Source organism: Dyadobacter jejuensis, assembly GCF_003149085.1.
GTDB classification, from domain to species: domain Bacteria; phylum Bacteroidota; class Bacteroidia; order Cytophagales; family Spirosomataceae; genus Dyadobacter; species Dyadobacter jejuensis.
On the sequence record NZ_QGDT01000001.1, the window covers coordinates 288,358 to 519,043 of the forward strand.

At 47.0% G+C, this 230,686-nt stretch carries 179 protein-coding genes and 5 tRNA genes (2 of these 184 running past the window's edge); 128 read left to right on the forward strand and 56 right to left on the reverse strand.

The annotated features are described in order from the left end of the window. From CLV98_RS01295 to CLV98_RS01310, 4 genes are all read left to right on the forward strand, one after another. Nucleotides 1-1,830: the 3' portion of a VCBS repeat-containing protein gene (locus tag CLV98_RS01295; RefSeq protein WP_229203155.1), read on the forward strand. The gene continues 1,509 nt to the left of window position 1, outside the view; 1,830 of the gene's 3,339 nt are visible here — the last part of the coding sequence; its start codon lies off the left edge, out of view; the stop codon is at nt 1,828-1,830. Then, nucleotides 1,827-3,170, forward strand: coding sequence for a vanadium-dependent haloperoxidase (locus tag CLV98_RS01300; protein WP_109672148.1), 1,344 nt, complete (start codon nt 1,827-1,829; stop codon nt 3,168-3,170). Before CLV98_RS01295 ends, CLV98_RS01300 begins: the two co-directional genes overlap by 4 nt. 238 nt (nt 3,171-3,408) lie before the next feature. After that, nucleotides 3,409-6,765, forward strand: a complete 3,357-nt coding sequence (locus CLV98_RS01305) for a SusC/RagA family TonB-linked outer membrane protein (protein ID WP_109672150.1) — start codon at nt 3,409-3,411, stop codon at nt 6,763-6,765. A gap of 35 nt (nt 6,766-6,800) precedes the next feature. Beyond that, nucleotides 6,801-8,498 carry a SusD/RagB family nutrient-binding outer membrane lipoprotein gene (locus tag CLV98_RS01310; RefSeq protein ID WP_109672151.1) on the forward strand — a complete coding sequence of 566 codons (1,698 nt, stop codon included), beginning with the start codon at nt 6,801-6,803 and terminating at the stop codon, nt 8,496-8,498. A 66-nt stretch (nt 8,499-8,564) separates the two neighbouring features. Here the strand turns inward: CLV98_RS01310 and CLV98_RS01315 are convergent, their stop codons facing one another. From CLV98_RS01315 to CLV98_RS01395, 17 genes are all read right to left on the reverse strand, one after another. Next, on the reverse strand, nt 8,565-10,022 hold the full coding sequence (locus tag CLV98_RS01315; RefSeq protein ID WP_109672153.1) for an NADH-quinone oxidoreductase subunit N: 1,458 nt from the start codon (nt 10,020-10,022) through the stop codon (nt 8,565-8,567). Beyond that, complete coding sequence (gene nuoM / locus CLV98_RS01320; RefSeq protein ID WP_109672155.1) at nt 10,012-11,529, reverse strand: NADH-quinone oxidoreductase subunit M; 1,518 nt, start codon at nt 11,527-11,529, stop codon at nt 10,012-10,014. The genes CLV98_RS01315 and nuoM overlap by 11 nt, the downstream gene beginning before the upstream one ends. Continuing rightward, the gene (gene nuoL / locus CLV98_RS01325) at nt 11,526-13,409 is read right to left on the reverse strand and encodes an NADH-quinone oxidoreductase subunit L (RefSeq protein ID WP_109672156.1); all 1,884 of its coding nucleotides are present in this window, start codon (nt 13,407-13,409) and stop codon (nt 11,526-11,528) included. The genes nuoM and nuoL overlap by 4 nt, the downstream gene beginning before the upstream one ends. A gap of 21 nt (nt 13,410-13,430) precedes the next feature. Next, nucleotides 13,431-13,739 carry an NADH-quinone oxidoreductase subunit NuoK gene (nuoK, locus tag CLV98_RS01330; RefSeq protein ID WP_109672158.1) on the reverse strand — a complete coding sequence of 103 codons (309 nt, stop codon included), beginning with the start codon at nt 13,737-13,739 and terminating at the stop codon, nt 13,431-13,433. Further along, nucleotides 13,736-14,269 (reverse strand): NADH-quinone oxidoreductase subunit J, encoded by a 534-nt coding sequence (gene nuoJ / locus CLV98_RS01335; RefSeq protein WP_109672159.1) that lies wholly within the window; start codon nt 14,267-14,269, stop codon nt 13,736-13,738. The genes nuoK and nuoJ overlap by 4 nt, the downstream gene beginning before the upstream one ends. A 2-nt stretch (nt 14,270-14,271) precedes the next feature. Next, nucleotides 14,272-14,787, reverse strand: a complete 516-nt coding sequence (gene nuoI, locus CLV98_RS01340) for an NADH-quinone oxidoreductase subunit NuoI (protein WP_109672161.1) — start codon at nt 14,785-14,787, stop codon at nt 14,272-14,274. A gap of 12 nt (nt 14,788-14,799) precedes the next feature. Further along, the gene (gene nuoH, locus CLV98_RS01345; RefSeq protein ID WP_109672162.1) at nt 14,800-15,753 is read right to left on the reverse strand and encodes an NADH-quinone oxidoreductase subunit NuoH; all 954 of its coding nucleotides are present in this window, start codon (nt 15,751-15,753) and stop codon (nt 14,800-14,802) included. Next, the gene (gene nuoG / locus CLV98_RS01350; RefSeq protein ID WP_109672164.1) at nt 15,750-18,446 is read right to left on the reverse strand and encodes an NADH-quinone oxidoreductase subunit NuoG; all 2,697 of its coding nucleotides are present in this window, start codon (nt 18,444-18,446) and stop codon (nt 15,750-15,752) included. Before nuoG ends, nuoH begins: the two co-directional genes overlap by 4 nt. A 6-nt stretch (nt 18,447-18,452) precedes the next feature. Continuing rightward, complete coding sequence (nuoF, locus tag CLV98_RS01355; protein WP_109672165.1) at nt 18,453-19,721, reverse strand: NADH-quinone oxidoreductase subunit NuoF; 1,269 nt, start codon at nt 19,719-19,721, stop codon at nt 18,453-18,455. 4 nt (nt 19,722-19,725) lie between these two features. Beyond that, entirely contained in the window at nt 19,726-20,205 is a 480-nt protein-coding gene (nuoE, locus tag CLV98_RS01360) for an NADH-quinone oxidoreductase subunit NuoE (RefSeq protein WP_229203156.1), read from the reverse strand. 19 nt (nt 20,206-20,224) lie between these two features. After that, nucleotides 20,225-22,135: an NADH-quinone oxidoreductase subunit C/D gene (gene nuoC, locus CLV98_RS01365; protein ID WP_310588696.1), complete on the reverse strand. Its 1,911-nt coding sequence runs from the start codon at nt 22,133-22,135 to the stop codon at nt 20,225-20,227. Continuing rightward, nucleotides 22,024-22,662, reverse strand: coding sequence for an NADH-quinone oxidoreductase subunit B (locus tag CLV98_RS01370; RefSeq protein ID WP_109672169.1), 639 nt, complete (start codon nt 22,660-22,662; stop codon nt 22,024-22,026). The genes nuoC and CLV98_RS01370 overlap by 112 nt, the downstream gene beginning before the upstream one ends. Further along, on the reverse strand, nt 22,659-23,093 hold the full coding sequence (gene ndhC / locus CLV98_RS01375; RefSeq protein WP_109672170.1) for an NADH-quinone oxidoreductase subunit A: 435 nt from the start codon (nt 23,091-23,093) through the stop codon (nt 22,659-22,661). The genes CLV98_RS01370 and ndhC overlap by 4 nt, the downstream gene beginning before the upstream one ends. 93 nt (nt 23,094-23,186) lie before the next feature. Then, on the reverse strand, nt 23,187-23,618 hold the full coding sequence (locus CLV98_RS01380; protein ID WP_109672172.1) for a CBS domain-containing protein: 432 nt from the start codon (nt 23,616-23,618) through the stop codon (nt 23,187-23,189). Between the two features lie 165 nt (nt 23,619-23,783). Beyond that, a complete protein-coding gene (locus CLV98_RS01385; protein ID WP_158281186.1) occupies nt 23,784-24,380 on the reverse strand; it encodes a thioredoxin domain-containing protein in 597 nt (198 codons plus the stop codon). Nucleotides 24,381-24,427: 47 nt separating this feature from the next. Then, nucleotides 24,428-25,765, reverse strand: coding sequence for an argininosuccinate lyase (gene argH / locus CLV98_RS01390; protein ID WP_109673017.1), 1,338 nt, complete (start codon nt 25,763-25,765; stop codon nt 24,428-24,430). Nucleotides 25,766-25,944: 179 nt separating this feature from the next. Then, nucleotides 25,945-26,448 (reverse strand): C40 family peptidase, encoded by a 504-nt coding sequence (locus CLV98_RS01395; protein WP_109672175.1) that lies wholly within the window; start codon nt 26,446-26,448, stop codon nt 25,945-25,947. A gap of 181 nt (nt 26,449-26,629) precedes the next feature. On the opposite strand from CLV98_RS01395, the gene CLV98_RS01400 reads away from it, so the two are divergent. After that, nucleotides 26,630-27,802 carry an AIR synthase related protein gene (locus CLV98_RS01400; RefSeq protein WP_109672177.1) on the forward strand — a complete coding sequence of 391 codons (1,173 nt, stop codon included), beginning with the start codon at nt 26,630-26,632 and terminating at the stop codon, nt 27,800-27,802. A 68-nt stretch (nt 27,803-27,870) separates the two neighbouring features. On the opposite strand, the gene CLV98_RS01405 is transcribed toward CLV98_RS01400, so the two are convergent. Next, entirely contained in the window at nt 27,871-29,403 is a 1,533-nt protein-coding gene (locus tag CLV98_RS01405; RefSeq protein WP_109672178.1) for a SulP family inorganic anion transporter, read from the reverse strand. Between the two features lie 697 nt (nt 29,404-30,100). Here CLV98_RS01405 and CLV98_RS01410 point away from each other — a divergent pair. Then, nucleotides 30,101-30,466 (forward strand): TfoX/Sxy family protein, encoded by a 366-nt coding sequence (locus CLV98_RS01410; protein ID WP_109672180.1) that lies wholly within the window; start codon nt 30,101-30,103, stop codon nt 30,464-30,466. A gap of 145 nt (nt 30,467-30,611) precedes the next feature. After that, nucleotides 30,612-32,207 carry an acyl-CoA carboxylase subunit beta gene (locus CLV98_RS01415; protein WP_229203157.1) on the forward strand — a complete coding sequence of 532 codons (1,596 nt, stop codon included), beginning with the start codon at nt 30,612-30,614 and terminating at the stop codon, nt 32,205-32,207. Between the two features lie 77 nt (nt 32,208-32,284). On the opposite strand, the gene CLV98_RS01420 is transcribed toward CLV98_RS01415, so the two are convergent. Beyond that, nucleotides 32,285-32,569, reverse strand: coding sequence for a hypothetical protein (locus CLV98_RS01420; protein WP_109672184.1), 285 nt, complete (start codon nt 32,567-32,569; stop codon nt 32,285-32,287). Between the two features lie 132 nt (nt 32,570-32,701). Here CLV98_RS01420 and CLV98_RS01425 point away from each other — a divergent pair, with 132 nt between their 5' ends. Further along, on the forward strand, nt 32,702-34,639 hold the full coding sequence (locus CLV98_RS01425; RefSeq protein WP_109672186.1) for an SGNH/GDSL hydrolase family protein: 1,938 nt from the start codon (nt 32,702-32,704) through the stop codon (nt 34,637-34,639). Between the two features lie 56 nt (nt 34,640-34,695). Here the strand turns inward: CLV98_RS01425 and CLV98_RS01430 are convergent, their stop codons facing one another. After that, complete coding sequence (locus tag CLV98_RS01430; RefSeq protein WP_109672187.1) at nt 34,696-35,613, reverse strand: DUF1338 domain-containing protein; 918 nt, start codon at nt 35,611-35,613, stop codon at nt 34,696-34,698. A gap of 193 nt (nt 35,614-35,806) precedes the next feature. Between CLV98_RS01430 and CLV98_RS01435 the strand changes: the two genes are divergently transcribed. The 3 genes from CLV98_RS01435 (at nt 35,807) to CLV98_RS01445 (ending at nt 41,874) form a co-directional block, all read left to right on the forward strand. Beyond that, nucleotides 35,807-38,128 (forward strand): PSD1 and planctomycete cytochrome C domain-containing protein, encoded by a 2,322-nt coding sequence (locus CLV98_RS01435; RefSeq protein WP_170120657.1) that lies wholly within the window; start codon nt 35,807-35,809, stop codon nt 38,126-38,128. A gap of 111 nt (nt 38,129-38,239) precedes the next feature. Then, nucleotides 38,240-39,694, forward strand: a complete 1,455-nt coding sequence (locus CLV98_RS01440; protein ID WP_109672189.1) for a DUF1501 domain-containing protein — start codon at nt 38,240-38,242, stop codon at nt 39,692-39,694. Beyond that, nucleotides 39,694-41,874 (forward strand): chitobiase/beta-hexosaminidase C-terminal domain-containing protein, encoded by a 2,181-nt coding sequence (locus CLV98_RS01445; RefSeq protein ID WP_109672191.1) that lies wholly within the window; start codon nt 39,694-39,696, stop codon nt 41,872-41,874. The genes CLV98_RS01440 and CLV98_RS01445 overlap by 1 nt, the downstream gene beginning before the upstream one ends. Nucleotides 41,875-41,997: 123 nt before the next feature. On the opposite strand, the gene CLV98_RS01450 is transcribed toward CLV98_RS01445, so the two are convergent. Beyond that, entirely contained in the window at nt 41,998-42,477 is a 480-nt protein-coding gene (locus CLV98_RS01450; RefSeq protein ID WP_109672192.1) for a heme-binding domain-containing protein, read from the reverse strand. Nucleotides 42,478-42,513: 36 nt separating this feature from the next. Next, a complete protein-coding gene (locus tag CLV98_RS01455) occupies nt 42,514-43,254 on the reverse strand; it encodes an MIP/aquaporin family protein (protein WP_229203201.1) in 741 nt (246 codons plus the stop codon). Between the two features lie 158 nt (nt 43,255-43,412). Between CLV98_RS01455 and purB the strand changes: the two genes are divergently transcribed. Continuing rightward, nucleotides 43,413-44,768, forward strand: coding sequence for an adenylosuccinate lyase (gene purB, locus CLV98_RS01460; protein ID WP_109672196.1), 1,356 nt, complete (start codon nt 43,413-43,415; stop codon nt 44,766-44,768). 80 nt (nt 44,769-44,848) lie between these two features. On the opposite strand, the gene CLV98_RS01465 is transcribed toward purB, so the two are convergent. Then, a complete protein-coding gene (locus tag CLV98_RS01465) occupies nt 44,849-47,395 on the reverse strand; it encodes an adenosylcobalamin-dependent ribonucleoside-diphosphate reductase (RefSeq protein ID WP_109672197.1) in 2,547 nt (848 codons plus the stop codon). A 360-nt stretch (nt 47,396-47,755) separates the two neighbouring features. Beyond that, complete coding sequence (gene proC, locus CLV98_RS01470) at nt 47,756-48,559, reverse strand: pyrroline-5-carboxylate reductase (RefSeq protein ID WP_109672199.1); 804 nt, start codon at nt 48,557-48,559, stop codon at nt 47,756-47,758. Nucleotides 48,560-48,844: 285 nt separating this feature from the next. Here proC and CLV98_RS01475 point away from each other — a divergent pair, with 285 nt between their 5' ends. The 5 genes from CLV98_RS01475 (at nt 48,845) to CLV98_RS01495 (ending at nt 57,463) form a co-directional block, all read left to right on the forward strand. Further along, nucleotides 48,845-52,255, forward strand: a complete 3,411-nt coding sequence (locus tag CLV98_RS01475) for a transglutaminase family protein (protein WP_109672201.1) — start codon at nt 48,845-48,847, stop codon at nt 52,253-52,255. 60 nt (nt 52,256-52,315) lie between these two features. Further along, nucleotides 52,316-54,868: a circularly permuted type 2 ATP-grasp protein gene (locus CLV98_RS01480; RefSeq protein ID WP_109672202.1), complete on the forward strand. Its 2,553-nt coding sequence runs from the start codon at nt 52,316-52,318 to the stop codon at nt 54,866-54,868. Beyond that, on the forward strand, nt 54,855-55,736 hold the full coding sequence (locus CLV98_RS01485; RefSeq protein ID WP_109672204.1) for a transglutaminase family protein: 882 nt from the start codon (nt 54,855-54,857) through the stop codon (nt 55,734-55,736). The genes CLV98_RS01480 and CLV98_RS01485 overlap by 14 nt, the downstream gene beginning before the upstream one ends. Nucleotides 55,737-55,916: 180 nt before the next feature. Continuing rightward, nucleotides 55,917-56,897 carry a pyruvate dehydrogenase complex E1 component subunit beta gene (locus CLV98_RS01490; RefSeq protein WP_109672206.1) on the forward strand — a complete coding sequence of 327 codons (981 nt, stop codon included), beginning with the start codon at nt 55,917-55,919 and terminating at the stop codon, nt 56,895-56,897. Between the two features lie 182 nt (nt 56,898-57,079). Further along, complete coding sequence (locus CLV98_RS01495) at nt 57,080-57,463, forward strand: TraR/DksA family transcriptional regulator (protein WP_109672208.1); 384 nt, start codon at nt 57,080-57,082, stop codon at nt 57,461-57,463. An 87-nt stretch (nt 57,464-57,550) separates the two neighbouring features. Here the strand turns inward: CLV98_RS01495 and CLV98_RS01500 are convergent, their stop codons facing one another. Continuing rightward, nucleotides 57,551-58,771, reverse strand: a complete 1,221-nt coding sequence (locus CLV98_RS01500) for a metallophosphoesterase family protein (RefSeq protein WP_109672209.1) — start codon at nt 58,769-58,771, stop codon at nt 57,551-57,553. A gap of 45 nt (nt 58,772-58,816) precedes the next feature. Between CLV98_RS01500 and CLV98_RS01505 the strand changes: the two genes are divergently transcribed. Then, the gene (locus tag CLV98_RS01505; RefSeq protein ID WP_109672211.1) at nt 58,817-59,659 is read left to right on the forward strand and encodes a polysaccharide deacetylase family protein; all 843 of its coding nucleotides are present in this window, start codon (nt 58,817-58,819) and stop codon (nt 59,657-59,659) included. 2 nt (nt 59,660-59,661) lie between these two features. Here CLV98_RS01505 and CLV98_RS01510 read toward each other — a convergent pair whose 3' ends face one another. The 4 genes from CLV98_RS01510 to CLV98_RS01525 form a co-directional block, all read right to left on the reverse strand. Further along, nucleotides 59,662-60,774 (reverse strand): acyltransferase family protein, encoded by a 1,113-nt coding sequence (locus CLV98_RS01510; RefSeq protein ID WP_109672213.1) that lies wholly within the window; start codon nt 60,772-60,774, stop codon nt 59,662-59,664. Nucleotides 60,775-60,851: 77 nt separating this feature from the next. After that, nucleotides 60,852-61,373 (reverse strand): KdsC family phosphatase, encoded by a 522-nt coding sequence (locus CLV98_RS01515; RefSeq protein ID WP_109672214.1) that lies wholly within the window; start codon nt 61,371-61,373, stop codon nt 60,852-60,854. A gap of 60 nt (nt 61,374-61,433) precedes the next feature. Next, nucleotides 61,434-62,240, reverse strand: a complete 807-nt coding sequence (locus CLV98_RS01520; RefSeq protein ID WP_109673019.1) for a Rossmann-like and DUF2520 domain-containing protein — start codon at nt 62,238-62,240, stop codon at nt 61,434-61,436. Between the two features lie 56 nt (nt 62,241-62,296). Further along, nucleotides 62,297-63,007 carry a 3-keto-disaccharide hydrolase gene (locus tag CLV98_RS01525; protein WP_109672216.1) on the reverse strand — a complete coding sequence of 237 codons (711 nt, stop codon included), beginning with the start codon at nt 63,005-63,007 and terminating at the stop codon, nt 62,297-62,299. Nucleotides 63,008-63,259: 252 nt separating this feature from the next. Here CLV98_RS01525 and rplM point away from each other — a divergent pair, with 252 nt between their 5' ends. The 16 genes from rplM to ftsZ all read left to right on the forward strand — a co-directional run bounded on the left by rplM (nt 63,260) and on the right by ftsZ (nt 78,102). Further along, nucleotides 63,260-63,703 carry a 50S ribosomal protein L13 gene (gene rplM, locus CLV98_RS01530; RefSeq protein WP_109673020.1) on the forward strand — a complete coding sequence of 148 codons (444 nt, stop codon included), beginning with the start codon at nt 63,260-63,262 and terminating at the stop codon, nt 63,701-63,703. Nucleotides 63,704-63,706: 3 nt separating this feature from the next. Next, nucleotides 63,707-64,093 (forward strand): 30S ribosomal protein S9, encoded by a 387-nt coding sequence (gene rpsI / locus CLV98_RS01535; protein WP_109672217.1) that lies wholly within the window; start codon nt 63,707-63,709, stop codon nt 64,091-64,093. Between the two features lie 131 nt (nt 64,094-64,224). Further along, nucleotides 64,225-65,034, forward strand: coding sequence for a 30S ribosomal protein S2 (gene rpsB / locus CLV98_RS01540; RefSeq protein WP_109672219.1), 810 nt, complete (start codon nt 64,225-64,227; stop codon nt 65,032-65,034). A gap of 190 nt (nt 65,035-65,224) precedes the next feature. Beyond that, nucleotides 65,225-66,061: a translation elongation factor Ts gene (gene tsf, locus CLV98_RS01545; RefSeq protein ID WP_109672221.1), complete on the forward strand. Its 837-nt coding sequence runs from the start codon at nt 65,225-65,227 to the stop codon at nt 66,059-66,061. Between the two features lie 167 nt (nt 66,062-66,228). Then, the gene (locus CLV98_RS01550) at nt 66,229-66,831 is read left to right on the forward strand and encodes an RNA polymerase sigma factor (RefSeq protein WP_109673021.1); all 603 of its coding nucleotides are present in this window, start codon (nt 66,229-66,231) and stop codon (nt 66,829-66,831) included. 11 nt (nt 66,832-66,842) lie between these two features. Further along, nucleotides 66,843-67,052 (forward strand): hypothetical protein, encoded by a 210-nt coding sequence (locus tag CLV98_RS01555; protein WP_109672222.1) that lies wholly within the window; start codon nt 66,843-66,845, stop codon nt 67,050-67,052. Nucleotides 67,053-67,091: 39 nt separating this feature from the next. Next, nucleotides 67,092-67,922 (forward strand): mechanosensitive ion channel family protein, encoded by an 831-nt coding sequence (locus CLV98_RS01560; RefSeq protein WP_109672224.1) that lies wholly within the window; start codon nt 67,092-67,094, stop codon nt 67,920-67,922. A gap of 46 nt (nt 67,923-67,968) precedes the next feature. Continuing rightward, complete coding sequence (locus CLV98_RS01565; RefSeq protein ID WP_109672225.1) at nt 67,969-68,913, forward strand: DUF3078 domain-containing protein; 945 nt, start codon at nt 67,969-67,971, stop codon at nt 68,911-68,913. 25 nt (nt 68,914-68,938) lie between these two features. Then, nucleotides 68,939-69,265, forward strand: coding sequence for a large-conductance mechanosensitive channel protein MscL (gene mscL / locus CLV98_RS01570; RefSeq protein ID WP_109672226.1), 327 nt, complete (start codon nt 68,939-68,941; stop codon nt 69,263-69,265). A gap of 145 nt (nt 69,266-69,410) precedes the next feature. Beyond that, a complete protein-coding gene (gene murD / locus CLV98_RS01575) occupies nt 69,411-70,775 on the forward strand; it encodes a UDP-N-acetylmuramoyl-L-alanine--D-glutamate ligase (RefSeq protein ID WP_310588684.1) in 1,365 nt (454 codons plus the stop codon). A gap of 24 nt (nt 70,776-70,799) precedes the next feature. Beyond that, the gene (locus CLV98_RS01580; protein WP_109672228.1) at nt 70,800-71,954 is read left to right on the forward strand and encodes an FtsW/RodA/SpoVE family cell cycle protein; all 1,155 of its coding nucleotides are present in this window, start codon (nt 70,800-70,802) and stop codon (nt 71,952-71,954) included. A gap of 5 nt (nt 71,955-71,959) precedes the next feature. Then, nucleotides 71,960-73,081: an undecaprenyldiphospho-muramoylpentapeptide beta-N-acetylglucosaminyltransferase gene (gene murG / locus CLV98_RS01585; protein ID WP_109673023.1), complete on the forward strand. Its 1,122-nt coding sequence runs from the start codon at nt 71,960-71,962 to the stop codon at nt 73,079-73,081. A 3-nt stretch (nt 73,082-73,084) separates the two neighbouring features. Further along, complete coding sequence (gene murC / locus CLV98_RS01590) at nt 73,085-74,473, forward strand: UDP-N-acetylmuramate--L-alanine ligase (RefSeq protein ID WP_109672230.1); 1,389 nt, start codon at nt 73,085-73,087, stop codon at nt 74,471-74,473. A gap of 29 nt (nt 74,474-74,502) precedes the next feature. Next, on the forward strand, nt 74,503-75,273 hold the full coding sequence (locus tag CLV98_RS01595; protein ID WP_109672232.1) for a cell division protein FtsQ/DivIB: 771 nt from the start codon (nt 74,503-74,505) through the stop codon (nt 75,271-75,273). After that, nucleotides 75,266-76,651, forward strand: a complete 1,386-nt coding sequence (ftsA, locus tag CLV98_RS01600; protein ID WP_229203158.1) for a cell division protein FtsA — start codon at nt 75,266-75,268, stop codon at nt 76,649-76,651. Before CLV98_RS01595 ends, ftsA begins: the two co-directional genes overlap by 8 nt. A gap of 35 nt (nt 76,652-76,686) precedes the next feature. Further along, nucleotides 76,687-78,102 (forward strand): cell division protein FtsZ, encoded by a 1,416-nt coding sequence (ftsZ, locus tag CLV98_RS01605; protein WP_109672235.1) that lies wholly within the window; start codon nt 76,687-76,689, stop codon nt 78,100-78,102. 202 nt (nt 78,103-78,304) lie between these two features. Here ftsZ and CLV98_RS01610 read toward each other — a convergent pair whose 3' ends face one another. After that, nucleotides 78,305-78,847 carry an NADPH-dependent FMN reductase gene (locus tag CLV98_RS01610; protein WP_109673024.1) on the reverse strand — a complete coding sequence of 181 codons (543 nt, stop codon included), beginning with the start codon at nt 78,845-78,847 and terminating at the stop codon, nt 78,305-78,307. Nucleotides 78,848-79,105: 258 nt separating this feature from the next. Here CLV98_RS01610 and accD point away from each other — a divergent pair, with 258 nt between their 5' ends. The 22 genes from accD (at nt 79,106) to CLV98_RS01720 (ending at nt 101,162) form a co-directional block, all read left to right on the forward strand. Next, complete coding sequence (accD, locus tag CLV98_RS01615) at nt 79,106-79,948, forward strand: acetyl-CoA carboxylase, carboxyltransferase subunit beta (RefSeq protein ID WP_109672236.1); 843 nt, start codon at nt 79,106-79,108, stop codon at nt 79,946-79,948. A gap of 1 nt (nt 79,949) precedes the next feature. Next, complete coding sequence (locus tag CLV98_RS01620; protein ID WP_109672238.1) at nt 79,950-80,924, forward strand: radical SAM protein; 975 nt, start codon at nt 79,950-79,952, stop codon at nt 80,922-80,924. A gap of 92 nt (nt 80,925-81,016) precedes the next feature. Beyond that, on the forward strand, nt 81,017-81,475 hold the full coding sequence (gene smpB, locus CLV98_RS01625; protein ID WP_109672239.1) for an SsrA-binding protein SmpB: 459 nt from the start codon (nt 81,017-81,019) through the stop codon (nt 81,473-81,475). 150 nt (nt 81,476-81,625) lie between these two features. Continuing rightward, on the forward strand, nt 81,626-82,138 hold the full coding sequence (locus CLV98_RS01630) for an HNH endonuclease (protein WP_109672241.1): 513 nt from the start codon (nt 81,626-81,628) through the stop codon (nt 82,136-82,138). Between the two features lie 187 nt (nt 82,139-82,325). Continuing rightward, nucleotides 82,326-84,158 (forward strand): 30S ribosomal protein S1, encoded by a 1,833-nt coding sequence (gene rpsA, locus CLV98_RS01635; RefSeq protein ID WP_109672242.1) that lies wholly within the window; start codon nt 82,326-82,328, stop codon nt 84,156-84,158. A gap of 58 nt (nt 84,159-84,216) precedes the next feature. After that, a tRNA-Cys gene (locus CLV98_RS01640) sits at nt 84,217-84,287 on the forward strand. Nucleotides 84,288-84,564: 277 nt separating this feature from the next. Continuing rightward, on the forward strand, nt 84,565-85,836 hold the full coding sequence (locus CLV98_RS01645; protein WP_109672244.1) for a c-type cytochrome: 1,272 nt from the start codon (nt 84,565-84,567) through the stop codon (nt 85,834-85,836). 48 nt (nt 85,837-85,884) lie between these two features. Then, on the forward strand, nt 85,885-88,977 hold the full coding sequence (locus CLV98_RS01650) for a TAT-variant-translocated molybdopterin oxidoreductase (protein WP_109672245.1): 3,093 nt from the start codon (nt 85,885-85,887) through the stop codon (nt 88,975-88,977). 52 nt (nt 88,978-89,029) lie between these two features. Beyond that, a complete protein-coding gene (nrfD, locus tag CLV98_RS01655) occupies nt 89,030-90,475 on the forward strand; it encodes an NrfD/PsrC family molybdoenzyme membrane anchor subunit (protein WP_109672247.1) in 1,446 nt (481 codons plus the stop codon). A 36-nt stretch (nt 90,476-90,511) separates the two neighbouring features. Then, on the forward strand, nt 90,512-91,042 hold the full coding sequence (locus tag CLV98_RS01660; RefSeq protein WP_109672248.1) for a DUF3341 domain-containing protein: 531 nt from the start codon (nt 90,512-90,514) through the stop codon (nt 91,040-91,042). Nucleotides 91,043-91,054: 12 nt separating this feature from the next. Further along, the gene (locus tag CLV98_RS01665) at nt 91,055-91,663 is read left to right on the forward strand and encodes a c-type cytochrome (RefSeq protein ID WP_109672250.1); all 609 of its coding nucleotides are present in this window, start codon (nt 91,055-91,057) and stop codon (nt 91,661-91,663) included. Nucleotides 91,664-91,700: 37 nt separating this feature from the next. After that, the gene (locus CLV98_RS01670; protein ID WP_109672251.1) at nt 91,701-93,038 is read left to right on the forward strand and encodes a quinol:cytochrome C oxidoreductase; all 1,338 of its coding nucleotides are present in this window, start codon (nt 91,701-91,703) and stop codon (nt 93,036-93,038) included. 22 nt (nt 93,039-93,060) lie between these two features. After that, entirely contained in the window at nt 93,061-94,167 is a 1,107-nt protein-coding gene (locus CLV98_RS01675; RefSeq protein ID WP_109672253.1) for a cytochrome c oxidase subunit II, read from the forward strand. Nucleotides 94,168-94,196: 29 nt separating this feature from the next. Continuing rightward, nucleotides 94,197-96,080: a cytochrome c oxidase subunit I gene (locus CLV98_RS01680; RefSeq protein ID WP_109672254.1), complete on the forward strand. Its 1,884-nt coding sequence runs from the start codon at nt 94,197-94,199 to the stop codon at nt 96,078-96,080. Further along, complete coding sequence (locus tag CLV98_RS01685) at nt 96,055-97,059, forward strand: COX15/CtaA family protein (protein WP_109672256.1); 1,005 nt, start codon at nt 96,055-96,057, stop codon at nt 97,057-97,059. The genes CLV98_RS01680 and CLV98_RS01685 overlap by 26 nt, the downstream gene beginning before the upstream one ends. Nucleotides 97,060-97,067: 8 nt before the next feature. Further along, a complete protein-coding gene (gene cyoE, locus CLV98_RS01690; protein WP_109672257.1) occupies nt 97,068-97,952 on the forward strand; it encodes a heme o synthase in 885 nt (294 codons plus the stop codon). Nucleotides 97,953-97,973: 21 nt separating this feature from the next. Then, on the forward strand, nt 97,974-98,561 hold the full coding sequence (locus CLV98_RS01695) for a cytochrome c oxidase subunit 3 (protein ID WP_109672259.1): 588 nt from the start codon (nt 97,974-97,976) through the stop codon (nt 98,559-98,561). Between the two features lie 13 nt (nt 98,562-98,574). Next, the gene (locus CLV98_RS01700; RefSeq protein ID WP_109672260.1) at nt 98,575-99,345 is read left to right on the forward strand and encodes a cytochrome c oxidase subunit 3; all 771 of its coding nucleotides are present in this window, start codon (nt 98,575-98,577) and stop codon (nt 99,343-99,345) included. A gap of 33 nt (nt 99,346-99,378) precedes the next feature. Further along, a complete protein-coding gene (locus CLV98_RS01705) occupies nt 99,379-99,708 on the forward strand; it encodes a cytochrome C oxidase subunit IV family protein (RefSeq protein WP_109672262.1) in 330 nt (109 codons plus the stop codon). 9 nt (nt 99,709-99,717) lie between these two features. Beyond that, nucleotides 99,718-100,368, forward strand: a complete 651-nt coding sequence (locus tag CLV98_RS01710) for a hypothetical protein (protein ID WP_109672263.1) — start codon at nt 99,718-99,720, stop codon at nt 100,366-100,368. Between the two features lie 3 nt (nt 100,369-100,371). Continuing rightward, nucleotides 100,372-100,908: a DUF420 domain-containing protein gene (locus CLV98_RS01715; protein ID WP_109672265.1), complete on the forward strand. Its 537-nt coding sequence runs from the start codon at nt 100,372-100,374 to the stop codon at nt 100,906-100,908. Further along, nucleotides 100,905-101,162, forward strand: coding sequence for a CAMCR motif-containing small membrane protein (locus tag CLV98_RS01720; protein ID WP_109672267.1), 258 nt, complete (start codon nt 100,905-100,907; stop codon nt 101,160-101,162). The genes CLV98_RS01715 and CLV98_RS01720 overlap by 4 nt, the downstream gene beginning before the upstream one ends. 108 nt (nt 101,163-101,270) lie before the next feature. Here CLV98_RS01720 and murI read toward each other — a convergent pair whose 3' ends face one another. Beyond that, nucleotides 101,271-102,080 carry a glutamate racemase gene (gene murI, locus CLV98_RS01725; protein WP_109672269.1) on the reverse strand — a complete coding sequence of 270 codons (810 nt, stop codon included), beginning with the start codon at nt 102,078-102,080 and terminating at the stop codon, nt 101,271-101,273. 244 nt (nt 102,081-102,324) lie between these two features. On the opposite strand from murI, the gene CLV98_RS01730 reads away from it, so the two are divergent. From CLV98_RS01730 to CLV98_RS01810, 17 genes are all read left to right on the forward strand, one after another. Continuing rightward, nucleotides 102,325-102,915: an RNA polymerase sigma factor gene (locus CLV98_RS01730; RefSeq protein ID WP_109672271.1), complete on the forward strand. Its 591-nt coding sequence runs from the start codon at nt 102,325-102,327 to the stop codon at nt 102,913-102,915. Beyond that, nucleotides 102,896-103,690, forward strand: a complete 795-nt coding sequence (locus CLV98_RS01735; protein WP_109672272.1) for a hypothetical protein — start codon at nt 102,896-102,898, stop codon at nt 103,688-103,690. The genes CLV98_RS01730 and CLV98_RS01735 overlap by 20 nt, the downstream gene beginning before the upstream one ends. A gap of 40 nt (nt 103,691-103,730) precedes the next feature. Then, a complete protein-coding gene (locus CLV98_RS01740; RefSeq protein ID WP_109672274.1) occupies nt 103,731-104,807 on the forward strand; it encodes an outer membrane beta-barrel protein in 1,077 nt (358 codons plus the stop codon). A gap of 168 nt (nt 104,808-104,975) precedes the next feature. Beyond that, nucleotides 104,976-105,058, forward strand: a tRNA-Tyr gene (locus CLV98_RS01745). A gap of 59 nt (nt 105,059-105,117) precedes the next feature. Next, a tRNA-Gly gene (locus CLV98_RS01750) sits at nt 105,118-105,190 on the forward strand. A 307-nt stretch (nt 105,191-105,497) separates the two neighbouring features. Continuing rightward, nucleotides 105,498-105,569 (forward strand) — tRNA-Thr (locus CLV98_RS01755). Nucleotides 105,570-105,686: 117 nt separating this feature from the next. After that, a complete protein-coding gene (tuf, locus tag CLV98_RS01760; protein ID WP_109672275.1) occupies nt 105,687-106,874 on the forward strand; it encodes an elongation factor Tu in 1,188 nt (395 codons plus the stop codon). Between the two features lie 105 nt (nt 106,875-106,979). Then, nucleotides 106,980-107,053 (forward strand) — tRNA-Trp (locus CLV98_RS01765). Between the two features lie 17 nt (nt 107,054-107,070). Then, nucleotides 107,071-107,262, forward strand: coding sequence for a preprotein translocase subunit SecE (secE, locus tag CLV98_RS01770; protein ID WP_109672277.1), 192 nt, complete (start codon nt 107,071-107,073; stop codon nt 107,260-107,262). Nucleotides 107,263-107,283: 21 nt separating this feature from the next. Next, nucleotides 107,284-107,838 (forward strand): transcription termination/antitermination protein NusG, encoded by a 555-nt coding sequence (nusG, locus tag CLV98_RS01775; protein ID WP_109672278.1) that lies wholly within the window; start codon nt 107,284-107,286, stop codon nt 107,836-107,838. Between the two features lie 78 nt (nt 107,839-107,916). After that, complete coding sequence (gene rplK / locus CLV98_RS01780; protein WP_109672280.1) at nt 107,917-108,366, forward strand: 50S ribosomal protein L11; 450 nt, start codon at nt 107,917-107,919, stop codon at nt 108,364-108,366. 32 nt (nt 108,367-108,398) lie between these two features. After that, nucleotides 108,399-109,097 carry a 50S ribosomal protein L1 gene (gene rplA / locus CLV98_RS01785; RefSeq protein ID WP_109672281.1) on the forward strand — a complete coding sequence of 233 codons (699 nt, stop codon included), beginning with the start codon at nt 108,399-108,401 and terminating at the stop codon, nt 109,095-109,097. Nucleotide 109,098: 1 nt separating this feature from the next. Then, nucleotides 109,099-109,632: a 50S ribosomal protein L10 gene (gene rplJ, locus CLV98_RS01790; RefSeq protein WP_109672283.1), complete on the forward strand. Its 534-nt coding sequence runs from the start codon at nt 109,099-109,101 to the stop codon at nt 109,630-109,632. Nucleotides 109,633-109,724: 92 nt separating this feature from the next. Then, entirely contained in the window at nt 109,725-110,108 is a 384-nt protein-coding gene (gene rplL / locus CLV98_RS01795) for a 50S ribosomal protein L7/L12 (protein ID WP_109672284.1), read from the forward strand. 343 nt (nt 110,109-110,451) lie between these two features. Continuing rightward, nucleotides 110,452-114,312, forward strand: coding sequence for a DNA-directed RNA polymerase subunit beta (rpoB, locus tag CLV98_RS01800; RefSeq protein ID WP_374755167.1), 3,861 nt, complete (start codon nt 110,452-110,454; stop codon nt 114,310-114,312). 78 nt (nt 114,313-114,390) lie between these two features. Further along, nucleotides 114,391-118,713: a DNA-directed RNA polymerase subunit beta' gene (rpoC, locus tag CLV98_RS01805; RefSeq protein WP_109672287.1), complete on the forward strand. Its 4,323-nt coding sequence runs from the start codon at nt 114,391-114,393 to the stop codon at nt 118,711-118,713. Between the two features lie 197 nt (nt 118,714-118,910). Then, the gene (locus tag CLV98_RS01810; protein WP_109672289.1) at nt 118,911-119,240 is read left to right on the forward strand and encodes a DUF3467 domain-containing protein; all 330 of its coding nucleotides are present in this window, start codon (nt 118,911-118,913) and stop codon (nt 119,238-119,240) included. 86 nt (nt 119,241-119,326) lie between these two features. Here the strand turns inward: CLV98_RS01810 and murA are convergent, their stop codons facing one another. The 5 genes from murA to CLV98_RS01835 all read right to left on the reverse strand — a co-directional run bounded on the left by murA (nt 119,327) and on the right by CLV98_RS01835 (nt 127,167). Continuing rightward, a complete protein-coding gene (murA, locus tag CLV98_RS01815; RefSeq protein WP_109672291.1) occupies nt 119,327-120,634 on the reverse strand; it encodes a UDP-N-acetylglucosamine 1-carboxyvinyltransferase in 1,308 nt (435 codons plus the stop codon). A gap of 113 nt (nt 120,635-120,747) precedes the next feature. Next, nucleotides 120,748-121,428, reverse strand: coding sequence for a DUF4290 domain-containing protein (locus CLV98_RS01820; protein WP_170120658.1), 681 nt, complete (start codon nt 121,426-121,428; stop codon nt 120,748-120,750). A 50-nt stretch (nt 121,429-121,478) separates the two neighbouring features. After that, entirely contained in the window at nt 121,479-122,711 is a 1,233-nt protein-coding gene (locus CLV98_RS01825; protein ID WP_109672294.1) for a hypothetical protein, read from the reverse strand. Nucleotides 122,712-122,716: 5 nt separating this feature from the next. Beyond that, nucleotides 122,717-126,628: a putative type IX secretion system sortase PorU2 gene (gene porU2, locus CLV98_RS01830; RefSeq protein ID WP_109672295.1), complete on the reverse strand. Its 3,912-nt coding sequence runs from the start codon at nt 126,626-126,628 to the stop codon at nt 122,717-122,719. A 47-nt stretch (nt 126,629-126,675) separates the two neighbouring features. Next, nucleotides 126,676-127,167 (reverse strand): dihydrofolate reductase, encoded by a 492-nt coding sequence (locus tag CLV98_RS01835; protein WP_109672297.1) that lies wholly within the window; start codon nt 127,165-127,167, stop codon nt 126,676-126,678. Between the two features lie 251 nt (nt 127,168-127,418). Here CLV98_RS01835 and CLV98_RS01840 point away from each other — a divergent pair, with 251 nt between their 5' ends. From CLV98_RS01840 to CLV98_RS01855, 4 genes are all read left to right on the forward strand, one after another. Continuing rightward, nucleotides 127,419-127,781, forward strand: a complete 363-nt coding sequence (locus tag CLV98_RS01840) for a PadR family transcriptional regulator (protein ID WP_109672298.1) — start codon at nt 127,419-127,421, stop codon at nt 127,779-127,781. A gap of 37 nt (nt 127,782-127,818) precedes the next feature. Next, nucleotides 127,819-130,353 (forward strand): PspC domain-containing protein, encoded by a 2,535-nt coding sequence (locus CLV98_RS01845; RefSeq protein WP_109672300.1) that lies wholly within the window; start codon nt 127,819-127,821, stop codon nt 130,351-130,353. A gap of 82 nt (nt 130,354-130,435) precedes the next feature. After that, nucleotides 130,436-131,122: a head GIN domain-containing protein gene (locus CLV98_RS01850; RefSeq protein ID WP_109672301.1), complete on the forward strand. Its 687-nt coding sequence runs from the start codon at nt 130,436-130,438 to the stop codon at nt 131,120-131,122. Nucleotides 131,123-132,140: 1,018 nt separating this feature from the next. Then, nucleotides 132,141-132,983, forward strand: coding sequence for an outer membrane beta-barrel protein (locus CLV98_RS01855; protein ID WP_109672303.1), 843 nt, complete (start codon nt 132,141-132,143; stop codon nt 132,981-132,983). Here the strand turns inward: CLV98_RS01855 and CLV98_RS01860 are convergent. After that, the gene (locus tag CLV98_RS01860; RefSeq protein WP_109672305.1) at nt 132,963-133,859 is read right to left on the reverse strand and encodes an AraC family transcriptional regulator; all 897 of its coding nucleotides are present in this window, start codon (nt 133,857-133,859) and stop codon (nt 132,963-132,965) included. The genes CLV98_RS01855 and CLV98_RS01860 overlap by 21 nt on opposite strands. Before the next feature lie 174 nt (nt 133,860-134,033). Here CLV98_RS01860 and CLV98_RS01865 point away from each other — a divergent pair, with 174 nt between their 5' ends. The 10 genes from CLV98_RS01865 (at nt 134,034) to CLV98_RS01910 (ending at nt 143,499) form a co-directional block, all read left to right on the forward strand. Beyond that, nucleotides 134,034-135,047, forward strand: coding sequence for a zinc-binding alcohol dehydrogenase family protein (locus tag CLV98_RS01865; RefSeq protein ID WP_109673025.1), 1,014 nt, complete (start codon nt 134,034-134,036; stop codon nt 135,045-135,047). Nucleotides 135,048-135,147: 100 nt separating this feature from the next. Then, nucleotides 135,148-135,699, forward strand: a complete 552-nt coding sequence (locus CLV98_RS01870) for a thioredoxin family protein (protein WP_109672306.1) — start codon at nt 135,148-135,150, stop codon at nt 135,697-135,699. Between the two features lie 726 nt (nt 135,700-136,425). After that, on the forward strand, nt 136,426-137,793 hold the full coding sequence (locus tag CLV98_RS01875) for an NAD-dependent succinate-semialdehyde dehydrogenase (RefSeq protein WP_109673026.1): 1,368 nt from the start codon (nt 136,426-136,428) through the stop codon (nt 137,791-137,793). 159 nt (nt 137,794-137,952) lie between these two features. Beyond that, nucleotides 137,953-138,252 (forward strand): putative quinol monooxygenase, encoded by a 300-nt coding sequence (locus CLV98_RS01880; RefSeq protein WP_109672307.1) that lies wholly within the window; start codon nt 137,953-137,955, stop codon nt 138,250-138,252. 60 nt (nt 138,253-138,312) lie between these two features. Continuing rightward, on the forward strand, nt 138,313-139,260 hold the full coding sequence (locus CLV98_RS01885; RefSeq protein ID WP_229203160.1) for an aldo/keto reductase: 948 nt from the start codon (nt 138,313-138,315) through the stop codon (nt 139,258-139,260). 339 nt (nt 139,261-139,599) lie between these two features. Continuing rightward, a complete protein-coding gene (locus CLV98_RS01890; RefSeq protein ID WP_109672309.1) occupies nt 139,600-140,118 on the forward strand; it encodes an acyl-CoA thioesterase in 519 nt (172 codons plus the stop codon). A gap of 94 nt (nt 140,119-140,212) precedes the next feature. Beyond that, complete coding sequence (locus CLV98_RS01895) at nt 140,213-140,581, forward strand: Rid family detoxifying hydrolase (RefSeq protein WP_109673028.1); 369 nt, start codon at nt 140,213-140,215, stop codon at nt 140,579-140,581. Nucleotides 140,582-140,693: 112 nt separating this feature from the next. After that, nucleotides 140,694-142,244, forward strand: a complete 1,551-nt coding sequence (gene gltX / locus CLV98_RS01900) for a glutamate--tRNA ligase (RefSeq protein WP_109672310.1) — start codon at nt 140,694-140,696, stop codon at nt 142,242-142,244. A 149-nt stretch (nt 142,245-142,393) separates the two neighbouring features. Further along, a complete protein-coding gene (locus CLV98_RS01905; protein WP_109672312.1) occupies nt 142,394-142,657 on the forward strand; it encodes a hypothetical protein in 264 nt (87 codons plus the stop codon). Nucleotides 142,658-142,719: 62 nt separating this feature from the next. Beyond that, nucleotides 142,720-143,499 carry a TIGR00266 family protein gene (locus CLV98_RS01910; protein ID WP_109672314.1) on the forward strand — a complete coding sequence of 260 codons (780 nt, stop codon included), beginning with the start codon at nt 142,720-142,722 and terminating at the stop codon, nt 143,497-143,499. 65 nt (nt 143,500-143,564) lie between these two features. Here CLV98_RS01910 and CLV98_RS01915 read toward each other — a convergent pair whose 3' ends face one another. The 3 genes from CLV98_RS01915 to CLV98_RS01925 form a co-directional block, all read right to left on the reverse strand. Beyond that, on the reverse strand, nt 143,565-145,142 hold the full coding sequence (locus tag CLV98_RS01915) for a RagB/SusD family nutrient uptake outer membrane protein (RefSeq protein WP_229203161.1): 1,578 nt from the start codon (nt 145,140-145,142) through the stop codon (nt 143,565-143,567). Nucleotides 145,143-145,177: 35 nt separating this feature from the next. Further along, nucleotides 145,178-148,312: a SusC/RagA family TonB-linked outer membrane protein gene (locus CLV98_RS01920; RefSeq protein WP_374755169.1), complete on the reverse strand. Its 3,135-nt coding sequence runs from the start codon at nt 148,310-148,312 to the stop codon at nt 145,178-145,180. Nucleotides 148,313-149,100: 788 nt separating this feature from the next. Beyond that, on the reverse strand, nt 149,101-150,192 hold the full coding sequence (locus tag CLV98_RS01925; RefSeq protein WP_109672317.1) for a Gfo/Idh/MocA family protein: 1,092 nt from the start codon (nt 150,190-150,192) through the stop codon (nt 149,101-149,103). Between the two features lie 219 nt (nt 150,193-150,411). On the opposite strand from CLV98_RS01925, the gene CLV98_RS01930 reads away from it, so the two are divergent. The 6 genes from CLV98_RS01930 to CLV98_RS01955 all read left to right on the forward strand — a co-directional run bounded on the left by CLV98_RS01930 (nt 150,412) and on the right by CLV98_RS01955 (nt 158,764). Continuing rightward, on the forward strand, nt 150,412-151,326 hold the full coding sequence (locus tag CLV98_RS01930) for a dihydrodipicolinate synthase family protein (protein ID WP_109672318.1): 915 nt from the start codon (nt 150,412-150,414) through the stop codon (nt 151,324-151,326). A 165-nt stretch (nt 151,327-151,491) separates the two neighbouring features. Beyond that, entirely contained in the window at nt 151,492-152,976 is a 1,485-nt protein-coding gene (locus CLV98_RS01935) for an aldehyde dehydrogenase (NADP(+)) (RefSeq protein WP_170120659.1), read from the forward strand. Between the two features lie 145 nt (nt 152,977-153,121). Beyond that, entirely contained in the window at nt 153,122-154,123 is a 1,002-nt protein-coding gene (locus tag CLV98_RS01940) for a 4-hydroxyproline epimerase (protein WP_109672320.1), read from the forward strand. Between the two features lie 40 nt (nt 154,124-154,163). Further along, the gene (locus CLV98_RS01945) at nt 154,164-155,420 is read left to right on the forward strand and encodes an NAD(P)/FAD-dependent oxidoreductase (RefSeq protein ID WP_109672322.1); all 1,257 of its coding nucleotides are present in this window, start codon (nt 154,164-154,166) and stop codon (nt 155,418-155,420) included. Nucleotides 155,421-155,526: 106 nt separating this feature from the next. After that, entirely contained in the window at nt 155,527-156,936 is a 1,410-nt protein-coding gene (locus CLV98_RS01950) for an APC family permease (protein WP_109672324.1), read from the forward strand. A gap of 634 nt (nt 156,937-157,570) precedes the next feature. After that, nucleotides 157,571-158,764: a sialidase family protein gene (locus CLV98_RS01955; protein ID WP_229203162.1), complete on the forward strand. Its 1,194-nt coding sequence runs from the start codon at nt 157,571-157,573 to the stop codon at nt 158,762-158,764. A 14-nt stretch (nt 158,765-158,778) separates the two neighbouring features. Here the strand turns inward: CLV98_RS01955 and CLV98_RS01960 are convergent, their stop codons facing one another. After that, nucleotides 158,779-159,729, reverse strand: coding sequence for a D-2-hydroxyacid dehydrogenase (locus CLV98_RS01960; protein ID WP_109672326.1), 951 nt, complete (start codon nt 159,727-159,729; stop codon nt 158,779-158,781). Between the two features lie 267 nt (nt 159,730-159,996). Here CLV98_RS01960 and CLV98_RS01965 point away from each other — a divergent pair, with 267 nt between their 5' ends. Then, nucleotides 159,997-160,644 carry a carbonic anhydrase family protein gene (locus tag CLV98_RS01965; protein ID WP_109672327.1) on the forward strand — a complete coding sequence of 216 codons (648 nt, stop codon included), beginning with the start codon at nt 159,997-159,999 and terminating at the stop codon, nt 160,642-160,644. A 169-nt stretch (nt 160,645-160,813) separates the two neighbouring features. Here the strand turns inward: CLV98_RS01965 and CLV98_RS01970 are convergent, their stop codons facing one another. The 4 genes from CLV98_RS01970 to CLV98_RS01985 all read right to left on the reverse strand — a co-directional run bounded on the left by CLV98_RS01970 (nt 160,814) and on the right by CLV98_RS01985 (nt 168,380). Then, nucleotides 160,814-163,189 (reverse strand): M1 family metallopeptidase, encoded by a 2,376-nt coding sequence (locus tag CLV98_RS01970; protein ID WP_109672329.1) that lies wholly within the window; start codon nt 163,187-163,189, stop codon nt 160,814-160,816. 28 nt (nt 163,190-163,217) lie between these two features. After that, entirely contained in the window at nt 163,218-163,841 is a 624-nt protein-coding gene (locus CLV98_RS01975) for a HupE/UreJ family protein (RefSeq protein WP_109672331.1), read from the reverse strand. Between the two features lie 334 nt (nt 163,842-164,175). Next, nucleotides 164,176-165,519 (reverse strand): beta-helix domain-containing protein, encoded by a 1,344-nt coding sequence (locus CLV98_RS01980; RefSeq protein ID WP_109672333.1) that lies wholly within the window; start codon nt 165,517-165,519, stop codon nt 164,176-164,178. Nucleotides 165,520-165,563: 44 nt separating this feature from the next. Then, nucleotides 165,564-168,380 (reverse strand): TonB-dependent receptor, encoded by a 2,817-nt coding sequence (locus tag CLV98_RS01985; RefSeq protein ID WP_109672335.1) that lies wholly within the window; start codon nt 168,378-168,380, stop codon nt 165,564-165,566. 513 nt (nt 168,381-168,893) lie between these two features. Here CLV98_RS01985 and CLV98_RS01990 point away from each other — a divergent pair. Next, on the forward strand, nt 168,894-169,577 hold the full coding sequence (locus CLV98_RS01990; RefSeq protein WP_109672336.1) for a hypothetical protein: 684 nt from the start codon (nt 168,894-168,896) through the stop codon (nt 169,575-169,577). A 64-nt stretch (nt 169,578-169,641) separates the two neighbouring features. Here CLV98_RS01990 and CLV98_RS01995 read toward each other — a convergent pair whose 3' ends face one another. Beyond that, nucleotides 169,642-171,081, reverse strand: coding sequence for a M14 family zinc carboxypeptidase (locus tag CLV98_RS01995; protein ID WP_229203163.1), 1,440 nt, complete (start codon nt 171,079-171,081; stop codon nt 169,642-169,644). Nucleotides 171,082-171,665: 584 nt separating this feature from the next. Here CLV98_RS01995 and hisH point away from each other — a divergent pair. From hisH to CLV98_RS02060, 13 genes are all read left to right on the forward strand, one after another. Continuing rightward, a complete protein-coding gene (hisH, locus tag CLV98_RS02000; protein ID WP_109672340.1) occupies nt 171,666-172,253 on the forward strand; it encodes an imidazole glycerol phosphate synthase subunit HisH in 588 nt (195 codons plus the stop codon). 18 nt (nt 172,254-172,271) lie between these two features. Continuing rightward, nucleotides 172,272-172,994 (forward strand): 1-(5-phosphoribosyl)-5-[(5-phosphoribosylamino)methylideneamino]imidazole-4-carboxamide isomerase, encoded by a 723-nt coding sequence (gene hisA / locus CLV98_RS02005; protein WP_109672341.1) that lies wholly within the window; start codon nt 172,272-172,274, stop codon nt 172,992-172,994. A gap of 66 nt (nt 172,995-173,060) precedes the next feature. After that, nucleotides 173,061-173,834 (forward strand): imidazole glycerol phosphate synthase subunit HisF, encoded by a 774-nt coding sequence (gene hisF / locus CLV98_RS02010; protein ID WP_109672343.1) that lies wholly within the window; start codon nt 173,061-173,063, stop codon nt 173,832-173,834. A 54-nt stretch (nt 173,835-173,888) separates the two neighbouring features. Continuing rightward, nucleotides 173,889-174,518, forward strand: coding sequence for a bifunctional phosphoribosyl-AMP cyclohydrolase/phosphoribosyl-ATP diphosphatase HisIE (gene hisIE / locus CLV98_RS02015; RefSeq protein WP_109672344.1), 630 nt, complete (start codon nt 173,889-173,891; stop codon nt 174,516-174,518). Nucleotides 174,519-174,532: 14 nt separating this feature from the next. Next, nucleotides 174,533-174,868, forward strand: a complete 336-nt coding sequence (locus CLV98_RS02020) for a phage holin family protein (protein ID WP_109672346.1) — start codon at nt 174,533-174,535, stop codon at nt 174,866-174,868. 66 nt (nt 174,869-174,934) lie between these two features. Continuing rightward, the gene (locus CLV98_RS02025; protein ID WP_109672348.1) at nt 174,935-175,273 is read left to right on the forward strand and encodes a hypothetical protein; all 339 of its coding nucleotides are present in this window, start codon (nt 174,935-174,937) and stop codon (nt 175,271-175,273) included. Between the two features lie 93 nt (nt 175,274-175,366). After that, nucleotides 175,367-175,804, forward strand: coding sequence for a hypothetical protein (locus tag CLV98_RS02030; RefSeq protein WP_109672349.1), 438 nt, complete (start codon nt 175,367-175,369; stop codon nt 175,802-175,804). Continuing rightward, complete coding sequence (locus tag CLV98_RS02035) at nt 175,785-176,558, forward strand: phosphoglycerol geranylgeranyltransferase (RefSeq protein ID WP_109672351.1); 774 nt, start codon at nt 175,785-175,787, stop codon at nt 176,556-176,558. Before CLV98_RS02030 ends, CLV98_RS02035 begins: the two co-directional genes overlap by 20 nt. A 151-nt stretch (nt 176,559-176,709) precedes the next feature. Next, the gene (locus CLV98_RS02040; protein ID WP_109672353.1) at nt 176,710-176,892 is read left to right on the forward strand and encodes a PG1828 family lipoprotein; all 183 of its coding nucleotides are present in this window, start codon (nt 176,710-176,712) and stop codon (nt 176,890-176,892) included. A 73-nt stretch (nt 176,893-176,965) separates the two neighbouring features. Then, on the forward strand, nt 176,966-177,583 hold the full coding sequence (locus tag CLV98_RS02045) for a SprT family zinc-dependent metalloprotease (protein ID WP_158281187.1): 618 nt from the start codon (nt 176,966-176,968) through the stop codon (nt 177,581-177,583). Beyond that, nucleotides 177,561-180,920: a type IX secretion system sortase PorU gene (gene porU / locus CLV98_RS02050; RefSeq protein WP_109672356.1), complete on the forward strand. Its 3,360-nt coding sequence runs from the start codon at nt 177,561-177,563 to the stop codon at nt 180,918-180,920. The genes CLV98_RS02045 and porU overlap by 23 nt, the downstream gene beginning before the upstream one ends. A 106-nt stretch (nt 180,921-181,026) precedes the next feature. Continuing rightward, nucleotides 181,027-182,178, forward strand: coding sequence for a type IX secretion system outer membrane channel protein PorV (gene porV / locus CLV98_RS02055; RefSeq protein WP_109672358.1), 1,152 nt, complete (start codon nt 181,027-181,029; stop codon nt 182,176-182,178). Between the two features lie 73 nt (nt 182,179-182,251). Next, nucleotides 182,252-183,532 carry a M16 family metallopeptidase gene (locus tag CLV98_RS02060; RefSeq protein WP_109672359.1) on the forward strand — a complete coding sequence of 427 codons (1,281 nt, stop codon included), beginning with the start codon at nt 182,252-182,254 and terminating at the stop codon, nt 183,530-183,532. Between the two features lie 44 nt (nt 183,533-183,576). On the opposite strand, the gene CLV98_RS02065 is transcribed toward CLV98_RS02060, so the two are convergent. Next, the gene (locus tag CLV98_RS02065; protein ID WP_109672361.1) at nt 183,577-184,896 is read right to left on the reverse strand and encodes a cryptochrome/photolyase family protein; all 1,320 of its coding nucleotides are present in this window, start codon (nt 184,894-184,896) and stop codon (nt 183,577-183,579) included. 156 nt (nt 184,897-185,052) lie between these two features. Here CLV98_RS02065 and CLV98_RS02070 point away from each other — a divergent pair, with 156 nt between their 5' ends. After that, complete coding sequence (locus CLV98_RS02070; RefSeq protein ID WP_109672362.1) at nt 185,053-185,910, forward strand: 3-keto-disaccharide hydrolase; 858 nt, start codon at nt 185,053-185,055, stop codon at nt 185,908-185,910. Between the two features lie 76 nt (nt 185,911-185,986). Here the strand turns inward: CLV98_RS02070 and CLV98_RS02075 are convergent, their stop codons facing one another. Further along, the gene (locus tag CLV98_RS02075; protein ID WP_109672364.1) at nt 185,987-187,405 is read right to left on the reverse strand and encodes a SusD/RagB family nutrient-binding outer membrane lipoprotein; all 1,419 of its coding nucleotides are present in this window, start codon (nt 187,403-187,405) and stop codon (nt 185,987-185,989) included. A gap of 37 nt (nt 187,406-187,442) precedes the next feature. Further along, nucleotides 187,443-190,565 (reverse strand): SusC/RagA family TonB-linked outer membrane protein, encoded by a 3,123-nt coding sequence (locus tag CLV98_RS02080; RefSeq protein WP_109672366.1) that lies wholly within the window; start codon nt 190,563-190,565, stop codon nt 187,443-187,445. Between the two features lie 545 nt (nt 190,566-191,110). Between CLV98_RS02080 and CLV98_RS02085 the strand changes: the two genes are divergently transcribed. The 15 genes from CLV98_RS02085 to uvrA all read left to right on the forward strand — a co-directional run bounded on the left by CLV98_RS02085 (nt 191,111) and on the right by uvrA (nt 217,603). Continuing rightward, nucleotides 191,111-194,461 carry an ExeM/NucH family extracellular endonuclease gene (locus tag CLV98_RS02085; RefSeq protein ID WP_109672367.1) on the forward strand — a complete coding sequence of 1,117 codons (3,351 nt, stop codon included), beginning with the start codon at nt 191,111-191,113 and terminating at the stop codon, nt 194,459-194,461. Nucleotides 194,462-194,606: 145 nt separating this feature from the next. Beyond that, complete coding sequence (locus tag CLV98_RS02090) at nt 194,607-196,610, forward strand: glycoside hydrolase family 97 protein (protein WP_109672369.1); 2,004 nt, start codon at nt 194,607-194,609, stop codon at nt 196,608-196,610. A 188-nt stretch (nt 196,611-196,798) separates the two neighbouring features. After that, on the forward strand, nt 196,799-197,260 hold the full coding sequence (locus CLV98_RS02095; RefSeq protein WP_109673032.1) for a (2Fe-2S)-binding protein: 462 nt from the start codon (nt 196,799-196,801) through the stop codon (nt 197,258-197,260). Between the two features lie 2 nt (nt 197,261-197,262). Then, nucleotides 197,263-199,407: a xanthine dehydrogenase family protein molybdopterin-binding subunit gene (locus CLV98_RS02100; RefSeq protein ID WP_109672370.1), complete on the forward strand. Its 2,145-nt coding sequence runs from the start codon at nt 197,263-197,265 to the stop codon at nt 199,405-199,407. Nucleotides 199,408-199,634: 227 nt separating this feature from the next. After that, the gene (locus CLV98_RS02105) at nt 199,635-200,270 is read left to right on the forward strand and encodes a bifunctional 4-hydroxy-2-oxoglutarate aldolase/2-dehydro-3-deoxy-phosphogluconate aldolase (protein ID WP_109672372.1); all 636 of its coding nucleotides are present in this window, start codon (nt 199,635-199,637) and stop codon (nt 200,268-200,270) included. 65 nt (nt 200,271-200,335) lie between these two features. Next, nucleotides 200,336-202,252: an AAA domain-containing protein gene (locus tag CLV98_RS02110; RefSeq protein ID WP_109672373.1), complete on the forward strand. Its 1,917-nt coding sequence runs from the start codon at nt 200,336-200,338 to the stop codon at nt 202,250-202,252. Between the two features lie 227 nt (nt 202,253-202,479). Further along, nucleotides 202,480-204,417 carry a T9SS type B sorting domain-containing protein gene (locus tag CLV98_RS02115; protein WP_109672375.1) on the forward strand — a complete coding sequence of 646 codons (1,938 nt, stop codon included), beginning with the start codon at nt 202,480-202,482 and terminating at the stop codon, nt 204,415-204,417. Between the two features lie 380 nt (nt 204,418-204,797). Beyond that, on the forward strand, nt 204,798-208,043 hold the full coding sequence (locus CLV98_RS02120; RefSeq protein ID WP_229203164.1) for a SusC/RagA family TonB-linked outer membrane protein: 3,246 nt from the start codon (nt 204,798-204,800) through the stop codon (nt 208,041-208,043). 27 nt (nt 208,044-208,070) lie between these two features. Continuing rightward, on the forward strand, nt 208,071-209,510 hold the full coding sequence (locus CLV98_RS02125; protein WP_158281188.1) for a SusD/RagB family nutrient-binding outer membrane lipoprotein: 1,440 nt from the start codon (nt 208,071-208,073) through the stop codon (nt 209,508-209,510). A 253-nt stretch (nt 209,511-209,763) separates the two neighbouring features. Next, nucleotides 209,764-210,378, forward strand: coding sequence for a GDSL-type esterase/lipase family protein (locus tag CLV98_RS02130; RefSeq protein WP_109672378.1), 615 nt, complete (start codon nt 209,764-209,766; stop codon nt 210,376-210,378). Nucleotides 210,379-210,401: 23 nt separating this feature from the next. Continuing rightward, nucleotides 210,402-211,127, forward strand: a complete 726-nt coding sequence (locus CLV98_RS02135; protein WP_109672380.1) for an esterase family protein — start codon at nt 210,402-210,404, stop codon at nt 211,125-211,127. Nucleotides 211,128-211,254: 127 nt separating this feature from the next. Continuing rightward, entirely contained in the window at nt 211,255-212,037 is a 783-nt protein-coding gene (locus CLV98_RS02140) for a haloacid dehalogenase type II (RefSeq protein ID WP_109673034.1), read from the forward strand. 282 nt (nt 212,038-212,319) lie between these two features. Beyond that, nucleotides 212,320-213,693 carry a Gfo/Idh/MocA family protein gene (locus CLV98_RS02150; RefSeq protein WP_109672383.1) on the forward strand — a complete coding sequence of 458 codons (1,374 nt, stop codon included), beginning with the start codon at nt 212,320-212,322 and terminating at the stop codon, nt 213,691-213,693. Between the two features lie 251 nt (nt 213,694-213,944). Beyond that, nucleotides 213,945-214,520, forward strand: a complete 576-nt coding sequence (locus tag CLV98_RS02155) for a DUF4136 domain-containing protein (protein WP_109672385.1) — start codon at nt 213,945-213,947, stop codon at nt 214,518-214,520. A 230-nt stretch (nt 214,521-214,750) separates the two neighbouring features. After that, complete coding sequence (gene uvrA / locus CLV98_RS02160) at nt 214,751-217,603, forward strand: excinuclease ABC subunit UvrA (RefSeq protein ID WP_109672386.1); 2,853 nt, start codon at nt 214,751-214,753, stop codon at nt 217,601-217,603. Nucleotides 217,604-217,643: 40 nt separating this feature from the next. On the opposite strand, the gene CLV98_RS02165 is transcribed toward uvrA, so the two are convergent. Beyond that, nucleotides 217,644-218,225 carry a thymidine kinase gene (locus CLV98_RS02165; protein WP_109672388.1) on the reverse strand — a complete coding sequence of 194 codons (582 nt, stop codon included), beginning with the start codon at nt 218,223-218,225 and terminating at the stop codon, nt 217,644-217,646. A gap of 97 nt (nt 218,226-218,322) precedes the next feature. On the opposite strand from CLV98_RS02165, the gene CLV98_RS02170 reads away from it, so the two are divergent. Next, a complete protein-coding gene (locus CLV98_RS02170; RefSeq protein WP_109672390.1) occupies nt 218,323-219,429 on the forward strand; it encodes a DUF8457 domain-containing protein in 1,107 nt (368 codons plus the stop codon). 133 nt (nt 219,430-219,562) lie between these two features. Further along, on the forward strand, nt 219,563-220,447 hold the full coding sequence (locus tag CLV98_RS02175) for a PorV/PorQ family protein (RefSeq protein ID WP_109672391.1): 885 nt from the start codon (nt 219,563-219,565) through the stop codon (nt 220,445-220,447). Between the two features lie 3 nt (nt 220,448-220,450). Here the strand turns inward: CLV98_RS02175 and CLV98_RS02180 are convergent, their stop codons facing one another. The 6 genes from CLV98_RS02180 to CLV98_RS02205 all read right to left on the reverse strand — a co-directional run bounded on the left by CLV98_RS02180 (nt 220,451) and on the right by CLV98_RS02205 (nt 228,962). Beyond that, nucleotides 220,451-221,302: a hydroxymethylglutaryl-CoA lyase-like TIM-barrel protein gene (locus tag CLV98_RS02180; RefSeq protein WP_109672393.1), complete on the reverse strand. Its 852-nt coding sequence runs from the start codon at nt 221,300-221,302 to the stop codon at nt 220,451-220,453. Nucleotides 221,303-221,385: 83 nt separating this feature from the next. Beyond that, on the reverse strand, nt 221,386-221,925 hold the full coding sequence (locus tag CLV98_RS02185; protein ID WP_109672395.1) for a dihydrofolate reductase family protein: 540 nt from the start codon (nt 221,923-221,925) through the stop codon (nt 221,386-221,388). 80 nt (nt 221,926-222,005) lie between these two features. Continuing rightward, the gene (locus CLV98_RS02190) at nt 222,006-222,422 is read right to left on the reverse strand and encodes a response regulator (RefSeq protein ID WP_109672396.1); all 417 of its coding nucleotides are present in this window, start codon (nt 222,420-222,422) and stop codon (nt 222,006-222,008) included. Then, complete coding sequence (locus CLV98_RS02195) at nt 222,415-223,434, reverse strand: PAS domain S-box protein (protein WP_109672398.1); 1,020 nt, start codon at nt 223,432-223,434, stop codon at nt 222,415-222,417. Before CLV98_RS02195 ends, CLV98_RS02190 begins: the two co-directional genes overlap by 8 nt. 132 nt (nt 223,435-223,566) lie before the next feature. Beyond that, nucleotides 223,567-227,451 (reverse strand): PAS domain S-box protein, encoded by a 3,885-nt coding sequence (locus tag CLV98_RS02200; protein WP_109672399.1) that lies wholly within the window; start codon nt 227,449-227,451, stop codon nt 223,567-223,569. A gap of 449 nt (nt 227,452-227,900) precedes the next feature. Beyond that, complete coding sequence (locus CLV98_RS02205) at nt 227,901-228,962, reverse strand: NAD-dependent epimerase/dehydratase family protein (protein WP_109672401.1); 1,062 nt, start codon at nt 228,960-228,962, stop codon at nt 227,901-227,903. A gap of 275 nt (nt 228,963-229,237) precedes the next feature. Between CLV98_RS02205 and CLV98_RS02210 the strand changes: the two genes are divergently transcribed. Together CLV98_RS02210 and CLV98_RS02215 are read left to right on the forward strand one after the other, a co-directional pair. Further along, a complete protein-coding gene (locus CLV98_RS02210; protein WP_109672403.1) occupies nt 229,238-229,963 on the forward strand; it encodes a hypothetical protein in 726 nt (241 codons plus the stop codon). Further along, nucleotides 229,960-230,686 carry the 5' portion of a TonB-dependent receptor gene (locus CLV98_RS02215; protein ID WP_109672405.1) on the forward strand. It continues 2,042 nt past the right edge of the window, so the window shows 727 of its 2,769 coding nt (coding positions 1-727); it begins with the start codon at nt 229,960-229,962; its stop codon lies off the right edge, out of view. Before CLV98_RS02210 ends, CLV98_RS02215 begins: the two co-directional genes overlap by 4 nt.

The following is a 230,686-nucleotide window of genomic DNA, read 5'->3' on the forward strand; positions in this document are numbered from 1 at the left end:
ATTTCCAATATCAATGAGCTCGTGTCGGTCTATCAAAATAGCGCCACCCAGAAATCAATCGTTCTGACCCTACAAGGGGAGGGAGCCAATACCCAAGCCTATGGCACCAAGGCCTGGGTGTATGCCCATGGGGGAGCTCAATATGCCGAACTCTATCCCGTAAGGGGCTATCAGTCGACAGTAACCAGTCATTTGCATTTTGGCTTAGGCACGGCTACCAAAGCCGACTCTATACGGATCCTTTGGCCCTCCCAAAAACAAACCCTGCTATATGATGTGAGCCAAACGCGGCTTACGTTAAGTGAAAAAGAAGGCAAATCCTTGCCCACTAACGCCAAGCCAGCCCCCGTGGCCTTGGTAAAGGAGCTTCAGCCACGAGAACTGGGTTTGGATTTTATCCATCAGGAAAACGACTTTGTAGATTTTAAAGTGGAAGTACTCTTGCCTTACCAACTTTCAAAATTCGGGCCTGCCCTGGCCAAAGCCGATGTAAACGGAGATGGGCTCGAAGATGTGTTCTTTGGAGGGGCTGCCCATCAGTTTGGCGTACTCTATTTGCAGCTATCAGATGGGCGGTTTATGGCTAACGAACAGCAGCCATGGCGTGCTCATGTGGGGGCTGAGGAGGTCGATGCCTTGTTTTTTGATGCCAACGGGGACGGCCGCCCCGACCTGTATGTGGTGAGTGGAGGAAGTGAGTACGAAGACCAGGCCGCCGAATATCGCGATCATCTGTATATTAATAGGGGGCAGGGGAATTGGAAAGAGGAGATATTGGCCTTGCCTGCTATGAAAAGCCCCAAAGAATGTATCACCACCGCCGATATAGACGGGGATGGTGACCTCGACCTCTTCGTAGGGGGGCGTGCTATTCCGGGGGCCTTCCCTATGGCGGCTAGGAGCTATATACTTCGCAACGACAGCGATGAAAGCCACATTCGCTTTACCGATGTTACGGAAGCTTGGAGCCCCGCCCTTATGACTCCGGGTATGGTGACAGGCGCACAGTTTGTAAGGCTCGACTCCGATACCCTCCCCGACCTGATTCTTAGCGGGGACTGGATGAAAATTAGGACTTTTAAAAATACGGGAACCGCCATGGAGGAAATAGAGGCTACAGCCCTCCATGATACCGAGGGGCTTTGGGCCATGCTGGAACCCGTAGACATCGACGGGGATGGAGACCTGGATTTTGTTGTAGGCAATCTGGGACGTAACAACCAGTTTGCGGCTAGCATCGAAAAACCCATGGTCCTTTATTACGACGATTTCGACTCCAATGGACTGGTGGACCCCATCATGACTTATTTTATAGGGGAAACGAGCTTTCCAATGCTCTCCAGAGACGAGCTGCTGGACCAGATACCCGCCCTAAAAAAGAAATATACTACCTACCAATCTTTTGCTGATGCTACTATCGATTCCATTTTTGGACGCCAAGCCGTAGCCGATGCCCCGCGATTGGTATGTAAGACGCTGTCGAGTATCATTATAGAAAATAAAGGCGATTTTAATTTTGAGATTCATCAGTTGCCAGCCATGGCCCAGCTTTCCCGAATTAGTGGAATAGTGCCCTATGATGTGGATGGAGACCAGCGCCTCGATTTGTTTTTGGCGGGGAATTTTATGCCGTTGAGGGTACAGCTAGGCCCTTGCGATGCTTCTGTAGGTAATGTGCTGAAGCAAATAGCCCCGTTCCAGTTCGAAGCCCTTCCTTCCTCCCAATCGGGCTTTTGGGCGGGGGGAGATGTCCGGAGCATGATCGGCCTGGGGAGGAGAATCCTTGTCGGAAGAAATGACGACCAACCACTATTATTTGAAATCAAATGACAAAACCATCTATCAACTTAGGACTGCAGCTACCCCGTTGTATTGGCGTGATAGGGCTACTTTTGGCCTTCGTTACGGTGGGAAAGGCCCAGGGTCAAGGCGGTACCGCTCTGATGCACCGGGCAGAGAAGAACTTGACAAGGACCATTGTGAGAGATATTTTTTCTCCTCCAGTGGCTAGTCGGGTTTATCTGTATGCCAATGTAGCCGCTTATGAAGTGTTGGTGCTTGGAGATACATCCTACCATAGCCTGCAAGGGCAGATCGGCGGGTTTCCCGCCATAGAGCCTCCCGAGCAGACGGTCGACCTCCCTTTGGCCGCTTTATACGCTTTTTGGAAGACAGGGGCCGCCTTGGTTTTTTCAGAAAAGATACTCGATGATAGCCTCCAGGTAATCCTGAAGGAAAGGGTGGTACCCGACTCTGTTACCTATGCCCACTCTATACGATTCGGCGAGCGGGTGAGTCGGGCCATTTTGGAATGGGCCTCTAGCGATTTTTATGCCGAAACGCGTAAAAAAAGACGATACCGCTATGCCAAGCAGCCAGGGAAATGGACCCCCACTCCTCCGGCCTATATGGATGCTATAGAGCCTAACTGGAACATGATCAGGCCGGTGGCCCTCGATTCGGCTAGCCAGTTTAAGCCTGCGCCTCCTCCGGCCTTTAGCCTCGACACTACCAGCCGTTTTATGCAAGAGGTGTATGAGGTGTACCGGGTTACCCAGCGGTTGGACCCAGAGCAGGTAGCAGTGGCCAGCTTTTGGGATTGTAATCCATTTTTCCTAAATACCCAAGGGCATTTGAATTTTGCTACTAAAAAGCTTTCCCCTGGAGGACATTGGATGTCTATAGCTGGGCAGGTGGCCCAGTCCGCTCATTTGGGTTGGACGGCCACGAGCGCTACCTATTTGATGACCTCCATCGCCTTATTCGATGGTTTTATAAGCTGTTGGGACGAAAAATACCGGAGTCAGTTGATCAGGCCCGAAACCTTTATTAATGCGCATATCGACGAATCGTGGCGGCCTGCATTGCAAACGCCCCCTTTTCCTGAGTATACGAGTGGGCATAGTGTCATATCTACCGCGGCAGCCGTTGTGCTTACCGCCCTTATTGGCGACGACCATGCATTTGACGACCATACCGAAGTGGAGTATGGGCTACCCGTTAGGAGCTTTACCTCCTTCCGACATGCTTGCAATGAAGCGGCCATAAGTCGGCTGTATGGAGGTATTCATTACCGCTCGGCTATTGAGCAGGGGCAGTTGCAAGGGGATTTGGTAGGACGGCAAGTTTTAGAAAAAATTCGACTAAAATCGAATATTTCTTTAAACTGAAGGGGCGTAAAATGCCTTTATTTTGGTTTTTGGGCAGTTTTGCTTGGTGGGTTTCATCTTAAGAATAAATATTTATTAAGTTTTTTTAATAACTATTAAATCTATGTTAAATAAAATACATATATTTGGTACTTCATTATAATGAATGCCAAATATTGGGCAATCTGCCCCTAATACCTTTTTAAATATTTGTATTCTAACTTTAAACACCCAATTTTTTTAACTAACCAGGATTACCATGAGACAAAAGTTTACAACTTTATTAGGTCTGGTATCACTTTTTGTACTTCTATTAGGAAGTACCTGGAGTATGGCCCAAGACAAAAAGACCGTCAGTGGGACGGTGCTTGATGAGGAGCAAAATCCTCTACCCGGCGTGTCGTACCTCGTAAAGGGTACGAATAATGGCGGAGCTACGGATGTGAATGGTAAGTTCACTGTATCGATAGGTTCCAGCTCAGCCGTAATGGTATTTTCGTCTATCGGATATGTTACCAAGGAGGTAGCAGTAGGAAATGCCAGTATACTCACCGTTAACTTGGCGGAAGATCTAAAAACCCTTAACGAAGTAGTAGTAACTGGTTTTGGTATGGCTACCGAAACTCGGAAATTGACGTATTCGGCCCAAACCGTAGAAGGGAAGGATCTGACCCGTACCAATAATGCCAACTTGGTGAATGCCCTACAAGGTAAAGTAGCCGGGGTGATGATCAACCAAGGTGCCAGCGGTCCTATGTCCTCTTCTCGGATTCGGATTCGTGGTAATGCTTCCTTGAGCTCTAATACTCAGCCTCTATTCGTGGTAGATGGAGTATTGATACGTCCTGGTACTACCGGGGCCGATTCTTGGGGTGGAGCGCAGGATTTCGGAAATATTATGAAGAACATCAACCCCGATAATATCGAGTCGATGAGCGTATTGAAGGGTTCCGCTGCGAGTTCTTTGTATGGTTCTGAGGCTTTGAATGGGGTGGTGTTGATTCAGACCAAAAAAGGTCGTGAAACCAAAGGTTTGGGAGTTTCCTATAACCATTCCTCTTCTTTTGAAAAGGCTTATCGGATCGTCGACTTACAGAACCAATTTGGTGCTGGTTTGAGTCCTACATTTGAAAAAGACGCCAATGGTGTGGATATGGTAGACGCCAATAACTGGTTCTACTCTTATGGTCCTGAGTTCAATGGGCAGCAAGTGAAAGATTTGGATGGACGTATGATAGAATGGAAGGCCAATGACCCTATTAGCTTTTTCAACACGGGTAAGTACATCAACCATAATATTGCTGTAGATGGTGGTAACGAGCGCTCGAGCTTCCGGGTATCTTACTCCAATCTGTTCAATTCGTCGGTGATGCCCTCAGGGACGGAAATGAAAAGGAATAACTTTAACATTCGTGCGACCCAGAAAATTGGTAAAATTATCGATTTGGATGTAAGCGCCGATTATACCAGCAACAATTTGCTGAATCCTACTAACCAAGGTAGTAGCTATAACCCGGTTTTCAAATTTGTGTATTATCGTCCCCGTAGTTTGGATATCGACTATTGGATGAATAATTACATAGATCCTAACGTAGGAGGCCGTAGAAGGGGTGCGAATGATCCCTATAGCCTCACCGACTTTATGTGGGAGATCAATGAAAGGAAGAGAATGCGTAACGAGAAAATTTTCCGTGGTAACATCGACCTTAAAGCTCAGATCACTCCTTGGCTGACGGGTTTACTTCGTAGTAACTTGCAGAACGAGATCTATACGGGTGAATATCTGAAACGTGGTGATAACGCACTTTTCTCGGGCAATGATGAATACAGTACGTATGCAACCAACAATAACCAATACCGGGTACAAGGGTTGTTTACTGCCAACAAGAGCTTCGGTTCCGACTTTGAGACGAGCTTGACCGTGGGGGGAGAGACCAACAAAATCAATGGTGGACGTCAGTTTACCAATGGAACTAGTGGTGGCCTTAGAATTCCTGAAGTCTATTCTCTTTCCAATTCTATCAACGTAGCTTCTTCTAGTGCTAGCTTAATACCTTCCAAAAGAACGGATGCAGTGTACGCTTATGGAGATGTTACCTACAAAGGCTTGCTTACTTTGAATGCCAGCTACAGGAGAGACTGGACTTCTACCTTGACTTATAAAAATGGAACTGGCGATTGGTCTTACGATTACCCTTCTGTGGGTCTGTCATGGATCGCCACAGAGTCCTTTAAGGATACACCCAATTGGTTAAGCTTCGGTAAGGTTCGTGCCAGCTTTGGTTATACAGGTGGTGATACCGACGCATGGTCTACCAACAGAACGGGTATATACAATCCTTCAGGAAATTATACCTTGCCAGATGGTTCAGTACTTCCATCCTACGGTTTCCGCGACAGAACTTTGCCAAATGCTAATTTGAAAAACCGTTTGGCACGTGAGATAGAATTTGGTACCGATATTCGGTTCTTCAAAAACCGTTTAGGTATTGACTTTACTTTCTACAATAAATTGACGACTAATGAGATCTTGACGGTAAGTGTACCTTCGGAGTCGGGCTTAACGGGTCGTATTATCAATGCGGGTAAGATTAGAAACCGGGGTATAGAGATATTATTGACGGCTAATCCTATCAAAACGGATAAGTTTAACTGGAATACTACTTTCAACTTCTCTAGAAATAGAAACAAGATTCTTGAATTGGTAGACGGAGTGGATAGCTATGAGCTAAGCTTGGCCTTTGGTGCGGATGTACGCTCGATTGCCCGAGTGGGTGGCGACTACGGTACCATTTCCTCATCGTATGCCTATGCCTTATACCAAGCCAAAGATGCAAGCGGAGCCGAAATTAGCAGCCCATCCAATGGACAGCGGGTAATTGGGGCGTCTAGTAATGCTACCGACGGCTACCCTACTTACTTACGGAGCGGTTCTTATGGACAGGGTTCAAGAGACCTAGGAACCATGCTTGAGAAATTCTTATTGAGTAACTCTAACTCGGTTTCTTATGGCGATTTCAATCTGTCGGTACAGGTAGATGCGAAAATTGGTGGTTTGATGGCCTCTGGTACGCACCAATATGGCTCGAGCAACGGTAGCTTGAAAAACAGCTTACCGGGTAGAAATGCAGCCCTTGGTGGAGTTACCTTTACCGATGCCGCCGGAAATACCCGCGATGATGGTATTATCCCCGAAGGTGTGTTGGCCGACGGATATAAAGTGAATGTGGACGGAACGGATATCGACCTAGGAGGCATGCAGTATTCTGAGGCCGTAGCCAACGGATACCTTACTCCGATACCAGCCTATGCCTATTATGAAAACTTGACCCAATGGGGATCAGGAATTCGTGAGTACTCTGTTTTTGAAAACTCATGGGTTTCTCTACGCGAAGTTTCTGTAGGGTATACGGTTCCTGCCAATATCATCAACAAGTACAAAATTCAATCGCTACGTGTAGGATTGGTAGGACGTAACCTGACTTACCTCTATATGACTGCCAAGGACGGTATAAACCCGGAAGGTCTTAAGAGTAACCGTGCCGGTGAATTTGCTGAATACGGAGGGGCGCCTTTCACAAGAAACCTTGGTTTTTCTATTAACGTAGGCTTCTGATTTGTGCAATCCATAATATTTGAAAGAAAATTCATATGAAAACATTTAATAAAATAATATTTTCAACTTCCCTACTCTTGTTAGGGGGGCTGACGGCTTGTGACAAACAAGACTTTGTGGACATTAACGTGGATCCCGATGCCTTGTCGAGCATACCACCCGAAAACCAGTTTTTGAATGCTTCCCGTGGAATTCATGGTCAAGATTTTGAGGCGTTCTACGACTTCTATACCCGAATTATGCCTTGGATGCAATATGCCACCGGTGTTAACGGGAACCAAGGTGCTTTCACCACCAACATGTCGAATTTTTCGTCGCGGTATGGTGCCTTGTATAGCAACGGAGCCCAGCTTTACGATATAGAGAAACTGGTAGAAAGAATGGAGGCCGACGTGCAGCCACGCTACGTACATATGATTCGCATTGCTAGAATCTTAAAGGCCTATTATGCCTTTTATGTATCGGATATCTATGGCAGCATTCCCTATTCAGAGGCCTTTCAGGCACGTTACGGAGGCACCTTAACCCCAGCATATGATACCCAGCAGGCGTTATTTGCTAGGCTCGACGCTGAGATCAAGGAAGCCGTTTCGGTATTGAAACAGACTCAATCGGCTCCTCAGGTAACCCTAGGAGACTATGATGGCTATTATAACGGTAGCAGCACGCAATGGGTGAAAGCAGGAAATGCCCTTCGACTAAAAATCGCCCTAAGACAGATCAAGGTCGATCCTTCTACGGCTACTAGCATCATCAATGAGATCGTGGCCATGCCCGAAACCGACCTGATGACTACCCAAGCCGATGGATGGGTGTTTACTGCCAACCAGTCGTTTACTTCTGGAGGTAACTGGAACCCAGCTAGCCTCAGGGCCACTAAGCCTATGGTCGATTTTATGTATGAAAATAAAGATCCACGACTCGACGCTTTCGTGGCTCCCAATACTTATACTCAGGCCAATATCGATTTGCTGATTGCCGACAACCAACTGCCCGCGGGTACTACCGAAGCTTCACGCCGGTACCTAGGGAGCTTCACCAGCCCCGATCAGGCGAGTAGTCCAGCCATTAAGGCGCAATACTATGCAACCAGAACGGTACGCTCCGGCGACCTTTCTATCGTGGTCGATACCTTGAGCTATTTGCAGCCTCGCTTATTCCGCCCATCGGAAACGGACGCAAATGGTGTTGTGGGTAGCGGGCTGGTATTTATACCCGTTATTACCTATTCTGAGTATTGCTTTATGCGTGCCGAGATCGCGGCTCGTGGAATAGGCTCAGGAACCAAAGATTGGTACGAAAAAGGTGTGAAAAGCTCTATTGACTGGTATGATATGATCGGAATCGATTCGAAACTGACCAACTATACTCCAGTGAAAGAAGCGGAGGTAGAGGCTTATATGCAGATGCCGGCAGTAGCCTTCGACGCATCCAAGGCCTTGGATCAGATAGCCTCACAAGCCTATCTGCATTTCTTAAAGCAACCTGCTGAAGGTTGGGCACTTTGGAAACGTACCGGATTCCCCAATGCCACCTCGTCGGTAATGTTGCCTGTACTTACCAATAATAACGCCGTATTGACCCTGCCACGCAGAGCTCCCTTGTCGTTATTGAACGAAAATGACCAGAACTATACCAACCAAAAGGCGGCTTACGATGCCATGGCTACTTTGCCAGGCTTCGGTAAGGATCCTCAGGATGCGACTGGTAGAGTATGGTGGGATAAACCATAAGGAAATAGACTTTCATAATTTGTCTTAATTATCTTAAAGAGGCAGGCCAGTTGGTCTGTCTCTTTTTTAATATACGCTGGTTGTACCGCCCATTTGTAAGTCTTTCAAATAGCCTATCAAAGACTCGGGAAAAACTCCCAATCCTAAGATAAACAGTGCCAACAAGGATAGCATGACCAGGCTGAGGACCAAGAAATAAGGGAAGGCGGTCTTTGGTAATGCCCCCGTGGTAGTCCCCCCTTTCAATAAGCTGTTGATGACCCGTAAATAATAGTAAATACCCAGAATGCTACCTAGTACGAGTACCAAAGCCAGGGCCCAATAATTATTTTGAATGGCGGCAGCCAATAGATAAAATTTGCCAGTGAAGCCTACCGTGAGGGGGATACCGGCCAGCGATAGCATGGCCAGTCCAAGGATGCTAGCTTGTAAGGGGCTTTGCCAAAAAAGTGAGGTGTAAGAGGCCAATTCTTCCGCCTCTTCGGTGCCATCGGAGCGTACGGCCATAATGCCGAATGCAGCCAAAGTGCTGATCAGATACGCCGACAAATAAAAACTCATGGCAGGGAGTGAAAGAGGACTATTGGGGACAAAGGCAACGAGCAGGTACCCAAAATGGGCAATAGAGGAATAAGCGAGTAAGCGTTTCAAATTCTTTTGTTGAAGCGCCAAAATATTCCCTAGCAGAATAGATACCATCGCCAGAACGACCAAGCTGGCACTCAGTACATGGAACCGAAGTCCATCAATACTAGTCAGGAACCGAAAGGTAACGGCCAGCACTCCGCCCTTCGAGGCCGTGGCTATGAAGGCGGTAACAGGCAGCGGTGCTCCTTGGTATACATCGGCCGCCCACATATGAAAGGGTACTATGGCGAGTTTGAAGCCTATGCCTACCATCATCATGCCTATTCCGAGTAGGAATAGTGCCGGTAGGTCGGTTTCTAATGCTAAGGAATGGGCGATAAGCGAAAAGGACATGGAGCCAGTTTGGACATATATAAGGGCCATACCGAATAATAGAAAGGCAGAAGAAAAGGCGGCTAAAATAAGGTACTTAATGCCTGCTTCAATGGCTCGCTGCCGGGATCTCAAGTAGGCGATGAGCGCATAAAGTCCTATTGTAAGAATCTCCAGACCTAGGAATAGAGACACGAAGTGCTGGCTAACGGCGAGTATACAGGCTCCCAACGTGCAAAGAAATAGGAGGACATAATACTCCTTTGGTCCTTCTTCTTTGCCTTCGAAATATACATAAGAAATAATATTGACGACTAAGGCGGAGAAGACGATAAGCGCCATCATATAAACCCCAAAGGAGTCTATCAGAAGGAGCGGAGCTATGGCATAGGGTAAGGTTACTGGGATTAAGAAAAGGGAAAGGAAAGAGGTAAGGAACAGGAATAAGCTTGCCATTTGGATGACTCTATGGCTTTGGTTGGCCACAATGAGCATCATGACCAGCACGGCAGCGATGGAGAGAATCAGCAGGGGAAGCAAAGCAAGGAAATCATTAGGGGCCATAATGGTGCTGGGATGTGGTGTCAGGCTTGATATCCATAAGCTTCACCAGTTGGACAATGGCCGGTTTGGCCGTATTAATAATGGGTTGAGGGTATATGCCAAGCCATAGAATGGAGAGCGCCAAAGCAGCCATCATCCATCTTTCTCTGACCGTAAAATCGGGCAGCTCCCCATACCGCTCTTGAGGTCCAAGAAATATTTTCTGTACGATTCGTAGGGAATAGAGCGCCGAAAAAATTAGTCCCAATGCAGCCACGACGGTAAGCCAACGACTTTCTTCGAAGGCGCCCATTAAGATCAGGAATTCGGCAATAAAATTACCAAAGCCTGGCAAGCCTAAGGAGGCGAGGGCAAATACCAACCCTAAGGTTCCGAGCTGTGGCATACGGGACCATAGCCCACCCATTTGGTCGATATTGCGGGTATGGAGCCGCTCTTTGAGCATTCCTGCCAATATAAACAAGGCGCCAGTACTTATGGCATGGGTCACCAGCTGCATCACCACACCTTGAAGGGCCAGCTCGTTAAAGGCGAATATTCCTAACACTACAAATCCCATATGGCTGACGCTCGTATAGGCTACCAGTCGTTTAAGGTCCGTTTGGGCGAAGGCCAAAAAGGCTCCGTACAAGATGCCTATAACTCCTAAAACCATGGCAGGCTCAGCCATGGCCTGGGCTTGATCGGGGAACAGGGGTATTACAAATCGGAGTAGACCATAAGCGCCGGTTTTGAGCAGGAGGCCCGCCAAAAGCAAGCTTCCCGCAGTAGGGGCCTCTCCATGGGCATCGGGGAGCCAAGAGTGAAAAGGAAACAAGGGGAGCTTCACCGAAAAGGCTATGGCAAATCCCAACATAAGCCAAAATGCCAGGGAAGGAGGTAGGGTGCTGCCCAACAAATCGAAATAATCGAAGGAATAGACACCGGTATTTTGACCATGGATATAATAAAGGCCCAATATGGCCAGAAACATGAGCAACCCACTGGCTTGGGTAAAGATAAAAAATTTGATGGCGGCGTACTCTCTTTTCTCACTTCCCCAAAGGCTGATTAGGAAATACATGGGGATGAGCATCACCTCCCAAAAGAAGTAGAACATAAACAAGTCCATGGCCATAAATACCCCCGCTACCCCAGCGAGAACCCACAGGAGGTTGAAGTAGTAGAATCCTGTCTTCTCCTGGATCTCATTCCATGAACAGCCTACGGCCAAAATTCCCATAAAGCTTGTGAGAGTGAGCAGGATCAGGCTGAGGCCGTCTATGGCCAAGTGAAAACTAATACCAAATGACGGGATCCAGCTCACCTGAAAGCGTTCTAGCCAGTGGTCGGCTGGAGACTGGATGATCTGTGGATAATGCTGAATCCAAAACAGGAGTCCTACTACGAGGCTGGCACAGGTGGTGATCAGCGCTACCCATCGAGGAGCATGGGGAGAGCGTCTTTCTGCCAAGAGGCTAAGAAGGCCTCCTGCTAGGAGTATAACGATGAGGTATATGAGTGTCATAATAATAGTTGTAAACCGAATAAAATGATGGCTCCCAGTACCATGCCCATGATATACCACCGCAGCGACCCACTCTGTAGGGCCGCCATTCGCTGGTTGAGGGATGTTGTAATATTGGCCATGGCCGAGTAAAGTTGGTCGACTCCATCGGCTTTATTGGCCTTGGTGACCCATAGAAACGGCCTGCTGATGAAGGTTTGGTAAAGCTTGTCGAAGCCCCATCCCGCCAGCCAGAGTCGATGCAGCCGTCTGAACAAAGGTTGATTGGCTAGGTGTCGTAATCGCTTGTTATGGATATAATAATAGGAATAGGCCAGCAAGAGCCCACCAACGGTGGCTACCGTGGCCAATATCTGAAACATCCATTCGGTAGTGGGGTCGGCGCGGAGCTCAGTAAGAGGTAGGGTATGATGTAGAAAATCGGAGAATGGAGTGAAATGGCCAAAATTATGCGGCAGGTCCACAAATCCGATCCAGGTAGAACATACGGCCAGGGCGATGAGCGGGAAGGTGATGGACCACCGGGGGCGGCTGGTTACCTCGGTCTTGAGCGGGCCCCAAAATACCAGTAGTACCATACGGGCGCTATAGGCTGCAGTGATGAATGCCCCCACCCAGGCCATAGACCAAAGCCAGGCTTGGCCATGCCTAGCTCCCCAGGCATACCAGAGGATCTGGTCTTTGCTATAGAAACCGGCAGTGACCAGTGGAATGGCGGCTAGGGACGCCGTGCCAACCATAAAGGTCCAAAATATAATGGGCAGCTTCTTACGGAGTCCGCCCATTCGAAACATGCTGTGTTCATGGTTTACCGACTCAATAATGGCCCCCGCGCCAAGGAAGAGCAGGGCCTTGAAGAAGGCATGGACCATAAAATGAAAAATAGCTGCCGTCCAGGCTCCCACGCCCAGGGCTAGGAACATATAGCCGATCTGGCTGATGGTGGAGTAGGCGAGTACCCTTTTAATATCGTATTGGGTAAGCGCACTGAGGCCAGCCACGAGCAAGGTGATGGCGCCTATCACAGCTATCAACCCTTGAACCGCCGGAGCTAGTTCGAAGAAAACGTACATCCGGGCGATGAGGTATACCCCGGCCGTAACCATGGTGGCGGCATGAATGAGCGCACTAACGGGCGATGGTCCCGCCATAGCGTCGGGCAGCCAGGTTTGTAAGGGGAGCTGTGCCGATTTTCCCAAGGCCCCACCCAGCAGCAGAAATGCTATGAGGGTGGCTTCTTGAGGGTTCTGCTGAAAGATCAGTGGTGCTGCAGTAGATATGTCGACGATATTCAGGCTCTTGCATGCATAGTAGATACAAAAAAGCCCTATGGCCAAGGCGGTATCACCTATTCTTGTCATGGTAAAGGCCTTCCGGGCCGCATGGCCATTTGCGGGGTTTTCATACCAAAAGCCTATTAACAGGTAACTACACAGGCCTACCCCTTCCCAGCCTAAGTAGAGCAACAGGAGGTTGTCGGCCAGGACCAAGACGAGCATAGCAAAAACAAACAGATTCATACATGCGAAGAAACGGCTGTAATCGGGGTCCTTTTCCATAAACTCGGCCGAATAGAGGTGAATGAGGGCGCCGATCAGGGTGATTACAAAAACGAATACCGCAGCTAGGGCATCCATTCGCAGGGCTATGGCGGGGTGGAAATCGCCTATGTCGATCCAGGTCCAAAGCGTTACCTCATACACCAGGCTAGGATGCAACAGCAACTGTCCCCCAGCATATAGGCCTGCACAAGCCGAAAGTAGTACACTACCAACCCCTATGGCCGCAGTTTGTCTTCGTGACAAACGGGAGCCATAGGATATCAATAGCAGAAATCCGAGTAGGGGCAAGGCCGGTATGATCCAGAGCATCGTTTGCATTGGTTTTTTGTTTAGGTATTGCTAGCCGTTCATCTCTTTTAGATTGTCGATATCCAGCGACTTGTGTAAATGGTAAATCTGAAGGATAAGCGATAACCCAATGGAGACTTCAGCTGCTGCCATGGCCAGTATAAAAATAAACATGACTTGGCCGTCGGGTTGCCCCCAATGGGAGCCTGCGGCTATAAAGGCTAGGCCGGCAGCATTGAGCATGATCTCCACCGACAGGAGCATAAAGAAGATGTTTTTGCGCATCATCACTCCAGCTACTCCTATCGTAAAGAGCAGGCCTGCTAACAAGAGTACGTTATCTATGGAGGCGGTTGTCATGATTCATCGGGTTTATGTTGAAGAAATCGATGGACATTCGTCCTTTTGTGCCTGCCTATATGAGCGGCACCTACCACCGCAGCCATCAGCAGTAAAGCCGCCAGCTGGACGCCTATCATATAGGATTGAAATAGGGATAGGGCTACTGCCTTGGGCTCCACCACGTTATTGATATAGGTTTCCCCTTTAGAAAGGCTTAATGAATATGTGAACTGGACCAGCAAGATCAGGGCCAGTAGACAAGGGCCTATCCATACCTTGGGTTTCAGCCATCGTTTTTCTTGGGTGGCGGTCTCTTGGCCCAAGTTGAGGAGCATAATCACGAAGATGAAAAGCACCATGATGGCCCCGGCATAGATGATGATCTGCAATAGAGCAGCAAAATGAGCGCCCATCAGATAAAAGAGCAAGGCCAAAGAGATAAGCGATACGTTGAGATACAACAGGGCATGAACCGGATAATGCCGGGTAATGACCATCAATGTCGATACCAAGGTAATGGCTGCGGTGATATACCAGGCTGTTGTCATGATTAAGGCAATATTTGATGAATATCTACAGGAGGATTTTCGTTAGTTCCTCCACCTTTGGGTTTGATTCCGGAGTCCACTCCAGCAACTTTATAATAATTATAGCCCGGGTATTTTCCTTGGCTGTCGATGAGCAGGTCTTCTTTTTCATACACCAGGTTCTGACGGTTGTACTCCGCCATCTCGAAGTCGGGGAGTAGCTGAATGGCGTAAGTGGGGCAGGCCTCCTCGCAATACCCGCAGAAGATGCATCTGGAAAAATTGATTCGGAAAAATTCGGGGTAGCGTCGTCCCTGCTCGTCTTCGGTGGCCTGCAAAGAGATGCAGTCTACAGGGCAGGCTGCCGCACATAAGTAGCAGCCGACACAGCGCTCACCCATGTCGGGGTCGCGGGTGAGCACAATGCGCCCCCTCCATCGGGGATGCAAAGGAACCCGCTCCTCGGGGTATTGGATCGTTTCCCTTTTGCTAAATAAATGCAGAAATGTGATGGCCATACTTCTCAATAGACTAAACATAACGATTGTGTTTTAACTGGTGAGTAAGGAAATAGCCCCTGTGACCAGTAAGTTGATCAGGGAGAGGGGTAGCAGGATTTTCCAGCCATATTCTAAGAGTTGGTCGTAACGTGGGCGGGGTAAGGAGGCCCTTAGGAGGATAAAAAGGACGATGAATGCGCTGGTCTTAAGTATGAACCACAGGATAGGAGGGAGTACAGGGCCGAGCCAGCCACCCAAAAATAGCGTGGTGAGCATGGCCGAGATGAGGGTGATGCCTAGGTATTCGCCAATAAAAAACATTCCGAACTTCATTCCCGAATACTCGGCATGAAAACCGGCTACGAGCTCACTCTCGGCTTCGGGGATATCGAAAGGTAGGCGGTGGGTTTCGGCGACTCCAGCAATGAGAAAGATGATAAAACCCAAGGGTTGTGTAAAAATAAACCAATAGTCCTGTTGCGCCAGGACGATGTCGGTCAGGCGGAACGAGCCGGAAAGCATAACGACCCCCATGAGCGATAGGCCCATAAAAACCTCGTAACTGATCATTTGGGCGGCTCCTCGCAGCGCTCCCAATAATGAATACTTGTTGTTAGACGCCCAGCCACCCAACACGATACTGTAAACCCCCATCGACGACATGGCTAGGAAGAATAGCAAGCCTATGTGCAAATCGGCTATGAGTAGGTTAGGCGCAAAGGGTACTACCACAAAGCTAAGCAATACCGTAGCGGCCACAATGGCTGGGGCTACCACGAAGATTCGCTTGTCGGCAAAGGGAGGGATCCAGTCTTCTTTGAAGAATAGCTTGAGGGTGTCGGCCGCTACAATGAATAGGCCCAACGGGCCAGCACGATTAGGGCCACATCGGTCCTGCCATAAGGCCAACAGGCGTCGCTCTACCCAAATGAGTAAGGCGGCTACGCTGGTAAGGGTGAACAATACCAGCACGATCATCAGCAGATAATGGTAGGGCTCGGTCATGGCGTAGTAGGGATTAGGGTACCTTGGGCAGGCCAAGTAATACCGGTAAGTGGGGGGATGTTATAGGGTATGGCGGCACATCCCGCTGGAAGTTCCTGGCCAATTTGTACCGTTAAGGGGTAAGTCTGCTTCCCTATTCGTAAATGAATGTCGACACCGGGTTGGAGGCTTAGTCGTGATGCCTCCTGCTTATTAATAGCAAAATAGGGGGCTGGTGCCAGTTTCGAAATGGCGTCACCGTAGCCGCTGAGCTCCTCCGACCCAAATATATGGGTGATCGGCAGGAGTTCGAAAGTATGGGTTGTCGCATTCTGAATGACAGATTGGCTCTGGTTCACCCCTCCCTTTTTGGTGGGATAAGGAATGGTGCTGGCCATGGCAAATAGATTGACCTCGGCATGTCGGCCTGCTAGGGCACCTCCCACCTCGATTTGGTATTTGTTGAGGGCTTGGTTGGAGTTCCAGCCGGGCGACCAGTAATAAGGGGTCAGGGGAGGTGGTGGGAACCCTCTGGATCCTTCCATAGTAAAGCTAAAAGGGGACAACTCGTCTTGATCGGGGCGGGGTTCACTGACTGCAATATGGGCGAGCATAGCGGTACGGCCACTATACCGATGTGGCTCCCGAGGGATTTTCTGCCCATTCAGCCCAAAGGTAGGAGCATGGGCTCCTATGCCTGCAAACTGTGGTAGGGATGCGGCTAGTTCTTCTAGCAGTGGCGTGGAAGGATAAAGCAGGTCGGGCGTCAGGCCGATTTTGATCTGATAGAGTTCCGTTAACCACTGCCAGGATGGGCGAATGTCCTCATTTTTTGGCATATATACCTGATAAAAAGATTGGACTCTCCCCTCGTTATTGACGAGTGTACCACTGGTTTCGGCAAAGGTGGCTGCCGGTAGGGTAACCGTAGCTTGAGCCGTGGTGGGCTGCTCCAGATGGTCCAATACGATGATATCCTCTAAACTTTCGAAGAACTGGTCGAGTTCTAACGCATCATAATGGCGGTATAGATCATTTTCGAGGACGATGGCCCCACTTATACCGTTTTGTTTCGCCGACTTCATAAGGACTTCCAAGGGCTCGGCCTCCATATAGGCCAGCCCAGCGGAGTTGCAGCTGGGGAGTATAAAGGATAGGCTGGCGTTTTTGTTCTGATGCTTTAGGGCCATCGCAATGGCCCAGGCCGCTTCCAGGATATTATGGCTAATGAGACTGGTTCCCGTCACGATCAGCGGTCTTTCGGCCTTTAAAAGTGCCTCGGCTATATTTCTTAACAGGGTAGGCTCATTTTGGTCGCCTAGCGGGTCGTCGCCAATAGCCTGTGCAAGGTCGAAGCCAAACGCTGCTAGGACATCGGGGTGGTCGTGAAGGGTATAGCTGGCCAATTCGTCTAGTTTGCTGGCGACTGGATAGGCTATATACAAGGGGCCTTTGGTGTCCTGGATGTATTCGCGTTGGGCTACGTCGTGCCAGGCGGGTATATGGGTAGAGGCCGTCTGCTGCAGCGGGATATTCCGAACGGCCTGTCGTATCGACAAGGCCATTCGGGGAGCCGAATGGGTAGGGTCTTCTCCTAGGATCAATACCAGGTCGGCCTGCTCTATTTCTTGCAAAGAAGGTTGATGAATCTGCCCCGAATGAGTCATATGAAGGATCCGTTGGAGGAGGTCGGCTTCTACCTTACTGACCCCTTGGTAGAAGTTTTGATCGCCTACCAGTTTGCGGAGGGCGAAATTGGCCTCTAAGGAGGCCCTTGGCGATCCCACTCCTATCCAGTTTTTTGAAGTCAAAAGGTCCTGTAGGGTCGTGTAAAGTTCTTTACCGCTTACCTGCCTTCCTCTTACATTGGGGTGTTGGATGCGCGAGGGGTGGTTCACAAATTCGTATCCATACCGTCCCCTGTCGCAAAGGAAATAGCCATTTACCGCTTCGTGGTAGCGGTTGGTGATGCTTCGCAGACTACCATATCGTTCTCCGGCAATGATGTTGCACCCTAAGCTGCAATGCTGACAGACAGAAGGCGCCATGGTGAGGTCCCATTTGCGTGTATAATGGGTATGTAAGGTTTTATCCGTAAAAACTCCGGTCGGGCATACCTCCGCCAGGTTACCGCTGAATTCGCTCTCTAAAATTCCTTCTTTGGCCCTGCCAAAATATACGTGGTCGTGGGCTGCAAACACGTCGAGATCTTTGCCGCCGGCATAGTCCTTATAAAAACGCACACAACGGTAGCACTGGATGCAACGGTTCATTTCGTGGTGCACCAGCGGGCCTAAGTATTGGTTGTGGTGGGTGCGCTTGGGGTATTGAAAACGACGGTAGGCATGGCCAGTCATGACGGTCATGTCTTGCAAATGGCAGGATCCTCCTTCATCGCACACGGCACAGTCGTGGGGGTGGTTGGTCATGAGCCATTCTATGTTTTGGGAGCGAAAAGCGCTGGCTTCTGGGTCGGCTACCGATAGGTGCAGACCGTCGCTGACGGGTTCTACGCAGGCCATCACGATCCGACCCCGGGTATCCTTTTCATCTTTAAATACTTTTATGGCGCATTGTCGACAGGCTCCCACGGAGTTGAGGGCCGGGTGCCAGCAAAAATAGGGTAGCTGATAGCCTAAAGACAAACAGGTTTCCAATAGGTTCTTCCCATTTTTTACATCATAAGATTCCTTGTCGATATGTATCTGTGCCATGATTGATTACCTCCACGGGCATTTTTTCTGGGAAATATGACTTTCAAAATCTTCTCTAAAGTACTTGAGGGCACTTTGCAAGGGCTCCATAGCGCCCGGTGCCAGAGCACAAAAGGTACGCCCCGGCCCAAGCTGAATGGTATGCTGTTCGAGGATCTCTAGGTCCTGTATCGTTCCTCGTCCGTCTTCTATGGACCGCAGTATCTTTTCGGTCCATGGTAGGCCTTCTCGGCAGGGGCTACACCACCCACAGGATTCCTGGGCGAAGAAATGTTCCAAGTTATGTACGAAGCCAACGGGACAGGTGCGGTCGTCGAGGACGACCATGGTGCCCGTTCCCAAGCGGCTACCTGCCGAGGCTACAGACTTATAGTCTAAATTGATTTTTAGGTGTTCGGTCACCAGAAAATCGGTGGAGGCTCCGCCTGGTAAGGCCCCTCTGAACCGGTAGCCATCTTGCATGCCCCCTGCGTGATCCTCGAGGAGTTGGTCCATGGGAGTTCCCAGGGGCAGCTCCCAAATCCCGGGTGTCTTTACTCGTCCACTCACTCCATAGAGCTTGGTGCCGGCATCGCCGCTATTGCTCAAGGCCTTAAACCAGTCGGGGCCGTTGTTGACGATATGCGGGACATTGCATAGCGTCTCCACATTATTGACGATAGTAGGCCTGCCAAAGAGTCCGCTAATCTGTGGGAATGGAGGCTTAAGGCGAGGAGTGGCCCTTTTGCCTTCGAGGGCGTTGAGCAAAGCCGTTTCTTCTCCACAGATATAACGCCCCACACCGGTGTGTAGGTGCAGGTGCAGCTGGTAGCCAGTGCTGCCCATGGGGCGTCCCAGATAGCCCGCGTCATAAGCCTCGGCGATGGCTTGCTCTAGCAATCGGGCCGCTTTTTTGTAGGCCCATCGCAGGAAGATAAAGGATACGTTGGCTTGTATGGCATAGGCCGCAATAATCATCCCCTCTATCAGTTGATGGGGGTTCCCTTCCATCAGTAGCCGATCTTTGAAAGTTCCGGGCTCCATTTCGTCGGCGTTGGCGATGAGGTACTTAGTTCCTATATCGGGGTCCATAGGGACGAAACTCCACTTCATCCCGGTGTTAAATCCCGCCCCGCCCCGGCCTTTCAGGTCCGCCTCTTGCACCATGTTGGTAATGTCCTTAGGAGCCATTGTCAGCGCTTTGCGCAGGGCCGAATACCCCCCTACCCGTTCATATTCCTTCAGGTGAAGGGCCGGCCGATTGGGATTGATATATTGGGTAAGGGGCTTTTCCATGGCTTTAGGGGTAGGTGTTGAGGATGGCTTCCAATTGTTCTGGTTTCAAATCGGGATAAGTATCCTGGTCTATCATCAGGGCGGGAGCGTGGTCGCAGGTTCCCAGGCAAGCGTTGGGGAGCAGGGTGAACCGCCCGTCGGGGCTGGTCTCTCCAAATCCTATTTGTAGTTGTCGTTGTAGGCCTTCGTATATTTTTTCGTAACCCATCACATAGCAGCTAATGCTATCGCAAAGTAAGATGACGTGCCGGCCAACAGGCTTTCTGAAGATAAGATTATAAAAGGTCGCTACGCTGTCTAGCTCGGCGGTCGACATCTGTAAGTGCTGCGCTATCAGTTGCAGGCTGTCGTCGGATACCCATCCTCGGTGCTGTTGCACAATTTTGAGCGCTTCTATGCAGGCCGCTTTGGGCATAGGGAGTTTGGCGACTTCCTTTTCGATAGCGGCAATTTCCTGTTCCGATAGTATTGAGTCTATGTGCATCGTTTCCGTGTTTGGTGGTTTATCGGTCAATATCGGCCAATACATAGTCCATACCGCCTAGGATGGACAGTAAGTCGGCCACCGTATAGCCCTGGCTGATATACGGCAGCATTTGCATATGTGGGAAGGAAGGGGTGCGTATCCTTACCCGGTAGGGCATGGTACTTCCATCGCTGATTAGGTAGTAGCTATTGGCACCCTTAGTAGCCTCTATGCAGCTGATGGCCTCCCCCGCCGGGATGACGGGCCCCCAGCTAACATTCAGAAAATGGGTGATCAGGGTTTCAATGTCCTCCATGGTGTTTTTTTTGAGGGGGGGCGTGGTAAGGGGGTGGTCCGATTTGTAGGGTCCTTCAGGCATATTATACAAGCATTGTTCTATAATTCGCAGGCTCTGCCGCATCTCCTCCACCCGTACCAGGGCACGGTCGTAGCAGTCGCCATTGGTGGCGGTGGGGATGTCAAAATCGAAGTTTTCGTAGCCAGAATAGGGCCTTTTCTTCCTAAAGTCCCACTCCATACCACAGGCACGAAGTCCGGGCCCTGTTACCCCCCATTCAATGGCTTCTTGGCGGGTGTAGATCCCTATGCCTACCGTTCGGGCCTTAAAGAGCGCATTACGCATCACCAGTTGATCGTATTCTTTGAGGCGTTTGGGGAAATAGGAGAGGAAATCGCTGATTAAAATATTCCATCCTAGGGGCAAATCCTGAGCTACGCCACCTATCCGAAACCAGTTGGGGTGCATACGGGCTCCGCAAATGGCCTCTATGATGTCGAAGATCTTTTCCCTGTCGGTAAACATGTAAAAAACCGGCGAGAGCTGACCCAGGTCTTGGGCAAAGGTTCCATACCATACCAGGTGGCTGGCGATCCGGAATAGCTCACAGAGCATCACCCTGATGACGGCCACCCGCTGGGGGACCTCTATGCCTGCAAGTTCTTCTACGGCCAACAAATAAGCGAGGTTGTTCATCACGCCCCCCAGATAGTCGACCCTGTCGGTATAGGGAATGTAGGTATGCCATGATTGCCGTTCTCCCATTTTTTCGGCCCCACGGTGGTGAAATCCTATATCGGGAATGGCGTCTACAATCTCTTCGCCCTCCAGCTGAAGGATAATACGCAACACACCATGGGTGCCAGGGTGCTGTGGGCCTAGGTTCAAAAACATGAAGTCGGCATCTTCCCCTCGTTTTTTCATTCCCCATTCTTCGGGGATAAACTGTAGGGCTTCTTGCTCCCGGTCTTGTTTTTCGTCCCATAGCCTGAAGGGGCCCATTTCGGTGGCTCGAGCGGGATGTTCCTTTCGCAAAGGATGTCCCTCCCAGGTAAGGGGCATTAGCAGGCGACGTAGATGGGGATGGCCTTCGAAGCGAATGCCGAAAAGATCGTACACTTCCCTTTCGTACCAATTGGCATTTTCCCAAAGAGAGGTGATAGAAGGCATCTGGGGGAAATCTCCCTGCAAAGCCACTTTGATGCGTACAAACGCGTTGCGGCTGTAGGAGAAAAGGTGGTAAACGAGGGTGAAATCGGCGTGTGTTGTTCGGTGGGCTACGAAGGCACCCCGGCTGCGCTCGTCTATGGCCGTCAGGTCATAGAGGAAATGGAAGGGCTGCCTGATGGTATGCTTTAGGTGACTGAGTACCTGCTGTAGGAGTTCTTTTTTTACCCAAAATGTTGGGCAAGACTTGGGCCTATTGGACGGAGCGGCCTGGACCCCTTCTCCAAATAGGGTGCTAAGTGATAATTCCAAGTCCGAATCTGTTTCCATGGCTGTGTGGAGGTTAGGTCTCCTTATAGGGCTGTGGGGCCTTAGATGGAGTCGGGTGTGCGTATGTCGGTCCAGTTTTTCCGCTCTGCTCTTTTCTCCTCTTTCATGTTTCGCTGTTCCGGTTTTATGATTCCCTGAGGGCCAATGGCCCAGCTCAAGGGGCGTTGTTCTTTTCCTACGGTGTCGGCCAGGAGCATAAGCCCTTGTAAGAAGGCGTCGGGTCGGGGAGGGCAGCCCGGTACGTACAGGTCCACAGGCAGAAATTTATCCACTCCCTGTACCACACTGTATATATCGTACATGCCCCCAGAGTTAGCGCAGGAACCCATAGAAATAACCCATTTAGGTTCCATCATTTGTTCATGCAATCTTTTGATGATAGGGGCCATTTTGACGAATACAGTCCCTGCCACGACCATCACGTCGGACTCGCGCGGTGTACCGCGTATAACCTCCGCGCCAAAGCGGGCTACGTCGTATTTGCTGGTAAGGCTGGTGGCCATCTCTACAAAGCAGCAAGATAGCCCGAAATGAAAGGGCCATATCGAGTTCTTCCGGCCCCAGGCTACCAGATCCTGTACGGTTGTCAGCAGGATACTTTGCTCGAGTGAATCGACTGTCGATCCCGTCCCACCGATGGTTTTGGCGGGTTCGGTAGGTTGGGTTAGCCACCAGTTCATAGCTCAGGTTGGTTAAGGATTCGTTTCTTATAGGCTTTCAATATCCGTTTTCCATTAGGGCCAAAGTCGAGGGCTCCTATGCGCCATTCGTAGAGTAAAACGGCGAAAAGCAGACCTATAAATACGGAGATTCCCACATAGCCTGCCCATCCAAGCTCCTTAAAAGCAAGGGCCCATAACACTATAAAAACCACTTCAAGGTCGAAAATGACGAAGAGCATCGCCACTAGGTAAAACTGGGCAGAAAACCGCAACCGGGCTGTGCCCGTGGGCAGAATGCCCGACTCATATGGCTGGCCCACGGCTCGGCTACGGTTCTGTTGTCCCAGGAAGTAGGATAACGTGAGTATGAATGTCAATAATACGCCCACTAATAGGGCATAAATCCAGAAGCTCCAGTCGGGAGTTAAGGCAGTGTGTGTATAGGGCATAGCTTTCCGTATTTAAAAAATAAAACCCCTCATGAAACGGTCTTTTTTAAACGGCACCGCTTCATGCGAGCGTTGCTTCACTGCTACTAGCTATTAGATACCTGTAATGTAATGCTTAAGATTACCGATGATGTATTCCTGATCCTCTATGATATACTTCACCACATCACCAATGGAGATGATGCCGATCAGCACTTCGTCGTCAATAACGGGCAGGTGTCTGATGAATTTTTGAGTCATATACTCCATACATTCTTCTATGGAGGTGTCAGACGTTACAGTGGCCGAATTGACCGTCATAATGGTGCCTACCGGCACGCTTTTGGACGAGAGTCCTTTTAAGATGACCTTACGCGCATAATCACGCTCTGTTAGGATGCCTACATACTTCTCCTGTTCCATCACAAGGAGCGCACCGATGTTCTTCTCCAACATCAGCTCTAAGGCTTCATAAACAGTCGTTTCGGGGCCAACCGAAATGGGGACTGTTTTCTTTTGTTCTAAAATATTCCTCACTTTTCCCATAATTCTCTCCTTTCTCTCTACAAATTCAGCACGCTTACAGGTAGGTATAAATCTAACTTTATTAGTTTTAAAAAGCTAATATTTAAAGAAATATTTGTACTAAAATATATAAATAGGAAGTAAAAATGCTGGGTTACTAGGTTATAGAGATTATAAGGGGCCTATTTATTCGTTGATCAGGCAGCCGATAGCCTCCGTTTTCCTTACCAGGATGGGGGCTCCTTGAAGGCCGGCCTCGAGGGCATTTCGGAGGTAGGCAGCCGTAGCTTTTGGGCGATTTTTCCCAAGGGCATAATACCAGTTGTCGATCGCACCTTGATACAAGGTTTGCCCAATGCCCGATACTAACACGACTTCGGGCATGGTCGTGGCGCCATATCGCTTGGTAGTGATGTGCGCGGGGTCAGTGCGCCCCTTTAAGGGAACTTTATACTTGACAAAAAATTTCTTAATCTCGGCATCAGTCACCGTATAAGTGGGGAATATAGCTTCAAAAGTTACGCCCTTGGGCTCATAGTCGGCTATCAGGTTCCTTATCTCCCGCATATACGACTGGGTGATGGGGCATTCAGGATCTAAAAACAGCAGGACCCTAAGTTTAGATGGCGCGGTGTGGGTGGGCTCTTGAGCCCACAAGGTACTGGGCTGAAGCCATAAGGTGAAGAGCAAAAGGAGCCATGTAATACGCATGGCGGTGCGTGGCTCGAGGACTTTTGAATAATGAGATGCCATGGTGTTAAGTAGAAATTGTATCCGTCTCACACCGAATCTTCTTTTGGTGAGATGGATACAATTTAGATAAAAAACCGTTAGGGAACAAGGAGTTCCGCTAATGCCCGGGCCGTTTGGTCCATCTTGAATTGGGCTATTTCTTGGGCCATACGTTGGCCTATTTGTTCATTTTGCAAGTTTCCAATACTTCCTTCATGGCTGTGTTGCAGGTTGCGGGAAGCCTGGTAAGTGCCGTCGCCTATTTCGGCACCTACTTGTCGGTAGGCGTCTCTGAAGGGAACTCCGTTGATGACCAGCTCATTGACTCTTTCTACACTAAACAACAGGTCGTATTTGGCATCGGCCAGAAGCTCTTGTTTGACTTGCATATGTTCCAGCATAAAATTGGCGATGTCGAGGCAGTCCAATATTTCGTCGAAAGCGGGCATAAGGATCTCCTTAAGCAGCTGCATGTCGCGGTGGTAGCCCGACGGCAGGTTGCTCAATACCATCGTAACTTCCATGGGCAGGGCCTTCATGCGGTTGGTTTTGGCACGTAATAGCTCCGCTACATCCGGGTTTTTCTTATGGGGCATAATGCTACTTCCGGTAGTCATGTCGTCGGGAAGGACTATGAACCCGAAGTTCTGGCTGTTATAAAGGCAAACATCCATGGCCAATCGGGATAGGGTGGCCGCCAGCGAGGCTATAGCGGATAAGGCCGCTTGCTCGGTGCGCCCCCGGCTCATTTGGGCATATACTACGTTGTGGTGCATGCCTTCGAAGCCTAGGAGGTCGGTGGTCATCTGGCGGTTCAGCGGGAAAGACGAGCCATATCCAGCTCCTGACCCCAAGGGGTTCCTATTGGCTAGTCTAAAGGCACCATTCAGTTGCACCACGTCGTCGATAAGCCCTTCGGCATAGGCGCCAAACCACAGTCCGAAGGAAGAAGGCATGGCGATTTGTAAATGGGTGTATCCAGGAAGCAGGTCGTTTTTATGTTGATCGGACCGGCGTATCAGCGTTTGGAAAAGCTTGTCGGTAGCCTCTACTACTTCAAATAGGCGATGACGGGTAAAGAGCTTCATGTCTACCAGTACTTGGTCGTTACGGGAGCGACCGCTATGGATTTTCTTTCCGGTGTCGCCAAGTTTACGGGTGAGCATCAGCTCTACCTGAGAGTGGACGTCTTCTATACCCTCCTCTATCACGAAGCTACCATCTTGGGTTTGGGTATAAATATGGCGTAGCTCCTGTTGTAGAGCGCTGAGTTCTTCTTGGGTCAATAAGCCTATGGACTCCAGCATGCGTGCATGTGCGAGGTTGCCCAGTACATCAAATTCGGCTAAAAATAGATCGAGTTCTCGGTCGCGTCCTACGGTAAAGCGCTCGATTTTTTCGGCGGTAACGGTATTTTCTTTCTGCCAGAGTTTCAAGATTATAGAGTCGTTTTGCGGTGAAAGTACCTCCGGGCCCATGGTATGGCCCTAGGGTAGCGGAATAATAAAGCTACAAAACTAATCAGCTTTTAGCAGGAAATGAATAATTGCCGCTCCTTTTAGGAGTTTGGTGCCGCGAAGGTTTCTTGCTAGTTTCAGAAACTAGCTCATGCGACTTAGTGAACCAAGCGGCGAATGGCTACGAGGCGTTTACGGTAATAGTCGGCCTGAAGTAGGTCGTAGCGTATCCCTCCCTTAAAAGCGGCATGAATAAAACGGACAGAATTAGGCCCTATATCGGTAATGATACCTACATGGCCTATCGAGCTTTTGGTGCTTTGGCCTTTAAAAAATACCAGGTCCCCAGGCTTGGCATCTTCTAGCCTTACGGCGTCGCCATGGGAGGCTTGCTTGGCACTGGAGTGCGGGAGTAGGATATCGAATTGTTGGTAGCAATAGCGTACAAACCCCGAACAGTCGAAGCCCTTGAGGCTGCTCCCCCCGGCCCGATAAGGAATATGGAGCTGCTTGGCGGCAAACTGTATCAGATGCTCCGTGGTGGTGAGGCTGTCCTGGGCCGGGGACCCTTGGAAGTGAGCTGGGCCCATAGCCATGGTACCATGGCTAAATATTCCGAGGAGCATCAGCGGCATCAGTATTCGGGAAAGTTTGTCTAGCATAAGAGTGAATAGGAATCTAGGTATGGGTTGCCCAGTGAGGTCGGAGTACTGGTGAACCCTCGCTCATTTGGTGATGCAAATATAAGCAGTAAATGGATCTGAGAAGCACTAGGCATATTTTTCGGCTTCAGGACCCGCTTTTTTACTACTTTTGTAGCCTGAAACAGCAATAATATTAAGCATGAATAGCTCAGACCGGTATCTACAACGCGGTGTTTCCGCCTCCAAAGAAGACGTACACAAGGCCATTGAAAAGATCGATAAGGGGATTTTTCCTAAAGCCTTTTGTAAAATTGTTCCCGATATTTTGGCGGGAGATCCTGCCTATTGTACCGTGATGCACGCCGATGGGGCGGGTACAAAAACCTCCCTCGCCTACCTCTATTGGAAGGAAACGGGCGATATATCGGTTTGGAAGGGCATCGCTCAGGATGCTATTGTGATGAATACCGACGATTTGCTTTGTGTAGGGGCTACGGGACCTATGTTGTATTCGTCTACCATCGACCGAAATAAGAATAAGATTCCTGGGGAAGTAATTGCCGAAATTATTAATGGAGCCGAGGAGGTCCTTGAGATGTTGAGAAGCTACGGGGTGGAGATTCATAGCACCGGTGGGGAGACCGCCGATGTGGGTGACCTCGTCAGGACGATCACCGTCAACAGTACCGTGATGGCCCGTATGAAGCGCTCGGAAGTGGTGGATAATGCCAATATCCAGGCCGGTGATGTGATCGTAGGGCTGGCTTCCTATGGACAAGCTACTTACGAAAACGAATATAATGGAGGGATGGGTAGTAATGGGCTCACCTCGGCACGGCACGACGTGCTAGGGAAGTACCTGGCTCAGAAATACCCAGAAAGTTACGATCCCGAAGTAAGCGAAGAGCTGATTTATAGTGGATCTAAGAGCTTAACCGATGCTATAGAGGGAGCACCGGTGAATGCAGGAAAGTTGATTCTTTCGCCTACCCGTACCTACGCTCCCGTGGCCAAAGCGCTGTTAGACGAAATGCGGGCGGATATCCATGGAATGGTACACTGTTCGGGTGGAGCACAGACGAAGATCTTACATTTTGTGGATCAGCTACATATTATCAAGGATAACCTATTGCCTGTACCGCCGTTATTTGCTCTTATCCAAAAGGAAAGTGGTACCAGCTGGCAGGAAATGTATAAAGTATTCAATATGGGACACCGTCTGGAGCTTTATTTGGATGAGGCCAAGGCCCAGCGGGTGATCGAGATTTCGGAGTCTTTTGGTATCCCGGCGCAGATGATCGGTAGAGTGGAGGCATCGGAGAAGAAGGCCCTAACCATCAGCAGTGAATACGGGACTTTTCAATACGAATAATAAGCTTATAATAACAAAAAAGGCCTTTTGCATCATGCAAAAGGCCTTTTTTGTGTAAACCAGAGTCGCTATACCACTACATGATAAGTAGGGTCTTCGATGATGTTAACGTCTATCACCTCATTGGCATTTTGCAAGAGGGCACGGCAGTCGGGACTCAAATGTTTCAGATGAATCTTTTTGCCGGCTTTGTGGTACCTTTCGGTAATCTTATTGAGGGCTTCTATACCCGACATATCGGTGACCCGGCTTTCGGAAAAGTCGATGACCACCTCTTGAGGATCGGATAATACCTCAAACTTTTCGTTGAAAGCCACCACAGAACCGAAAAAGAGCGGGCCATAGATCTGGTAATGCTTTACGCCCTTGTCGTCGACGAACTTTTTGGCACGGATACGCTTAGCATTTTCCCAGGCGAACACCAAAGCTGAGATAATTACCCCTACTAAAACGGCCAGGGCTAGGTTATGTAGCAAGACGGTAACGGCCGCTACCAGCATTCCTACAAAAATATCGTGGCGGGGCATCCGGCCGATCATCTTAAAGCTAGCCCACTCGAAGGTGCCTATAGCCACCATGATCATTACGCCGGTAAGGGCTGCCATGGGAATCTGTTCGATCAGGCTCGACCCGAACATGATAAAAATCAACAGCAATACCGACGCTACGATACCAGAAAGCCTTGCTCTAGCGCCTGAGGAGATGTTGATCAGGCTCTGGCCGATCATGGCGCAACCGCCCATCCCCGAAAATAACCCAGAGAGCATATTGGCCGCTCCTTGGGCTATTGCTTCTCTGTTACCACTACCCCGGGTTTCGGTGATTTCGTCGATCAAGTTGAGGGTAAGCAAGCTTTCTATCAGCCCTACTCCGGCTACAATGGCGGCATAAGGGAGGATGATCTGCAAGGTTTCCAAGTTAAAAGGAACCATGGGAATATGAAAAGGAGGGAAACCGCCTTGAATGGAGGCGATGTCGCCTACAGTACGGGTGTCGATACCTAGTCCGATCACAATGGCCGAAATGGTAAGGATAGCCGCTAAGGATGCGGGTATCGCCTTGGTGAGCTTGGGGAGTCCCCATATAATGAGCATGGTAATCGATACCAATCCCAACATGGTATATAGTGGCGTTCCGCTGAGCCAACTCGTGTTACCAGCAGCATCTACCTGCTGGAACTGGATGATTTGGGACATGAAAATTACGATGGCCAATCCATTAACGAAGCCGAACATAACCGGATGCGGTACCAGGCGAATGAATTTGCCAAGCTTAAACAAGCCTGCTAAAACCTGTATAGCACCGGCTAGTACGACGGCGGCAAAAATATATTCCACTCCGTGTGTTTTGGCTAGCGCCACAATGACCACCGCTACGGCACCTGTAGCTCCTGAAATCATGCCGGGACGGCCTCCAAAGATAGAAGTGATAAAACCCATGACGAAGGCGGCATAAAGTCCCGTAAGGGGCGATAAGCCGGCTATCAAGGCGAAAGCAACCGCCTCCGGAATCAGGGCTAGGGCTACTGTAAGCCCCGATAGGACTTCGGTTTTATAATTTACTTTTTGGGTAAAATCAAATAGATTTAAATATCCTTTCATAAGCTAGTTTGAATGGGGTATTGGTTTTAATAAATGTTCATAGAAACCTTAGAACCCAACTGAATGGCTCTAAATATTCGTCTAGACAATGTCCTTCCATAGGAATATGAAATGCCTTGTCCAAACTTATCGGACGTAGCAGCGCTCTTTAAAGTGACTTTAGGTCCCTTAATTGATGCTTTTGTCCTTAAGAAAAATGTGGGGTGAACGTCAGGGTGGAGTACAAGTTTTCATGAGGCAATTCGGATAACTAAAGGTTGAAGGCTTTGTGTGAAATATAACGAAACTAATAATTAGTCTGAATGGGAAGTTGATCTTTCGGTTGCATATGTATAAGCCTGCCTGCTATCCCAATAACGGGTGCAAGTTAGCTAAAATTTCTTGAAATGTACTTATCCTTAGTCTAGTAATGCCTAATTGTCAAGGTTTAGGGTCTAGGTTGGAGGGATTTCGAGGGAAGCTGGATTCCTTTAGAATGGGTTGATGGGTTAATATAATTTTACTATAATATATAATTTATTCAATAAATAGTGGGGTTGTAGGTAATGGCATCGTCCCTGGTAATCCGGCAACTGGCGCGATTTTATAGGGCTTGCCAAGAAAAAGTAGGGGGCTAGGGCCTGGGCTTATCTATTGCAATTGGCTTGTTTTCTGCCTAATTTGATGGGACGATATTGCTACTTTCAAATGGAGTAAAATGGCTTATAACGAACAATTGAGCGAACGAATTAGGGAAGAGCTGGCGCAGGTGCCCCTTGTAGAAGAGCGGTATAGGTTTGGAGGGGTATGCTATATGGTCGACAGTAAGATGTGTGTAGGAGTGGTCAAAGATGAAATGATGTGCAGAATTGGCCCAGAAATGTATGAAATGGCCCTTGAGAAGTCTGGCTGCAGGGAAATGGTGTTCAATGGTCGCCCCATGAAAGGGTATGTATTTGTGGGGGTGGAAGGGTACCGTCGTCGAGCAGACTTTCAATATTGGATTGGCCTCTGCCTTCGTTATAACCCCGAGGCGAAGCAATCGGTAAAGAAAAATAAAAAATGGGCTGAGGTAAGCGCTTGATATAATTGATATAAGTAGGGTGTGGAGTGCTTTTAGGTACGTAGCAGAACCTTACCCGGTAAGTGGCTTTGGTTTGGATTCTATCCTAGATTGCTTACCTTAATTTTCAAACAGAAAATAGATTGATATGGACAACAGGCAGTCGATGCAAGAATTACTGGAGGCCCTCCAACAAAAGGAAGCAGACGTTCGCTTGGGGGGCGGTCTTAAACGAATAGCAGCCCAGCATAAAAAGGGGAAACTGACGGCTAGGGAGCGTATCGCCCACCTGATCGATCCCGATTCCGACTTCTTGGAAATAGGAACACTAGTAGCTGATGGTATGTATGCCGACGATGGCGGCTGTCCGTCGGGTGGAGTGGTGACGGGGATTGGGTACGTGATGGGACGGCTGTGCATGATCGTCGCCAACGATGCCACCGTAAAAGCAGGGGCATGGTTCCCGATAGCAGCCAAAAAGAATTTGCGTGCCCAGGAGATTGCCATGGAAAACCGGCTGCCGACTATCTATTTGGTCGATAGTGCAGGGGTATATTTGCCCATGCAGGCGGAAGTATTTGCCGATAAGGAACATTTTGGAAGGATTTTTAGAAATAACGCCCAGATGTCGGCGATGGGAATCGTACAGATTTCGGCTATAATGGGAAGCTGCGTGGCGGGGGGAGCCTATCTGCCCATCATGTCCGACGAAGCCTTTATAGTAGAAGGAACGGGGTCGGTGTATTTGGCGGGTTCCTACCTGGTACGGTCGTCGATAGGCGAAGTGGTGGACTCCGAAACTTTGGGAGGGGCCACCATGCATTCCGAGATTTCGGGCGTTATCGATAATAAGTATCCCGACGACGCGTCGTGTTTGGAGGCTATTCGTTCGCATATAGATAAACTAGGAGCGCCAAATTGGGCCGGTTTCAGTCGGAAGGAGGCTGTGACGCCGGCTAAAAATCTAGATGCTATCTATGATCTACTGCCTACCGATCGGCTAAAACCCTACGATATGAACCAAATATTGGAGTGTATTGTGGATGGTTCGGAGCTCGAGGAATACAAGCCCGATTATGGGAAAACGATCATTTGTGCCTATGCCAGAGTCGATGGCTGGGCGGTAGGAATCGTAGCCAATCAACGTACCATCGTGAAATCGGGCAAAGGGGAGGTGCAGCTTGGAGGGGTGATATACGGTGAAGCTGCCGACAAGGCGGCCCGGTTCATTATGAATTGCAACCAGAAAAAAATTCCGCTGGTATTCTTTCAGGATGTAACGGGCTTTATGGTGGGCAGTAAGGCCGAGCAGAGTGGGATCATCAAGGATGGTGCCAAAATGGTGAATGCCGTGGCCAACTCGGTGGTGCCTAAGTTTACCTTTATCGTAGGCAACTCGTATGGAGCCGGCAACTATGCCATGTGTGGCAAGGCCTACGATCCGCGACTGATATTTGCCTGGCCCACTGCTCAAATGGCCGTGATGAGTGGGGCCACCGCTGCCAATACCCTATTGCAGATCGAAACCGCTAAGCATAAGTCTCGCGGGGAGACGATAACCCCCGAAGCGGAAAAAGAATTGCTCGACGAAATTACCAATCGCTATAACGAAGAGTTGTCGCCGTACTATGCCGCCTCCCGGCTATGGGTGGATGGTATCATTGACCCTACGGAAACTCGCAAAATTATATCCATGGGTATTCAGGCCGCTAACCAGGCCCCCATAGTTAAACCCTTTAACGTAGGGGTGTTGCAGGTTTAATCCCTTAGGATACGAACTACCTTGCTCCAGATCCCTCGGGTCTGGAGCTTCCTATTACCAGAGCTAAGTTCCAGTAGCTAGGCTTTTATGTCCATGAGCATTTCGGCGGTAATGTTTTCCTTTAGCTTAAAGGTGGCTACCGAATCGCTGAAAGTATGGAAGAGGCCTTCCACCGTTTGAAGATTTTTATGCACCCCATCGTATATCACATTGAGGGACTTCTGCAGCTCTTGGTCGTTTAGGTTCATATTCTCGGCTTCGATCAAACCTATTTTCTTGATGACGGCCGTTTGGCTATTCTTAAGATCTTCTACCTCCCGTAGGATCTTTTCCATGGTTTTAAATTTTTCTACCTTGTTCATGATGGTATTTTTTTTATGTAAAATAATAAATAAATAGGTAAAATCCTTTTTTACAGGCTACTATCTCGCCCCGCAGAAGATTTGAGCGACGGCTAAACGGTAGAAAATGCATCTAAAGGCACTTTTGGGATTATGAAAAAACTTTGGTGCAGTATTTTAGTTTTGGCCTTCTTAGGCCTCCTTCCGGTTTTAGGCCAGGAAGCATCGGGGGTAAAGACTACCGATTGGAAAGGATTTGAGAAAGTAGAATTTCAATTCGCTGGCCGTCAGGCTTGGTATGTGAAGCCCGAGAAGGCATTAGCCGGAAACCCCTGGGTTTGGAGGGCGCATTTCCCTACCTGGCATACCGAGATGGACAGTATCCTGCTCACCAAAGGTTTTCATGTGGCTTTTATCAATACCAACGACCTGTATGGGCATCCCAAGGCCATGCAAGCCTGGGATCAGTTTTACGACTATTTGGTAACCCAAAAAGGATTTGCAGCAAAAGTGGCCCTCGAAGGGGTGAGTAGAGGAGGCCTGTACGTATATGGTTGGGCCAAGCGCAACCCCGACAAGGTAAGTTGTATATATGCCGAAGCTCCCGTTTGTGACCCACGGAGCTGGCCTGGAGGAAAAGGGAAAGGCGACGGCGGTCCTAAGCAGTGGCAGGAATGGCTGAAGCTTTATGGGTTAACAGAACAAGAGTCGGCTAATTTTAATGATTATCCTATAAAGGACCTCAAAGGGCTGGCGGCATTTAAAGTTCCCATTTTGCATGTGATAGGCCTGGAAGATAAGATAGTGCCTCCATCAGAAAATACCGATTTGTTGGTGGCTGCCTATATCAAAGAGGGAGGGCCCGCCTCGGTATACCCTATGACTCGGGGAGAGCAAAAACTGGGAGGACATCATTTTTATATAGAGCATCCTGAGAAATGGGCCAATTTTATCATCGAAAATTCGGTGCCTGTTCAAAATCCCATCTCCCGTGACCCTTATTTGGAAATAAACCGAGGACTGGAGCAGGCTTATCAGACCTTTACAGAAACAAAAAAGGGGACCGTGGCCTTCTTAGGAGGTTCCATTACGCATAACCCTGGGTGGAAGGAAAAGACTTCCAAATATCTTCAGGAGCGATTCCCCGATACCGATTTTAATTTTATAGCGGCTGGTATCCCTTCCTTGGGGAGTACGCCCCATGCCTTCCGGTTTGCACAGGACGTGCTCGAGAAAGGCATCCCTGACCTATTGTTTGTGGAGGCGGCTGTAAACGACCGAGGCAATGGGTTTAACGAGCAAGCGCAGGTGCGGGCCTTAGAAGGGATCATGCGCCATATGTATGCTCAAAATCCGAAGGCCAGTATCGTGCTCATGGCCTTTGCCGATCCCGATAAAAATGCCGATTATGCTGCCAATAAGAATCCTACAGAAGTGGCGGTACACCAGCGGTTGGCCCAGTATTATGGCGCATCCTATATCAATCTGGCCAAGGAGGTATATGACCGTACCGAAGCTGGGGAGTTTAGCTGGAAATATGATTTTAAGAATTTGCACCCATCCCCTTATGGGCAAGAACTCTATTTTCAGACGATTAAGGCATTGCTCAATAAAGAGGGGCAGCCAGGGGAGCAATGGGTACTTCCCAAGGCTTTAGATTCTTATTCCTACGACAAGGGGCATTATATCCCGGTGCAGCAGGCCAAAAAGTTGAAGGGTTTTGTACAAGATCCTGCCTGGACCCCGCAACCGACTTTTAGTACTCGTCCAGGATTTGTTAACGTCCCCATGTTAGTAGGGGAGCATGCCGGAGATACCTTCGAGCTAGAGTTTACAGGGAGAGCCATTGGCATCGCCGTAGTGGCTGGCCCCGATGCGGCTACCATAGAATATAGTGTCGATGGGAAAAAAGCCCAGACCCTCGACTTGTTTACCCAATGGAGTAAGCAGCTGCATCTGCCCTGGTATCTTAGCCTATCCGACGAGTTGAAGCCGGGAAAACACCGTTTGAAGGTGAAGGTTTTATCTCAAAAAAATGAAAAGAGCACTGGCAATGCCTGTCGTATTGTACATTTTTATGTCAATGATTAAAAAAATAGGTCCCACTAGCCGGCTAGTGGGACGTAGGGTCAATCTCTGTACAGCCGTCACAGGTCATCGATGATCTGGGTAGTGTAAGTGCTTTCGAATATTTTGTCGGCGTTGGCGGCCTCGAAGCCGTCGCGTCGATGCCTGCGCTTAAGGACCGTTTTGTCCAGATGGGCATATTCGGGTAGGGCTTTTCTCTCTGCAAACTCTACATAGGAGCCGGCGATAAATCGTTTTTCGTCCCAAGCGAAATCGGCCTCTATCATCTGCGCCACCGTGGCACTTTGAATAAGACCTCCGTCTGGACTGGTCTTGATTTTCCCTCCGGCCGTATTGAGCCGTATGCCATGGGCTTCTAGAAAGTCGTTAAAGGCCGCCACGGTATTGTAGCCCTCCGGCAAATGGTGCAAACTGATGGTGAAATGATTGAGGTAATATCTGTTAAATATTACCCAAGCAGCGTATTCGCTTTCCGCCAATAAATAGTTATAATCGTCGATGGTCGGTGTTTGCCATAGGGGGGAATGAAGGAAACTGTCCACCGCCTGTGCGTCGTCCAAGTCTAGGGCATCTACCGGATCGGTTTTAATAAGATTGGTATAGTACTGGATAATCCGCTGACTCTCTTTGGAGAGTTCCGATACCCGGAGTTCACTGATGAAGATTCTCGGGTCGGACTCTCTGGGCGGGCTATACCACCAGGCGTCAAGTTTTTTGCCTTCAAAATAGTAATGGGACCTTTTTTGATAACCATAATGAAGAAATATCTTCTCTAAAGAGCGTACACCTAAGTGCTCTATCCCCAGCGTTCTAAAAGCGATATGGTCGTTTTCGATTTCGTGGGTACCGCCTATGATTCCTTCTGCTAGCATGGCTGCGAATATTTGACCAACGGCCGGGACCCTCTCCTTGTATCGAGACATCAGTCCTTCCATAACCATATCCAAAGCTTCCGTATTAATGTGTGTTTGTTCCATGAGTGTGTAAAAATAATTGTTGTCGCTGATGATTAAGTTTCAAATAGTATTTGCTTCTAAGTGCTGAAAGAATGAAGGGTATTGATTTTAATATTTTTTAATAAGGCGAACTGGCTTTTGTTTAAAATTTCTTAACTTGAGCTTTCATGGTATTAAATTAAGAAAAAATTTACATCATTTGTATCTTTATACTATGTTTAAAAGAATTGTATTTGGGATGGTAGGGCTACTAGCCCTGGTGGTGATCGTCTTTTCTTGTTTTCAGAAGAATGGGGCGCTACAAAGTAGTGGAAGCCTTCAGGAGGTTTCCTATAACTTCCACGTAAGGCCCATACTTTCTGATAAATGTTATGCCTGTCATGGGCCTGATGCGCAAAAACGGGAGGCAGGGCTACGGTTGGACGTGGCCGAAGGTGCCTATGCCAAGCTAAAGGATGGGAAGGGATATGCGATTGTACCGGGGAAACCCGACGAGTCGGAGGTCTTTAAGCGTATTACTTCCGTTGATCCTGATTACCAGATGCCAACGCCGGAGTCGCATTTAGGATTACTTAATGAGCGGGAGATAGGGCTACTGAAGCGATGGATAGAACAAGGGGCGAAGTATGAGAACCACTGGGCGTTTTCCGTACCCAAAGCGTCAAAAGTTCCGGAAACGTCGGATCCCGATTGGAGTAAAAATGAGATCGATCATTTTGTGCGTGCCAAAATGGACGAACAGGGTCTAAGCCCGAGTGAAGAGGCCGAAAAATCTTATTTGTTGAAGCGCTTATCCTTCGATCTCAACGGATTGCCCCCATCCTTGGAGTTACAGCAACAATTTGAACAAGACCAGAGTGAGGAGTCTTATGAGAGAGTCGTAGATGCCTTATTGGCCGAAAAGGCCTATGGGGAGAAGATGTCGGTACATTGGCTCGATGTAGCCCGCTATGCCGATTCCTATGGCTATCAGGACGACGAATACCGGACCCAATGGCCCTGGCGCGATTGGGTGATCAAGGCCTATAACGAAAACATGCCCTACGACCGGTTCATAACCTGGCAGCTTGCCGGAGATCTATTGCCCGATGCCACCAAAGAACAGGTGCTCGCCACCGCTTTTTTACGGAACCATAAATATACCGAAGAGGGGGGCGTCATACCGGAGGAATATCGAATAGAGTATAATTTGGACAAGACCAGGACCTATAGTTCGGGGCTGTTGGGCCTTACCGTGGAGTGTGCCCAGTGCCACGACCATAAGTACGACCCGGTGTCGCAAGAGGATTATTACCGCCTATTTGCCTTTTTTAACAATTCCAAAGAGAAAGGATTTGAGGGGGATGTTTCTCAGAGTGTACCTGCAAAGTCGCCCATTTTGGCTATTAGTAAGTCGGAGATCAACGAGATGATGCGCTTTATTAATCATGCCGATACCAGTAAGTTGCTCGTGTCGGTGATGGGTGAAAACGATAGCATACGACCTACACATATTCTTAATAGAGGCGTCTATGATGCGCCAGGGCGGGTGGTTACGGCCAGGGCCCTGAAGGTAGTGATGGACTTTGATACCCTCAAATATCCCAAGAATAGGCTAGGGCTAGCCCAGTGGACTGTCAGTAAGCAAAACCCGCTGACCGCCCGGGTATTTGTCAATCAGCTATGGCAGGAATTCTTCGGAAGAGGTATTGTTAAAAGTACTGGCGACTTCGGCATGCAGGGCGATTTGCCGAGTCATCCGGAGTTATTGGATTGGCTGGCTGTCGACTTTATGAACCATGGTTGGGACGTTAAGCGGTTGGTGAAGCAGATCGTCATGTCGGCGACCTACCGGCAGTCGTCGAAGGCCGACCCCAAGAAAAGAGACCGCGATCCCGACAACGTCTATCTGGCGAGAGGGATACGGGTACGGCTCCCTGCCGAGTTTATCCGCGATGCCGTATTGGCCTCAAGTGGGTTGCTCAACCGAAAAATTGGGGGCTATAGTGTTAAACCCTACCAGCCAGAAGGGCTATGGGAATCGGCGACTTCGGGTCGTGGATTGCTGGCTACTTACGTACAGGACAAAGGGGAGCTGCTCTATCGGCGGGGCATGTATACATTTATTAAGCTCACCGTGCCCCCTCCATCGATGATTATATTCGATGCCAGCAATCGAGATAAGTGTGAGGTCGCCCGGCTGAACACCAATACGCCTTTACAGGCTCTGGTTATGCTCAATGATCCCACTGTATTGGAGGCATCGAGGGTATTAGCCGAAAAAATGGCGGTGAGCAAGAGTCCGGCAAAGGAAAAAATTAGGGAGTCGTTTCGGCGGATAGTCTGCCGTGAGCCTACCGACAAGGAGTTGTCTTTGCTGCTAGACTATTACCAGGAAGAACAGGCCTATTTTACCAAAAACAAGGCTGGAGCCCAAAAGGTGCTGAATGTAGGGGAATATCCACACGATACCAAGGCGCCCTATCAGGAGTCGGCGGCCCTGATGCGTGTAATTAACATGATGTATAATATGGAAGAGACCATCACCAAATCCTAGTCCCTGCCCTTGCAAGGGAGGAGTTTTGTTACGATATAGAATATAACCGGCGTGTAACCCACTCAGGAGGTTAGCGGCTTAGTAAAACGGACTGAATAAAGAACGAGCATTATGGAAAAGCAGGTATTTGATTTTGGCATGAACACCACCCGGAGGCATTTTCTTTCCAAGATGAGTCTTGGAATAGGCAGTGCAGCTTTGGGGTCGTTATTGGTGCCCGACATATTTAAGGGCGGGGAAGCGGACCCTAGTGATATTATTGCAGGCTTGCCCCATTTCGCTCCTAAAGCCAAGAGGATCATCTATTTATTCCAAAATGGAGCCCCATCTCAGCTCGATCTTTTCGACTATAAACCCATGCTCAATAAAATGCATGGAGAAGAGCTTCCAGAGTCGATTAGAGGGGGGCAGCGGCTGACGGGCATGACGGCCAACCAGGCTAGTTTTCCTTTGGCCGGCTCCATGTTCAATTTTAAGCAGCATGGGAAGTCGGGGGCCTGGATCAGCGAATTGCTGCCCTATACAGCCGGAATTGTCGACGATCTTTGTTTTGTGAAATCGCTCAATACCGATGCCATTAACCATGACCCTGCCCTTACTTTCTTTCAGACGGGTGCACAAGTAGGCAATAGGCCCAGCATGGGCGCTTGGCTGAGCTATGGACTGGGGAGTGAAAATAAGAATTTACCAGGCTACTGTGTGTTGCTTTCGCGGGGTAAGGGCAACGGGCAAGGGGTCTATTCTAAGTTATGGACTAACGGGTTTCTCGATTCGGTGCATCAAGGCGTTCAGTTTAGCAGTGGGGAGAATCCCGTCCTGTATCTGGGCGACCCCGAAGGGATGGACCGAACCCAGCGAAGAAATATGCTCGATAAGCTAGCCGAGCTCAACCAAGGAACGCTAGATGAATTTGGGGATCCTGAAATTGCTACAAAAATTCAGCAATATGAAATGGCTTTTCGGATGCAAACGGCCGTTCCGGAGATCACCGATATGAGCAAGGAACCCGAGTCTATCGTGAAGCTTTATGGTCCCGAATGCCTGGTGCCAGGTACTTATGCCGCCAACTGTCTGTTAGCTCGTAAGCTTTCGGAGCAGGGGGTACGCTTTATACAGCTTTACCACCAAGGTTGGGACGGTCATGGCAAGCTTCCTCAGGAAATAAGAGGCCAGTGTATGGATTCGGACCAGGCTTCTGCTGCCTTGGTGACCGACCTAAAGCAAAGAGGATTGTTGGACGAAACCCTGGTTATCTGGGGGGGGGAATTTGGTCGTACCAATTATTGCCAAGGTAAGCTCGAAAAGGACGATTATGGGCGCGATCACCATCCTAGGGCCTTTACGGTTTGGATGGCCGGCGGGGGCATTAAGCCCGGAATGGTATATGGCGAAACCGATGAGTTTGGTTATAATATCGTCAAAAACCCCGTCCATGTGCATGACTTCCATGCTACTATACTGAATCAAATGGGTTTGGACCATGAAAAACTCGTTTTTAAACACCAAGGTCGTCGTTACCGCCTTACCGATGTTGCCGGAAAAATTGTAAAGGATATTATTGCCTGATGAGTCGACCCACTACTGAATCCACCTGGCCATTCGATCTGAAGGCTATCGTGTATAATATGGCCTTTTTTCTGAACGGCCTGCTGCTATTTTTATTAGTTTTTGAAGAGCAATTTACCGTTCCAGGATGGCTGCAGCCACTAGGGCGTCTACATCCTCTGGTATTACACTTTCCTTTGGTGGTGTTGCTGCTGTATGCCTTTTGGGTATTGCTGGTCGAAAAGCCCGATTCGGTACGCTGGCATCAGCAGCTTTCCGAAATGCTCCTGTTACTTGGCGTATTTACGGCGGTTATTGCAGCTTTTTCGGGGTTTATTCTCTCCCATGAAGCCGGGTACGAGGGTGAAACCTTGTTTTGGCACAAATGGTTGGGTATCTGGATATCTGTAGGAAGTGCGGCGTGGTTTGGGTTAATACGCTACCTTCCTCCATGGAAGTTGTATGCCAAGCTAGTGGCGGGCAGCATGGTAGTGGCTCTGCTCATAGGGGGGCACTTGGGTGGGAACCTCACCCATGGGGAAGATTTTTTGACGGGGGCATTTTTGCCTAGTAAGGAGGATACACCCCGCGTTGCCATGGAGCAAGCCTTCGTATATGAGCATCTGGTACAGCCGGTTTTAGAACAAAAATGTTATAGCTGCCATAACGACCAAAAGGCCAAGGGAGAACTGCGTATGCAGACCCAAGACTTGCTACTCAAAGGGGGTAAAAATGGGATACTATGGGATACTACCCAAGCGAACCTAGGACTGCTGATTAGCCGACTGCACCTTCCTATCGACGATAAAAAGCATATGCCCCCAAGGGGTAAGCCCCAACTTACCGACGAGGAGGTGGTTCTGTTGGCAGCCTGGGTGAAGGGCGGTTCGAGGTTCGACCAGAAAGTCGCCGAGTTGGAAGCGACGGATCCGGTGTATGCCTATGCCCAAAAAGTGATAGGTGGCGATCGCCAGCAAGACCATTACGATTTTGAAGCGGCCAGTGCCGACCAGATAGCGAAGCTAAATACGAGCTATCGCCTCATAGCGCCATTGGCTACGGGATCGCCGGCATTAGCTGTTAATTTTTATAATCGAGCTCAGTTCAAGGCTTCTGATATTCAGGATATACTCCCGCTAAAGGAACAAGTAGTGTCGATGGACCTGAGCAAGATGCCTATAAAAGATGAAGATCTTAAACTGGTAGGCCAGTTTACGCAGTTAAGAACGTTGATCTTAAATTTTACCGACTTACAAGGTACATCCCTCGGCGAGCTAAGTGGCTTGGCGCATATGAAGCTGTTATCTTTGAGTGGAACCGCCGTAAAATCGCAGCATTTAGAGCCTTTGAAACGACTTCCAGCTCTTCAGAAGGTGTTTGTATGGAGTACGGGGATAAGCCCGCAAGAGTTGGCTCAATTGAAATGGCCGAATGGTCCCGAGTTCCAATCGGGATTCGACGGGGATACGGTGGTCATAGCCCTTACTCCCCCGGTCATAGAAAACGAAAAGACATTTCTGAAGCGGGGCACGCAGGTGAGTCTACGGCATCAGATTCCCGGGGTGTCGATGCGCTATACCCTCGATGGGTCGGAGCCCGACAGCCTATTGGCCAATTTGTATAAGGGGCCAATCACAATCGATAAAAATACGAACTTAAAGGTGAAGGCCTTTAAGCCTGGCTGGTTGGGGAGCGCCAAGCGTGACAAGCTATTTCTGATTGCCGGCCAGCCCATAGATAGCGTGAGGCTCCTGTACGAGCCTGAGAAAAAGTATAGTGCCCTAGGTGCCGCTGCCTTAAACGATGGCATCAAGAGTGATGCGGCTATGGGGTCTGGTAAATGGTTGGGGTATAGGAATACCGATTTTGGGGCTATGCTGCATTTCGATAAACCGGTTACCCTGTCGAGTGTTACCCTGAGTATGTTCCGTAAGCTAGATTCTTATATATTTCCTCCCGTAAAAATTGAAGTATGGGGAGGGCCAGATGAGGAACATTTAAAACGATTGAAGGTCATACAAGTGGATGTTCCCAAAGAAAAATCATTGAATATGTCCAATATATCTTATACCACCGACTTCCCAAGCCAGGATCTTTCCTGTATCAAGGTGATGGCCTATCCGTTGAGCAAGTTGCCGGTATGGCATCCAGGAAAGGGCGAAAAGGCATGGATATTTATCGATGAGCTTTTGGTAAACTAAAGGCCTACTTCATAGAAAATGCCTGGCATCAAGCGTTCCATAGGGACTTCTTAATGCCAGGCATTTTCTTTGGTTCTAGGCGTTTTGAAGCGGCTAATGGTCCGTTAGTTACGCATATTTTCCCTACTTTTTTACGAATGCCTCGGGGTGGGTCGTTTGTATTTTGTCGCGTACGGCGCTAGCCCAGTCAATAAGTGCTTGAGATTCCGCTTCGGTAAGGCGGGCATCGGCATGTAGCTTTTGGTACGATTCCAAAGGCATCCAATGGTCGGTTTGGGACTCTATGAGTTCTTCAAGTTTATGATCGGCCTTTTTGGGAGGATAGGCTGCGAATTCTGATAAATTAAAGTGTTTTTTCCCTTCTACGATATGATCATTGAGCCACCAGGCTACGGGTTGGATATTATAATACCATGGGTAACGGGTATTATTAGAATGGCAGTCTCGGCAGGCTTTCTCTAAGGTAAGCCTTACATCGGTGGGCACTTGGTAATGTCTTTCGATGTCGTTAGGGCTTTGTTCGGCCGAAATATTGTGTGTAGGACGAATGAATTGGCCTAAAATGAAAAGTACTAAGAGGACGGTAAGGATGTTCTTCATCATTTGAGAGAATCATTAGGGTTGAAAACTAAGGTGAATTTAAAAAGAAAATAGCCGTAGAATGAAACCAAATATCGCCGCCCCCAGCAGAGGTGCTAGCACAGGTACCCAAGCATAGGCCCAGTCGGAGGATCCTTTTTTGGCAATGGGCAGTAGGGCGTGGGCGATTCTTGGGCCCAAATCTCGCGCTGGATTGATGGCATAGCCCGTGGTGCCTCCCAAAGAGAGTCCGATACTCCATACCAGCATACCCACAATATAAGGCCCTATGGCTGGAGGAATCCCACCCTGGTCGGCACTGGTAATATTGGTGTTCCCGATGGCTACTATTCCTAAAATTAACACCCCAGTCGCAATGAATTCGCTCAGGAAATTAGGAATGGCCGAGCGTATGGCGGGGCCCGTGGCAAAGCATGCAAGCTTAGCACCTGGGTCGTCGGTGGCTTCCCAATGCGAATAATATTGGATCCAAACGAGGGTGGCTCCAATCATGGCCCCTAATATTTGAGCAGGAATGAAGGTGGCTAGTAGGCTATAGTCGCCCTGCAGCACGGCAAAAGCCAGTGTGACGGCGGGGTTGATATGGGCGCCAGGACTGCCTAAAGCCGTAGCGGTAAACACCGCCGCCATAACGGCCAACCCCCAGCCAGCAGTGATCACGATCCATCCGCCATTATTGCCTTTAGTTTTGTTGAGCACTACATTGGCCACCACGCCATTGCCTAGTAAGATTAGGACCATAGTTCCTATAAGTTCGCCTAAAAAGGGAGTGGTTTGTATCATTTGTAAGTTAAAGTTTAGTCAGATTGCGAATATGCGAATTGTTTTAATTTTTCTTGCACAATTAATAGAAAGAATAATTCATCACGTCTTTACCAACTTAGGACCATGAAATCTGCTAACTTTGCTGAATAATCTATTATTTAGGACTGACTATCATGTTATTGAACCAACTTACGGCTATTTCTCCAGTAGATGGCCGCTATTACAAGCAAGTATCGGAACTCTCCAATTATTTTTCGGAATATGCGCTTATTTACTATCGGGTGTATGTAGAGGTGGAGTATTTTATTGCCCTTTGCGAAATTCCTTTACCGCAGTTGGAGGCCATCGACAAAACCTTATATCCGTCGTTGAGGAATATATATGAGAATTTTGGTGAGGCGGATGCCTTACAAATTAAGGAGATCGAGAAGGAAACCAACCATGACGTTAAGGCGGTAGAGTATTTCATTAAGCTTCAGTTTGAGAAACTGGGTATTGAGGCCTATTCAGAGTTTATTCATTTTGGTCTTACTTCCCAGGATATCAACAACACTGCCGTTCCTCTGTCTTTGAAAGACGCCATGGAACGCCAGATCAAGCCGCTTTTCCGTCAGGTGCTTTTCGTACTTAAGCGGATGTCTATAGAATGGAAAAATGTACCGATGTTGGCCTTTACCCATGGCCAGCCCGCTTCCCCCACCAGGGTGGGTAAGGAGTTCTTGGTGTATGTAGAACGATTGGAAAGGCAATTTGAAATGCTCGATCGGATTCCGCATACGGCAAAATTCGGTGGGGCAACCGGGAATTTTAACGCCCATCATGTAGCCTATCCTAAGCAGGATTGGATGAGCTTTGGCCATCGCTTTGTAGAAGGCCTGGGTTTGGTACGCAGTAAGCATACCACTCAAATCGAGCATTACGACAATCTGGCGGCGTTATTCGATAACCTGAAGCGGATCAATACCATCTTGATAGACTGCAACAGAGATATGTGGACTTATATATCGATGGGGTATTTCAAACAGAAAATTAAGGCCGGTGAGGTAGGTTCTTCCGCTATGCCGCATAAGGTGAATCCGATCGATTTCGAGAACTCTGAAGGGAATCTTGGTATCGCTACGGCTCTTTTTGAGCATTTTGCTGGCAAGTTACCAATATCTCGCTTGCAACGCGACCTTACCGACTCTACCGTGCTGAGGAATATCGGTGTACCTATTTGCCATATGAGCATCGCTTTGAATTCGCTGATCAAAGGTTTAGGTAAAGTGGAGCTTAATGCCGATAGATTGAAAGCCGAATTGGACGATAATTGGGCGGTAGTATCGGAGGCTATTCAGACCATCTTGCGTAGAGAAGGGTATCCAAAACCCTATGAAGCGCTTAAGGCCTTGACCCGTACCAATGAGAAAATTAATGAAGAAGCCATTTCAAGGTTTGTAGAAACCCTCGATGTTTCTGAAGAGATACGTGAAGAACTACGTCAAATCACCCCTTTCAACTATTTAGGGATCGTCGAGGAGGCGCATTGAGTGCCTACTCCAGGTAGTTTTTAAAACAATAAAAAGAAAGGCCTTCCATTACGCAGTCGTATTGGAAGGCCTTTCTTTTTTTAGCCACATTTCGAAGAACCGCAGTCCTTACAGGTGAGGCAACCCTCTTGATACATCAGATTGGTGGATTGGCAGTTCTGGCATTTTTGTTTGCTTACCTCCGTTCCGTCCGGAACATAGCGTTTTAATGCTCGGGCTACTCCGTTTTTCCAAGTGTTAATGGATTCGGTATCGAGCTGTAAACTGCTGATCAGGTCTACGATTTTTTCGATAGGCATGCCATGTCTCAAGGTGCTTGAGATGAGCTTGGCATAGTTCCAGTACTCGGGGTTAAACTTATGCGACAGTCCTTCGATAGTCGTTTTGTAGCCTCGGGTGTTGGTATACTGGAAGTCGTAACGAGAGCTGCCATCGGCCTCGCGGTTTTTGATGATCACCCCTTCGTTTACCCAGCGAGGGATGAGGATACCGTCTTCATCGTCGGCAAATCCGGTGAATATCTCATAGGGTTGGTCGTCGATAAGACCTATAAAGGCGATCCATTTATCCTTTTTATTCTGGAACCGAACTACATCGGCGTGCAAAGTCTGGGGACGGGTGGTAGGGAAGGGGGTAACAATTTTGGCTTCCGGAGTTTCTTTTTTCTCCGAATTGGATATGAGCACCCCGGAGCGTGAGCCGTCGCGGTAAACGGTAACCCCTTTACATCCCGACTTCCAAGCCTCCATATAACATTCTCCTACGATGTCTTCGGTTACGTCCTGAGGCATGTTGATGGTTACACTAATGGAGTGGTCGACCCATTGTTGAATAGCCCCTTGCATTTTTACTTTTTTGAGGTAGTCTACGTCATTAGAAGTGGCCTTATAATAGGGCGACTGACGAACGAGCTCTTCCAGCTCCTTTTCGGAGTAATTGATAGCGGTATCGTGGCCGTTTATGACCATCCATTCTTTAAAACGATGGTGGAACACCACGTATTCTTCCCAGGAGTCGCCTACTTCGTCTACGAAGTCGACCCGGCTATCCTTGTCGCTTGGGTTGACTTTCCTACGGCGCTTGTATACGGGCAGGAAAACCGGTTCTATTCCCGAGGTCGTCTGCGACATAAGGCTGGTGGTACCGGTGGGGGCAATGGTCAATAGGGCAATATTCCTGCGGCCATACTCCAACATTTCGTAGTATAGCTGGCCGTCGGCCTCTTTGAGTCTTTGAATAAAGGGGTTGTTTTGCTCTCTTTCTGCATCGAAGATGGCAAAGGCTCCTCGCTCTTTGGCGGTGTGAACCGATCCTCGATAGGCTTCTAAGGCTACCGTTTTATGAATCTCTACGGAGAAGGCCGTTCCTTCATCGCTTCCGTAACGAAGGCCCAATGCGGCAAGCATGTCGCCCTCAGCGGTAATGCCAATACCGGTACGGCGACCTTCCTTCGCTTTCTTACGAATGTTGAGCCATAGATTTTTTTCGATTCTTTTTACTTCTTCTTCTTCAGGGTCTTCATCTATTTTCTGTAGGATGCCGTCGATTTTCTCCAACTCCAAGTCGATGATGTCGTCCATGATGCGCTGAGCAGCGGCAATATGTTTCTTAAACAGATCGAAGTTGAAGCTTGCCTCGGCCGTAAAGGGCTGCTTCACATAGGAGAACAGGTTGATGGCTAATAGTCGGCAGGAGTCGTAAGGGCATAATGGGATTTCGCCGCATGGATTGGTCGATACGGTTTTGTAGCCCAGGTCGGCATAGCAGTCGGGTACCGATTCGCGGATAATGGTATCCCAGAATAGTATACCGGGCTCTGCCGATTTCCATGCGTTGTGGATTATTTTTTTCCAAAGTACATTGGCCTCTATGTCTTTTTGGTACAAGGGGTTGTCGCCAAATATGGGGTACTGCTGGGTGTACTGAGCCCCACGCTCAACGGCCCGCATAAAATCGTCGTCTATGCGTACCGACACATTGGCGCCGGTTACCTTGCCTTGCTCCATTTTGGCATCGATAAATTGCTCAGAGTCGGGGTGTTTGATCGCTACGGAGAGCATCAAGGCACCACGACGCCCATCCTGAGCCACCTCTCTGGTGGAGTTGGAATAGCGCTCCATAAAGGGAACGATACCGGTAGAGGTAAGGGCCGAGTTTTTTACTGGCGATCCCTTAGGACGAATATGAGAGAGGTCATGACCTACCCCACCTCGTCTTTTCATCAATTGTACCTGCTCCTGGTCTACCTTCATAATGCCCCCGTAGGAGTCCGACGACCCGTCGTTGCCGATCACGAAGCAGTTGGACAAGGAGGCGATCTGATAGGGGTTGCCTATGCCCGTCATAGGGCTTCCTTGGGGAATGATATATTTGAAATCCCTGATTAGGTCGAAAATCTCGTTTTCGGAAAGTGGGTTGGGGTACCGCTCTTCGATACGGGCGATCTCCCCGGCGATTCGCCGGTGCATGTCGTCGGGTGTCAGCTCATACAGCTGGCCGAAGGAGTCCTTGAGGGCATACTTATTTACCCAGACCCGAGCCGCTAGATCGTCGCCTTTAAAGTATTGAAAGGAAGCCTGATAGGCCTCTTCAGTCGTGTAAGTTTTAATTGGTTGTGCTATTTCCATGACTATTTCAGGGGTGTGTTTGCGTGAGTTTGAAGTAGAACGCAAATTTAATTAATATTCATTTATTGATGGTCTTGTTTCTTAAAAGTTATCAAAATAAATATTTCAATAACCTGTAAATGAATATGTTAGTCATGTTATATTGTTGAAAAGTTATCAAAAAATGTTTACGTATATCCGTTGATCATAAGTATTTTTACGCTAAAACCCCAAGGGTTTTTACTTATATAAGGACAAAAATTATTAGGAGGGGAGTAGAGACTCGAAAGCGAGGTTCGAATAAAATGGAAGGCCGAAGCCTAGGTACTTAGTGCAAAGTACTATAGGAATTCCTAAGCTTCGGCATAGGGGGGACTGCGGTTATCCCTTAGATAATTCTATGGATCTTTTTTGGGCAGTGGCGATGCCATTTTTTAAGGTATCGGCAAGGCCTCCCTTTTCAAACTGTTGTAGAGCCGCTTCGGTGGTGCCTCCTTTAGAAGTAACCGCCTTGATGAGGTCATCTAGGCTTCTGTCGGCGGTTTGGATGAGGTGGTAAGAGCCTAGCATGGTTTGTTTGACGAGTAAGGAGGCTACAGACTCCTCGAAGCCCATGTCTTTACCGGCCTCAATCATCGCTTTCACCATATAAAAGAAATACGCAGGCCCGCTCCCGCTAAGGGCTGTAACGGCATTGAGCTGGTCTTCGTCTTCTAAGAAAACGGATCGGCCGGTGGCGTTAATAAGGTTCTCTATTTTGTGCATATGTTTGCTGTCGACCTCCTCTGAGGCCGCGTAGGCGGTTATTCCCATTCCGAGCATGGCGGGGGTGTTGGGCATAGCACGTATTACTTGCTTATGGGCTAGTCCTTCTTGGATACTTTGGATGGTAATGCCTGCCATAATGGATAGGACGATCTGCTGGGGTTGCATCACCGGCTTGAGTGCCTGGGCAACCGAGTGGAAATCCTGTGGCTTCACCGACAGGATGATAAGATCGTATTCGGCTATTTGTTGGCCGACGGTACCAGTAATGACTCCGGGTTGAAAACTAGCTAGTTTTTCTAGTCTATCTTCTCCCTTTTCAACCAACAAAAAATCTTCTTTCTTTACGAGATCAAATTTCAAAAATGCTTTGGCGAAAGCCATCCCCATGTTACCACAGCCTATGATTGCTATTTTCATTTTTTTGAATGAGGGATTAAGGTAAGAGTAAATATTGCTTTGGAATAAAAATCGAATTTAAGTGAATCCCCTCAATATCTCCGATTTTTTGAAGGGAAGATTGGTGTACCTTGCCGTTCTAAAGAAAATATAGAAAGCAGAGACGGGGTATTGCTTACAGGTAAATGTTTTGTAAATTGACACGATTCGTTTATTTTATTTTAATTATTGCGTACAAAACAATAATTTGATCTATATTTTTCCCGAATATTCAAAACATTACTTTACTGTTGAAATTGTTCTATTATGGCTATTAAAGTTGCTATTTCGCATAAAACAAAATACAAGTTCGATAGGAGCGTATCCCTATCCCCCCATATTTTTAGGTTAAGACCCGCTCCCCATTCTCGTACAGCCATAGAAGGATATTCTCTACGCATCAAGCCCGAAACCCATTTTATCAATTGGCAGCAGGACCCCTTCGGCAACTATCAGGCTAGGGTGGTTTTTCCCGAAAAAACGACGGAGTTGGATGTGGAGGTGGAGGTGATTGCCAAACTTCAGGTGATCAACCCTTTCGATTTTTTTGTAGAGGAATATGCCGATATGTATCCTTTCAGTTATGAATCGGGCCTGAAAGAGGAGTTAGGCGCTTACCTGAAACCCAGCGAAGGAGGACCGTTATTATTGGATTGGCTTGCAAAAAACCAGTATGATGGTCCCATCAAAACGGTCGATTTCTTGGTGTATCTCAATCAGAAAGTATACGAATATGTCAATTATAATATTCGAATGGAAGCCGGCGTGCAAACTTGTGAGCAGACGCTCCAGACCCAAAGTGGTTCGTGCCGCGACTCTGGATGGTTACTGGTACAAATGCTCCGGCATTTGGGAATAGCCGCCCGTTTCGTGTCGGGATACCTGGTGCAGCTTACCTCCGATGTGAAGTCCTTGGATGGCCCCTCCGGCCCGGAGGAAGACTTTACCGACTTGCACGCCTGGACGGAGGCTTACGTTCCGGGGGCTGGCTGGATAGGCCTGGATCCTACCTCAGGATTATTTGCTAGTGAAGGTCATATCCCCTTGAGCTGCACGCCCGACTACCAAAGTGCAGCCCCCGTTACAGGGGCCACCGATCGCTGCGAGGTTACCTTTGAGTTCGAAAACAAAGTATTTCGTATTCATGAGGACCCACGGGTCACCAAGCCGTATACCGAAGAGCAATGGGCCTCTGTGATGCAGGTGGGTGAGGTAGTAGAGAAAGACTTGCAGGATCATGATGTGCGGCTTACGATGGGGGGAGAGCCTACTTTTATCTCCATCGACGACTATGAGTCTAAAGAATGGAATACGGCTGCCGATGGTCCGTTGAAGCGTAAACTGGCCTACGATTTATCCCTACGCCTCAAGAATCGCTTTGCTTTTGGAGGAATTATGCACTTCGGGCAGGGCAAATGGTACCCGGGTGAGCCCTTTCCTCGCTGGCAATATGCCCTATACTGGCGCAAAGACGGTAGCCCTATTTGGCATAACGATGCCTTAGTGGCTAAGGAAGATGACCAGAAGCGGAGCTTTAAGGACGCAGAGGTGTTTGCCACTGAGCTGACCAAGTTTTTAGGAATAGGCGTCAATAACCTGACGGCAGCTTATGAAGACCCCATATTCTGGGCCATGGAAGAGGAAAAATTGCCTGTCAACGTGGATCCGCTTCAGGTAAACTTAAAGGACTCTATCGAGCGTCGTACGCTAGCCCGCTTATTAGAAAAGGGCTTGAATAATCCGGCGGGATTTGTGCTCCCATTAAAATGGAATTTTGAGAGCCAGTCCTGGGTGAGCTGTGCCTGGGAGTTTCGGAGAGGCAATTGCTTCTTAGTCCCTGGAAACTCCGCTATGGGCTTTAGGCTTCCCTTGAGCTCCTTGCCCGAAGTAGCGCCCAACAAAAGAGAGCAGCCTATAGAGAGAAGCCCTTTCGAAGATCTACCCGCCTTGCCCTTGTTTAGTCCACAAGTGCGTGCTCGCTACGGGACCGTAGCTAAGCCCTATGAGCCGGCGACGCACCAGCAGGAGGCCGAAGATGCCGAGCAGGAGCCGGAAGTAGAGAACACGCTGCTTTTCGAAGTGCCCGTGATTAAAACGGCCCTATCGGTAGAGGAAAGAGAGGGGATTATTTATGTGTTCCTTCCGCCTACCGATTATTTGGAGCATTATTTAGACCTGATCGCTTCGGTGGAGGCTACTGCCGAAAAGCTACAATGTCCAGTACGCATAGAGGGCTACCCATTGCCTTCGGATAGTAGGGTGCAAAAACTCAATGTGACGCCCGACCCAGGCGTAATAGAGGTGAATATTCATCCGGCTAAGAACTGGACGGAACTCGTCGATAATATTAGCGCCCTCTATGAAGAAGCGTTTTTCGCTAGGCTGGGGACCGACAAATTTATGGTGGACGGAAGGCATACCGGTACCGGAGGTGGCAACCATGTTACTATCGGTGGGGATACCCCAGCAGACAGCCCGATATTACGACGCCCCGATTTGCTACGGAGCCTAGTGACCTATTGGCAGCATCATCCTGCTTTGAGTTATCTGTTTGCGGGTCCTTTTATAGGTCCTACCAGCCAGGCCCCGCGTATCGATGAGGGACGCGATGAGCGGCTTTATGAGGTAGAGTTGGCCTTTGAACAAATACCAGAAGGCAAAGACATTCCTTTTTGGATGGTAGACCGGGTGTTCAGGAACCTATTGGTCGATATTACCGGCAATACCCACCGTTCGGAGTTCTGTATGGACAAATTATACTCCCCCGATTCCTCGACAGGGCGGCTGGGGATTCTGGAGTTTAGGGCCTTCGATATGCCTCCGCATAAGCATATGAATCTCGTTCAAACCCTATTGATAAGGGCTTTGATCGCTAAATTCTGGAAAAAACCTTATAAACATAAACTAATACGGTGGGGTACGGAGCTTCACGATCGCTTTCTGTTGCCTCACTTCGCCTATCTGGACATGATCGACGTGGTCAATGACCTGAAGGAGGCCGGCTATGCCTTCGATATTTCGTGGTTCGATCCCTTCTTTGAGTTCCGATTCCCTTTTTATGGAGGCATACAAGTAGATAATATCCATCTGGAGTTGAGGCTGGGGATAGAACCCTGGCATGTGCTGGGAGAGGAGCTCTCGAGTTCGGGAACGGCAAGGTTTGTCGATTCCTCCCTGGAACGACTCCAGGTAAAGGTGAGTGGATTCGTAGAGGGCCGCCATATATTAATCTGTAATGGATGTAGGGTGCCGCTCCGACCTTCGGGAATAAAATCGGAATATGTGGCGGGTATACGCTATAAGGCCTGGAACCCACCGTCGGCTCTGCATCCCACCATCGGCTCCGACGCCCCGCTGGTCTTCGATATTGTAGATACCTGGAATAACCGTATATTGGGCGGTTGTACTTATTTCGTTTCACACCCTGGAGGTCGTAGTTTCGATACTTACCCAGTCAATAGCTTTGAGGCGGAGTCAAGGAAAATTAGCCTTTTCCAAGGTTTCGGACATACCCCTTCGGCGACTTCGAATATTCCTATTGTTTCTAAGTCTACCGGGACGGTGTCTAGGTTCGTTGCCGAAACCAAAAAGGAGCTGAGGGCCGATGTGCCCCTGGAACTCATTGATGCAGAGTATCCAAATACCCTTGATTTGCGTAAGTTTTGGAGTGCGAAGTAGTGACTTAGTTGTTAACTCTTAGTACCTGAGGGGTGTTCTATAAAACCGTTTATTAATAATATGCTTACCGAAGCCGCAGTGAACCTAATCCATTCGTATAAAAATTCGCTTAATTCTTATGACGAAGTGCTGGATGCTAAAGGTCAGATCAAACCTGTATGGTTGGCTCTGTTCGTTAACTTACAGAAGTTAGGGTTAGAGGAGTTGATTATCAGAAACCATGAAATTATTGGTAAGCTTAAAGAGAATGGAGTAACTTATAATGTGTATGAGTCGCCCGATGGAGAAAGTCGTCCCTGGAGGCTCGACCCTATCCCTTTTCTCATTGAGCAAAAGGAATGGACGTTGATTAATAGGGGGGTGGAGCAAAGGGCCCGCCTGCTCGACCTGATATTGAAAGACTTATATGGCGAACAAAAACTGGTAAAGAATGCCGTCATTCCGGCCGAGCTGGTGTTTGCTAATACGGGTTTTTTTAGACCCTGTATGGATATTTTTCAGGACAAAAAGAATTTTTTACCCCTTTTTGCCGCCGATATGGCCCGTGGGCCAGATGGGCGCATGTGGATAGTCGATAACCGCACACAGGCTCCTTCTGGCTCTGGCTATGCCCTCGAAAACCGACTGGTTACGAGTAAGCTTTTGCCAGAACTAGCCGAAGGCATGCATATTAACAAGCTGTCGCCTTATTTTAATGGGCTACAGCAACGGGTGTTGGCTATGTCGGAGAAGGGGCAAGAGTCGTCCAACGTTATTTATCTGACACCCGGCCCTAAGAATGAATCGTATTTTGAACATGCCTATTTAGCCTCCTACCTCGGTTATACCTTGGCACAAGGAGAAGACCTCCAAGTACGTAATAACACCGTCTATCTGAAATCTTTAGATGGCTTACAACGTGTAGATGTCATTCTTCGGCGTATCGACGATGACTGGTGCGATCCTTTGGAGCTGCGGGAAGACTCCCGCCTAGGAGTGCCAGGGCTGTTACAAGCCATGCGCATGGGCAACGTACGGGTAATGAATCCGCCAGGGGTCAGTTTGGTAGAGAATCACGCTTTCTTAGCCTTTATGCCTAGCATCTGTAGGTATTTTTTCGGGGAGGATCTGATTATGCCTTCTGTAGCCACTTGGTGGTGTGGTCATGAAAAGGAGCTTAAGTATGTATTGGCCAATCTGAACAGGTTGATCATTAAAAAAGCCAACCGAAAATCGAGATTCCCTTCCATTTATGGCCGACGGCTGACGGAAAAGGAACTGTTTTTTTTAAGGAAGCAAATCAGCGCAGCTCCACATGAGTTTGTGGCTCAGGAAGAGGTGAGCTTGTCGACGACCCCATCGCTTATAGACGGACAGATAGTGCCGCGTTATGCCGCACTGAGGACGTTTTTGGTGAGTGATGGAGCCGGTGGATACCGGGCCATGGACGGAGGGCTCACCAGAAGCTCGCCCATCAAGGATCGTTTCGTGGTGTCCAATCAAAAAGGAGGGCTTTCGAAAGATACTTGGATTGTGTCTGACGACAGCCATACTTTCCAAGAGAAAGTGGTATTGCCGCACTGGGCTGCTGCCAACAAACTCGTGAGCTTGCCTAGCCGAAGTGCCGAGAACTTGTTTTGGGTGGGGCGCTATTGCGAGCGAGCTATGGCGGTAATCAAATTTATGAATATCGTCATCAACGTCGTTAATCTAGACCGAAACTTTGCTGGTATTTCCAAGCCTGGCCATATCAAAATATTGTTGGAAGCTTTTTCGCATTTGTCCGCTTCATTGCCTGGGTTTGTGGACGACGCCGAAAAATTAGCCGATCCTTATAAGGAATTACTCGATGTATTCGCTAACCGAAGTAGGCCTGGATCGGTCGCTTCGGGGGTCGCCTCTTTCCTTAATGCGGTGAACGCCGTTCGTAACCAATGGGATATCGAGATATGGCGCATCATCGATCTGATAGAAAATAGCTATAGTCCGACCAAAGACACGCTGCCTATCAACAAGAGCAACCTGCCCAAGCGCATCGATTCTTTGTATAATCATATGTTTACTTTTTTGGGTGTGGTGTCCGAGACCATGCCTAGGGATAAGAGCTACTTGCTACTAGAAACTGGGAAGCTTATTGAGCGTGTTTTGGGTAAGTTGACCATTATAAGGCATTGTTTCTCGGAGGTCAACGACGATAACGTGGAGGAGGAGCTCGTAGAGGCCGTCCTGTTGAACCATCATCAGTTGGTCCAGTATAGGCAGCTCTACAAGTCGCGACTGGGCCTAGTGACCATGTTGGATATGGTATTACTTGAAAAATCACATCCTTTTTCTATAGTCAATATGTTGGCCGAGCTAAAGGATAATTTACATAGGCTTCCACATGGCGTTGAAAATGAAAGGCTTAATGCGGCGGAAAAGGCAGCATCGAAGGCTTTGTTGTCGATACAGCTTGCAGAGGTAATGGCTTTGGCTGACCCCAACAGTAAGGACGACCGGCTTGACTTATGCCAGTTGCTCGATGGGGTGAGTGAGCTGGTAACCCAGGTGTCGGTCGAGCTCACCAGCCAATATTTTAGTCATAGTGTCATGCAGAATTCATTTATTAAACCGATCGACGATGAAGAGATATAAGTTGGTTCATAAAACCATCTATGAGTATCCTAGCTTGGTGATGGGCTATCAGAGCTTGCTTTGTCTGGCTCCCCGGAATATGCCTGGCCAAGTATGCGATGACTTTGAGCTAGCTATTGACCCGGCTCCTTCCGAAATTGTGGAGCGGAAGGACTATTTCGGGAATACTACCCATTATTTTTCGCTCCATACCACCCATCAGGAGTTGTCGGTAACGGCTATTAGTCTCGTTCATCGTGATAACGAGTCTGTTGGGGATGCCCAAGCCTTGCCCGATATTACCTGCGAAGAAGCCCGTAAACAATTGGCCCAGGATCGGTCCTTGCGAATGGGGTTGCTAGAATTTATGCTCCCTAGCCCTATGGTGCGATGGGACGACGAGATCGTGGCTTTTGCACAGGATTGTTTTCAGGATCAGCTTCCACTTTACGAATGTGCGAAACGGTTTTGTCAAAAAATATTTTCGGTATTCGATTTTGTTCCCGATTTCTCGACCATTAATACCCCTATTAAGGAAGTGTTGGCTGCGAAAAAGGGGGTATGTCAAGATTTTTCCCATTTGGCCATTGCCTGCATCCGAGGTATGGGCTTTCCGGTTCGGTATGTAAGTGGATATCTGGAAACCTTGCCTCCTCCTGGAAAAGAAAAGTTGCAGGGTTCCGATGCCAGCCATGCTTGGATTTCGGTGTTTATACCCGATTTTGGTTGGTGCGATTTCGACCCTACCAACAATATGGTGCCGGGCGATCGGCATATTATTACGGCTTATGGGCGCGACTATAGTGATGTGCCGCCTATGAAAGGGATCATTTTTAGCTCGGGAAAACAAAAATTGAAGGTGGAAGTGGACGTGATTCCACTAGAATAAGGCTTATCGCCTATTTTTGTTGGATTGCTTTTTTGAAAGAATTTGAGAATTGGCCTTGTTTCTCTAATTTTACGCCAGTGTTTTGAAACCAGTAGTAATACAGAAGGTGAATTAAGTGAATAAGGCATTTCGTTTTTGAATCTTAGATTGCCCTGTGAATTAATAATCATAAAATTACGGATGAAAGAAATAGCATTTAGAGATGCCATTCGCGACGCTATGTCGGAAGAGATGCGTCGGGACGAAAATATATTTCTGATGGGCGAAGAAGTAGCCGAATACAACGGTGCTTACAAGGCCAGCCAGGGAATGCTGGATGAGTTTGGTCCGGAACGTGTAATCGACACGCCTATCGCCGAATTAGGCTTCGCCGGAATTGGGGTAGGAGCGGCTGGTAATGGGCTGCGTCCTATTATCGAGTTCATGACCTTCAACTTCTCCCTGGTAGCCATCGACCAGATTATCAATAGTGCGGCCAAAATCCTTTCTATGTCGGGCGGACAGATCGGTTGTCCTATCGTTTTCCGTGGACCAACAGGTAATGCCGGACAGCTTGGGGCTCAGCATTCTCAGAATTTTGAGAACTGGTTCGCCAATACCCCCGGTCTTAAAGTGGTGGTTCCTTCTAACCCCTACGACGCCAAAGGCTTGCTGAAGGCTTCTATTCGGGACAATAACCCCGTTATCTTTATGGAGTCGGAGGTAATGTATGGCGATAAGATGGAGGTTCCCGAAGAAGAATATCTGATTCCTTTGGGGAAAGCCGACGTGAAACGTAGTGGTAAGGATGTTACCATTATTTCGTTTGGTAAAATGATCCCCCGGGTTGTGAATCCTGCAGTGGCGCAGTTAGAAAAAGAGGGCATAGACGTAGAAGTGATAGACTTACGGACCGTAAAGCCCATCGACTATGCCACGGTTATCGAATCGGTAAAGAAAACCAACCGGGCAGTAGTGGTAGAAGAAGCGTGGCCTTTGGCATCTATTTCTACCGAAATTACCTACCATATTCAGCGCCATGCGTTCGATTATATGGATGCCCCCGTACTTAGAGTAACCAATAGAGACGTTCCCTTGCCTTATGCACCTACTTTGATAGAGGAGATTTTGCCTAGCACCAAGCGTGTGGTAGAAGCTGTAAAGCAAGTATTGTATAAATAAAGAATCCTATAGAAAGCCATAATTCTGTTTATGGCTTTCTTGTTTCTCTCCTATTAAGGTAGACTAGGTAGGATTCTGCAGGACCCCATAAAAATGCCTTTCCTGAATCGCGTACCTTTAAGTTAAGAATATGCCATTCGCCATATGACTGAATTATGAGCCTAAATTAATCACTGAAGACTATGCAAGAAGAAAGAACACGTTATTCAGAAGAAGAATTGAAGGAGTTTGAGGAGCTTATTCGAAGCAAGCTGGATAATACCATGAGTGAGCTTAATTACATTAAAACTGGATTAAGTAAGAAAAACGATACGGGTACGGATATCACTTCGGGTGCTAACAAGGCCGTTGAGGATGGAGCCGATGCCAGCGAACGTGAAAATTTAAGCCAACTAGCATCTCGCCTACAAAAGTATGCTATTCAGCTAGAAAACGCCTTGGTGCGCATTAAGAACGGTACCTACGGAGTTTGTATCGATACCGGTAAGTTGATCCCCAAAGAACGCCTTCGTATCGTTCCACACACACAACAAACTATTGAAGCCAAATTGAAAAGGGCCAATTAGTTTTAAATTATTTTGCCAGGTCAGGGCAGCTCTTGTGAGGGCTGCCCTTCCTTTTTACTGGGCCTGGCCCTGCCTGGTAGCGGGGCATCATTCTTCCTGGGTGCCCAATACTTCCTTAAACACCTCCATCAACCCTTCGGAGGGTTGTTGTCCTTTATTTTTACTTTTAAAATAGGCCTCGAAAAGTTGGTCTATACTCAGGCTGAGATCGATTTCGGAATTTGAGTCACCCTCATTCATATTTTTGATTTGAGGGATGATTTGAATGATGCCCTCATGGCAGTCGGTAAGTCGTTTTTTATCGCTGGCTTCCAAATACGTGTCCGACTCCAGGGTAAGCTCAATAAGCTCGTGTTGGTGATCCATCAACCACGCCAGAGCCGTATCCACACCTTTGAATTTAACTCTTTTTAGCCGTTTCCCTGCTTGCAGCTCTATGCGTTGGAAAGACTCTAGTTGGCCGGCTGCCGCATGTAGGAGTACCACATATTTTTGCTGATCGGCTTCGGAGAAGCTATAGGCCAAGGGGCTGCTGGCATACACGATAGGAGCCGGATGGGTGTCGACTACCTGATAGCGATGCAAATGGCCCAGTGCTACGTACTGAAGTCCAGTGGGGAAGTTATGGGTATAAATGGCTTGAGCCCCGCCTATATGCAAAATAGGACGCTCGTCGTCGGGCTCTTCGGGTTCCTCTCCACCTTCTTTCATTACATACAGATGGGTCACTAGCAGATTGAACCCCCGATCGTCGAGGTGCTCCAGGGCCAGTGCCTGCCAGTGTTGTTGGAGGTGATCGCGTAGGGCCGTTTCCTGCTGTTCCGTTCCTAAGAATACCTTAAGACGCTGTTCGTTGGCATAGGGGGTGTGAATAACGCGTAAAGGGATATCACAACGGGGCAAGGACAATTCTATAAACCCAGGTTCCGACTTTGTAATGGCTATTCCGGCTTGAGTCCGAAAAGGCGTGACCGTAGCATTGGGGAACCCTATGAATATGATGCCACATACCCTAGCCAAGGCATCGGGAACTTCTATCCGCTCGGGAGAGTCGTGGTTGCCTGCTATAGCTATAACGGCCCTGCGCCCGTTGTCGGCCAGGCGGTGTAAGGTGGTATAGAGTAGCTCTGTAGCTTCAGATGAGGGGGCGAAGTTATCGAATAAATCGCCGGCAACTACTACGGCATCAACGCTTTGTTTTTCTGCGATCTCACAGATTTCATTTAAAACCAGTCGTTGTTCTGTCAACCTGGAGTAGGTATCTAGTTTTTTGCCTATATGCCAATCGGCCGTATGTAGTATTTTCATAATCAATCGTTATTTTAGCGAAAATAATATAAAGGCTCTACAGATTTGAAAGATTTTGGAATAACATTGACCGTATTAAGCTATCGGCTCCGGAAATTGACCGGTTGGCATCTGTCTTTAGGGCTGCTGTTGCTGCTAGGAGGCTGTGTAACCTCTACCAACGACCCCAGTAAAGGAGGGGTTGCCATTTCTTTCGATGATCATTTTATTGAGGATTGGTATGCTTTAAAACCCATGTTGGATCGGTATGGAGCGAAGGTGACTTTTTTTGTTACCTGTCCCGATAGCCTCACTCCACGGGAAGTATTATTATTAAAATCCTTAGAGGCCGATGGCCATGAGATAGGGTTTCATGGGACCATTCATGGGCGATCTACGGATCTTATAGCCACACAAGGGCCTGAGGGTTATAAGGACATCGAGCTTAGTCCTGGCCTGGGGTATATGTTGGCTGCTGGGTTTACGCCGACCTCCTATGCGCATCCGGGGGGCAACCATAACGAGCGGGTAGACTCCGTACTGCTGGCCGAAGGCTTTAGGATTCAGCGGGACGTGGCCATCGCAAGGCGGACGATGTTTGGGGTTCCCCTGTATCGGATAGCGCCTAAGATAATGCCATGGATCTATAATCCCTTCGACGGGGAGTCTCAGGTCGACGCCCTGTTGATCGATACCGACGGAGGATTGTCGGTAAAGGATATGGAGGAGGCCGTAGGGAAGGCCAAAGCTACCGGTACTGCCCTGATGCTCTTTGGTCACCAGCCGTTGTCAGGGCCTCCTGTCGGAGGGCAATATGGCTTCGATATCGCCTTTTTAGAGGCCATTCTACAGCGTTCTCAGGAAGCAGGCCTGCGCTACTACCGCATGTCGGACCTGGTAGCTCCCTAATGCTACCGACCAAAGTGCTTATCCTTGAAGGCCAAGAGGGGCTTTTCGAAGTAATTGTAAGATATGGTAGAAACGACCACAGATCCTAAGGTAGCTACGAAGTATAATACGATATGATAAGCGGGTCCAGTAACGGCAGGGAGGTAGATTCGCATTATATTGATCACTAGTATTACTACTACCACATGATAGAGGTAAAGTCCATAAGAGATTTTTCCTAAAAAGCTCATTACAGAATTCTCCAGATTGATGATGCTGTTAGGGTTGCAGGAGACGTTCAGAATGAAATATCCAAAGAAAACGGAGTATACTTCAAGAAAGGCTGGGAAGTGAATTCCAGAGAAAAATAGAATCAACAGTATACTATATACGACAACCTGGAGGTCTTTACGAAATAAGACATTGAGAATGTAAAACTTTTGTTTATAGAACAGCCAGGCACATCCTCCGCCTAGGGCCATGATCTGAATACGGAACTGTCCGAAAAAGGTGGCTACGATCTTCCATTTTTCCTCTATGGGGACATCTAGGAGCTGGATTCCTATCCATAGAAATAGGAGAGAGGCCGCTACAAAAAGGAGGATTATAATGGTTTTTCTTTTTGGGTATTTGATAAGCCAGGGCCATAAATAGTAAAATTGTTCTTCTACGCCAATCGACCAGGCCTGTGCGCACCAATAAGGGAGTTCATACAATACAAAAGCATAGTTGGGCAGTACCAGCATCAGCAGGGTGATTCTTTCTGTTGTGTGTCGGTCTAGAACTTCTGCTATGCCTGGGTAGTCGAATAAGCTCAAGTGGGGGAATACGAATAAGCTGAGCAAGACGATTAGGAAGTAGATGGGCCATATTCTAAATACCCTCCGCAAATAAAACTTGCCCGTATCGAGGTCTCCAAACCGGTTTTTTTCGGAGAGCAATAAATAGGTTATCAAAAAGCCACTCAGCACGAAAAACAGTCCTACGCCCAATCTCCCCAAGTGTTGAATGATGGCCCAGTCATAAATGTTCGGCTGGTGCACACCGTGCTTGGCTTGTTCGATATGGTGGAAAAGAACCATAAGGCTAGCAATACAACGGATACCGTTGAGGTTGGGGAAATAATGTTTAGTCATAGCTGGCAAGAAGGGAGTGCGTAATTGGTATAGTTGGGTATGGGCGTATCCGTGCTATAAGTGGTAAACGTGGCGGGCTATTTGAACCAACGCATCCAGGTGTCCTGAGCCTTCATGACCCGTTCCACTAGGTCACGGACGGCGCCTTGCCCCCCATTTTTTGGTGATATATAATCGGCAATTTCGAGGATTTCGGGGCTGGAGTCGGCCGGACAAGCTCCCATTACTCCGGTAAGCATGACTTCGTAGTCGGGTAAGTCGTCGCCCATAAACACCACCTCGTCCTCGGTCAGTTGATTGTCGGCCATGTATTTTTGGTAGATGGGCAATTTTCCATCGGGTGAAGCACCTATAAATATATCGGTAATGCCCAGATATTCCAGACGTTTGCGGACTCCTACCTGATTTTGAGCGGAAAGTATAGCCACTCTGTAGCCCATTTTAATGGCCCGGTTTATGCCGTAGCCATCTTTTACGTTAAAGATTCGAGCCTGTTCCCCACTTTCGAGGGCCAGTACACTACCATCGGTCATAACACCATCGATATCGAAAATAAAGGTAGAAATTCTTTTAAAACGTTCGTCAGCAGTAATATCCATAGGGGTCAGTTTTCTTTATATTGCAAATATAACCGAACTTTTTTGTCAACATTCAATATGTCAAGAATTGGTTGTATGTCTTTTTTGAATATTTTGAGTAATGAGTCTGTAGATTTGGGTGTAGTCGGGGTCTAGTTCATCGAGGTATTCCAGGTGTTTGTTGATGGTTTCATAATCCCCTCTTTTGGCTGGGCCGGTCAGGGCATCATGGAGATTGGGGGCTTCAATGGCCTTTTGTATGGAGGCTCCTATGAGGGGTTTAAGGAGCTGGAAGTCTAGGGATTCGTTTTGTATTAAATCATGAGAGAGAGCCAGTAATTGGGTGGTAAAATTACTGGCAAAAACCGCCGCAACATGATAGACGAGCCGCTCGAAGGAATTCATGGTCCGAACGTGATGGCTTACCGTCCTGGCCAAATCCAATAGAATTGTTTCGGTGTCGGCATCTCGGGATTCCACACAGAAGGGAATCTCCTCATAGTCCAGGGGGATTTCTTTGGTGAAGGATTGTAAGGGGTAAAGTATTCCGGTCTGGACGGCTACGTCGCTATAGATATCGACCAGATTTTGGAGTTCGGCTAGGGTAGTAGTCCCGGACGTATTGGCTAAGATCACGTTTTCGGGGAGGACGATTTGTTGCATTACCTCTTCGAGGGCGTGGTCGGTAACGGCCAATAGGATCAGGTCGGCTTGGCTATCCGAAAAGTTGAGGGAGTCTATCAGGTCGGTATCGTAGAGTTGAGACACCAGTTTGGCTCCGTTTTCAGGGTTTCGGCTGTACACTTCTCCTATCCAGTGGCCTGCCTCTTCGAAAGCCATGGCCAAGTGCCAAGCCACATTTCCAGAACCTACTATCGATATTTTCATATTCATGTGATGATTTTGCTTGGTCCAATTTAAAGGGTCCTTTTAATTTTAGCAAATCAATGCACCAAGGGGGCGGTTTGTTCGGCGCTGGTAATGCCACTGGGGAGTTCCAGAATCCGGATATTTCGGAAGTGGATTTCTGCTCCTTCCGCCTCTAGGCAGATATACCCTTTTTTGCGTTCTGAAGCCCGGAGTCCATTCACAAATTTTCCGTTTACCGACAGCTTTACCACTCCATCTACACATACCACCACGTATTTATTCCATTCGCCTTTGGGTTTACATCTTTTTTCTAAGGATTTGCTCCTTATTCCCCTAGGGTTATCGGGGATGGCCTTCATGCCCATGGTAGGGAATACCTCTCCATGCACGTAATCGTCGGTAACCTGATGCATAGGGGAATAGGCGAGTTCGAGCATTTGAATTTCTATGGCTTTGGTAAGCGGGTCGTCTTCGAAGGGCGTACCTTCACTCCAGACGAACACTCCGGAATTGCCGCCGTCCTCCATATGTTTCCACTCTACTTCTAAGATAAAGTTTTCGTATTGCCGATCGGTGCGCATGACGCCAATCGGCAACCCGGAGCATATGAGCTCGTTATTCCGGACTTTCCAGGTATCGGCAGCCGTATTGACGTTGACCCAGCCGGCTAGGTCCTTCCCATTGAAGAGGGGTTTGAATTGTAGGGCTTCTTGGGCTTGAGTAGCGTAGGGTAATAAAAACAAAAGGGAGAGTGCCCAATGGTAGCAGGCATTTTTAGAAATCATAGGCTTGTAAAATATAAATTCGTTGCGGATTATCCCTTAGATAAGCCGAGGAAAGGGTGTAAATACTGGTTAAATTGGGGATATACTGACCACGATTTTTGGGTTGCTAGTAACTTATACGAGAGTTGGAGGCGAAATTTCGAACATATTTGTAAATCAAAAAGTTAAACGCTATATTTGCACTCCATTTTCCAGTGAGCTGTACTCACTGGAGTGTAAATTATTGAAAATCAATTAAATTTTTTGTTAATCGTGGATACGTTAAGCTACAAAACCATCTCGGCGAACAAAAACACAGTGAACAAGGAGTGGATCGTGGTTGATGCCAAGGATGCAGTTTTGGGTCGTTTGGCCAGTGAAGTTGCAAAAATGATCAGAGGCAAGCACAAGACCAATTATACTCCCCATGTTGATTGTGGTGATAACGTGATCGTTATCAACGCCGACAAAATTAAGTTGACCGGTAAGAAGATGTCGGACAAGGTATATGTTCGTCATACAGGATACCCAGGGGGTCAACGTTTTCAAACTCCTCGCGAGTTGCTCGAAAAACACCCAGAACGTGTGGTCGAGAAGGCCGTAAAAGGCATGCTTCCTAAAAATCGTTTAGGTCGTCGTTTGTTCACCAATCTGTTTGTTTATGCTGCTGGAGAGCATCCACATAGCGCTCAGCAGCCCAAAGAAATCCAGTTGTAATTCATGGAAGTTATCAACACAATAGGTAGAAGAAAAACTGCTGTGGCCCGTATTTATCTTACGCCCGGCAAAGGAGAAATCAAGGTAAATGGCCGTGATTTCAAGGAATATTTTCCGTTTGAAGTGCATCAGATCGTGCTTCAACAGCCATTTGCTACATTGAGCGAAGGCAACGGGTATGACGTCAAAGTGAATGTAAGAGGTGGTGGTGTTACGGGACAAGCTGAGGCTATCCGTATGGCCGTTTCTAGAGCTTTGGTTGAGTACAACGGAGAGAACCGTCCAGCGTTGAAGAAAGAAGGATTCCTAACGCGTGATCCACGTATGGTAGAACGTAAGAAATACGGTCGCCGGAAAGCACGTCGTAGATTCCAGTTCTCGAAACGTTAATATTTCGGTATATGCGTATGGCTTCTTAACCGAATGGCCCTACGCAAGCTGAATAGTCCAGGCAGTACTTATCGTGCCCGATGTGCTGTGCTGCGTATTCAAATTATTAATATTTTAAATCAAACTAGGCAATGGCACAGTTAGAATATAAAGATTTATTGGATGCAGGTGTGCATTTTGGCCACCTTACCCGCAAGTGGGATCCACGGATGGCTCCATATATATTTATGGAGAAGAACGGGATCCACATCATTGACCTGAACAAAACGTTGAGCTGCTTGGATCAAGTAGAAGTAGCCATCAAACAAATCGTTCGTTCAGGACGTAAGATCATGTTTGTAGCCACCAAAAAACAAGCTCAAGAGATCGTTTCGGAAGAAGCAAGAAGGTTGAAAATGCCTTATGTTACCGATCGTTGGTTGGGTGGTATGCTTACAAACTTTGGTACGATTCGCAAGTCTTTGAAGAAAATGCAGACACTTGAGAAGATGCTAAAAGACGAAACCACGGTTAGCAATATTGCGAAGAGAGAACGCCTGATGCTTACACGTGAAAAGGACAAACTGGAGCGCGTATTGGGTGGTGTAGCGGACCTAACGCGCCTACCAGCGGCACTTTTCATCGTTGATGTAAAACGCGAGCACATTGCCGTATCGGAGGCAAAGAGATTGAACATCCCTATTTTTGCCATTTGCGATACGAACTCAAACCCTGAATTGGTAGATTTCCCAATCCCTAGCAATGATGATGCCTACAAGGCCATTTCATTGATTACCCTAGCGGTAGGTAAAGCCATAGAAGAAGGCCTTATGGAGCGCAAGCAAGATAAGGACGATCAGCGTTTGGCGGAAGAAGAGGAAGCCAAAAGACAAGCCGATAAGGCTCAGTCCGAAGTAGAGGCCTCTGCACCGGCACCGGCAACGGAAGGTGACGCAGAATAATTAGGGCGATAAGGAAGGGCTTTTAAAGAAGCCGTTCTGTCTGAATATAGAAAATAGCCCATAGCCTCCATGCTATGGGCTATTATTTTTAGAATATATTTTTTGTGTAAAATTTATATTCTGATAATGACCTATTGGATAGATAAGTCGTTATAGTGGGTTAATAAAGAAAAAAACATAAAACAAGATCATGGCAATTACTGCACAAGATGTAAACAAGCTGCGCCAGATGACCGGTGCTGGTATGATGGATTGTAAGAAGGCTCTTCAGGAAGCTGAAGGTGATTTTGACAAAGCGGTGGATATATTACGCAAGCAAGGCCAGAAAGTGGCGGCTAAGCGTGCCGACAACGCCGTTTCTGAAGGAACCGTATTGGTGCATATCAGCGAGGATGGTACCCATGGTAAATTGGTAGCATTGGCTTGCGAAACCGAACCGGTATCCAACGTAGAAGATTTTAAAAACTTGGCTCAAAGCATCCTGAGTGCGGCCGTTTCTGGTGACGTTCAGTCGAAAGAAGCTTTGTTGACTACCGTATTGGCCGACGGACGCCCTGTATCGGAGCATATGATCGACCTTACTGGTAAGCTTGGAGAGAAATTAGAGATTATCGCTTTCGAAACAGCACAAGCCGACAAAGTGGTTCCTTATATCCACTCCAATGGTAAATTGGGCGTTCTGGTAGCCTTTGATGGCGTGAATGGTGTAGACGTTGCCGACCTAGGCAAAGACGTAGCCATGCAGATCGCCGCTATGAAGCCTATCGCTTTGGATAAAGACGAGGTAGATTCGGCAACTGTAGAACGCGAAATAGAAGTAGGAAAAGACCAGGCTCGCGCCGAAGGTAAGCCCGAAGCTATGTTGGAGCGTATTGCACAAGGTAAGCTTCAGAAATTCTATAAGGATAATACCTTGTTGAATCAGGAGTTTGTTAAGGATTCTTCTTTGACTATCCGTCAACTTTTAGAGAAAACAGCGAAGGGTCTTACCGTGAAATCCTTTAAACGTGTAGCGATTGGTGCATAATTTAGCATTAATTCTTATATAATTATCAATAACGCTTGGCTACTACTTGTATGCCAAGCGTTGTTTTTTGATATTTACGGAAAATTTATCCGTTTGCCCAAAAGTTAATACCTTTATACTGACTGGATATTGCACACTAAATGAATAAAGCTTCAAAGTTCCAAGCCGTGAAAAGTCATACCGATGAAGAGTTGGTGAGTTTGTTCGTGCAGTCTCAACAAAACAAATATTTTGAAGTACTCTACGAGCGCTACTCCGATAAGGTATTTCAAAAATGCCTTTCTTTTGTGAAGGACACGGCCAAGGCCGAAGACCTTACCCACGATATATTCTTGAAGCTGATTTTTAAGCTCGGTACTTTCAAACAAGATGCCAAGTTCTCCACCTGGCTCTACAGCATTACGTATAATCAATGCATGGATCAGCTCAGAACCTACAAAAAAAGAGGGGAAGTCACTAGTGATGAGCCTATAGAAGTACAGGATGATGTAGATTTGGATACCATTTTTGACGGGGAAGATGTGCAAGTCAAAAATTTGAAGCTCGCCATGAGCCACCTTACAGTCGATGAAAAAGGGATCCTGTTTATGAAATACATGGACGATATGAGTATTAAAGATATCGCCACCGTCTTTGATATAACAGAAAGTGCCGTTAAAATGCGGTTGTTACGTTCCAGAGAAAAACTTAGGAAGAAGTACCTAGAAACCATCGTGTTCTTGGGAGTTCTCGCAGTAAAGCTTATTGAAATAATACGTGCAATCGTTTAACCCGAATCGTTATGCCGAAAGGTAATGATATTTTTAAGGAAATAGCTCCTGATGAAAAAGTCCCAGAGTATCTAAAGACTGCTTTGGTCAGCGAAGTAAACACGATTCGCGACGCTATGCACATTCTAAACCATTTTACAGAAAACTTTTTGGGAAGTTTTGTCGCCCTTATTTCTCCCGACGACCAAGCGCCCGAGGGAACCGATCGTTCCGAGGATTAGCCTCTTCATGTATAGCACTATAACCATTATCTTACTTCTATGAATAATTTTCCAAACATAACCGAAATCCTTCTTAATACCTTCAATACACTCATTAGCCAGTTCGTCGAATTTGTACCTCGGGTGATCGGATGTATTGTTATTTTATTGATTGGATATTTGGTGGCCCGAGGGGTGCGTATCGTCATCTCTCAGCTCCTGAGTAGGGTGGGCTTAGATAGGGTCGGTGACAAGCTCAATGAAATTGATATCATCAAAAAGCTTAAAACTGAGGTAAAGCTTAGTGACATCGTAGCTACGATCCTGTACTACTATATTTTGTTGATCTTCCTAACTTTCGCCGCCGATACCTTAGGGGTCGATACCATCACCAATATGGTTTTATCCTTGGTTGGTTTTATCCCTAAGCTGATTGCCGGGGCTATTATGCTCCAAGTAGGAATCATGCTTTCCGATGCGCTCAAGACGGGCGTGGTGTCTATATGTAAGTCCTTCAATATTTCCGCAGCCAAATTAATAGGGAATATTGTTTTCGTATTTTTCCTGGTAATTACCTTTATTACGGCTTTGGGTCAAATAGGCATTGAAACCGCCCTATTAGAATCTAGCTTCACCATCATATTCGGTGGCGCCATCGCCGCCTTCGGACTGGGCTATGGGATCGCTTCTCGCGATGTGTTGGCCAATATCATATCGTCCTTCTACAGCCGCAAAAACTATCAAGTGGGCCAGGTCATAAAAATTGGGACGGTGAAAGGGGTGATTTCAAAAATCGATACTACATCGGTTACCGTAGTCAATGAGACGGCTACCACCATTATCCCGCTGCAAATGTTCCAAAACACCCAAGTAGAAGTCTATAATAGTTAAGCATTTTATTTTATTTACACACCAATCCATATTAATTATTGCCTTTATGAAATATTATTTCGCACCATTCTTTACCCTGTTGCTTGCTGTTTTGGTTCAGGCAACTCCTTCTCTGGCGCAAAAAGTAGATTTGACCAACGAACTCAATAAGTCCAAATTGTCGGTGGCCAAAGATACCACTTACCGAAAAATCGAATTTGGTGCCAATCTTAACCAGGGCTCTTTTAGTACCAACTGGACTGGTGGTGGGGTCAACGCAGTGGCCTTGGGTCTGTTTTTTAATGCCTTAAGTCTCAATAAAAAGGGAGTGCATTCCTGGAGAAACGATTTCCAATCTCAATATGGTATCGTGAAGAACAGAGGCCAGGAGAGCCGTAAGAATGTGGATAAAATATATTTTGATACCAAGTATAATCGGGAGCTGAACTCCAAATGGAGCCTCTTCGCCAATTTTAACTTCCTTTCGCAGTTTGGGAAAGGATACGAGTACATCACCCCAGTCGACTCCGTCGAATACCGCAACCACGTTTCTGGGCTTTTCTCACCTGCTTACTTAACCGAAGCCATAGGTATCGAATATAAACCTGTTTCTTATTTCTTTGTAGACTTTGCACCAGCCGCACTTCGACAGACCATCGTACTGGATGACGACATCAAAAAATCGGTTCCTACCAATTATGGTGTGCCTTACGATAAGAAATTGAGGAATGAAGTGGGTATTATCCAGTTAGTTGCTAACTTTGATAAAGACATAGCTAAGGATGTAAACCTTAAGTTTAGATATTTGGTGTATACTTCCTATAGTAAAAATTCCATTACCGATAAAAGAGAATTCAATGGCGACCATCGTCTAGATGCCTCCATCAATGCCAAAATTGCTAAGTATTTCAACGTTAATTTAAGTGCTATTGTCGTATATGACAAGGACCAGGCATCCAAAGTACAGTTTGCCCAAGGACTTGGAGTTGGCTTTTTATATCAGATCAAATAATCATATCAACTAACTATTTAAGCGTATGTTACAAGAATTTAAGACCTTTATCGCTAAAGGGAACGTATTGGATTTGGCAGTCGGTGTTGTAATTGGAGCCGCATTTGGAAAAATTACTACCTCATTGGTAGAGGATATCTTAAACCCAATTTTGGGGCTGGTGATTGGCGGAGCCGATCTTACTAACCTGAAGTATGTACTGAAGGAAGCCGTTGGAGAAACCCCTGAAGTATCCATTAACTATGGTAACTTTATACAGACCATTATCCAGTTCTTATTGGTTGCATGGGTGATATTCTTAGTCGTTAAAGGAGCGAATAAAATGCGCTTGACCGAGAAAAAAGAGGAATAATAACTCGTAAGCATAAAAAAAGGGGCATGTTCGCATGCCCTTTTTTTATGCTACAATATTTTTTGGGGCCTGCTCATACAACTTCCCTTAAAAAAATTCTACCTTCGTGTTTTAGCCATTCTTGTATATAAATTCATTGAAAATCGTGCCCAAACAAGTAGCAATTTTAGGTGGTGGAGAAAGTGGTGTTGGTGCGGCAATACTGGCAAAAAAAGAGGGATATCAGGTTTTTCTTTCCGACAGTCAGGCTATATCGGCCCGTTATCGGTCGGTGTTGCACGAAAATGACATCGCCTATGAGGAAGGAGGGCATAGCCCCGACCGAATCCTGGCTGCTCAGCTCGTTATAAAGAGCCCGGGGATTCCTGACCATGTTCCGCTGCTGGTGGAGGTAAGGGACCTAGGAATTCCTGTAGTGTCCGAAGTCGAATTTGCCAGCTGGTATACGTCGGCTCGGCTGATAGCCATTACGGGCAGTAATGGAAAAACGACGACCTCCTTGTTAACCTACCATTTGTTGAAGTCGGCAGGGCTTCATGTCGGCCTGGCCGGTAACGTCGGCGACAGCTTCGCCTGGCAGGTGGCACAGCATCAGTTCGATTATTACGTATTGGAGGTAAGTAGTTTTCAGCTCGATAATATTCAGAAATTTAGGCCCCATATTTCGGTGATTCTCAACATCACCCCGGATCATCTCGACCGGTACGAGCATGACTTCCACAAATATGTGGATTCGAAATTTCGGATTACCGAAAACCAAACCACCGAGGATCTTTTGATTTACTTTGCCGATAGTGAAGTGCTGGACTCTGAGCTTCAAAAACGCGATTTGCCGGTGCGTACGGTAGCGGTTTCCTTAGAAACCCCAATTGAGCAAGGGGGGTATTGGGCCAATGACCAACTCTTAAGCCAAATAGATGGGAAATCTTTTACGGTACCCTACGGCCAATTGCCAATAAAAGGCCCACATAATGCCGTGAATGCCTTGGTGGCTATTACGATAGGGCTTCAGCTAGGCCTTGACGCGGAGTCTATCCATACCGCTTTGCAGACATTCGTAAATGCACCCCATCGCTTGGAGCCGGTGGCGGTGATCGATGGCGTGACTTATATCAATGACTCCAAGGCCACCAATGTCGATTCGGTTTATTATGCCTTAGGGAGTTTCGATAAACCGATTATTTTGATTGCCGGTGGGGTGGACAAGGGCAATGATTATAGCCAAATCGAACCCTTGGTGCGGGAAAAGCTAAAGGGCTTGATCGTACTCAGTCCGCATTTTGAGAAACTTCAGTCGTACTTCGAAAGCATGGTGCCAGCGTTCTTTGTAACCCAGGACCTGCAAGAGGCCATTGCCAAAGCAGCCCAATGGGCCGAGCCGGAAGATGTTGTCCTATTGTCGCCGGCCTGTGCCAGTTTCGATTTGTTTAAGAATTATCAGGATCGAGGCGATCGGTTCAAAATGGCCGTTAGGGACTACGCCAACTCAAGAAAGGACCTGCATTTATAACATCCACTATACTAGAAAGTTGCCATGGAGGCTTTGATAAGAATTAAGGATAGCACCCAGCATTGGTTTGCAAGGAACCTGAAAGGGGATCGATGGATCTGGTTTATATGTATTATCATGCTCTTATGGAGTATTGTGGTGGTATACAGCGCGAGTGTTAAGGATGCTTACAGTCATAAGCAGGGGGATACAGAGTATTACCTGTTGAAGCACTCTTTCCTGTGTTTTATGTCCCTGGTCATCATGTATGTGATCCATAAGATTCCGTACATAAAATTTATTTACGTCACTAGAATTGCCGTTTGGAGTTCCATCTTTTTATTGATTTTTACGTTTTTCTTCGGGACTTCCGTCAATGAAGCTTCCCGGTGGATAGAGGTGCCCATTATAGGGCAGCGGTTCCAGCCTTCCGAATGGGCCAAAGTGGCACTAGTGGCGCACCTTTCCCTGATATTGGCGCGTCATATAAAAGGGGGTTGGAATCCTCGAGAATTATTTACGGAGCCGCTAGCCCTGGTGGGCGTGGTTTGCGGGCTTATATTTACCAGCAATGTGTCCACCGCCATGATGCTCGCCGGTATCTGTTTCTTGCTGATGTTTGTAGGGAAGGTCCCTATAAAATACCTGGTACTGACGGCCATTGGCGTTGTGTTCTGTGCCGCGGTGGCTATTTTGCTCAATTCGACCCAGCGGTCGGGGACTGCCCAAAACAGGATCGCCTCCTTTTTAGATAAAGATGTGGTCGTGTATCAGTCCCAACAATCCTATATGGCCATGGCCCGGGGCGGATTGTACGGCGAAGGAGTGGCCAAAAGCCGGCAACGTCGTTTTTTACCCGAGCCTCAAAAAGATTTTATTTTTGCAGTAGCAGTGGAAGAGTACGGTACTATTGGAGGGATGGTACTCATCTCTTTCTATTTAATCATACTCTATAGGGGGCTAAAAGCCATAGAAGTTACCAAGCGTCCATTTGGTGGGTTGCTGTCGGCTGGGCTGACCTTTACGGTGGTAAGCCAGGCTTTTTCGGCTATGGCCGTTACGGTAGGCCTAGTTCCCGTCACAGGACAGACCCTTCCTTTTTTTAGTCAGGGAGGGACCTCCTTGCTGTTTACAGGCATAGCCATGGGAATGATACTGAGTGTAAGCCGTGGAGAAAATGTCGAAGAACAAAGATTATAATGGGTATGTCAACGAAAATAATAATAAGTGGAGGGGGGACCGGAGGGCATATCTATCCGGCCGTGGCCATAGCCAATGCTTTACGGGAATTGGAACCCGGCATAGAGCTGCTGTTTGTGGGGGCCGAAGGCAAAATGGAAATGGAAAAGGTGCCCAAGGCGGGGTACGCTATTGTAGGCTTACCCATCGTGGGCATACAGCGCCAATGGACGCTTGCCAACCTGGCTTTCCCTTATAAGCTTATCAAAAGTTTGAATAAAGCTCGCAAGGTTATAAAGGATTTTAGGCCATCCGTTGCGGTGGGTGTAGGGGGCTTTGCTAGTGGGCCTCTTCTGTTGGTAGCCTCGGCCATGGGAATTCCGACCCTCATTCAGGAACAGAATTCTTATGCGGGAATAACCAACAAAGTGTTGTCAAAATGGGCTAAAAAAATCTGTGTAGCCTACCCCAATATGGAGCGTTTTTTTCCTAAGGAGAAAATTTTATTCTTTGGGAATCCTGTGCGGAGTGATATCATAAATATAGATCAAAAAAGAGAAGCGGCAGCCCAGCATTTTGGTCTAAAAGCCGATAAACAGACCCTGTTGATCATTGGTGGAAGTCTAGGAGCGAGGAGTATCAATAGGAGCTTACTCCAGGGGCTTCAGCGCCTGGCTGACGCTGGCTACCAGGTCATATGGCAGACGGGCAAGGACTTCGATGGACAGGCCCAAGAAGCCTTGCAAGGGTTAAAGTGTCCTGGAATCCAGTCTTATCCCTTTATTTATGAGATGGACCTGGCCTATGCCATGGCTAATGTAGTGATATCCAGGGCCGGTGCCCTGTCGGTGTCGGAGCTGTGCTTGGCCGAAAAGCCGGCTATATTGGTGCCCTATCCCTTTGCCTCGGAGGACCACCAAACCCAGAATGCCTTAAGCCTGGTGGAACAGAAAGCCGCTATCATGGTGAAAGATGAGCAGGCGGGGGAAAGGTTGCTGGATACGGCTATTGAGCTGCTCCATAACGAACCATTACAACGGGAATTATCCCATAATATTCGCAGCTTCGCTCAGCCACAGGCAGCGGCTTGCATAGCAAAGGAGATACTGGCGTTAGTCCATTCGAAAAAATCAAAAACGGAGTCTTGAGTGATGATGAAGTATAAAAATATTTATTTTGTTGGGATTGGAGGGATAGGAATGAGTGCATTGGCACGGTGGTTTAATACCAACGGATACCGAGTAGCAGGGTATGACAAAACAGCCACGCCCCTAATCGGGGCATTGGAGTCGGAAGGTATTGAAGTCACCATAGAGGACACTATTGAAAGTATTCCGGCTTCTTTTTTATCCGATTCACAGGAAACTCTGGTCGTGTATACCCCCGCTATACCGGTGCGTCATGTGCAAATGAATTATTTTAAAGAGCAAAATTATATGATCCTGAAGCGTTCCCAAGTGTTGGGTATGTTGGCTGGGAATATGCGTACCGTAGGGGTAGCTGGGACTCATGGAAAAACGACAACGTCCTCTATGATAGCCCATATGCTTCGTTCGGCAGGGGTCAATAGCACTGCATTTCTGGGTGGTATCACCCAGAACTATGGAAGTAATATGCTGATGAATGAACGGACCGATCGGCTTCAAGACGTAGTATGCGTGGTGGAAGCCGATGAGTTTGACCGTTCTTTCCTAACGCTCTTTCCTGAAGTGGCTGTGGTAACATCTACAGATGCTGACCACCTCGATATTTATGGAAAGCATGAAGAAATGTTGGTTTCATTTGCTGACTTTGTGGGGCAGATAGAGCCAGAGGGCCTATTCATCATGCGGTTCGGCTTGCCCCTTGCCAGCGCCTCTAAGGCATCTATATGGACTTATTCCCTGCAAGATGGGGATATACACACGGCCAATTTAAGAATAGAAAATGCTCGGTTTGTCTTCGATCTGATATACCCTGAAGGTGTCATCGCCGAGGTTAGCATGCGGGTGCCAGGATATCATAATATAGAAAACGCCCTGGCTACGGCGGCAGTAGGTTTGTATCTGCAACTGCCCCCTCATGAAATAAAAAGCGCACTAGAGAGTTATAAGGGGGTAAAAAGAAGGTTTGAATACCATATTGAGCGAGAGGATTTGGTATATATCGACGATTATGCCCATCATCCTACCGAAATCACCGCCCTATTAAATTCGGTGAGGGCTTTATACCCCAATAGGAAGTTGACTGTGGTATTTCAGCCACACTTGTTTACCAGGACGCGGGATTTTATTGACGGCTTCGCCGAAAGCCTTTCCAATGTAGATCAACTCATCTTATTGGACATCTATCCTGCTCGTGAAGAACCCATCGAAGGGGTAAATTCGGAGTGGTTATTGAGCAAAGTGAAAATAGAAAATAAGGTTTTGGTGACAAAGTCGGAACTTTTGAATAACTTGAATGCAAATGAATTGGAATTATTAGTAACCCTTGGTGCCGGTGATATTGATAGCCTTGTACGGCCTATTCAAAATTTATTGGGGAAACCATTAACTAAATAAATGGCTATTGCGCTTTTAAAATTACTAAGATGTTACGTAAATTTGATAATCCTTGGCACTTTTTTAAAAAAAGCATCTGGTTTATTTTGCCCGGTTTAGGAATTGGGATGGCGGAGCATCGTATTGATAATCAGCGTTGTGTGAATTTGGTGATCGATGTGAAGGGGGATCTTAGTACCAATTTTCTAAACCAGCGCGATATTTTATTGCTGGCGACGGATGGAGGTGGTGCTCCTTTAACGGGGGCTAAGCTGGGAGAAATCAACTTGGCCGATGTGGAAAAAAGGATTGCCAAGAATAAATTAATTAAGAAATGTGAGGTTTTTCGTGACCTAAAGGGGAATATTGTAGTAAACGTAGAGCAGCAAAAACCATTGGCAAGGTGGATCAATACTTCCCAGACGGGGGAGTGGCGCAGCGCATCGGGGAAGTACCTCAATGAAAATGGCCAGTTTTTCCCTTTGTCCGATAGCTTTTCTGCTCGGACCCTATTGTTATCGGGTCCTTATTTTGACCAGTTGAAAGGCCTAGAGCAAAATAGCAACCTCATGGAGATGCTGCGTTTTTTGGACACGGACCCTTTTTGGAAGGCTCAAGTGACCCAGATGCATATCGATAAGGACGGAGAGATCAGCTTGTTCACCCTTTTGGGCGATCAGCGTGTGGAGTTTGGAGAGGCCGAAGGCTATGTTCAAAAATTGGATAAATTACGGTTATTTTATAACAAAGTACTTAGCCAAGATTGGGGCAGGTATTCTAAGATTATAGTTAAATTTCAAGATCAAATCGTATGTGAATAATAATTCACTCATCAGCATGGCACAGGAAAACATTGTAGTAGGAGTAGATATTGGGAGTACTAAAATAGCCGTGGTAGCTGCGCAATTGCCAGTTTCTGGGGCTTTTCAAAATACGATCGAAATATTGGGATTTAGTGAGGTGCTAATGCCGACAGGAGCCGTAGTGAACGGTTCTGTAGAAAATATAAAACAAGTAGGGAAAGCCATCAGGACCGCTCTAGCCGAGACGGCCCTTTTGTCCGATTTAGATATTGGGATTGTCAATGTAAGCTTTGGGGGTACTCATGTGAAAGTGACCGCCCAGAGCGACGGAGTGTTAAGGCCTTCCGCTTCTACCGGCGAAGAGGTGACCCAGAAAGACGTAGACCAGCTCGTCGAGGATATGTACAGGGCCAAAACGGAGCCTAACTTCGAAGTGTTGCATGTGTTGCCCATGGACTTTGTAGTGGATAACTCGGCAGGGGTGAAGGAACCCGTGGGCCGAACTGGAATAAAGCTAGGCGCCAATTTTTTGGTCGTATCGGGCAATAATCAATCCATCCAAAGGACGCGTAAGAGCCTGCTGGATGCAGACGAAAATTTGCGCTACGACAAAATGATCTTCGCACCCTTGGCCACAGGCCTCGCCGTGTTGACGGGCAATGAAATGAAGGCCGGCATAGCCTTGGTCGATATTGGAGATCATACCACCGATCTTATTATTTATCAGGACAAGATCGTTAGGCATATCGTTTCGTTCCCTATTGGTGGAAGGCACCTGACCAATGATTTATCGATAGGTTGTGGTATACAGCCCGAAAATGCGGAGCAGCTCAAGAAAGTTTATGGAGCCGCTATCTCAGAAGATATCCCACTGAATGTGGAGATTTTAGTCAACTTCTTGGCAGGGCGACCTCCCAAGCAAGTGCTTAAAAAGAACGTAGCCCTCATACTTGAGGAACGCCTGAAGGAAATAGCCGCTATGGTATATGCGGAAATATTGAATTCGGGATATGAAGAAAAGTTAATTGGTGGTATTGTCCTTACGGGCGGTACGGCCAATATTCCGGACATTGAATTGTTATTCGAAAAAGTTACTAATCTGTCGGTAAGGGTAGGTTTTCCAGAAAATCTGGCACATACCTCCAAGGCCGACGCTGTGAGTAATTCCTCTTTCACAACGGCCATAGGCTTAGCCTGGGCAGGTGTGCAGTCGATCGATCCGCGCGTCAAGTCCGTTTGTAAACCCTCTCAAGAAGAACCAGTAAAGCAAGCCCCTCCAGCCGTGGCAGCGGGGCAAAGAACACAGGAAAAAGTAAAAACAGAGCCCAAAAAAACAGGATTGAGTTTTTGGGAAAGTTTGCTTGGGAGAAATGATCAGCAAACGGATGAGTATTAGCAATTGAACAGGGGACCTCGTAATTTACGTAGCACATGAATAGCAGATTATTACACGCATTAGACCAAGATTATATTGTGAACCAGATCGTCAGAGAACAACCCAGTGGAGATGCCCCCCTGGAACCGGCCATAATTAAAGTCATAGGCGTCGGTGGTGGTGGTAGTAATGCTGTCAATTACATGTTTGAGAGAAAAATCAAAGATGTAGAATTTGCCGTTTGCAATACCGATCGACAAGCATTGGCCAACAGTCCAGTACCGGTAAAGATTCAATTAGGGGCTACCCTTACCCAAGGTTTGGGGGCGGGAACCGACGCGCTTAAAGGAAAAGAAGCAGCCTTAGAGACGATCGAGGAGATTAAAGCGCTTTTGGGAGGATCTACCCAAATGGTATTTATTACGGCGGGTATGGGTGGTGGAACCGGTACCGGTGCCGCTCCCGTGATAGCCCAGTTGGCCAAGGAAATGGGCAAACTAACGGTGGCCGTGGTGACGGCACCCTATACCTGGGAAGGGCTCGATAAGAAAGAGCAGGCCCTGGATGGTATTGAGCAGCTCAAAGAATACAGTGATACCGTACTGGTGGTGCTGAATGACAAGCTCGAGGAACTTTACGAAGACATGACCCTCACCCAGGCCTTCGCCGAAGCCGATGGGATCTTACTGAACGCCGTAAAGAGTATCTCTGAGATTATCACCACGAGTGGTAATATCAATACCGATTTTAAAGATGTAGAAAAAGTACTGAAACGGGCCGGGCAATCGGTGATGGGTACTGCCGAGTCTTCTGGTGGCGATAGGGCTAAGATAGCCATTCAAAATGCCTTAGACTCCCCATTGCTCAATGACCGCGATATTAAAGGGGCCAAGCGGATTCTGGTGACCTTGGCCACTAGCAAGAAGAACGAGGCTACCATGAAGGAGCAGCGCGAAATCTGGCGCTATGTATTGTCGCAGGTGGGAGGTGAGGCCAGGATGTTTAAGCTGGGAACCATCACCGACGATTCCCTTGGCGATAAGCTACGGGTTACCATCGTTGCTGCAGGATTCGACAGCGTAGAGTCGCCTATCCCAGGTATGGAAATACGGACAGAGCCCAAAGAATTGCCCGTGGAGCAGCCCTATGCTCCGGAGCAGATCGGTTCTGAAGAACAATATGTCTCTTCTGAAATGGAGGCTACTCCAACGTCTTCTATAGATTTGGATATGGATGCCCATAGCATTACGCTTCCGGCCGACCACCTCAATGTATCGATGATGGAGATAAGCGCCAATGGCCCGTGGAGCGAAGAGGAAGGAGAAAGGATTTCGGCTATGGTGCAGTCCTTTCGAGAAGGTATTGTGCAATTCCAAGACCTGGAAGGAGCGGCTTATAAACGGAGCCGATTGGAACTGTGGAGGCGTCCGGTCGTTCCCGCTAGTGAAATGGAACAGCATTGGTTAAAATAAAGAGGGGCGTAAGCCCCTTTTTATTTTAGCTTTAAAAGGCGTTGGGCGTTAGGCTTTAGGCGTTAGGCGTTAGGCGTTAGGCTTGCGCCACCTTTAACCGGGCGGCGGACCGCATTTAACTTTTAACCTTTAACCTTTAACTTTTAACCTAAAACCTATCACCTAAAACCTATCACCTAAAACCTATAAACCTATCACCTTTTCAAAACCCGATGAGCTGCTCTGCTTGGAGTTCGATCATCTCTCGATACAGGGGATTGGTTACTTCTGTTTCAGAAAAGTGGAGGCGTATCTGGCCTAGTTTGACCCGCAAGGCCAGGGTGTTCATCCCCAAATAGCTAAATACGTCGTTCAGATGACTCAATGCGATGCTGGCTCCTTGCGTATTCGACGACAATCCTACGAGGGCAGCCTTCTTGTTGCTAAAGCTATTGGGGTAGGGTAAGCCATCGATAAAGGCCTTTAATACCCCAGGGTAAGATCCATTATATTCTGGTACTATAAACACGAAGCGGTCGGTATGCTCCAATAAAGACTTTAATACATTAAAAGCTTCATTTTTGCCAGTATTATCATACAGGGCCGTTACCGTAAAATCGGCGGGTAAATGGACTAGATCGAGAATGATACTCGGTTGGCCGTGTTGCTGGAGCACTTGTTGATAGTAACTGGCTACCTTGGCAGACATGGAGTTGGGGCGGTTGGTGCCTACGATCAGGACGATGGGATTTTTGCTATCGGTCATTAGAAATACTTCATTATTATGTTCCAGGGACGCTTCTCCCCTGAGAATGGACTTCGAGTTTTTCCACAATAATAAGACATTTTGGTGGAGTATACGAAGATAATGGTCTGGATGTACTCGATCAAAATTGGGCTTAACTAGGTTCAGTTTTCAGGATACCCAACTATTATTACTATCTTTGACCCTTGGTTGCGATAAGAATAAAACATAATTTATTGCAATTAAGGCTTTTGTTAAGGTCAAAACCCAACTATCGATATGTCTTGGTTTATTCGTAAAGAAAAAGGTATCAGTACTCCCACCGAAATGAAGCGCGAAGCTCCAGATGGGTTATGGTATCAGTGTTCTAATTGTAAAAAGATTTCGGCTACCAGAGAGCACAAGCTGAATGCCTATACTTGTATCCATTGTAATTATCACGAAAAAATTGGCTCTGAGGCTTACTTTGAACTGTTGTTCGATGATAATGAGTTTGAAGAGTTAAATTCGGAGTTGACTTCAGGCGATCCGCTGAAGTTCACCGACACCAAGCCTTACCCCGGCCGGGTACAGGCTACCATGGCCAAAACCGGGCTAAAGGATGCCGTGAGGACCAGTCATGGTAAAATGAACGGCAGTCCTATTGTAATTGCCGCCATGGACTTCAACTTTATTGGTGGTTCTATGGGGTCGGTAGTCGGAGAAAAAATTGCTCGGGCAATTACTTATTCCCTGGAGCATAAAATTCCTTTTCTGATGATCTCCAAGTCGGGAGGTGCACGGATGATGGAAGCTGGGTTTTCCTTGATGCAGATGGCCAAAACTTCTGCGAGGTTAGCTCAATTGCTGGAGGCCAAAATCCCCTATATCTCTATGTTGACCGATCCTACTACCGGTGGGGTGACGGCTTCTTATGCCATGTTAGGCGATTTTAATATCTCTGAACCAGGTGCACTCATTGGATTTGCTGGCCCGAGGGTGATCAGGGAAACCATCGGTAAAGATCTCCCTAAGGATTTCCAAAGTGCCGAATTCGTCCTTGAGCATGGTTTTCTTGATTTTATTGTAGATCGTAAGGACCTCAAAGATAAGCTTACGAGCTTGCTGACTATGCTGCGCTAACATGAGATTGGTATCCCATCCCGTTTTGTGCAATTATTATGTGACCTACCGCTGCAATGCTGCCTGTGGGTTCTGTGATATATGGGAGAAACCCTCTCCCTATATTACTTTGGATAATTTTCGCCAAAACCTAAAGGACCTCAAGCGACTGGGCGTAAAGGTGATCGATTTTACTGGAGGTGAGCCTCTGTTGCACCGGCAGTTAGATTTGCTGCTCAAAGAAGCAAAGGATCAGGGGATGATCACCACCGTTACCAGCAACGGCCTACTTTACCCAAAGTATGCGCATAAACTGAAGGGGCTCATCGATATGCTACACTTCTCCTTGGATTCGCCCATTCGAGAAGAGCACGACGCCTCTCGGAAGGTGAAGTGTTTCGATAAGGTGATGGAGTCCATTGCTTTAGCCCGCTCCCTGGGAGAAAGACCCGATATTATTTTTACCGTCTTCGATTCGAATATAGATCAAATCCAGCAGCTCTCCGAGGAGATTTGCCAGCCCAATGACTTGGTGTTGATACTGAATCCTGTATTCGAATACAACGGGGTAGGGGATAGCCTTACTGCCGATGCCCTCAAGAGGCTGACGTGGTGGGGAAAGCAAAAGAATGTTTATCTCAACGACGCCTTCGTTCAGTTACGACTCGACGGGGGGAATAAGGTGAATGATCCCGTATGTAAAGCGGGGAGTACCACCCTGGTGATATCGCCCGAAAATAAACTGGTGCTTCCATGCTATCACTTAGGGTTAAAGGAATTTGAGATTGAAGGGCGACTCCATGACCTGTACCATTCCGAAGAAGTGCAGAAGTTGGTAGCCCTGGAGGGTAAGCTTCCTGCCTGTGAAGGGTGTGCCATCAACTGCTATATGCAACCCTCCTTTGCGGTAGAAATAAACCGCTATTGGTGGAAAGCCCTGCCGAGTACATTAAAGTACAGTAGGATTAAGGGGACTTGGAAAAGACTCCTCCATTAGGCTCCGTGGCGTGCCGCTGCGGCTTACTTCCCTCTCGGTAGGTTTTGCCCTATCGATCATCTATTTTTGTATTGGATTTTTAAAGATACCGTATGGCGGAAAAATTAGTAAAACAGGTCAATATCAAGAACAGAAGAGCCTCCTTCGAGTACTTCTTCCTGGACGAATACACCGCTGGAATCGCCCTTACGGGGACCGAGGTGAAGTCGATCCGGCAAGGGAAGGTTAATTTTCAAGATGCTTATTGTTTGTTTATGGATGGAGAGCTTTATATACGGAGCCTGCATATATCGCCCTATACCGAAGGTACACACTACAACCATGAGCCCATGCGGGACAGAAAACTTCTGGTTACGAAGCGGGAGATGAAGAAGCTGAACGAGGGCTTGAAAGACCAGGGGCTCACGATCGTTCCCATTCGGATGTTTACCAACGACCGGGGGTTGGTAAAGCTACACTTTGCCTTAGCCAAAGGGAAAAAACTTTATGACAAGCGGGATTCTATTAAGGAGCGGGATATGAAGCGCGAAACCGACCGCATGAAATTCTAAGCCACACTCCCGCTACAGGAGTAGCCGATGGGGGGGGCGCCGCATGCTATAGATAGTAACTCTAGGATTTTCAGATATTTAAATCTACAAGCCTTCCTGATTTTTCAGGAAAAATAGCTATCTTGCCGGAACGAAACCCCTTTTTGGCTCATGGGTAAAGTATTGGTTCTCAATCAAGATTATAGTGCCTTAAGTATTTGTACTGCTCCGAAGGCGTTCTTATTGGTTTATATGAATAAGGCAGAATTACTGGCGGAATCGCCAGATAGTTATTTGCGTACCGTACGTGATAGGTACCCTATGCCTGTTGTTATTCGCTTGCATCGCTATATTCACCTTCCTTATCGGGGCGTGGTGCTCACCCGTCACAATATATTTAAAAGGGACCGGAATCGATGTCAATACTGTGGTACCCACGAACACCTTACTCTGGATCACGTCCTTCCCAAATCGAGAGGGGGGCAGACCTCCTGGGATAACCTATCCACTGCCTGTAAGCGTTGCAATTCCAAAAAGGGAGATCTTACCCCTGAGGAAGCAGGAATGCCCCTCCTTCAAAGACCCTTTCGTCCTTCTTTTTTGATGTTTATCCGTGATTGTACCGATCTTGCTCCGGCGGAGTGGCAGCCTTATTTAGGGGTTAAAAGTCGGGTTTATCATTAAATGTCGGGTGCCTTCACGCCACTCTGAAGGGGATCTTACGTTAAACTTCTATTTTTTTTGTTAACTGCTGGTATATTGATTACTAAAGACTTACCTTTGCGGACTCATTTTTAAAAAATAGAACATTCACTTATTTTCAGTCAATTAGCCCGTTGGCTGATGTATCAAAGGGCTTTAATTCCTATTTATGTCTAAGGAAAAACAACCACAAGTATTCCCCGATTTCGATTGGGATCTAGCAGAAGACAAAGGTTTCGGAACAGGTTACTCAGTAGCTGACCGGGATCGTATGGAGCAAATGTATGACGGCACACTTTCTCCTGTACAGGAAAAAGAGGTGGTAAAAGGTATCGTGGTAGGTATTACCGACCGCGAAGTGATTCTTAATATCGGTTTCAAATCCGATGGTATCGTATCTTCTAATGAATTCCGTGACATCCCTGGGATGAAAATCGGTGATGAAGTAGAGGTATATGTAGAGAACCAAGAAGATGCTCAGGGACAATTGGTGCTTTCTCGTAAGAAAGCGAAAGTAATCACCGCTTGGGATAACATTCAGAAGTCGTTTGACGAGGATGTGGTGATCGATGCCAATGTAAAAAGAAGAACGAAAGGTGGACTTATCGTGGATATTTTCGGGATCGAGGCTTTCTTGCCAGGATCTCAGATCGACGTGAAGCCTATCCGTGACTTCGACGTTTTCGTAGGAAAGCGTATGGAAGTGAAGGTCGTTAAAATTAATTATGCCAACGATAACGTAGTAGTATCTCATAAGATCTTGATCGAAAAAGATCTTGAGGCTCAGCGTCAGCAAATATTGAATAACCTTGAGAAAGGCCAAGTACTGGAAGGGGTTATCAAAAACATGACCAACTTTGGGGTGTTTATCGACCTTGGAGGTGTAGATGGTCTGTTGCACATTACCGACATATCGTGGGGACGTATCAACCACCCATCCGATTTGTTGGCTTTGGATCAGAAACTAAACGTAGTAGTTCTCGACTTCGACGAAGAGAAGAAGCGTATTTCTCTTGGTCTGAAACAACTTCAGTCTCATCCATGGGATTCTTTGGAAGAAGAGATTCAGGTAGGATCGGAAGTGAAAGGCCGGATCGTGAATGTAGCCGATTACGGTGCGTTCTTGGAGATCAAGCCTGGAGTGGAAGGTCTTATCCACGTTTCGGAAATGTCCTGGTCTCAGCACTTGCGCAATCCTCAGGAGTTTATGAATGTAAACGATGAGATTGCTGCCGTAGTGTTAACTTTGGACCGTCAGGAGCGCAAGATGTCATTAGGTATCAAGCAGCTTACCGAAGATCCATGGACTCAAGCGTCTCTTAAAGATAAATACGCTATAGGAACCCGTCATAAAGGGGTGGTACGTAACCTTACCAACTTCGGCTTGTTCATCGAGCTTGAAGAGGGTATCGATGGTCTGGTACACGTTTCTGATTTGTCGTGGACCAAGAAAATCAAACATCCTTCCGATTTCGTTAAAGTAAGCGATGAGCTTGAAGTGGTGGTATTGGAGCTTGACGCCGACAACCGTCGTCTGGCACTAGGCCATAAGCAGCTTGAGGAGAACCCATGGGATACCTTTGAGTCTATCTTTGCGGTAGGAACCGTACACCGTTCTACTATCGTAGCGAAGGGTGATAAGTTCGCTACCTTGGAGCTTCCGTATGGTATTGAGGGTATTTCTGCTATCAAAAATCTAGCCAAAGAGGATGGTACCCTTGGCGAAGTTGGAGAGAGCTTAGACTTCACCGTTCTTGAGTTCTTGAAGGATGAGAAGAAAATTGTACTTTCTCACTCTAAAGTAAAAGCACCTGCTCCATCTGAAGAGAAGAAAGAGGAAAAAGTGGCCAAAGCGGCACCTACTAAGCCTTCAGCCCCTGAAAAGGAGGAAAAATCTACTTTTGGAGACCTTAGCGTTCTCTCTGCCTTGAAGGAACAATTCGAGGAAAATGAGAAAAAAGGTAAAAAAGTAACAAAAAAGGAAGATGGTAGTGCAGAATAGCCAAAATATTTAATACTTTTGCACCGGATTAGCGGATTCACATCCGCTAATCCGAATTGGTTCCGTGGCCGAGTGGCTAGGCAGAGGTCTGCAAAACCTTCTACAGCGGTTCGAATCCGCTCGGAACCTCTACCGATTACAGATTGTGATTCTCTTACATTCGGTCGAGAATTGTTACCGATATTAGGTCATATAAAACTTGTACTTTTATAAGTTTTATATGACCTAATTTTTTTGCTATATAGCTGGTTATCAGTGTTTAATGAATACGGCGTGCGCTTGTAACCGACGTATTTAATTAGAAATATTATAAATAAGGAAGCGTCCCAAAATATAATTAAAATACTTTTGTCGATAACGAATCGTAAGCTAGTTTTGTCAGCTGAAGAATAATGCATAGTTTATTATGAATATACCATCCAGAGAAGGCTCCAAGTTTTTTCCCAACTTTAAGTGTTCGAAACAGTTAATCGCTTTCGCATTAACGCTTGTACTTAGTTTACCCTTCGCTGTTTCCGCTCAGGATGCAGCCGCAGACGCCGGTGGGGCGGACGTTGCGCATGGGGAAACGGTTTTTAAGAACAATTGTGCCCAATGCCATGCCATTACCGATGAGCGTGTAGTAGGTCCCGGACTCAAAGGGGCTACTAGCCGTAACGATATGGCCTGGTTGACCAAATGGGTAAAGAATTCACAAGCCATGATTGCGTCAGGCGATCCTTATGCGGTGAAGATCTACAACGAATACTCCAAAGCTCAGATGACCAGTTTCCCGGGTCTGTCTGAAGAGGATATCAAAGCGATATTCGCCTATGTTGACAATGCGGCTACCGCAGCCCCAGCCGAAGCGGCTGCCGGTGCAGGTGCGGCCGCTGGTGCTCCAGCAGCGAGCAGTGGTCCCTCCGATCTGTTTATGATCGTATTGGTCGCCTTGGTCGTGGTGATGCTCCTAGTATTGGGTGTGTTATTAGTAATTGTAACCATATTGAGTAAAGCGGTAGCCGGTGGAGAAGCATCCGAAGGCGATACCGATTTTATGACTCGATTGGGCAACTCCTTAAAAGGTATCGTAGCCGACCCGGCTATCCGTTCGGCGGTGATATGGGTATTCGCTCTATTGGCACTTAAGGCTACTGTAGACGGTGCCTTTGGCGTGGGGGTTCAGCAAGGTTATGCTCCTAAGCAGCCGATTGCGTTCTCCCATAAGCTGCATGCCGGCGAATACAAAATTGACTGTAACTACTGCCATACTGGTGTAAACAGGGGTCGTTCGGCGCATATTCCGTCGGCCAACATCTGTATGAACTGCCACGGAGTGATCAAAAAAGAATCTCCTGAGATTCAGAAGATTTATACTTCTATTGAAAACGACCAGCCTATCGAATGGGTGCGGGTGCATACCTTGCCTGACTTTGCTTACTTCAACCACTCTCAGCACGTGAATGTGGGAGGAGTAGAATGTGAAACTTGCCATGGTGAAATTGGAAGCATGGAAGTGATTCAGCAACGTTCGTCTTTGACGATGGGATGGTGTATCGACTGTCACCGTACTACGGAAGTTAATACTAAGGATAATAAGTATTATGATAACTTGGTACAGTTGCATGCATCTGAAAGCCAAGAAGCTTTAAAAGTGGAAGATATTGGTGGTTTGGAATGTTCAAAATGCCATTATTAATACAAGGAAATTAACAGCAGAATACAACGCATTTGTATTGAAAATTATATGAAAAATACTGATAAAAGATACTGGAGGGGACTCGAAGAGCTACGTAACGACGAAAAATTCGTAAAGAACGCTGGATCAGAGTTTGCAGATGCCCCATCAGATACCCAATACGAAAGTTTAGTGGATGGAACTGGATCCAATCGCCGTGATTTTCTAAAAGTATTGGGCTTTGGTATGGCGGCCGTTTCTTTGGCCGCTTGCGAGACACCTGTTAAAAAAGCCATCCCTTACGTTAACAAGCCGGTAGGGGAATTCCCTACCCTGGCCAATTGGTATGCCTCTTCCTATACTGAAGGCGGAGACTATGCCAGTATATTGGTGAAGACAAGGGAAGGTCGTCCTATTAAAATAGAGCCAAATGACCTTGGAAAGGGTTTTTCTGGAATTGGAGCACGGGTACATGCTTCACTTTTGGGTTTATATGACAACGAAAAACTAAGAGGTCCCAAAAAAGGGGACGATACGAAAGTATCGTGGGAAGCGGTAGATAAGGATATTATGGCTCAGTTGGGTCAGGTGGCTGCCAAAGGCGGTGCCATTCGTATCCTATCCAACACCGTTTTGAGTCCCTCTACGAAGGCGGTTATTGCCGACTTTACTTCGAAATACCCGACTACCCAGCACGTAACATACGATGCAAATTCGGTATCGGCCTTGATCCAAGCCAACGAATCATCGTTTGGCAAGGCGGTCGTTCCTAGCTACGACTTCAGCAAAGTACAAACCGTAGTGAGCATTGGTGCCGACTTCCAAGGGTCCTGGATCTCACCAGAGATATTTGCAGGTCAGTTTGCAGAAACGCGCCGGGTAAGCAGTACCAAGGATGGTAAAAAAGACATGTCGCGTCATTACCAATTCGAAACTACGCTTTCGTTAACTGGTTCTAATGCCGACTATCGTACGGCTGTTAAGCCTTCGCAAATTGGCCTAGTAGTGGCCTCTTTGTACAATCAAGTGGCCGCTAAGCTAGGCGGTAAGGCTATTCCTTCCGCTAAGGTGGACGTGGCCCATTTGGACAAGGCGGCCAACGACCTGATCGCCGCCAAGGCCAACGCCTTAGTAGTGTGTGGGGTCAATGATCCGGCAGTACAAGTTATTGTAAATGCCCTCAACAGCCTGTTGGGTAGCTACGGCACAACCATCAATTTGGAGGCTCCTGCATACACCCGTCAGGGTAATGATGTGGCGATGAACCAACTGGTCGACGAGATAAAGGGTGGTAAAGTGGATGCCTTGTTTGTATTAGGTGCTAACCCCGTTTACGACCATCCAAGAGGAGCCGAATTGGCTGCTGCACTCCCTAAAGTGGGTTTAAGTGTGGCCTTCAATGATCGTCCTGACGAAACAGCTTCCTTGTTGAAATTTATTTGTCCTGCTCCCCATTATTTGGAGTCATGGAACGATGCCATGCCGAAAGCAGGCTTCTATAGCCTTACACAGCCTACCATTAGCTTAGTGTTCAACACCCGCCAAGCACAGGTAAGTTTGTTGAAATGGGCTGGTTTGAATGACGATTATCACGAGTATATCAAATCCTACTGGCGTAAAAATGTATATACCCAAGGTGGAAAAGGCGATTATGAATCCTTCTGGGTGAAATCGCTTCATGACGGGGTATTTATGACGCCAGCGGCCAATGCTACTGCCAGCGCTACTTTTGCTGGAGATATAGATGCCGCAGCTGCCTCGGTAGGTAAGCAATATAAAGCATCGGCTAGTGGCCTAGAACTTGCCCTTTACCAAAACGTAGGGATCGGTACTGGAGCTTCTGCCAATAATCCATGGCTACAGGAACTACCTGAGCCAGTTACCAAGGCTTGTTGGGACAACTTTGCGATGATTTCACAGCATACTGCTTCCGAACTTGGTTTCGAGCAGGGAGATGTAGTGAAGGTCGACCTGAATGGGAAAGCCATAGAGCTTCCCGTGATGGTACAGCCAGGGCAGGCCAACGGAACGGTGGCAGTAGCCATAGGCTTTGGCCGCGAAAAAGCGGGTAAGTCGGCTGACGGCGTAGGTAAGAATGCCTATCCATTGGCTTCTTTCGCTGGAGGCTTCTTGTCGTTCGCTCCTGGAGAAGTTACCGTTACCAAAACGGGTGATTTCCGCGAGGTAGCGCAGACACAGACCCATAATACGGTGATGAACCGTAAATCTGTATTGCAGGAAACAGTCTTAGGTCAATTCCAGAAGGATCCATTGGCGGGACGGTTTATCCCCGAAATTCATACTTCAGACGGCGTGGTAGATGCTACCGACCTGTCTCTTTGGAATGGACACCAATATAAGAACCATTCATGGGGAATGGTAGTGGACCTGAACACCTGCTACGGATGTGGCTCTTGTGTGATTGGTTGCCAGTCCGAAAACAACATTCCCGTTGTAGGACGCCAGGAGATTATCAATAGCCGTGAGATGCACTGGATGCGTATCGACCGTTATTATAGCAGCGATGCAGACGTAGAAGACCTTCGTGGACTAGAGATCGCCTCTGAGAATCCTGAGGTTACTTTCCAACCCATGATGTGCCAACACTGTAATAACGCTCCTTGTGAGACGGTTTGTCCGGTATTGGCTACTACCCATAGCTCGGAAGGTCTCAACCAAATGACTTATAACCGTTGTGTAGGTACTCGTTACTGTGCCAACAACTGTCCTTATAAAGTACGACGCTTCAACTGGTTCAAGTACTTTGATAACGATAACTTCGATTATAACTTCAATAACGACCTAGGTAAGATGGTCATCAACCCAGAAGTTACCGTAAGGTCTCGTGGGGTGATTGAGAAGTGCTCTATGTGTGTGCAACGTATTCAGGAGGGTAAGTTGACAGCCAAGAGAGAGCGCCGTCAGGTAAAAGATGGGGATATCAATGTGGCTTGTGCCTCTGCTTGTCCTACCAATGCCATTACTTTTGGTGATATGAACGATGCGGAAAGTAGAATTTCTAAATTGTTGTCTGAAGAAAGAGAAGGCCGTGCCTTCCATATGTTGGAAGAGATCAACGTGAGGCCTCAGGTGTCCTACCTAACTAAGGTAAGAAATAAGGATACCAAGGTGAAGGTAGAAGCCACTAAGGAGCACGCCTAAGCTAGTATTGAAGAGTTTTTTTGAAGATTAAATCATTATAAATTAAAGTAGTATGCATGTTACTTCACCCGTGAGAGAACCACTTATCCAAGGTGGTAAAACGTATGCAGACGTAACGGAGGATATTTGCCGCCATGTAGAGGGTGCGCCAACCAAGGAGTGGAAAATAGCTTTTGGTATTTCTTTGCTCGTTTTGGGATATGGTAGTTACTGTCTGGCCTGGACCTGGTGGGAAGGTCTTGGCGTATGGGGCTTGAACAAAACTGTAGGATGGGCTTGGGATATCACCAACTTTGTATGGTGGGTAGGTATCGGTCACGCTGGTACGTTGATCTCAGCTATTCTTTTGCTGTTCCGTCAAAAATGGAGAACATCCATCAACCGGGCGGCAGAAGCGATGACGATTTTTGCGGTATTGGCTGCAGCATCTTTTATCTTAATGCACATGGGGCGTCCATGGATGGCCTATTGGGCACTTCCCCTTCCTAATGCCTTTGGTTCTTTATGGGTAAACTTTAACTCACCTTTGGTTTGGGACGTTTTCGCCATTAGTACTTATTTCTCGGTGTCATTGGTGTTCTGGTACATCGGTCTTATCCCCGACTTGGCCACCATTCGTGACCGCGCCACTAGCAAAGTTTCCAAATTGATGTACGGTCTGTTCGCAATGGGATGGGATGGTTCGGCCAAGACATGGGCTCGTTACGAGTATGTCAGCCTTATCCTTGCAGGTTTGTCGACCCCTCTGGTACTTTCGGTACACACCATTGTAAGTATGGACTTTGCTACCTCGGTAATTCCGGGATGGCATACCACTATTTTCCCTCCTTACTTCGTGGCAGGGGCGATTTTCTCGGGCTTCGCCATGGTACAAAACCTGATGTTGATTACACGGGTGGTGTATCGTCTAGAAGATTACATTACACTGGAGCATATTGAAACCATGAACAAGGTAATTACCTTGACGGGATCGGTAGTAGGGGTAGCCTATATCACTGAGTTCTTTATTGCCTGGTATAGTGGGGTGGAATATGAATATTACGCCTTCTTTAACCGGATGACAGGACCTTACTGGTGGGCTTACTGGGCCATGATGACCTGTAACGTGATCTCTCCACAGTTGTTCTGGTCAAGAAAATTACGTAGAAGCATCACTTTTACTTTCTTTATCTCGGTAATTGTAAATATTGGTATGTGGTTCGAGCGTTTCGTAATTATTGTTACCTCTCTACACCGCGACTACCTGCCTTCTAGCTGGGCTATGTTCTCTCCGACTCGATACGATATTGGTGACTATATTTTCTCTTTTGGACTGTTCTTCACCTTGTTCCTCTTATTCTCGAAGTATTTGCCGGTAATCAACATGGCGGAAGTGAAAGCGGTGATCCGTTCTACCTCTGCCGATTTACCTAAGAAAATTGCGGGAGTCGCCAAGGCACGGCACGATGTAAATAAAATGGGTCAGCCTGTTCCGAATTACAATAAGGAGCAAGAATAGTCATATAAATCGAAGCGCATTTAATATAAGTTTGAAATGGCAGAGTTAACAGGTAAATATTTGGTGGGTGTCTACGACGACGATGACACCGTATTACATGCCGTTCCTAAATTAAGGAAGTCTGGCGTAAAAATTGAAGAGGTATATTCTCCTTTTCCTATTCACGGATTAGACGAGGCATTGGGCCATCCCCGTACGCGTATCGGTATTGCTGCATTTATGTTTGGTGTTACAGGTTGCTGTTGTGCCCTTACGTTGATGATCTGGACGATGGGTATCGACTGGCCGATGATTATTGGTGGTAAGGATCCTATTTCTATTCCTAACTACATTCCTATTACTTTTGAATTAACGGTTCTATTTACCGCCTTTGGTATGGTTACTACTTTCTTTATTTCCAATGGAATGGGACCAGCCTCGCATTTTCACCCCCGATTCGATTTTAGATCTACGGACAACAAATTTGTGATGGCCATCAATATGGGTAGTAACGCCATGAGCGAGGATGAGATTTCCAGAGCCCTAAGAGATAGTGGAGCAGAGGAGGTTAACATCAAACAATTTTAATAGAATAGTACGATGAAATTAGGAAAAATAAATAATTTAATTGGTTGGGCCTTTGTCCTTTTGGTGTTTGTTACGGCCTGTAGCAAAGACCCAAATGACCCAGGTAAGGAGTATGCCCCCAACATGTATTTACCGGTAGGCTATGAGCCTTTCCGTCAAGAGAAGCCAAACCCGATCAACCCCATGGGGATTACCATGCGCTTGCCTGTTGAAGGTACCGTGGCTCGGAGGAATTATACGACCCAATTTGGTGAAGGAGATTCTGCCCAGGTCGATTTGATGGTCTACAATATTCATGCCGATAGCATTGAGGTTTCTTCAAGGGTATTAAAGAATCCTGTACCACTTAACGAAAAGACGCTTGCTGAAGGTAAAGTGTTATACGATCGTTACTGCCAACATTGCCATGGTGCTACCGGTGCCGGCGATGGTAAGGTAGGAGGCATGTACAAAGGGGTGCCTAATTATGCAACAGACGCCTATAAGAATTTGAACGAAGGACATATTTTCCATGTCATTACCTTTGGTAAGGCCCGTATGTGGCCACATGCTTCGCAGGTTACTCCTGAAGAGCGCTGGAAAATTGTACACTACGTGCAAAAGTTGCAGAAAGGATCTTAATAAAATTTTGATAACTGAGAATTAATAATATTTAATAATGGCATCAGCACATTCGATTCCTTCTATTGAAGAACGGTTTGAATTCACCTCAGGGGCTAAAAGAAACTTGATGATTGGAGGAGCTGTCGGTTTGGCACTTGTTCTGGTTGGAGCGTATTTGGCAGCCAATGGTGGGGGTGGACATGAAGTGGCGGCCCATGGGGCCGAGGCGGCAGGGCATGCCGGAGCAGAACATGCCGCCGCAGGACACGAAGCGGCAGGTCATCATACGGCCGGTTGGATTAAGCGTATTTGGGCTAACCTTTGGGTTAACGGCGTTTACTTTACTGGAATCTCCGTAATAGGCCTGTTCTTTATCTCCTACAACTATTTGGCACAAGCAGGTTGGTCGGCAGTCTTTAAAAGAGTCCCCGAAGCAATGCCCGCATTTTTGCCTTTCACTGGGGTTATCATGTTGTTGACCTTTGTTTTTGGAGGGCATGACTTATTTCACTGGACACACGCTGGACTTTATGAAGTAGGTGGGCCGGAGTATGATCCTATTATCGCCGGAAAACAGGGATATTTGAATACCCCGTTCTTCCTTGGCCGATTGGTATTCTATTTTGTAGTATGGTACTGGCTATGGAAGGTAATCCGTAACCTTTCCCTTCAGGAGGACGAAATAGGAGGTACTGAGTTCTACGAAAAATCGATACGTTTTGGTACGGCCTTTTTGGTAGTATTCGGGGTTACTTCCTCTACTTCTGCCTGGGATTTTGTGATGTCTATCGATACCCACTGGTTTAGCACCATGTTTGGATGGTATACTTTGGCCAGCTGGCATGTATCTGGCTTAGCCGTTATTACCTTGACTGTGGTGATGCTACGCGATAGGGGATACCTTAGAGCCGTTAACAAGAGTCACCTTCGTGACTTAGGTAAGTTTGTATTTGCCTTTAGTATTTTCTGGACTTATGTATGGTTCGCTCAATTCCTATTGATCTACTATGCCAACTTACCAGAAGAGACCATTTATTTTATAGAGCGTTTCAGTGGTTATGAAGGATATTACAAGGCTCCGTTCTTTATCACGTTGTTTTTGAACTTCTTCTTCCCTTTCTTGGTCCTGATGACCCGCGATTCTAAGTATACGCCGTCGATATTGAAAGTGGCTTGCTGGAGTGTTATTATCGGTCATTATATGGACTTTTATACCAATATAATGCCTGGTACCGTTGGATCCGAAGCCTCTTTTGGTCCATTAGAATGGGGATTTTTCCTTATATTTATTTGTGCGTTTACCTGGTCGGTTGCTTCGCAGCTATCTAAAGCTAATCTGATCCCACGGAATCATCCTATGTTGGAAGAATCCCTTCATCACGATATAGCCTAAATCGTTAAAAACTCTATTTGATATGTATTATATTATCGCCTTAGTTGCTTTAGTCTTTATTGTTTTAACAGGAATCGTCATTTCCCGTTTGCAGAATGTATTGAAATCGGTCAAATCCGATGATTCCACGGAGGTGAAGCATACTGGCAACCGTTTTAACGGTGCCATGTTCCTGTTCGTGCTGGTTTTAGGGGGAATTGCAATCTTCTGGTCTTATATGGATGCCCGCGGAGATTTTCTTCCAACGGCCTCTTCTATCCATGGTAGAAGAACCGACGACTTGTTCTGGTTCTCTATGGGGATCTTAACCATTCCTTTTATTTTCGTTAATGTCCTTATTTTTTACTTCTCATGGAAGTACCAATACAAAAAAGGGAACACAGCGGCATTTTATCCAGACAACCACCGCTTAGAGTTGATCTGGACCATCGTGCCTGCCATTGTAATGGCCCTGTTGGTGTTTACCGGCTGGAAAGCCTGGTCCGATATCACGGGTGAAGCTCCCCAGGATGCCGAGGTGATTGAAATTACTGGTAAGCAGTTCAACTGGATTACCCGTTATTCAGGAGTTAACGACAATACCCTTGGTAATTACGACTACCGCCTGATCGACGCCCAAAACGAAGTTGGAATTGACCTTTCTGATGAAAACTCTTTCGATGACTTTATGGGCCCTGCCAGTGCGATTCACATTCCTGTGAATACGCCCGTATTGCTAAAAATTAGGGCACGTGATGTGTTACACAGTGTTTTTATCCCTCATATGCGGGTAAAAATGGATGCGGTTCCTGGTATGCCTACTAAGTTTTGGTTTGTAGCCGATAAGACTACTGCCGATATGCGTGCCGAATTGAACGACCCTGATTTTAACTACGAGCTGGCTTGTACTGAAATCTGTGGTATGGGTCACTTCTCGATGGGAACCAAAATTGTAGTGGAAGACGAGGCCAGTTATAGAAAATGGTGTGCGGAACAGCCTACTTTCCTGAATACCTATCCTGAATATTTGGCTAAGGTACCCGACAATTTGAAGGCTAAGGCAATGAAATACTTGCCTGAAGGAAGCGTTACAGCGGTGGCTGATAGTACTTCTGGTACTGTTGGAATGGGTTCTAGTAGCCTCCGCTAATTTTTATTACAATAAAACAGTAAATAAATATGTCAGCTATCGTAGGAGCGGAAAGCATTCACGAACATGCAGAATCGCATGAGCATCATCATGTGTCCCAAAACTTTTGGCAAAAGTATATTTTTTCTGAGGATCACAAGGTGATTGCCAAACAATACCTGATTACGGGTATCATATGGGCGGTTATTGGTATTTCTATGTCGGTTATCTTCCGGATTCAGTTGGGAATGCCCGATTCGAACCTGTCTTGGTTGAAGCCGGTATTGGGTCAATGGATTAGTGATTCTGGAAAGTTGGATCCTAACTTTTATTTGGCCTTAGTTACCATGCACGGTACCATTATGGTATTCTTCGTGCTTACAGCGGGTTTGAGTGGTACTTTTAGTAACTTCCTTATTCCCCTGCAAATCGGTGCTCGCGACATGGCCTCAGGCTTTATGAACATGCTATCGTACTGGTTCTTTTTCTTGGCTAGTATCATCATGTTCGGTTCTATATTCTTACAGACGGGTCCTGCTGCTGGGGGTTGGGTAATATATCCTCCTCTAAGTGCCTTGCCCGAAGCGCATCCAGGCTCAGGAATGGGTATGACGCTTTGGTTGACGAGTATGGCCTTTTTCATTGTATCGCAGCTATTAGGAGGTATCAACTACATCACTACCGTGATTAACCTTCGTACTCGGGGTATGTCTTTCGACAGACTTCCGCTTACGATTTGGGCCTTTTTGATCACCGCTGTATTAGGTCTTATCTCTTTCCCTGTGCTTTTGTCGTCGGTATTATTACTGATTATGGACCGTCACTTCGGAACGAGTTTCTATCTTTCAGATATTTATATCAATGGAGAAGCCCTTCCAAATGTAGGGGGTAGCCCTATCTTGTTCCAGCATTTGTTCTGGTTCCTAGGACACCCTGAGGTATATATTGTATTGCTTCCTGGCTTGGGTATTACTTCGGAGGTTATCGCAACGAACGCTCGTAAGCCTATTTTTGGCTACCGTGCCATGATCGCCTCTATGCTTGGTATTGCTTTCTTGGCATTTATCGTTTGGGCTCACCATATGTTTGTAACTGGTATGAACCCATTCTTAGGGTCCGTATTTATGTTCCTTACCCTGATCATCGCCGTACCTTCGGCTGTGAAGGGCTTTAACTACATCACTACCCTATGGAGAGGTAATATCGTGTTTACGCCCGGTATGTTATTTTCAATTGGTTTGGTATCGTTATTCGTTTCGGGAGGTCTTACTGGGATTATCTTAGGAAACAGTGCCTTGGATATTCAACTTCACGATACTTACTTCGTGGTGGCCCACTTTCACTTGGTAATGGGTGCTGCATCGGCCTTCGGTCTGTTTGCTGGGGTGTATCACTGGTTCCCAAAGATGTTTGGGCGTATGATGAACCCTACCTTGGGTCAACTACACTTCTGGTTATCGTTTATAGGTATTTACATGGTGTTTATCCCTATGCACTATGTGGGTATCGCTGGTTTCCCAAGACGTTACTACCAGTTTACGAGCTACGATTTTACGCATAAATTTATGGACATGAATATGTTCATATCTATAGCGGCCATCTTCTCTTTCTTGGCGCAGTTTATTTTCCTTTGGAACTTCTTCTATAGCATTTTTAAAGGTAAGAAAGCCCCTAAAAATCCATGGAGATCCAATACTTTGGAATGGACTACTCCCGTTAATGTGGGACATGGTAACTGGGAAGGTGAAATACCTGCCGTATACCGCTGGTCTTATGACTATAGCAAGCCTGGTGCTAAAGAGGATTTTATCCCTCAAAACGTGCCTTATTCACAAACATTGGAGTCTAATTTACCTCATGAAAATGAGCTTATAGCCACGGAGAAGGAGATAGAGGCTCAAAACTTTAATGACCAGTTTAAGACAGCACATTGATCCTAAGGCCATTCGTCGTTTAAGACGAGTGGCCTTAAATACGATTGTTACCCTCTACCTGTTAATAATGGCCGGTGGGGTGGTAAGAAGCACTGGGGCTGGCATGGGATGTCCCGATTGGCCCAGATGCTTCGGCACCTGGATCCCTCCGACGGATGTGTCGCAGCTGCCTGATAATTACAAGGAAATATACGGAGCCAAGTTGAAAGGTGAAGTAGAGTTTAACCCGGTTAAGACCTGGATTGAATATGTAAACCGCCTTTTAGGAGCCTTTACAGGGATTATGATTTTCTGTACGCTACTGGCTACCCTTGCTTTCTGGAACTCCAAACGTGGTTTTTTCTGGTTAGCACTATTGGGATTCGTTCTGGTGGGTTTTCAGGGGTGGTTAGGGTCGAAAGTTGTAAGTTTTGAACTCCATCCGGTAGTGGTAACCGTACATATGCTGGTGGCCATTATTATCGTAGGCGTCTTGATCCTGCTGTTCGACAAGGCAGATCGCTTGGCTTATGAAAGGAGCTCCGGACTTGGGCTTAAGCAGTCCAGAATTGGATGGTGGGTCCTTGGATTAACCTTGGTTCAAGTCATGTTAGGAACTCAGGTTCGAGAAAATATCGATGAAGTGGTGCGGGTATTGGGTTATGATGCCCGGAGTATGTGGATAGATCATTTGGATTTCCGTTTCTATTTGCACCGCACTTTTTCTATACTCGTACTAGGAATTAACTTGTACTGGTTTCAAATGATACGCAAGACACCGCAGGGCTATAAGGACCTAAAAGGTATTATAGTTTGGTCGGTGGTGATCTTAGGATTAGAAACGGCAACGGGTATTATCATGGCCTATTTTGGCGTACCCGCTTTCGCCCAACCGGTGCATCTTACTTTGGGTATTTTACTCTTGGGCTTGCAGTTTATATTATTTTTAAATACCAAATCGAAGGACGTGGAGGTAGGTAGGGTTGAAAAGGTTTTATAATAGCATTAATGAACAATAGCACTTTAAGTATTCAAAATCCGCTGGCTAGTGTCCGGGTATTGTTTGAATTATTGAAATTTCGACTGGCAGCATTAATCGCCTTTTCAGGAGCTATGGGCTACTGCTTGGGAGCTGCTGTGATCGATGCCTTGCAGCTGGTAGCTTTTGTGGTAGCATCTATTGCAGTGACGGGTGCGGCCAATATCATCAATCAAATCCTGGAGAAGGATTTGGATAAGTTAATGAAACGTACCGCTGGCCGGCCGCTTCCTAGTGGTCGTATTTCGGTAGATCAAGCCATTCTTTGGGCTGTGGTTTTAGGGGTGGTTTCAATGGTTATTTTCGTATGGATGTTTAACATCAGTACGGCTTTAATCTCCCTGCTGTCGTTGGTACTCTACGGCTTCGTCTATACCCCTCTCAAAAGGGTAGGGCCTATTGCGGTATTTGTAGGTGCCATTCCTGGGGCTTTCCCTCCGATGATCGGCTGGGTGGCTGCTACCAATCACTTTGGACTGGAGCCGGGTATATTATTTGCGATTCAGTTTTTTTGGCAGTTTCCCCATTTCTGGGCCATAGCCTGGGTACTGGACGACGACTATAAACGGGCTGGTTTTAGGCTTTTGCCTGCCAATGGATTGAAAGATTCGGATACCACCTTACAGATCATGATTTATACCTTATTTTTGATACCTGTAGGTTGGTTACCCTATAAACTTGGAATGACTGGCATCAATTCGGCTTTTATTGCTACCGTTTTTGGGGTGTTATTCCTCGCTCAAACTTTCCATTTGATGCGCCATTGCAGTGATAAGACCGCACGTCAGTTGATGTTTGGCTCGTTTTTGTATTTGCCGATTGTACAAATCGCCTTTTTGTTGGATAAGTTGTGATCGATTAAATTATTTTGTGAAATGGAGGATGTTCAACAGTTGAAAATGGATAAAGAACCGCAGGAAACCCTATCGATGGATCCTGTTAAGTTTATATTGTGGTTGTTCCTGGTAACGATCGTCATGTTGTTTGCTTCTCAGTCCAGTGCTTATTTGGTACGTAGGGCAGAGGGTAATTGGCTTGAATTTCAAATGCCTACTATATTTTGGTACAGTACCGTCGTGCTACTAGCAAGTAGTATCACCATGCATTGGGCTTATATAATGGCAAAAAAAGATGAGATCAAGCGATTGAAGCTGGCAATTTCTATTACTTTTGCGCTTGGCTTGTTGTTCCTTGCGATGCAGTTCCAAGGATGGAAGGACCTGGTCGAAATGAATGTATATTTCGTAGGAAACCCGTCTGGTTCGTTTTTTTATGTCTTTACGGGCCTGCATGGATTCCATATTATCAGTGGCCTCATCGTATTGGTATTTGCCTTGTTTGCATCTTTTAAGTTAAAAGCGAATGTCAAAAACCTAAGACAGATTCAGATCTGTACTACGTATTGGCATTTTTTAGATTTACTCTGGGTATACCTATTTGTTTTTTTATTGACCTTTAATTGATTTTTATTTACCAATGGCTTCAAATGTAACAACACCTGGCGCGGTAGAACCCAAATTTTGGATGGGTGGAATTGAGCCCATGAAAGCGAGTTATGGAAAATTGATGATGTGGTTCTTCCTCATCTCAGATACCTTTACCTTTTCGGCTTTGCTGGTGGCCTACGGTTATCAGCGGTTTAGCTTTCCTGCTTACTCGGGTGAGGTAGCAGATTTTGTTAACTCCAACCTCTATTGGCCTATCCCCGAAAAGGTATATGCCGCAGTTCCTTTCCTTCATGGAGTATACCTTCCCCTCGTTTTCGTAGGGATTATGACCTTTATTTTGATTGCCAGTTCGGTGACTATGGTGTTAGCCGTAGAGGCCGGTCATCGTAAGGACAGAGCTACAGTAGAGAAATATATGCTTTGGACTATTTTGGGTGGTTTCACTTTCTTGGGTTGCCAAGCTTGGGAATGGGCTCACTTTATCCACGGTACCGACAATGGTACTTTGATGACCATTATGGAAAATGGTAAGATGGTAGAAAAAACGATCTTTGGTGCTAACCTTACCGTAAACGAGTACGGCCCTGCCGCTTTTGCCGATTTCTTTTTCTTCATTACGGGTTTCCATGGTACTCACGTATTTAGTGGTGTTATCCTGAACATCCTGATCTTCTTTAGAGTGGCTACTGGGCTTTATGATAAGCGTGGAAGCTACGAAATGGTTGAGAAAGTGGGTCTTTACTGGCACTTTGTCGATTTGGTCTGGGTATTCGTGTTTACCTTCTTCTATCTGGTTTAATCTTCACAAAGATCTTTAAAATTATATATCATTATGGCAGACGCGCATCATATACAGAGTAACGATCCCAATGCTGGGGCCGAACAAAGAAAAGCCATCTGGAAAACCTTCTGGATTCTGTTGATCCTTACGGCTCTTGAATTCCTCATAGCGTTTACCGTTGCTCATGGCACGCTTAAGGTGACTATATTTATTGTAATGACTATCGTAAAGGCTTTCTATATTGTAGGAGAGTTTATGCACTTAAAACATGAAACCAAAGGATTGATTTGGTCGATCTTGATACCCATTGTTTTCGTTGCTTGGCTTATTTTAGCCTTACTTTTGGAAGGTAATGCCGTATTTGAGGCTATTTTCGGATAGTAAAGACTTATGAAAAGATACCGTAGAGCCGGGTTGCTAATACTTACATTAGCAATTCCGGCTTTAATCTTAATTTTTCTAAAGGGTTTTACGACCAACCATTATGTGTTGCCGTATTTTAACCCTATTCTAGACGACCAAGGACGGGTGGTTAGGCGTGGGGACGATACCTTATTCTCCTCTAGGGAGCAGCTGATGGTGGATGCCTTGGACTCTTCGGGCCTTCTGTCGATCCCCCTTAAAAATAGGTTTACGGTAGTGGGCTTTTTGCCTAAAGACTGTGACGATCGTTGTACCCTGTATTTGGAAGGCTTGCAACGGATTTATAAACTTCGACAAGCCGTTCCTACCCTGAGCCTGGTTACCCTGACCGATGGGGCGGAACTTCTGAAGGTAGGAAATACCTACGGGATGGGGAGTGATGGTTGGTCCTTATACGGGTTAGATACTTCCGACTCTACAAGGGCAATATCCCGGGAGTTGAATATTTATAAAAATGCGGCTGGAACAAAAACCAATTATTCTTTTTCTAGGTTGTTACTCCTAGATTCCGAAGGTTATACCAGAGGATATTACGATTTTAATGATGCCGAAGAGGTGGATCGCCTCATGGCTGAGATTAGAATACTCGATTACGAATTGAAACATAGAAATAACTAAGATATGGCTGCTGCAATAGAGGATAAGCCCATTTATAGAAAGGTGATCAATGTGTTGGCCATCGTGGTACCTATTACCGTGGCTTTCTTGTTGGGGATTCGCCAAAAGGTAGAACTAGGGGCCTGGACCAAATCCCTTCCCCATGTGATAGGGGTTATCAATAGCCTTACCGCAATTTGTTTGTTGGTGGGGTATTATTATATCCGGCAACGTCGATACGACGCCCACCGGAAAGCCATGACTTTGGCCTTCCTGTTTGGATCTGTATTTTTAGTGTGTTATATTTTGTACCATGTGTCCAACGAGTCCACGCCTTATGGTGGAACAGGACTGATGCGTCCAATCTATTTTTTCTTGCTGATCTCGCATATCGTACTCTCCATCGTGGTGGTATGGTTTGTGTTGAGAGCCATTTATTTTGGATTCGCCAACCAACTTGCCGAACATAGGAAAACAGTGAAATGGGCCTGGCCTATTTGGTTGTATGTGAGCGTGAGTGGCGTGATTGTTTATTTAATGATTAGTCCTTATTATACATGAAAAAGTTATTGATTGTTAGCACGGTATTCGTCTTGTTTTTTCTTATTGGGAACGAGGCTATCGCTCAGTGTGCCATGTGTCGTGGGACGGTTGAGAGTTCTATAGGGAACGGGCGTAATAACGTAGGTTTTGGCCTGAATACTGGTATCATGTTTCTCTTTGTGATGCCCTACCTTCTGGTGGGTGTCATTTCGTATTTGTGGTACAAAAAGAGTAAGAAGTTTCAGGCCGAACGCAAAATTGCTATGTCCTGAGAGGGTCCTGTTACATAGTTAACTGCTGGACGCAAAAAAAGCGGAATCTATTGGTGATTCCGCTTTTTTTGCGTCCTGTCGTTTTCTTACGATCGTCAGCGCCTAAGCTTATTCCCATAGTGGGTAATGCTCCAGCTTGAGGTGTTGACCAAAAAACGTCCTAGTCGATTCTTCAAAGGATTTGGTATAATCCGAAACATAGAAGTGGCGTTTTCCTTCTCCTTTACTATTCAAAAGGTAATGTTGCTCTAGCCAGGCCTTGAGCGAACGGGCCACTATTTCGGAGCTGTCCAGAATGGCCACCGGTTGTTGATAGTACTCTGCGATTTGTTGCTTTATCAAGGGGTAGTGAGTGCATCCTAATATCAGGGCCTCTATTCCTGCTAGGGTCGGATCTGAGAGATACGCTTCTATTATCTTTTCGCTAATATTATTGTCGAAAAACCCTTCCTCTATCATGGGGGCTAGCAAAGGGGTAGCCAGGGATCGGAGTTGAATGTTTTTATTCAGTTCCGATACCTTCCTATTATAAACCTCCGAAAGGACGGTTTGTTTGGTACCGATGAGCCCCACCGTCTTACCTGGGTACTGTTCCTTTACATAATCGACCACTGGGTCTATCACATTCATGACCTTGGCCTTGGAACCTACATAGGCTTTTACCAGATCGAATGCCGCTGCAGAGGCCGAATTACAGGCGATTAATATCAGCTTGCATTCTTTCTGAATAAACAGATTACAGATTTTGATTGCATACGATTGTATGGCTGCCGTTGATTTGTCGCCGTAGGGTAGGTGTGCCGTATCTCCAAAATAGATGGTATCTTCATGGGGTAGGAGTCGTGTGACGGCGCTAGCGACGGTCATACCCCCTATGCCACTGTCGAAGATTCCAATAGGCGCTGCTGAGTCGAACATGTTTTATATCGATGATATTTCTGAAATAATGGTTGCCAAAACTAAGGTATGGATTCGAATAATTCATGTTTGGACCTAAATAAATAATGGCTAATTGGTTTTTTAATGTTTTGAATTACAGTGTACTAATTGTGCTTCAATGGTTTTAAGCGCGTTAAATAAATTATTTTTGTCTGGTCTAGGCACCTAGATGCAACCTTTGTATAGCACCTTAGCATCTTACTGTTGAAACTAATGGAATGTAATGGGTAGAGTTTTAGCCTTTTTTAATCAAGATGCACAGCTTGTAAAAGCACTCCGGCAAGGCAACGCCAAAGCCCAACGGCAGCTTTATGACCGCTATGCTGCCGTGATGCTAGGGCTATGTACCCGTTACGTTGGCGATGGCATGCACGCCGAAGATATAATGATAGAAGGCCTCATGAAAGTTTTTACGAAAATAGAGCAGTACTCTGGTGAAGGGAGCTTAGATGGGTGGATTCGCCGTATTATGGTCAATGAGGCCTTAGGCTATCTGCGTAAAAACAAAAAAAGCATGGAGGAGAATTTGCAGCAGACCATCGATGTGGTAGCCGAGGGCTACGATACGGATGCCGATCTGGAGGTAGCGTCACTCATGAAGCTGGTGCATGAACTTCCGGTAGGATACAAAACTGTTTTTAATTTGTATGCTATAGAAGGCTATAGCCATAAAGAAATAGCGGTTATGTTGGAAATAAGTGAGAGTACCTCCAAGTCGCAGTTGCATCGGGCAAGGGCACTGTTGCAAAAGCAGCTATTGGAAATGGACAAGGATTTTAATAAGATGATAAATCATGAAAAAGCATCCGATTGACGAAATTTTTAAGGATAAACTAGGCCATCTGCCCAAAGAGCCCTCTGCACAAGCTTGGGAAAAGTTGTCGGGCCGTATGAGCCAGTCAACGAAGCGACGTCCACCGTATTGGTGGTATGCTGCCGCTGCCAGTTTGTTGTTAGGCGCTTTGCTTTGGGGGAATATGTCCCTATGGACTGGCACTGTGGCGCCTCCTTTGGGCGTCAGTGAGTCGGAGAAAGTAATGAATCGACCTATAGAGGAAGAACCAACTGTAGTTCCCCTGACTGCAGAAGGGCTTTCGAAAGAACCGGCTCAGGCTCCAAGTAAGCCTCGTGAAAATGCGATGGCAGAGCCGCTGGCAATAGCCCACACAGGCCATAATCCCGTGAAGCCCGACTTACAGAAGGAAAAAGCGCCAGAGGTGAAGGAACCCTTATATACGGAAAAGGTAGCAGTGATTGCCAAGCCGAAGCTAGAGCAAATAGACCTCGAGGCGGACCTTAAGCTACCCAAGACTATAGTACCCGAGGATTTGGAAGATAATGCTCCTGCCAACCGGGTGATCCTCGTTCAAGTAGAGGAGCCAACGGCCACCGAGGCCGATAGAAACGGGCGATTAGGCCGTTTGTTTAAGCAACTAAAAAATGTCAAGTCTGGGGAGCCTGTAAATTGGGACCAAGTAGGGATCGATCCAAAGTCTATTCTGGCACGCGTGGATGATCGCCTGGTGGGTTCGGAGAATATCCCGGTTTTAAAAAACCGACGCATCAAACAAAATTCGGAAGACGAATAATGAAAGTTTTATTAAATCAGACGTATAACTACTATTAGCCATGAAAAAATTACCTGTTATTTTAATTGGGATGCTGCTGTTGATCTGTGGCCTGGTACGGAGTGAGGCGCACCCTGCCACCAGCGTACAGACGGCCTGGAAGGACTCCATCGTCATTAGCATTGGAAATAAGACTCGCCTGGTCATCGTGGGAGAGAATCAGAAAGAGCTGGAAAAATTATTGCAATACGATATCAATGCCTTGCTTCGGGATTTGAAGATACGCCTCGATAGCAGCCAATTAGGAACTACCTTGATTGTCGAAAATTTCGACGGGGAAAGGTATCAGTATATTAAAGAGGGGGAGGCTCATGAATCGGTACGGATCGATATTAATGGGATTCACGTCCAAACAGACCGGGTGGTGCATGAGGATAATGAGGATGAGGAGGATGACGACGAAGGAGAAGGTAAAAAGCATACGCATAAGTTTTATAGAAATTCCAAAGGGAGCAGTCCTAGAAAGGGGTTCGATCTGTCGTTTGGTTTCAATACCTACGTTCAAAATGAAGCGACGCCGGGGTATGTGAAATCGGATTATGATTTACGACCCTTCGGGTCGCGATATGTGAAGCTGGGCTATGTAGCCAGTGGCACGATAGTACGAGGGGAGCATGCGAAGCTTTTTCTAGACCTAGGGGCCGATTTTTCCTGGAACAACCTCATGTTCGAAGGGGATAATACCGTTCAAAAAGGGAACGAAAGGATCCAATTCGTACCGGTCACAGATTCGAACGGGGCCACTCTGGACCTGAAAAAGAGTAAGCTGGTACTTCCTTACGTGAATTTATCGCTGATGCCCACTATTTCTTTTTCAAAGACGCTTATTTCGTATATCAGTGCGGGGGTGTATGGCGGCTATAGGATAGGAGGCTATACCAAGGTAAGGCAAGAGGGTTCTAAAGATATTCAGAAGGAGCGCTCGGATTTTTATGTAAATGATTTGCGCTATGGGATTGGTGCGGAATTAGGTATCCGCAATTTCGTGAATCTCTTTGTTCAGTACGATTTAAACGAAGTATACCGTACTAACCATGGGCCGTCTGTAAGGATGATAAATTTTGGAATAAAATTATAAATTAATAAGCGATTGTAAATCAGAGTGATAGTTCAATATTTCGACATTTAGGAAAAAAAACTTTAAAATTTTTTCTTAAAACAGTTTGAGAATATCAAAAATCAACCTAATTTTGCAGCTCCAAAAGTGAGACAAGAGGTTTTCACGGTTGTGTTGAAATATTGAAAAGGGGGTGTACCAGAGTGGCCAAATGGGGCAGACTGTAAATCTGCTGGTGTATGCCTACGGTGGTTCGAATCCATCCGCCCCCACAGTATATGCAAGAAAAAAGTTCATTACTACCAGTTATTGATCTTTGCATAGTACGATTGCGGAAGTAGCTCAGCTGGTAGAGCGATAGCCTTCCAAGCTATAGGTCGCGAGTTCGAACCTCGTCTTCCGCTCAATTTTAAGAGCACCGTCAAGCGATCAGCGAAAACATTCATTCGAACCCTTTCGCTGATCGCTTTTGGTTGTTAAAGGGGTAGGAGTCGCCGATTAGTCGAATCGACTCTCCAAGACCTGACGAGTGTAAGCCAAGCCAAAAGAGGGATTGGTAGTTGAAATTGAAATATTGCCGGTGTAGCTCAGGGCGGTTCGTCGATACGATAGAGCACTTCCTTGGTAAGGAAACTGTAAGTATCGCAATTCTTGAGAGCAACTGCACTTGAATATCAGAAGCGATATTCATGACATAGAAATTGAAATATTGCCGTTGTAGCTCAGGGGTAGAGCACTTCCTTGGTAAGGAAGAGGTCAGGGGTTCAAATCCCCTCAATGGCTCATAGAAAATTTTGATTCCGATAGGGCCGATAAAGTCGAATCTGGCTAGACCCTATGTTGAGTCATCATATAGTGTTTAATAAATTCGTAATAACTTAATTTTAGCGTACTTAAGACATGGCAAAAGAGACGTTTGACCGCTCGAAACCCCACGTAAATATTGGTACTATCGGGCACGTTGACCACGGTAAAACTACCTTGACAGCGGCAATTACTACAGTATTGGCTAATCTAGGGCTTTCACAGAAACGTGATTTCTCCTCTATTGACAATGCACCTGAGGAAAAAGAGCGTGGTATTACCATCAATACATCGCACGTAGAATACCAGACGGCTAATCGTCACTATGCACACGTTGACTGTCCTGGTCACGCGGATTATGTGAAGAACATGGTAACTGGAGCTGCGCAGATGGATGGAGCGATTATCGTAGTTGCGGCTACAGATGGTCCTATGCCACAGACTCGTGAGCACATTCTTTTGGCTCGTCAGGTTGGTGTACCTCAGCTAGTTGTATTCATGAACAAAGTGGATATGGTAGACGATCCTGAGCTTCTTGAACTTGTAGAAATGGAAATTCGTGAGCTTTTGAGCTTCTACGAATATGATGGAGATAACATTCCTGTAATCCAAGGATCTGCCCTAGGTGGATTGAACGGAGAAGAGAAATGGGTTAAAACCATCGTGGATTTGATGGATGCTGTAGATAGCTACATTCCAATTCCTCCACGTATGACTGATCTTCCTTTCTTGATGCCTGTAGAAGACGTATTCTCGATCACTGGTCGTGGTACAGTAGCTACTGGTCGTATCGAGCGTGGTGTGATCAACTCTGGAGAGCCTGTAGATATCTTGGGTATGGGAGCTGAGAACTTGAAATCGACCGTAACAGGGGTGGAGATGTTCCGTAAGATCCTTGACCGTGGAGAAGCGGGTGACAACGTAGGTTTGTTGCTTCGTGGTATCAACAAAGAGGATATCCGTCGTGGTATGGTTATTTGTAAGCCAGGTTCTGTAAAGCCTCACTCTGAATTCAAAGGAGAGGTTTACGTACTTTCAAAAGAAGAAGGTGGACGTCACACTCCATTCTTTAACAAATATCGTCCTCAGTTCTATTTCCGTACTACAGACGTAACAGGAGAGATCACTCTTCCTGAAGGAGTAGAGATGGTAATGCCTGGAGATAACATCACTATCCAAGTGAAATTGATCAACAAGATTGCTATGGAAAAAGGTCTTCGTTTCGCGATTCGTGAAGGTGGACGTACCGTAGGTGCTGGTCAGGTTACTGAGATTCTTGACTAATCTTCGATAAATATTTTAAAACAAGTGCATTTCAGTCGAAATGCACTTGTTTTTTATAATGTAGTTCAGTATCTTTGCAGCCCGAAACTTTGGTTTGCACAATATACGGGTGTAGTTCAAGGGTAGAATAGCGGTCTCCAAAACCGTTGATGGGAGTTCGAATCTCTCCACCCGTGCCAATAAGTAAATAGGAAACATGGAAAAATTTACTTCATTTTTGAAGGCATCATGGGAAGAAATCACCCAGCATGTTACGTGGCCAGGCTTTTCGGAGCTTCAGTCGAATACGACATTGGTGCTAGTTGGATCTCTTATTTTTGCCTTAGTGGTAGGCGTGATGGATCTTGTATTTGAGAACGCCCTCAAGCTGTTTTATCAGTCTTTTTAAGAAGACAATCCCCCAGAAGGTATGAGTGGTTTAAATTGGTTTGTATTGAGAGCTGTGTCAGGACAGGAGAAAAAAATCAAGTCCTACATAGAGAATGAAATTTCACGACAAAACTTGTCCGAGTTCGTTCCCCAGATTCTGATCCCAGCGGAGAAGATTTATGAGATGCGGAATGGCAAAAAGCGGGTGCGTGAGAAAAATTTCTTTCCTGGATACATCATTATTTCTGCCGACCTATCGAAAGGGGAAGTGTTGCACATCATTACCAGTATACCTGGGGTGATCGGTTTCCTAGGGAATTCGGAGGGTAACTCCAAAGTTCCTGTGCCTTTGAGGCAGTCGGAGATCAATCGTATCCTGGGTAAGTTCGAAGAGGCCGATCAGGAAGAAGAGGCACCGAGCTTGTCGTTCCTACAAGGAGAGACCGTCAAGGTGGTCGATGGGCCTTTCAGTGGCTTTATCGGCGTAGTGGAAGAGGTGTTCGATGAGAAGAAAAAACTCAATGTAGTTGTAAAAATATTCGGGCGTAATACACCCGTGGAACTTAGTTACGCACAAGTAGAAAAGGATAGTTGATTGAAATAACGGGCAGGGTAAGCTTCCACTTGCATGTGAGCCGTTAGATCGAACAATGAACCGACAAATTCCAAAACAATGGCAAAAGAAATAAGTGGATACGTCAAACTTCAGGTAAAGGGTGGTCAAGCCAATCCTTCACCTCCAATTGGACCCGCATTAGGGGCCAAGGGTTTGAATATCATGGAGTTTTGCAAGCAATTCAATGGCCGTACCCAAGACAAAATGGGAACGGTATTGCCGGTAGTTATTACGTACTATAAGGATAAGTCTTTCGATTTTATTATCAAGACTCCCCCGGCCGCAATTTTGCTTCTAGATGCATCAAAAGTTAAGTCTGGTTCGGCTCAGCCTAACCGTGTGAAAGTTGCTTCCGTATCATGGGATCAAGTACGCACGATTGCTGAAACGAAAATGCCCGACTTAAACTGTTTTACAGTTGATGCTGCTATGAAAATGATTGCGGGAACGGCTCGTAGTATGGGTATTACTGTAGCAGGCAAAGCCCCGTGGGAAGAAAACAACTAAGCGTATTTTAATTGCGCTAAAGAAAAAAAGACATGGGAAAACTGACCAAAAAGCAAAAAGAAGCTCTTTCGAAATTCGACGCGGAACAAGATTATACGCTTGAACAAGCAGCGGATGTACTTAAGACGATTTCCTATACTAAGTTTGACGCTTCTGTGGATATCGACGTTCGTTTGGGCGTAGATCCTCGTAAGGCCGATCAAATGGTACGTGGCGTGGTAACATTGCCTCACGGTACAGGTAAAAACGTTCGGGTACTTGTTTTGTGTACTCCTGATAAGGAAGAAGAAGCGAAAGAAGCCGGAGCAGAATATGTAGGTCTTGATGAGTATATCCAAAAGATAGAGCAAGGCTGGACCGACATTGACGTGATTATCACAATGCCTAGTGTAATGGCAAAAGTGGGTAGGTTAGGTAAGGTATTGGGTCCACGTGGATTGATGCCAAACCCTAAATCGGGTACTGTTACACCTGAAGTTGGTAAAGCGGTTAAGGAAGTAAAAGCTGGTAAAATCGATTTTAAAGTCGATAAAACAGGGATTATTCATGCTAGTGTTGGAAAAGTATCTTTCGGTACCGATCAACTAGCCCAAAATGCGCAAGAAGTTCTCAACACGTTAATTCGTTTGAAACCTTCTTCAGCCAAAGGTACCTATGTAAAGAGCATTCACTTGTCTAGCACGATGAGCCCGGGTGTTACTATTGATAAAAACACGATTCCAGGATTATAATATGACACGGGAAGAGAAAGCATTAATTATTGACGAACTAAGTCAGAAATTCTCGAACACGCCATACTTTTATATTACCTCTGCGGCCGGTATGTCCGTAGGTGAGGTAAACGTCCTTCGGGGCTTATGCTTCGATAAAGGTATCGAGTATCGCGTAGTAAAGAATACCCTGATTAAGAAAGCGCTAGAAACATTAGATACAGATTATACTCCATTCGATGCCGAGGTATTGAAAGGTTTCTCTGGGGTAATGTTTCACCCGGAGTCAGGTAAAGTTCCTGCACAACTGATCAAAGAATTCAAAAAGACTACAGGATCGGATAAATTGAAGTTCAAAGGAGCTTCTGTAGATTCCTCTGTTTTCGTAGGTGAAAGCCAACTTGAAGTTCTTACCACGCTGAAATCGAAACAAGAATTGATCGGCGATGTGATCGGATTGTTGCAATCTCCTGCCAAAAACGTTATCTCTGCTCTTTCGAGTGGTGGCAACAAGTTGGCTGGTATTCTTAAGACTTTGTCTGAAAAAGAAGACTAATATCATGCGTAACCGGGTGGGACTCCCCGGATTTGTTTAACCAGAGTCCTTTTAATCATTCTTATTGTATAATCACAAAATCAAAAATAAAAATGGCAGATTTGAAAGCTTTCGCGGAACAGCTTGTTAACCTTACGGTTAAAGAAGTGAACGAATTGGCTACAATTCTTAAAGATGAGTACGGCATTGAGCCAGCAGCAGCTGGTGCAGTGATGATGGCAGGTCCTGCTGGCGGTGCTGGTGAAGGTAGTGCCGCAGAAGAGAAGACATCTTTTGACGTTATCTTGAAAGCAGCTGGTGCTAGCAAGCTTGCAGTTGTTAAATTGGTAAAAGACCTTACTGGCCTTGGCTTGAAAGAAGCGAAAGAACTAGTTGATGGTGCTCCTAAGCCAGTTAAAGAAGGAGTTGCTAAAGACGAAGCTGAAGCTTTGAAAAAACAACTTGAAGAAGCTGGTGCTGAAGTAGAGGTTAAGTAATTTTCCCTACAGGTTTTAGCACCTGACGATAATATAGAATAGGCCTGGCGATCCGTCAGGTCTATTCTTATTTGCATTTTAACATTCGGCCATCCTCCCTTCTGGTTCGAATATTTTCACTGGCGTTCAGGCCCTGGTATCGTAGCCTGTCCTGCCTTCCTTCTACAATAGGCCGATCCGAAACACTTCTTTACTCGTAGAAAAGAAGCACAGGGGTCGCTTATTATAAGTTCTCTACGAGGCAATACGATTGCGGTTTTAAACTAATTGGTACAATTGCGTGTTGTAGTTCGTTACTTCTACGCTTTGTTTTTTGTTCTGTTAACCCAAATCAAACATAGCCTTGGCTACACAAATAATACCCAGAAAAAAATTTGCTAGGATCAATCCCGTTCTGGATTATCCCGATTTGTTAGGAATCCAGGTGCAAGCCTTCCGCGATTTCTTTAGTTTGGATACATCCGTTGAAGACCGTTCAGGTGAAGGATTGTACAAAGTTTTCGCCGAAAACTTCCCTATTGCTGACTCCCGCGATAACTTCGTGTTGGAGTTTATCGATTACTTATTGGAGCCTCCTAAGTACTCTGTAGATGAATCTATCGACAGAGGTCTTACTTATGCCGTGCCCCTAAAAGCAAAGTTACGGTTGATCTGTAACGATGCCGATCATGAAGAATTCGAAACCATTGAACAAGAGGTGTTCCTAGGGAATATCCCTTACATGACCGAACGGGGTTCGTTCGTTATCAATGGTGCGGAGCGTGTAATTGTCTCTCAATTGCACCGTTCTCCTGGCGTGTTCTTCTCGATGAGCAAGCATACCAACGGTTCTAAGCTATATTCTGCAAGAATTATTCCTTTCAAAGGTTCGTGGATCGAATTCTCGACCGATGTGAATAATGTCATGTATGCGTATATCGATCGTAAAAAGAAATTCCCTGTTACTACTTTGTTGCGTGCCATTGGTTTTGGTTCCGACAAAGATATTCTGGACCTTTTTGGACTGTCGGAAGAAATTTCGGCTACTCCTTCTAACCTTAAAAAGGCCGTCGGCCGCCGATTGGCTGCGAGGGTACTGCGTACCTGGACGGAAGACTTCGTGGATGAAGATACCGGTGAGGTAGTTTCTATTCAGCGTAATGAAGTGCTTTTGGAAAGAGATTCGACCATCGATCCAGAAGATATCGAGATTATCGTAGAATCGGGCCAGAAGTCTGTCATCCTGCATAAGGAAGATATGAACGTGGCCGATTATAATATTATATACAACACGCTACAAAAAGATAGCTCTAACTCCGACAAAGAAGCGGTAGAGCAGATCTACCGTCAGCTGCGTAATGCGGAAGCTCCCGATGAGCAAACCGCTCGCGACGTCATCCAAAGCTTGTTCTTCAGTGATAAGCGATATGACCTAGGCGACGTGGGCCGGTACCGTATCAACAAAAAGTTGGGATCGGATACCAGCCTTGATGTACGCGTATTGACGACTGGCGATATCGTATCGATCGTGAAGTATTTGATCGGACTGATCAACGCCAAAGCGGTAGTCGATGATATTGACCACTTATCTAACCGTCGGGTACGTACCGTTGGAGAGCAGCTTTACGCCCAGTTTGGCGTAGGTTTAGCGCGTATGGCACGTACGATTAAGGAGCGTATGAACGTGCGGGATAATGAAGACTTCAAACCTGTCGATCTGATTAACGCCCGTACTTTGTCGTCGGTTATTAACTCCTTCTTCGGTACCAACCAGCTTTCTCAGTTCATGGACCAAACCAATCCATTGGCTGAGATCACCCACAAGCGTCGGATGTCGGCACTTGGGCCTGGTGGTCTTTCCCGTGAAAGAGCCGGTTTCGAGGTTCGTGACGTTCACTACACCCACTACGGGCGCTTGTGTACGATCGAAACTCCGGAAGGTCCTAACATTGGTCTGATTTCTTCTCTTTGTGTATTTGCAAAGGTGAACGGAATGGGCTTTATCGAAACGCCTTACCGGGTGATCGATGGCAATGGTAAGCTGACCAAGGAGCTTATTTATATGACTGCTGAAGAAGAAGATTCCAAATACATCGCTCAGGCTAACGCCTCCGTCGATGAAGAAGGGAACTTTACAGTAGAAAAAATTAAAACCCGTTTCGAAGGGGACTTTCCGATGGTGGATCCGGCCCAAGCCTCTTATATGGATGTGGCCGCCAACCAGATCGTTTCGGTAGCGGCGTCTTTGATTCCTTTCCTGGAGCACGATGATGCTAACCGGGCCTTGATGGGATCTAACATGCAGCGCCAAGGTGTTCCTTTGCTTCGTCCTCAGGCACCTATCGTGGGTACTGGTCTGGAGAAACGAGTGGCTATGGACTCCCGTGCTTTGGTAGTAGCCGAAGGCGATGGCGAAATAGAATACGTGGATGCGACCAAAATCGTAGTTAAATACGACCGTACTGATGCCGACCGTCTGGTAAGCTTTATCGACGACAGCGTATCTTACGATCTAGTGAAGTTCCGTCGTACCAACCAGGATACTTGCCTGAACCTTCAGCCGATGGTGTTGAAAGGACAGAAAGTTAAAAAAGGGGAGGCCCTTTGCCAGGGATATGGTACCGAAGGGGGTGAGCTAGCCTTGGGTCGTAACTTGCTGGTGGCGTTTATGCCTTGGCAAGGATATAACTTTGAGGATGCTATTGTAATCTCTGAGAAGGTGGTACGCGACGATATCTTTACGTCTATCCACATCGAAGAGTTCGAACTCGAAGTAAGAGATACCAAACGGGGTGAAGAAGAACTTACCGCGGAGATTCCTAACGTAAGTGAGGAGACTGTAAAAAATCTGGACGAAAATGGTATCGTTCAAGTAGGTACTGAAATTAAAGAAGGAGATATCCTGATTGGTAAGATTACTCCTAAGGGAGAGTCCGATCCTACTCCTGAGGAGAAGCTACTTCGTGCCATCTTTGGCGACAAGGCTGGCGACGTGAAGGATGCCTCTAAGAAGGCTCCACCGTCTATGAAGGGCGTCGTTATAGACACCAAGCTCTTCTCTCGTCCTACCAAAGAAGAACGTGCTAAGCACAAGGATGAGCTACGCCTGTTAATGAAAAAATACAGCCGTGACCTTACCGCCTTGCGTGCCCGGGTGATCGACAAACTAGTTGAACTCGTGGATGGTATGACCAGCCAGGGTGTCAAACACAAGTTTGGGGATGAGCTTATCAGCCAAGGAATGAAGTTTAACGTGAGAAATATCTCGGAGAACTTGTTCCCAGCCAACAACCCATACCGCGACGAAAGCCAGTATGCAGTAGCCGAAGAGGTAAACTTGATCGGAGACGTACTTACCGACAATTGGACGGAAGATGCCGGTGTGAATGCACAAGTTTCCTTGGTGTTGAAAAACTATCTCAACGCCCGTAGCGAATTGATGGGACGCTTTAAGCGCGATCGCTTCGCCCTGGAAGTAGGAGATGAGCTGCCAGCAGGTATTGTGAAGCTTGCCAAGGTGTATATTGCCAAAAAACGTAAGCTGAAAGTAGGGGATAAAATGGCGGGTCGCCACGGTAACAAAGGGGTAGTAGCTCGTATCGTTCGCGACGAAGACATGCCATTCCTTGAAGACGGTACGCCGGTAAATATCGTGCTTAACCCACTAGGGGTACCTTCTCGTATGAACATCGGTCAGATCTACGAAACTATTTTGGCCTGGGCAGGTCTAAAACTAGGCCGTCGCTATGCGACTCCTATCTTTGACGGAGCCACAGAAGCCGAGGTAGCCGCTGAGCTTGCCGAAGCCGGATTGCCAGAATGGGGACGTACCTATCTATACAATGGTTTGACTGGGGAGCAATTTGACCAGCCAGTAACTGTAGGTCTCATGTATATGATGAAACTAGGTCACTTGGTCGACGATAAAATGCACGCCCGTTCTATTGGACCGTACTCGCTCATTACGCAACAGCCGTTGGGTGGTAAGGCGCAGTTTGGTGGACAGCGTTTTGGAGAAATGGAAGTGTGGGCACTCGAAGCTTTCGGTGCATCCCATATCCTTCAGGAGATCCTTACCGTTAAGTCTGATGATGTAGTTGGCCGTGCCAAAGCATATGAAGCGATCGTGAAGGGAGAGAACCTTCCGAAACCCAATATTCCGGAGTCATTCAACGTACTGGTTCACGAGCTTCGTGGATTAGCATTGGAGATTACGCTGGACTAATTTTTAGTCGTGGCGCCGAAAGGCGCCAGAAATGAAATACAGATTGAGTTTCGACTAACAGACAAACGACTTTTTATTATGTCTTTCAAAAAGAACAAAAAATTAAATAGTGATTTTTCCAGAATGACCATCAGTCTGGCCTCACCAGAGTCTATCCTTGAGAGCTCTTTTGGTGAAGTGACCCAGCCTGAAACCATCAACTACCGTACCTACAAGCCGGAAATGGGTGGGTTATTCTGCGAACGGATATTCGGTCCTGTAAAGGATTGGGAATGTCATTGCGGAAAATATAAGCGTATTCGCTATAAAGGCATTATCTGCGACCGTTGTGGAGTAGAAGTGACCGAGAAGAAGGTACGTCGTGAGCGCATGGGCCATATTGAACTGGTGGTTCCTGTAGCACATATCTGGTACTTCCGTAGCTTACCTAATAAGATTGGTTACCTACTGGGATTATCGACCAAGAAATTGGACCAGATTATCTATTATGAGCGGTATGCCGTAGTACAGGCGGGAGTGAAAGAAGAAGATGGCGTGGGCTATCTGGACTTCCTTACTGAAGACGAATACCTGGATATCGTAGATAAGCTTCCCCGCGAAAATCAGATGCTGCCCGACACCGACCCTAGCAAGTTTATTGCTAAGATGGGAGCCGATGCTTTGGAGATGCTTCTGAACCGGATTAACTTGGACGAGCTGTCGTATCAGCTACGTCACCAAGCCGCTACCGATACTTCTCAGCAGCGTAAGGCAGAGGCCTTGAAGCGCCTGAAAGTGGTAGAAGCCTTCCGGGATGCGAACACCCGTATCGAAAACCGTCCCGAATGGATGGTGATACGCATGGTGCCCGTTATACCGCCAGAACTTCGCCCATTGGTGCCTCTGGATGGTGGACGTTTCGCTACTTCCGATTTGAATGATTTGTATCGTCGGGTAATTATCCGTAACAATCGTTTGAAGCGTCTGATCGAAATCAAAGCGCCAGAAGTGATCCTTCGTAACGAGAAAAGGATGTTGCAGGAAGCTGTGGATTCCCTTTTCGACAACAGCCGTAAGGTGAATGCAGTGCGGTCTGAAGGTAACCGTGCCTTGAAATCTCTTTCCGATATGTTGAAAGGTAAGCAAGGACGTTTCCGTCAGAACTTACTTGGTAAGCGTGTCGATTATTCGGGTCGTTCGGTTATTGTGGTTGGTCCTGAGCTAAAACTACACGAGTGTGGTTTGCCTAAGGATATGGCTGCAGAGCTTTTCAAACCTTTTATTATTCGTAAGCTTATTGAGCGGGGAATCGTAAAAACGGTGAAATCGGCCAAAAAGATCGTAGACCGTAAGGATCCTGTGATTTGGGATATCTTGGAAAACGTGTTGAAAGGGCACCCTGTGTTGCTCAACCGGGCTCCTACACTTCACCGTCTGGGTATTCAGGCTTTCCAGCCTAAGCTGATAGAAGGTAAGGCGATCCAGTTGCACCCCTTGGTATGTACGGCATTCAACGCTGACTTTGATGGTGACCAGATGGCCGTTCACGTGCCGCTAGGTCAGGAAGCCGTTTTGGAAGCCTCGATGTTGATGCTCTCGTCGCATAATATTCTTAACCCTGCCAACGGAGCGCCTATTACGGTACCTTCCCAAGACATGGTGTTGGGGCTTTATTATGTAACCAAAGGCCGTGTGAGTACTCCGGAATATCCGATTATGGGTGAAGGGAAAATATTCTATGGTCCCGATGAAGTCATTATCGCCATTAATGAAGGCAAGCTTTCGAAGCACGCCAACATCAAATGTAAACTAAGAGTCCGTAATGATGACGGTACTTTCGCAGATAAAATTATTGATACCGTGGCCGGACGTATCCTGTTCAATCAGGCCGTTCCTGAGTCAGTAGGGTATATCAACGAGTTGTTGACCAAAAAGAAACTTCAACAAATCATTGGCCATGTATTTAAGATGGCTGGGGTGGCTCGTTGTGCGCAGTTCCTCGATGAAATCAAAGAACTTGGTTTCCAAATGGCCTTTAAAGGTGGTTTGTCTATGGGATTGAACGACGTAATGGTTCCCGATGAAAAAGAGAAACTTATTGAGCAAGCGAAACTAGACGTAGAAAATGTCTGGAGCAACTACTTGATGGGTCTTATCACCGAGAACGAACGATATAACCAGGTTATTGATATCTGGACGCGGGTCAACTCTCGTATTACCGAGACCTTGATGAAGCAACTAGAGACCGATCAGGGTGGATTTAACTCCATCTATATGATGATGCACTCCGGTGCTCGTGGTTCTCGTGAGCAGATCCGCCAGCTAGGTGGAATGAGGGGTCTTATGGCTAAGCCGCAAAAGAACATTGCTGGTGGTGCTGGAGAGATCATCGAAAACCCTATTCTTTCTAACTTTAAAGAAGGGCTCGATGTATTGGAGTACTTTATCTCTACCCACGGTGCGCGGAAAGGTCTGGCAGATACCGCCTTGAAAACGGCCGATGCAGGTTACCTAACCCGTCGTTTGCACGATGTGGCTCAGGATGTGGTGGTAGTGGAAACCGATTGCGAAACCCTTCGTGGGATTCAGATCGCCGCCTTGAAGGACAACGAAGACATTGTAGAACCACTGTCTGAGCGTATTTTGGGCCGGGTAAGTGTTCATGATATCTACGATCCTTTGTCCAACGAACTAATCGTAGCTTCGGGCGGGGAGATCACCGAGGAGATCGCCAATTATATAGACGAGACCAGCATCGAGACCGTAGAAATACGTTCGGTACTGACTTGTGAAACTCGTAATGGAGTATGTGCCAAGTGTTATGGACGCAGCCTTGCTTCGGGCCAGATGGTCAACATTGGAGAGTCTGTTGGGGTTATCGCCTCTCAGTCGATCGGTGAGCCAGGTACACAGCTTACCCTTCGTACTTTCCACGTCGGTGGTACGGCCTCCAACATCTCTGTAGATGCCAATATCAAGTCGAAATTCGACGGGATGGTGCAGTTCGAGGATTTGAGGATGGTGAAGTCTGTCAATCAAGAAGGCGATGACGTTACAGTAGTAATGGGTCGTTCGGGTGAGGTGAAGATCGTTCATCCGGAAACCAAGCAACTCTTGATCAGCAATAACGTACCTTATGGTGCGCAGTTATTGGTAAAAGAAGGGGAGTTGGTATCCAAAGGACAAGAACTATGTACCTGGGATCCCTATCACGCAGTTATCCTTTCCGAATTTACCGGAGCGGTATCTTTCGATGCCATCGAAGAAGGTATTACTTATCGGGAAGAATTTGATGAGCAGACAGGCTTCCAGGAGTCGGTGATCATCGAAACTCGTGATAAAACCAAGAACCCGGCCATCGTTGTGACGGGTAAGAGTACCCTTCTGAAGGATCAGACCGAAAAAGGTTATAACCTTCCGGTAGGAGCACGTTTGGTAGTGAAGAGTGGTACTTCCGTTAAGGCTGGTCAACCACTTGCCAAGATACCTCGTGTGGTAGGAAAGACCCGCGATATTACTGGGGGTCTGCCGAGGGTAACCGAGCTTTTCGAAGCCCGTAACCCTTCTAACCCTGCTACAGTAACCGAAATTGATGGTGTAGTATCGTATGGTGGTGTAAAAAGAGGTAATCGGGAGATTCATATAGAATCCAAAGATGGTACTCAACGCCGCTACATGGTAGCGCTTTCGAAACATATCCTGGTTCAGGATGGTGACTTCGTAAGGGCTGGAGATCCACTTTCTGATGGAGCCATTACCCCTGCCGATATCCTTTCTATCAAAGGGCCAACAGCCGTTCAGGAGTATTTGGTAAACGAGATTCAAGAAGTATACCGTCTGCAAGGGGTGAAAATTAACGATAAGCACATCGAGTGTATCGTTCGCCAAATGATGCAGAAGGTAGAGATCTTGGATGCCGGTGATACCAACTTCCTAGAGATGCAGCCAGTAGACCGCGTTGTTTTCCGTGAGGAAAATGATAAGATTATCGATATGAAGGTAGTGGAAGATGCTGGAGATTCAGAGACGCTGAAACCTGGTATGATCATCACGGTGCGTCGCCTAAGAGATGAAAACTCGAGCCTGAAACGCCGCGATATGAAACTCGTGGTTGCCCGGGATGCCCAAGCCGCTGTGGCTAAGCCCACCTTGATGGGGATTACTCAGGCATCGCTTGGTACCGAAAGTTTCGTTTCTGCTGCTTCTTTCCAGGAGACTACTAAAGTACTGAGTGAAGCCGCCGTAAGGGGTAAACGCGATGAATTGAAAGGATTGAAAGAGAACGTGATCGTAGGTCACTTGATCCCTGCCGGAACGGGTATGCGTAAATACGTAAACCTAATGGTGGGCTCTAAAGAGGAGTTCGATGCCTTGACAGAATCGAGGGAAAAGCAAGCACGCAAAAAACGTGAGATAGCGTAACCAAAGCGATTGATATAAACGAAAAATGCCGGCCCCCATCAGGGTCGGCATTTTTTATGCCCAAAGCCAGCTGTCGATATTTTGTGCTCTTGATGACTGGTTAGGTATTTATTGTTAAATTTATGCCGAGCAATCTTAATCAAAGGAGGAAGAAACGGAAGATATTCCGTTTTGGTAGGCCCCAAACCTATAAACAAATGCAAGAATCAGAAAAGGAAAACGAACAGCAGATCAATGTGGAGCTTTCCGAAGAAATGGCTGAAGGAGTATATTCTAACTTGGCCATGATCGCCCATTCGAGTAGTGAATTCATTCTGGACTTTATCCGTCTGATGCCCGGTGTTCCCAGGGCTAAGGTGAAGGCTCGGGTGATTCTTACTCCCGAACATGCCAAACGACTTATAGCCGCTCTGAAGGACAATATTGACAAATATGAGGACCAATATGGCCCTATTCAGAATTCCCAGGATGCCGATCATCAGTTCAACTTCCCGATTAGTTTCGGAGGGCCTGGTGGAGAAGCATAAGCTAGGATAGGTAACTATAAAAAGAAAGGGTCAACTGGTCGGCCTATGCCGCTCAGTCAACCCTTTACTATGCCTTAGCAATATGGCTACAACCGTATAATTTCGGCTCCTATAGCATTTAGGCGGGTGTCAATGTATTGATATCCGCGGTCAATCTGCTCGATATTATCGATGATGCTGACGCCCTTGGCCGACATGGCCGCAATAAGCAAGGCTACCCCCGCACGAATGTCGGGAGAAGTCATCCGTATACCCCTAAGCTGCGTTTCGCGGTTATGCCCAATCACGGTGGCCCTATGCGGGTCGCAAAGAATAATCTGTGCGCCCATTTCTATTAACTTGTCCACAAAGAATAACCGACTTTCAAACATTTTTTGATGGATCAGTACCGTTCCTTGGGCCTGGATCGCCGTTACCAAAACAATACTGAGCAGGTCGGGCGTAAACCCTGGCCAGGGAGCATCTGCTACCGATAGGGTAGAGCCATCCAGGTAGTTTTCGATGCGGTAATGTTCCTGAGCTGGGATAAAGATATCGTCATTCCGAAACTCCATTTGGATACCTAGTCTTTTGAAAACATCGGGTATGATGCCCAGTTCAGCAATCCTACAATCTTTAATCGTGATTTCTGATTGGGTCATGGCGGCAAGGCCAATAAAGCTACCAATTTCAATCATATCGGGTAAGATGGTATGTTCGGTGCCTTTCAGCGCCGTTACCCCTTCTATCCGTAGCAAATTGGAGGCAATACCGGTGATTTTGGCCCCCATCCGGTTGAGCATCTTAGCCAATTGTTGTAGATAAGGCTCGCAAGCGGCATTGTATATGGTAGTTTCCCCTTCGGCCATCACCGCAGCCATCAATATATTGGCAGTTCCGGTTACCGAAGCTTCATCCAATAACATAAAGGTACCTTTCAGATTGTCGGCATCGACCTTGTAAAACCCACCATCTTCTCGATCATAGCTAAAGGTGGCTCCTAGCTTCTCGAAGCCCAGGAAATGAGTGTCCATCTTACGGCGGCCAATTTTGTCGCCTCCTGGCCGTGGAATACGCCCTTTACGGAACCTGGCGAGCATAGGCCCTAGCAACATCACCGACCCCCTTAAGGCTGCGGCTTTTACACGGTATTCTTCCGTCTCCAGATAGTCTAGATGGATATCGTCGGCCTGAAATTGGATCGATGAAGGAGTCAACCTTTTTATCTTAACCCCTAGGTCGCCTAATAAATGGATGAGCTGATTGACATCCCGGATATCTGGGATATTATGTATGGTAACCACCTCGGGGGTAAGCATTACAGCACAGAGGATCTGTAATGCCTCGTTTTTTGCTCCCTGGGGTATTATTTCTCCTTTGAGACGTTGATCTCCAGTGATTTTGAAAGACGCCATGATAATGTTAAGCGAAATGAATAAGTATGAAGAACGAGATATATGGGTGGTGTGGAACGTACCAACAACATCTTCTCAAAACGATCGGATGTTGTTGCTAACCCTTACATGCATTACATGCTTGTTTTTTTGCGGTTCCGGTTATTTTTGTATTTGTTATTGGGCCGGTTTCGGTTCTGCTGGCCTTGAGACCCGTGGCGCTCCTGATTGGGTGCCCTAAAGTTGGTTTGGTTGGCTCTGTTGCGTTCATGAACATTGGTGTTCCTGTCCTTAGGAGTCGACTCCACAGGGCCTTTGGTTTTGATATGCTCGATTTCTTCCGCCAACTTCCCCTTCGCAAGTCTTTCTAATTGCCCAATAATCACGTGATCTTCTGGGTTATCTTTGTTCCAAGTATTGAAAAAGGAACGCATCAAGCGAAAAATATAGGAAACAAAAGCGAGCCTATCTTCGGGGTCCTCTACCTGAATGGCCTTCTCTAACAGCAAATCGATATTTCTTCCGTAATGGCGGAAAGAAAGATTATGCTGATTGTAGCCTACAGTAAGGGGTTTCTTGCCCAGTAATTCTTTGGATGGTGGGGGATAGGGACTGTCTACGTCCAGTTCAAAGCCCGACATGATGTACAAGTCGTCCCATAGCTTATTGGTATAGTCTTGGTTATCCCTCATGTTCGGATGGATTTGACGCATGAGTTCCACCAAGATATGCGCGTATAAGGTGCGTTTGGCCCGATCTTCCATTCTTACGATCTGATCGGCTAGCTTTTGTACGTTACTACCGTATTCTTTCAAGGAAATTTTGTTTAAAGACTTTACAAAAATAAGAAGTTTTGATGAAACTTTTAAGGCAAAATGCAATGCCTCAAAATCCCGTCCCACCATATATTCTCTACCAGCAGTAGTTGGCCTCTTAGGTTGGTACCTGGAATAAGCTGTACCCATGACAGAATAATCCATAAAAGGCCTAAGGTCACGACTCTGGCGTTGGGCTTCTGCTGGGCCAACCAATATAAAAGGGCCCACCATATTAAAACCATAAACGGTGCCAGTAGCCTGTAGCCCGGAGCATCGAAAGGGCTAATAAGCCGCAAGGTAAACAAAAAAATCAAGTAAGTAAAACCAACCCTCAGGGTTCCCCATGGCCAAAATGATCTCCTGTTAGGAAGTGGGATTTTGTTTTTTTTAACTTCAAAACCGATCCCAATGAGCAACAGTAGCCTCATGGGGGCCAACACGTTGGCTAAGGTAACCTCAGCCGTAGCCTCGATGTCGTAGCCCAGAAGGGACTTGGATATGCCTGCGGCGAAAAGTCGAATGTTCTCAAATAGAGCACCATCTAGCAGGATCCTTTCACCACCATATCGCTCGCCCGACCAGTGTAGGTTGGCCTGCCAGTATCCCAGCAATCCCAAGGTCCATATCCCCGACAGCAGTAGTAGATGCCCATGGTACCGTCGAAATTTATGGTCCATCAAGGCTTGGAAGCTATGGAATAACGCTACCAAAACGATGAAGATACCCGCATAGCGAATGCTTAAAAGGGTAAAGCCGCATAGTAACAATCCTCCAAACTGAATGGTCCCAACATTTTTTTGATACCGCTGGTACTGATCCACCCAAATCAATAGTACGCATATAAACAATGGTTCGGACCAGGTATGGGCCCACAGCCGAAGGAAGGGCCCCCACACCAAAAAACTCCCCAAGAGTAATGCCTTCCTAGGCCCGAAACGGATGCGGATAAAAACGAGTAAAAGCGCTGAGCAAAGTAGGTTAACGATCTTTGAGGCCCAGAGTACTTCCAGGCTAGTCAGCCGGGCCACTAAGGCTATGGATAGGGAATAGCCCGGTGGGAAGGTGCTGTTCCAGCGGTATCCCTCCCCTTCCATCAATACATATCCATGTCCTTCCAACAGGTTTTGTGCCGAAGAAAGGTAAACATGTGAATCGATGGTAGTATAATGGTTGGGGTTGATTGCAATGAGTAACCCCACCATCAAGGCATGGACTAGCCATAGCCCTGTTAGTAAGGTATTGTACTTGGAATGATTGCTGAAAGATATCATCGTATCCATGGCCGTTATGGTAGGTAGAGTAGGCGGCCTACTCGGGGGAAGCCAGGCCATGGCCTAGAAGTATCGGCAGGATAAAATTTATAAAGATATATTCCGGTAGGTCGATAGCCTGGCTCCCAAACGAGCCGGTTGCTTCCTACATGTATTTTTTGAGTAAAATGAGCGATGCTGCGGCCCCAGATATCCTGTATATGAAGGTGAAAAGGGGCTGGTTCCCAAGTCCCTTCCATGATCATCTCGAAAAAGAAAAGGGTTTTAGACGGGTTGGGGCTTACTTGGAAACTTTGCAAGCGCCACGATTGCTGTACCCTAAAATAAATTTCATAGTCTTGAGCCCAGTTCTGACTTTGGTCTTTGGTCGAGGCCAATAAGTAATAGCTACCCTCGTCCAGGGTTGTAGGAAGGTGAAGCCTGATCAGCAACGTGCCATTCGGGAGACGCTCCCAGGAAGCCTCGTTGAAATACACCCTTTGTCGGAAACAGTTCGGGCAGTCCTTCTGGAGCCATAATAGGATGGCAGTGGTGTCGGTAAGGGGAAGGGAATTATTATTGTCGCGGAGGGCTATGAGTAGCTCGGCTCCCGGGGCTACCGGGCCCCCATTTACCGGAATTTGCCCGTCGAGCCATATTTGTAGGGTCGGTGGAACGCCGTCGGGTATTACCTCAAAGGAAAACTCCTGTGTGTTATTATGAAAATATGCCTCAGGTAAATAGGTTGAGTTACACGTAACCGTTACTTCGTTGAGTCCCACTCTTCCTAGGCTCTGGTACCCTACAGGGTAAGTTATACGTTCATTTCCTTTTATGGGGGCTATTATTTGGATCATTTCTTCTATTCGATCGTCATTTCTGACCGTGGTACTGATGCTGACGGAGTCGGAGAAGGAAGTAGGCGAAATATTTAGAAATTCTACGGTAGTCGTGAAAGTGCCGCCTTCCAGTAAGCTTGAGGTCGTTTTTGACTTGGCTAAGGCCATTATTTCGGGAGGTTGTGGGGGAGCGTCTATCCCCGGGTCGTGATGGATGGCTCTGGGAGGAGAAGGCCTGCCTACATCGCCGTTCATCCATACCCGCCAATAGGTAAGCGAGCCGGGGGGTAATTGGATGCGGCAGTCTGCCAATCGCGCTTTCGCTACGATAGACTGTATATGAGGGTTTTTAGTAAACGAGCTGTCATTAGCCCATTGGAACACGACCGTCCCGTCGGCTTGGTCGTGCGGAGCTTGAGCAATGAGGTCGACCTGGGTACGATTGGTACTAAAGCCTGTAGTGGGGAGCAAGGGGGTGGCGCCGCCGAAGGGTAAATATAGCGGGAAGGTGAATCGGTTATTGTCTTCGTTTTCCTCATCGATGAGGTTTTCAGGGTCTATGGTCAGCTCCCAGGATTCTAATCCGGCTTCGGTGAAAACGTTGGGAATCCGGATCATTAATGTTTGGGCATTACGGCTCAAGTGATAACGAGAATGATGGTGAAAGACAGCCTGCCGGGTAGAAGTCCGGCTAACAGAAATAGCAACCGAGTCGGGGTTTAGTCTTCCAAAATTTGCCAAACTTACCCGCAATACGAGCGAGTCACTATAGGTAGTGGGTTGATTTCCGCGTTCATCCGTTATGGTCATCCGATGGTTATACCAGGTGTAGTCCGCTTTTTGTGCCGGGAAGATGGCTATGGCAGGGTCGCCCTGCAGGTTCATTTGTTCGGCCGTTATGCCATCGTAGATGCTCGAATTCCGGTTCATATACCTGCTTATGGCCTCCTTTTGGATATCGCCAAACCCTTGGCTATTAAAATTGGAGTCGGCCAGGACCTCATAGAAGCTCTGGCTGTAGCGCCGGAGCGATGTTGTCCGCCCATTATGGGTGTGTGCAATGGCCAATACGGCGCCCTTTTCTGGAGCCAATATCCAATCGTTGGTAATGGTTTTTTCCCTATAAAAAATATTTCCTGTAGCGCATCCATTGACCAACAAAGCCGGGTAGTAGGGGGCATTCTGATAATGACGCCGGGCGTCGGTAGCGAAACCTATATCGAGGTCTGTTTGGTTTAAGCCCGTATGCCCAAACATGGTTACGAGGGCCACTCCCTGGTTAATAGGCCCGTCGATGGCGATCTGCTCAACTGCCCGTTCCGAAACCTTAGACAGGGTCTCGATCTGAGGTGCCAGATTGCTTTGATGGAGTATTTCGGCAAACCGATCGACATATTCTCGAAAGACCGAAATCTCGGCCCGCGATCTTCCCCCACTCAAATGTAGGATACGTTTCCGCCAGCTAGCCGCTTTTTTTTCGGATTCCAAGGCTACTACCTTCTGTAGGTAATCCATAACGGACTGAGACTGGTCGGTATTGAGCCTTCCTATAGGGATGAGGGGTATAAAAGTACCGCTGCCATTCAGGTTCATGCTCAGCGCGATGTCCGATCCGGGCCAGCCCGCATTCGGGATCATATCGATGTTTCGGGGTTGGGCGAGTTTTCGGGCCGTTTGAGGATCTATGGATTTGCCGATCAGGAATACATATTTTAAGGGGCTGCGCTCTGCCAACCAGCCGATCAGCTGGCGGATGGCTAGGGGGCTTGATTCTCCATAATTGAATCGGTCGAACACCTCCTGTATATCCATAACAAGCGGATGGAAGTGGCCCCCCGGGGCTGAGGCGCGATAATCGGCGTAGGCCCTTACCGGATCCGTTCCTGCTATGGGTTTACGCAAGCTAGGGTGGGTGATGATGAGGTAATCGGCGGCCACGTAGTCGATGGGATCGAAAACTACTTTTTGGATATGCGCTATTTTCATAAACTTCCTGACCGCCACGATCTGCCTCGAGTGGGTGGCTATGCCTGTCGGCCCAGCTTGCAGCTTACTGACTTCTCCTCCTTCGCCTATTGAATAATACGTCCAGGTGCTATCGGCTATTACCTGCCAATTGAAAGCGGCTGATTGTTGGAAATACAACGTTTTTTGAGCCGTGCTGTCCTGTAGGTGGCTATATTGCGGGTAGCTCCATTGAACGTACGAAATGGACGTAGAGCCACTAAGTGGAAAGGCCATTAAGACTATTTTGTTATCTGCCCCGATATCTTCGGGCAGCAGGGTGGTTTGGAAGGTGGCCGTTTCGTAATTGGCCCAGTCTAATTGGCCTAGGAAACGACCTGGGGTGGGGCCGCTCCCCATATAAAAATCAACTTGATGGTAACCTGCCCCGAGCCCTACCATCATTACTTTCACTTGGGATAGCTGAAACCGGGAGTTTACCGCTTGGTTAAGCGCCAAAGTTAGCGTTTGGCCTGTGGAGGGATCTATGGCCGGGCCCGTCCAGCCTTCTCCAGTATCGTAAGCGGTACGCACCGACCCAGTAGGGTAGCTGCTCTCCGCCGGATAAAACTGACCAGCTGGATAATGACTGTTAAAGAGCTGGAGGCTTTGTTCAAAATGAAAATCCAACGCCTCTTGGATATGGTATAGAGGCTCCTGACGAATTCGTAGGGCAGGTGTGGGAACCGGGTGCCAGGACAAGAAATAGGAGGCCGTGTCGGAGTATAGACTATAGTAGGCATGTGGCATGGCTGTTGGGCTCGTATAAAGCGAAATGTCGTTGGCGCCATCATTTCTTTCACCATAAAAAACAAGGTCGCTAAGCCTGCCCGAGTCGGTTTCGGTGATCTGTAAGGGGCATTCCCGCCCCCTCCGGTAGAGGCGGTAGTTGGCCATAGGCAGGTCGCTAACCTCAATACCGGCCAGCACGAGTTCCTTAGAAGTTATTCGGTAAAAACCGGTTTTTGAAACGGATATTTTTAGATAAGGTTGGCCCGTGTTAATCCATCCCTGGGGGTCCACAGATTGTCCCTGCAGCAGTAAGCAGTCCCCCAACAGGAGGATAACGATAGCTATGCCAGAAATCGATGGGATCCATTTCATAACCAATAGACTAATAGGCTATTAAGTTACTATTTTTCTGGGGTATATTATTGCTTTCTGGTAAATATGTTCATTGAAAAAGCGTATTCATGGGACTGGTCGGCACCGTGGTAGACCGACGTGCCGAGCCGCCAAAGGTCGCGCCCAACCTCTGGGAAAAACGCATCACCATCTAGCTGCGCATGAACGACCGTCAGATAGAGGATGTCGGCCAAAAGAATGGCCTCCTTAAAGACACTCGCCCCACCGAGTATAAATACCTCCTCCTCATCGTGCAGTATACCCAGAGCACGCTCTAAATTGTCGGTCCTAATGGCCCCCGAGAATTCGGTCTGCTGGCGACTGAGCACGACATTTTTATAGGTCGAGTGTAGGGCATCGGGTGCTTCGTAGCTTTTGCGGCCCATTACAAAGGCTTTTCCGTCGGTAATTTTCCTGAAATTTTCCCATTCGTCAGGTAGATGCCAAGGTAATTGGTTGTTGCGACCAATAACGTGATTCTCACTCATGGCGGCTATGATACTAATTTTTGGTGTCATAGGTGTGTAGTTATAATATGATTTAGATATAGACAATTTATGGTTTTATTTGGAATTTTAAATGGGTGCGTAAATATATCTGCCATTTATCCTGAAATTGAGCCATTCAACAGGAATCCATCTTTTAATTAGCACAGTACCTTGCATCACAAAGTACCTGTGTATACCTTTGTATTATTAGTCGTGCAAAAGGACACGTTTGCCGCTATTAGCCATGAACAAGCAATTGCCTTATTTTAAATGAAAGAGATATGAACATAGAAAATGCCCAGGTGCAGATGCGTAAGGGGATTCTCGAATTCTGCATTCTGCACATCATATCGAGGGGGGAAGTATATGCCTCAGATATGTTGGATGAGTTAACCTCTGCCCGGATGATGGTGGTAGAGGGGACCTTGTATCCATTATTGACGCGTTTGAAAAATTCGGGTTGGTTGGAATACAAATGGGTGGAATCCTCTTCGGGGCCTCCCAGGAAGTATTATGTATTGACCGAAGAAGGGAAGGTATTTATGGAGGCCATGGAGACCACCTGGTTCGACCTGGCCGATTCCGTTTCATATGTCATAAAACGCACCGAGGAGATCCGATCCAAGGGTGTGCAACCATCTTGATCCTAACTGATCCCATAACGATATTGATTTCAGCATCATGAAAAAGACAATCAGCATAAATATAGGTGGCATCATCTTCCATATTGAGGAAGACGGCTACGAGAGGCTTAAGAACTATTTGTCCTCCATTCAACGATACTTCAGTGGCTTTGCCGATAGCCAAGAGATCGTTTCGGATATTGAAGCACGGGTAGCCGAAAGATTTTACAACAAGCAAAAGGCCGATTCGAAGCAAGTTATTTCTCTCGTGGACGTAGAGGAGTTGATAGGGGCCATGGGTACGGTAGCCGACTTTCAAGAGTTAGAGGAATCTGAAGATATATTGGCCGATCCTTTGGAGGTTACCAATGGGGAGTCGACCGAGGGGGAGCCATCACATTCCAAATCCCAGGGTACCTTTGCTACCCCTCAGGAAGAGCAAGCGAGGTTTGCTCCTAAGGATCCCCGCAAGTTTTATCGGGATCTGAAGCGTAAACTAATTGGTGGGGTAGCCGCAGGCTTAGCCAATTATTTTACCGTCGATCCTATCTGGGTCCGGTTGGCTTTTTTAATCTGTGTGGTAGGCCTACCGGCTGGTTCTGGAATGATGAATTTAAACCTAGAAGATGAGCTAGGGCCTATTTCGGGAATTATCGTGCTGGTTTACCTGGCCATGTGGGTGGCCTTCCCGGGCTCCTCTACCTTGGAAGAGGATACCAATATCAAGAAGTTTTACCGCGACCCCGACCGTAAAGTGGTAGGTGGGGTAGCAGCGGGGATCGCCTCTTACTTTGGGATAGACCTGGGCGTGGTTCGTTTTCTATGGGTACTTTCCATTTTATTTTTCGGGACAGGGCTACTCATCTACATCGTCCTATGGGTGATAGCCCCTTCGGCCAACACCCTTACCGAAAAAATGGAAATGCAGGGGGAACCCATTACGCTTTCCAATATTGAATCGAATATCAAGCAAAGCCTAAATTTGGATGCGGGAGCGGGAGAAGAGCCCGTCGCTTCTAAGATCGTACTCTTCCCTTTCCGGGCTATCGCCTTGATTATTGCAGCCCTGGGCAAAATTTTTAAGGGGCTAGGCCCTATCCTCCGGGTATTTGTGGGGGTAATATTGGTAGGCTTTTCCGCTACCGCCTTATTGGGGATACTCATAGCGGCTAGTGTAGCCTTAGGGGTAACTTCGGCGGTTCCTCTGGAGGGGATGCCTATTCCTTTTTTGATTTTTCAGGAGCTTCCAGCTAGTCTGATCATATCGGCAATCTTGTTGGCCATCATTCCCTTAATAGCCTTTTTAATGCTGGGGTTGACCCTTTTGGGCAACCGTCGCATCGTTCCACCGTCGGTTTGGCTTACCATGGCCGGATTATGGATCGTCGGCATCATAGGGTCTACCATTGGAGGCATTGCCTACCAGCGCAATTTTGCCACCAGAGGTGAAGTAGTACAGACAGAAATGCACCAGTTGCCCAATGGAATCCTGAGGTTCGATAAGGTAGACGACTATGAGGTAGACCATCTGGACCTGGATATCCGGTTGGCAGCGTATGCAACCCAAGATAGCCTAAAGATAGAAAAGAAAATGTACTCTAGAGGACGTAACAAGGAAGAGGCCAAACGAATCGCCGCCAAGCTGACTTACCAAGCCGTATGGCAGGACTCTACCCTGGTGTTCCATGAAGGACCCGAATTGGGGGCTTTGTCTAGCTTCAGAAACCAGAGGATCGGCCTGACGGTCTTCATTCCTTACGATCGGCCTTTCATCATGAGTGAGCGTTTTTACCATGCTAGCCAGCACTGGGGCGATGGATTTTCGGCCATGAAACGGTACAACCTCGACGAGGACGATGTGGATTGGAACGGACTTCGGTGGGTCATGCTCCGCGACTCGGGGCTGGTATGCACCAACATTCCCGAACGGTTTTTGAGAGACGAAGAAGAAGGAGGTCAGTCTTACTCTTACGACGACTCCGACAGTGAGCTGGATATGGGAGAAAGGGGTACTTATATCAAACAATTTCCAGTTGACGATTTTAACAAAATCGATTTGGGAGGTGCTTATGTGATTAGCATTCGCCAAGGTACGGAGTACCGCATCACGGCCGATGGAGAAGTAGATGACGTGGATGATATTGAGGTGCGCGTAGACAATGGGACCTTGAAAGTAAACCGTTCCGACGATTTTAGCATATTTGGTAATAACAAATGGAAAAGGGTAGGGCTGGTGATCACCACGCCCAACCTGGAGCGCCTCGAACTATCGGGTGCCAATAAAGCTAGGGTATCGGGTTTTAAGGGTCTTAATAAGCTGTATGTCGATGTGAGTGGGGCTTCTCAGACGGAGATTGACGTGGAAACGAACCAACTCCTTGTGGATATGTCGGGCGCCTCCAAGCTGACCTTGAAGGGGTCGGCCAGCCAAGTCGAATTGGACATTTCGGGGGCTTGTAAAGTCGATGCCACTCGTATGGGGATAGGAAGTGCGCGTGTCTCCGCATCGGGTGCTTCCCGAGCCGAAATGGGCCGGGTAGGTAATATTGAAAAGCACACTTCTGGCGCTAGCAAGGTAGAGGTGAACCAATAGTTTCTTTCTGATTGGTTTTAATTTAATAGGAAGGGGTGCAACATTTTAATAAATATTACATCTATCATAAAAAACTAAAAATATGAAAACCAATATACTGACCTTACTCTTTTTCTTGGCCCTTTCAATAATGGTAAGTGCTCAAGATACCCGCCAGTTTACTGAAAAGGGCTTCACCCGTATTTCTATGGGTAGTGCCTTTAAGGTGAATGTGGAACAGGGGGCCAATTTTAGGATCGTAGCTACAGGCCGGCAAGAGGACCTGTCGGCCCTAAAGGCCACGGTAAAAGGAGGGACTCTTAGCCTGGGGTATGATAATAATATCAGGCAAAATAACCGGAGCGAAGTGAAGATTAACATTATAATGCCTAGCTTGGAAGCTGTTGATTTTTCAGGGGCCAGCAAGGTCAATGTAGGACGGTTTTCTGGGGCGAAAAATATAGACGTCGAGGTGTCAGGTGCTTCTAAGGTGATGATGGATTTGTCGGCCGATAAAGTAGCGGTTTCCCTTAGTGGGGCCTCAGGACTCGGCCTGAAAGGATCTTGTGCCGTCTTGAATGGAGAAGTATCGGGAGCCTCGTCTTTGAAAGCGATGGAGCTAATCTGTGAAGAGGTCATTATAGAAGCTTCTGGGGCTAGTAGTGCCCAGGTAGTTGCTCAAAAAGAACTTAGAGCGGAGGCTAGCGGAGCCAGTAGTGTGAGGTATGCGGGTGCGGTCAAAAATGTGCAGTCGCATACTTCGGGTGCTAGCTCGGTGAAGCGTAAATAAGGTAACGTTTTTAGCTAAATAAAAAGAAAGTCGGTGAAAGCCGACTTTTTTTATTTATCGGGATAAAAATAGGGTGTATCCCCAATTTTTCCGTTTATGTAATTCTCGAAATGATTACTTCCTAGTAAATTTACATTTCCTATCTGAAAATGCAAAGCTAAAACCAATTGAATTCCTCAAGGATAACTAAGCGATCTCCTGCCGCAACGGGCCCTTGAAAATCGAAAAGGGAAAAGTAAATTTGAATGAATAATTATCCCCCGTCAGTGTTTGTTTTATATACCCAACTATGCCCCAAATGGCAAACCTGATTACCCAAATCTTGATAGAGAGCAGGTGCTTTCCTTGCTCTGGGATAAACTATAGTCCGCCTGGAATGCTGCTGAGGTAGCGGTAGGCGTTTGGAGTAATCTATTAGGGAAATGACAGGGGTTGATTTTGCACGAAATTGGGACAAAGTTACTGCACAGACTTAATGGCATCGAGCCAGATAATGACGATGCTCCTTGTTCCATAGTAGTGTGTTTAAGTTTTATTGGTAGGCCGATCGGAATGCTTTTTATGGACAACTTGGCGGCAGGAAGCAATACTAGCCCGTTCTAGGAACACTTCCCTATCGTGGGGAATACGTATCCGGTATCCCTACCTAGCGCATACTGTAGAAGAGGGTAAATTTATAATTTTTGGATATTTATAGCCAAACTAAAAAGACAGCGTTCTCATCGTATTAGTCCTTGAAGTGCAATCCAAAAACTATGTAGGCTACAAAACATGTCGTTTTATACCGGGCGCCGGCCGTTTTGTGCTAAAAATGGTGAGGTAGGCCCCAATAGGTCATGGCTCATCATGGCAGCATAGGCCCAAAGCTGAGTGACGGTACAGCCGATATCGATAAAATATTTTCAAAGTTTAGCCTACTTCCCTATTTTCTTTCGTTTATTACTCGTACAATTTTTTTAAAAGATAGCATTTTACCTCGACCCGGCGCATATTTGTGTCCTGACAAAGAAACTACACTATGAAGTACCGCATACTATTCACCATTATTTTTACCTTAAGTGCTATAAGCCAATCTTTTTCACAAGGTTATAGCAAATCGGGACAGCGTTATGTGCAGCCCTTTGGCCAGATGAGCCTAACTGTTGGCCTTGGAGTGGCCTATTATATGGGCGATCTGCGCGATGGGATCGATATGAAACACCTCGGATTGGGGCCGTCTATTTCCCTAGGAGGGCAGTTTCGGCTTAGCGAAAATTTTAGTGCTCGAGGCGAGTTTCGCTACTATCAGGTAAAGGCGGATCAACAATACTCTAAAAACTATCAAAATAACCTTTCTTTTAGGACCCGCAACCCCGATATCAATCTGGGGATCCAGGCCGACTTGTTTGGCTATAACCGCCATGCCCCCATCAATCCCTATTTGTTTGCTGGGGTGGGGGCCACTTTTATGACGCCGAAGGCTAAGTTGGGAGATAACTGGTATAGTTTGGCGCCTCTGATGACCGAAAATGAAAAGTACAACCGACTACCTTTGGTGTTTACCGGCGGTATTGGGGTGTCTGTCAAGACGACGGACAAGCTCAGCCTGGGGCTTGAGTTATGCAATAATTTTGTCAACTCCGATTACCTCGACGACGTGAGTACAACTTATCCCGATCCCGACGCCTTGGCCTCCGACTTGGCACGTCAGCTCTCCGATCGATCGCCTGAGATTGGCCTGCCTCCTCGCATGGTAGGGGGGCTGCGGGGAGGAGCCGCAGTGAAAGATAGCTATCTGTTTTTCCAATTCAGAGCGCAGTATATGCTGGGCAATCTCCAGCAAGCACGAGCTCGTAAAAAGCTAAGGTGTAACCCTATTTAATAAGGCTTGCCCTTGAGGTGCACAGGCTTGGGTTTTTCCTTTTTTAAAATCCTGAATGGTGACCGAATAGTTTTTCTTAAAGGACTTCGACAAATGGCTGGAATCGGTAAAGCCTAACATATAGGCGATTTCCTTGATGGAGTATTGGCTGTGCTTGATGTAGCTCTCGGCCAATTTGAGTTTGGATTTGATGATATACTCTTGAAACGAATATTCCGAGTGTTTTTTAAAGTACTCGCTAAAGTACGTAGGAGCTATATTGAATTCGCTGGCTATAGCCTCTAGGCTTAGCTTTTGCTTGTCGTAGAGGTGATGTTGAATATAGCGGATAATCTCGCCAAACTTATAATCCTTGTTATGGCCTTCATCGACATACCTTTTTTCAATATTTCGGGCCAATATATTCAGCGTACTCATTAATAGACTTTCGATAATCGGCTCCGAATAGTCGTCTTTGGTAAGGTATTCCTGATGGATTTGTTTGATCAAATGAACCAATAGTTCACGTTCCAAGCTGGTGCGGGTCTGGATGATGTCGCCAGCTACCTTATTGTAATTGCTCAATACATAAGATAGTTTTTGAAACCATTCCTTATAATGGCCATGCATGGCCTCTTTGGTGAAATAAAGATCGGTAAACCGAATAAAGTAAAAGGTAGTTCTTTCTTCGATTTTGAAGGAATGACAATCTAGAGGGGGAAGTAGGAAAATATTTCCTTGGGCATAGGGAAACTGCATTTGATTGATACACTGATGCCCCGTTCCTTTGTCTATATAGACCAGCTCGAAAAAATTGTGTTGATGCGGGCGCTTTTGCCAGTGGTCTAGTATCTCAATATGTATTTCAAAAGGTTTTATAGTCTGTTCTATGTGCATAATTTCTCGAAATGGACGAATAATATTAACAAAGATAGTGAATTGGGCTAATTATATGCTTGATGATGAGGTGTAAACCTTTATTTATACCTAGTTTACCAGTTTTTATACCTATGAAGAAAGGAGGAGGTGCCTTAATTTTGTGTAAAATTTAAAACTAACCAAGATCAAATGATGAAAGCCATAGGATTTAAAGAATCGTTGCCCATTACAGAAGAGAATAGTTTTATAGCCTTTGAGACGGAGATACCCACTCCCTCGGGCCATGATCTGCTGGTGAAGATTTCCGCTATTTCGGTGAATCCGGTCGATTTTAAGATACGTCAGAATGCCGCCAAGGATACGGTATTGGACGAACCAAAAATAATAGGCTGGGATGCCGTAGGCGTGGTGGAAGCCGTCGGGGAACAGGTCTCACGGTTTCAGGTAGGGGATGAGGTGTACTATGCAGGAGACCTTACCAGGAGTGGAAGCAATGCCGAATACCAACTGGTAGACGAACGGATTGTTGGTCGCAAGCCGACATCGCTGACTCTAGCCGAAGCGGCTGCCTTACCTCTAACGGCCCTTACCGCTTGGGAGTCCTTATTCGATCGAATAAAAGTAAACCCTGCCACCGATAAAGGCAAAACGGTATTGATATTAGCGGGTGCAGGAGGGGTCGGCTCAATTGCCATTCAGATTGCCAAAAAAGTTGCAGGGCTTACCGTCATCGCAACGGCCTCAAGGCCCGAAACGATAGCATGGTGTGAGGCATTAGGGGCCGATTTTGTGGTGAATCACCGCAATCTGAAAGCCGATCTCGAAACTATAGGCCACGGTCAGGTAGATTATATTCTGGACTTTGTGGATCTGGAGGGCTATTGGGACCTTGCCGCCGAGCTTATCAAGCCCCAAGGACATATTGTATCCATTACAGGAAGTGGTACCCCATTGAATTTGGATGTCCTAAAAACCAAAAGTGTTACCTTTTCATGGGAGTTCATGTACACCCGTTCCATGTATAGCACGCCCGATATGGACCGTCAACACCAAATATTAAATGAAGTGGCCGATTTGTTGGATGCTGGAACCCTTAAGACCACGCTGACCACCGTTTTGGAAGGCTTTACGGTAGCCAATCTTAAAAAAGCGCATCAAATGCAAGAGTCTGGAACTACCATCGGCAAAACGGTCGTTCTCTACTAGTAGATTATCGTCCGCTAAGTTTTCCTTTGGAGGAATGCGATTCATGAAAGCCGGTATATGCCTTGTCTAGAGGCTATATTCTGCTCGAAATTTTGAAATTATGTCATTAACCTATTCAAATATGATGGAGTTGGGGGCTAAGGCCCCCGGCTTTACCTTGCCCGACACCGTCTCTGGGCAGGCCGTCAGCCTATCGGAATGGAAGTCGGAGGTAGGGACAGTAGTCGTCTTTATTTGTAACCATTGCCCTTATGTGCATCATATCAATGCTCCGTTGGTAGCCCTAGCCCATCGCTACCAACAAAAAGGGATTCAATTTTTGGCTATCAGCAGCAATAACGTAGAGACCCACCCTCAGGATGCCCCGGAGCTGATGACCCAGGTGGCCGCAGAGGAAGGCTACCCTTTTCCCTATTTGTACGACCAAAGCCAGGAAGTCGCCAAGGCATATGGGGCCGAATGTACCCCCGATTTTTTTGTGTTTGACAAAGACCTGGCCTGTGTTTATCGGGGTCGGTTCGACGATTCGCGGCCTCAAAAAGACGAAGCAACTGGTAGTGACCTTTCTCAGGCTTTGGATGCCTTCCTAGCTGGCAGGCCAGTGTCCCAAGAGCAACATCCCAGCATGGGTTGTAATATTAAATGGAAATAGGGTTGCTAGTATTAGTGCTGGCTTAGTAAGTCGTTTGTTGATAGTGTATTGTGTAAATGCCGCTCTGAGTAACTATCTTTTGGAGCAAAAAGCTCTTTGAAAATGACACATTGATCACCCGGGGCGTAACAGGACCCGTCGAAGCAATGTCATGCTGATCACGCGGGGCGTGACAGGACCTGTCGAAGCAATGTCATGCTGAGCCTGTCGAAGCACAAAACGGGCCTTCGACAGGCCCAGGCTGACATGTGTAATTTATTGTGAATCAATTTATTGCAAAACATATCAATGTTGGTCTGTCGAGACAATGTCCTGCTGATCACGCAGGGTGTGAAAGGGCTCGTCGAAGCAATGTCCTGCTGATCACGCGGGGCGTGACAGGACCTGTCGAAGCAATGTCATGCTGAGCCTGTCGAAGCACAAAACGGGCCTTCGACAGGCCCAGGCTGACATGTGTAATTTATTGTGAATCAATTTATTGCAAAACATATCAATGTTGGTCTGTCGAGACAATGTCCTGCTGATCACGCAGGGTGTGAAAGGGCTCGTCGAAGCAATGTCATGCTGAGCCTGTCGAAGCACAAAACAGACTTTCAAAATAGAGGTGTTGGTGGTCAGCACATTGATAACTTGTCAACGGCAGCTAAACTTGACAGGCCGTTTAGGCATGGTTATTTCCCCATTACTAAAAATAAATTTTGGTATAAAACCCAAACGGAGAAAATTATGGCAAGCACAATCATTATTAATCCAGCTACCGGCGACAAAGTGGCTGAGTACCAACGTATCAGTTTGGACGATGCCAAGCAGAAGGTGGAAGCGGGGAAGCGCGTATTTGATACCTGGAAACTAAAAAGTTATGAAGAACGCTCGCTGCTCATGCACCGACTAGCCGATGTGCTGGAGCAAAATAAGGAGGAATATGCCCAACTCATTACCATGGAAATGGGTAAGGTGATCGGACAATCGAGAAAAGAAATTGAGAAATGCGTCTGGGTTTGCAGGTACTATGCCGACCATGGACGTTCGCTGCTGCTGGACGAAAGCGTACAGACGGAGGCTACCAAAAGTTATGTTACCTTTCAGCCTTTGGGGGTGATATTAGCAGTAATGCCTTGGAACTTTCCATTTTACCAGGTCATCCGCTTTGCCGCTCCCGCTCTTATGGCAGGCAATACCGGAGTGTTGAAACATGCATCGAACGTACAAGGCTGTGCCTATGCATTGGAAGTAGCCTTCGAAAAGGCTGGTTTCCCTACTGGCGCCTTCGTGAACTTAAACCTTAGCGCGGGGGAGGTCAAAGATATTATTGCCCACAGGCCTATCGTAGCGGTAACCCTGACCGGGAGCGATCCTGCGGGGCGTTCGGTGGCCTCGGTGGCAGGACAAAACCTAAAGAAAACCGTTATGGAGCTTGGGGGTAGTGATGCCTACATTGTATTGGAAGATGCCGATTTAGAGTTCGCCACCGACTTGGCTACCTTGGGTAGGTTGCAAAATAACGGGCAGACCTGCATTGCCGCCAAGCGCTTTGTGCTGCTGGACTCCATTTATGAGGATTTTTTGGAGCTTTTCGCCCAGAAAATGCAAGCGGCAGTGATGGGGGATCCTTTGGACGATAATACTTATTATGGCCCCATGGCGCGAACGGACCTACGCGACGAGATTCACCAACAGGTACTGAAAACCGTTGAGCAAGGGGGGCGCTTGCTATTGGGAGGCGAGGTGCCGCTGGGGCGAGGGGCCTACTATCCTGCCACCATCCTGGCCGACTTAAAGCCGGGCATGGAGGCCTTCGATCAGGAATTGTTTGGTCCGGTTGCCTCGGTAATACGTGCTAAGGATGAAGAGGAGGCCATTGCTTTGGCCAATCATTCGCAGTTTGGACTAGGAGCGGGGGTGATCACCACCGACAAAGCCAGAGGGGAGCGCATAGCCTTAAGGCTGGAGGCGGGTAGTAGCTTCGTTAATAAACTAGTGGCTTCCGACCCTCGAATGCCTTTCGGTGGTATTAAGAATAGCGGCTACGGCCGTGAGCTATCCGGGTATGGGATCCGTGAGTTTGTTAATACGAAATCCATTTGGATCGATTAGTTTTGGCTTATTAAAAGTTCTGCGGATACGCCTAAAAGTAGAAGTTGGCTCCCAACAATATTTTGGAACCGTTCAAAATTGCGTGCCAGTTTTGAGGTATGCAATCGATCAGTAAAGAGTTTAAATCGTTAAAAAAACCTATAAAAGCTAATAATTAGCATGACGAAAGCCCAGCCATTAACCATTGTAGCAAAGATTTACGCCAAGGAACAAACTAAGGACTTGGTAAAAGCCGAATTGATAAAGCTCATAGCGCCTACCAAGGCCGAAGAAGGATGCTTGTGCTACGACTTACACCAAGACTTAGAGAATCCATGCTTTTTTCTGTTTTACGAGACTTGGAGTACCCGGGAGCTCTGGCAACAACATATGAACAGCGAGCATTCGGCCAACTTTGGCAAAGCCACGGAAGGAGCTTTGGCGTCGGTGGCGATCCACGAAATGTCTCAAGTCGTGTAACGGCTTACAGGCGCATCCCCATTGGGGTTGCGTTTTTTTTATTGCTCTTAGAAATAAATCATGATGGATAAAATAAAAATAGGCGCTTCCGATTTGGAAATCGCGCGGATTAACTTTGGAGGAAACGTATTTGGCTGGACTTTGGACCGGCAACAATCTTTCGAAATACTGGACGCCTTCGTTGGGGCTGGATTTAACTTTATCGACACTGCCGACACCTATTCGTGGTGGGTAAATGGCACCGGAGGCCAGTCGGAGTCAATCATCGGAGCGTGGATGAAAGCCCGGGGGAATCGCGAACAAGTGGTGGTGGCTACCAAGGTGGGGTCCGAAACGAAGGAGCACCCCGTCGATATTAGTAAAAAACACCTATTAAAATCGGTGGATGAATCCTTACAGAGGTTACAGACCGACTATATCGATTTGTACTATACCCACTTCGATGATGGCACTACGCCGGTAGAAGAAACCCTATCGGCCTACGACGAGATCGTAAAGGCGGGGAAGGTCCGGTATATTGCCGCATCCAATGTTTCGCCAGACCGTCTGACGGAGTCCTTTGAAGTAGCCGAGAAAAATGATTTTCCTAAGTATGTGGCCTTGCAGCCTCATTACAATCTTGTGGAGCGTGAACAATATGAGACGGAATATGCACCCTTGGTAGAGCAATATGGGATGAGTGTAATGCCTTATTTCTCTCTAGCAGCGGGATTTTTGACTGGAAAATACCGATCCGAGGCCGACCTAAATAAGAGTGTCCGTGGCCAGGGAGCTAAGCGTTATTTGAACGATAAGGGCCTTTCGGTACTTAAAGCCCTGGATATTGTTGCGGCGAGGCATAGCAGCCAAGCAGCTACAGTAGCCTTGGCTTGGCTGTTGGCGCAGCCAGCTATAGCGGCACCTATTGTGAGTGCGACTAGCCAGAGTCAATTGCAAACCTTATTCGACGCCCCCTTGCTAAGGTTGGACGGGGAGGATCTGGCTATGTTGGCGGAAGCTAGCCGGTAAAGTAAGGGGGTTAGAGAAGGGGAGCCACCGGCCGAAGGCGTGTTCGTACTATTGGCTTTGGAGCCTGCTGAGGCGGAGGGTCTTCAGGGCCTTGCTTTGGAATGGGTGGTATTGCCCGGAAGAAACGCCTGCTCACTTTGTTTAGATTGGTAAGTGCTCTAAATTTGTAATGGGTCGCCTTATGGATGTTGCTGGTTAGGCCATCAACAAAAATGAAGCGACCAATTTTTGTATCCTTTCGTAGTATTTGTAGAAAGGATGATGTTTTTTTATCCTTTCACCCATTGTATCGCTCCATAGGCTAGGGATAGTCTCGGCCATTAAAATAGACTTAACCATATGTTGAATCCTAAGACTCCGCAACAGTCGGAGGTTACCATGACCGAAATGGTGCTTCCTAACGACACCAATACCTTGAATAACCTGATGGGGGGGCGCCTGCTGCACTGGATGGATATTTGTGCGGCCATAGCGGCACAAAAGCACTCTAACCGGATCGTGGTGACGGCCTCCGTCGATAATGTGTCCTTTACTGAGCCTATTCGATTGGGCAATATCGTGACTATGAAGGCCGTAGTGACCCGAGCCTTCAATTCGTCAATGGAAGTCCATCTTCAGGTATGGGCTGAGGATATTCCTGCAGGGAAGCGGGTGAGTACCAACAGTGCCTTTTACACTTTTGTGGCCGTCGATCAGAACGGCCGCCCTATAGAAGTTCCTTCCTTGTTGCCAGAGACTGAGGAGGAAGTGGCGCTGTTCGACAGTGCCCTGCGCCGCCGTCAGCTGCGGCTGGTGCTGGCAGGAAGGATGAAGCCCACGGAGGCTAAAGAGTTAAGGTCATTATTTGAAATAGAATAAAATCATAATTGGCGTTATTTTTTGATAATTTTGTGACCTAAATCATCTCATGAATGGGCTTTTCGAAAGTCCGATGACTAAAAAAAATATTCTTATGGCGAAAGAAATCATATATTCAGATAAGGCTCCTGAGCCTATTGGGCCTTATAGCCAGGCAGTAAAAACCAACGGGACTTTGTATGTGTCGGGGCAGATAGCCGCCGAACTTGCTAAGGCGGGCGACATCAAGGCCGAAGCGGGCTTGGTAATGCAGCAAATTGGCCATATTCTGGGTGCAGCAGGAATGTCTTTTTCCCATGTGGTAAAGGCTTCTATTTTTTTGAAAAATATGGCGGACTTTGCAGCGGTCAATGAGGTATATGGTAGCTTCTTTACCAGTGAGCCTCCCGCACGAGAAACCGTACAAGTGGCCATGCTCCCGAAGGACGTAAATGTGGAGATCTCGGTGATTGCCGTAGAATAGGCGACACCAGCGGTGCAGCGGTAGTAATAAATTATTGATGGTGGTAATATTCCTGGCTTTTTTGGCAAGGGTTATCACCGTTCTTCTTTACAAAAAATCAGCAATAAAATAAATGAGTGATCAACCAGTACGGGTACGCTTTGCCCCTAGTCCAACCGGTCCTTTGCATGCGGGCGGTGTGCGTACGGCCCTTTATAATTATCTATTTGCCCGTCAGATGGGGGGTGAAATGCTCCTTAGGATAGAAGATACCGATCAAACCAGGTTTGTACCCGGTGCCGAGCAGTATATATTAGAAGCCCTCAATTGGTTGGGAATCGAAATAGATGAGGGTCCCGAAACGGGTGGGCCACATGCTCCTTATAGGCAGTCGGAAAGAAAGGACATCTATCTGCAATATGCCCTGCAGCTAATTAATGAGGGAAAAGCCTACTACGCCTTCGATACGGCTGAGGAGCTAGATGTGATGCGGAAACGCTTGGAGGCAGCTAAAGTGGCCGCCGTTCAGTACAATGCCATCACCCGCATGGAGATGAGTAACTCCCTTACTTTGCCACCCGATGAGGTGCAGCGTCGCTTGGACCGGGGAGACGCTTATGTGGTCCGTATGAAAATTATGCCGAAAGAAGATGTCCGTTTCAACGACCTCATTCGTGGATGGGTAGTGGTGCACTCCAGCCAGATCGACGATAAGGTGTTGCTGAAGTCGGACGGCATGCCCACGTATCATTTGGCCAATATTGTAGATGACCACCTGATGGGCATCACCCATGTGATCCGTGGAGAAGAGTGGTTGCCCTCCGCTCCGCTCCATGTGCTCTTGTATCGTTATTTGGGTTGGGAGTCGAGCATGCCTAAGTTTGCTCACTTGCCCTTATTATTAAAGCCCGATGGCAACGGTAAGCTCTCTAAGCGAGATGCCGACTTGGGAGGCTTTCCTATTTTTCCGCTGCAATGGACCGATCCTACGAGTGGCGATGTGGCCAAAGGGTTTAGAGAAGAAGGGTATTTTCCCGAATCCACTGCCAATTTTCTCGCCTTATTGGGCTGGAATGCCGGGACCGAGCAGGAAATCTTTAGCATGAAGGAGCTGATCGACTCCTTTAGCTTTGAGCGTGTTCATAAAGCTGGAGCGCGTTTCGATATTCAAAAAGCCAACTGGTTTAATCAACAATATCTAAAAGAACGCCCTATAGAGGTGTTGGCCGAGGAGGTGAAGCCCTTATTTGCTAGCCGTGGCATTGCAGTCAACGACCAGCAAGTGGCTCAGGTGGTCCAGCTGCTTAAGGATAGGGTCTATTTTGTACGGGATATCGTGGAGGAATCGTTATTTTTATTTACGGCTCCTCAGGAATACGACCAGGATGTGGCCGTTAAGAAATGGAATGAAGAGGCTGTCACCGCTATTTCAGGGCTAGAAGAGGCCTTTGGAGCCTATGAGGGCGAATTTGACGCCGAGCATATCAAACAATTGGTGTTTGATACCCTCACGGCGATGTCTATAAAAATGGGCAAGGTCATGCAGGTGCTTCGTTTGGCACTTACGGGTGTAGGCACAGGACCCGACCTGATGATGATCATGGAGATCCTGGGAAGGCAGGAAGTACAAGAACGATTGAAAGGGGCGATTGACCGTTTACCAGCTCAAATTCGCCTGGCCTAATTCAAAACGGCCGTTTACTAAGTTTCGGTTGATGGGCCTTCCATGCTTTCGTATTTTCATGGTATCGAAAGCCCATCATCGAGGCAGTTCCGCCGTGGGTGGTATAGCGTTTTAGTGTAGATTAGCACATAGGTAAAACCAAAGATGATATGGCAAAGAAAAAAAAGACGGGAATTATAAAACCAACGGATGAAAAACCGAGGGTACATAAAGACCTAGAGGGCTTCGATATAAAGATCAATTCCTTCGGTGAGATTACCACTAGCTACGACATGGATCGTATCAATGAGTTTCTTAATAAAAATGTCGATGACAAAAAATTAAGAGACCGAGAGGATATTCCAGGACGCAAAGGGGATACCGATGAGGACGATCTGGATGAGGACGCATTGTTTTCGGACGAGGAGGAGTAGCCGCTTGTAGGGTACCCCTCGAATGCTAATTGAAAGACTTCTTTAAACCATAATCAATACAGATGAGATCACACGAAATAGACTATAAGATTATTGGCGACGATATCCAGGTGGCAGAAATAGAGCTCGATCCTATGGAGACGGTCATTGCCGAAGCCGGAGCGATGCTTTTTATGGAAGATGGCATTCATTTCGAAACGAAGATGGGCGATGGCTCCGAAGCCAATCAAAGCATAATGGGTAAGATATTCCAGGCGGGTACGCGTATCCTTACGGGAGAGTCCCTTTTTATGACCCACTTTACCAACCGTGGGATGGGCAAGAAAAAGGTCGCTTTTTCCGCCCCTTACCCGGGTACTATTATGCCTATTGACCTGTCGAAAATCTATGGTAATGAGTTAATCGTTCAAAAAGATGGTTTCTTATGTGCGGCCATGGGGACTAGCATGAAAATTCACTTCAACCGTCGTTTTGGTTCTGGCCTCTTCGGTGGGGAGGGTTTTATCCTTCAGAAACTAAAAGGGGACGGGATGGCCTTTGTGCATGCCGGTGGAGTGATGATAGAGCGTCAACTCAATAACGAAACCCTACGTATCGACACGGGTTGTGTAGTGGCTTTCGAACAGTCGTTAAGCTTCGATATACAGCGCTCTGGTGGGTTAAAGTCCATGGTGTTTGGTGGTGAAGGTATGTTTTTGGCCACCTTGCAAGGAACAGGGCGCGTCTGGATCCAGTCGATGCCTATCTCCAAACTGATTCAGCGCTTGGCGGTAGGAGGTCCTAATGCCAACAAAGAAAGTGGTTCAGTAATCGGGAAGTTGGGTAACCTCTTTGAAGATTAGATTGCTCTAAAAGTATACATTTAAAAAAATCCCCTGCGATCGATTTCGCAGGGGATTTTTTTGGGTTATTGGTCGTATCCTGGATTCTGAGGCCTCAAGTTGGGGCTGTTCAGCATTTCTTGCACCCCCAATGGGAATAAGAGGTGTTTTTCCTTCAGGGTGACCCCATCGCCAGTATTTAAGTTGACGTGGCCCACGAAGTCGTCAAAGCCTTTGGTCTTCTCGTTGAAGACTTTACGGAGCCTTACCATGTCAAACCAGGTAATTCCCTCATAGCAGAATTCGTACCATCGCTCTCTCCATACCGCTTCTCTGAACGAAGTTTGAGAAAAAGTACCCATAGCAGGTGTGGTCAGTTTAGCCCGGTCGCGAATGCGCTTATAAGCCTCATAAGCCTCTGCGTTTAGTCCGCCCACTTCGTTTTGCGCTTCTGCGTAGATAAGCAATACCTCTGCAAAACGAATCAGGTTTACATTTAAGTTGTTGAGTCTAGTAGCGGTTATACCCGGCCCACCCAGTGCTGCCACATTGAAATATTTGAATACATAGGGTGCTCCTAATTCAAAGGGGGCCCCATTGCCATTCATATAATAGCTCGTATAAAACCAGCCTTCTTGGTCTTTCGTACGTAGGTCCCCCGTTTCGAACGAATTGTAAAAAGATAAAGTAGGTACCGTACTTCCCGTTCCACCAGGTCCTGCAAAGGTTACAGGCTTAAAATTGGGAAAAAAGTCGTTCAATGGGAAACCCGCCACCACGGTGTTATACTGGATCTGGAATAGATGCTCTAATTTATTCTTCTGGGTTTCGTCATGAATTTTTTTATAGGTATCAAACAAATTCACCGTCGTTGGGTTTGCCTTCGAATAGTCGATCACCTCTTTTGCTTTGGCTGCTGCCAAAGTGTAGTGAGAGGCTCCTTTGTTTAATGGAAACCCAGCCATCGTTAAATAAACCTTCGAGAGCAGCGCTTTAACGGCCATTTGTGTGGCACGTCCACTGGTTTCAAACACGGGCAAGCCAGCCGCTTCTGCTGCCTTGAGGTCTTCTACGATCAGGTTATAAACTTGCTCCTGAGGGGACCTTTCGGGGAAGAAATCCTCCGAAGAGGCGGTTTGAGGCATGGTGATGATCGGTGCATCGCCCCATAGTCTTACCACATTGAAATAGGCCCATGCCCTCAGAAATTTTGCCTCGCCTAGGAGCTTCGTTTTTTGAGCCTCTGTGGCAGGTGCTACAAAGCTGATGCCTGGTATTTTGTCCAAGGCAAGGTTGGCATTGGCGATGATTCTGTAGAGTCCATTCCACCAGTTATTAACATGCTCCGTATTACCGTCGTGACTCAACGAATAAAGGTTGTTAAGGTTGGAGTTTTGGCCAGTTTCAGTGGTTGCCGTCCCGGTGACGGCCTCCAACATTTGCCAGTTGGCAGAGAAGATCCCCGCCCCATCACCGTAGAAGCGAAGGCCCGAATAAGTGGCCCCAATAGCCGCTTCCGCATGGTCGGGAATGGTATAAAAACTTTCAGGCGTTAGGTTTGATGGATCCTTTTCGTCTAGGAAGTCGGAGCAGCTCGTAGGGGCCAGCATCATGACCCCTGAGATCATGGCTAGTCCTAGTTTTTTGAAATGATATAATTTCATAATGAATGTCTTTTTGGAATAATAAAATCAGCCTGTTACAAAGTGATTTGCAAACCTCCCGTGAAGGTCGATGGCTTGGGATACCCGTGCCAGATCATGCCTTGAGAGAATACATTATTACTGTCACCACCACGTATCGGGGTCATTTCGGGATCTCCGTGTGGATACTTCGTTAACAAGAAGAAGTTTTGGGCAGAGATATACAGTTTAAGTCTGTTAAGCTTGATCTTATTGATCATTTCGGATGGGAATGTATAACCCAGCACGAGGTTTCTACCCCGTAGGAATGATCCGTCAAAAATCCAACGGGTATCTACGTTCGTTACATAGCCCGCTTTTGTATCGCGAAGCTGTGCAATCGGTGTATTCTGATTGGTAGGCGTCCAAGCGTCCAATACGGTAGCGTAGCTGTTTGCTAGCGAAACACGGTCTTCACTGGCGTGTAAGTTCATATCCATTACATCGTTGCCATATGAATATTGCAAGTCGAGCATAAGGTCGAAATTACCATAGCGAATCGTGTTGGTAAGCGAGCCCCAGCCTTTTGGACTACCGTTTCCGATAATGCTACGGTCGGCATCGGTGATTACACCGTCGCCGTTTACGTCTAAGTATTTGATGTCGCCTGGCAACATGGTAAGGCCGGCACGGTAGCTGGTAAATTTGGCTGCATCATCCGCTTCTGCTTCGCTCCAGGTACCTAGCCTTGTAAGTCCCCAGAAAGCACCCACCGGTTCTCCAATACGGATTACGCTGGTCTGGTTGGTAATTCCAGGGCCACCTACACCGAATATGTCGGCAGGAGTAGCCAAAGAGAGTACCTTACTCTTGTTGAGAGATATGTTAAAGCTTGTATTCCAGCTAAACCTGCTGGTTTCGATGTTTACCGTATTGAGCGTAAACTCTAGACCTTTGTTTTCCATAGAACCAATGTTCTTACGGATTACAGAATAGCCACTTGTACGTGGAACGGGTGCATCCAGAAGCATATCGGTGGTTTTTCTGTAATAGTAATCCGCCTCAACAGAAATACGCCCTTTCAAGAAGCTGATCTCTATACCTGCATCCGTTTGGGCTGTTTTCTCCCATTTTAGGTCATTATTGGCCAGTCTGTTGATACCAGTACCATTGAATCGGGTATCGTTGTATACCGTCGCATATGTAGAGCTCAGTAAAGAAAGCGAGGAGTAAGAAGGAATTTCAGAATTACCCGTTAGTCCATAACTGGTCCTTATTTTCAAGTTAGAGATAATCGAATTTCCTTTTAGGAATTCTTCGTCAGAAACTTTCCAGGCCAAAGCAGCAGAAGGAAAGAATGCGTATTTATGGTTGTTTCCAAATTTGGAGGATCCATCGGCCCGTCCCGTCACGGTCAGAAGATATTTATCTTGAAGGGTATAATTGATCCGACCGAAGTAGGAGTTAAAAGCGAAACGAGAGGCGCCTGAGGAAACAGCTGGTAAGGTCGATCCCGCCCCTAGATTATTGAACCCAAAGGCATCGGTGGAGAAATTCCGAACACTCGCTCCGGTGGTAGCAATATTGGTTTCTTGCCATGAAATACCCAATAATGCGTTCAACGAATGAATACCACCGAAGGTTTTGTTGTAAGTCAAATAATTCTCAAATGACCAAAACTGCTCCTTAGAGTTGTTTTTGCTGGCAGTCCCAGACTCCCCGATGCGCAAGGTCCTCGTTTCCGATTGGTTAATCTCCTGGTTTAGGATGTTAACCCCTAATATTGAACGCATTTCTAAGCCAGGAGCAAGGTTGATATTCGAATAAATACTCCCTAAGGTCGTTTGCGTGTTTTGGATATACCGACGGCCCATCAGGCGATGCACAGAGCTAAATGATCCTTCGGCGCCTGGATAATCTCTGTTATTAGCATAAGATCCATCCTTATATTTTACGGGTAGGAAAGGGAAGTCTTCGACCATCTGACGAGGAACGGCGTCACTAATATCTACTAAGTTCTCCGATTGATTGTTATAGCTCAAAGTGGCCCCAATTTTCAGCCATTTTTTGACCTGATCATCAATGCTAAAGCGCGTGGAATAGCGCTTTAGATAGGAGGTTTTAAGCAGTCCCTGGTCGTCGCGGTAGTTAAGAGAAAGGGAATAGGTAGTTCGCTCGTTGCCTCCACTAAAACCCAGTTGGTGATTCTGAGAAAGTTTACTTTGTGTAGACTCTTTAAACCAATCCGTGTCATAATTGGGTGCAAAGGTCCCGTCAGCACGAACTGTGAATATTTCAGGATATTTGGCTTGCAAGGCGGCACGTCGTACTTGTGGGTCGTGTGTCAGATACTTGCCGGCAGCCCAGCCTACTGGATCGAATTTTTCCATATTTTTATAGGAAAGGTCTTCTACATCCAGATATTCCTGAGCATTGAGCACCTTGGCTCTCTTAGGACCAGGCGTAGCCACACTGAAATCGACCCCATAGGTGATCGATCCTTCGCCTGACTTTCCCTTTTTGGTCGTTACCAGGATCACCCCGTTAGCGCCCCTCGCTCCATAAATAGCCGTTGATGAGGCATCTTTAAGTACCTCCACCGATACGATGTCGTTCGGGTTGATATAATCGATGGCCTGACTTTGTTGATTCTGATTTCCCTGAGGAAGCATCACTCCATCCACCACATATAGGGGGTTATTGGAGGAGTTGATGGAGCTAAACCCCCGTATACGTACGTTACCGCGTCCTCCAGGACGTCCTGAGTTGACGTTAACCTGAACCCCAGAAATTTTACCCTGTAGTGCCTGGTTTAAGGATGGCGCTGGGCGTTCCTTGAGCTGATCTTCCTTGACGGTACCCACCGCGCCCGTAAGATCGGACTTCTTGGCAGTACCATAGCCAATTACGACCACCTCACTTAAGGCCTTGGTATCGGACTCAATAGCGAGGTTGACTACGGAACGGTTGCCTACTTGTATTTCTTTGCTTACAAAACCGACGAAGCTAAATACTAAAACCGAACTATTGTCGGCAACTTGTATGGAATAACTGCCGTCGACATCGGTACTGGTGCCTTGGCTGGTACCTTTAACAACGACATTGACACCGGGAAGAGGGTCTCCTGTGGATACGTCGGTGACTTTCCCCGTCACAGTCCTGTCGACTGCCTGGGACATGGGAGCTATACTCCTGGGTGGAGTAGAAGCCATAACTGCGTTGAGGGAGCTCACTGCCAATAGTAGGGCAGGAATAAGCCGATTCCGCCATAGGCGGTAGGTCCCTGCTATGGATTGCGTAAATTTTCTTTTCATTGTTAGGAAGTAGTTAGCGATTTTTTGGATTGGCTACTGAAATAGTAGAATTACTGTTTAGCAAAAAGGTTTTAGCATAGATAACTGTTTTAGAAATGGATGTATATATTGGTTTACTAGAATTCTTTTTGGAATGAATTTATAGGCTATTAAGCCTAATTTGACCTTTTGGGAGAATATACCGTTGTGCTATCTATACTGCATAATAGGGAGTTTTAATGGCAGTATTTTAAGTAAAATTAGAGAATAGTGCCAAATAAACTAAAATATTTTCAAAAATATTAACTTTACTTAATGGCTATAAGTGGTGACTTGTAAAGCAGTCGGCGGTTGATTGTCAATTTAACGTACTAATCAATTGATTATGAGGTGGTTTTGAGGGAGGTGTAAGTCTTTAAGGGATAGATGATTAAATTGTTAAATCATCTAGGAGTGGGCTAAGGGAATTAGCGTATGGGCTGATGTGAAATGATCTTGAAACCTTTAAGGTAAACATTTATTCCCCTGTTAAAGCTATTCCGATTTTAGAAAAAGTCCGGAAGGGCGAATCTTTTCATTAGTAGGTTATATGAAAAGAGGGAATAAGGATATGGATGGTTCCAAAAAAATGAAAATAAAAAAGCCAATCCTTACCTACGCTCGTAGCCTGAGGAGCGGGTAAGAATTGGCTTTAGAGAAAGGAAGGTTTAGACGAGGTCTACCGTGCGGCCGGTGCGCACCGACTCGTCGCAGGCGAAGGCGATTTGTAGGCTCGTAACGGCGTCTTGCATATGGTCGGTAAGGTCTAGGTCTTCTTGTATCGCTTTTAAGAAGTAGTTCTGTTCCCGGTTGCAGAGCTCTTGGTGATCGGGCTCATCATTTAAGTTGATCCAGCTATCTTCCTGCATAAACTCATCGGCCTGGTTGAGCTTGGCATGGTGTACCCGGATCGACTCCGTTTTGGTATGCGCCTCAACAGACGATGACTTTCCGGTCCCTCCGGCGTCTTTTGCTACGATGGATACGGAGCCTTTGGGGCCTATGACGTCTTTTATAAAAAAGGCAGTCTCGCTGATCATCGGTCCCCATCCGGCCTCATACCAACCCACGGAGCCGTCTTCAAACCAGATCTGCAATTGACCGTAATTATAGTTCCCGGTGGGGATCTCCTCGGTAAGCCGGGCACCAATGGCATTCACCCGTAGGGGTTTCGAGCGGGTCATCTGGCACATGACGTCTATATAATGAACGCCACAGTCTACAATAGGGCTAAGGCTATTCATTAGGTTTTTATGCACCCCCCACATATATCCGTGGCTTTGTTGGTTGAGGTTCATACGCATCACCAACGGCTTGCCCAGCAGCTGGGCTTCTTCTACGAATCGTTCCCATGAAGGATGATGCCTGAGGATATAGCCCACTACCAATTTTTTGCCGGCTTTATTGGCGGCCTCTACCACCCGTTTGGCACCTTCGACGGTGGCGGCTAGTGGTTTCTCTATAAACACATGAGCGCCACTCTCTAAGGCCTTAATGGCATAAGCTTCGTGGGTGTCGGGATAGGTGGAGATGCAGACCGCATCGGGGAGGGTCTCCGCCAACGCCTGCTCGTAATTATTGAAAAGGGCATATCCTCCGCCCAATTTTTCGTTTAGAACTTCTTTGCTTTTTCCGGGGGTAACGATACCACATATCTCAAAGCCCGACTGGCTATGATAAGCCGCGGCATGCGAAGCGCCCATGTTTCCGGCTCCTACTACGAGCACGCGTACTGGGCTCGTAAGTTGCTGAGTTGACATAACTTATTATTTAAAATTAGGAATAGTACCAGGTCTTCAAGAACCATTGAGCACAAAAATAAGGATTAATTATGATTTTGGACTCATGACCCTGTTTTGGGTCTTCGAGTGGCTTAGGTTAAAATCGGTAAAGAATTGATTAATTACAGGTTGGCCTGATGATGGAGATAGCGATACTTTTGTGCTGAAACATTTTATTCATTTTAAGACCAAGGAATCATGCAAAAAAGTGACTGGCAAGGAATATTTCCCGCTCTACTAACCCCTTTTGACGATGCCGATGGACTCGACTTACCCATGTTTAAGAAAAACCTATTGGCGCAAGTCGAGGCGGGCATATCGGGGGTCATCGTGGCAGGGTCGTTAGGAGAAGCCAGTACACTCACCAATGAGGAGAAATTCGAATTGGTGCGTTGCGCCAAGGATTCCCTGGCCGAACTACCCGTGGTATTATGTATTGCGGAGCAGTCTACAGCCCAGGCGGTGGCGCTAGCCCAAGAAGCAGAGCGTGTAGGGGCCGATGGCCTAATGGTACTCCCTCCCATGCGCTACAAGGCCGATGACGACGAGACGGTACTCTATTTCAAAACCATTGCAAGGGCCAGCTCCTTGCCGATCATGGTTTACAATAATCCGATCGATTATAAGATAGAGGTTACTTTGGAGATGTTCCGGCAGTTGGCGGAGGAGGATAATATCATCGCCATCAAAGAGTCGACCCGCGATGTAAGCAATGTAACCCGGCTAGCCAATGAATTTGGCGATCGATTCCAGATCTTTTGCGGGGTGGATACCCTCATTATGGAAGAGCTGATGCTAGGAGCCGATGGAGTAGTAGGGGGGCTTGTAGATGCTTTCCCCAAGGAAACGGTGGCGATCTATAAGCTTGTCAAGGCGGGTAGGTATCAGGAGGCCTTGGCGATTTACCGTTGGTATCTGCCCTTGCTCGAGCTAGATATACACCCCAAACTAGTACAAAACATAAAGCTGGCAGCCCAAGCGACGGGCATAGGCAATGAAGCCGTGCGGGCTCCACGACAACCGCTGGCAGGGGCCGAAAGGGAGGCCGTGCTACAGGTCATTGAAAGGGCAATGGATACCCAGCCACAGCTACCCGACTACCTACATCTGTAGCAGGGCGATTTGTTGAGAGCCTGTCCATCTATAGCGATCTACAGAACGAAGCGGTAGCCCGAAACGTTAATTGATGGTACTATAAGAATGGACAGGGGATAGAAGGTAAGATGAAGCCATTTATTCCTTTTGTTCAAAAGCTCGATAATTAATACCTAAAATGACATGATGATGAATCCTAGTAAACAAGAAATAGAAGCGATCCTCGATAAGGCCCAGTTGGCTTTTGTAGAGACCAAAGCTAAGGCTATCGATGAGCGGTTGACATTGATGCATGCCGTGGCTGACGAGATAGAGGCTCTAGGGCCGGAGCTTATCGCGGTGGCCGGTGAGGAGTCGAACCTCCCCGAAGGCAGATTGGTGGGGGAAAAAGCGCGGACGGTGTTTCAATGGAGAAGCTATGCGGAGGCCCTTAAAAGAGGGGATTCTCTCGATGCTAGCATCGATACGGCCAATGCAGAGCGTACACCTCCTAAGCCCGATTTGCGTAAGACCAATATTCCTTTGGGGCCAGTAGCCGTTTTTGGGGCGAGTAACTTCCCCTTTGCTTTCTCTACGGCTGGTGGAGATACTGCCAGTGCCTTCGCCGCTGGCTGCCCGGTGGTAGTGAAAGGGCATCCGGGCCATCCCAAAACTTCCACGATGATGGCCCAGGCCATTGCCCGAGGTGTAGCCAAGAGTGGTTTTCCAAAAGGAATGTTTTCACATGTTTTGAGCAACTCCTATGAGGCGGGCCAATGGTTAGTAACTCACCCCGTTATTAAAGCGGTGGGCTTTACAGGCTCCTATCAAGGAGGCATGGCGCTGGTAGAGTTGGGCAATAATCGTCCAGATCCTATTCCAGTATTTGCCGAAATGGGGAGTATCAATCCGGTATTTCTGCTGGAGGAAAAATTAAAACTTTCAGGAGCTGAATTAGCTACTGCATATGTGGGGTCTCTCACCCTGGGTGTGGGACAGTTTTGTACCAATCCTGGCTTGTTAGTAGCCGTGGATGGTCCCGAGCTCGATGCCTTTATCGAGTCGTTGACAACGGCCATTGAAGGGGCGGCTCCCGCCATGATGCTCCATGAGGGCATTGCCAAAAACTACCTTCATAACAAAGAACTGGTAACGAGCCAAGAAGGGGTAGAAATACTAGCGAGGGCCGCTAGAGAAGCGTCGGAAGGGCAAGGTTCTCCCACGGTAGCGTCGGTGATGGGTACGGAATTCTTACATAACGAGCATCTGCAGGAAGAGGTCTTCGGGCCATTTGCATTGGTGGTAAAATGTAAGGACGCCCAAGAGATGGAGCAGGTGGCAGCACGCCTTAAAGGCCAGCTTACCTGTACCTTGCTAGGTACCGAAGCCGACCTTACCCAATATGCACGGCTTATCGCTCAAGTGCAGATAAAATGTGGACGTATACTATTCAATAATTTCCCGACAGGGGTCGAAGTTGTTAAGTCCATGCACCACGGAGGTCCCTTTCCGGCAGCCAGCGACGGCCGCTTTACTTCTGTTGGTGCCGATGCCATCAAGCGATTCACCAGGCCCTTTAGTTATCAAAATTGGCCCGATGCCCTGTTGCCCGATGAATTGAAAAATGCCAATCCTTTGGGGATTTATCGCATGGTCGATAACGTGCGTAGCACGGCCCCAATAGCCTAAGGCCTGGGTCGTCTGGTGGTGCTGACGGATTGTTGGCGATCATTCCCATGGTCTCCAGAACCCTGAATGCCACCTGAAAGTGCCTGCCTATACCTTTATAAGCCCCCGGTTGTAAGCAATCGGGGGCCATTCTTAAAATAGACAGATGCGTAAAACTTTTTTTTGTATCGATGCCCATACCTGTGGCAACCCCGTTAGGGTAGTAGCTGGTGGCGGACCCATGCTTCAAGGCAAGGACATGATGGAACGTCGGCTCCATTTTTTAAAAGACTTCGACTGGATCCGCAAGGGGCTGATGTTTGAGCCCCGAGGGCACGATATGATGAGTGGAAGCATCCTGCTTCCCCCAGCCGATGAGGCCAACGATATTGGCGTTTTGTTTATAGAAACCAGCGGCTGCCTGCCCATGTGTGGCCATGGTACCATTGGCACGGTTACCATTGCCATAGAAGAAGGGCTGGTGACCCCTAAGGTGCCAGGAAAGCTACGGCTAGAAACCCCCGCTGGGCTGGTAATGGTGGAGTATCAGCAGGAGGGCACGAAGGTAAAGTCGGTGAAATTGGTCAACGTAAAATCCTATCTGGCCGCCGAAAATCTGTTGGTCGACTGTCCAGAGCTAGGTATCCTCACCGTTGACGTGGCCTATGGCGGTAATTTTTATGCCATTGTCGACCCTCAAAAAAATTTTACTGGAATTCAAGATTATCCCGCCGACAAGCTCATTAGCTGGAGCAGGGCGTGTCGGACCCAGATGAATGAAAAGTATAGTTTCGTGCACCCTGAGAATAGTCATATTAACGGATTGAGTCACTTTCTGTGGGCTGGAGCGGTTTTGGATCCTTCTTCTACCGCCCGCAATGCGGTATTCTATGGAGACAAAGCCCTGGATCGTTCGCCCTGTGGTACCGGCACCTCCGCTCGGATGGCCCAATGGCATGCCAAAGGTAAGCTAAAAGTCGGCGACCGGTTTATTCACGAGAGCATCATAGGTTCTCAGTTTATAGGTACCATTGAGGCCGAAACGGCAGTGGGTGATAAGGGCGCTATCGTTCCCGGCATAGAGGGCTGGGCAGTGGTAACAGGCTATAATACTATTTTTATAGATGATGAAGTCGATCCATATGCTTATGGTTTTCAAGTGCTTTAGGGAGCTATAGATCGCTTAACGTTATTAGATAATAATCAATATGGGTAAAAAAGGTACTGTTCTGGTGATCGGCGGTGGGATTATGGGTCTTAGTTCGGCTTATTATCTATTAAAAGATGGTTGGCAGGTTACGGTTTTGGACAAGGGAGACTTTACAGATAATGCCTCTCAAGGCAATGCAGGCATGCTCGTGCCGAGCCATTTTGTTCCGATGGCCGCACCCGGGATGGTCTCCAAGGGGATAAGGTGGATGTTCGACAGCAAGAGTCCTTTTTATGTGAAACCGGCCCTGAGTTGGTCACTGGCCAGCTGGGGGCTGCAATTTATGCGCAGTGCCACCGAAGCCCAGGTGCAAAGGGCATCAGTTCCCCTGCGCGACTACCATCTTTTTAGTCAACAGCTATATAATGACCTTCAGAACGACCCCGAATTCGACTTCAAACTCCAGCATAAAGGGATTTTGATGCTTTTTAAATCGGTAAAGGCCGGAGAAGAAGAGTGGCAGGTAGCACAAAAAGCCTCGGAGCTTGGGCTCGACGTCGCCCTTTTAAATGGAAAGGAGGTGCAGGCATTAGAACCTCATGCCCGGCTAGAGGTGTTGGGGGCGGCACATTACCGTTGCGATGCCCATCTAGATCCCTCCCTGCTCTGTAGCCAGCTGCTGCAACACCTCCGTCATAAAGGCGTCGAACTGAGGAGCCAGTCTGCAGTGACGGGCTTTAGCATTACAGAGGGTGTCGTAAGAGAGGTGGCGACCAATACCAATACATACCAGGCCGATCTGGTGGTGATGACTGCCGGTGCATGGCTGCCAGACTTGGCGCGAAAAGCAGGATTGAAAATCCCGGTGATGCCAGGGAAGGGGTACTCCATTCTCGAACCCCTTGGTAGCAAGCCGATGCTTCATCCCTCGCTTTTGGTGGAGGCCAAAGTAGCGGTGACCCCATTCGCAGGCTTCGTCCGATTCGGTGGTACCATGGAGCTCGGCGCTATGGATCGACGTATCAACATGAAGCGTGTGGAAGGCATCCTGGGAGCAGTACCAAACTATTATCCAGATTTCCGTCCGGTAATACCTCCATTAGAAAAAATATGGTTTGGGTATCGCCCCTGTTCGCCCGATGGGCTGCCGTATCTGGGATATGCCCGAGGATTGAAAAATCTGATCGTGGCTGGGGGGCATGGTATGATGGGCGTTAGCTTGGGCCTCGGCACTGGCCAGTTGGTCGCCCAATTGGCGATGGGCCAACGTCCCTCGGTCGATTTGTCCTTATATGCTCCAGATCGCTTTCAGTAGGTTTTTCTAGGGTATATTGCGTTCTTTAGGAGGCTATTTACTGGTTTTACAAATAAATTCAGTAGTTTTCGAAACTCCTGATTTATAATCCCTACTAGAACTATTTATGCAAGAAACTGGCCGTTCCTTCAAACCCTCTTTAGGACTATTCGATGCCACCATGCTCGTAGCGGGCAGTATGATTGGCTCCGGTATTTTTATTGTCAGTGCCGACATTGCCCGAAACTCAGGTAGCGCTGGCTGGCTTATTCTGGTATGGGTCATTACCGGATTTATGACCCTCACCGCCGCCTTAAGTTATGGTGAACTTAGTGCCATGTACCCCAAGGCGGGGGGGCAATATGTATATCTTAAGGAGGCCTATAATCCCTTGGTTAGTTTTCTGTATGGCTGGAGCTTTTTTACGGTTATTCAAACGGCCACTATTGCGGCCGTAGGGGTGGCCTTTGCCAAGTTTACGGCCTATATCTTCCCTATTTTTAGCGAAGATCTCATCGCCCTGGATCTCGGATTGCTGCAGATATCCGCTGCCCAGCTGCTTTCTATCGTGGTGATCGCCCTGCTGACTTATATCAATACCCGTGGTGTGCAGGGTGGCAAGGTCATCCAGACGACCTTTACCCTTACCAAAATCCTAAGTCTGCTGGGGCTTATTCTGTTTGGATTACTGTATATGAAACCAGAAATATGGGATGCCAACTGGCATAGCCAGGCGAGCTGGGACTTGCAGGGCCTCAGTCGGGATGGTACCATTACGTCTTATACGCTTATAGCCGCTCTTGGTGCCATTGCTGCTGCCATGGTAGGCTCCATCTTTAGTAGCGATGCCTGGAATAATGTCACATTTATAGCTGGAGAGATCAAAAATCCACAAAGAAATATAGGGCTGGCCTTGGGATTGGGCACGCTCATCGTCACGGTGATTTATGTCTTAACTAATATTACTTACACGGGTCTGTTGAGCATGACCGAAATCGCCTCTGCCAGCAAAGATCGGGTGGCCATATCGGCGGCCCATGAGATTTTTGGTACCGCCGGAACCGTCGTTATCGCTCTCATGATCATGGTTTCTACCTTTGGTTGTAATAATGGCCTCATCATGTCGGGAGCGCGGGTGTATTATTCCATGGCCAAAGATGGATTGTTTTTTAAAAAGGTGGGGGATCTCAACCGCAACGCCGTTCCAGGCTTTGGCCTGTGGATTCAATGTCTTATTGCCTGTGCATGGTGCCTGAGTGGAAAATATGGTGATTTGCTAGACATGATTTCTTTCGTCGTCGTATTCTTTTATATGCTTACCATTGCAGGGATTTTTATTCTGAGAAAGCAAAAACCCGACGCACCACGCCCCTACAAGGCCTTTGGCTATCCTTTCTTGCCGTTGATCTATATGCTGATGGGAACGACTTTTTGCACCCTGCTTATTATTTATAAGCCCGAATACACCTGGCCCGGACTAATTATCGTGCTGTTGGGTATTCCAGTATACTACCTTATTCGGAAGAAAGGGTTTTAGGGGTTAGGGATTAGGTGTTAAAGGCGTTCCGCCGCGCGGTTAAGGGTTAAGGGTTAAGGGTTAAAGGTTAAAGGTCAAAGGTGTGCTAGTAAGACCAGGTCCAGCGTTTGCCTACCGCCTAAGGCCTACTGCCTAAGGCCTACCGCCTACTGCCTAAATACGTTCCGCCGCCCGGTTAAGGGTTAAAGGTTAAGGGTTAAAGGTCAAAGGTGTGCTAGTAAGACCAGGTCCAGCGCTCGCCTAACGCCTAAGGCCTACTGCCTATCGCCTAAAATTGGCCGCCGTCCGGTCAAAGGTGCGCTAGCAAGACCAGATCCAGCGCTCGCCTACCGCCTAAGGCTTACTGCCTAAGGCCTACCGCCTACTGCCTAAATACGTTCCGCTGCGCGGTTAAAGGCGGCCGCCGCGCGGTTAAAGGTCAAAGGTGTGCTAGTAAGACCAGGTCCAGCGCTCGCCTACCGCCTAAGGCCTACCGCCTACTGCCTAAAGCCTTTTATGAGTCTAAAACAAAAAGATTGTCTATTATTAGCCCTGTCTTTACTATGGTACGTACTGTAGATAAAACCTAGCTGATAATACAGTGGCATCCGGGGTGTCTGGGGGGCTGTATGGCTATTACCTTAACCTACTTTTAATGATGTTGACAAGAATTTTTAGAGGTGCTTTATTTTTACTGTTAAGCCTGGGATTTGCTCCTTCTAGGGGGCAAGTGGCCGATTTTTCTAGGGTTCCTGGGGTGGTGATCACCCATAGTCCAGCTTCTTCGGGAAAATATATTGGTTCGCCGAGCTTGGCCATCTTACCCAATGGGGATTATGTGGCTTCTCACGATTTCTTTGGGCCCAAATCTACCGAGCATGTAAGTGCTGTTTCCTGTATCTTCCGTTCGTCGAATAAGGGTAAGACCTGGCAACAGGTAGCCGAAATTGACGGGCAGTTTTGGTCTAAGTTATTTGTGCATCAAGGGGCTCTTTTTCTAATGGGTACTAACCGCCACCATGGCAATACCATCATCCGGAAGTCTACCGACCAAGGTAGTAGCTGGACTAGCCCCACAGATGCCCAGCATGGATTGTTGAAAGAGGGCGAGTACCACTGTGCTCCCATGCAGCTGATCGTCCATGACGGTAAGTTGTGGAGGGCTATGGAGGATGCCGCCGGGCCTCCTCGTAACTGGGGGAAGCGCTACAGCCCCTTTATGATGTCGATACCATTGGACAAGGATCCCATGATCGCTTCCAACTGGAGTTCTTCAAGTTTTATCCGCTTCGACTCTACTTACCTCAACGGGAACTTTGGTGGTATGCTAGAAGGCAATGCCGTAGTAGAGCCAAATGGGACCATTTGGGATATTTTGAGGGTGGACGATCGCTCTACGCAGGATGAAAAAGCCGCTTTTGTACGCATTAGCTCCGACGGGAAAGTAGCCAGTTTCGATGCCGCCACGGGGTTCAGGCCTTTGCCAGGGGGGAGTAAGAAATTTATGATTCGTTACGATGAAAAATCGAAAGGGTATTGGATGATCACCAACAATATAACGGAGGAGTCTCGTGCCGCAGAGCCCAGCCGTAATCCGGCGTCTATTCGCAATACCCTTTCCCTTTATTTTTCCAAAGACCTAGCCACCTGGACTCATAAGAAGACCTTGCTTCAACATCCCGAAATTAAGCATCATGGGTTTCAGTATGTCGATTGGCTTTTTGATGGGAAGGACATCCTCTTTTTATCGAGGACGGCCTTCGACGATGGCTTAGGTGGCGCGCATAACAACCATGATGCCAATTTTATGACCTTTCACCGCATCAAAAAATTTCGAAAACTACTTTAATTAAGCGATTAGTATTACAGCTTATTGGTCGGGGCTCCTTCGCTATAGGCCTTCAGGTTGCCAGCCACCATGGATAGCAGCCGTTGGCGGGCTTCGAAGGAGGCCCAGGCGTTGTGCGGGGTAATGATACAGTTGGGTGCAGTCAATAATGGGTTATCCGATTTTGGGGGCTCTTCAGAAAGGACGTCCAGGCCTGCCGCCGCAATCACCCCTTCCCGGAGTGCATCGGCCAGGGCTTTTTCATGAATCAAGGGGCCTCGTCCCGTATTGAGTAGGATGGCGTTGGACTTCATCGAGGCCAGTCGTTGCTCGTTAATAATCTCGTGTGTTTCTTCGGTAAGTGGGCAGTGAAGGCTAATGACGTCGCTGGTCTCGAAAAGCCTTTCCAAAGTTACCATTTCGATAAACTTTTTATCGGTCTTTTTTGGGTTTTTTCGGTAGGCTACTACCTTCATGCCCAGTGCATGGGCCAAGTCGGCCACTCGTGTACCAATATCGCCTAGGCCAATTAGTCCCATGGTTTTGCCATCCAGTTCTGAGAGGGGTGTTTTGGTGTAGCAAAAATCTTCGCAAGACTCCCAATCGCCCCTTTTTACGCTTTGGCTATGGAGCTCTACATGATTGGCAATGGCCAATAGTAGTCCGATGGTGTGTTGGGCCACAGAGGCAGGCCCGTAAGCCTTTACGTTGGTCACGGTGATCCCTCTTTCTTTGGCCGCTTCTAAGTCGATATTGTTATACCCTGTGGCCATAACCCCTATATATTCCAGCAAAGGAAGCTGATCAATGATTTCCTTGTTGATCACGATTTTATTGACTAGGATAGCTTTAGCACTCCTAGATCTTTCGATAATCTGGAATTTGGTACTCCTGTCATAAACTGTTAAAGAGCCTAGGCTCTCAATGGGTGCCCAGTCCAAATCTCCTGGGTTAAGGGGGTATCCATCAAGTACGACGATGTTCATGGTATTTTGAATTTTAATAGATGATGGACCGCTTGGGAACGGTGCCATCGGAGGATTTATATTAACACATAGGGATTTAGCTCCGGAACTTGGAGTTACTTCTCTACTTAAATGCAAAGCTATATCATTTTTAAAACTGTACCAGTCATTTCTACTTTTTGAAAGAAATCTAATTAAGAAGGTATACTTAGGTACCTGAAAATGTGATTTTGAATCGTCTATTCTTATCTTCGTTTCAAAAAAAGGACTTACTGATCTGTTAATACTATGAAAACATTGACCAAAGAAGCCCAAGAAGCCTTGACCCCGAGTACCGCCCTCGACCTCCTTGTGGCGGGAAATAAACGCTTTGTGGATAATCTTAAGATTAATCGCAACTTGCTTCAACAAGCCAATGAAACGTCGGATGGGCAGCATCCCTTTGCCGTGATATTGAGCTGTATCGATAGTAGAACCTCCGCTGAGCTCATCTTTGACCAAGGGCTTGGGGATATTTTTAGTGTTCGGATTGCTGGCAATATTGTCAATGACGATATTTTGGGCAGCTTAGAATTTGGCTGTAAACTAGCAGGTGCCAAGATTATCGTGGTGCTTGGCCATACCAACTGTGGAGCTATTAAGGGTGCCTGTGACGATGTCGAATTGGGTAATCTTACAGGCCTGCTGTCTAAGATAAAGCCAGCAGTAGAGTCTGAAGTGAGTGAACAGACCGAACGTAACTCCAAAAACTCAGAATTTGTAGAAAAAGTGTCGACGATCAATGTGAAGCAAACCGTAGAGGCCATTATGGATCGTAGCCCTATCCTGAAGGAGATGATTCAATCTGGTGCACTAGGTATTGTAGGAGGGATGCACGAAATAGCCAGCGGGAAAGTAACCTTTTTTAATGAAGAACATGACAGTCATGGATTATGACCTAAGTCAATGGCTATAAAAAAAGCGGTTGTCCAAAAGACGACCGCTCCCTATTTGAAATTTAGATAATAGGACTCGATATTGTTCAATTAGAACGGTATAAAAAAGAGACCGACCCATTATAGAAATGAGTCGGTCTCTTTTTTATTCTGAAGTACAGTTTACAGGGTCAATTGCTATTGGCGTCCCCGGCCTTTCCGGCTCCCTCCATTTGCATGGGGTTCATGGGGCGTTTGTACTGCTGTTGCTTAAACAACTCGAAGCGGGTAGGTTTGGCAATTCTAGGGAACGAATTGTTTTCGGTATCGATATCCGCAATCTGGGCATAAGGGTCCAATGTCCACTGAACTACCCGTTTTTTGGTTGTGATTACCTTCGAAATCGTTTGGTTGTTGAATCTCCAAATTTCTGCAGGATAAGTAGCTACGGAATCGGTACCGTCTTCAAAGACCATCTTCACGATAACAGGCATCACCAATCCTCCTTTATTTTTGACAGAAAGGGTATAGAAATTAGTGTTTTCTGTCATCAATTCACGTTCTGTATCCGACAGGCTAGCCATATATTGTTCGTATTTCTGGCGATCGGCACTGGTTACTTTAAAGGGATCGTAGCTATTATAAAAATCAGCCATGGTCGAATCTTTCGCCACTACCGTTTCGTTCATGGTCTCTTTATCTCTTAGTTTCGAAATGGTGTTTTTGCGTTCAGCATCGGCTTTGCGGGCTAGTTCCTTTTCGATTTCAGGATTTTGAGTGTCGAGGCTGAACCAATCCACACTCACCAAGTCTTGGTCTACAGGCTCTGTTCCGTAGAACCAGCCTTTCCAAAACCAGTCGAGGTCCATTCCAGAGGCATCTTCCATGGTGCGGAAGAAGTCGGCTGGTGTAGGGCTTTTGAACATCCAACGGTTCGAATACTCCTTAAAGGCGTGGTCGAATAGCTCCCGACCCATTATGGTCTCTCTGAGTATATTCAGGGCGGCGGCAGGTTTGGCATAAGCATTAGGTCCTAGGCCTATCACGTTTTCGGCAGAGCTCATAATTGGAGAGAGCATAGAAGGATCGGAGGACATATAGTCGGTGATCTGATTAGGCTCTCCACGGCGGGTAGGATAATTGAAATCCCACTCTTTTTCTGCCAAATATTGCAGGAATGTGTTTAGCCCTTCGTCCATCCAGGCCCACTGGCGCTCGTCGCTATTGACGATCATGGGGAAGTAGTTGTGGCCTACCTCGTGGATAATAACGCCGATCATCCCATACTTAGTCGCTTCGCTATAGGTTCCATCGGGTTCTGGCCGGCCGCCATTAAAGCTGATCATAGGGAATTCCATACCACCACCTGCTACGGAGTGGCAAGAGATAGCCACGGGGTAGGGGTATTCGAAGGTACGGTTGCTGTACGAAACTAGGGTGTGCTCAACGGCACGGGTCGAATATTGTTCCCATAGCGGGTTGCCCTCCTTAGGGTAGTAGGACATACACCAGATCTTTCTGCCGTTTTTGTAAACGTCACTTTGCTTAGCATCCCAAATAAACTTACGACTGCTGGCAAAAGCGAAGTCCCGTACATTAGTGGCTTTAAAAATCCATGTTTTCTTGCCTGGGTTTTTATTCTCTCTTTTTTCTGCCTTTTCTACCTCTTCCTGGTTAACGATAATCACCGGAGTCGCACTAGTTTCTGCCTTTTTTAGCCGTTGTTTTTGCGTGCTGGTAAGTACTTGGTTGTAGTTTTGACACTCTCCGCTAGCCGCCAATATATGGTCGCCGGGGACGGTGATCGCTACCTTGTAATCGCCGAAGTTCAAGGCAAATTCGCCTTGTCCCAAGAACTGCTTATGGTTCCAGCCGTTTACGTCGTCGTAGGGAGCCATGCGTGGAAACCAGTGTGCTATAAAAAAGGCGTCATTACCATCTTTTGGGAAGTGCTCGAAGCCACTTCTACCGTAGTACTCGGTAATGTTATAGGCCCAGTCTACTGAAAACACCAAGTTAGTGCCTGGTTTCATAGCCGCTGGTAAGTCTATCCGCATCATGGTATTGTTGATGGTGTAAGGAAGGGCCTTACCCGCCTTGTCTTTAACGGCTTTTATTTCGTAGCCATAGGTGATGTTCGGGTCCAGCTTAGAGCCACGGCCATTGTTTAAGGAGGCCAGTTGGCTGGTACTCATGCCATTGGGATTAACCGATCCCGTGCGCGACATTCCTGCTACGCCGTCTTGCTTAAAGAGGTTTTGTTCAAGCTGTAGCCAGATGTATCGTAGGTCATCTGGGGAGTGGTTGGTGTAGGTGATGGTCTCGGTACCGATAATCCTGCGGTTTTCTTCGTCGAGTTCGGCCTTAATGTCATAGTCGGCGCGTTGTTGCCAGTATTCCTTGCCCGGTGCGCCAGAGGCCGTGCGGTAGGTGTTAGGCGTGGGCAGGGTAGTGCCGAGTTGTTCAAACTGGTCGTTGGCTTGGTAGTTTGGATTGGACGACATCCTCTGGGCAGAGGCACTGGTCGCTATTCCAATAGCCAAAACAAAAATAAAGCATTTTTTCATTTTAAAATTGGTTGATGGATGATGGGGGTTAATTGGCGGCTGTATTAAAAAGACTAGGAAGGTATTCGTTCTGAAAAATCAGGGAGATGGCCATTCCGGCGATAATTCCGGAGATGATCAGGTTCCAGGTTAACTTCGTTACACGGAGTATTTCTACCAATACAAAAGATAAAGATAAGAACACCACCACGATGATGAGCTGGCCTATTTCGAGCCCTAGGTTGAATCCCAGTAAGGGGTATACGATGTCGGCTTCGCCGCCCAGTAGTGCCCTGAGATAGTTAGAAAATCCCATTCCATGAATGAGCCCAAAGCCTAGAGCCACAGGATAGCGATAGTTGACTTTGGGTGATTTTTGGATGAATGAGAAAACGGGTGGCTTATAAAAAAAATTGGCGAAGGCCGTCATCAGGATCGTGATCGGAATGAGGAGCTCGATAAGATCGGGAGCGATGCTTACGATGTTCAAGGTGGCTAGGGCCAAAGTGATAGAGTGGCCTATGGTAAAGGCAGTAACTAGGATAAAAACTTTTTTGAATTCGACTAATGTATAAATGCTACATAATGCCATGATAAAAAGAATATGGTCATAACCATTGGCATCTGTGATATGTTCGAAACCTAGGAGAAAGTAAGCTTGGAAATCTGACATTAATTTGCGGTAGGGTTATATGAATAGGATAGGATAGTTGTTAAAACAAAAATCGATGTGCTAATATATTTTAATTCGTTCAGTAAACAAAATAAGGGCTCTGAGCGCCTGAGATAAAGCAAGAAAGACCGGGAGCAATTGCCCCCGGCCTTTCTAAATTCTGACACCAATTATTTAAGATTTTTATTAGACCGAATCACGAAAGGTATTTTATGAGCGTTTTCGCTGTAGTCAATGATCTACCTGGCATTTGCTGGATAATCATTTTCAGGAAAAACCTGACTGCTGAAAGCCGATTGCCGACAGCAATACGAACCAGTCGTGATATAGTCTGTTATTTTTCTAATTCGTAGTCGGTATTCTGAGGATCGAAGTTAGCCCATTTCTCAGTCCAGTTGGTAGTACTGAAAGCACCTACGTAAGTATTCGCTTCAAAGCCTGCAGGAAGCGTAGTTCCACCTGTCAATAGAGGTGATCCTGTCTGAGGCAATACAGATGGAGTAGCCGTGATAGAGTTGAATCCAGTAGCCAATTTAAGGTCAGCTTGAGCCATGATAGCGTTCTTGGCATTTGAAGCAAGGAAGGCTTCTTGAGTGATTCCTTCAACGGCTCCAGCAGACTGTGTTCCAGACAAAGCCAATACCACTCCTTGCATTTGCATTGTACCATTCGTGAAGTTAGCGATGGTAAGGTCGTTTTCTACACGAAGGCCAGTTCTAGGCCATGCACCAGTGAATACGCTGTTATAAGCAGACACGGCTGAGTTACGACGAATACGCAAGGCCGAAGCAAATTTACCGTTCACGGTTCCGTCGGCCATAGCCATGGTGATGTTAGCAAACTTGGCAGCAGTCTGAGGCGTGGCAGTAGATCCTGAACCATCGTTATCGGATTCGAAACCGTTAGAGTCACCAGCCTGATCGGCTACTGCAGGGTCGCGAAGAATCAAACCGTACTGTACCATTCCGTTATACCCGTTGTCGGTATCGAAGTCGTCGTCCAATCCACGGTAAGCGATAAGGTGCTTGGCGTTAACGGTTCCACCGAACCATTCGAAAGAGTCGTCACCACTGTAGGAAACCTGTACGTAATCGATAGTAGTTCCGCTACCTACACCACCGAAGGTAAGGCCGTTAATCTCTTTGTCGGTTTCGAAGGCAATACCAGCGAATTCGATACGAACATATTTCAATGAACCAGAGTTATCAGCAGCGTCAGTTCCACCGAAAGTAGATACGTTTTCACCTTCTACAACGGCGTTAGGCTTGTTAACAGGGGCTTTACCCAAGATGATCAATCCACCCCAGTCACCGGCGGCACGCTGGCCTTTGGCTTGGTTAGAAGTGAAGACAATCGGTGCGTCGGCAGTTCCTTCGGCCATTATTTTAGCACCTGGCTGAATAATTAGGGAGCCCTTAGTAGGTTTATCTCCTTTTATTACCGTTCCTGGCTCGATAGTCAGGGTTACACCGCTTTCAACATAAACAAAACCTGAAAGCAGATACTGGTTGTTGGCCGTCCAGGTAGTGTTCGTAGTGATTTTTCCACTCACTACTTTAGCTTCACCTACTGGTGTTACGATGATTGGATCGTCGTTATCGTCATTATTACAAGATACGAGTCCGAAAACCGAGATTCCCATTACTAACAAGCTGAATATTTTACTTGTCTTTTTCATACTTTCGATGTGTTTAATTAACTATTGAATTTGTAAATTGGGTATTAAAACTTGTAGGTAAGACCGATGGTGGAGTAAGTTCCTTTCCGGTAGGTCTGGTAGCTTTCATCTACAGAAGTGATCTTTTTATCACCATTGCTATCTTGGATCAATCTGTAAGGCTGGTTGAGCAAATCTTGGATTCCTAACTTAATCTCCAGGTGCTCTCCAATTGACTTGATGATGTTCAGGTCGATCACGTTACGTTGCATTTCGTATACGGTAGGTTGAAGGTCGTTGTCACCTACCAGGAAGATCCTGCGGCCCACCACGTTGTAGAGGGCATTTACCTGCCATCCTCTGTTCAGATCGTTGAAGTATAGTCCGGCGTTGATCAGGTAGGGCGATTGTCCTTGCAATTGACGGTCGTTTTCCTGTCCTGCGAAGCCTGTCAATACATTACTCTTGATATAGGAGGCATTCAACAGCAAAGTAAGGTTGTCTACGAAGTTGCTGGTGGTGATTCCCTTCAGTGATTTACGTACCTCTAGCTCAGCTCCGGTAGTATAAGCCGATTCGGCGTTATCCACGTAAAAGGAAATTCCTGATCCCGCATAGCGAATACGTGCTTCGATAGGGTTGGTGAAGTGCTTGTAGAAAACAGCGAAAGAGATGAGCTCACCAGCCGTTGGATAGATCTCGTAACGTAAGTCGATATTCTGGATCGAAGGGGTCTTTAGTTCCGAATTACCTACCCGCGACACGTCGAAATTAAAGTCATAATAGGTAAATGGAGCCAGTTCCCTAAATTCGGGACGGTTGACCGACATGCTATAAGCTAGGCGTAGAAGCGTCTTTTCGGTGAAGTTATAAGCGAAGTTAGCAGAAGGTAGCACCCTTAAAATCGGATTATTTACATCTATATTCGTTCCTGATCCACGTTGTCGACTCTGGAGCTTCTGAACGTTGTTCTCAACCCGAACTCCCAAGGATGCATTGAATTTATTGCTGAAGGGAATGTAGCTGCCAATATAGCCGGCTAACAGTGTATTCTGAGCATCGTAACGGTCGTCATAGTTGGTTCTTTCTGCATAGTATAGTTTATCCAAACCTATATTCTCGGAGTCGAATATTTGACTTCCAGGTTGTGATAATATTTCTTCTGGTGTATTTCCAGGGTTCGTTAAGTTAAACCATCGGGCCTTAAAGCTTCTATCCTTATATTCGCCATAGGCACCGGCACGAAGCTTAATCTCCATGTTTTCGTCGTCTTCATAGCCATTCCTTTTGATGCGATGTTCAAGGTCTACACGGAATGAGGAAGTATATTCATTGAGGGTAGAGTAAAAACGTGCCCCACGGCTCAAGCTGGCGTTGCTTCCCGGTACTATTTCTACCCGGAAAGGGTCTGTTGATCCAATCCTGCGGCTAGTCACGAATCGGCGATAATCAGGCTCATCCCGGTGAGTCAAGCCATAAGCTCCAAGCCATTTTAAGGTAGTGGCTCCCGATAGTTCGTGCGTGCCGCCTAGCTGTCCGGAGTAAATGCTCTTGGATTCGTAACGGAAAGCATAGCTTTGTAACTCGGTACTGTTGTCGGTGTTATATCCTTGACGGAAGTTGGTCTCTTTATTGGACAGTTGGTTAAACAAGTTTCTAAACTCTATCTTATGATTGGGATTGAGGATCAAAGCCCAGTTCGACAGGACTCCAAGTCGAACATTTTGTTTGAAAAGCTGGTCATCATATTTCGATTGGATCTCGGATTCCCCGTTGCTAGCATCGAATTGGAGGTAACGATGCTGTGAAGTTGGTAAATATTGGTTCGTCGACGAATAGTTGATATTGTTAAATGTCGTTAGTTTGCGATCTCCAACCTGGAACTTGGCATTATAACCCAATGAGGCACGAAGATCGGGGTTAACTGTCTTGGTTTGTAGGGTGTAATATTCTGGCAAGTTACGGAATGCATTGAGGCTGTTTTCCGACGGGCGGTTCTCGGACTGTAAGGTAGAAGTGCTCGGGAAGTTCGAAGAGAGCACTCGGCTGCTGGCTCCAAAGCCCGTCCAATCCGTGGAGGATCCTTTGTAGTCTTGTACCGAATTGAATGTCGTGTTGCCACGGATACCCGTTGAAAGGCTCAAAGTCAATCCGTTTTCATCGGGTACTGTTTTGGTATAAATCTTGATAATCCCCCCTGCAAACTCGCCAGGAAGCTCCGCCGATCCCGACTTGTAAATCAGCATCCTGTCTATGGCCGAACTCGGAATAAGATCGAATGAGAAAGACTTAACGTCTACTTCGGATGATGGAGTAATGGCGTCGTTGAGCATTACGGTGTTGTAGCGTTCATTAAGCCCACGTATAATGACGAAGCGGTCGTCCTGAATTGATACCCCGGGAACGCGGCGTATCACCTGCGAAGCGTCTCTGTCTTGTGATTTTTGAATCTGCTGTGCCGAAATACCTACTGCTATTTGCTCAGCTTGTTTGATTTCGGTGATCACCGACACATCGGTAAAGGTTTGGCGTTGCCCTACGATTTTTACTTCGGCTAAGTTGGCTACATCCTCTTCGACGGTGGCGTTGATAAGGACCGCTTGGTTAGGATATACGGTGACATCAATTTCTTTGGGCTTGTACGAAACGTAAGAAACGATGACAGTCTGAGGGCCTGAGGGTATTCCAGTAATTTCGAAATTGCCCTCTACATCGGTGGCGGTACCTACGGGAGGAGTGCTACCCTTGAGAATTACGGTGGCACCAATCACGGCCTCTTTGTTCTGAGCGTCTACGATGGTACCTTTGATTGATCCGGTTTGTGCAAAAACTGTAGAGGCAAAAACAAGGAAAAATAGAAGAAGAAAGTAATTTCTGGTCATATATAAGGTGTCATTATTTTATGACACAAAAGTAGACCTTCAATGTTACCTTAATATTAAGCCAGTGTTATGGCTTAATTATATAAAAAAATCGTAATTATTGAAAATCAAGTATTTATAAACAATGGACTTGCTATTTGGTTCAAGTCAATAGCCTATTTCGTTCTATAGGGCGTACAAGCCCCCACTTGGGTTGATTATAGGTTAATAGCGAGTAGTTGATACTGGTTAAAGTATAAATTTTGCTAGGTAGACAATCGTTAAGGATCCGTTTCCTTATTTGTACGGGCCTATTTGTTAGTGTCCATTTTCTTGGTCTTTACTATAACGTTTATTTTTAGTACAGCGCTGCGACCGAAAGTCCTGTCTTTACAATTATATTAAAAACGAGCTAGAATGAATCCTCCGAGCGGGTATGGGTAACCAGTAATGTCAATATATTTAGGAGCGCTTACAACGTTTCAGTCCCCCCCACTGTCGTAAGAGTATCTGTCATCTTACCATTTCCGACCTATGAAAGTTCTTGTATACCTTATTGCCCTTTCTTTTATTTTTGTTATGCCTGGTTGTATTAATGACAATTCCATGGATCCTGAATTGATAACCGACCCACCCATGTCAGAGCTGATTAGCTCGGACAGTCTATCGGCCGGAAGTCACCTGGGGCTGGGTATTGGCACCGAGGCAATAAAAATTTATGAGGCTATTCAAGGCCTTAAAGCCAGCCAGGGGGTTTCTTATGTGAATGTCGTAGGGAACACTTCTTCGGACCTGGAGTCCCTTGTCCAGCGGTTGCCTCTGTACCAATATATTTTGTTGGACGAGCAAAAAGGAACCGATACTGGGGTGCAACTAACTTTGGCCGAAGGTCGGATCGCCCATATCTATCTTAATAATGGAGTAAAACTAAGCCAATGGCCTGCCAATCAGAATGGGGAGTCGGCTGTTAGGATGGGCGATAAGGCGGAGGAGTTGTACCAGAAGCTGGTGAATATCCATTCGATAAAGGGGTATGCTTCCAAATTTGAGCGGATCATGCTCCTCACCAAGAATTTGTCTACGGCCTACGACCCGGCTATGGCGGGCTCGTCTCAGTGGTACTTCGCCTATGCGCCAGCCCCTAATTTGATAGAGGAGGTGAAAATTAATTTCGATAATGGACTAGTAAGCGCTATCGTAGTGAATCGCTATCAATAGGCCAGCTTAACCAAGCAAGTAGTATTGCGGCAGGGGTCGCTTACTACTTGCTTGGTCATTCTTTTTACTCTACAATACCATTTCCTGCCTTCGTTTTGAAATTAGCCAGGTCATACACGAAGCCATTCACGACGGCGTATTTCACTACTCCTCCTTTTTTTAATAGAAAAGTGGCCGTTGAGCCGAGTCTGGGGCTATCGATAGGGGCCGATTTGTTATTCCTTAGGATGTGCAAAGGGGCCGTGGTATAATATAGGCCTAGGTTACGCCCCCCATTGTCGGCTGTAAGGCGTATGTAGGTATAGCCTTCTTTCAGTAAGTTAAGTGCATTCAGTTGACTCACCTCCCCAATGGTTTTAAAGGCCTTGGGGTATAATTTCCCTTTTTCTAGGGTGAGGCCTTTCGCATCGATTTCTTGAGTGCCAAATTGCGGATGCAGGTCTCCAAACTCTTCCACTTTACTATAATAGAAAAACTTGGAAGCATTGGCATAGCTCACCTCATTGCGGTTAATGCCTAGGTCGGCCTCAAACGATTTGGTGCCTTGCTTCACCGTAGCATGCCGTATGACCAGGTCGTACAGCCAACGACCATTTTCGGGGATCTCGTAATAGTCGTTTCTGTTCTCTTGCGTCAGGGAGTTATCGGCTATCTTGTCTATGGCCGATAAGATGGCCATAAAATTCAGTCGGCGCAGATATTGCTTTTCAGGATCACCGGCCAGGCCTCCCGACTCGATGAGTACCAAGGTGGTTCCCCATTTCTGAACGTTATCTCCAAAGCCTCTGGGCTCATGGTCGTCGGCATAGCGGCCTACCTTACCGGGAATATAACGTTGAAGCTGGCGGTTCATGGCCACTATCAGCTGCATGGACCGTTCCCGGACGGGGTTTATGGACCTGGGGTAGTCGTAGGCGGTAGCCAGAAACGAAATAGCCGCGGCTTCAGCGCTTCGGCCTACCGAATAGCGAGGGCTTTGGTCGTGCAGGTTAAAACCGAAATCTGGTTTTATTTCGTCAACGAGACGTTTCAATAAGGCTCCTTCCGGGGTTTGCAGAGCGGCAGCATCACGGTTCATGTCTATGCCTTGTGCAGTACGCCGTTGATAGCGCTCGGCGCCATCGGGGTTGAGCATGGGTACAAAGTACAGGGTGGTTTGCTCCAGGATCTTTTTTCTGAAGGCATCGAAGCCATCGTTATGTCGTTCCAAAAAATTGAAGATATCGAAGCTCGCCATGGTGGCGGTGGGCTCGTCTCCGTGCATCTGGGTCCACAGTAGTATTTTCTTGGGGCCTGTGCCTATCCGAACCATCTGGATATTGCGGCCTTCAAAGGATTCTCCCACCTTGGTAATGGTATAAAGTGGGTTGTTACGACGACGGTCGAGTAAGGGTAAAATGTCTTTTTGTTTGAAGCGTCGCTGACTTAGGCCTTGCTCTTTGAAGGTGTGATGCGTCTTATATAGACTGTCAGACAAATCGGTGGATGGTGAAATACTAGTCAAAAGAATAAATAGTAAAGAGGTCGATGAAAGGCGTAAAAAGGTCGCTAACATGGTTTGAAGGCTAAGATAAATGGAAAATATAGTTTTTGTTGTGTTGGATATGTTTTTTTACCTACCAAAATGTACGGTGGGGGTAGGCGCATACCCAGCATGCTGTTGGCTAGGGCCTTAAGCCTTATCGATCCTCTGGTAATCGTAAGTACAGGTTCGCCCTAAAACCCTATTTATGACCAGTTTTCATTCGTTTCGAGTTGGGAGCTGACAAATGGGATAATTCTAAGCAAATTTTAATAAATTAATTCAATTTACGGTTTATTTTTTTCTAAAATTTTGACTACATTTGCAACATGTTAAAAACTGAAACATGTCCTCAATTACATCAAAGTCATCAGGCTTTTGGGCGTCTTGGATGATATGTTTTTGCAAGTAGTGTTGTAATAAGGTTGAATACATAGTATCCCAGAAGCCCGATTCTTATGAATCGGGCTTTTTTCGTTTTTATTCAAATTCGAAGGGGTTTGTTCCCCGGGTTCACTATTTTTCCCTTACTTTTATTAGTTGAATATAAATTACTACGCCTAATCATGAAGACCGTTATTATCAAATACAACGCAGGGAACGTACAATCGGTAATGTACGCACTGGACAGGTTGGGGGTTAGTTATGTCTATTCCGATGAGGAGGCCGAGATTCGTTCGGCCGATCGGGTGATATTCCCCGGTGTGGGAGAGGCCAGTACGGCCATGGCCTATCTTAAAGAGAAAAAATTGGATCTGCTCATCCCCGATCTGAAGCAGCCAGTCTTTGGTACTTGTATAGGAATGCAGCTGATGTGCAAGCATTCGGAAGAGAACGATACGACCTGCATGGGGATATTTGATGTGGACGTGTATAAGTTTGCGGCCATTCCAGGGCTCAAAGTACCGCATATGGGATGGAATAATATCAAGGCTTATCACTCACACCTCACCGACGGGCTACCCGATAACGCCTATGTCTATTTTGTGCATAGCTATGCTGCGCCGGTTTGCGCACAGACGGTAGCAACCTGCGACTATATCGTTCCATTTAGTGCAATGCTCAAAAAGGATAACTTCTATGCAGCACAGTTCCATTGCGAAATAAGTGGAGGTGTTGGTCAGAAAATAATGGAAAACTTTTTAAAGGAATAATCGTACCTACAATTAAATATGATTGAAATAATACCCGCCATCGATATGATCGATGGGAAATGCGTAAGACTTACCCAGGGCGATTATGGTAAGAAGACCATCTATAATGAAAACCCACTCGAAGTAGCTAAGGAATTTGAAGATGCTGGTATCCGGCGTTTGCACCTGGTGGACCTCGACGGAGCCAAAGCAAAAAAGGTCGTTAACTGGAAAGTTCTCGAGCGTATCGCCTCACAAACCCGCCTACATATCGATTTTGGAGGGGGTGTGCAGTCCGAGGAGGACCTTCGAGTGGTCTTTGAAAGTGGAGCCAAACAAGTGACCGGGGGGAGTATTGCCGTCAAAAAACCAGAGCTATTCGAAAAATGGTTGAGTCAATATGGAGGCGATAAGATCATTTTGGGTGCCGATGCCAAAAATGAAAAAGTTGCTGTAAGTGGATGGGAAGAGGGAACGGAGCTATGGGTCTACGATTTTATTGAGAATTATGTAGAAAAGGGAATCTCCTATACCATCAGTACCGATGTGGCCAAAGATGGCCTTCTGCAAGGTCCCTCTTTCGATCTATACAAGAATATTCAAGATAAATGCCCCGATTTACACATCATTGCAAGTGGAGGGGTGAGTAAGTTGGAAGATGTGGAAAAGTTGGCCGAGATGAACGTCTATGGGGTTATTATAGGGAAGGCCATTTACGAAAACCGTATTAAGTTAAGTGAGTTGAAGCGGTTCCTAGTCTAATTTTTTTGGGGAGCACCCCCTTTCATAAATTTAGGGTTGTCCAATCGACCCATCAATACATTATCTATGTTGACCAAAAGAATTATTCCCTGTCTGGATGTAAAAGATGGACGCACTGTCAAAGGTATAAACTTTGTCAACTTGCGCGATGCGGGTGATGCAGTTGCCCTAGGGGCACTATATGCAGAACATGGTGCCGATGAGTTAGTCTATTTGGATATTACGGCTACCGTCGACGGCCGATCGACGTTTATCGACCTGGTGCGTCGGGTGGCTCATACCATCAATATCCCTTTTACCGTAGGCGGGGGAATATCGACGAAGGAAGATGTATCGGCTTTGCTGCATGCCGGAGCCGACAAGGTTTCCATTAATTCTGCTGCAGTAAGGAACCCGGCCCTTATCAATGAGCTCGCCTTGGAGTTTGGGAGCCAATGCATCGTAGTGGCCATCGATACCCGCTATATAGAGACTGAAAATGGAAGGGAGCATATTGTTCATACCCATGGAGGCCGAAAGGCGACCAATCTACGTACCATTCCCTGGGCTACCGAAGTGGAGGACCGTGGGGCAGGAGAAATTCTCCTGACCTCGATGGATACCGATGGCACAAAAGATGGGTTTGCTTTGGAACTTACCGCCTTGGTGTCGGGAGCCGCTAATATCCCCGTGATTGCCTCCGGTGGTGCCGGTAATATGGATCATTTTTATGATGTGTTCACCACGGGCAAGGCCGATGCCGGTCTTGCAGCCAGCATATTTCACTTTAAGGAAATAAGCATTCCGGATTTAAAACAATACCTTTCGATAAAAGGCCTTCCCGTTAGGCTTACCAATTAAATTCTTGGTGCGATTTTTTTAAAGCATTCTTTTGACATTGAAATTATGAATACAATGAATAAAAATAAATCTACGATAGCATTCGATAAGTCGGCCGATGGGCTGGTGCCTGTCGTCATTCAGGATGTACACTCCGACAAAGTACTAATGCTGGGCTTTATGAATGAAGAGGCCTATGAGAAGACACTCCAGGAAGGTACCGTGACTTTTTATAGCCGCAGTAAGCAACGGCTATGGACCAAAGGTGAAACTTCTGGTAACTTCTTGCTGGTCAAGGAGGTTTTGATCGACTGTGACCAGGATACCGTGCTTATAAAAGCCGCTCCAGCAGGCCCTACCTGCCATACAGGTGCCGATACCTGCTTTGGTGAAGTGATAGAAAAAAACAGTAGCAGAGGTGAAGCGGCCTTTTTGAATTACCTGCAGAAAGCCGTTATCAGAGATCGTAAATTGAACCCTAGCGAAAGTTCCTACACGACAAGTCTTTTTAACCTAGGAATCAACAAGATAGCTCAAAAAGTTGGCGAAGAGGCGGTGGAAGTAGTGATAGAGGCCAAAGACGATAACGACGACCTTTTTAAAGGGGAGGTATCCGATCTGCTTTTCCACTTACTGGTACTATTAGAGCAAAAAAATATTGACTTAGATGACGTAATTAGCGTACTTCGTAGTCGACACGCCTAACCCTTTATATATTTATGTCCTTAATAATTCGGCTTTTAATCAGCACCTTGGCAGTTTTAGTTGCCGCAAATATTGTACCTGGGGTACAAGTAGATGGAACCGTAACTGCCGTCATCGTGGCGGTTGTTCTGGCGTTTCTGAATACATTTATCAGACCGGTGCTTCAAATATTGGCTCTACCCATTACCATACTGACCTTGGGCTTATTTTATTTCGTGATCAACGTGCTCATGATTTTCCTGGCCGCCTATTTGGTAGATGGTTTTGCCGTAGATGGCTTCATTGCTGCCTTGTTCTTTGGGTTGATTATGACCGTGGTTTCTTCCGTATTGGGCATGTTTTTGGATTAGGAGACCAGGTGAAGGGCCTCCTAACAACACTTATTCTTTTTCGCATCAGATAAACCTATACACCGTATGATTAATCAACTCGATGAAATAAAAGATACCATCATGCGCTACCTGGAGACGCGCCTCGATTTGTTCAAAATTGAAACGCGAGGCAGGATCGAACAGGCTATCGTGATGGTCGTATATGGCATTTTACTCTACAGTATCGTGCTCGTTGGCCTCACGCTGGGAACGGTATTGTTGGCTAACTATCTCAACGAACGACTGGATAGTGCCTATCTTGGCTATGTTATAATTTTAGGCATCGTCTTGTTAAAGCTGATCGTGTGGGTAGTGTTCCGAAAGTGGACCATGCGCGTATTAGGGGGGATCATTGCCACTTTTATGTCCAAGAAGGAAGAATAATTTATCCAATCTTAGGGCATTTAGTCGGGGCTAATTGTTAATTTTGGCTCCCGGTACGCCAAATGTCCTGTTCATCCATAAACCAGTTTAGAGATGAGTTCATCAGCAGATTTGACTTCGAAAATATCAGCAAAGCCCTTTTCGTCGGATACTCAGGCCCAGAAAGAAGAGCTAGAGTTGGAAATTGGCCTGTTTAAAGACCAATTAGACCAGCAACTCGACGGGCTTAAGACCCAGGCCACGGTGGCAGGTAAAAAGGCCTTGATTGTAGGAGGGATAGTAGCGAGCACCTATATTGTAATGAATGCCTTGCTCCCCAAAGAAAAGGAGGACAAGCCCCAAAAAATTAAGGATATCGAGGTTGACGAGGTAATCGAAATTCCTACTAAAAAGAAAAAAAATAAGGCGACGCAGGAAGTTTTGAAAGCTGCTCAAGGCATAGCTTGGACCCTTGCGGTTGGCTGGGCTCGCAAACAACTAATGAATTATATTGCGGCTGACCGAAGAGCGAATGAGAAAAATAAACTATAATATTAAGGAGCAATTGCTGAAAGAGCGGGCCGACAATAGACGCTCTTTTGCCGTATTGCTCGATCCTGACAAGATAGACTTTGAACAATTCACCGGATTTTTGGAAGTGGCTGTTCAAAATCAGGTCGATTATTTTTTCGTAGGTGGGAGTCTTATCACCGAATATTCCATCGATAAGCTCATTGCAGCGGTCCGACAATATACCCAAATTCCGGTCATTCTCTTTCCAGGAAGCAGCTTGCACATCGACGAATCGGCCGATGCAATTCTGCTTCTTTCCTTGATTTCGGGGCGTAATCCAGAGCTGCTCATTGGCCAGCATGTCATTGCCGCCCCGCTCATCAAAAGGAGTGGATTGGAGGTATTGCCTACCGGTTATATGCTCATAGAGAGCGGTAGGCTTACTACCGTTTCCTACATTAGCAACACCACGCCTATTCCGAGAGATAAACCCGCTATCGCCGCCTGTACGGCTGCCGCTGGAGAGCTTTTGGGGCTGAGTCACATATTTTTAGATGCTGGGAGCGGGGCTATATACCCGGTGCCTCCTAGGGTTATATCTGCCGTTCGCCAAGTTGTGGCTGTCCCGATTTTGGTGGGAGGTGGCATCAATTCTTACGAAAAAGCTTCTTCGGCTTTGGAAGCCGGAGCCGACGTGATCGTGGTAGGAAATGGGATCGAGGAAAATGCTAACTTACTGCCCGAAATAGCCTCTGCTGTTCGCGCATTCAACGAGCGAACTGAAAATGTTTAATGGGTTTTTGGTGGTATAAATTGTACTTTGCGAAGGATGTAAATAGTTTTCTAAGGAAATTTTAAGTTCTTAGAAAAATACAATCCAAAAATTTGGGATTTGTCATTTCTTTGGTATTACCTTTGTAGTGAACCTTAATTACACCCAAAAAATGAAAAAATTCTTTGCTTTTGCTTTTGTTGCCGGGATGGTAGCATTCGCTTCTTGTACTAGCAAACCTGCTGAAGAAGCAGCTGACTCTACTGCAGTTTCTGTTGAATCTGTAGAAGTTGACACTATGGCTGTTGATACTACCATGGCTGCTGACACTACTGTTGAAGTTTCTGCTGAATAATCAGAAAACTCAGGTTTTGAAATTGGAAAGCCCTATTTTTATAGGGCTTTCTTTTTGTTTATAGCCTATGTCCTTGCCCAGCAATTTTTTTAAAGGCTTGGTGCCAGAGTCTGCCGAAGCGTATTGTCAGCAGCTATTTATGGCCCAGCCGGTTCACTTGGTTGTGAGTAGGCCACGGCGTACGCGTCTAGGCGATTTTACTGTCAAGCCAGGCAAGAGGCCTCGGGTGACGGTCAACGCCGACCTCAACCCGTATAGCTTCTTGATCACCTATCTTCACGAAATGGCCCACCTGCGGGTATACCTGCACAGAATGTCGGTGGGTGGCCTACGCGAGGCTCCGCATGGACCTCAGTGGAAGAAAACCTTCCAGGATTTACTGATTCCGGTGGCCAACGAGCAAGTTTTTCCTAAAGAAATACTGGTTCCCTTGGTCGACTATATGAAGAATCCGCGAGCGTCCTCGTCGGCAGATATGCCTTTATATATCGCCTTACGGAATTTTGATACCCTTCAACCCAGCCATGAGAATAAAATACGGCTTCTAGACCTCAATGAAGGGGCTTCTTTCGTTTTTCAGAATAGAGTCTTTGTGAAAGAGACTATTCGCCGTACTCGGGTGCTGTGCACCCATCAGGCTTCTCAGAAACGATACACCATCCCCGCACATGTATTGGTTGAAATATATTAAGACTTTACGACTCCTACTTGCCTCTTTCGTTGGATGTGGCTTTTTGCTCACATTCACTACCCTTAGGGCTCAAAATACCTCCCGATTGGTGTCGGGAGCTTGGATGAAATTGGGCGTTACCAAGACGGGTATCTACAAAGTGGATCGGGACTTTATCCGGAAAATAGGCTGGGATCCTACGAGTATCGACCCGCGTACCGTCAAAATATATGGCCTTGGTGGGGCCATGCTTCCACAAGCCAATAGCCTGGCCCGCCCCGCTGAGCCCCTCGAGGGTGCCGCATGGTTCGATGGCCAGGCAGATGGCCAATGGGATGCCTCCGATGCCTTGTACTTTTATGCCGAGGGGCCGCATACCATCTTTTATGATTCCGATACCAAACGACTGGCTCATCAACTTCATAGCTATAGCGACACCAATTACTATTTTATTACCTATGGGGGCCAAGTGGGTAGGCGTATAGAAAGTAGTGCCTTACCCCCATGGGCTGGACAGCCTCTCCTCACTAGTTTTGTTGATTATTGGTTTCATGAAACGGAAAGGTACAACCTGTTACAATCGGGCCGGAGGTGGTGGGGTGAATATCTTGGGGGCTCCCCTTTGGCAGTAAGCGTTCCAATGTCCGATCTTTTGCCAGGCAGTGAGGTTTCAGTCCGTTTTTCAGCCATAGCTTCTGCTCAGGTTACCACTGGCTTCACCCTTACACTGAATGGAGCTACCATAGGCACGGGGAATTTTGGTACGGTGCCTGGCCAAACCTATACCCAAAAAGGAGCCATTGCCGAAGGGAGTTATGTGAGTACCCTGAGCGGAGCTCCTGCCGATATTCAAAATATTACGGTCGCCTACCATAATAATGGTCAGCTTTCGGCTCAGGCCTTTCTTGACTACCTGACTTTGCAAGGCCTGAGGTCCTTCAAAGCCTACGACCAGCAGCAGATCTATCACTTTTTGCCTGCCAGCTCCGATACCACCAGCTACCATATAGATGGATTGAGCGGGAGTGGGCAGTTATGGGATGTAACGGTGCCCCTGTCGCCAGGGTTGTTGCTGAAGGGTACTACGGCCAATTTTAGCCTAAAAAATAGTCGTCGTTATCGTCGGTTTATAGGCTTTGATCCTCAACAGGCCTTAGTCCCGACCAGCTATAGCCCGGTGGACCAACCTACCGTAGAGGTCTATGCTCAGGTCGCATTGTTGATTATTACCGCCCCTGCTTTCGTAGAACAAGCTCAGAGATTAGCCGATTTTCGGCATTCTCAGGATGGCTTGCCTTCAGCGGTCGTGACCACCGATCAGATTTATAATCATCATGCCTCCGGTAAGGCCGATCCGGTGGCTATCCGCGATTATATCCGCAACGTGTACCAAAATAGTAAGCTCAAATATGTCTTGCTTTTTGGTGATGCTACTTACGATTATAAAAACAATTTGAAGAATCAAACTCCCTCTCAGTGGGCAGCGTGGGTGCCTACTTATCAAAGTAGGGAATCGCTGTTGCCGGTCTACACCTATGCTTCCGACGATTTTTTCGGCTTTATGGACGAAGATGAGGGCGCCTGGGAGGAGTCGGTGGCGGGCGACGAACTGCTCGATATTGGAGTAGGGCGGCTTCCCGTCAAAAGTCTAGAGGAAGCCGATCAGATGGTCGAAAAGCTGATGCATTATCAGTCTCCAGGTTCTATGGGGGCATGGCATAATACGGTACGTTTTGTAGCCGACGACGGGGATGGTAATATTCATCAGTACCACGCCTCCGAACTGGCAAAACTGATAGATCATACTTTTTTGACCAAGAAGATTTTCCTCGACGAACAACCCCAGAAGGCCGTAGAGGGGGGGCAAAGGTCGCCTGCTACCAATGGACTGATACGAGATGGCATAGAACGGGGTTCGCTTATTATGAATTATACGGGCCATGGGGGAGGGAGCGGCTGGGCTGAAGAGCAAATCCTAACCCTTTCCGATATGATAGGCATGAGAGGGTATGATAATCTGCCTATCTTGGTTACGGCCACCTGCGACTTCGGACGGTTCGATAATATGGCTCAGGTGTCGGGTGGGGAGCTGATGGTCCTAAGTCCCAAAGGAGGAGCCATAGCGGCTCTTTCAACTACCCGACCGGTATACTCTAGTACCAACTTTACCTTAAATAAAGCCCTGTATCGGGCGTTGAGCCAAAGTGATACGCTACTGAGGCTAGGGGACTTGGTTCGTGAAACCAAAAATAATTCGCTAGTTGGCAGTTTAAACCGAAATTTTACACTCATAGGCGACCCTTCTATGCCGGTTGTCGACCAGTCGAGGACCATAAAATGGTCCGCTGTGCCCGATACTTTGAGGCCTCAGCAAAGGGTAAAGCTACAGGGACAGATACAATTGACCCGAACCGGCGAATTGGATGGGGATTTCGATGGTGTGGCTTATCTGTCTATTTATGACCAGCCGAGTAGTTTTGCTACCCTTGGCGACCAAGATGGGCCCGAAAAGTATACCGATAACCGGAATAAGCTTTATGAGGGAAGCCTGAGCGTTCAAGGAGGAGCGTTTGAGCTCGAGTTTATAGTGCCTGTCAGCACCGATACGGCTTTTCGGATAGGGCGCGCGAGTGTCTATAGTCGCTCGGGAACTGGGACTCATACGGCATCCGCTCAGCTTCCTTTGGTGATAGGAGGGAAGGCCACGGCTACTTCCAGTGCTGCCACCCAAATCAGTGCTTTTTTGAACGACGAATCTTTCCGGGATGGTGATCTTGTTGAACCCTCTTCGCTGTTGATGGTAAGGCTGCAAGACGAGTTAGGGATTCAGCTGAGCCAACCGGGAATAATACTAAACCTCAACGATACGCTAGAAATAGGCCTTGAAGACTATTATCGAGCCGATTTGGATGATTATACTCGTGGAACGGTAGTTTATCCCTTGCAAGATTTGCCAATAGGGCACTACACCGCAACTGTAAAAGTTTATAATTCTTATAATAACTTATCAAAAATAACGTTCGGATTTGTGGTAGGTGCGCAGCAGGGGATTCAGGTTTCAGACCTGGTGGTGTACCCGATGCCATTTCGAGATCAGTGGTCTTTTGACCTAAAACATAACCGGGCCGATGAAGATGTGGCGCTAGAATTGAGTGTTCTGACCCTGTCGGGAGCATTAATAGGGACCGAAAAATGGATTCTATATAATGCCCCTAAAGACATTCGGAAGAGAGTAACCGATATTGCGTTAACGACCAAATTACAGCCAAATGAAATGTATTTATACCGTCTAATCGTCAAATCATTAGCGGATCGTTCCGTTAGTAAAAGGATGGGAAGGCTTATGCGTGCTCCCTAAGAATCAATAAAACATTTATTTTTTTCATATTAACTATCTTTCATCGTATTTTTGACCCTTTAAAAGAAGCTGAATCAACGCACTTCCTTTCTCAAATCCAATTTATATGAGACCAAATTTTGTAAAGTTTACTCTTTTATTTCTTTTTACTTCTGGTGCAGCTCTGGTTCAGGCTCAAGACTCAACCAGGATACCACACTCCCCCTTGCAGTTTCTAACTTTCGCTCCTGATGCACGTGGAGCGGCCATGGGTGAGGCGGGTGCAGCCTCTAGTGCCGATGCTAATTCGACTTTCTATAATGCAGCAAAGTTGCCATATAACGAAAAGGACTTCGGGGTATCGGCCTCCTATACGCCTTGGTTGCGCAATTATATCGATGACATGTGGCTGGGATATATCTCCGCATTCAAGAAAATCGATGATAAGCAGGCGGTAGCATTGTCTGTAAACTATTTTAGCAATGGGGAGCTCGATCTTAGAGATGCCGTAGGTACGCAAATGGGTTACTTTACCTCCAAAGAATTTGCTATTAGCGGGACCTACTCCAGACAGCTAGGGAAGAATTTCTCGATGGGGCTTACCTTGAAGTGGATCAACTCGGATCTGACCGGTAACGCCATTATTAATAATGCCTCTGTAAAACCTGCCCGTACTTTCGCTGGAGATATCAGCGCATTTTATAAGAAAGAATTCAAGAATTTCGATACCGGTGGAGAGCTGACCTGGTCGTTGGGAGCGGTAATATCCAACCTCGGTGGTAAGGTTAATTATGGTTCTGGAACCAATACCGAAAACTTCTTACCTACCAACTTGCGTGTAGGTGGTGGACTTTCGTTCTCTGCTGATGGCCGGAGCAAATTCAACTTCGTGTTGGATGGAGTTAAATTGATGGTACCCACTCCAGATGGTACCGATATCAACTCCAAAAGTGCCCTAGCCGGAGCCTTTGGCTCGTTCGGCGATGCGCCCGATGGGTTCAAAGAAGAACTTCAGGAGGTAGCCATCCTAGCGGGTGCCGAGTACTGGTACAATGATATTTTTGCGGTACGTGCCGGATATTTTGGAGAAAACAAAAACAAAGGCGACCGTAAGTTCTTTACCGCTGGGGCAGGGATACGCTTCCAAGATCGGTATGCGGTCGATTTCGCCTATTTGTTTCCTGTAAAGCAGAATAGCCCACTCGCACAGACGCTCCGTATTACCTTAGGGTTGTATCTGAACAAAGCCGAAAAGCTGGATATTACCGATGAGAACTGAGCCTAAATAATTGATTTAATAGAAGACGAATGGTGCCTAATCGGGTGCCATTCGTCATTTTAAAGTATATGCCATGACTCCAGATCGTACCCTCGCACCTGACTTTCAGGTGATCACCAATATAGAATTGCCCCAGGTTCAGTCCACCATATTGCCGAATGGCCTGGACCTCCATGTGCTTAACTTAGGAGAACAGCCTGTCATGAGGCTCGAATGTATTTTCGATGCCGGTACTTGGTATGAGTCGGCGCCCAATGCCGCTTATTATGCCATAAAGATGCTCACGGAAGGGACTAGCTCCCGAAGCTCTAGTCAGATCAGCGAGGCCTTTGAGCGCCTAGGCGCCTTCGTAGAGATGAGCCCCGGGGCCGATAGGGTGGGTATATTGGTCTATTGCCTGTCGCGGGTATTGCCCGATGTCCTGGAGATCGTTACGGACCTGGTTCAGTATGCCGCTTTTCCGGAACACGAGCTGGAAGAACAAAAAAATATTACCATACAGAACCTTCGGGTCAATATGGAAAAAACGGCTTATCTGGCCAGTACAACCCTGAAAAGAGCGCTTTTTGGAAATGAACACCCTTATGGTAAGGTCCAGCTGGAGGGTGAGATCCGTGACTTAAAAAGAGAAACCATCCTGGATCATTATAATAATTATATCAAAAATGCCCCATGCTCGGTGATTATGGCCGGGCAAGTGTCTGAGAACGACGTAGCTTTGGTGGCCCAATCGTTGGGATCTATAACTGCCGAAAAGCGAGTTGAAAAAGACGCTCAACTACTGAATGACGACTATGCGGGCAAGCAAATACTCGTAGAAAAGGCCAATACCCTGCAGTCGTCCATCAGACTGGGGAGGCGTATGTTTACCCGCAGCCACCCCGACTATTTCCCTATGTTGGTGACCAACGAGATATTTGGCGGGTATTTCGGGTCGCGACTCATGAAAAACATTCGGGAAGATAAAGGACTTACTTATGGCATATCCTCCCATTTGGTAAGTATGTCCAAGGCCGGGTATTTGATGATAGGCACCGATGCCAAAAAGGAGTTTACCCAATTGACCATCGATGAAATCAAAAAGGAAATGCTACGACTTCAGACCGAGCTCGTAGGAGATGATGAGCTACAAACGGTCAAGAATTTTATGGCTGGCGAACTAGCCGGCTCTCTCAATACGGCTTTCGAGATAGCCGATAAACGTAAAACCATCCTTTTGGAGGGGCTTCCTGCCGACTTTTATGAACAATACCTCGACAGCATACATGCCACTACGGCAGAACAGGTGATGGCCATGGCCCAGCAATATCTTCGCCCTGAGGATATGCTGGAGGTAGTGGTAGGAGGTAAATAAAATGGGGGGGTAGGCCGACGTGTACCATGACGACCTACCCCTGACTACCGATCCAAAGCCTCCTTATAAATCCGTAAACAGCGTTCCCTTGCCATTTTATGGTCTACCATCGGAGCGGGGTAGGATAAGCTATTGAGTTCGGGGACCCATTTTTTGATATACTCCCCCCGGCTATCGAACTTTTGAGCCTGGGCCGTTGGGTTGAAAATGCGGAAATAAGGGGCGGCATCGGTTCCCGATCCTGCTGCCCATTGCCAGCCTCCATTATTGGCAGCAAAGTCATAATCCAAAAGCTTCTCGGCGAAGTATGCCTCTCCCCAACGCCAGTCGATAAGTAAATGCTTGACCAGAAAACTTGCCGTAACCATACGCACACGGTTGTGCATAAAACCGGTTTCGTTGAGTTGGTGCATGCCGGCATCTACCAAGGGGTAACCTGTACGGCCCTCGCACCATCTTTTGAAATCGTCTTCGTTATTCCGCCATTGTATGAGGTCGTAGGCGGGGCGAAAGGCCTTTCCTTCGCCTACATGTGGGAAGTTGGCCAATATCTGTTGATAAAAGTCCCGCCAAATAAGTTCATTTTCGAAGGTTAGGCTACTTTCCTGTGCTTGCCGTACCAGTTTCCTGATGCTAATGGTGCCGAACCGCAGGTGGATGCCCAACAGGCTGGTCCCATCCATGGCAGGGTAGTTGCGCACCTCCTCATATTCTTGTAGGGTCGTATTCGCTATATCGGGGTTGGGGAAGGTATATGGCGAAGCCGTAAAGTCCATCTGTGTTAAGGTGGGCAGAGGGGTGGGGGAGGTTTTGAAAAGTCGGTCTTCATACCGTTCTATGGGGTAGGACTGAACATAAAACTCCGTGCATTTGGCCCTCCACGCCTTACTATATGGGGTGAATACCGTATAGGGGGTTCCTTGTCCAGAGAGTATCTCACGCTTTTCAAATATAACATGATCTTTAAACGTGTAGAACGGGATTCGAAACTGCCCTAATATGGCAGATACCTGTTCATCTCTCTCCAAAGAGTAGGCTTCATAATCGTGATTGGTATATACGGCCTGAATATCGTATTCTTCCAGAAGCTGTAGCCATATACGATCGGGGTAGCCGTAACGCACCAAAAGGTCCGACTCTTTACTGCGAAGGGTAACTTTCAATCGCTCTATTGCTTGATAAAGGAAGGTAACTCTCTTGTCTTGACGGTCGGTGAGCTTGTCCAGTATATTCCGATCGAAAATAAACAATGGTAGTACTGGATGCTTGGCTTTTAAGGCATGATAAAGTCCAGCGTTATCTTCGAAACGGAGGTCTCGACGGTGCCAGAATAGGGCTATTTTAGGTTTATGTGTTTCATTCATGGGTGTCAGCGAACGGCGGTACTGGGATTCATTCAGCTCAAGAAAAGTAAAGATTCCGCTGAAATCTAGATAGGGGCTGCGGACTTTACTTTAATTTATGCTTACTTCGTAAACCCAAAAATGGTACCAATAAATTCGAAATTAATTTAATCTGACATGAAAATTCTATTGAGTCTGTCATTTCTTCTGGTTTCAGTCCTTTCTTTTGGGCAAAAGAAGGCCAATAAAGAAGAGTGGAAGCAAATGTTTAATGGTAAAAATCTGGATGGTTGGGATATAAAAATCCGTGGCAACGATCTTAACGACAATTATGGCAATACCTTTAGAGTAGAGGATGGGAAGATGGTCGTTCGCTACGATCAGTACGACGATTTTGCCAGGAAGTACGGACATATTTTTTATAAAGACGAATACTCCTATTACCGGATAGCGGTGGAGTACCGATTTGTAGGTGAGCAAGCTCCACAGGGCGAAGGCTGGGCATGGCGCAACAGCGGTATTATGGTGCACGGCCAACCGGCGGCTACCATGGGCAAGGATCAGGATTTTCCGGCCTCTATTGAAGTGCAGTTGCTAGGGGGGAACGATAAGGTAAGGACCACCTGTAACCTATGTACTCCGGGGACCAATGTAGAGATGGATGGTAAGCTGGTCACGCAACATTGTGTAAACTCCACTTCTAAAACTTTTAACGGGGACCAGTGGGTGCGGGCCGAAGTATTGGTGTTGGGCGATTCGCTCATACAGCATTTTGCGAACGGTGAAATGGTGCTTTCCTATGAAAAACCCCAGCTAGGGGGCGGAAATGTTAGTGGGCATGATGCTTCCCTGTTCCAGAATGGTAAGTTACTCGACCATGGTACCATTTCCTTGCAAAGTGAAAGCCATCCGGTAGAGTTTAGGAAGGTAGAGATACTAAACTTAAAAGGCTGCATGGACCCCAAAGCCAAAAACTATAAAAGCTATTACGTAAAGGCCGACAACAGCCTCTGTACGTATAAAGGGGGTAAATAGCCCTGTGGCGAACTATTATTTGGAAACTCAGCGGCCGACTCCTACATACGGGGTCGGCCGCTGCGCTATATTGGGGCTATTGGTCCCACCACAGGGGTGAGTCCAACGTTATGATATTGGGGACATTATTGCTGTTTTCGGCCCGCTCCGAGCTTGGGTATCCTACTCGTCTGATAAATGTCGACAGGGCGGCATTAAGTGGTAGCTTAAAGCCAGCATATTGATAGTTGTAACGCCGGGCATCGTTCCAAGCCTCGGGATTGAGATAGGTGACCACATATTTCTCCTTAAAAATGAGGGCCAAGCTTATCCCCGCCTCTCCAACGGCTACCTTCGGATCGGTCAAATACTTCTCCATTTGTTCGTTGGGAACGCCGAGTTTCTCCATATTGGCACGTATGCCCTGTATATAGGCGGCATAAGCCCTGGTCTTATTATTGTTTCGAAATGCCGCTTCGGCTTCTATCATTTTTAGCTCGGCAAAACTGGCGAGGATTAGAGGGGAGTCATCACCAGTTAAAGGGGAGTTGAGCGAGATATACGATTCGTCTTTCACGGTATTGTTACCCCCTACATTGCCTTGTCCGTTGACGGTCCCTTTATATTCTCCATTCACCGTTTTATCAGTAATCTTTTCGATCCTAGGATCGTAAACTCCGCCGTTTTTTCCTAATAGCTGGTCAATCAGTTGGGTAGATAGCCATCCGTTAAGGACTAGAGCGGCGTTGTCTCGGGCCACTTGAGCCCAAGGGCTTCGCAGCAGGAATGTGCCCATCCGGGCATCGTCGTCGTTGGAGGTGTAGGACTTGTCCACTGCGCTCAAAACGGCAGTGGGGGCATAGGTGCCTTGTTTACTGAGCTTGTTGTGGAGCCTAGCTTTAAGAAGATAGGCCGTTTTTATCCAAGCCTCGGTGTCGCCCTGGTGAATCAAATCGTCGGATCCACTCAATGCGATTTTAGAATCGGTTTTGGATAGCTCAGCTATTCCCTCGTCGATCAGTGTTAGTGATGTTTGATACAGGCTATTCTCACTGTCGTAGGCAGGCACCAAGGGGTCGCCCGTAAAGGCCCCACTAAAGGGGGCATCGCCGAAGGTGTCGGCTACCAGGCTAATATGGTAGGAGAGTAGCACATTTGCCACGCCGACATATTCGGAGGCTCCTTCGGTAGAGGCTAGGTTTTTCATGTCCGTCAAGTCGGCCATGGCGTAGTAGAGGGCGTCCCAGGTACTGGTATAGTCGGTTTCCTGATAGGTGTCCGTGGAGCTTCCCGCACTTGGACTGGCCAAATACTGTACAAAATACGAGGTGATTCCTCCCACGCGCTGCATATTCAGAGCCGTTTTTTGGGTGGTGGTCGAGAGCAATGATTTTAGGGGTGGGTTACTCACCAGATTCGGGTTTTCGTTCAGATCGAAATAACCCTCACAACCCGATAGCCCTACTATAAGGACCAAGGTGAAATACCAGTGCAGACGTCTTGTTATATTTTTCATCGTTTCGTGTTTCGAGGTTTTAAAAAAGATCTGGACATTAGAAGCCCACGTTCAAAGAGAACAGGAAGCTCCTGACGGCGGGATAGGTGAAGCCACTAAACCCGTCCACGTTGCTCCCACTAGAATTGGAGCTGGTTTCAGGGTCATATCCTGAGTATTTGGTGCCAAGCCAAAGGTTGTTGCCTGTGACACTCAATTCTACCGTTTTTAGGATTCCTTTATCCAAAAGTGTTTTGGGAAGGCTATAGGCCAGCCGTAGGGAGCGCAGACGTACCCAGGAGGCGTCTTCTACAAAGTTCTCCGATATCCCTCTATGGACATTTCGGTAGTAGCCATTACCATACTCCGCACCATCGGGGCCTTTCCCCTGCCCCAAAAATACCGCTTTGGTATTGGGCGTTCCATCGGCCAATACTCCTTCGAAAACCTTCGTTTCGTTACGGTTCTCCGTGTATTTGGCTATGCCAAAGGCCGAAAAGAAATTGCTCAGCTGGTTGTATCGATCCTGGCCTACCCGTGCATCGAATAGTACCGACAGACTGAAATCCTTGTATTGAAACGCATTATTAAATCCTGCCGTCCATTTGGGTAGGGAGTTTCCTATCAGTTTCTGGTTGCTGTTACGCACCGGAAAGCCATTGGCCCCTATTACCATCGGTAAGGACTGGTCGATATGGCGGGGGTCTTCTACCGTACCGCTGGCATAGTAGCGTTGATGGCTGGTGCCATACATATTGCCATAGGATTCGCCAGGAATTAGTCGCATGGTTACCGTCGACCCAGAGTAGCCATATTGCGAAGCATAGGTGATTTCGGTGAGTCCTTCCCGGATACTCAGTACCTTGTTGCGGTTGGCAGCGAAGTTTAGGCTGGCATTCCAGCTAAAGTGGGCCGATCGTACGGGCGATCCCTTTAGGATAAGCTCCACCCCTCGGTTCCGCATCGTTCCCGAGTTAATCGCCGCCTTTTCGTATCCGGTCGATGAGGACACGGCCACATTGATGATCTGATCCTTACTCAAGGATTGATAGAGGGTAAGGTCCAGCCCTAGTCGGTTGCCAAAGAAGCCCAATTCGAGGCCCGCCTCATAGGTTTCTGTGAACTCGGGACGTAGATTGGGGTCTCCCAGCAGGCTTCCCCGGGTAAATCCGGTGATTCCACCCGGGAGATTGGTATAAGAAGCGAACCCAGTAGTGGTAGAGTAGGGCAAGGCATCTTTACCGATTTTGGCATAGGAAGCCCTCAGCTTCCCCAGACTGATGGAAGGGGGCAGCGATAGGTGTTGCGAAAAGACGTATCCTATGCTGGCCGAGGGATAGAAGAAAGAATTATTAGGCTTCCTAAGCGACGACGTAATGTCGTTACGGCCTGTAAGGGTAAGATATAGGTAGTTTTTATAGTCTAATGTGAGCTCCCCAAAAATACCCATGAGTCTATAGTCTTCGGCACTTTGGGTGGGGGTAATGGTCTTGGCGTTGCGGAGATCGAAATAATTATAGACGGTGAGTTCATTGCCTTCGGAGCCAAAGCTGCGCGACTGACGGTCGTAGAGGTCATGGCCTACCCGTAGTGTGCCTTTTAGGTCCTTCCCTAAATTGCTAGTAGCGCTGGCGGTGAGCGTAGAGGTGAGCGATCTGAAACTGGTGGTGTATTGGTATACAAATCCAAGGTCGTTGTCTTCATACACCCTTTCGTCGGCAAAGCCTCTTGGCCCCGGAGCGGTACGCAGGCGGTTGTCGTCGTAGGTGTCCAGCCCCACCCGATAGTTCAGGTTCAGCCATTTCCAAGGGGTATAGTTGAAGTTCATCTCCCCGATGAGTCTGTTCACATTGTCCTTGAGCTTGTTGGTAGAGGCTCCGTAAATCGGGTTGTTGTTACCGTAGGTGTTCATGGTGCCATCGGCCTTCACATAGTCCCGCACATCGTAGCGTGGCGACCAATAGCTGAGGCTTTCACTGAAACGGTCGGCATTGTACCGATCTCCTCCCGAATTGATAAAGTTGAGGTTGGTACTGGTCGTAAACTTATCGCTGAACTTCACCTGGGTATTGAGTCGTATCGAGTATTTGTCATAGTCGGTAAACGGAATGACCCCCTCGTGGTGGAGCTGAGAAAAAGAACTCATAAAGGTAACCTTGTCGGTGCCACCAGAAAATGATAGGTTATTTTGAAATTGTTGTCCCTTTTTATAGGCGTCCTTAAAGTGATTATAAAGCTTTTCGGGGTGGGTAGGGTCTATTTTTCGTGCCTCTTCGACGGTAGGTCCCCACGAAGGGAAGAAATCTTGAGGATTGTATACTCCTGCATACCCGATGGTATATTTATCTTGTACTTCCGGGAAGTGGTTGACGGCTTCGGTACCATAGGTGCTGGAGAAGTGGGCACGCAACGCCCCCGATTTCCCCGATTTGGTGGTGATCACCACCACGCCATTGGCCCCTCTTAAACCGTATAGCGCCGTAGCGGCTCCTCCTTTTAAAATATTGATTGTCTCTACATCTTCAGGATTGATGTCGGCCGCTCGGTTAGACATCCCCCTGAGTTCGGCGCTTTGCCCCACTGTAGAGGTGCTGTTATCCATCAGAATACCATCGATGACGAATAAAGGTTGATTGTCGCGGTTGACATCTATGGAGTTGATACCTCGTATCAAAATTTGCGCTCCCTGTCCTGGGGCGCCACCCGTACTGGTTATCGTGACTCCCGCTACCTTGCCTTGTAAGGCGTTGACGATATTGGTTTGTTTGTTCTGAATGAGCTCCTCACTATTCACCGTTTGCGATGCATAGCCAAGGGCCTTCTTCTCTCGACTAATTCCCAAGGCGGTTACCACCACTTCCTCTAGGGATTTGGTGTCTTCTTCGAGGGTAATATCGAGAATTTTGCGATTTCCTACCCTTTCTTGGCGGGTTGCGAAGCCAATAGAGCTAAATACCAGCACGGTATTCGGGTTTGGAATCGCAAGGTGATAACGGCCATTTTGATCGGTGAGAGTGCCTTGCGTACTCCCTTGAATGGAGATGCTTACCCCCGGTAACGGGGTGTTGTCTTTAGCGATTGTCACTGTGCCGCTTATTTCGGTTGCAACAGATTGGCTAAAGGCTATCTGGGATAATCCCAAAAAGCAGACAACCAATATTTTAGGTAAAATTTCCTTCATGGTCTTTAAATTTAATAGGTTGTCAATAAAAATAGAAATTTTGTAATAATTTCAATATTGTTACCAATATATACAAATTTGATTACAACTTATTATCTCGAATAGACTTAATGGATTAGTTAAAGGTTAATTGTTAAAGGTTAAATGTTAATGGTTAAATGCGGTCCGCCGCCCGGTTAAAGGTGGCGCAAGCCTAACGCCTACGGCTGTTAAAAGTTAAATGTTAATGGTTAAATGTAGTCCGCCGCCCGCTTACCGCTTAAAGCCTACAGCCTACAGCCTACTGCTTATTGCTTATTGCTTACAACCTACTGCCTCTACAAACAACTATATACGTTAGTTAGTAGCATATTTTGGCGTGGATTCGTTTTAAAAACCTTATTTATGAAGTTGTGATCTTATATTATATTAAAACTATTTTTAGTTATAAAAAGATAATATTAAATTAATTTGAAAATATTATTAATAATTTGATATTGTTGCTGTAGAGTTTATACTGTTGTTATCCTATATATTTGCTATATCATTTCATAGCAAAAAAATATATGGTACATCATTTACTTCGAGTTCCAATCAGAAGGGTTCTTCTTTTTGTAGTGGGTTTATCTCTTTCTATTTCGGGATACGCCCAAACCCAACCTACCGCCCAGTTGCTGCCCTATACCTTTACCGGTCAAACGGCAGAGGTGGCTCCTGCAGGAATGGCCATACATCGGTTTGGTACTTCTTCCTCCACAATTCCAACCAGTCGTACAACGTCCGAAGGCAACGGTGACTTGCCTTACAGCACCACATCGTCTGCAGGGGGCTGGCTCAATGCAGGAACCAATGGGGCCGACGGTATTGGGCTTCTGGCGTCTGGTTCCAATGCTGCTGGAGCCGTTGTGGTATCCATAAATACTACCGGAAAGCAGGATGTTACGGTAAAATGGCTCTGCCGGGTCATTACAAGTTCATCGACCAATCGAGATAATAGCATTGCTTTACAATATCGCATAGGCCAATCGGGCAATTTTATCGATGTTGGAACCACTTCTACCTATTCCTCAGCGGGAAAAACGGCTGGTGATGCCTCGAGCCTCTTTACCGAAATATTGCCTGCGGCGGCCAATGATCAGCCAGAGGTTCAGGTTCGTTGGGTATATTGGGAGTCATCGGAGGGACTATCGGGTGGGCGCGACCGCATCGCCGTAGACGAGATCGCCATTAACGGTGCTGCGACCGGACCTGACGTAACGGCCCCTGTGATTAGCACCCGCAACCCAGCCGATAATGCTTCTAATGTATCTTTGGGTTCCAGCTTGGTAGCCACCTTTTCAGAAAACGTGGTAAAAGGAACCGGGAATATTACCATTACCCTGGAGTCGGCTTCGACGGATCAGGTAATCGATGTGGCCGATGCAGCGGTGGTAGTTGTTGGAAACCAGGTTACCATATCGGGCGTGAGCCTCGCCTATGGGGAGGCCTACCATGTTACCATCGATGCAGGGGCCTTTGCCGACGCGGCGGGAAATCTTTTTGTGGGAGAGTCGGATGCTACGTTGTGGAACTTTACGGTCGTGAACGACCCTGGCGTACCGACCCTCATTAGCTCCATACAAGGTACTGGCGAATCGGCGAGTAGCGGCACGTATACCATATCAGGAATCGTAACGGCAGTTTTTCCCAATTGGAGTCCCGCAGGTTTTTATGTGCAAGAAGAAGACGGGGAGATAGATGGAGATCCGTTGACTTCGGAAGCTATATACGTGGTTCAGGATAATCCAACCGTTTTGGTGGGAGACCTAGTGCTTGTTGCCGGCGATGTTAAAGAAGATGGAACGGCTCCTTCGTACGGTCAGGCGATTATTACCCCTACTTCAGTTTCTGTAACATCTGGGGGGAATGCCTTACCAGCGCCGGTAGCGATAAGCTTGCCAGCCACTTCGGCTACTTATCTTGAGCGGTTCGAGGGCATGTTGGTACAGTATTCTGGAACGCTTACCGTTACCGACAATTATGATCTGGGGAGCTATGGAAGTATAAAATTGTCGCAAGGAGGTATCGTATACCAACCGACCCAGTTGATCGATCCCAATGATGTTGATCCCAACGGGACCACTTTCAGTGGAAAATCCAATGTGACCGCCATTAATAATTTGTTGGAAGAAAATGCCCTTCGTACCCTGATCCTCGATGATGGCCGGTCGGTGGCTCCCGTTGTCTTGCCTTACGTTAACAGTGACAATACCCTCCGGATAGGGAGTACTGTCCAGGACTTAACGGGTATTTTGGGCTATGGCTATTCCGCTTACCGCATACAAAAACTACCTGATGGCCATCCTTTGGCGAGTACTACGAGCTTTACCTATGCCCCAAGACCCACCACGGTCCCCGCAGTAGGGGCTGCTACGGTAAAAGTGGCAAGTTTTAATGTGCTCAATTATTTTAACGGTGATGGCCTTGGTGGTGGATTTCCTACCTCCAGAGGGGCCATAACGGAGGTGGAGTTCAACCGTCAGAGAGCTAAAATAATCACTGCCATTGGAGCGATAGATGCCGACGTGGTAGGATTATTGGAAATTGAAAATGACGGCAACGACGCGAACTCTGCCTTGGCCGATATCGTTTCGGGGCTCAATAGCCTGTTAGGGGCCAATACCTATGCATATATTACTGAGCCTTTCGCAGGGTCGGATGCCATACGTTGCGCCATCATATACAAGCCAGCCAAGGTTAGTCCGATGGGTGCGGCCTTGAGTAGTAACAACCCGGTTTTTAACCGTCCTCCACTCGCACAGAATTTCCAAATCGTTAGCTCTGCGGCTAGAACTTCCTCAACGGTAGCCTTCAATTATATTATCAATCATTTTAAATCGAAAGGTTGTGGGTCTGCCTCTGGCCTTGATGCGGATCAAAACGATGGACAGGGCTGCTATAATAGTACAAGGACACAACAGTCCGCCGAACTGATCAACTTTATCAATACGGTTAAAGCGACATCAGGTAATGATTATGTGATCTCTATGGGCGATTATAATGCCTACTACCAAGAAGACCCTCTGGATAGGCTTAGGAATTCGAATATGATGGTCTTGGCCAATTCAACGGACTATTCTTATCAGTTTGGTGGGCAGATGGGCTCTCTAGACCATGCCGTAGTAAGTTCAGAATTGAACTCCTTAGTTAGTGGTGTCGCCAAATGGAATATCAACTCCGTAGAACCCACCTATTTATCCTACAAAGATGGTATCGATAGCGGGGGCTCTGACCAGGCTAATCCTTGGTCGTCGACCTACAGCAGCGATGCCTTCCGTTCGTCCGATCATGATGCGGTAATAGTTGGGTTGGACTTTTCCGAGGCACTTCCTGTTGAGCTCGTTGCTTTTCAGGTAGACAATCAAACCAAACAAGTGGTTATCAATTGGGAAACGGCCTCAGAGACCAATAACGATCATTTTAGCATAGAAAAATCTGTAGATGCTATTCAGTTTTCAGAGATTGGCCGTGTTGATGCTTCTGGCGATCAGTCGGTAGCCAAACAGTACCAATATATAGATACAAAGCCATTTGCGGGACTATCGTACTATCGCCTTGTTCAGGTGGACCTAGACGGTACCCGTACCGTATATCGTATGAAAGGGGTTAATAGGGCAAATACTGGAAGCACTTTTACCCTGTATCCTAATCCCGTACAATCGGAGCTGACCATTAGCGCCGTCGCGAAAACGCAGGATACAGTTTATTCATACGATCTTCTCAACAGTACTGGGCAAGTATTGTTGAAAGGCTCCGGGCTTATCGGAGCTATTGAAGCCTCGATTAACGCCCAAATTCATAGGGTTGATAGGGGGTTATATATTTTGAAACTGTATAAAAAAGACGAGGCCCAATATTTGAAATTTATAAAGGACTGATTCATGTTGATCAGTTAATACAGTACACCCGGTAGCGCTTTCTACCGGGTTGTTTTTTTTAGAAGGGGGGTAGGATATGTTACCGTAAGGGTTATTCATCTGAGATTTTTAGGCTAATTTGGGTCAAAATTTAGGATTCAATCTTATGCGTCATATCATTATCATCACAGTGTTTCTGGTCGGAATAGGGCTCCTTCCTGCTCCAAATTGGATCAGTCCGGCACTGGCCAAGAATGAAAAGGTGGAGCTGCATTCGCCCAATGGTACCATCAAGATAGGTATTCAGCTGGTTAAAAATCAGATTTTTTATTCTGTTTGGCTCCATGACCGACCCATTGTAGAAGCATCGGCGTTGAACTTGGAGTTCGATGAGGGGCGGTTCTCCCAGGGGCTTAAGCTGGGTAAGCCATCCTTTAGGGAAGGGAAAGAGACCTATGAGCTGGTGGTCGGCAAGAAAAAGTCTGTTCATGATTCCTATCAAGAACTACTACTTCCAATAATGGAGACACTTTCACCATTTCGTAATCTTCAGATCCGCGTACGGGTATTTGATGATGGGCTAGCCTTCCGTTATGAGTTTCCAGTACAAGCCCAGCGCAACGATATGGTGCTTCTGGACGAAAAGACCCATTTCAAATTGGCCGGCAACCCCCGAGTAATGGCCTTGGGCCTTCCTAGCTATACCAGTTCACATGAGGGAGTGTATACCGTGGCTCCTCTGAGTGCTATTCCAGCCGATTCATTATTCGATATGCCTGCCCTTTTCGACTTTGATGGGGAGGCTTTTTTGGGGATTACCGAAGCCGCCCTGCTGGACTATGCCGGTATGTATTTGTCCAAACAGGCTGGGGAATTCGTGAGCATGCTCTCTCCACTTCCTGGGCAAGGCGGGGTGAAGGTGAAGGCCATGCTTCCTCATAAAAGTCCATGGCGGGTAATGCTCCTGAGCGATAGGTTGGGGGCGCTCTTAGAGAGTACCATTATCACCAGCTTGAATGAGCCCAATAGGCTTGAGGACCTCAGTTGGATCAAGCCCGGCAAAACTACCTTTCCATGGTGGAATGGGAACATCGTTCCATTGACACTCAATGCGCCAGGAAATAATTTTGAAACGGCCCAGTATTACATAGACTTCTGTGCACGCAATGGAATAGAATACCATTCAGTGGTGGAATACGGGGTGCGGCAGTGGTATGTAGACGACGGGGTAAGGTACATGCCTGGGCCCAATGCCGACGTCACTACGCCCGTTGCCGGACTCGACATGCAGCGAATTTGTGACTATGGAAAACAAAAAGGAGTGGGCATACGAGTTTGGGTGCACTGGGCCGCCCTCTATCCGCAGATCGATAGTGCATTTGCACTTTATGAAAAATGGGGGATCCAGGGGATGATGATCGATTTTATGGATCGTGACGACCAGGAAATGGTCAATATTCAGACGGAAATGCTTGAAAAAGCTGCGAAACACCACTTGCATATTCAGTTTCACGGGGCCTATAAACCCACCGGGTTAAGCCGCACCTATCCCAATGAGTTTACCCGAGAGGGCACACGCAATTATGAGGTCAATAAGTGGGAGCCGCATGGCTTGGTTCCTTTCGACGATATCAACATACCCTTTACCCGTATGCTGGCGGGCCCTACCGACTATCACTTGGGGGGCTTTCGCGCCGTCCCGGCCGACTCGTTCGTGACCCAATATATTCAACCACTCATGCTGGGGACTCGGGCACATCAATTGGCGATGTATGTGGTAATGGAGAGCTACCTTCAGATCGTGAGCGACTATCCAAAGGCTTATGAAGGGCAGCCGGGTTTCAACTTTCTAAAACAAGTGCCCACCACCTGGGACGATACCAAGGTACTTAATGCCTTGGCAGGAGAATACCTTACCTTGGTGAGGAAGCATGGAGGGGAATGGTACTTAGGAAGCATTACCAACGACCAACCAAGGGAATTTACAATTTCGTTGAGTTTCCTAGACGCTGGAACTTACCGCGCCGAAATATATGCTGATGCCTCCGATGTAGGAAAGCATCCTAACCACCTACAGGTGGCCGCCGGGTCAGTGACGAGTCAGGACTCTCTTTCCATTCACCTGGCTGCCGGAGGCGGACATGCCATCCGTTTTGTCAAGGTAGAGTAAGAGAGGACTATTTTTGGTGTATTCCTAGTGAATACCCACTTTGTATGGTAAGTGCTTTGAATTCAAGGTAGTAATTCCGTATCTTGTGTTGAATAAGATCAATCTTTTTAAAATACTATATGGCCTAGGATGAATTTCTAGGCTTTCACTCCTAAATGCTTAACGAATTCAAGCAAAAATTCTCGAAAATGGCGAAATACAATCTAACTGTTAACAAAAAGAGCTATCCGGTTGAGGTAGCCGACGACACTCCCTTGTTGTGGGTTCTTCGCGACAGTATTGGGTTATTGGGTACTAAGTTTGGCTGTGGTATGGCACAGTGTGGAGCTTGTACCGTGCACCTAGACGGAACGGCTGTTCGTTCCTGTGTGCTGCCAGTATCGGCCGTTGGAAATGCCGAGGTGACAACCATAGAAGGGCTTTCCGAAAAAGGAGACCATCCCCTTCAGGAAGCCTGGTGTGAGGTAGATGTGGCCCAATGCGGCTATTGCCAAGCCGGGCAGATCATGACTGCAGCGGCGTTTCTAAAAGATAATCCCAAACCTACCGAGCAGGAAATTGTCGATACTATGAGTGGAAATATATGTAGATGCGGTACCTATCACCGTATCCGAGAAGCCATTCAAGTAGCAGCCTCCAAAACCCACTAATCATGCAGCAAATGACTACAAGTTCAAGAAGAGAATTTATGAAAGCTGCTGCCTTGACAGGCGGGGGCTTGTTTTTAGGATTTAACTGGAACCATGCAGAAGCCTCACCGGTGGTGGTATCGGGCGAGAATATAGCCAATGGCCTGGCCGATTTCAATAGCTACCTTTCCATTGGTACCGATAATAGTATTACGATCGTATCCCCAAATCCTGAAATAGGGCAAGGTATTAAAACAGCCTTTCCGCTGGTAGTAGCCGAAGAGCTGGATGCCGACTGGAGCAAGGTGAAGACCGTACAAGGGGCTTTGGATAACAGCAAGTTCGAACGCCAGGTTACTGGTGGGAGTGGTGCTGTACCCCATTCTTGGGACCGTCTCCGGAAGGCTGGAGCTACTGCCCGTTACTTACTCATAGGCGCCGCCGCCAAGCAATGGAAAGTGCCCGCTTCGGAGTGTACCACCGATACTGGCAAAGTTTTTCACAAAGCATCAGGGCGGTCGCTCCCCTATGGCGACCTGGCTATAGCGGCTTCCAAGCTGGAGGCTCCTAAGGAGGTAACGCTAAAGGACCCTAAGGATTTTAAACTCATAGGGACCGAAGTCGCCAACGTCGATAATCATAATATCGCTACCGGTAAGCCGATGTTTGGCATCGACTTTCATAGGGATGGAATGCTCATCGCCCAGATCCAACGCCCAAAGGCCTTTGGGCTAAAACTTAAGTCGGTAGACGCTGTGGCAGCTAAGAAAATGCCCGGTATCGTCGATGTAGTAACTTTCGAGAATAGTGTGGCCGTGGTGGGGAAGTCTACCTGGGAAGTAAAAAAGGCACGTGAAGTGCTGAATATCGAGTATGAGAAGGGGGCCGACTTAGAAAGCAGTGCCGATCATGACCGAATATTTAAGGATTTACTGGTAAATGGTCAGCCTAAGGTACACCGCAAGGAAGGAGATATTCAGGCGGCATTCGAAGAGGCCGATAAGATTATTACGGCCGAGTATCAATGTCCCTTTCTAGCACATAGCCCATTGGAGCCTATGAACTTCTTCGCCCATGTACGGGCCGACGGCGTTGAGCTGATTGGCCCCACCCAAACTCCCGACCGGGCAAGAGGGGAAGCGTCGAAGATTACGGGAATACCCGCCGATAAAATTACCGTGGAGATGACTCGCCAAGGTGGAGGTTTTGGAAGAAGGCTAGCAGCCGATTACGTCAGAGAGGCGGTATTTGTCTCTAAATTGGTGAAAGCCCCTGTAAAGGTAATCTGGACCCGCGAGGACGATATGACGGGTGGTACCTACCGCCCGGCGGTACGATACCGATTTGAAGCGGCGTTGAATCGGGCCGGGGATATGGTTGGTTATAAACTGCGCGGTGTCGGTATGAACGCCGGTAATCCTACTCGAGAGGATAATTTCCCTTCTGGCGCGGTTCCAAACCTGCTCATTGACTCGGTCGATCATCCATCCCCTATTACCACCGGGCCTTGGCGTGCTCCTATCACCAACTTCCTAGCCTATGCCGAACAGGCATTTCTGGATGAGGTGGCCGAGGCTGCTGGGAAGGACCCCGTTCAATTCCGAATAGAGTTACTAGAAAATGCCAAGGCTAAGCCTTATGGTGAGGTGAAGTACGATATAGACCGTATGCTGGCCGTAATCCGACTTGCTGCGGAGAAAAGTCAGTGGGGTAAGAAGAAAGGTGTACACCAAGGCTTTAGTGTTTATTTTTCGCACCGCTCCTATGTAGCGCAGGTGGGAGAAGTAGTAGCCGTCAGTGGGGCGCCAGTCTTAAAGAATGTAATTGCTGCTGTAGACTGTGGCATAGTGGTCAATAAAGGAGGTTCCTTGCAGCAAGTAAGGGGTGGGGTGGTCGATGGGACCGGCCATGCCATGTATGGCAACCTGACTTTTAAAGATGGAGCCCCCCAACAAAATAATTTCGATGGGTTCCGCATCATCAGGATGAATGAAATCCCTGAGGTAGATGTGCATTTTGTAGATAATGGGATCGCCCCCACCGGACTCGGAGAACCCGCCTTGCCTCCTACAGGTGCTGCGGTAGCCAATGCGTTCTATAAGGCCACTGGCAAACGTTTACGAAACCAGCCATTCATACTGGAAGAAGCCTTTAAAGGTATCTCGTAGGTCCCGGATCGTATATATGAGGCCTGACGTTGTTTTAAACCTGTGGTAAGGTGGAGCAATGTCAGGCTTTTTTGCTTTTACAGGGGCCTCACAAATTTTTCTGATCCCATCAGTAGAAAACATAAAGAAACGTATCTTTAGGAATATCCGTTTTGGTAGGGACCAGGTGCCATCAGCAAAAATGCCGTACCTCTCTTTTATTTTGCTTACAATTTTAATGTATTGCCATGAATCCGAATTTATTCTCCTGGGACCTATTTGATAAAGCGCCCATTGTAGGGATTGTCCGTAACCTGACATTAGAGGAACTAAAGATTATTTTGCCCTTATACAGGGAGGTAGGGCTTACCACCATCGAAATTACGATGAATACTCCACAGGCAGCGGAACTAATCGCCTATGCAGTGGATCATGAGTCGGAAGGCCTCAATATAGGTGCTGGTACCGTATGTACTGAGGCGGACCTTAAGGTGGCTTTGGCCGCTGGTGCCCAGTTTATTGTAACCCCCATTATTGCCCCCAAGGTCATTAAAAAGTGTGTCAAAAAGAATATCCCAGTATTCCCGGGGGCATTTACCCCTACCGAAATCTATAAGGCCTGGGACCTGGGAGCTCCCATGGTAAAAGTTTTTCCTGCCACTGCCTTGGGCCCTTCCTTTATTTCGGATCTGAAAGGACCATTGCAGCAGATTAAGCTGCTGCCTACAGGAGGGGTAAACCTAGAGAATATCCGTGAATTTAAACGTGCCGGGGCCGATGGCTATGGCTTGGCCAGCCAGCTTTTTAATAAAACAATGATTGCACAACGGGATTGGGAAGCTCTCAAACGTCATTTTAGCCAACATCTGGAGATGTTAGCATAAGATTCCCACCTTTATTGGGAGTGCCTTGCCTCACCGTAGAATAAAATATCCGTTTAACTTTGCATATGGATTATTTTAAAAAGTTGCAGGAACTGCTCCAACTGGAACGAGATGAGGATCGACGTAATTATGAAAAACTAGCCCTACATAGTAGTGTGGCCTCCAGAAGAGCGGAAGGGCTGGCCTGGTATCCCATAGCTATTAGAGGATCTGAGCTAGGCCGGGGCGACTACCTCACGGTAGAGCTAGAGCGCACCACGCACCAAGACCTTCCTCATCAATTGCGCTTTGGCGTGCCCGCTGTGTTATTCTCTAACCATGACCCTGCCAAGGATAAAATAGAGGGGACCATTGCCCACCAGAGCGGTAACAGGCTAAAGTTATCCCTAAAAACCGATGAGCTGCCCGACTGGGCCCGAGATGGTAAATTGGGGGTTGAACTCTTGTTTGACGACAACAGCTATGACGAAATGAAGGCCGCCCTTAAGCGCGCCGAGGGAGCCTTAGAAGATTCTGAAATATCAACCTATCTTAAGGTGTTGACCGGGCAGAAAAGTGCCACTTTTCTGCCCAATATACCATTTTTTGATTTTCTTGGACTGAATGCCTCCCAAACCAAGGCTGCCCAGCAGATTGTATCGGCCAACGAACTAGCCATTGTACATGGTCCTCCCGGTACCGGAAAGACAACCACCCTCATTCAGGCTATCAAAGCGTTGGTGAAGTCGTCGCATCAGCGGGTATTGGTGGTGGCCCCTAGTAATACTGCCGTTGATTTGCTCAGCGAGAAACTCAGCGGCCAAGGGCTTCAGGTGCTTAGAGTTGGTAATCCGGCCAAGGTTTCGGAGGCGCTTGGTAGCCTGACCTTGGACCATCAAATGTCGCAGCATGCACGATATAAGGATATAAAAACCCTGAAGAAACAAGCCAACGAGTTTAAGAATATGGCGCATAAATACAAACGCCATTTTGGTAAATCGGAAAGGGAACAACGTAAGGCCCTCTTCGACGAGGCCCACAAAATCATGAAGGAGGTAGGCAGGACGGAGCAGTACATTCTCGACGATCTGGTGGCGAAGGCAGAGGTGGTCACGGCTACTCTGGTGGGGGCCAACCATTATACCGTTCGGCACTTGACCTACGACACCGTGGTGATCGATGAGGCGGGCCAGGCTCTGGAGCCAGCATGCTGGATTCCGATCTTAAAGGGGAAGAAACTCGTGTTGGCCGGCGATCATTTTCAGCTCCCGCCCACCATTAAGTCGGAGCTGGCCGCAAAGGCTGGATTGGAAATGACGCTCCTAGAGAAACTGGTAGAAAGTAGCCCAGATGCCGTGACCATGTTAGAAGAGCAATATCGTATGCATACTCATATTATGGGTTATTCCTCAGGTGTTTTCTATCAAAACAAATTATTAGCCCATCCCACAGTCGCCCATCGCACCTTATATGCCGATGCAACAGCCTTGGCTTTTATTGATACCGCTGGCTGTGGGTTCGAGGAGAAACTGGAAGGTACCAGCTCTACCAATCCCGAAGAGGGAGCGTTTTTGGTGCGTCAGCTGTCGCTGCTGATATCCGAGTTAGAAGTCCAACAGATCGACCTAGATGCTTCGTTCCCTACGATAGGGGTCATTTCGCCCTATAAGCAGCAGGTGCATCTGCTGAAGGAACTGGTGGACAGACATCCTGCCCTAGAACCCTACCGCCGTTTTATTAATGTCAATACCATTGATAGCTTTCAGGGGCAGGAGAGGGATGTGATTCTGATCAGTCTGACGCGCAGCAACTCAGAAGGGAGCATAGGCTTCTTGTCCGATATTCGCCGGATGAATGTGGCCATGACCCGTGCCCGAAAAAAATTGGTCATGATCGGCGACAGTGCGACCTTAGGACAAGCGGCTTTTTATGCCAATCTGATCACTTATGCCGAGCAACAGGATGCGTATCACAGTGCATGGGAGTTTGTTGGCTCAGAGTAAAGGGCTTGCGGGAGGGAATAATAATGACGGTTATTGCGTCGAATTTTTTCATTTAATCAGCTTTTTCAACCTTAAGGAAATACGGAACTCCCTAAATCCGTTAATGAAGTATTCCCTTTCTGGTAATGATAATTTGGCTAAATTTGTCTGATATTCAGTAATGATAGCTTTTTAGTCGATCTAGAAATATTGGATTTTTTTTTAAGATTACTAGAATATACACGCCTATGTATTTAAGATTACTTTTTACTTTCTGTCTTCTTATAGGAGTTAGAGCCTCTTTCCTTCCATATGCCATGTCTCAAGGCTTATGCGACCGAGGAGGGGGAGGGTTCTCTTTGGATAAAACGGAAGGCTGCGCCCCATTGACGGTGACGATCACCAATGAGGTAGCCAATAGCTTTGCCGATGGGTATGTGGTGGGATATAATGGAGTGTCTACTACCAATGTGGCCTTTATAGATGGGCTCAGCTCCTTTACCTATACCTCGGCGGGAGTATATACCCTACTCCAAAAGGTGGTTACTGCAACTGGACAGTATTACGCCTGCAAAACGGTTACGGTCGCTGAAAATAGAGGTATTTGGGCCACCTATACCTCTTGCGGAGGGTCTAAGGTAGTTTTGACCCTAATCGATAATGTGATATTACAGGCCTATGACTGGGTAGAAGTGGACTGGGGCGACGGGCAAAGTTTGACCTGGAATAAGGGTGACGACCTGACGCTCGAATATACTTATAAAGACACATCGGTAAAGCCTAGCATCCGAATAATAGGGCATTATAATGCAGGGAAATCTTGTGATAAGGGTTTGGCAAGTGTGCTTCCGGTGGTATTCCAACAGGCCCAATTACAGGATATCACCATTCATAGTATCGAGATGAAAGGGGGAGGGAGTGTCGAAATTGATTATATGGGGCTTACCGGAGTCTATACTGATCTAAAGTACAGTTCCGATGGGGGTGCTACTTATACTACCGCCGCTACCCGCTCAGGGGGCGGTACGCAGATTGCCCGAATAAATGGCTTGAATCCTGCTCAAATCTACCAAGTTAAATTAGGGTCCAGGGATTTGTGCGGTGGCGTTTTGGATAGTGATGTGATTACCTCTATGGTGTTGAATGGAAGCACTGCCAATGAAACTAATATCTTGACCTGGAACGAATACCCCTCCGGCCAGTCTTTTGAAAGCTATGAATTGTTTCGGGATGGCATCTCTATTCAGACATTTACAGATATCAAGGAAACGACTTTTACTGACGAAAATGTGGAATGTGGCGATAATTTTGAGTACCAAATCGTTACTAAAACTACAAATATTAGCTCTATTTCGGCACCTATTAGCGTTAAAACCGTGGTGAATACTCCTGGAAGTATAGAGCAGGCTTCCGTTACCGTCGACGCCGACGATCTAATCACCATCGATGTGGATGTGCCAGGAGCCAGTGGGAAGTCCAACTACGAAATAATTATTGAAAAAGCCGATGCGGGGAGTACCACATTCAAAAGGTTAGCCACGCTGTATAACGAGACCAGTTATAACGATCCGGATGTAAAAGCCAATGAACAGTCCTATTGTTATAAGGTGAGCTACCGCAATGCCTGTGGACAGACTTCCGCAGAATCCGATCCATTCTGTTCCATTCATCTCTCTTTCGATCAACCCTTGCTAAGATGGACTACTGAAAATCCATTTTTAGATGCCCTAGACACTTATTCTCTGAACCAAAGCAGTGCGGCGGGTAGTTCTGATTTTGCTCTCAATCAGGCGAATAACTACCTTCCCAAGTTTAATACCCAGTCCGATTTGGAATATAATTTTCAGGTTACGGCTAGCTCCGCCAATGGGAATTTTATAAGTAAGTCGAACCTGCTGAGTTTAAATCGGAATATTAATGTGTACCTCCCTAGCGCCTTTACCCCCGATGGGGATGGAGATAATGAGGTGTTTCGTGCCTATGGAACCCTAATAAAAGATTTCAGTCTGACCATATTCAATAAATGGGGCCAGGTGATCTATTTCTCAGAAGACTCCAATGAAGGGTGGGATGGGACCATCAAAGGTGCAGAGGCCCCCGTTGGAGCCTATGTATATAAGGTGAAGGTTGTCGATATTATCGGTCAGGAAGTATTTAAGTCCGGTACCTTTATGTTGCTACGATAACTTGCTTGGCGTAACGCTAGTTCAAAATCGACGTTCCCTTCATCCGTATGGCCGATATTGCCTTTGTTAAAGATGCGGGTTAATTGGTGGTAAATTCTAAGGAACCTCTAATCATACCAGTTAGGTTTCTATTTATAACCATTTTTTTTTTCTGAATTTCAGCTTGTTACCATTTTCTGGTTGAAGGCCCCCTCGTGTTCGGATAGGGGGCTTTTATGGTTTTATTATCTATGTAAATTTAAAAATAGCATTAGATTTTTTATAAAATACATTCTATTTATTACTATATAATAGTAATATTAAATATTTGAATTATGCAATTAAATTGATAATTTTATATAAGTTTCAATTTGGTAAAATCACATAATTTAAATATTTGGATGATGAAAAAGCATATACTTGTCTCCTTAGGCATTTTGCTTCTTTCGAGTATGCAAGTGTTTTCTCAGGAACGGCTCGTTAGTGGTACGGTTACCACCGACGACGGCTCGGTATTACCGGGTGTAAATATTGCAATAAAGGGTACCAACCGCGGTACCAGTACGGACGCAAGCGGTAACTATGAGCTAAAAGCTGAAAAGGAATCTATTTTGGTATTTAGTTTTATTGGCTTCTATAAGAGAGAGGTTACGGTGGGCAATCAATCGGTTATAAACGTGCTACTTCAATACGAAATAAATGAACTAGAGGAAGTAGTAGTGACCGCCTTGGGTATAACCAGAGAACGGAAATCCCTAGGTTTTGCGGTTCAGGAAATCCAGGGAGATCAGGTTTCTGCAGTGAAGCAACAGAATTTTGTTAATTCCCTCTCTGGCAAGGTGGCCGGAATACAGATCCGCCAAAACAATACCTTTGGGGGATCAACCAACGTATTGATACGTGGGAACAATTCCCTGGCGGGCAATAACCAGCCTTTATTTGTGGTAGATGGGGTGCCCATCTCGAACTATCAGGGCAACAGTACCAACCAAACCAACGGGCGAAGGGGCTACGATTATGGTAATGCAGCCTCCGATATCAATGCGGAGGATATCGCCAGTATTTCCATTCTGAAGTCGGCCGCTGCAACGGCCCTTTATGGTTCTAGAGGGTCCAATGGGGTGGTTCTGATCACTACCAAAAGAGGATCTAAGCGCAAAGGTTTGGGGCTTAGCGTTTCTAGTGGCGTCAACTTCGGCCAAATCGACAAGTCCACATTTATTAGGTATCAGAAAAAGTATGGAGCCGGCTACTCACCATGGTATGGTCCTACCAATCCTTACTTCGAAGATGCCGATATCAATGGAGATGGAGTTCCCGATTTGGTAAACCCCACCCGTGAAGACGGCTCCTACGGTGCCGCTTTCGATCCTAACTTGATGGTCTACCAATGGGAGTCTTTCGTTCCCGAGTCGGAGCATTACCTAAAACCCATGCCTTGGGTGGCGGCACAAAATGACCCTTCCAAGTTTTTTGAACAACAAGTCACCTGGAACCACAGTGTGGGCCTTAACGGAGGCAATGAGAACGGTACTTTTCGCTTAGCTTATACGTATTTTGATGACAAGGGTATATTACCCAACAGTTCTCAAAAACGACATAACCTGAATTTTAATGGGACCTATAATTTCAGCAGTAAACTAAAGTCCTCTATCTCGGCTAATTATGCCAATCAGGGTACTATAGGTCGGTATTCTACCGGTTATTCCGACAACTTAATGACCAATTTCAGGCAGTGGTGGCAAACGAATGTTGATATTAAGAGACAAAAGTACTTTTATGACCTAACCGGACGGAACGTAACCTGGAACATGGATAACCCCATCGATGGTAATACGGGGCCTATCTATTGGGATAACCCTTACTGGACGCGCTGGCAGAATTATAATTCCGACGATCGGGGTCGACTATATGGAAACGTCAAGGTAGAGTATCAACTTACCGATTGGTTTGGGCTGCTGGCTCGCTCTTCCTTGGATACCTATAAGGAGCTGCGGGAAGAAAGACGGGCCGTGGGTTCTATTTCGACAGAATTTGGCCTCCAAAATAACGAGGAGCGCTCAGGATACCAACGGACCGATATCGATTTTACGGAGCAAAATTACGACTTGATCGGTAATTTTAACAAGGATCTTGGTAATGAGCTGAATTTGAGTGGGATTGTTGGGGTGAACATACGGAAGGAAAGTCGTGAAACCATCATTCAGTCTACCTCAGGTGGGCTCGCTATTCCCGGGCTTTATGCCATAAGCAATTCAGTAAATAATGCACCGTTGCCCAAAGAAACCCTCGAAGAGAAACAGGTAAATGGTTATTATATCAGTGCTTCGTTGGGGTACCAGGATACCTACTTTTTAGATGTTTCCGATCGGGTAGATGTGTCCTCAGCCTTGCCCAAGGCCAATAATACCTATAACTATTATTCCTTTTCGGGATCTTATATTTTCTCCAATCATATTGACGCGGAGTGGTTACGATTCGGGAAGTTTCGGGTCGGTTATGCCGAAGTGGGCAATGATGCACCGGCCCTAAGCGTAGGGGATGTATACAGCCGTATCGATAACTTTGGGTCTTCTATCCTGACCTCCGTACCCTCTACCAAAAATAACCCGGATCTAAAACCCGAAAGGACCAAGAGTTGGGAGATAGGGCTGGAACTCAACACCCTTGCGGGTAGGCTTGGCTTGGACCTTTCGGTCTATCACGTCAATACCATCAATCAGATTCTGCGGGTGACCCAGTCCTTCGCTACGGGCTTTCAGTACCGTTATGTCAATGCCGGAAACCTTACCAATAAGGGCCTTGAGCTATCGGTGATGGCGACCCCCTTAAAGACGGATGACTTCGAGTGGAAAGCGGTGGTGAACTGGTCCAAAAATGTTAATAAAGTAGGGGATCTGTACGAAGGGGTGTCCAATATTGTCCTCAATACATACCAAGGAGGAATCACCCTCAATGCCACCAAAGGGGAGAAGTACGGTACGATCCGTGGATCGGGCTTCACCTATCTGGATGGAGAAAAAGTAGTGACCCCTGCAGGGTACTATCAGGCCACGGCCGATCAAGTGATAGGGGTCGCCCAACCCAACTGGATGGGCGGGATCACCAATAGTTTTACCTACAAGGGAGTAAATCTGAGTTTTTTGGTGGATGTTTCTAAAGGCGGAGATGTGTATTCTCTGGATATGCATTATGGTCAAGGAACAGGACTTCCCGATTACACGGCTGCGCTCAACGACTTAGGAAAGGAGGTACGTGCTCCGGTGGCCGATGGGGGCGGGTTAATTAACCCAGGTGTGCAAGCCGATGGCACCCCCAATACCATACGTGCTCGAGCCAATGACTACAGTGGTTATTATTATTGGGGCAATGCATCGAGAAATCCGTCGGCCCTCACCGTCTACGATGCTAGTTACGTAAAACTACGGGAGGCTGCACTTTCGTATCGGATCCCTCAAAAGGTCCTTGGAAAAGCCATTCAGAACGTTACTTTCTCGGTGGTCGGGCGAAATTTATGGATCATCCATAAGAATGTTCCCTTTGCCGATCCTGAATCCGGTTTAGGTGCAGGCAACGCCCAGGGGTATTTGTCGGGTTCTTACCCTACCGTTAAGAACTTAGGTTTCAAATTGCAGCTCGATTTTTAGTCCCAACATTTTCAACCGATGTCAATCATGAAAAAGTTACTATATATACTGACTCTAGCGGTGGTATGGGCGTGTACCGATAATTTCGAGGCAATCAATACCGATCAAAAGAATCCGGCTACCGTAACGGGTGAGTCTTTGTTCAATAATGCTACCGAAAGGTATCATCATATTTTGAATAATGCCGACGTCAATACCAATGTCTTTAGGCTTTATGCCCAGTATTGGGCCCAGACCACCTATCCCGAGGAAAGCCAGTACCAACAGATACAGCGGAAAATTCCTGATAATTGGTTTGAACGCTGCTATAGAGACGCCCTAAAGGACCTGAGTGAGGCTGAAAGAATTATCGGATCCGAAGCTGCCAATGCACTGACGGCTCCCGTGAAAAAGAACAAGCTGGCCATTATTCATATTACTCAGGTGCAGATTTTTGCCAATTTGGTCGATTTGTTTGGGAATATTCCCTACAGTGAAGCCTTGGATTTTGGCAATCCCAATCCAAAGTACGACGATGCGAAGACAGTTTACTACGAACTCATCGCCCAGCTCGACCAGGCCATTGTGGACATGGACGTCGATGCCGCCGGTTTCGATGCCAATAGCGATTTGGTACATCAGGGAAATATGAATATGTGGTGGAAAACTGCCCATTCCTTAAAACTTCGAATGGCCATGCGGCTGGCTGATACTGATCCTGCTAAGGCCAAGGCCATGGCCGAAGAGGCCGTGCGGGCTGGGGTGTTTAGCTCGGTTGCCGAAAACCTTTCGGTAGAATATACCAGTAATGCCCCTTACACCTATCCCGCTTATGAAGACTTGGTCCTAAGTGGTAGGAGCGATTATATTGCGGCCAATACGATTGTCGATAAAATGAATGCCCTCAACGATCCCCGTCGGCCCTATTACTTTCAAGAGAACTTGGGGGCTGGGGTCTTTAAAGGGGGAATTTATGGTTCTGGCAATGCATTCTCCTCCTTTTCTTCGCCAGGCAAATTCATGTATACTGCCAACAGCCCTGGAATCAGCTTCTGCTATTCGGAGGTGCTTTTCTTGATGGCCGAGGCTGCCGCCAGAGGTATGGACGTAGGCGGCACGGCCGCTCAGTATTATGAACAGGGTGTTACGGCCTCTATCTTGGAATGGGGAGGAACTACAGAGGACGCTTTGGCTTATTTGAGCCAGCCAGAAGTAGCCTATGCCACAGCCTCAGGAAATTGGAAGCAAAAAATTGGCATCCAAAAATGGTTGGCCCTCTATAATAACGGTTTGGAGGGATGGACTACGTGGAGGCTTCTCGATTTTGAGTTGTTTAATATCCCAGCAGGGCTGACCCGTGCCGATATTCCGCTGCGTGTCGTATATCCCGTTAATGAGGCGACCCTCAATGGCGCAAATATGAATGCAGCAGCCTCGGCCATGGGTGGCGATAAGGTTCAAACGCCCATATTCTGGGATATGCAGTAAAGTAGAATGGAGGAGGCTCCACCCCCTCGCCCTAATCCGGATGCTACTGAAGTGTCCGGATTCTTTCGTTTATCGTATACCTGCTTTTTTATTTGATAACACTGAATTTACCATTTGGTAATATTTCATTCTTATGTTTAAGGATGCTTATTTACTGTCGAATTTATTTGTATTTAATGGGTTATTATACAAGTATTTAATGGATTACTGTGTAATTTAGGCGGACAGCGTATTCAATTAAATTCGTAGTAGAATGGTATGGTATGAAGAAGAAGTAAAGCGAATCGAAGGCCTACAGGAAACCTTCGATTATTTGCCAGAAACCGTATTTTATGGAAGTTCTAGTATTACCCTATGGAGCAGCCTATATACGGATATGGCCTCATTAAAGCCGATCAATCTGGGTTTTGGAGGTTCTACATTGGCGGCTTGCTCCTGGTATTTTCAACGGGTCATAGAACCCGTTAAAAGTATGCAGCGTCTGGTGTTATACGCCGGAGATAATGATCTGGGAGATGGGCGCAACCCTGAGGAAGTGTATCTGTTTTATTCTCAGTTGATCTACCATCTTCGCGAAAAATTTGGCGATATACCTTGTTATTTTATCAGTATCAAGCCGAGTTTTCAACGTTGGGAAATCATCGGGCGAATCAAGACGGCTAATCGGCTCATTCGTCAAGAAACAACCAAAGACCCTCATCAACATTTTATCGACATATATCCCGATATGCTCAACGATCAAGGTGTTCCGTCTCGAAAACTTTTTGAACCCGACGGCCTGCATATTAGCGCCGAAGGTTATGTAATATGGAAGAAAGCCGTACAAGAGGCGATCCTCGAGGCGGAAAGTTTACAACACGTCATATAAACCCTCAGAATTGTCCATTAGTTATGGAGAGAGCCTATCACAAATGGTTTAGCACTTCCCTCCAACGGTCCATGGAGCTGTTAGTATTTGGAAATAAAGGACTACCCGTTGTCTTTTTCCCTACTCGGTCGGCACATTTTTATGACCTCGAGAATTGGCGTATTATAGAGGCCATGCGGGATAAAATAGAAGGAGGTTACTTACAGGTATTTTGTGTGGATAGTATCGATTGTGAGAGCTTTTATTCTTCTTCCCCGCCTCCCGATCGTATACGCAGACATATTCAATACGAAAAATATATCATTCAGGAAGTTATTCCATTCATCAAGCGACAGAATACCCACCCGCAGTTGGGGGTAGCGGGTTGTAGTTTGGGGAGCTATCACGCGGTTAATATTGCCCTCAAGCACCCTACTTTATTTCATAAGGTATTGGGAATGAGCGGGAGGTACGATCTCACCAAACCCCTGCCTTTTTTTGCCGATCTGATGAATGGCTATTTTGATGATAATGTATATTTTAATATGCCTAACCAGTACGTCCCAGGCATTACCGACTCGCAGCTGATCCGACAAATCAGCCAAATCGATATTACGATTGTCATCGGAAGAGAAGATGCCTTTCTGGCCGATAATCAGCAACTTAGCGATGCTTTAAATAAAATAAATGTCCCACATAAATTGTTTGTCTGGGAGGAAGAAGCCCATCGACCGAGGTATTGGCGAGAAATGGTAAAAATATATTTATGACCTTTTAATCGACTTTGTCCAAACCTCTTACGCTTTTCTCACGTTCATAGGGGGAGGGTCTCTCGGGCTTGGTAGAGCAGGTAGCCTAGTCCAAAGAACCCGACTTTAATTAAAAATGAAGAAATCGATGAACAAAAACCGAAGAGAATTTATGGAAAAGGCGTTGAAGGCAGGAGGGATAGGGATGTTAGCTTCAACCCATACCTTAGCACAGGATGAAAACCCTCAGATGGCACGTCCTAAGGTGCTTTTTTTCGATGTAAACGAGACTTTACTCGACCTTAATGATATAAAAAAGAGTGTGGGTAAGGCTTTGCAGGGGAAGACCGAATTATTACCCCTGTGGTTTACCACCATGCTACAGTATTCTTTGGTAGAAACGGTGGGCAATCGGTACCACGATTTTGGTACTATAGGCGCCGCCGCCTTACAGATGGTTGCGGCCAATCAGGGGATCGCACTTTCCGACGCTCAAGCCAAGGAGGCCATTAAGCCCATCCTAAGCTTGTCGCCTTACCCGGAAGTTAAGGCGGCATTAGAGGCATTGAAAATTGCTGGGTATACTTTGGTTTCCTTGACCAACTCGTCGAGCAAGGGCGTTGAGGCCCAGCTGTCTCATGCAGGTCTTAGCCACGTGTTCGATAAGCAACTGAGTATAGAAGAGATAGGGAAGTATAAACCCCATGCAGATGTATACAACTGGGCTGCTCGCAAAATGGGCGTAGCTCCAAGCGACTGCTTGCTCGTGGCTGCCCATGGCTGGGATGTCGCCGGCGCCTTATGGGCGGGGTGGAGAGCCGCTTTTGTAAGCCGGCCAGGCCAGCAGATATATCCGTTGGCACCAGCCACTGAGATTACCGCCCCCAACCTAAAAGAAATTGCTCATGCGTTAATCAGCCTGCCCAAATAAAAGGCAAGGCAACTTAAAGCCCAAGTTGCTGGCGAGATGGCACCATGGCCCCAAGACTGTACCTCCATACGGCTTGGGGCCATGGTTTTTGCTATTATACCTCGCTCCAAGCTGTTTCGTATGGTAGGGATATTCTTGCCCTTGCCAGCCCTCTTTCCGAAGTGCGGTATATGGCAGTACTAATAATTTTGGGGTACAACTTAGTATACTCTTCTCCCTGTTTTCTTTTAATAGCGCATGTAAGGATAAACGACTGTTTAACATCTTAAAAAGAATAAGCATATGTATAGCTTTAATATAAATAGGCGAAATTTTTTGCAGGGAGCTACGGCAGCCTTGGCCCTGTCTACCTTTGGAGCCCAGGGAATGGACTTAATCAACCCAGCCAAGCCCTTTAGAGTGGGGCTGATTGGTACGGGATGGTATGGTAAAAGTGACCTGTTTCGGCTCATTCAAGTGGCGCCGGTGGAGGTAATTGCCCTGTGTGATGTCGATAAAAATATATTGAAAGCGGCTGGTACCCTGGTGGGCCAAAGGCAGAAGTCGGGAAAGGTACCTAAGTTGTATGGGGACTACCAAAAAATGTTACAGGAAAATGAGCTGGATATCGTGCTGATCGGTACGCCCGATCATTGGCACGCCTTACAAACCATAGATGCCGTAAAAGCCGGGGCACATGTATATGTACAAAAGCCCATTAGTGTAGATGTGATGGAAGGTGAGGCCATGGTGGCAGCGGCCAGGAAATATAAAAAGGTAGTGCAGGTAGGGACCCAACGTAAAAGTACGCCGCACCTGATCGATGCCAAAAAGAATATTGTAGATGCGGGCCTTTTGGGGAAGGTGTCGCATGTAGAAATGTGCTGTTATTTTCATATGCGAAATGGAGCCAACCCACCCCTAGAGCCAGTGCCTGATTATTTGGATTATGAGCGCTGGACGGGTCCAGCCCCATTACGACCTTACGATGGCCTCCCACATATCAGGTGGTGGAGGGCATTTATGGAATATGGCAATGGTATTACTGGCGATATGTGTGTGCATATGCTCGATACAGTACGTTGGATGCTGGACTTGGGATGGCCTCAGAAGATCAGCTCTACCGGTGGAATATACATGAACTCCGATGCGAAATCCAATATTTCGGACACCCAGTCGGCCATCTTCGAATATGATAATCTAAACTGTATATGGCAGCACCGGAGCTGGGGTACACCCAATAATCCGGCTTACCCCTGGTCTTTTACCTTGTATGGGGAAAAAGGTACCCTTTGGGGGAGTACAATGGCCTACGATTTTATTCCACAAGGAAAAGGGGAGAAGATCCATAAAGATGTGGTATATGAAAGGGAAAAATATCCGGAAGACCTCAAAGAGGAGCGAATAGAACTCAATGCGGCCCCAGCAACACGTTTGCATATGTTGGACTTTTTGAATGCCATCGAAAAAAGCAGTCGGCCCATTGCCGATATCGAAGAAGGGCATATTTCTACGGCAAGTTGTATTTTGGCCAATTTGGCGATGCAATTGGGCAGGCCGTTGGCATACGACCCTGTCAAAAAAGAAGTCACAGGCGACAGGGAAGCTACTGCCTTGCTGGCTCGGGCGTATCGAGAAGGGTACGAACATCCCGACTACCGCCAGCTGGGGGGCTAGGTCCTTTTTTTGCAAAGTTAATCACAGCAATATCCTCAGGGTATTGCTGTTTTATTTTTGGCATACCCTTTGATGCCCAACAAGGTGGTGGCCGTCTGTAGTATTGGGATCCTAAAAATAGGCTAACTGCCAAACAAGCCCTTTTAATCACCAATACCTGCAACAATTTTGCCCAAAAAATCGTATATTAATGGTAACCGTTTTCGGCTAAGGAAACCGGTGTCAACAATAAACTTTAAAACGGAATAGACATGAAAAACTGGAATTTCAAAATAAAAAATATCCTATACATAGGGTTATTGGGAATATTACTCACGGCCTGTAGCCAGGCCTTACAGGTAAGCTATGACTACGACTCGTCGGTCAATTTGAAGCAATTCAAAACCTTTAAGGTAGAGGCTGAGTTGAATATGGAACAGGATCCATTGCTCGGCAGTGAACTCAATCGCCGGCGGTTGCAGGATGCCGTCGTAGAGGTAATGCTATCGAAGGGATATACCCAAGTAGCAGATACTCCTGAAATTACCGTGCGGTTTATGACGGACGTAAAGGACAGGCAACAGGTTCGCTCCAATAATATGTACTCTCCATATATGTGGTGGTACGGAGGTGGAAATAACATCTCTACCTACAACTATCAGGAAAGTCGTTTTATCCTAAATATATACCAGAATACCAGCGATAGGATGATATGGCAAGGTTGGGCTTCGGGAAAGGTGAAGGCGCCTACCAAGAAGGAGGATCGCCAGACGATGGTTAAAAACACCATAGCCGATATCCTGCGAACCTTCCCTGAGGCTACTTTGGATACCTATAGTAGGAATTAAGAAACCTATTTGTAAATTGTGGGGTGCTCATGTGGGCACCCTTTTTTTATATTTCTCGTTAGCCTACCTCAATAGGCGGTCAGGGACCCGAGGTGGGGGGGGATTAGCATGGTTGAAAATGGTTGCCCCCATTTAAAAGAAAAGGTATACTGAAACTGAAGCGGTATTTTTGTCGTTCTATTTGAGCTGTTTAAAGTAAATCCAGCAATACCATAAACACTGTTGAAATTTTGAATTCATTGAATGGCCTAGAAGTGGATAGCCGAGACCTAATAGAAGTTCAAGGCGCCAGGGAGCATAATCTAAAAAATATTGATCTGGAGATTCCCAGAAATAAGTTGGTGGTGGTCACCGGTATTAGCGGAAGTGGAAAGTCTTCCTTGGCGTTCGATACCATTTATGCCGAAGGGCAGCGTCGATACATGGAGAGTTTTTCTGCTTATGCCCGTGGCTTTATAGGAGAAATGGAACGCCCCGATGTCGATAAGATCAGCGGCCTCTCGCCGGTGATCAGCATCGAGCAGAAAACGACCTCTCGAAACCCTCGTTCTACCGTAGGAACGGTTACTGAAATTTATGACTTTTTACGACTACTTTTTGCCCGTGCAGGGGTGGCTTACTCCTATGTGACCGGCCGGAAGATGGTGAAACAGTCGCAGGATCAGATCGTCAATCAATTGATGACCCAGTTTCTTAATAAGAAAACGATTATTCTGGCGCCGGCCGTCAAGGGAAGGAAGGGGCATTATCGAGAATTATTCGTACAAATAGCCCGACTAGGCTATAATAAAGTGAGAATAGATGGGGAGGTGCAGGATATAAAACCCAAAATGCAATTGGATCGCTATAAGGTCCACGACATCGAAATAGTGATCGATAGGGTGGTTCCTAAGTCGGAGAAAGACGACCCCCAGTCGCGGTATCGGGTGAGCCAGTCGGTGGCTACGGCCATCAAGCAAGGGAAAGGAGCGCTGATGGTACTGGATGAAAAAGGCAATACCTTCTATTTCTCTCAAAACCTGATGGATCCCGAATCGGGAATTAGCTACGATGACCCCGCCCCCAATGCTTTTTCTTTCAACTCACCCTATGGCTGGTGCCCCACCTGCCAGGGCCTTGGCGTAGTCGATGATATTACCGAAGACTCCGTGATGCCCGACAAGTCCTTGTCGATCGCTAAGGGGGGGATAGCCCCGATGGGAGAATACCGCCAGGCATGGATCTTCAAGCAAATGGAGGTCCTGCTAAAGAAATATAAAGTTACCTTATCGACCCCACTAGCGAAATTTCCGGAGGAGGCCATCAAACTTGTACTCTACGGCAGTGACGAGCCAGTTCCTGTGCCTTCCAAAAAATACCCCGGTACCGAATGGGATACCAAATTTGAAGGGATTATTAATTTCCTTAAAAAACAGCAGGAGTCGGGCAATGAAAAGATTCAGGATTGGTTGAAAGATTTTATGATGATCAAAACCTGTCCAGATTGTTCGGGGAAACGACTTCGGACCGAGTCCCTACACTTTAAGGTAGACGGCAAGGACATCTCCGAATTGTCGGAGATGGATGTTTTGGATTTGTCAAAATGGTTGGTAGGCCTAGAAGAACGCCTCGAGGACCGTCAGCAGCTCATTGCCGCTGAGGTTCTGAAGGAGATACGGAAGCGAGTAGGATTTTTACTGGATGTAGGGCTCGACTACCTGACCCTGAACCGGTCCCTACGTACACTTTCGGGAGGGGAGGCCCAAAGGATCCGCCTGGCTACGCAGATAGGTACCCAGCTTACGGGGGTCTTGTACATCATGGACGAGCCTAGTATAGGCTTGCATCAGAGGGATAATGTAAGGCTGATCAACTCCCTAAAGAACTTGCGCGACTTAGGCAACACGGTATTGGTGGTGGAACACGACAAGGATATGATGCTGGCATCGGACTATATCGTCGATATAGGGCCTGGAGCGGGTCGGCATGGGGGAAGTATTGTAGGAGCCGGAACTCCCGAAGTATTTGTAAAAAATGGGACCATTACCGCCGATTACTTAAGTGGTAGGCAGCAGGTAGAGGTGCCCACAAAACGTCGTAAGGGCAACGGCCTGACTTTAAGCCTGAAGGGCTGTACGGGGCATAACCTCAAAAATGTTCAGATAAACCTTCCCTTAGGCACCATGATCACCGTATCGGGAGTAAGTGGTAGTGGCAAGTCCTCCCTAATTCATGAAACGCTGTTTCCTTTACTCAATCAGCACTTCTACAAATCGCGCCGAGAGCCTCTCCCCTATAAGAGTATTGAAGGCCTAGAGCATATTGATAAGGTGATAGAGGTGGACCAGTCGCCCATAGGGCGTACACCACGGTCCAACCCGGCTACTTATACGAATATGTTTACCGATATTCGGTCTCTTTTTGCGGAATTACCCGAGTCGAAAATCAGAGGTTATAAGCCGGGGAGGTTCTCCTTTAACGTAAAAGGGGGGCGCTGCGAAGACTGTGAAGGGGCCGGTAGGAAACGGATTGAAATGGATTTCTTGCCCGATGTGCATATCGACTGCGAAACTTGTAAAGGCAAGCGTTTTAACCGTGAAACATTAGAGGTCCGCTTTAAGGGTAAGTCGGTGGCCGATATTTTAGATATGACCGTAGAAACGGCCTTGTCGTTTTTCGAAAATCAACCCCGGATTTTAAGGAGGGTGCAAACGCTTTTCGATGTGGGGTTGGGTTATATCACCTTAGGGCAGCATGCTACGACGCTCTCGGGAGGAGAGGCCCAAAGGGTGAAGCTTGCGGAAGAGCTTTCTAAGCGCGATACAGGTAAGACCCTTTATATCCTCGACGAACCCACTACCGGGCTACATTTTCAGGATATCAAACATCTGTTGCTGGTCTTGCAAAAATTGGTAGAAAAGGGAAATACCGTTCTAGTGATTGAGCATAATATGGATGTGATCAAAGTGGCCGATTATGTGGTCGACATGGGCCCCGAAGGGGGAGGCCAAGGAGGCAAGGTGGTGGCTGCGGGTACCCCCGAGAAGGTGGCCAAGGTGAAGGCCAGTCATACCGGACATTTTCTAAAAACAGAATTGCAATGAAATAGTGTCAATCTGGGGGCTTATTAGTCCCTGGATGATATTAAACTTGCTCACCAAGGTTGAAGCATCGCCGGCAACGTGCCTGATACAGGTCTGTTTCGCCCAAAAGGATGCGGTCGTCGGAGGGCGATAGCCGATAGGAGTGCGAAGCTACTTCGCCACATACCATACAAATAGCGTGGACTTTGGTGACGTATTCGGCTATGGCCATGAGTGGAGGCATGTTCCCGAATGGCTTTCCCAAATAATCCATGTCGAGCCCGGCTACGATGACCCTACGGCCCTCGTTGGCCAGCTGGTCGCATACGGCTACCACCGACTCGTCAAAAAACTGGGCTTCGTCTAACCCCACAACCTCACTGTTGCCAACATGCTCTAAGATGGTGGTGGCGCTGTCTACGGGCATAGAGGCCACCGAATTATCGTTATGAGAGACAATGTTCTGCTGGTGGTAGCGTTTATCCATCGCGGGTTTAAAGATCATTATTCTTTGTCGGGCAATTTTGGCACGGTTTAATCGCCGAATTAGCTCTTCGGTTTTTCCGGAGAACATGGAACCACAAATTACTTCTATCCATCCCGTTTTTGGGTTTTGTCTTTTATGCGAGGGTTCTATAAACATCTTTCAGGTGCGAAGGCCAAGGAGGCGGCTAATTTTTTAATATCTTTACAAATCAAGCACAATTTTTAAAACAATCTGTAAAAAATTCTGATTCGTTATGTCGAATGGTTTGAATTCAAATGCTATCCAACAGTATGCCACTGGTTTTGCCACTTTGGTGCTTAATGAGGCGTATGATGCTAAAAATATAATATCAGGAGGAGATTTACTGAAACTTACTCCCGTGAGGCAGGTTAATTTAGGAGTGCTTAATCGCCTTTTTGAAACCTGGAAAGGCAACGCCGAGTCGTTTAGAAGTGCGTACTTCGACTTTGAAAATGAGTCGGTCAAACAGGCGCTTAGCAGCTTTATGAATACCGTTTCCCAGCATATCGCCGTGAAAAGGGCGGATCTGGAGCCTCTGCTTGTCGCTTCTACCATAGAATCCTTGGAGCTATTGCTGGTTCCCGCCAAATACTTTAAGGAGAAAATTATTACCCGCGCCGACGAAGGATTTAGCTATGCGGTGTCCGAACAACTTTTTAAGTATACCCATATTCATAAAGCTGTAGCCGAAAAATTGGCGCATCAGTTAGCGGCTAGCGGCCAAACTTCCGTAAAGGTGTCGGAGGCCATCAGCTGGCTCGACGGCGCTTTGGAAGCCAAGGAGGAGGCGTTGGAAGGCTATGTCTCGCAGTTTAGTGAAATACGGAATCTCAATTTATCCGATTTTCAACAGGAAAAAGAAGAGCAAGCAGCGGCGATGCCGGAGATTAAGGAAGGTACGTCTTTTTTTGACTCCGCATTAAAGGATATAGAATCTGCTCCAGTGGCAGTACCCAAAGAACGGAATGTAGCCGTGCTTTCTGAAATCGTATCCAAGGCTAACCATACTTCAACCCCTATGGAGCGCGAATCGCTCAATAGCCGGTTTAAAGTCGATATTCCCAAGCCTGCCCAAGAGCATTCCTATGGGCATGTGTCGGCGCGGGTCGACAGTATTGCCGGGTCCATCCCTTTAGGTCAAAGGTTTATGTTTGTCAATCAGCTTTTTAATAAGAACAGCGAACATTTCGATAAGGCAATATATGAACTAGATAGCGTCAAGAGTTTCGATGAAGCGAAGGACCTTATCTGGCATCGGTATGCCTCTAAGTATGCCTGGGACGTCAATGGGGAAGCTGTAACTACTTTGTTGAGTATCGTAAAACGGAAGTTTCAATAGTCCAAACGGATCGGTGCTATTATCTCAGTTGCTAGGACCTATTCCTCCCATATTTTTTGTATATTTAAGGAGTAGGTCCTAGGAGCATAAGTCCAAAAAACCTATCCCATTTATAGAGGAAGGAGGTGTGGCTATGAGATGTAAGCGCCGTTTAGTAGGGCTGAAATGGTTATGGGTGTTTGGGCTCGTAGGAGGACTTGATTATTCGGGCTCGGTCCTTTTCGCTCAGGGTGAGCCCTTCGTGATGGGAGCACGTGCCTGGGGCTTAGGAAATGCAACGGTGACCCTATCCGATCCTTATGCTATAGGCAGCAACGTAGCGGGAATTGCTACCATAACCGATCCCTTGATTTTTAGTAGCGTCGATACTTATTATTCCATTCCTGGTATTCATACCCTTACTTTTGGTGGCGTCCTGCCGATCGGTACCGACCGGGCAGGAGGTTTTACGATCTGTCGATTTGGCGATCAGCTTTACAACGAGGTGCATCTGGGAATAGGGGTAGGGCATAAGCTCGACTGGGCCAGCTTAGGCGTGAAAGTTAATTACCTACAAGTGGCCTATAACCTTCCATCTTGGGTAAGCAGCCAGCAGGCCGTTTCTGTGGAGCTAGGAGGGATCATTGAACTTTCGAATCAGCTATGCCTTGGCGCCCATATTTATAATCTATTGCAGGGCTCCTTTTCGGGAGCCGTTGGGAGTCGGTTACCCACTGTTCTTAAGCTAGGTGGCCGCTATAGGCCCATAGAGGAGCTGTCATTAGTCTCTGAGATCAATAAGAACAGCACCCACCCTTTGGTTTTTAAAGTAGGCTTAGACTATCGGGTTTTTAAGGTTCTGAGCCTGCGCACCGGACTGTCGTCGGGCCCCATGACCCAGCATTTTGGAGCGGGTTTTAGGCTGGAAGCATTTCGGTTCGACTATGCCGTACATAGCCATCCGCACCTAGGATGGTCCCAGCACTTGTCATTGGGCTACCTTTTTATACGTCCTACGCCCGAGGATGGAACCCAATAGGGCCTAAACTCCTTGCATGAGGGTCGAAAACTGTGCCTTACATGTTTCGAGCAAATCGAGATCTAAATTAAGTAATTCTCCTTCGTCCTGGCCAAACTGGATAAGCCGCTCGGTGGGCATATTTCCCACGAGGTCGTCTTGCGCCATGGGGCAGCCTCCATAACCTAAAAGGGCCCCATCGAAACGCCGGCATCCGGCCTGATATGCGGCAGTGACCTTAGGCTTCCATTCTTCCGGTTTAGTATGGAAATGCGCCCCAAACTCTATTTCGGGATAGGTACCAATAAGTTCTGTAAAAAGAGCCGCTATAGCGTCGGGTTGGGCCAGGCCTACGGTGTCCGATAGGGAGAAGGTTCGGATATTGAATCCAGAAAGCTTTTGCACCCATTCCCCTACGATAGTCGGGCTCCATGGGTCTCCATACGGATTGCCGAAACCCATGGAGATATACACGACTAACTCTTTGCCGTGTTCCATACATAACGTGCTTATTTCTTTTAACCTTACAACCGATTGTTCCATAGAGGCGTTCGTGTTGCGAATCTGAAAGGTATCGGAAATTGAAAAAGGGTAGCCAATAGCATGTATTTTTTCGATGCTACAAGCCTGGGCAGCACCTCTGGCATTGGCTACTATGGCAAGCAAGCGGGTGTTGGACTTAGCGAGGTCTAGGCCCTCGACGACCAGCGCCGTGTCACTTACTTGAGGCATGGCCTTGGGCGATACAAAGCTGCCGAAATCGAGGGTGTCGAAACCTACCTGAAGCAAACGGTTCAAATAGTCGATTTTGTCTTTGGTGGCAATAAAGGCGTTAAGGCCCTGCCATGCGTCTCGGGGGCATTCTATCAGTTTCATAGGCGTGTCTGTTTAAGGAGCATACTGAAATCGAGATAGCCTGCTCCTAAGCAATATACATAAATGACATCTTACTGACTAGTTTATGGTAGCTTTTGACTGGCCTTTATTTGGTAGTGCAGCTGTACAAGTCCACTTTCGAAGGCTTTGCTCGAGAGTAGTTGGAGTCCTTCATAGGGTCGCGGCTCCTTAAACAAGGGAGTGCCTGCCCCCAAAAGCACGGGGATAATCGAGAGGATGATTTCCTCGACAAGCCCTTCTTTGAGGAGTAGATGGACGATTTCGGCACCGCCGTCACAGAAAATATCCTTACCAGGTTTGTTTTTCAATTCGTTGACTAAGCTAGAGATATCACCGGTGTAGAACTGAATACGCCCCACACTGGGTCGAGCCTGGCGTGTAATTACGTAGCTGTCTTTGTCGGCATGCGGATATTCGGCATGCCTGAGAACCCATTCATACGTCTTGCGACCGAGAATGACGGTGTCAATTCCATCAATAAATGCACCATAGCCATAGTCTTCCCCTTCTCGCTGTACCGTCGACAAAAAACTGAGGTCGTCATTGGGCTGGGCAATATAGCCGTCTACGCTCGTTGCAATGTAAAGGATTAGTTTTTTCATTTTCTTTTTTCTTACAATATATGCAAACCCTTGCGGGTACTACCTATTGGTCTGTCTTCGTAAACGGCTATATTTAGGCACTAATTTAGTACAATTTTACTGCTTATTTTTTGCTTTACCACTTCCATATGTTCCAGCGTGAGGGGCTTGGTTAGAAAATCGAGGACGAGTGGATTTTTTTTGGCCCGGTCCAAATCCTGCTGGTCGATAGAGGAGGAAGTAATGACGATCCAGGTATTCTCTTTCTGGCGGTGTCCCTCCAAAGAACTTAACAAGTCCCATCCGTTATAAACGGGCATGTTGAGGTCCAGGAATAAGAGAACATTGGTATTTTTGTCTATATCTGAGATGATGTATTGCGAGGCTACTTTCCCGCTTTCGAAGACTAATGGGTCACTGTCCAAGTTACTTTTTTTCAAAAGCCTTTTTAATAGCATTACAAATATAGGGTCGTCTTCGACCATCATGACGCTTAGTTGGGTTGGTAGGTTACTCATGTAAGTTGTTTCTTATTGATTTAGATTTTTTTACAATACTATTGATTACTTCATCTATCTCTGTGGCGGCATTGAAAAGATGATTCAAAATTTCTTTATGTTCTGGCCCTTCGAGTTCATCCTCTTTGAGTAGGTCAACAAGCCCCATAAGTCGGGCCACGGGGGCTCTTAGGATATGAGACTGAAGCCAGGCAATTTCCTTGAGCTGGTTGTTTTGTTCTTGAATGGCATTCATCTGATTGAACTTTTCGGTCACATCCGTGGCCAGTACGATTTCGGCCGGAATGCCATTAAAATCGATCTTACTTCCACTCGTTTCTACCTGAATGACCGTACCATCTTTTTTTAGGTGACGGTAGGTATCCTTGCATTGGTGCGACTGTAACATCCGAGTTTTGGCCAATAATCCTTTTAGGACAGGGAGGTCGTCGAGGGAAAAGAGTTTGGGCAGCGCCATAGACAAAAATTCGTCCTCCGAATAACCATAATGCCGAATGGCCGCCTCGTTGACGTCTAGGAATCGGAGGGTGTTCAGGTCGAAAACCCACATAGGAGCTGGACTTAGGTGGAACAACTCCATATACCGTTTTTTAGATATCCTTAAGGAATTTAAAAACTTATCCCTTTGGATGGCATATAAGATGCTCTTATAGAGAATAAGGGCGTTGATAGTGTCTTTTAAAAGGAAATCAGAAACCCCCATAGATAAGGAACTGGTAGCGAAATTTAAATCGGCATAGCCCGTTAAAATAATAATAGGGATGGTCTGACTTATCTCCTTAGCGGCCACCAGCAGGCTTTCCTTATCGATATCGGGAAGGGTAAGGTCCAGTAAGATAAGGTCAAAATCTCTTTTGTCGGGAGAAATCAACTGCCGAGCTTCAGCGAAAGTTTGTATATGCAATAAAATAGGATTTAATATATACTCATGCAAATAATCGTCTACGAGATAATAGTCGCCGGGATTATCCTCAATGATTAATATACGGTAAGCCGTCTTGTCCAGATTCATTTTAAAGCGTTTTCAGGTCGAGTATCCAGTTTTAAAAATTTTTGCTCTTTAGGTAGGGGTTAACTCTTTATTTTTTTACCAAAAAAATGAGCGCGCAGCCGAAAATCCATGGATTAAGATTAAGGGCCTTTCTTATGGCTTCTGAATGGTAAAATAAAAGGTGCTGCCTCGGTTTACTACTGATTCTACCCATATTTTACCATTTAAATTTTCAACTATTTTTTTTACGATGGTCAGCCCAATTCCTGTACTATTAATGTTAATATTTTTATTTAACTTTTGAAAGAATAGGAATATTTTATCCAAATTCTGCGGCGCAATACCAATCCCATTGTCCTCGATAGCAAATTCCCAGAAAGTAGCTTCGTCTTTTACCCTGATCCGGATTTCGGGGGGCTGGGTGTCCCGCTGGTATTTGATGCTGTTGTCTAACAAATTGTGCAAGATTTGAACAATAGGCGCCTTATAGGCCATTATGACGGGAAGATTCTCAGCGATAATTAGCACCGATTTGTCTTCCATCCATTGCTTTCTGAGTTGTTTATAATTATCGATCAATTGGTTTAAGTTCACGGGCTCTCTTACGAGCTCCATGCGTCCGATCCGAGCGTACTCCAGTAGGTCGAGGATGATTTGCCGCATGCGGGAAGCGCCATCGGTAGCAAAATATATGTATCTTTTGGCCTGGTCGTCGAGTCGATCGGCATATTTTTTCTCGAGTTGGAAAAGAAAAGAACTGATCATACGCAGGGGCTCTTGTAGGTCGTGAGAAGCCATATAAGCAAATTGCTCCAGATCGGTATTGGACTGTTCCAGTTCCTTGGTATACTTAGCGAGGTCGGCATTGAGCTTTTGAAGGGTCTCCTCGTGATCCTTTCGATAGGTAATGTCGGTCATAGCGCCCACGATTCGCGTGGGCTGTCCAGTATTATCCCTGCTAATGACCCCCCGTTCAATAATCAAAGCATAGTTTCCATCGGCTTTCTTGAAACGGTATTCAAATAAGATTTTGTTAGTTTCTGATGATTGTAGTGTATTGGTAAAAGACTGAACAATAGTCTCTTTGTCGTCGGGATGGATGTTTTGATGCCATGTGGCTATGGTGGTATGGTCGGGAATATGGTCGTATCCAAAAGCACTTTTAAGTCCTCCTCCCCAATATACGGCATTGGTCTCGAGGTCCCAGTCCCAAATAGCGTCGTTGGTAGCTTCTGCTGCCTTTTCGAAGCGTTCCATACTTTCTTGTAAAGCCCTTTCCGAAAGGATACGGTCGGTAATATCCCTCGAATTGGCCACGAAGCCCTTCACCGCTGGCTCGTCGAGCATATTGGTGATTACCGTTTCAATCCAGCGCCATTGCCTTCGATGGTCTTGGAACCGGAAGGGATCGAGCTTGATGGTTTTGACATGAAATAATTGTTGGAACGACTGTAGGGCTTGCGGCCGGTCCTGAGGATGTATAAAATCGAAGGCATTTTTGCCGAGAAAAAAGGAGGGAGAAATTCCTAATATTTGGTACGAAGTGGGGCTTACATACAGGTAATTTCCGGAACTATTCAGGATGGAGATCATGTCATTTCCATTCTGCACCAATGCTTTAAATCTTTGTTCACTCTGTCGGAGCTGTAATTCGGCGTTCTTTTTTTCGGTAGCATCCCTAGCAACACAGTAATACAATTGGTCGGTGGTGTTCCAGATAACCGACCACTCCATGGGTACTAGGCCGCCGTCCTTCCTAACAATATTATTTTCAAAATGCCGGACCAGTTGACCTGCCTTCGCGTCTATGGCTACTTGAAGGGTTTTCGCTTGGTCGGCTTCATTTACAAACTGAATATAACCCTTTGCCGATAGCTCCTCGGGGCTGTATCCCCAAGTCTTAAGACTAGCGGAACTTACTTTTACGTATCTACCTTCGGAATCGACCGTGCAGATCACGTCCATAGAAGTAGATAGGATCTTGTCGAGTTCTTCTTTGGTTCGCTCTACTTGTTTTTTACCTTGAATCTCTGCTGTGATATCTTTGGAGTAACAAGCTACGGCCACGAAGTGATGATCCTCATCCAGAATAGGGCTAAATGACAGAAGACGCGATTCTTTTTGCTGGGTCTCTTGGTTGGTCTGTTGATCGAGTATTCGAAAGGGCTTTCCTAGCCTAGCTTGTTGCAAATATTGATTCCATTTTTGGGCCACAGGGGGTTTGAAAAGCTCGGAAACTAAGACGTCTCCTTCTTGAATCACTACTCCGGTAAGGGAATGGACCTTCTGGGCGAATGCTCGATTATAAGCGATAACAGCGCCTTGGGTATCCATCGACCATATCAAATCCTCGGTGCTATTGATCAGGGCGTCTGAATTTTTACGAACCCTTTGTATTTCTAGGGATTGCAGATGTTCCTGGGTTACGTCGGTCACCGTAGAAATCATCAGGTTCTGTTCGTATAAAGGTATATTTTTTGCATTAATATATTTGGTCTCTCCTGCTTGGGTCGTTATACGAACCTTTTGCCAGTGCATTCTTTTTGGATCGCCACTCTGGATCGCCTCGATAATGACCTGGCGCATTTGCTGGCGATAAGCCGAGTCTGGATATATATTTTTGAAGAAACTGTCCAGGTCCGTTAGGTGGTCTTTGGGCCAGCCATATATTTTTGAAAACGGCTCATTGGACATTTTTACTTGTCCGGTGTCTATATCATTGACGGCAATTCCGAGGGGTAGATTTTGTAATATGGTTTCTATTAGTTGGTTCCTGCTTCTCAACTCCTTAGCTAGGGACGTCTCTCTTTCAGTTAACGATTGTTTATCGGTTATGTCGATGACCACCGTGTCGCAAACAACACTACCGTCGTCGAGGAGCATGGGTTGGCCGATGACTTCGTGCCACCGTCTTTTACCATCGGGGTGTTGGTAAGGCCATTTTCCTTGCCAGGTTATCAGTCGGTCGACCGATTCTTTGAGGCTGCTTTTGATAGGGTGCTCCGAGGAATAACCCGCCCATAGCAAAGCGATATTGGCAGTTAGCAGCTCGGGAGAGACTCCCCATAACGCGTACGCTCCATCGCTAACTACTTCCAGCGCCTCGTTGCCGTTAGGAGAAATCTTATAACGGAAAACTGCCCCAGGAATATTGTTCGTGAGTAGCTTAAGTTGATGAGCTTCTGTTTTGTTGATGGTAACGTCCGTAAAGGTGCCCACCACCGTCACGGGTTGCCGGTCGTCGGTCCATTCTGCGACTGTTCCTTTGATCTGCATCCATACCTCGGTTCCATCCTTATGATACATTCGGCATTCCAAATCGTAAAATGCATGCTTCCCACTCAAGCATGCTTCGACTTTGGCCTGCACTTGGTGTTTGTCGTGGGGGTGTACCAGGTTGTCCCAAGTCTTCATTGAAGCGGGATGTACCTCTTCCTGGTTATATCCTAGAATGCCCACCCATGGGTCATCGAAAATAGTATACCCTGTAGCGATGTCCCACTCGAAAGTGCCCAGCCTGGTGGTTTTAAGTTGTTGGTTCTTCCGGGCGATTTGACGTGATATCTGTCGATTACACTCTTGTTCGTAACCTAATCGTGCAGCTCCCACAATCAGTTCTTCTGCTTGCTTTATAAGCGTTAGTAAGCCTTCTTTTTGTATTTTGCTTAGGTTATAGGATGCATTAGTTTCAACAAAAAGAATGCCTAAAATCTGTCCAGAAGGAGCCATAATAGCCTTTCCCAACGCGTATGCTTGGGAAGGCTGTGGGGCCTTGTTGGGAATGGCCACCATGTTGCTAATGATGGTATCGGGCTTATTGGCAGCATATTCAAAAAGTTCGGCTGCCGCTATAGTGAAATGATTGTTAAAGCATCTTAATGTTCTCTGGTGAATTTGCAGGGCCAGTTGTGTACTCGCTCCCTCAAATAGCAGCGATAGGAGCTTTAGAATATGATCGAAATAGTCGTCGCTGATGGCTTGGCATACTGACCTCCAGTCGCTTATCTTAGTAGGGTCGAAGGGGTCAGTCTGCTTCATAACGGTTTTACTAAACTGTTAGGTGGTTTGTATACGTAAAGTACACTTTTGTCTGATCGAGTCATTAGGACTATTATATCTATGTAGGTAAATAGCCTTAAAATTTTTCGAAGGAATAATGTATAAATAAATCAAATTTCTTTGAAACAACCCAATAGTAACTAGGGATTTTCATCCTAAGTATCGATTTATTTATAGTTAGGCTGGTTGAGTTTGGCTATATTCCTTAGTTCCGTATCGAAGATATGCTATATCTCAAGCACGATTGAGATAGGAAAGTAGTGGATGCATTAGTATGGGAATGGGGTTAGGAAAGATAATAGGTATCCCATTTATGAGGCTTTAAAAGCATGTGTTCCCATGGGCTAGTGCGTAGCGTGGGATAAGGACATTCCCCATCAAAAAAAGAAATTTTAATGGGGAATGTCTGATTATAAACGATTTTAGGCTTATTTTAGGATTGGAGCCAGGCTATCTTCATTTTCTTTGAGCCAGGCGGTGATCTCTTCTACAATCTGTCGGATGCCGATCTGCGGTTTCCATCCCGTAAGGGCGGTTACCTTACTATTATCGGTAATATAGAGGCGAATATCGGCGGTCCGGTTTTCGGGTACTACCTTGATGGGGATAGTCTTTCCGGTAACCTCTTGGCAAATTTTGGTGAGCTCCTGTAGTGAAGCACTGCTTTCAAGTCCACCACCCGCATTTAATATTTCTCCATTTACCTGGTCCATATGATGGAGCTGCCAATCTACAAGGCGGTATAGGTCGGCCACGTGGAGCATGTCGCGCAATTGCTTGCCCGTTCCGCCGTACCCGAAGTACCCGAGCTGTTGGTCAAAATAGTGTTTGGCAATCCAAAGTACCATTACGCCCTGGTCTACCTTGCCCATTTGCCAAGGGCCAGTGATAACCCCGCAACGGTTAATGACCGTGCGTAAGTTATAGAACTCGTTGTATTCTTGTATGATCAGTTCTGAAGCGAGCTTGGTAGTTCCGTATAAAGAACGTGCTCCGGTCAGGGGGAAGTCTTCGGCAATACCTTTGGAGGATACGCCTGGCACAGGCTGGTCGTCGCTCAGCGCAAAGCGGGTCTCTTCTTCTAAAAAATTAAGGCCTTCAATCGTTTTGATAGGATATACTCGGCTGGTCGACAAAAAGATAAAGTCGGCCTTATGCTTAAGGGCATAGTTGAGGCAATTTACAGTCCCTACTAGATTGGTGTTGATCAGGTAGTCGGGAGTGCCATCAAGACCAGCCAAAACAGATGGTTCAGCAGATGCTTCGATCACGGAGTCGACGGCGGGGAAGGCGTCAAAATCCTCCTTGTTTCGAATGTCTCCATGCACAAATTCAACTCCTGCCGATTTAAGACGGCTAAGGTTTAGTTCGGAGCCTCGACGTTTTAGATTGTCCAGGGCGTAGATTTGGTAGTGTGGGTAGTTGTGCTTTAAGGAAATGGCCAGTGCCGATCCGACAAAGCCAGCTCCTCCGGTGATGAGTATTTTCATGGATCTGCTATCGAAGTTAGTTGCAATATATTAGGACAAATTTAGGGCCATATTTCTGAAGCCAAAACATTTTCTTTTACAACCTTTTTTGTGCCCATTCGGTCGTCGTAGTACAAGGCAAGAGATATCGATGGTACCTAGATTCAGATATTGGAAGATAGATTAGAATTTTGGCCAAGAATAATTAAAGATAAGTCACTTTAAAATACAAGCAAATTTTGTTATTTGCCACAAAAAACCAGAACCTAACGTAGCTAAGATAAAAAACCTAACCCATGCGTATTATTACCCTATTAGTCCTGGCTACCTTTTGGCTTTCAAAGGCTTATGGACAGACGGCTCCAAAAGGGGAGAAGGGCCCCTTCGCCCAAGCGGAAGAGCCTGTAAAAGCCTACAAAGAGGCCACCCGTTACTCCCAAAACCTTTACAACGGACGCATTTACTATTGGTACGATTATCGATCCGAAGAGCATCAATTTTTCCAGGTGCCTGACTGGAGCGTAGGTGGGGTCCATTATGATGGGCAGACTTTCGACAGCATTCAAATCAAATATGATATCTTCAAAGATCAGGTGGTGATACACCATTTGAATGGGGATCATATGTTGCTCCAAACCTCTAAAATTGACCGTTTCAGGGTGCATGATCATACCTTTCTACACCTGACTTCGGGTAAGGACCTTCCTGCCTTTATGCCCACGGGTTTTTATGACCAGCGGTATACTGGCCCCACAGCCTTGCTAATTCGTAGAAAAAAAGATAGACAAGAGAAAATAGTGGATAAGCGGGTGATTAGTCTTTACCCTATCAAAGATGCGTATTATGTTAAAATAGGAGGGGAATATCACCAGGTACGTTCCAAAAAATCGGTGCTGAGGCTCTTCCCTGGCGAAGAGAGAGCCATGAGAAGGGCCCTACGTGCCAACCAAATTCAGTACAGGAAAGATCGGGAAGAGGGGATTTTATTGATGATTAAAAACTACGATTCAAAAGCAATATGAGCCTAAAAAATCTACTCTTTTTCTTTTTATTGGGCATGCTTGTCACCCCGGTATGGGCCCAGAACAACGGCGACAGGCGCATCAGTATGCAGCTGGATTCGGCCTCTTTTAGTGTATTCGTAGATCAAATCGAACGGAATTCCGACTATTTGGTATATTATGACCCAGCCGACTTTGTGGGTATAGCCATGGACGTAAAATTAGAATCGCTTACCGTCCCAGAACTGCTTGATCAGGTATTTAGAGGGTCGGAATTTTCCTATGGTATCGATGATCGAAATCGAATTTTTATTACCAAAGGGACCAAGATTATTACCCAGTTACAGCCTGGGATTTTCGACCCAGACCGTCCTAGCGACAATACTGGAGCGGTATATGAATCTCCTGAAAATGAGATGAAGGAAAAACTCCTTTCAACCGCCGAAAGTAAATTGCATGAACTGGGTGTGAAGGCCTATAAGGTGAAGCCGGGCAGTGCGACCATCACCGGTTATGTGCGGAATGCAGCCAATGGAGAGCCGGTAATCGGTGCTGCGGTCTTTATAGATAAGCCTTCAATAGGTGTCAATACGGATGCTTTAGGGTTTTATTCTATCAAGGTTCCCAGAGGGCGATTGGTACTAAAAATCAAAAGCTTTGGCATGCGAGAGACTCAGCGCCAAGTGATGCTCTATACCGATGGGAAGCTCGACATCGAAATGAGAGAAAGTGTGATCGCCCTTA

Bases quoted from the DNA above. Each gene is read 5' to 3' on its own strand.
- tsf (WP_109672221.1), top strand. From the start codon at position 65,225: ATGGCAATTACTGCACAAGATGTAAACAAGCTGCGCCAGATGACCGGT.
- CLV98_RS01370 (WP_109672169.1), bottom strand. From the start codon at position 22,662: ATGAACTGGTGGCTAACCCAACCTACCGAACCCGCCAAAACCATCGGT.
- CLV98_RS02165 (WP_109672388.1), bottom strand. From the start codon at position 218,225: ATGTTTATAGAACCCTCGCATAAAAGACAAAACCCAAAAACGGGATGG.
- murG (WP_109673023.1), top strand. From the start codon at position 71,960: ATGTCAACGAAAATAATAATAAGTGGAGGGGGGACCGGAGGGCATATC.
- CLV98_RS02080 (WP_109672366.1), bottom strand. From the start codon at position 190,565: ATGAAGGAAATTTTACCTAAAATATTGGTTGTCTGCTTTTTGGGATTA.
- CLV98_RS01580 (WP_109672228.1), top strand. From the start codon at position 70,800: ATGGAGGCTTTGATAAGAATTAAGGATAGCACCCAGCATTGGTTTGCA.
- rpsA (WP_109672242.1), top strand. From the start codon at position 82,326: ATGTCTAAGGAAAAACAACCACAAGTATTCCCCGATTTCGATTGGGAT.
- CLV98_RS02040 (WP_109672353.1), top strand. From the start codon at position 176,710: ATGAAAAAATTCTTTGCTTTTGCTTTTGTTGCCGGGATGGTAGCATTC.
- CLV98_RS01700 (WP_109672260.1), top strand. From the start codon at position 98,575: ATGGCTTCAAATGTAACAACACCTGGCGCGGTAGAACCCAAATTTTGG.
- secE (WP_109672277.1), top strand. From the start codon at position 107,071: ATGGAAAAATTTACTTCATTTTTGAAGGCATCATGGGAAGAAATCACC.
- CLV98_RS01840 (WP_109672298.1), top strand. From the start codon at position 127,419: ATGAACATAGAAAATGCCCAGGTGCAGATGCGTAAGGGGATTCTCGAA.
- CLV98_RS01895 (WP_109673028.1), top strand. From the start codon at position 140,213: ATGGCGAAAGAAATCATATATTCAGATAAGGCTCCTGAGCCTATTGGG.
- CLV98_RS01610 (WP_109673024.1), bottom strand. From the start codon at position 78,847: ATGACCGATAGCAAAAATCCCATCGTCCTGATCGTAGGCACCAACCGC.
- CLV98_RS01660 (WP_109672248.1), top strand. From the start codon at position 90,512: ATGGCAGAGTTAACAGGTAAATATTTGGTGGGTGTCTACGACGACGAT.
- porU2 (WP_109672295.1), bottom strand. From the start codon at position 126,628: ATGAAATGGATCCCATCGATTTCTGGCATAGCTATCGTTATCCTCCTG.
- CLV98_RS01650 (WP_109672245.1), top strand. From the start codon at position 85,885: ATGAAAAATACTGATAAAAGATACTGGAGGGGACTCGAAGAGCTACGT.
- CLV98_RS01555 (WP_109672222.1), top strand. From the start codon at position 66,843: ATGCCGAAAGGTAATGATATTTTTAAGGAAATAGCTCCTGATGAAAAA.
- CLV98_RS01515 (WP_109672214.1), bottom strand. From the start codon at position 61,373: ATGGATATTACTGCTGACGAACGTTTTAAAAGAATTTCTACCTTTATT.
- nuoJ (WP_109672159.1), bottom strand. From the start codon at position 14,269: ATGACAACAGCCTGGTATATCACCGCAGCCATTACCTTGGTATCGACA.
- CLV98_RS01680 (WP_109672254.1), top strand. From the start codon at position 94,197: ATGTCAGCTATCGTAGGAGCGGAAAGCATTCACGAACATGCAGAATCG.
- CLV98_RS01420 (WP_109672184.1), bottom strand. From the start codon at position 32,569: ATGAACAAGGTAGAAAAATTTAAAACCATGGAAAAGATCCTACGGGAG.
- CLV98_RS01985 (WP_109672335.1), bottom strand. From the start codon at position 168,380: ATGACCAGAAATTACTTTCTTCTTCTATTTTTCCTTGTTTTTGCCTCT.
- murI (WP_109672269.1), bottom strand. From the start codon at position 102,080: ATGTTCGACTCAGCAGCGCCTATTGGAATCTTCGACAGTGGCATAGGG.
- hisIE (WP_109672344.1), top strand. From the start codon at position 173,889: ATGAATAAAAATAAATCTACGATAGCATTCGATAAGTCGGCCGATGGG.
- CLV98_RS01915 (WP_229203161.1), bottom strand. From the start codon at position 145,142: ATGAAATTATATCATTTCAAAAAACTAGGACTAGCCATGATCTCAGGG.
- CLV98_RS01645 (WP_109672244.1), top strand. From the start codon at position 84,565: ATGAATATACCATCCAGAGAAGGCTCCAAGTTTTTTCCCAACTTTAAG.
- CLV98_RS01595 (WP_109672232.1), top strand. From the start codon at position 74,503: ATGTTACGTAAATTTGATAATCCTTGGCACTTTTTTAAAAAAAGCATC.
- CLV98_RS01860 (WP_109672305.1), bottom strand. From the start codon at position 133,859: ATGCACATAGAACAGACTATAAAACCTTTTGAAATACATATTGAGATA.
- CLV98_RS02075 (WP_109672364.1), bottom strand. From the start codon at position 187,405: ATGAAAAATATAACAAGACGTCTGCACTGGTATTTCACCTTGGTCCTT.
- CLV98_RS02180 (WP_109672393.1), bottom strand. From the start codon at position 221,302: ATGAAACTGATAGAATGCCCCCGAGACGCATGGCAGGGCCTTAACGCC.
- CLV98_RS01710 (WP_109672263.1), top strand. From the start codon at position 99,718: ATGAAAAGATACCGTAGAGCCGGGTTGCTAATACTTACATTAGCAATT.
- CLV98_RS01810 (WP_109672289.1), top strand. From the start codon at position 118,911: ATGCAAGAATCAGAAAAGGAAAACGAACAGCAGATCAATGTGGAGCTT.
- CLV98_RS01875 (WP_109673026.1), top strand. From the start codon at position 136,426: ATGGCAAGCACAATCATTATTAATCCAGCTACCGGCGACAAAGTGGCT.
- porV (WP_109672358.1), top strand. From the start codon at position 181,027: ATGAGACCAAATTTTGTAAAGTTTACTCTTTTATTTCTTTTTACTTCT.
- CLV98_RS02150 (WP_109672383.1), top strand. From the start codon at position 212,320: ATGTATAGCTTTAATATAAATAGGCGAAATTTTTTGCAGGGAGCTACG.
- CLV98_RS01970 (WP_109672329.1), bottom strand. From the start codon at position 163,189: ATGAAAAAATGCTTTATTTTTGTTTTGGCTATTGGAATAGCGACCAGT.
- CLV98_RS01935 (WP_170120659.1), top strand. From the start codon at position 151,492: ATGATGATGAATCCTAGTAAACAAGAAATAGAAGCGATCCTCGATAAG.
- rpoC (WP_109672287.1), top strand. From the start codon at position 114,391: ATGTCTTTCAAAAAGAACAAAAAATTAAATAGTGATTTTTCCAGAATG.
- smpB (WP_109672239.1), top strand. From the start codon at position 81,017: ATGGCGGAAAAATTAGTAAAACAGGTCAATATCAAGAACAGAAGAGCC.
- CLV98_RS01945 (WP_109672322.1), top strand. From the start codon at position 154,164: ATGGGTAAAAAAGGTACTGTTCTGGTGATCGGCGGTGGGATTATGGGT.
- nrfD (WP_109672247.1), top strand. From the start codon at position 89,030: ATGCATGTTACTTCACCCGTGAGAGAACCACTTATCCAAGGTGGTAAA.
- CLV98_RS02060 (WP_109672359.1), top strand. From the start codon at position 182,252: ATGACTCCAGATCGTACCCTCGCACCTGACTTTCAGGTGATCACCAAT.
- CLV98_RS01425 (WP_109672186.1), top strand. From the start codon at position 32,702: ATGAAAAAACTTTGGTGCAGTATTTTAGTTTTGGCCTTCTTAGGCCTC.
- hisF (WP_109672343.1), top strand. From the start codon at position 173,061: ATGTTGACCAAAAGAATTATTCCCTGTCTGGATGTAAAAGATGGACGC.
- CLV98_RS01825 (WP_109672294.1), bottom strand. From the start codon at position 122,711: ATGGATACGATGATATCTTTCAGCAATCATTCCAAGTACAATACCTTA.
- murA (WP_109672291.1), bottom strand. From the start codon at position 120,634: ATGGCGTCTTTCAAAATCACTGGAGATCAACGTCTCAAAGGAGAAATA.
- nuoG (WP_109672164.1), bottom strand. From the start codon at position 18,446: ATGGCACAGATACATATCGACAAGGAATCTTATGATGTAAAAAATGGG.
- CLV98_RS02155 (WP_109672385.1), top strand. From the start codon at position 213,945: ATGAAAAACTGGAATTTCAAAATAAAAAATATCCTATACATAGGGTTA.
- rpsB (WP_109672219.1), top strand. From the start codon at position 64,225: ATGGCACAGTTAGAATATAAAGATTTATTGGATGCAGGTGTGCATTTT.
- CLV98_RS02100 (WP_109672370.1), top strand. From the start codon at position 197,263: ATGCAGCAAATGACTACAAGTTCAAGAAGAGAATTTATGAAAGCTGCT.
- rplJ (WP_109672283.1), top strand. From the start codon at position 109,099: ATGACACGGGAAGAGAAAGCATTAATTATTGACGAACTAAGTCAGAAA.
- CLV98_RS01975 (WP_109672331.1), bottom strand. From the start codon at position 163,841: ATGTCAGATTTCCAAGCTTACTTTCTCCTAGGTTTCGAACATATCACA.
- CLV98_RS01880 (WP_109672307.1), top strand. From the start codon at position 137,953: ATGACGAAAGCCCAGCCATTAACCATTGTAGCAAAGATTTACGCCAAG.
- CLV98_RS01670 (WP_109672251.1), top strand. From the start codon at position 91,701: ATGGCATCAGCACATTCGATTCCTTCTATTGAAGAACGGTTTGAATTC.
- CLV98_RS01405 (WP_109672178.1), bottom strand. From the start codon at position 29,403: ATGAAAGGATATTTAAATCTATTTGATTTTACCCAAAAAGTAAATTAT.
- CLV98_RS01500 (WP_109672209.1), bottom strand. From the start codon at position 58,771: ATGAAAATACTACATACGGCCGATTGGCATATAGGCAAAAAACTAGAT.
- CLV98_RS02020 (WP_109672346.1), top strand. From the start codon at position 174,533: ATGTCCTTAATAATTCGGCTTTTAATCAGCACCTTGGCAGTTTTAGTT.
- CLV98_RS02115 (WP_109672375.1), top strand. From the start codon at position 202,480: ATGTATTTAAGATTACTTTTTACTTTCTGTCTTCTTATAGGAGTTAGA.
- CLV98_RS02025 (WP_109672348.1), top strand. From the start codon at position 174,935: ATGATTAATCAACTCGATGAAATAAAAGATACCATCATGCGCTACCTG.
- CLV98_RS02110 (WP_109672373.1), top strand. From the start codon at position 200,336: ATGGATTATTTTAAAAAGTTGCAGGAACTGCTCCAACTGGAACGAGAT.
- CLV98_RS01870 (WP_109672306.1), top strand. From the start codon at position 135,148: ATGTCATTAACCTATTCAAATATGATGGAGTTGGGGGCTAAGGCCCCC.
- purB (WP_109672196.1), top strand. From the start codon at position 43,413: ATGTTATTGAACCAACTTACGGCTATTTCTCCAGTAGATGGCCGCTAT.
- gltX (WP_109672310.1), top strand. From the start codon at position 140,694: ATGAGTGATCAACCAGTACGGGTACGCTTTGCCCCTAGTCCAACCGGT.
- murC (WP_109672230.1), top strand. From the start codon at position 73,085: ATGATGAAGTATAAAAATATTTATTTTGTTGGGATTGGAGGGATAGGA.
- CLV98_RS01450 (WP_109672192.1), bottom strand. From the start codon at position 42,477: ATGATGAAGAACATCCTTACCGTCCTCTTAGTACTTTTCATTTTAGGC.
- CLV98_RS01835 (WP_109672297.1), bottom strand. From the start codon at position 127,167: ATGACACCAAAAATTAGTATCATAGCCGCCATGAGTGAGAATCACGTT.
- CLV98_RS01705 (WP_109672262.1), top strand. From the start codon at position 99,379: ATGGCAGACGCGCATCATATACAGAGTAACGATCCCAATGCTGGGGCC.
- CLV98_RS01890 (WP_109672309.1), top strand. From the start codon at position 139,600: ATGTTGAATCCTAAGACTCCGCAACAGTCGGAGGTTACCATGACCGAA.
- CLV98_RS01510 (WP_109672213.1), bottom strand. From the start codon at position 60,774: ATGACTAAACATTATTTCCCCAACCTCAACGGTATCCGTTGTATTGCT.
- CLV98_RS01300 (WP_109672148.1), top strand. From the start codon at position 1,827: ATGACAAAACCATCTATCAACTTAGGACTGCAGCTACCCCGTTGTATT.
- CLV98_RS02065 (WP_109672361.1), bottom strand. From the start codon at position 184,896: ATGAATGAAACACATAAACCTAAAATAGCCCTATTCTGGCACCGTCGA.
- CLV98_RS01685 (WP_109672256.1), top strand. From the start codon at position 96,055: ATGACCAGTTTAAGACAGCACATTGATCCTAAGGCCATTCGTCGTTTA.
- CLV98_RS02070 (WP_109672362.1), top strand. From the start codon at position 185,053: ATGAAAATTCTATTGAGTCTGTCATTTCTTCTGGTTTCAGTCCTTTCT.
- CLV98_RS01380 (WP_109672172.1), bottom strand. From the start codon at position 23,618: ATGGGAAAAGTGAGGAATATTTTAGAACAAAAGAAAACAGTCCCCATT.
- CLV98_RS01955 (WP_229203162.1), top strand. From the start codon at position 157,571: ATGATGTTGACAAGAATTTTTAGAGGTGCTTTATTTTTACTGTTAAGC.
- CLV98_RS01445 (WP_109672191.1), top strand. From the start codon at position 39,694: ATGAGTCGACCCACTACTGAATCCACCTGGCCATTCGATCTGAAGGCT.
- CLV98_RS01520 (WP_109673019.1), bottom strand. From the start codon at position 62,240: ATGAAAATATCGATAGTAGGTTCTGGAAATGTGGCTTGGCACTTGGCC.
- rplK (WP_109672280.1), top strand. From the start codon at position 107,917: ATGGCAAAAGAAATAAGTGGATACGTCAAACTTCAGGTAAAGGGTGGT.
- cyoE (WP_109672257.1), top strand. From the start codon at position 97,068: ATGAACAATAGCACTTTAAGTATTCAAAATCCGCTGGCTAGTGTCCGG.
- CLV98_RS02135 (WP_109672380.1), top strand. From the start codon at position 210,402: ATGGAGAGAGCCTATCACAAATGGTTTAGCACTTCCCTCCAACGGTCC.
- CLV98_RS01695 (WP_109672259.1), top strand. From the start codon at position 97,974: ATGGAGGATGTTCAACAGTTGAAAATGGATAAAGAACCGCAGGAAACC.
- CLV98_RS01910 (WP_109672314.1), top strand. From the start codon at position 142,720: ATGAGATCACACGAAATAGACTATAAGATTATTGGCGACGATATCCAG.
- CLV98_RS02140 (WP_109673034.1), top strand. From the start codon at position 211,255: ATGAACAAAAACCGAAGAGAATTTATGGAAAAGGCGTTGAAGGCAGGA.
- hisH (WP_109672340.1), top strand. From the start codon at position 171,666: ATGAAGACCGTTATTATCAAATACAACGCAGGGAACGTACAATCGGTA.
- CLV98_RS01855 (WP_109672303.1), top strand. From the start codon at position 132,141: ATGAAGTACCGCATACTATTCACCATTATTTTTACCTTAAGTGCTATA.
- CLV98_RS02030 (WP_109672349.1), top strand. From the start codon at position 175,367: ATGAGTTCATCAGCAGATTTGACTTCGAAAATATCAGCAAAGCCCTTT.
- CLV98_RS01440 (WP_109672189.1), top strand. From the start codon at position 38,240: ATGGAAAAGCAGGTATTTGATTTTGGCATGAACACCACCCGGAGGCAT.
- mscL (WP_109672226.1), top strand. From the start codon at position 68,939: ATGTTACAAGAATTTAAGACCTTTATCGCTAAAGGGAACGTATTGGAT.
- CLV98_RS01730 (WP_109672271.1), top strand. From the start codon at position 102,325: ATGGGTAGAGTTTTAGCCTTTTTTAATCAAGATGCACAGCTTGTAAAA.
- CLV98_RS01565 (WP_109672225.1), top strand. From the start codon at position 67,969: ATGAAATATTATTTCGCACCATTCTTTACCCTGTTGCTTGCTGTTTTG.
- nuoK (WP_109672158.1), bottom strand. From the start codon at position 13,739: ATGACAACCGCCTCCATAGATAACGTACTCTTGTTAGCAGGCCTGCTC.
- CLV98_RS02190 (WP_109672396.1), bottom strand. From the start codon at position 222,422: ATGAGTAACCTACCAACCCAACTAAGCGTCATGATGGTCGAAGACGAC.
- CLV98_RS01485 (WP_109672204.1), top strand. From the start codon at position 54,855: ATGAAGAGATATAAGTTGGTTCATAAAACCATCTATGAGTATCCTAGC.
- nuoL (WP_109672156.1), bottom strand. From the start codon at position 13,409: ATGCAAACGATGCTCTGGATCATACCGGCCTTGCCCCTACTCGGATTT.
- CLV98_RS01885 (WP_229203160.1), top strand. From the start codon at position 138,313: ATGATGGATAAAATAAAAATAGGCGCTTCCGATTTGGAAATCGCGCGG.
- CLV98_RS01920 (WP_374755169.1), bottom strand. From the start codon at position 148,312: ATGGCTTCTACTCCACCCAGGAGTATAGCTCCCATGTCCCAGGCAGTC.
- CLV98_RS01475 (WP_109672201.1), top strand. From the start codon at position 48,845: ATGGCTATTAAAGTTGCTATTTCGCATAAAACAAAATACAAGTTCGAT.
- CLV98_RS01865 (WP_109673025.1), top strand. From the start codon at position 134,034: ATGAAAGCCATAGGATTTAAAGAATCGTTGCCCATTACAGAAGAGAAT.
- CLV98_RS01720 (WP_109672267.1), top strand. From the start codon at position 100,905: ATGAAAAAGTTATTGATTGTTAGCACGGTATTCGTCTTGTTTTTTCTT.
- CLV98_RS01925 (WP_109672317.1), bottom strand. From the start codon at position 150,192: ATGTCAACTCAGCAACTTACGAGCCCAGTACGCGTGCTCGTAGTAGGA.
- CLV98_RS01315 (WP_109672153.1), bottom strand. From the start codon at position 10,022: ATGGCCCCTAATGATTTCCTTGCTTTGCTTCCCCTGCTGATTCTCTCC.
- CLV98_RS01940 (WP_109672320.1), top strand. From the start codon at position 153,122: ATGCGTAAAACTTTTTTTTGTATCGATGCCCATACCTGTGGCAACCCC.
- nuoF (WP_109672165.1), bottom strand. From the start codon at position 19,721: ATGGAAAAGCCCCTTACCCAATATATCAATCCCAATCGGCCGGCCCTT.
- CLV98_RS02195 (WP_109672398.1), bottom strand. From the start codon at position 223,434: ATGAATCTGGACAAGACGGCTTACCGTATATTAATCATTGAGGATAAT.
- CLV98_RS01490 (WP_109672206.1), top strand. From the start codon at position 55,917: ATGAAAGAAATAGCATTTAGAGATGCCATTCGCGACGCTATGTCGGAA.
- rpsI (WP_109672217.1), top strand. From the start codon at position 63,707: ATGGAAGTTATCAACACAATAGGTAGAAGAAAAACTGCTGTGGCCCGT.
- CLV98_RS02085 (WP_109672367.1), top strand. From the start codon at position 191,111: ATGGTACATCATTTACTTCGAGTTCCAATCAGAAGGGTTCTTCTTTTT.
- CLV98_RS02210 (WP_109672403.1), top strand. From the start codon at position 229,238: ATGCGTATTATTACCCTATTAGTCCTGGCTACCTTTTGGCTTTCAAAG.
- CLV98_RS01395 (WP_109672175.1), bottom strand. From the start codon at position 26,448: ATGCTAGACAAACTTTCCCGAATACTGATGCCGCTGATGCTCCTCGGA.
- CLV98_RS01480 (WP_109672202.1), top strand. From the start codon at position 52,316: ATGCTTACCGAAGCCGCAGTGAACCTAATCCATTCGTATAAAAATTCG.
- hisA (WP_109672341.1), top strand. From the start codon at position 172,272: ATGATTGAAATAATACCCGCCATCGATATGATCGATGGGAAATGCGTA.
- CLV98_RS01305 (WP_109672150.1), top strand. From the start codon at position 3,409: ATGAGACAAAAGTTTACAACTTTATTAGGTCTGGTATCACTTTTTGTA.
- CLV98_RS01960 (WP_109672326.1), bottom strand. From the start codon at position 159,729: ATGAACATCGTCGTACTTGATGGATACCCCCTTAACCCAGGAGATTTG.
- CLV98_RS02125 (WP_158281188.1), top strand. From the start codon at position 208,071: ATGAAAAAGTTACTATATATACTGACTCTAGCGGTGGTATGGGCGTGT.
- ndhC (WP_109672170.1), bottom strand. From the start codon at position 23,093: ATGCCCTATACACACACTGCCTTAACTCCCGACTGGAGCTTCTGGATT.
- nuoH (WP_109672162.1), bottom strand. From the start codon at position 15,753: ATGACCGAGCCCTACCATTATCTGCTGATGATCGTGCTGGTATTGTTC.
- proC (WP_109672199.1), bottom strand. From the start codon at position 48,559: ATGAAAATAGCAATCATAGGCTGTGGTAACATGGGGATGGCTTTCGCC.
- CLV98_RS02200 (WP_109672399.1), bottom strand. From the start codon at position 227,451: ATGAAGCAGACTGACCCCTTCGACCCTACTAAGATAAGCGACTGGAGG.
- CLV98_RS01620 (WP_109672238.1), top strand. From the start codon at position 79,950: ATGAGATTGGTATCCCATCCCGTTTTGTGCAATTATTATGTGACCTAC.
- CLV98_RS02170 (WP_109672390.1), top strand. From the start codon at position 218,323: ATGTCGAATGGTTTGAATTCAAATGCTATCCAACAGTATGCCACTGGT.
- CLV98_RS01715 (WP_109672265.1), top strand. From the start codon at position 100,372: ATGGCTGCTGCAATAGAGGATAAGCCCATTTATAGAAAGGTGATCAAT.
- CLV98_RS01400 (WP_109672177.1), top strand. From the start codon at position 26,630: ATGAATAGCTCAGACCGGTATCTACAACGCGGTGTTTCCGCCTCCAAA.
- CLV98_RS01495 (WP_109672208.1), top strand. From the start codon at position 57,080: ATGCAAGAAGAAAGAACACGTTATTCAGAAGAAGAATTGAAGGAGTTT.
- rplL (WP_109672284.1), top strand. From the start codon at position 109,725: ATGGCAGATTTGAAAGCTTTCGCGGAACAGCTTGTTAACCTTACGGTT.
- CLV98_RS02105 (WP_109672372.1), top strand. From the start codon at position 199,635: ATGAATCCGAATTTATTCTCCTGGGACCTATTTGATAAAGCGCCCATT.
- CLV98_RS02130 (WP_109672378.1), top strand. From the start codon at position 209,764: ATGGTATGGTATGAAGAAGAAGTAAAGCGAATCGAAGGCCTACAGGAA.
- nuoI (WP_109672161.1), bottom strand. From the start codon at position 14,787: ATGTTTAGTCTATTGAGAAGTATGGCCATCACATTTCTGCATTTATTT.
- accD (WP_109672236.1), top strand. From the start codon at position 79,106: ATGTCTTGGTTTATTCGTAAAGAAAAAGGTATCAGTACTCCCACCGAA.
- CLV98_RS02035 (WP_109672351.1), top strand. From the start codon at position 175,785: ATGAGAAAAATAAACTATAATATTAAGGAGCAATTGCTGAAAGAGCGG.
- nuoM (WP_109672155.1), bottom strand. From the start codon at position 11,529: ATGACACTCATATACCTCATCGTTATACTCCTAGCAGGAGGCCTTCTT.
- CLV98_RS01665 (WP_109672250.1), top strand. From the start codon at position 91,055: ATGAAATTAGGAAAAATAAATAATTTAATTGGTTGGGCCTTTGTCCTT.
- CLV98_RS01845 (WP_109672300.1), top strand. From the start codon at position 127,819: ATGAAAAAGACAATCAGCATAAATATAGGTGGCATCATCTTCCATATT.
- CLV98_RS02095 (WP_109673032.1), top strand. From the start codon at position 196,799: ATGGCGAAATACAATCTAACTGTTAACAAAAAGAGCTATCCGGTTGAG.
- CLV98_RS01630 (WP_109672241.1), top strand. From the start codon at position 81,626: ATGGGTAAAGTATTGGTTCTCAATCAAGATTATAGTGCCTTAAGTATT.
- CLV98_RS01740 (WP_109672274.1), top strand. From the start codon at position 103,731: ATGAAAAAATTACCTGTTATTTTAATTGGGATGCTGCTGTTGATCTGT.
- CLV98_RS01990 (WP_109672336.1), top strand. From the start codon at position 168,894: ATGAAAGTTCTTGTATACCTTATTGCCCTTTCTTTTATTTTTGTTATG.
- CLV98_RS01415 (WP_229203157.1), top strand. From the start codon at position 30,612: ATGCAAGAATTACTGGAGGCCCTCCAACAAAAGGAAGCAGACGTTCGC.
- CLV98_RS01950 (WP_109672324.1), top strand. From the start codon at position 155,527: ATGCAAGAAACTGGCCGTTCCTTCAAACCCTCTTTAGGACTATTCGAT.
- CLV98_RS01735 (WP_109672272.1), top strand. From the start codon at position 102,896: ATGAAAAAGCATCCGATTGACGAAATTTTTAAGGATAAACTAGGCCAT.
- CLV98_RS01465 (WP_109672197.1), bottom strand. From the start codon at position 47,395: ATGGAAATAGCACAACCAATTAAAACTTACACGACTGAAGAGGCCTAT.
- CLV98_RS01930 (WP_109672318.1), top strand. From the start codon at position 150,412: ATGCAAAAAAGTGACTGGCAAGGAATATTTCCCGCTCTACTAACCCCT.
- CLV98_RS01980 (WP_109672333.1), bottom strand. From the start codon at position 165,519: ATGAAAAAGACAAGTAAAATATTCAGCTTGTTAGTAATGGGAATCTCG.
- CLV98_RS01905 (WP_109672312.1), top strand. From the start codon at position 142,394: ATGGCAAAGAAAAAAAAGACGGGAATTATAAAACCAACGGATGAAAAA.
- nuoE (WP_229203156.1), bottom strand. From the start codon at position 20,205: ATGCACATAGACTCAATACTATCGGAACAGGAAATTGCCGCTATCGAA.
- CLV98_RS02090 (WP_109672369.1), top strand. From the start codon at position 194,607: ATGCGTCATATCATTATCATCACAGTGTTTCTGGTCGGAATAGGGCTC.
- CLV98_RS01560 (WP_109672224.1), top strand. From the start codon at position 67,092: ATGAATAATTTTCCAAACATAACCGAAATCCTTCTTAATACCTTCAAT.
- porU (WP_109672356.1), top strand. From the start codon at position 177,561: ATGTATTGGTTGAAATATATTAAGACTTTACGACTCCTACTTGCCTCT.
- CLV98_RS02185 (WP_109672395.1), bottom strand. From the start codon at position 221,925: ATGAAAAAACTAATCCTTTACATTGCAACGAGCGTAGACGGCTATATT.
- CLV98_RS01410 (WP_109672180.1), top strand. From the start codon at position 30,101: ATGGCTTATAACGAACAATTGAGCGAACGAATTAGGGAAGAGCTGGCG.
- CLV98_RS02120 (WP_229203164.1), top strand. From the start codon at position 204,798: ATGATGAAAAAGCATATACTTGTCTCCTTAGGCATTTTGCTTCTTTCG.
- rplA (WP_109672281.1), top strand. From the start codon at position 108,399: ATGGGAAAACTGACCAAAAAGCAAAAAGAAGCTCTTTCGAAATTCGAC.
- CLV98_RS01430 (WP_109672187.1), bottom strand. From the start codon at position 35,613: ATGGAACAAACACACATTAATACGGAAGCTTTGGATATGGTTATGGAA.
- CLV98_RS01675 (WP_109672253.1), top strand. From the start codon at position 93,061: ATGTATTATATTATCGCCTTAGTTGCTTTAGTCTTTATTGTTTTAACA.
- CLV98_RS01525 (WP_109672216.1), bottom strand. From the start codon at position 63,007: ATGATTTCTAAAAATGCCTGCTACCATTGGGCACTCTCCCTTTTGTTT.
- CLV98_RS02175 (WP_109672391.1), top strand. From the start codon at position 219,563: ATGAGATGTAAGCGCCGTTTAGTAGGGCTGAAATGGTTATGGGTGTTT.
- nusG (WP_109672278.1), top strand. From the start codon at position 107,284: ATGAGTGGTTTAAATTGGTTTGTATTGAGAGCTGTGTCAGGACAGGAG.
- CLV98_RS01310 (WP_109672151.1), top strand. From the start codon at position 6,801: ATGAAAACATTTAATAAAATAATATTTTCAACTTCCCTACTCTTGTTA.
- CLV98_RS02205 (WP_109672401.1), bottom strand. From the start codon at position 228,962: ATGAAAATACTCATCACCGGAGGAGCTGGCTTTGTCGGATCGGCACTG.
- CLV98_RS01850 (WP_109672301.1), top strand. From the start codon at position 130,436: ATGAAAACCAATATACTGACCTTACTCTTTTTCTTGGCCCTTTCAATA.
- CLV98_RS01435 (WP_170120657.1), top strand. From the start codon at position 35,807: ATGTTTAAAAGAATTGTATTTGGGATGGTAGGGCTACTAGCCCTGGTG.
- CLV98_RS01965 (WP_109672327.1), top strand. From the start codon at position 159,997: ATGAAAACATTGACCAAAGAAGCCCAAGAAGCCTTGACCCCGAGTACC.
- ftsZ (WP_109672235.1), top strand. From the start codon at position 76,687: ATGAATAGCAGATTATTACACGCATTAGACCAAGATTATATTGTGAAC.
- tuf (WP_109672275.1), top strand. From the start codon at position 105,687: ATGGCAAAAGAGACGTTTGACCGCTCGAAACCCCACGTAAATATTGGT.